A 207008-nucleotide genomic window follows, 5' to 3' on the forward strand; every position below is an offset into this window, starting at 1 on the left:
TTTTGCCGCTCTGCCCCTGTTGGTGTGGCCCATGTCAATCTGGGCCAATTCAGTATGTCAGGTTCAGTGCGGTCCGGACATGAAGGCAATCGGTTCCTTGCGCAGCGATGACACCACAATCTTGCGTTCCGCACGCTCCTGCTGCGGTGAACGATTGTAGATTTCGCGATAACACTTGGAAAAATGCGATGCGGAGACAAAACCGCAGGCCACGGCAACCTCGACCACCGGCATGGCCGACTGCACCAGCAGATGGCGCGCCCGGTCAAGGCGAATTTCAAGGTAATAACGGGCCGGTGAGCGGCCCATTTCCTGCCGGAACAGTCGCTCCACCTGACGGCGGGACAGATCAGCGCCATCGGCAATATCAAGCAGCGATAGCGGTTCGGACAGATTGCTTTCCATCAGTTCGATGATCGACAGCACCTTGCTGTTTTGTACGCCTAGTCGGGCTCGCAGCGGCAGGCGCTGACGGTCACGCGGGTTGCGCACCCGGTCAGTCAATTGCTGTTCGCAGACGCGGTTGACGAGGTTGTCGCCAAAATCCTGTCCGATCAGGTTCAGCATCATGTCCAGCGAGGCCGTGCCACCGGCGCAGGTGTAGATGTTGCTGTCGACCTCGTAGAGGTCGGCATAGACCTCAACCTGCGGAAAGTTTTCCGAAAAGCCGGGCAGGTTTTCCCAGTGGATCGCGCAGCGCTTGCCATTCAGCAGGCCGGCCTGCGCCAGGATATGGGCGGCGGTACAGAGGCTGCCGACCGAGATGCCGCGGTTATAGGCTTCGCGCAGCCAGGCATTCACGGACTTGTTGTGATACTGCTCTATATCGATGCCCGAACAGACGATGACCATGTTGGAGCGCTTGTCACCGCTCAGATTGCGACGCTCGTCGGCGAGCGAGGTATCGACATCAAGAGAGATACCGGCGGAGGACTGGACCTTCAGCCCGTCAGCGGAGGCCAGTCGCCATTCATAGGCATCGTAGCCCAGCATTCTGTTGGCTATTCGCAATGTCTCAACTGCGCCCATGAAGGGCAGCATCGTAAATTGAGGAACGAGAAAAAAGACTATCGAGCGTTTTTTCGGGCCGATTTTGCTCATAGTGTCCATGCTCCGTTGCGAAAGCACAATTCCTTGCTTGGAAACCTTGAACTGGATATCCAGTTTGCGACATTATAATAGCAAACCACGCCAATGAGCGACAATTTTTAATTTTTATGCGGCCAAATTATACAGGCAAAATGCAACGCATCCAAAATAGGCAACGGCGAGATTAAAATCGCGCCTTGAGAGTTCATTTTGCAGGCATTTCCTGTGTTTTACACTCAGGATATTTGATGAATGGCAGATTGCCGCTGTCTGCATCTTCCACGCGAGAAACTTGATGCCTCTCAATTTGGCACAAGGGGCTGGATTGCGTAAATGCGACATGGGCAATTGGGTTGCGCGCGAGGAGATGATTGGGCGTGTTGAGTGAGCAGACGTCGATTGTTGCGTCTTCGGAGCTCTCGGCGTCATCCTAGGGCTTGTCCCTAGGATCCAAACGATCAACCCAGACCGCCATATGATTAGATCCTAGGGACAAGCCCTAGGATGACGAAGGTCGGGTGAGACTGTATGCGCCCTGGCATCTGCAATCATCGGCCGAAAGCCGCTGAACCGTTTCCGGCCGATGATGATGCCGTCGTTAAGACAGGCAATCCTTGATCGAGGTGGCGATGCCGCGCATCAGGTCGAAATAAAGCGAAGGGCCTTCTTTGAACGTTGCTGCTTCCGGATCCAGCGTTCCGGACTTGGCGTCAGTGCCTTCGGTCACGACCCTGACCAGCTTTGGTTCGAACTGCGGTTCTGCAAACACGCAGGTCGCATTCAAGCTCTTGATTTTGTCGTGGATCTGGCGCACGCGGTCGGCACCGGGCATGGTTTCCGGGCTGACGGTGATGGAGCCGGCAACACGCACCTTATAGCGGTGTTCGAAATACTGGTAGGCATCGTGGAACACCACAAATGGCTTGTCCTTGACCGGTTCAAGCGTCGTAGCAAGCTCGGTGTCGAGCTTGTCGAGGTTCTCCATCAGTTTCTTGGCGTTTTCCTGATATTTGGCGGCATTGGACGGGTCTGCCTGAATAAGCGTCGTTTCAATGGCAGCGGCCATGGCCTTGGCATTCATCGGGTCCAGCCACAGATGCATGTCATATTCGCCGTGGTCGTGGCCAGCATGATCATGACCGGCGTGATCATGACCTTCCTCGGCCTCTTGGGCGTGTTCGCCGTCCTTGTGTTCACCCTCTTCATGCGCATGGTCGTGGCCTTCATCACCATGGGCATGCTCACCGTGGCCTTCATCACCGTGGTCGTGGGCTTCAAAAGCGCCGCCTTCACGGAATTTCAACTTTTCCAGACCCTTGGCATCTTCCAGCTCAATGACTGTTGCCTTGGTGGCCAAAGCCTCAAGCGGCTTTTCCAGGAAGGCTTCCAGACCGTGACCAACCCAGAACACCACATCGGCGTCTTGCAGCGTCTTGGCGTTGGATGGCTTCAGACTATATGTGTGCGGGGAGGCTGCGCCTTCAACGATGAGTTTGGGTTCGCCAACACCGTCCATGACCGCCGCGACCAGCGAATGAATGGGCTTTATCGACACAACGACATTGGGGGCAGCCATGGCGCTGGAATAGCTGAAAACGCTGGCAGACAGGCAAAGCAGGGCAGTGATTGAACGCATGTTGGACCTCTTGCAGACAGATGTAATGTTATTACATATATTGATGTGATGCTATAACGTATGCAATAAGCATCTGCAACAACGACTTTGGAAAAAAAACGAATGCTCCATACCCCCGGCAAAAACGACAACAGGCTGGTGCGCCTTCATGGTGCCGGCATTTATCGCGGCAATCGCTGGCTTGTCCGCAATGTCGGCTTTTCAGTTGGACGGGGGGAGATTGTCACGCTGATCGGCCCCAATGGGTCTGGCAAATCCACCACGGCAAAAATGGCGATCGGTGTGTTGAAACCATCGGAAGGCCGGGTGGAGCGCAATGGCGATCTGAAGATCGGTTACGTGCCGCAAAAGCTGTCCGTTGACTGGACAATGCCATTGACCGTGCGGCGGCTGATTACCCTGACTGGCAATCTACCTGCCAAGGAGATTGACCGGGCGCTGGATGCGACCGGCATTTTGCATCTGTCGCGGGCCGAGGTGCAGCATCTCTCGGGCGGGGAGTTCCAGCGTGCGCTGCTGGCGCGTGCCATTGCCCGCAAGCCGGACCTGCTGGTGCTGGACGAGCCTGTGCAGGGGGTGGATTTCGCTGGCGAGATCGCGCTGTATGACTTGATTAAAAACATAAAGAAAACAACCAACTGCGGCATTCTGCTGATTTCGCATGATCTGCATGTGGTGATGGCCGAAACCGATACGGTGATTTGTCTCAACGGCCATGTGTGCTGCACCGGCACGCCACAGGCGGTTAGCCAGAGCCCGGAATATATGCGGTTGTTCGGCACGGCTGCGGCCAAGACGCTTGCGGTTTACAGCCACCATCACGACCATACCCATCTGCCTGATGGGCGTGTGCAGCACAGTGACGGTTCGATAACCGAACATTGCCATCCCGATGACGGACATCATCATGGTGAGCATGACCACGCCGATCATGACCATGCCCATGATCATGGCGACGGTTGCGGCTGTGGAAACCACGATCACGACCATAGTCGTGGCGAAGGTCATGCCCATAACCACGACCATCAGCATCAGCAGACTGACGGGAGCCACAAACATGTTTGACGACTTTTTTATCCGGGCAATCGTGGCTGGTCTCGGCATCGCCTTGATGACCGGCCCTTTGGGCTGCTTTGTCGTCTGGCGGCGCATGGCCTATTTCGGCGATACGATGGCGCATTCGGCACTGCTGGGCGTGGCACTTTCACTGATGTTTGAACTCAATCTGATTGTCAGCGTGTTCTTCGTCGCTACTCTGGTGTCGCTGCTGTTGCTGTTCTTGCAGCGCCGTCAGGCGCTGTCCGCCGACGCGCTGCTTGGCATTCTCTCGCATTCGGCGCTGGCCTTCGGTCTGGTGCTGGTCGCCTTCATGACATGGGTGCGTATCGACCTCATTGCCTTCCTGTTCGGTGACATTCTGGCGGTCACGACAAGCGATATCCAGATGATCTGGGGCGGCGGCATTCTGGTGATCTGCGCGATCATCTATCTGTGGAAACCGCTGCTTGCTTCTACCGTCAATGCAGAACTGGCTGAAGCGGAAGGTTTGAAGCCGGAGCGCACCAAGCTGTTTTTCATGCTGCTGATGGCGCTGGTGATTGCCATTGCCATGAAGATTGTCGGTATCATGCTGATTACGTCACTATTGATCATTCCGGCGGCGGCGGCACGGCGCTTTTCCTCCACACCGGAAATGATGGCGATTTTTTCCGCCCTGATCGGCATGGTGGCGGTGATTGGCGGCCTGTTTGGATCACTTCACTTTGATACGCCGTCCGGACCGTCAATCGTGGTTGCAGCGGTGGTTCTTTTTGTTCTAAGTCTGCTGCCGGCGCCCGGCAGAAACCGCGATGCCCGTCCATTGAATGAAGGAGGTTCATCATGATTACTCCAGCGCTGACCAAAAACCAGACGCTTGTGTTTGAAACGCTGTCCGGTTCGCAAGGGCCACTCAGTGCCTACAACATTCTGGACAAGCTGCGTGACCATGGTTTCCGTGCGCCGTTGCAGGTATACCGCGCGCTTGAAAAGCTTGTGGAATTCGGGCTGGTACACCGGCTGGAAAGCCTCAATGCCTTCGTTGCCTGTGCACACACCCAGACCGATTGCTGTTCATCGCACCATGGCACCGTTGCGTTTGCCATTTGCAATTCCTGTGGTCAGGTCAGCGAATTCCATGACCATGAGATCGACCATCGCCTGCAGACCTGGGTCAACGGCCAGAAGTTCAAGGCGGAAAAGACCACGATCGAAATTCGTGGGCTTTGCGAGGCCTGTGCGGCCTGAGGCAAGCAGGAGCGATGCATTGACCATACGGATAGCGCGCCCGTCTGACGCTGCCATTCTTGCGGCCATTTCGATCGAAGTTTGGCTGGGTACCTACATCAGGCGCGGTGTGAATGCGTTTTTTGCCGACTATGCGCTGAGTGAATTTACTGCCGCGCGGTTTTTTGCGCTGCTGGAAAATCCGAAAGAACATATATGGGTGTCGGAAAACGAGGACGGCCTGGACGGATTTATCCGGGTCAGCGAAGGGCAGGTGGCACCGATCGCCGACTGCTCAACAACCGAGATATCAACCCTCTATGTGCAGCCGCGTCACCACGGCAAGGGTATCGGATTTCAGCTGCTGAAACTGGGGCTGGCGTTTGCGCGCCAGTCCGGCAGCACTTCTGTATGGCTGACGACAAACTCTGAAAATGCCCCGGCAATCGGCTTTTACCTGAGACAGGGGTTTGAAAAGGTCGGAACCACGGATTTCCGTATTCAGGATCAGGCCTATAGGAACGACGTGTTCAAGCGCGTCCTTTGATGGCTGTGGTGGCCTGACAACGTTCAAATCTCGTGCAGGTCTTTTGCGAACCGCTTCCAGTTGCCGATATATTTCTGTGCCGACAGTTTCAGCCCGGCAACGGCATCATCGTCCAGTGTGCGTATGACGCGGGCAGGTGAACCGACAATCAGCGAATTGTCAGGAAATTCCTTGCCTTCGGTGATCAGCGCATTGGCGCCGACAAGGCAGTTCTTGCCGATCTTTGCACCGTTGAGAATAGTCGCCCCCATGCCGACCAGCGAGTTGTCGCCAATGGTACAGCCATGCACGATGGCGTGGTGGCCGATGGTACAGCCTTCACCGATGGTGGCAGGAAAACCGGGGTCGCTATGGACCATCACGCCTTCCTGGATGTTGGTTTCGGCACCGACGGTAATCGGTTCGTTATCACCACGCAGCGTGGCGCCAAACCAAATGCCAACATCGTCGCCCAGCGTTACCAAGCCAATGACATTGGCATCCGGCGCTACCCAGTAACGGTCAGCGTCCGGCAGCGTTGGTGTGTTGTCGCCAAGGCGGTAAATCGGCATGATGTTTCTCCTCCCACATATCTCCCGAAACATGACACGGTTTCGGGAGTAGGCTGTTTTCGTGACGGATCAGGCGACCTTGACGGTCAGTGTGCCGATGCCATCAACACCACATTCCATCACGTCACCGGCAACGACTGCGCCAACCCCGGCCGGTGTTCCGGTCATGATGACATCGCCGGGCGCAAGCACAAACAGCTTGGATAGTTCGGCAATGATTTCAGGCACTTTCCAGATCATCTGGTTGAGATCACCAGACTGGCGGCGTGTGCCGTTGACATCAAGCCAGATCGCGCCCTGATCGAGGTGGCCGGCGTCAGTTGCCGCAACCAGTGCCGAGATCGGTGCAGAGGCTTCAAAGGCCTTGGCTGCTTCCCATGGGCGCGACATCTTCTTGGCAACGTCCTGCACGTCACGGCGCGTCATGTCGATACCGACAGCGTAACCCCACACGCAGTCCAGCGCGTCTTCAACGGCAATGTTTGCGCCGCCCTTTTTCAGCGCAACGACAAATTCTACTTCGTAATGCACGTTTGATGACAGTGACGGATAGGGAAAGTCCTGGCCTGCGGGCAGCAGGTTATCGGCATTTTTCTGGAAAAAGAACGGCGGCTCACGTGACGGATCATGGCCCATTTCAATGGCGTGGTCGGCGTAGTTGCGGCCAACGCAATAAACGCGGCGCACCGGGAACACGCTGGCCGTTCCAGCAACAGGCAAGGTAACCGGCTTGGGTGCGGGGATAACAGTTTCAGCCATGGAAATGTCCTTCCGAAAGGAGTGACCCGAAGGGTGGGCCAAAAGGGACGGGGTATTTAGATGCGAAGCAGAATAATCGGGCAGGGGTCTCCGGCCTTCAAGGGCGGGGCATTGGGCGGGCGCACAATCAGGGCGTGGGAATTGGCCAGCGTCTTCATCATCGATGAATCCTGCTTGTCGAAACTTTTTGCCACCAGCGTACCATCATCACAGATGGTCAGAGTGGCGCGCACGTAGTCCTGCCTGTGGTCATTGGCCTTAAGGTCGGTTTCGGTTACGGCCTGAACCTCGCGACGGCGCAAAGGCGTGCGCGCCAATTTATGAACCAGCGGCTCCAGAAACAGCAGGCTGCATACCAGGCTGGCAACCGGGTTTCCGGGGAGGCCAAGCACCTGCATGGTGTCGATGGCGCCGACCATCAGCGGTTTGCCGGGGCGCATGGCAATGCGCCAGAAATCCAGCTCCATGCCCTTGGCCTTGAGGCTGGCCTGCACCAGATCATGGTCACCGACCGATGCACCGCCCAGTGTCACCAGCACGTCGGCCTTGGCGGTTATGGCGCGCTCGATGGCTTTGCCGATCAATTCCTTGTCGTCGCTGATAATGCCGAGATCCAGCACCTCTGCACCGGCATTGCGGGCAATAGCCGCCACACCAAAGGTGTTGGAGGCAATGATCTGGTCGCTCTTTGGCACGCTGCCAGGCTGCACCAATTCGTCGCCAGTGGCAAGAAGGGCAACCAGCGGCTTGCGATAAACACGCAGTTCCGCATGGTTCATGCCAGCGGCAACCGTCACATCGGCAAAGGACAGCAGCCGGTCTTTTTGAAGAACCACTTCGCCTTCCATGAAGTCCTGCCCCTTGGGGCGGATATGGCGATCCCTGACCACTTCGAACGTGCTGCGGATCTGATTGTGATCCAGCAGGTCGGCATCTTCCTGAATGAGAATGGTGTCGGCGCCTTCAGGCACCGGTGCGCCGGTGAAGATCCGCACCGCCTCACCCTTGCCTACCGTGCCGTCAAAGGCGTGACCAGCCGACGCCGTGCCGATGACGGTCAGGACCGAACCGAGTTGAGGCGCGTCTTCGGCCCGCAGCGCATAACCATCCATGGCGGAGGAATTGAACGGAGGCTGGGTCAGCCGGGCAGTGACATCTTCACCGAGAATACGTCCATCAGCAGAGGCCAGCAGCACCGATTCCGTTTCAAGGACAGGCTTTGCGCGCGACAGCAATCGGTCCAAAGCGTCTTCTACTGGCAGCAATGACACGTCTAGTTCTCCTGACGTTTATAGTCCCCGGATTTTCCGCCGGTCTTTTCAGACACGACAATGCCGCCAATTTCCATGGCCTTATCAACCGCCTTGGCCATGTCGTAAATGGTAAGGCAAGTCACTGACACGGCGGTCAGCGCCTCCATTTCAACGCCGGTCTTGCCGGTCAGTTTTACGGTGGCGCGCACGCGCAGGCCTGGCAGGTCATCGTCTTCGGTAATGTCGACGGAAACCTTGCTCAGCATCAGCGGATGACACAGGGGAATGAGATTGGACGTCTGTTTGGCGGCCATGATGCCGGCAATGCGGGCGGTGCCAATGACATCGCCCTTCTTGGAATCACCCTCGCGGATGATGCGCAGGGTCTCCGGCTGCATGCGCACATAACCCTCGGCGCTGGCAACACGAACGGTTTCGTTCTTGTCACCGACATCAACCATATGCGCCTCGCCGGAAGCGCTGATATGGGAGAGTTTGTCACCTGCGTTCACGAGGGATACCCCTTATTCTGCGGCCTGTATATTTGCCTGTCCGGTCAGCAATGTGTGGGTTGCTGCGGTCACGTCGTCCTTGCGCATCAGGCTTTCGCCGACGAGGAAGGTGCTGATGCCGACCTTTTGCAGGCGCAGGCAATCCTCATGGGTGAAGATGCCGCTTTCACCGACCAGCAGACGGTCGGAAGGCACCATGCCGGCCAGCTTTTCACTTGTTTCAAGTGTCACTTCGAAGGTGCGCAGGTTGCGGTTGTTGATGCCAACCAGCGGAGAGGCCAGTTTCAACGCGCGCTCCATTTCTTCGGCGTCGTGCACTTCCACCAGAACATCCATGCCAAGGCCAAAGGCCTCGTCTTCAAGGCGCTTTGCCTCATCATCGGACAGCGATGCCATGATCAGCAGAATGCAATCGGCACCCCAGGCGCGGGCTTCGTGCACCTGATAGGTTTCGAACATGAAATCCTTGCGCAGGGCCGGCAGGCCGCAGGCTTCGCGTGCTGCTGTCAGAAACTCCGGTGCACCCTGAAAACTTGGTGTGTCGGTAAGCACGGAAAGACAGGCAGCATCACCGGCTTCATAGGCGCGGGCCAGTGCCGGCGGATCAAAATCCGGGCGGATCAGACCCTTGGACGGGCTTGCCTTCTTGATCTCGGCAATCAGGCCGAACTTGCCGTCGGCCTGTTTCTGCTGCAATGCCTTATAGAACCCGCGCGGTGCGCTCTGGTCCTTAGCCATGGCCTGCAGATCGGCCAGAGAGACTTTTGCCTTGGCCGCAGCGATTTCTTCACGCTTGTACAGCTCGATCTTTTTCAGAATGTCGCTCATGGCTTGTCTCTGGCCTTCGTGGGCAAATATTACGCTTCGTTCGATACCGCGACCAGCCGCTCAAGCGCCAGTGTCGCATTACCATCGTCAAGGGAGGCAGAGGCAAGGCGCATACCGTCGGCAATGGTGCCGGCCTTGCCAGAAATGACCAGTGCTGCAGCGGCATTGCACAGCGCGATATCGCGGTAGGCATTGCGTTTGCCCGACAGAACATCGCGCAGGGCTGCGGCGTTGACGAGGCCGTCTCCGCCCTTCAAATCGTCCATTTGTGCAACCGGCACACCAAAATCTTTGGGCGTCAGTTCGAAGGTTCTGATCTTGCCATCTTCAAGGGCGGCAACATGGGTTGTGCCCGTGGTGGTGATTTCGTCCATGCCGTCGCCGTAGACGACCCAGATATGTTCGGAGCCGAGATCGCGCAGCACTTCAGCCAGCGGCACCACCCACTTGTGCGCAAAGACGCCAAGCAGCTGCTTTTTCACGCCAGCCGGATTGGACAGCGGGCCGAGCAGGTTGAAAATCGTACGTGTGCCAAGCTCGACGCGTGATGGGCCAACATGGCGCATCGAACTGTGGTGCATCTGGGCAAACATGAAACCGATATTGGCATTGGCAATGCAGTTTTCGATCTGCTGCGGGCCGTTATCCAGCTTGACGCCGAGATTGGACAACGCATCGGCTGTGCCGGACTTGGAGCTGAGTGCGCGGTTGCCATGTTTGGCAACGGTCACGCCTGCACCGGCAACGATCAGCGCTGCCAGGGTGGAGATGTTATAGGTACCGATGCCATCGCCACCGGTGCCAACAATATCAACGGCCGTTTCAGGCGCTCTGACGGTGAGCATTCTGGAGCGCATCGATGACACGGCGCCGACGATTTCATCAACCGTTTCGCCGCGCACCCGAAGCGCCATCAGGAAACCGCCTATCTGGGAAGGGGTGGCTTCACCGGACATCAGAATATCGAATGCGCTTCGAGACTCTTCCTTTGTCAGGCTTTCGCCGTTTGCCACCTTTGCGATAAGCGGTTTCAACTCAGCCATTTCAAAATGCTCCCTCCGGGATCAAAAACCAACCATTGCCTGATCGGCTGCGGCCTGGTTGATCGTCACACCATAATCGGACTGCAGACGGTTGACCATCTGATCCAGGATATCGTCGCCAGCGGCCTGCGCCATGGCAGTCAGCTGCTGGTCGTCATTGTTGAGTGCGTCGGGCAGGGCGTCTGCATCAACGGCTGTAACCTGCAACAGAATGCGGGATTCTCCATCGGCACCCGGTGTGCTGGCAGTGGCGCCAACCGGGCCGGAGAAGGCTGCAGTCACAGCCTGGGCACCAAGAACGGCGTCTTCGCTGTTGCGCTTCAGGCCAGTCTTGTTTTCGACGACAATACCGAGATCGTCGGCAATGGCTGCCAGTGTCTCACCCTTTTCAAGGCGGGCTTTCAGCTCGTCTGCCCTGGTGGCCAGTGCTGCCTTCTGCTGTTCGGCAGTCCAGTCAGCCTGTGCGTCTTCACGAACTTCAGCCAATGTGCGGTCACGCTCAGGGATGATCTGCTCAACGTCGAACCAGACATACCCTTCACGGCCAAGGTTGATTGGCAGTGATTCTGCGCCAGGCTCGGTCTTGAACACTTCGGTCACCAGCGAAGGTGCCGGCAGGTCCTTGACAGCATCACCCTTGTCGTCAAGACCTGTTGTGTCGACGGCAGCAACGGTAACTGCCTTGAGGTTCAGCTGGTTTGCAGCGTCGGCCAGCGAGGAACCGGAAGCGCGCAGGTCTTCATAACGGTCATGAACGCTGTTGATCTGGTCTACGGCTGCGGCCGTTGCCAGTTCGGTTCTGATCTGCTCGCGGGATTCGTCGAGTGTCTTGACGGTTTCAGGCTTGATGCCGGATACGCGCAGGATAACAGGGCCGAATGCGCCGCTGAGTGCACCGGTGGCGCCGCCGTCCTTCTGGACAGCAAAAGCGTCGGCAGCAATCGACTGGTCAGGCATGGTGTCCTTCGTGAACTCGCCGAGCATCACGTCGTTTGGTGTCTTGCCCTGATCCTTTACGACCTGATCGAAGGTGGTGGTGCCTTCGCGCAGCTGCGTTGCAGCGGCATCTGCCATTTCGCGATTCGGGAACACGACCTGTTCGATGGTGCGGCGGCCGGCGGTGCGGAAGCTGTCCTTATGGCCGTTATAGTACTCATCGATCTGCGCTTCGGTAACAGCGGATGCATCGGCGATATCCGACGGTTCCAGCTTGACGTAGGAGAACTTGCGGTATTCCGGCGCGCGGTAACGGTTCTTCACACCTTCAAACCATGCAGCCAATACATCGTCAGCCGGTGCCTTGACCGGGTCGATATTGGCGTTGGACAGAATGATGTAATCGATCGAGCGACGTTCATTGCGGTACTGCTTGAGCGCATCGACCAGCACTTTTGGTGGGGTAAAGCCATCAGATACGGCGTCGACGATCTGGCTGCGAACAGCGACCTTGCTTCTTTCCTGGATGTAATCGTCTTCGCGCAGACCGGAGTTGCGCAGACGCTCACTGAACAGGTTACGGTCAAACTGGCCGTTTACCGAGCGGAATGCCGGGTCTTCGGCGATCAGCGAGGCCAAACGATCTTCAGACAGACCCAGGTTCATGTCTTCGGAAAGCTGGTCGAGGGCTGCACCGGCTGCAAGCTGGCTAAACACCTGGCGATCAATACCGAAGGCCTTGGCCTGTTCGGTCGTCAACCGCGTGCCAAACTGGCGGCTCAGATCCGAGATCTGGCGCTGGTAGGCAAGGCGGAAATCATTTGGCGAAACCGTCTGATCGCCAACCGTCACCACCGAGTTCGAGGCTGATGTAACCAGCGAGGCCGAAACACCCCACACACCGAAGGAAACCACAAGAAGCAAAAGCAGCAGTTTTGCGGCCATCGTTTTGGAAGCATTTCGCAGGGAATCGAGCATCGTCAGGCAAACCTCGTCTTTTCACTCTGGCATAGCCACGAGTTGATTGTTGCGGGTTCCTTAGAACAATCCTTGAGGAATTTGAAGGCTAAATGCGCGAGAGAATAATGTGAATGAATTCACAATGATCTTATCTTGATGCTGAACGTTGATTTCGCATGTATCAAAGCGGCTTTGGCCATGCTGGCAAGCGCTATTCACCGGGCAATGAAAAGCCGCCCGTCGCGGTTGGGCGAGGGCGGCGAAAACTTTGCCGTGAGGCCAATTATATCAGCCTATGTTTCATCGTCTAAGCGATCAGATTCGCGTCGATCAAACTTAAAATGGCTTGTTGCGCTCCAGAACGGCGCGAACCTCTTCATGTTCACGCTTCAGTTCTGTCAGGGCGGTAATAAACGAGGCCATGAACATCAAACTTATCAATGCTGCAAGTGCTGTAAGGATAACGAACATAGCCGGGTACTCCACAAAGGCTTGGCGATGTTCCTCGCCTACCTCAGTAGTAGTTCATATATTGATAACGGGAGGAAACCTGCGGGAATTCAGGACCCTGTTTTTCGATTTGTTGTTCATAAAGGGTAAATGTGGTGGCCAACATGGTAAACACCAGAACCATCCAGGCTGTGCTGATCGCACCAATCTTGGTCGAAGTTGACTGTTTTCCCTTGATAAACATATGTTTATTCCTTCCTCGAGTGGGTCATTTTGCCCATCATTGTCGCGTTGTTCGCGCCATCATAAAAATCGATTAGCATCCCGCCTCTGAAGCTTCCTTGAATGGTCCGTTCATCTGGCGTTCATCTTTCTCGGAGGCCTGCCTTAAAATCGTTCACCGTAGAGCGCGTATTCAACGGCAAACGAAACGGCAATGGCACCCAAAACCAACACGATAATCACGTTACGTAATCCCTTTACCCCTGATGTCTTTCGACAACGTCTAGCCCGAAGACAGGTCTAGAGGAGCAGCGCTGAAACGGCCCTGAATGATGCATTCATGTGCCGTTCAGCATGGGGTGCTGACAGGTAAGACGTGTAATTGTCATGTGGTCACTGCAACAAGTTCCAGAACTGGTTTTAGTTCCAAAGCTTTTGCATTAAGGATTGGGAATGATTGACGCGGTCGGCGGAAACGACATCAAAACGTTGCCAAAAGTCTTTGCCTCATGGGCTGATGTTGAATCGGCGGTTCATGAGCTCGTGGCCGCCAAGTCCGACATTCAACGAGACACATTTGAAAATACACGTGTGCTGATCCGTTTTGCCTCTGATCGATATCCTGTGCCCGATAAGGTCTGTCTTGGGTATTGGCCTAACATTCGTCTTTGCTGGAGTTCGACCGAATCTACCTGCGAGATCGAGGTGAATGAAAACCAATATGAGTTTTATCGCTTTTCCGACGCGGCGTCCCAGATCACGCATGTTGATGTGACGCGCGACGATGTCCTCGATGAGGTGCGTGCGCTTCTGGATGGCGCATTGTTGCAGGTTGGTGGGTAGAGTGGCGTCTGGATCCATGTTGGCCGGCCTTCAGCAGGTGTCTGAAAACGGCAACGGGCTATCCTCAGATGTCTGTAGGACATAGAAATTTTGTCTGCTTTGTCGGGTAAGTGCGGCGTCACAGGTTGCGGCTTTGTGCGGGATGCCCCAAATATGGCGTCGCAACCGCGTGTATGGTTGCAAGAAACGGCAAAACTCTTGCGATGCGCTGCTGTCCATGACAAAAGGCGGCGACATCGTACTGGCTTGAGAGCGAAATGACGGTTGCTTTTTACCCTGGGTCTTTTGACCCGATGACCAATGGACATCTGGATGTACTCGTCCAGTCGCTGAATATTGCATCCAGCGTCATCGTGGCCGTTGGCATCCATCCCGGCAAAACACCGCTTTTTTCGTTCGATGAACGGGCAGGGCTGATCAAGGATTCGCTTGTTCAGGCGCTGCCTGATGCCGCACACCGTATTTCAGTCGTCTCCTTTGATAATCTGGTGGTGGATGCCGCCCGCAAGCACGGCGCCAGCATTTTGCTGCGCGGTCTGCGCGATGGTACCGACCTTGATTATGAAATGCAGATGGCTGGCATGAACAGGCAGATGGCTCCGGATATACAGACCGTGTTCATTCCGGCCGGAAGCGCATCACGACCCATTACCGCCACATTGGTTCGCCAGATCGCTGCCATGGGAGGCAATGTTTCTGCCTTTGTACCGACCGCAGTGCTTGATGCGCTGAGTGGTAAATTCAAACGCCAGAGTTGACCTGGTTCACATTAATGAATTCCGGAGCTTGATATGAAATTGCTTCACCTTGCCCTTGCTGGCGCACTCTTTCTTGGCGCGGCCATCACCAACGCGGTGGCTGCCGACGACGACTTCCTGACCATTCAGCTGAAGGATGGTCCGGTGGTTATCCAGCTTATGCCGGAAGTTGCACCAAAGCACGTTGCGCAGATCAAGGAACTGGCCAAGGCCGGTGAATATGACAATGTTGCATTTCACCGTGTGATCGACGGTTTCATGGCGCAGACTGGCGACGTGGAATTTGGCGATATGGAAAACGGCTTTAACGCCCGTCGCGCAGGCACAGGCGGTTCCAAGCTGCCGGATATTCCTGCAGAATTTTCAAAGACACCGTTTGAGCGTGGCACGGTTGGCATGGCCCGTTCGCAAAACCCGAACTCCGCCAACTCGCAGTTCTTCATCATGTTCGATCAGGGCTCGTTCCTGAACGGCCAGTACACCGTGGTTGGCAAGGTCGTTTCCGGCATGGAAGCGGTTGACAAGATCAAGCGCGGCGAAGGCGGTAACGGCGAAGTTTCCGACCCGGACAGAATGATTAAAGTCACTGTCGGCAAAAACTGAAACAGGGCTAGAAAGCCCGATTGAAGGAGATAAAAATGGCCGAGATCAAAGATCCGCAGAACACCCTGATCATGGAAACCACCAAGGGTAAGGTTGTTATCCAGCTTCTTCCCGAAGTTGCCCCTGGTCACGTTGCGCGCATCAAGGAACTGACTGCGGAAAAGGCCTATGACGGCGTTGTTTTCCACCGCGTTATCGAAGACTTCATGGCGCAGACCGGCGACGTGCAGTTCGGCAAGCAGGGTTCTGAAAACTTCAACCCGGCCCGCGCTGGCATGGGCGGTTCCGACAAGCCGGACCTGAAGGCCGAGTTTTCGGCAACCTCGCACATTCGCGGCACCTGCTCGATGGCCCGTTCGCAGAACCCGAACTCCGCCAACTCGCAGTTCTTCATCTGCTTCACCGACGCTCCCTGGCTGAACAAGCAGTACACGGTCTGGGGCCAGGTTATTGAAGGCATGGAAGTTGTCGACAAGATCAAGCGCGGCGAACCTGTTCGCGATCCTGATTCCATCGTTTCGATCCGTCTGGCTTCCGAAGCCTGATTTGCGATTTTAACAGCAGAACCCGCTTCGCAGACATGCGGAGCGGGTTTTGGTCGACTGACACAGGCATCAAGCCTCTCTGTCGTCATCCTCGGGCTTGACCCGAGGATCCAACCACTTCTGATGTTGTGGTTCATTAGATCCTCGGGTCAAGCCCGAGGATGACGGCGAGAATGACTGGCCCTGTCATCGTATTCACCCGCCCCACACCAGATTGCGGGGCGGGTTTTGATATTTTTTTGAGAGTCTTGAAATGCGTGTAGACCTGTTCGATTTCGACCTGCCAGACGAAAATATTGCGCTGCGCCCGGCCAATCCGCGCCATAGCGCACGCCTGCTGGTGGTTGATCCGAACACTGGGGCCTTGGCGACAGAATTGTCTGACCACAGCGTCATTGACCTGCCAACGTTTCTGAAGCCGGGTGATGCGCTGGTGTTTAACGACACGCGCGTTATTCCAGCCCAGCTTGAAGGTGTACGCCTGCGCGAAGGTGCGCCGGAAACGCCTGTTTCTGCGACGCTACACATGCGGGTTGGTGCCTCGCGCTGGAAAGCCTTTGCCAAACCCGGCAAACGAATCAAGGCCGGAGACCGCATCCGTTTCGGTACGGGTGCCAGTGGTGGGCATAGTGGTGGGCATGGTGAGGCCTGCCTGATTGGCACGCTGGATGCGACCGTCGAGGAAAAGGGCGAGGAGGGTGAAATCACCCTGCTGTTCGATTTTTCCGGTCCGGCTCTCGATGAGGCGATTGCGTCAGTCGGCCATATTCCATTGCCGCCCTATATTGCGGCCAAGCGTCCTGAAGATGAGCAGGACCAGACCGATTACCAGACCATTTATGCGCGTGAAAAAGGTGCGGTTGCCGCCCCGACCGCCGGTCTGCATTTTACGCCAGAGCTGTTTGAGGCGCTGGACAAGGCCGGTATCGAGCGCCACTTCGTGACGCTGCATGTCGGCGCCGGCACCTTTCTGCCCGTCAAGGCCGACGATACCAATGACCACCGCATGCACCATGAGGTTGGTTATGTCTCTGAGGAAACGGCTGCCAAGCTTAATGCGGTGAAGGCACGGGGCGGGCGCATCATTTGCGTTGGCACGACGTCGCTTCGCCTGATTGAAAGTGCAGCCGACGGCAGTGGCGCCATTCAGCCATGGTCCGGTTCCACCGATATTTTCATCACGCCCGGTTACCGCTTCAAGGCGGTTGATGTGCTGATGACAAACTTCCATTTGCCGCGGTCCACACTGTTCATGCTGGTCTCAGCATTCAGTGGCCTGGAAACGATGAGCCGTGCCTACACGCACGCCATTTCAACCGGCTACCGTTTCTATTCCTACGGCGATTCCAGCCTGCTTTTTCGGAAAAACTGATGCACGACAAATTTACGTTCACCCTCAAGGCCACCAGCGCTGGCGCCCGTCTTGGCGAAGTGGCCATGCCACGCGGCGTTATTCGCACGCCAGCCTTCATGCCCGTCGGTACTGTCGGTACCGTCAAGGCCATGTATCTCGATCAGGTCCGTGATCTCGGCGCCGACATCATTCTTGGCAACACCTATCACCTGATGCTGCGTCCGGGCCCGGAGCGCGTTGCGCGCCTTGGCGGTCTGCATGAGCTGATCCGCTGGAAACACCCGATCCTGACCGACAGTGGCGGTTTTCAGGTGATGTCGCTGTCTGGCCTGCGCAAGCTGGACGAGCAGGGCGTGACCTTCAAGAGCCATATCGATGGCAGCTTGCACCACATGTCGCCGGAACGGTCGATCGAAATTCAGGGTCTTCTGGGTTCCGATATCCAGATGCAGCTGGATGAATGCGTGGCGCTGCCTGCCGAGCGGCGTGAAATCGAGCGCGCCATGGAAATGTCGCTGCGCTGGGCAGAACGTTGCCGCGTGGCGTTTGGCGAACAACCAGGCAAGGCGATGTTCGGTATCGTGCAGGGCGGTGATGTTCCTGAACTGCGTATCCGTTCGGCCGAAGGCCTGAAGCAGCTTGACCTCAAGGGTTATGCGGTTGGCGGTCTGGCCGTGGGTGAGCCGCAGGAAGTGATGCTGCGCATGCTCGACACCACCTTGCCGGTACTGCCAAGCGAAAAGCCACGTTACCTGATGGGCGTTGGTACACCTGACGATATCCTCAAGTCTGTGGCACGCGGTATCGACATGTTCGACTGCGTGATGCCGACCCGTTCGGGCCGTCATGGTCTGGCCTTTACCCGCCGTGGCCGCGTCAATATTCGCAACGCCCGCCATGCCGAAGACATGCGCCCGCTGGACGAACAGTCCAACTGCCCGGCGTCGCGTGATTATTCGCGCGCTTACCTGCATCACCTTGCCCGTTCCAACGAGGCACTGGGCGGCATGCTGTTGTCCTGGCACAACCTTGCCTACTATCAGGAACTGATGCAGGGCATCCGCAAGTCCATCGAAGAGGGGCGTTTTGAGGACTTTTATGCGGAAACGCAGGAGATGTGGGCCAAGGGTGATATTGACCCGATCTGACGTAACGGCAGGCCGTTCAACCGGCCTGCGTTAACCGGTTGCTAACCATAACCAATACAATTTTACCGAAAAAGGCATCAGGACTCGCATTTTCGCCATGTTGTCCACAAGATTAAGCATCTGTTAGACGCTTGGTGGCAGGTCAATACCATCAAGCATCGCGGCCAGTGTGGAAGCTGGCCAGACAGCAGGATGGGGCGTAGTTTTGACTTTTGACGGCAATAAATTCGGATTGAGCGCAAGATTTTTCGCGGTCGCAGCTTTGTGTGTGGCGACGGCATCCTGTTCAACAACATCCGAGCCTAAGAAGAAAACACGGAGCAAGGAATACTTCTCCGAATCCGAATATGGCGTGAAGGCAAGTCCTCGCGTGGCCACGGGCAAAAACATCCCCAAAGGGGGTGGGCGCTTCATGGTCGGTAACGCATATACAGTGAAAGGCCGCCGGTACTTCCCGAAGGAAGATGCCAGCTATGACAAGAGTGGTCTGGCCTCGTGGTATGGCTCTGCCTTCCACGGTCGCCTGACGGCAAATGGCGAAGTTTACGATTCTGATCATCTCTCGGGTGCGCACCCGACATTTCCACTGCCCAGCTATGCCCGCGTTACCAATCTGGAAAACGGCTCCTCGGTCATTGTTCGCGTCAATGACCGAGGGCCATACCACGAAGGCCGCATCATCGACGTATCGAGCAAGACTGCTGAGATGCTCGACATGAAGCGCACCGGCACCGCCAATGTGCGCGTACAATATGTTGGCCGCGCCCGCATGGACGGCCATGACATGCCGTATCTGATGGCATCCTACTCTCCGAAGGGGTCTCGCAGCCCGATTGTGAACCCGGAAGGGCAGATCGCAACCGGTGTGATGGTGGCGTCCGCCTCACGGGATAATATTCCGGTGCCATCCTTCAATCCGTCTTATTCCTCCTCCGCGCAGACGGCCATGGTTGGCAACACGCCAAGCCATACGCTGCAGGCGCCGACACCGTTTGCCAATGCAGCGCCTGCCGCGCAGCCGCAGCAGGGTTATGAGCAGTTTATGGTTCTGCCGGAATTTGGCCCCTTCGTGCAGCAGCGTCCGGATAGCAACTATCTGAGACTGCCATCGGCCAAATATGCCGCTGCCTATTCTGCCGACAATGACACGACCTCCAAGACCGAAGCCGTGTTCCAGCAGGTTTTGACGGGCGATCGTGGCGAGTTGACAGAGCAGTCCATTCTCAGCTTCGTGAAAAAGAAGCAGGCCAGACAGTAAAATCTGTTCACGGGTCATTGATCTGGCGGTACGCTTTAACCGCCAGACAGGGTTCAATGCGTATCATCGCAAAAATGAGACGACGATTCGGGCCTTTCATGCGTAAGACCACACTCCATTCCCTTTGTCTTTTGGCCGTTCTGGTAACAGGTGCGGTTGTTGAGCCTGTGGTGGCGCATGCCCAGACGGCCGCCTTTACGGTCAAGGCAAAACAGGCCTATGTCATTGATGCCGAAACCGGCACGGTGCTTTTGTCGCAAAATGAGGAGGAGGTGTTTCCGCCTGCCTCGCTTTCCAAACTGATGACCGTTGATCTGGTGCTGGATGCGGTGGTGAAGGGCGAACTTAGCCCCACACAGACCTATGCCGTATCGGAATATGCCTGGCGTACCGGTGGCGCGCCATCGCGCACCTCCACGATGTTTGCGGCGTTGAAATCCCAAATCCCCGTCAAGGACCTGCTGACCGGTATCATCGTGCAGAATGCCAATGATGCCTGCATCATTCTGGCAGAAGGCATGAGCGGCTCTGACGCCAATTTTGCAAAACGCATGACCGAGCGCGGGGTTGAGCTGGGGCTGGAACACAGCGCGTTCACCAACTCCACTGGCCTGCCGGACCCTGGCAACAAGACCACGGTCAAGGATATGGTGGTACTGGCGCAGCACCTGCACCAGACCTATCCGGCCTTTTACAGCCTGTTCAGCAAGCCGGATTTCGAGTGGAACAAGATCTACCAGCGCAACAAGAACACGGTTCTAGGCGCTGCACCGGGCATTGATGGGTTGGGGCTTGGTTTCGATCAGGCCAATGGTTTTGCGGTTGTTGCCTCTGCCGAGCGTGACGGCCGCCGCATCTATCTTGGCATGGCCGGCCTGCCCGATGACAAGGTGCGGTTTGATGAAACCCGCCGTGTGGTGGAATGGGGCCTGACGAGTTTTCAGAAACGCACGCTCTACACCAAGGGCGAGACGGTGGGTGCCGTCAGCGTTTATGGTGGTACGCAGTCGTCGATCGATGTTGCGGTGGCAGAGCCGGTCAATATTGTCGTGCCGATCAGCAATCCGGACCGTCTGACTGGCAATATTGTCTACCACTGGCCGCTCAACGCGCCGGTGGAACCCGGTTTTACGGTCGGTACCTTGCAGATTTTTGCCGGTGACAGGTTGCTTCGCGAGGTTCCGTTGGTCACAACCGCGTCTGTGGAAAAGGGTACTCTTTCGCAAAACGCCGGAGATGCGCTTATGGAGCTTCTGTTCTTCTGGTTATAACAACACGGGTGTTGCGACTGGTCGCCCACCGAATATTCAACTATGCTTGAAAATTGATGATTTGCCGATCAAGCAAACGGGAATGCTGAAATTGTCCGATAAACGTGGATTGTTCATAACCTTTGAAGGTGGCGAGGGCGCCGGAAAATCCACGCAGATTCGCATGCTGGCAGAGCAACTGCGTGAGCGCGACCTGGACGTTATCATCACCCGCGAGCCGGGCGGCTCGACCGGTGCAGAAGCCGTGCGCCATGTGTTGTTGTCCGGCGCTGCGGAATCCTTCGGCGTGCGCATGGAGGCAATCCTGTTTGCTGCTGCGCGCAACGACCATGTGGAAGAGGTTATTCGCCCGGCGCTTGAAAAAGGCACGGTCGTTCTTTGCGACCGTTTTCTGGATTCGTCGCGTGTCTACCAGGGCACAACAGGCAATCTTGAACCGGACTTTATCGAGACATTACAGCGTATTGCGGTCAACGGCTTTATGCCCGACGTGACCCTGATTTTCGATATTCCCGCTGCGGCAGGCCTTGCACGTGCACGTAAACGTGCCGACGATGGCGCGGTGCCTGATCGTTTCGAGAAGGAAGAGATCGAGACGCATGAAAAGCGCCGCGAAGCCTATCTGGATATTGCGCTTGCCGATCCGCGTCGTTGCCGGGTGATCAATGCCGACCAGCCGCTGGAACAGGTAGCGGAAGATGTATGGGCGATGGTTGAGCCCTTGCTGAACACACCAGCTGCGCAGAAGCAGGCATCGAAATGAGCGACATTCCCGGCGTTCTCGAAGGTGCCATTCCACCGGCGCAGAACACGAAGCTTTTCGGACATGCCGAGGCTGAACAGTTTCTGGCAACTTCCTACCGCTCTGGCAAAGGCCACCATGCCATTCTGGTCGAGGGACCGGAAGGCATTGGCAAGGCAACGCTTGCCTTCCGGTTTGCCAACCATATTCTGTCCTATCCTGATCCGGCCAGCGCACCTGAGGTGATTGCCGATCCCGTGCCCGACAGTGCCGTCAGCCGTCAGATCATGTCCGGTGCGTCCCATAACCTGCTTCACCTGTCGCGTCCGGTCGATGAAAAGACCGGCCGGGTGAAGTCTGCCATCACCGTCGACGAAGTGCGCCGTGCCGGGCATTTCTTCTCGCAGACCTCGGGCACCGGCAGCTGGCGTATCGTGATCATCGATCCCGCCGACGACCTGAACCGCAACGCTGCCAATGCTATTTTGAAGATACTGGAAGAACCGCCGAAACGGGCGATGTTTCTGGTGCTGTCGCATGCGCCGGGCAAGTTGCTGCCAACCATCCGTTCGCGCTGCCTGCCTTTGAAACTCAACCCGCTTGATGACGGTAACCTGGAACGCTCTTTGGCCAATCTTGGCGTTGGTGTGCCTGATGACAAGAAGACCGAGCTGTTGACGGCGGCGCGTGGCAGCGTTGCGCAAGCGCTGAAGCTGCTCAATTACGGCGGCGCCGACATAATCGAGGCCTTTGGCGCGATCATGAGCAATACTGGCCCTGCGGCCAGAAAATCTATGCACAAGCTGGCCGATGTGCTGTCGCAGAAAGACAGCGACACGGTTTTGAGCTTCTTTATGGATTATGCCAGCGAAGAACTGATTGCTCGCGCCAAGGCAGCAGCGCTGGCCGGTGATCTGCACACGGCCGACTATCACGCCCGGCTGTCATCCTCGATCGGTGAACGCATTACCATTGCGCAGGCCTATAACCTTGACCGCAAGCAGACTGTGCTTTCCATTCTCGAGGAAATGCAGCGCTGACTGTGCGCTGGTTCACGTCATCTCACGTCAGATAAAAAGCCCCGTCGCGTCCAAGTTGGTGTTTCGCTTGTGCGAACAATAGGCTATGAGCGGTTTACCTAGGAAACATAGTGTAAAGCTGATAGCCGTCATGACAGACAAGACACCTTTTTATATCACCACCGCGATTTCTTACCCCAATGGCAAGCCGCACATCGGCCACGCCTATGAGCTGATCGCAACCGATGCCATGGCGCGTTTCCAGCGTCTGGACGGTCGTGATGTGTTCTTTCTGACCGGAACCGACGAGCATGGCCAGAAGATGCAGCAGACCGCCAAGGCAGAGGGCATTACGCCGGAAGCACTGGCGCAGCGCAATTCCGACCAGTTCCGTGACATGGGCAAGCTGCTGAACGCGTCCAATGACGATTTCATCCGCACCACCGAAGAGCGTCACCACGAGACATCGCGCAATATCTGGAACCTGATGGCCGACAATGGCGACATCTACAAGGACAGCTATGCCGGCTGGTATTCGGTGCGTGACGAAGCCTATTACGGCGAAGACGAAACCGAAGTGCGCGCCGATGGCGTACGTTACGGGCCGCAGGGCACGCCGGTGGAGTGGGTGCAAGAAGAAAGCTATTTCTTCAAGCTGTCCGAATACCAGGACAAGCTGCTGAAGCTTTACGAAGAAAACCCAGACTTCATCGGCCCGGCTGAGCGTCGCAATGAAGTGATCTCCTTCGTCAAGTCTGGCCTTCGTGACCTCTCGGTGTCGCGCACCACCTTTGACTGGGGCATCAAGGTGCCGAATGATCCTGCACACGTCATGTATGTGTGGGTGGATGCGCTGACCAACTACATTACCGCCACCGGTTACATCGAAGACAAGGATGGCCCACGCGCCAAGTACTGGCCAGCCGACGTGCATATCATCGGCAAGGACATCATTCGTTTCCACGCCGTTTACTGGCCTGCATTCCTGATGAGCGCCGGTCTGCCGCTGCCAAAGCGCGTCTTTGCCCACGGCTTCCTGCTCAACAAGGGCGAGAAGATGTCGAAGTCGCTCGGCAACGTGGTTGATCCGGTCAATCTGGTGAACCATTTCGGCCTTGATCAGGTGCGGTATTTCTTCCTGCGCGAAGTCTCCTTCGGCCAGGACGGCAGCTACAGCGAAGAAGGCATTGGCATCCGTATCAATGCCGACCTTGCCAATGGCGTTGGCAACCTCGCCAGCCGTTCGCTGTCGATGATTGTCAAGAACTGCGATGGCAAGATCCCGGCACCGGGCGCTTACACCGATGAAGACAAGGCGATGCTGGCTTCTGCCGATGCGCTGCTCGAAATCTGCCGCGACGAAATGGGCAAGCAGATGATCCACAAGGCACTGGCCGCGATCATTGCCGTTGTGTCTGAAACCGACCGTTATTTTGCCGGTCAGGAGCCATGGGCACTGAAGAAGACCGATCCGGAACGTATGGGCACTGTGCTTTACGTAACGGCGGAAGTCGTGCGCCAGATTGCGCTTCTGTTGCAGCCATTCATGCCTGACAGCACAGCAAAGCTGCTGGATCTGGTGGCAGCACCGGCTGACAAACGTGATTTTGCAGCACTGGGTGAGGCGGGACGTCTGGTTCCCGGCACACCGCTTGAGGCACCGACACCCGTTTTCCCGCGTTATGTGGCGCCGGAAGCGTAAGGTATAACAGATGCTGATCGATACCCATTGCCATCTGGATTTTCCGGATTTCGAAGCGGAGCGCGATGACATCATCGCGCGCGCGCATGCGGCCGGCGTCAAGCAGATGGTGACGATTTCAACCCGTGTGCGGCGTTTGCCTGAACTGTTGAAAATCACCGAAAAGTACCCGTCAGTGTTCTGCTCGGTGGGTACCCATCCTAACAATGCAGATGAAGAACTCGACATAACTGCCGAGGAACTCATCAAGATCGCCAATAGCCATGAGAAGATCGTGGCGATTGGCGAGGCGGGTCTGGACTATTTCTACGACACGCAAAAGCCTGAAGACCAGAAGACCGGATTGCTGCGCCACATTGAGGCCGCACGGGTCACCGGCCTGCCGCTGGTCATTCACAGCCGCAGTGCGGATGATGACATGGCAGCCATTTTGAAAGGCGAGAGCGCCAAGGGTGCCTTTCCGTTTATCCTGCATTGTTTCTCGGCCGGGCCCGAACTGGCAAAGACCGGTGCGGAGCTTGGTGGTTATGTGTCGTTCTCCGGTATCCTGACTTTCCCGAAGTCGCAGGACATCAGGGACATTGCCGCAACCGTGCCGCTCGACCGCCTGCTGGTGGAAACCGACGCGCCTTATCTGGCGCCGAAACGCTGGCGCGGCAAACGCAACGAACCGTCCTATGTCATCAACACCGCCGAGGTTCTGGCCGAGGCGCATGACATGAGCTACGCCGAGATGGCGCGCATCACCACCGAAAATGCATTCCGGTGCTTTTCAAAAATGCCGAGGCTGGGATGAGCGTCTATAAAAGACGCTTTACAGTTCTAGGCTGCGCATCGTCCCCCGGTGTGCCGCGCATCAACGGTGACTGGGGCGCCTGCGACCCTGATAATCCGAAAAACCGACGCAGCCGGGCCGCCTTCATGGTGGAGCAGTTTGCGCCTGATGGCGGAAAGACCACTGTCGTTGTCGATACCGGGCCTGATTTTCGCCATCAGATGATCAGCGCCGGTGTCGACCATATCGACGCCGTTATCTACACCCATGCCCATGCCGACCATCTGCACGGCATTGATGACCTGCGGGTGTACTGGGCGCTGCAACGACAGCGTATTCCCATCTATGCCGACCAGGCGACCCTGGACCGCATTCGCGACGGTTTTGCCTATTGCCTGAAGACACCGGTGGGCAGCAATTACCCCGCGATCATCGAGGCCAATATCATTGACCCGAAGGCCGGTACATTCGTGATTACGGGTGAGGGTGGGCCAATCGATTTTACGCCGCATCTGCAACATCATGGCGATATTTTTTCGCTAGGTTTCCGCATGGGTGATGTGGCCTATTGCACTGACGTCAGCCGGTTCCCCACGCAAAGCCTTGCGCATTTGCAGGGGCTCGATGTGCTTGTTATCGATGCGCTTCAATACCAGCCGCACCCCAGCCACCTGTCCTTGTCGCAGGCGCTGGAATGCATCAATACGCTGTTGCCAAAACGTGCAGTGCTGACGCACATGCATACGCCGCTGGATTACGATACCGTGATGCGCGAAACGCCTGATCATGTTGAACCGGCCTACGACCAGATGCGTTTCGAGGTCGAAATCCACGCCCCCTGATACTGCCTGTAAAGGACTACCATGTCGACCAAGCCTTTCCGTGCTCCCAATATGGCAAGCTTTTTCGACAATGTGCGCGCCAGCCGCTTGCGCGCCATGTTCCGGCGTGGCGAACTGGGCTTGGTGGCCTTGGCTGTCATCATCGGCATTGCCGCCGGTCTTCTTGTCTGGCTGATTGGCGCGATGAGCACGGCGTTGCATGTGCTGGTGTTCGGGGTAGAACGGTTAAGCAGCAGCGCTCTTTCGGGCTGGGTTGTTTTTATCGGGCCCATGGCCGGTGGCGCGGTGCTTGGCCTTATCATATTCATTTTGTCGAAAACCCGCAAAAAACCGATGATCGACCCCATTGAGGCCAATGCGCTGCATGGCGGGCGTATTTCCCTGACCGACAGTATTCTGGTGTGCCTGCAAAACATCGTGTCTAACGGTTTTGGTGCCTCTGTCGGTCTTGAGGCCGGTTACACGCAGATTGCCAGTGGTGTGGCCTCAAAGCTTGGCACCAAGCTGAAACTGCGGCGCGGCGACATGCGCATTCTGGTCGGCTGCGGGGCCGCCGGTGCCATTGCCGCCGCCTTCAATGCGCCGCTGACCGGCGCGTTTTACGCCATTGAACTGATTATCGGCACCTATACGATTGTCACGCTGGCACCGTTGATCGTCTCGGCGCTGGTTGCGACCATCGTCATCGGTTTTATTGGTGGCCACGGCCTGACAATTGACCTGTTTGATGCCAGCCGCGTGACGGCACCGGATTATGTGCCGGCCATCATTCTTGGCATTATCTGCGCGGCGATCGGTATCGTGCTCATGCAGGCGGTGTCCTTCATCGAGGAAACGGCGCGCAAAAGCGCTATTCCCACCTGGTTGCGCCCGACACTGGGCGGCGCTGTGGTCGGGGCACTTGCTCTGATTTCACCGCAGGTTCTGTCCAGCGGTCATGGGGCGCTGCATCTCAACATCGATGCCGACCTGCCGATTTACATGCTGGCCGGGCTGTTCCTGCTGAAAGCCGCCGCCAGCGCGATTTCCATCGGCTCCAACTTCCGTGGTGGCCTGTTCTTCGCATCACTGTTCATGGGCGCGCTGCTGGGCAAGATTTTTGCCATTATCGTGCCCTTCATCGGCTACGGCCAGACCGCGCCCATCGTTTACGCCGTTATCGGCATGAGCGCCTTTGCCGCCGCCATTATTGGCGGGCCGCTGACCATGACCTTCCTGGCGCTGGAACTGACAGGAGACTTCCAGATTTCCGTGCTGGTGCTGGCAGCCGTGGTCACCACATCGCTGGTGGTGCGCACCACATTCGGTTATTCCTTCGCCACATGGCGTTTTCACCTGCGCGGTGAAAGCATTCGCAGCGCCCATGATATTGGCTGGATCCGCGACCTGACGGTGGGCCGCATGATGCGCGCCGACATTCGCAAGGCCAATGTCAGCATGGGGCTTTCCGACTTCAAGGAAAAGTTTCCGCTGGGTTCCACGCAGCGCGTGATCATGACCGATGATGACGGCCGTTATGCCGGCATGGTGCTGGTGCCGGAAATCTATGCCGACCCGATGGACCGTGATCCGGAAACCATAAATCTTGGAACCTATCTGCACTACAAGAACGACATTCTGCTGCCGACCATGAATGCACGGCAGGCGGCAGCGGCCTTTGATGCAGCGGAAAGCGAAGCTCTGGTTGTCGTCAATGACAAGATCGAGAACCGGCCGGTTGGCCTGTTGACCGAAAGCCACACACTGCGCCGTTACAGTGAAGAGCTGGAACAGCGCCGCCGTGAAGCATCCGGTGAGCTTTGACCATGATGCCAAACGATCTCGCTATCATCCATCCGCAATCTCATCATGCTCAGGCCATGGGGCAGGGGTGTCACCACGTCTTCCGCCACCACCCTCACTGTCATCGCTCAGAAGTTGATCGCCGCGACCTCCCGACATGGTGCCGCCGCTGATGGGTGATCTTGCTGCCCTCTCGGGCTTGTTTATGGCCGCCTTTGTGGCCGCTACCATTTTGCCCGCCCAATCGGAAGCGGTGCTGGTGGGGCTGATCTATGTCGGCCATTACGCCGTGTGGATATTGGTGGCAGTCGCCAGCGTCGGCAATGTGCTCGGCTCCGTCGTCAACTGGCTGCTGGGGCGCGGGATCGAACGCTTCCGCAACCGGCCATGGTTTCCGGTCAAGCAGACGGCACTGGAGCGCGCGCAGGGCTGGTATCAGCGTTACGGCAAATGGTCACTGCTGCTCAGCTGGGCACCCATTATCGGCGACCCGCTGACCGTGGTCGCCGGCGTGATGCGCGAACCTTTCCCGGTGTTTCTTTTGCTCGTCATCATCGCCAAGGTCGGCCGCTATGTGGTGCTGGCAAGTGCGACGTTGAGTATAATGTGAGTGTTTCTAGAGATCGGTCTCGCCGAAACCTCACGTTGCAATTGTGAGAAATTCATTGCTACAAAGTAGCAGTGCTTACTGGATCAACGAGGCCGAAAATCAAACGCGTATTATTTATCTGCAGTCAAAACAAACTGCGCAGCCCTACTGCCGAACAGGTGTTCGCAAGATGGGACAATCTTGAGGTTTCGTCTGCCGGAACCAATAATGACGCCGTTAATCCGCTTGATGGTGAACAGATCGAGTGGGCGGATATCATCTTCGTCATGGAAAAGGCGCACCGGAACAAGGTTCAGCAAAAGTACAAGAAGTTCCTGCTCGGCAAACGGCTTATCTGTCTGGATATTCCTGATGATTACGAGTTCATGGACCCTGAACTGGTAAAGATACTTGAAGCGCGAGTTCCGCGTTATCTGCCGTGACAACTGGTGGATCCGGCACCAGCGGGCACGACGTGGCAAAACGGAAAATGACCTGTGAATGCGGACATGATGACACTGATTGATTTTGAAACGCAGCACTTTACCGCTTTGCGCGGTTGGCTGAGCAGCGAGAAAGAACTGGTGCAGTGGGGTGGGCCTGATCTGACCTTTCCTGTCAGTGACGAGCAGCTGGAGCAGATGCGCGCCGAGGCGTCTGGCACGCCGCCCAAACGCCTGTGCTGGATGGCGGTTGATGCCAATCAGGCGCTGGCCGGGCATATTCAGTTGGCCATGGATTGGCGGCATGGCGTTGCCCGCATCGGGCGGGTGATCATTGCGCCGGATCATCGCGGCAAGGGACTTGCCGGGCCGTTGTTGCAAGCGGTTTTGGAGCAGGCTTTTTCCTTTTCCGAAATCGAGCGTGTCGAGTTGAACGTCTATACCTGGAATACGCCGGCCATACGCACCTATGCCAAGGTGGGGTTTGTGCCGGAGGGGGTACGGCGCTCGTCTGTTCAGGTGGGCGACGAGCGCTGGGACACTGCAATCATGGGCATGTTGCGAGCCGAATGGCAGGCCATTTAAGCCCGGTGTGCGTTCAGAGTGGCTGGCCTTGTCCGGCCATCTGCGCATTCTATGGTGTGTGTTTCAAACCGCGGCGCGTAGCCATAGGCACGAGAAAATGCCCGTGAAAACGCAGCTGCACTGCCGAAACCAACGTCTGCGGCAACGGATTTGACACTGCGGCCTGAACGCAGTTGCGCGCGTGCCAGCGACAGCCGCCACTGTGTGAGATAAGCGGCGGGTGGTTGGCCGACCACATGTTTGAAGGTTGCGATGAAGGTGCTGCGTTTCATGCCCGCACGTTGCGCCAGTTCACTGATCTGCCAGTTGCGTGCCGGGTCTTCATGCATGGCAATCAGGCTGACATGCAGCTCAGCATGCGCAAGTCCGGCCAGCAAACCGGCATTGACGGTGCCTGCCGCAATGGCCTTGCGGATGGCCAGAACCACCACCACTTCGCACAGCCGGGCAAAGATTGTGCCGCCGCCACAGCGCCGTTCAAGACTTTCGGTGACGATGAGATCTGACAGTCCGCGCAAGTGCGGTTCCTGTGAAAGATCAAACGACAACGTGTCGGGCAGGGTGTTGACCAGTGGATTGATGATGCCGCTGAAATCGATGACAGCGGCGGTCAGCAGCGTGGTGCCCGGCAGGGGCGCCCCGGCGCTGCGCGGCGCGTAAAGCAGATGGGTTGGCGCGCCCGCGCCATCAGCATCCAGAATGAGCAGATTGGCATTGCCAGGCTGTTCGGCGTGATGGGCCTGAAGACCATAGGTGCGCAGGAAGGCTGCCAGCCGGTCATGCTTTTGGTTCTGATTTGAACGTTCGATCATGCAATTAGCCATAGGCTTGATTGATATTGAGGTAAACTGATGACAACGCACTCATGCCATAAAATGGACTGCCGTCATGTCAGACACACCCGCAAACTCCGTCACCAAATTTGATCAGTCACGCGCAGTGGAATATGCGCGCCAAAGCCGGATTGCGCTTGCCGGTTACGATGCCTGCCATGAACTGTCTGCCTGCATGGTGTCGGCCTCTCTTGCCGATGTGCGTCAGGCCCGCATTCTGGTGGTTGGGGCGGGTGGCACAGCTGGCGAAATCATTGCCCTTGCGGGACTGGAACCCGACTGGTCCTTTGTGGCTGTCGATCCATCCATACCGATGCTGGAAGCGGCGCAGGAAAACATTGCAAAATCCGGGCTGGCGGCGCGGGTTACCTGCATAGCGGGTGACCTTTCGTGTGTGGCCGGAGATGCGGTGTTTGATGCCGCCATCATGATTGGGGTTTTGCACCACCTGCCCGGTGATGCCGCCAAGCGTGACATCATGCGCCAGCTGGCGACCCACCTGAAAGACGGTGCACCGCTTGTGGTGGCCGGAAATTACCGGGCCTACCAGTCTCAGCCGCTGTTTATGGCGGCATGGGCGCGACGATGGAAAATGTCCGGCGCGCAGCCGGACGAGATCAGGACAAAGATGGACCGGATATTGCAGGGTGCCGAACCGCCTGTTTCGGAAGAGGCGGTTGATACGCTGTTTACACAAAACGGGTTTGAACAACCCACGCAGTTTTTTGCCAGTCTGTTCTGGGGTGCATGGATTTCGAGGCGTCGACTGCACCCCTGATTGCCAGGGGCGTTACTGGCGGGAAATGCGGATGCGCTTTGCCACCTTCTTTTCCTCAACATCAAGCCATTGTTCGGTGAAGGCGGTTGGTGGGTCATTCAGAAGCGCGTCAATATCGAGGCCATGGCGCAGCATGTCGCGTCGCGCCTTTGCCGGCAGAAGTTTTGCCAGCAATTGCAGCGGCGTGACGGGCAGGTGCAGTTTTTCCACGCAGGTGCCATCGACATATTTTTCGATAAGAAGTGTGCTCACGGGTTTGTCCTTCGATGTGGTTGTTGATTGGGGAGGGAGGTGCCGCGGCGCTAACTGCGCCGGGCTGGTGCGACCCGTGCCCGGGTCAGAAACGCATCTATGCGTTGTTGCTGTGGCAACAACCACCGCCAGATCAGCACCATGGCAAACAAGGTCAGCAGCCAGCCAAGCATGACATCAGACAGGAAATGGGCGCCAAACAGCACGCGATTAAGCGCGACCACCGCAAGGAAAGGTGTGAGGACGAGGGCGGCGATGCTGCGCAATCTCTCAGGGATAAACACCAGAAGTGAAAGAGCGGCTGCAGCGCCCGATGCCTCGCCTGACGGGAAGGAACAGTTGCGGGCGCAGGTGGCGGCAAACTGCCAGACCGGTGTGAAATCTGCACTGCCGCCAAATTCCAGGAGGTGGCGGGGCCGGGCGCGACCAATCAGGGCCTTTAATGTCTCGACGATGATGACCGGCCCCGCGGCAAAGCTGAGCAGCACAAACAGTGGCTTGTGCAGCTGGCAGAACCGGTATCTGCGCGGCAGAGCCATGTTGAGGCCAAGGAGCAGCAGCATGGCAGTGATGATGTAGTAGACGCTGCCACGGCTGACGTTTCGCACCGCTTTCAGGAATGGTTGCTCGGCCAGAACAAACACCGAGCCGCGCGCAAACCAGCGTGATACCGCAAGGTCCACCATGGGAAAGACCACGAAGAAAAAGCTGGTCAACACAATGGCTGTGCCAAGCAGGCTGACGGCCCTTTCCGTACCTGTCTGTGTGGTCGGCTGGTGTTTTTGAAGGGACGCGCTGGACAGATAGTCCGATGCGGTTTTTGACATGCTGGTCATTCCTGAGGCCACGGCACAGACCGGAAAATGCTGTGAGATTTTCCGCCGGCCTGATGCGTAAGTTCGACGATATGGAGCAGCCTTGCGCCGTTAAGTGACGGCAGGTGCCCGTGTGTGGCCGGAATTTGAAATTCAATTGTCAAGAAACGGCCAAGACCGGGTCAAGGGCCTGTTCAGATTGGGTTTTCCGACGATCAAGAGACTGTTTGGAATTGCGTGAGGGCGGTTTATTTCCCATAGTCGCGGCGGCTTCGACGGCCAAATGTAAGACCTAAATGATAGCCAGGGACAAAAGTGGACAATAATCTTGTTCTCATCGTTGAGGATGAGCCGGCAATTGCAATGATCCTTGAAGGATATCTGCAGCGCGACGGCTTTCGCACCGTGCATGCCGCCGATGGTGAAACCGCCCTGCAGCACCATGCCATTCTAAAACCGGACCTTGTGCTTCTGGATGTGCGCATTCCCAAGCTGGATGGTCTGGGCGTACTGGCGCGCCTTCGCCAGACCAGTTCGACACCTGTGATCATGGTCACTGCACTGGCCGATGATCTGGACCGGTTGAGCGGCCTGCATCTGGGCGCCGATGACTATGTGGTAAAGCCGTTCAACCCGCAGGAAGTTGTGGCGCGGGTGAGGGCGGTGTTGCGCCGGACACTGGGGGAGCGAAAGGACACCATAAGGCGGTTTCGGGCGATTGAAGTGGATTTCGGCAGTTATTCGGTTTTCGTCAACAAGGATGGGCAGCGTATCGCCCTGACATTGACGCTGAGTGAATTCCGCATTCTGGCGCATATGATCCGGCACCCGACGCAGGCATTTGGCCGCGCCGATATTCTTGACGCGTGCCTGCCAGAAAGTGACGCGCTGGTGCGCACCGTCGATACGCATATTTCAAACCTTCGCCGCAAGCTGGAGGAGTTTGGGCAAACCGGTTTCTTTTCCGCCGTGCGTGGCATCGGCTACCGGTTTTCTGATCCGCTATGAGGTTGCCAAGATTTAAAAACCTGTCGCTTGCAACGCTGACAGCCATTGTCATCGCAACCATGTTGTTGCTCAGCGTTGGCATGGCCTATGTCGGGGTCAACTGGTATTCGGCTTATCTGGATGACACCATCAACAGCAACCTGCCTCCTGAGGCGGCAACGGCCTATAAGGACTTGACCGAAGGCCGTGTGCCGGATGGTGCCGGCGTCAAAACCCTTGTTGAACATCTTAACGCCCAGGATGCGCAGACCGATTTGCAGATCCAGCTTGCCGCCCTTGTGTGTGGCCTGCTGTCCGCGCTGGTTTGCGCCATTATCGGCATCTATCTGGCGCGGCGCATCGCCCGGCCGCTGGAAGACTTGACTGTGGCGGCAGAGGCGCTGAAATCGGGTGACTTTTCAGCACGAGTTGCGGTTTCCACCAGCAATACGCAGGAAGTTTCAAGCCTCGTCGAGACGTTCAATGCGCTGGCGACCAGCCTTGATACGATGGAAAAGCGTTTGCGTTTCAACAATATGGCCATTGCCCATGAGTTGCGAACGCCGCTGACCATTCTACAGGGCGCGCTGCAAGGTATGATTGACGGCGTGTTTCCGATGGAGCGGAAGATTATCTCCGACCTTCTGCTGCAGGTGGAGGGGCTGGGGCGAATTGTCGAAGATTTGCGCACCCTGTCGCTGGCGATTGGCCATAAGCTGGTGATGCAACGCCAGCCGCTTGATGTGGCGCAGGTGGTGGAGGCGGTTGTTGCAGCGGCCCGGCCGATGCTGGAGGAACGCGCGTTCGAGATTGAAACCGCCCTGAAACCGGCAACGATCTTAGCCGACCCCTCACGGGTGCGCCAGGCGGTGCTGGCCCTCCTCAACAATGCCAGCCGTTATGCCGAAAGCGGTCGCTGGCTGCGCTGTGAGACGGAAAGTCTGCCCGACGGCAGCGTGGTTATCCGTGTTCTCGATCGCGGCCCCGGTTTTCCTGAGGATATGGACGCGGTGGCCGTCAATCCCTTCTGGCGTGGCGATCCATCACGATCACGGGCAACCGGCGGGACCGGGCTTGGATTGTCTGTCGTGCAGGCCATAGCAACCGCTCATGGCGGCCATCTTGAATTCAACAATCGTCCGGAGGGCGGCGCGATGGTGGCCATTCATCTGCGCCCGGAGTGATGAAGGCCAAGGCTGACCACATGGCAGCCCTCGCGCATCTTTAGCCCGGTGCGGCGGTGATTTTCACGGCTGGCTTGGCGTATCAGCGGCTTAATATATGTTACCGTCGTCAACCCCAGGTTTTGTTGTTTGTTAAGCACAAATCCATTCGCCAGACGTCTGGTCTTATTGCCGCGCATATCCGTCCGTAGAGGCTGACAGCATCGACATTGTTTGGGCGGAGACTTGCGCGTGCGACATAATATTCAAAATATCCTGCTGGCGGCACTGATGGCTGGCGTCAGCGTTACCGGTACCGCAACGCAAACTTATGCGCAGTCAGCACCAAAGGCGCAGACGGGTGAGGGGCGGGCCTATGAGATAGTTGGTAGTGAGGTCTGGGATGTGCCTGATCCGGTTTCAGGCCGCGGCTACCAGGTCTTTGTTGCTTTGCCGCCGTCCTATGCAGCCCAGCCAAAGCGGCGCTATCCCGTGCTTTATGTCACGGATGCTGATTACGCTTTCCCTATTATCCGGCAGATCGGCCGTCGGCTTAACGTCGAGGGGCCGCAGATCAAGGAATTTATCCTTGTTGGCCTGTCCTATGCCAAGGGTGAGGATGGAAAAGTCAGTCGTCAGCGCGACTATACCCCGACCCCTAGAGGTCCGAGCACGGCATCAGCAGGCGCAGTGCATGGGGAAGGAAAAGCCTATCAGCGTTATCTGGCCGATCAGGTCAAACCGTTCATTGCCAGCCGTTACCGGACAGATCCTGCCGGTTCGTTTTTCCTTGGACACTCCTACGGGTCTTTGCTCGGCGCGCAGATTTTGTTGACGCAGCCTGACCTGTTTAACGGCTATGTGCTCGGTAGCCCGTCACTGTGGTATGACAAACGCCATGCCTTGAAGCTGGAAGAGATTTACGCGAAAAACAACAAGGACTTGAGCGCCAAGGTCTATCTTTATGTCGGCGCTTACGAAGCCTTGCGCAAAGGCGACAGACGCTACAACCAGTCTGTGGATATGGTGGCGGATAACAAGGCTTTCGAAGCGGCTTTGAAAAGCCGTCACTATCCGAACCTGCAATTGAAATCAGTTGTGCTTGAGGACGAAGATCACCTGACCGTTGCGCCGCGCGGTTTCACCCTAGGCCTGAAATACCTTCTGTCCGTGCGTTGAGCACATTGCAGCGAAACGGCCTAGGCGCTCTTGCCACTCCGGTCGGCATGTCGTCTAAAGACGTTGATTTTCAAGTGAGGTTTTAAATGCGTATAGCGGTGTTGTCAGATGTTCATGGAAATCGTGTCGCACTTGAAGCCGTTGTAGAACATTTGCGCCGAGCTAACCCTGATGTCGTCGTGAACCTCGGTGACCTTGTGTCTGGGCCATTTGACCCTGCCGGTTGTGCGGATCTGCTTATGAGCTTGGGCCACGAGACCATTGCGGGAAACCACGAGCGACAATTGCTTGAAAGCGGAACAGGCGCTTCCGACGCTTTCGCACGGCCGCGCCTGACCGAAGCACATTTCAAATGGATTGCTGGATTGCCTGCGACCCTGACGCTTGCCGATGGAGAGGTGTTTGCATGCCATGGAAGCCCCGCTGGCGGCGATCTTGAATACATGCTTGAAGACGTTCGCTCTGGAAGGGCTACTCTTGCCCCGGAGGATGCTATTCTTGGCAAGCTCACGGGTATAGGAGACGCCCGTGTGGTCTTATGTGGACACACCCATATTCCTCGTGTTGCGTATGTTCGCGATGTTCTCATCGTAAACCCCGGTAGCGTGGGAATGCCCGCATACAGTGACGATATGCCTGTGGCTCATGTGATTGAATCCGGCGCGCCTCACGCACGGTATGCTCTGCTTGAAAAGCTCTCTTCCGGCTGGTCCGTTGATTTGCGCGCTGTTCCCTATGATTTTGGGCTTGCAGCACGCCAGGCAGAACAGGCAGGCCGCTATGAGGTCTCATATTCTTTGCGCACCGGGCGCATGCCTGCGGAATAGTGCGCTGTGAGGCACCGCAGTTCTGATGTGTTGCGGCGGTCAGTCTTTCAATTGGCCAGATGGGCCAGTCTGCTTTATGCTCCAGTTGCTATATCCGCGTCGTTACCTCAAGGCGTCTGGTGGCTTTCGCTGGTGAGGCTGATCTTCTGTTTGCGGGCTTTGACTGCGCGGTTGATGGCGCGTTGGAACGGGCCTTCCAGCAGAATGGCGAAAACCAGCGTGACGAGAGCGGTCACCGGAATGGTCAGCCAGGGCGAGAGTTCAAGGCTTTCACGCATGTCCGCCATGATCGGAAAATGCAGCACGTAAACGGCGTAAGAGACCGGTGCCAGCAAGGCAAAGGGTGCAAACAGCGGCCGGAACCCTTTCCAGCCGTTGAGCGACCAGACAAACATGGCAAGCGCAATGACCAAGGCACCCGCAAAGTGGCGAAGTTCCAGAAACGGAAACAGCACACTTGTGCCAATATCAATCTCGACATCGCTGTTGGAGGCCAAAAGAGCAAGGCAGAGTGCGACCAGAGCAACCGGCAACAGCGCCAGGAAAAACTCCTTTGCCTGCGCGCGGCCCAGATAGATTTCACTCATGACAGCACCCAGCCACCAGATGCAAAAATAAGCCAGAAAACGGCTGAGTTGATTGGGATAAGACAGCATGACCAGGAAAAACACCACCGAGGTGATGCCGACAACGACGGTTCTGTGTGCCGGCGGCGTAAACCGCACCAGCATGTAATAAAACAGGTAAAAGGCCACTTCGTAAGACAGCGACCACAGTGCCTGATTGCCCATGTAGGGTTCAACAATGGTACCGAGGCGAGGGCGGTCCTGCAGCATTAGCGCATTGCCGATGAAGGTGCCGAGGTCGATGTCGATCCATTCACGGGCTGCCAGTGCGGTGCAGATATAGGTCGCAAGCAGTGCCACCAGAAAGATCGGCATGATGCGGACAAGCCGGTCGCGCGCAAAAATGCGGAAAGTCTTTTGTGGCCGTTGCGACCAGGAATAGTTGATTGAAAAACCTGACAGCAAGAAAAACAGGATGACCGCCTCTTGCCCGAAGCGGAAGGGAATGGACAGGATGTAGGAATATTCCTGAATCTGCGGCCGCAGGACATGGAAGGAGACCACATAAAGAGCTGCAAAGCCGCGCAAGCATTCAATCTCGAAGAGGCGATTTGTCTTCGGGTCTTTACTGAATATCACTTGCGGCTCACCGTAGGGTCACGTCATCGCTGCTTGGCGGAAGAGGGGTGTTTTCATGCTGTTTCGTTTTCTGCAACGCCCAGATTAAAGGAAAATTGTTAATTAGCCGGGACATGCGGCTCATAAAAATGGCTGCTCACGCTGCTGCGACACGGCGTTGTATCGTCAACATCCTTGCCAAATGGCATAACTATGTTATTTATACGCCAGATTGTGAGGTTTGCCATGTTGTTACAGCCGATTGTGCCTACTCTGGCCGATGCCAGTTCAGCAGACATCAGCGATGCGGAAGCGGGGGCTTTGGCACGCACCACGGTAAACCTGTTTAATGCTTGGAAGCTTACGGATGCGCAGGCCTGCACGTTGCTGGGCGGGCTTTCCGCCCGCACCTGGGCACGCTGGAAAGAGGGCAGCCCCGGCCGCATAGACCGTGATCTGCGAATGCGGATGGCGCATTTGATGGGCATCCACAAGGGTGTGCGTTATCTGTTCAAGGATGTGGCGCGTGGTTACGAGTGGATCAAGGCGCCCAACGCCGCCTTTGCCGGCAAGTCGGCACTGGACATCATGCTGCAGGGCGAGTTGTCGGATCTGGCCGTTATGCGGGAATGGCTCGATGCCGAGAGAAGCGCATGGTAGGGCACCTGTCCGTTCGCGCCCATGTGCGTTCGCAGACCTACCGCATCATCCGGTCTATCTTTCCACCCATCCACCTGTTTGAAGACATCGCCGACCCGCGTGACTGGGAGGCGCTGGTGGCCGTGGAGGAAAAGACCAATCCACGGGTGCGCTACGAGGTGGGTGATCTGGGCAAGGTGCCGGCCGACCGGCGGGTGTCGGGCCCCGGTTCCAGCCTTGTCATGGCACCCTTCGTGCATTGTTCTACTGATCGGCCGGGTCGCTTCAGCGATGGCAGCTATGGCATTTATTATGCCGGCGGCACGGAAGATGTCGCAGTGGCAGAAACCGTGTATCACCACCAGAATTTTATGCGCGCAACACAGCAGGCGCCCGGCTGGACATCCGATTTTCGGGTGCTGGTGGGCCGTATCGACAGGACATTGGATGATGTGAACGCTGTGCCTGGTGTGCTGCATCCCACGGATTACAGTGCATCGCATGTCGAGGGAAAACGGCTGCGCACCGCAGGCAGCGACGGCCTGTTATGGGACAGCGTACGCATGCCGGGCGGGCGTTGCATCGGCGTGTTCTGGCCTGACGTGATTAGCATTCCCGATCAGGGCCGGCATTATTGTTATCACTGGAACGGCAAACGTGTGGACTATGTGCGCCAATACGACACCGGCGCGGTGCTGAAGGTGGATTGAGCAGGGGCGGATATGGCGGTGTATTTTGGCTGGCTTTTAGACGACCGGAATTTTCTTATAAACCACTATAGGTTATTGCTTTAGTGATCTGAATTTAAATAATTTATCTAGGTTGAATTAAATGAAAACTATCACATTGTGGAGGCCTGTAGGTCCCGTTGAACTGGATTTGATTAGGCAGAGCGGCATGACGGCGTTTCCGCCACGCTTGCCTGATCAGCCGATCTTTTATCCTGTGCTGACAGAGGAATATGCCATTCGTATTGCGCGGGATTGGAATGTCTGTCGAGATGGCGCTGGCTATGTCACGCGCTTTGACGTTCAGGCTGCGTTTCTTTCCGCCTATGCTCCGCAAGAGGCTGGTGGCCAGGCGCTCAGAGAATACTGGATACCGGCGGAAGACCTCGGAAAATTCAATGCTGCGATTGTTGGCCAAATCGTTGTGACCAAAAGCTTTGAACGGAACCGGTAACAGGTGAAGTCTGATTGCTTTGCCATGATATGGAAAACATGGCTCGCGAATTCGGGGTGATTTTCAGGGCAAGGGTTTAGTATGCAATATGACCTTCCAGACGACGTCAACGGCGATGTCCTGCGCAGATTGGTGGCAGAGGGAGACAATCTGTCCGTACCACGGACGATTGATTTCCAGATAATATTTCCCGATGAAAAATCAGCGACATGATTTGCAGAGGTCGTCAGTTCGAAATTTGACAGTGTCAAAATAAAGCTTTTTGAGGACGACACGTCTGGACTTGCCTGTGATGTAACTGCCAGTCGAATGATGCTGCCGGACCATAAAGAAATCACGGAAATCAAAATGTTCCTGGAAGACGCGGCAGCTCCGTTCGGCGGTGAGAATGACGGTTGGGGATGTTTTGCAATTGAGGACTGAACGTTGAACGTTTCGATGTTGCGTTCGATTGCGCCGTTCTTTCGGATGATTATTGGCGAGGGAGGCGCTTCATTCTTGAACCCTCCCAAGCCCACACATAAATCGCATAAGATATATTATGGAACTTATTTGTGTCGGGTATTGACCCAGAAAGCCTGAAAACCTGGTCTTGGGCGCTTTGGATGTTGCCTCTGTTACGCTGTGGCTTTGCTGACTGTCATTTGCTTTGCCGAGTGTCGACGGCCCACTGTGTCATCCTCCGCAACGCGCTACGATGCGCTGCGCTGTGTTGACTTGCCATGCCAACGACGATGCATGGGCGGACCAATACCAGGTTCGTGTAGATGATTTGGAATGCGCGACAAGCGACGCGTCTGATGTCTTCTCAGCCAATCACCAATACAAGCCGTCAGGCATCTCTCTTTACAGTTGGCCGGCGCTAAGACGCAAATGCGAGAGATGCCAGCAAGCAGCGGTGGATCTAATCATGCGTTGAGGTAGAAGAGACGCTTCATTTCACGGCGAGATCTTGCAACTTGATCGAGTACCAGCCCTACTGCAAACGACCCAACCGCTATAATCCCGATAGCCGCACTTAAAACGGCGGTGGGCAACCTAGGAACGAGGCCGGTTGCTAGAAACTCAATTGCAACGGAGATACCTAGCGCCGCGGAAATAATAGCCAAGACGAGCGATGCTGTGCCGAAGAACGCAAATGGACGTTCATCTTTGACCAGTCGACCAATAAGCATAAGGATTTTCGTGCCGTCCCTGAAGGTGTGAAGCTTTGAGTGGGAACCCTCGGGTCTCGCGCGGTAAAAACCAACGACTTCTGCGGCTGGCAAATTCAGTTCAAGGCAATGAATTGCAAGCTCTGTCTCAATTTCGAATTCGTTAGATTCCGATGGGAATGATTTCGCAAATCGACGTGATATAACCTTGTATCCCGAGAGGATATCGGTGAACGTACGCCCGAACACGCGACTGACGATTTCGGTAATGGCCCAGTTGCCCATGCGGTGTGATGGTCGGTATGCCTCGGTCTGGTTGTCGACTCTGCGAATGTTCACAAAATCCAGGCGTTGTTCTTTTGCCAATTTCAACGCGTCGAGCGCGGCTGCTGGATCATAAGTGGCGTCGCCATCGACCATAATGAGATAATCTGCGTCGACTTCGGACAGCATTCTGCGGACGACATGCCCCTTCCCTTGACGGGTTTCATGCCTGACCACAGCGCCTTCTTTCGCTGCGATTGCGACCGTTTCATCGGTAGAGTTGTTGTCGTAGACGTAGATTTCAGCCTCTGGCAGAACTTCTCGAAATCCAGTGATGACCTGCTTGATAGCAACAGCTTCATTGAAGCATGGGATTACAATTGCAATACGCACGACGATACCCTTTACAGTATGCTATTTACTAGCTCGCCGCATTTGACGGGCTGCACGGTGGTGAATGACGAAAGTGGTGCAACCCACCACCTGTACTGTGAAGCTGACACAAATACATTTCGAGTGTCACTCGGCAACCGATTGAACTGTGTTTCAGACAATGCCAACCACGATCGCTTTGCGTCGCAGTCCTCGGGAATTGTCCCGGGCAAGGTGAGCTGCTTGTCCAACTCCCAGCGAGCGAGGTAGCCTACTCCTAAGTAGATTCCGTCATCGGGGCTGATGATCAATTGGGCGCTCTTGAGGCTGTTTACTAAGGCGAGATCCGCCTGCTTGGGAGCTGTAATATCCAAGTCAGTTATCCGGTTGACGGTGCGATCTGCTTTAAGGACAATGAAAACAAATGTCGAAGCAACAAGGACTTTCCCAATCCAGGCAGAGGAGGTCTTCTTGACTAGCCGCAATAAGAGTTCCGGCACGAATGACGCGCCGACAGCCACCGCCGGCAGCAGATAGTAGACCCAAAAATTGTGTTCTCCTGCCCATTGCTTGAATGCAAACACATTCAATGTGGCGCTCAACACAAACGCCAGCCAAATGATATGCCGCACATCACCCCGATTTCCGGCGAGGAAGAACGCCAGCACTGGCGCAGCTGCCATCAACAACCCATATTTGGTAAAGCCGCTGAAAGCGTATGTCTGCACGTTGTACAGAATTTCTGCCCATGAACGGAAGTGCGGTAAAGCAACTGAATCCAAAAGTGGTGCCATTGCGCCAGTAGCAAACCTGATCGGGTAATTAGGATCACTTGTGACGAAAGCCATGTAGCCAAACGTGCCAGCCAATATGGTCACCGGCAACACTCCAATGATAAGTCCCATTCGCCAGCGCTGGGTGAATACACAAGACAAAAAGAACACCGGAGCAAGGAAATAGGCAGGCCAGTCCACCAGCATCCCCATAGCCCATACAACGAGTGCAAGCGCAATTTTCCAACCCGCTGGCCTGGCCAAATATTCCACGAAAAATATGCTTGCTAACGTCATGAAAAATGTCGTAGCCGGCTCAAAATTTGCGACCACGGCGTGATTAAGAAAAAGAGGACTAAGAGCGAACGCGGCCAAACAAAATAAGCCGGACCATACACCCGCACGGTGAGTAACCCAGCCGGAAAGTGCCAATGCGGTGCCGAAGCTGAGCAAGATGCTTGGCACTCTGGCCGCTGCGATTGTTTCGCCAAGTAGCGTGAAAGCAAGCGCAATGAGGTACATTAACCCTGGCGGGTGCGTGAAGTAAAATAGCCTCTGATTAGACTGCGGAAATTCAAGTTCATCCGCGACGATGCCACTCGAAATTGGAGCTCCGTCCGCCCCGACCTTATCGACCATTAGTAATTTTGATGTGGGTGCGTCGTATCTGATTAAATTTCGCGCGTAATAAGCATATAATACAGTGTTGGCGTCGTTGGCCACTTCGGGACCAACAAAATCTTTCGCAGTATGAGACGTCGTTAAGTAAAAGACCGAAGAAAAGCAAAATAAAGCAAGTGCACAGATCATTAATCTGCTTTTACCTGCAAAAAATCGCAAAATTGTCATCTGTTTACCCCAAGAAGTGCTCGACTTGAGCACATCTCACAAATTATCTGCGATCTCAATAGGCTGGCGACTTTATCATCCGCACAGGACTGCGCAGAGACGTTGTGGTGGGCGGCCAGGCCAGCGTTGTCGCCAAACCCCTGCCCTTTGGAACACTAGACTGTAACTGGGGGGGATGGCTTGTTTTTTCATGTTTTTTTTGAGGATTTTCTTTTAGATCATTGAAATAACAAAGAAAAAAAATATCACCACGTGATCGGTTTTAAGTGCTCGCCGAGGTTTTTGTCTTGTCGTGCATTATGGATTAGGTTTCCTAGATAGAGTGATGATTTTATTATTAAAATTAATTTTTATGCTGATTTTTGTGTTGGGTGTCTGTGCTTCAGCAATTACGTTAAGTGTGGGGTAATGTTTTAGTCGGCATTGCTGTCCAAGGACTGGTGGTGACGTAACCGATGGCTTGGGAGTTGACCGACGAGTTTGCAAATCCTCATAACCTTCCCTTGGCCGCAAGTGCCTGTTCGAATGTTTGCAGACATTGGCGCGCTTTCGTTTGCCAGTCGTAGCTCACCAGCACGCGCGCTCGTCCAGCCTCGCCCATAACACGTATGCGAGCGGGATCGTCCATAAGCTGCTGTATGGCATCCGCGAAACCGGCAATAAAACTTGCCCGGTCGATGGGATCAACCAAAATGCCATCAACGCCATCCTGTACTACATCCTCAGCGCCACCCCAGCGCGTTGCGATGACAGGCACACCGGCCGCTAGCGTTTCCAGACAGACATTGCTGCCCGCTTCACGCAGTGAACTGAATGAGCTGTTCCATGATCAGCAGCAGCGCGATGGTGATCATTGCCGCGCCCGATGTTTTGCTGACCAGCCGGGCAACACGCGGGCGGGTGCGCAAAACGGCGCGGGAACTGGCCGACACTGCCGTATAGATGACAGCGCAATTGACGATATGGGCAAGGCCAAGCGCTGCGATCTGGCCGGAGATGGGCCAGGTGGCGGTCTGGCTGGTGAATTGCGGCAGGATGGCCAGAAAGAGCAGCAGTGCCTTGGGGTTCACGCCACTAACGCCAAAACCGCGAATGAGCCAGTTGGACCATGAGGCAATGTCAGCCTCTGTGGCTTGCGGTACTGGCGGGTTGAGAAAAACACCCAGACCAAGATAAAGCAGATAGCCGGAGCCTAGCAGCGTCAGCGCTGTCAGCATCAACGGCACGCTGGCGACAATGGTGCCAACACCGGCTGCCACCACGGCGGTAATGGCGACATAACCCAGCACCATGCCGCTGACGGCAGGTGCAATGGCGCGGTTGCGCATGCCCGCCGAAATCGCATAGGCCCAGTCTGCACCTGGCGTCAGAACCAGCGACAATGACAAGGCCCAGAAAGCACCAAGCAGACCAATTTCCATTTCATCTCTTCTCCGTTGCGGCGAGCGAGATGTATGAGATTTGTTTGAGAAGGTGCTCCCTACTTCTTGCCAAACCCTGCCCTGTTGAGGCAGAATATCCCCCATGGATGCTACAGACCGCAAGATAATCGCAATATTGCAAAAAGAGGGACGCATTTCTGCTACGGAACTGGCAGATCGCGTTGGCCTTAGCCTATCTCCCTGCCACCGGCGGCTACGGGCGCTGGAAGAAGCCGGCGTGATAACCGACTACCGGGCAACGGTGGACCCGTTGAAACTCGGCATCGGCTTTTCAGCCATCGTATACGCAACGCTGCGCGAGGCCAGCAAGGACAGCGTATCGGCCTTTGAGGCGGCGCTGCTGAAAGTGCCTGAGATCGTGCAGGCACAGCGGCTGTTTGGCGAGCCTGACTATATGCTGCATGTGGTTGCCAAGGACCTTGCGGCGTTCCAGCGGCTTTACGATAAAAGCCTGCTCGGCCTGCCGCATGTCATGCGGCTCAACTCCACGCTGGTCATGAAAAACGTCATCCCCAGCCGGCCATTTCCCATTTAGAGCGAAGGCACTTGGTCGCGTGCTTGGCACCGTCGCTAAAGCATTTCTCCGTCGTCATTCTCGGGCTTTCCCTAGAATCTAGTCACGTCGCGTATTTGGCGCCGGCTTAGATACTCACTACCGCAGAGACGATGACGTGGATAGCTTGGTTTTCCAGTCGCTACCGGCTTTCGAACACCGACGTTATGTCCACGAAAAAGGAATAGGCGTCAGAGAGTACGCACTGCCATCAGCCCCAACCGCCCCTCACCCCTGTGCCCGTCACAGGGGTCCAGTTGAGCGCATCTGCGCGAAGGAAGAGTCTTTTCAGCCCCAAGACTGGGTCTGGCCTGGATCCCCGTGACATCCCTCGGGTCAGGCCCGAGGATGAGGATGAGGGAGATTGAGGTGACCGCGCTACTTTCAATCATCGGCGTCGATCTGACCATCTCCTCAGAGTCATCCTTTGACGGCTGTCACTGCTTGCGGTGGTCTCCGTCCACCGCGCAGCTTTCGTTAATGACCACCCTTACCTCTTCACAACACCACAACAACACATCACCGCATGGCATCGGCAATGCGCAGCAGTGCGGCGTAGATAATATCTGGGTCGTCAGGTGCTACGGCGTTGCGCACATCCGTTTCGGCATTGGCGGCAATTTCATGGGCTGCCTGCACGGCCTGTCGGCCGTCGTCTGTCAATTCGGTGGTCAGGATCCTGCCATTGTCCGGATGTGCCACCCGTTTGATGAGGCCCGCCTTTTCCAGCGTCACGATGATGGCCTGCATGGTTTGCGGTGTCACAAAGGCGCGGCGCGCCAGGTCGGCATTGGACAGGCCGCTGCTTTTTTCCAGTCCGGCCAGAACAGAATATTGCGGTGTTGTCAGGCCAATGTCGCGCAGCGCCGTATCAAGCCGACTGCGCAGCGCCTGCTGGGCGCGCTTCAAGGCATAACCAAGTGAACGATAGGTATCGTCGACAGGTGGGTCTATCAGGCTGGACATATCAGGGCCCTTACATTATCAAGATATCAGCACCCTGATACTATCGGGTGATATCGAAAAAGGAAAGATAGAGATGCCGAAACTGATTGGACCTGATTTCATTGGCATCCAGACGAAAGATCTGGATGGCGCCCTCACCTTTTATCGTGATGTGGTTGGCCTGACGCCTTCGCCCAAGGCCCCGCCGGGCGCTGTTGTGTTTGACACCAGGCCTATACCCTTCGCGGTGCGCACGCCCATTGAGCCATTTGATGATGGCCAAAAACTCGGTGTTGGCATTGCCATCTGGTTCGGTTGCGATGATGCCGATGCACTGCATGCGCATCTGCAGGCCAAGGGTGTGGAGATTGCCTTTGCACCGAAGGACGGGCCGTTCGGGCGATACTTCGCTTTTGTCGACCCGTTTGGCTACACGATCACCGCCCACACGGTTTTGCCGATTTGAACTGAACGGTAACGAAGCGCCCATCTGCGTAGATGGGCGCAGCGATTTCCTCGCCTAGTTATGCCTCGATGCGGACTTCTGTCGCAATGGATTGCTGATGGGCGCTGGCAATGTTGCTGCCAATCTGCAATGCCCTGACAAGGCCCGTTTGCGACGAGGCTGTGTCGAGCGGCAGTATCAGGTCCGTGCCGATTACCCGGGCACCGGTATAACCAAAAATACCCTGATCGATCTGGGTTTTCATGGCCTGCGAATATCCGCGATGCTGATAGGTGCGCTCTGTTGCGCCGCCAATCGCAATGGTCTGCACGGACAAGCGGTTGAGCAGACGGATGGTGTCCTTGCCGCTTTCGTCGAAATAGGCCCAGCCTTGCGCAAACACCCGGTCGATCCAGCCTTTCATCACGGCTGGCATGGTCCACCAGAACACCGGGTAGATCAGGATCAGCGCATCGGCCCGATCGATCCTTGCCTGTTCTGCCAGGACATCATCCGGTGGCGTGGCATTTTCGCGAAACACGGCATAGTCGGCGGTGTTGAACGTTGCGTCGAAGCCGCTTGTTGCGAGGTCAAGCAGTTCAAATGTGTGATCAGGTGTGGCCTTGATACCGGCAATTACCTCGCGGGCAACAGCGTGGGTATAGGCATTCGGTTCCGGTTGAGCCGTGACAATGAGGGAGTGCATGAGATAACCTTGTTGCATGAGTTGAATCGAGTGGGAGCTCGCTATATACTCATAGTAGGTTACTATTAGTAGGTTGATTGTCAAGTATGCAGGAAACAGCGTCACCCCGGCGAAGATTGTCACGCGACGAGCGGCACACGCAGCTTATTGAAACGGCACGGCATCTGGTGTTGCAGTCCGGAACCGACAGTCTGACACTTGGCCGTCTGGCGGAAGAAGCTGGCGTGTCGAAGCCTGTGGTCTATGATCACTTTGAAACGCGCAATGCGCTGCTGGCCGCGCTGTACCGGGATTATGATATTCGCCAATCGGAGTTGATGGACAGCGGCCTGTCCTCCTGCCCGGCCACCTTGGCCGACCGCGCCAGTGTCATTGCCAATGCCTATGTAGATTGTGTGTTGACGCAGGGTCAGGAAATTCCAGGCGTTGCCGCAGCACTTGTCGGCTCCCCGGAAATGGAGGCGGTGATCCGCAACTATCAAACACGCTTCATAACCAAGTGCCGGGAGGCATTGGCACCCTTCAGCAAAGACGGTTCCATTCCCATTGCTGCCCTGTGGGGCATGATGGGGGCGGCTGATGCCCTGTCGACCGCAACGGCCTATGGCGAAATTTCCAAACAGCAGGCGCTTGATGAGTTGCGTCACACGATCATGAGCATGATCCGCTAGTAACGTGATCCGGCGTGAGCCTGCGCCTTAAGGATAATAACGACAACTGACTGCTGCGCGACGCGCCGATTTTTTCCGCTGTGGTTGCAACCATTCCTCAAGCAAATGAATTGCCACCTTGCCGTGCCCGTCAAAAGGCGCGGTGAAGTTTAATGTTCATGGAGACTATCCTGTGCGTCCATCGTCCACGTTATTTTCGGCAGCTGTGTTGTCCTCAGCCGCCAGCCTGTTTTTCGTGACTGCTCCCGCCCATGCGCAGAACGATGACTTTCATCTGGCTTATCATGTCGAGCGTACGCCCTCTGAAAAACTCAGCATTGAGACCTGCGGGTCGGTGGTGACGGCTGCGGCACAGAAGGTTGGGTTGAATGTCGGTTCGCAAAACTTCCCCGGCCAGCTGGTTTTGGTCAGTGGCGGTCTCAAGGGCAAAGGTGCCTTTGTCGTGCAGTGCATTTCGGTAGAGGATATTACCGTCAGCGTGGTGCAGGGTATTGATTACAGCCAACAAAAAGGCGCACTCGGCAACTTCGCAGACAATGTGTATGAGGAATTGAAGGCGGCCGCCAACTAGGGTGGTGCCATAGTACCGTCGCGCAACACAGTGCGACGGGGTGGTGGTTGTTCGCACCTGCGCCCTGCTCATGAAGCGGTAAACCGCAGCCGTGAAAATGACTGAGGTGCCAGAACGTGGAAACTATTATTAGCCCCACCCGCCCCTCACCCTGTCCTCGGGCTTGCCCGAGGACGAGGATGGGGGAGTTCGTGGGACGCGCTTGTCGTCCCTAGTGAAGTTTTCAGTGCTTGGGTCCTCACGACTGCGGCAAGGATGACGTTTCGCCTCCCACTCAATGACGCAAAAGTTGAAAACTAAAATACAACCCATCTAATTAAGTGCTTCTTCTGACGTTTGCATCTATTGCGTGTATCAACTTCAGTTTGGGAGCTTGAATGCGCACTATCACTATTCTGGTCGTTGCATCGGTTATTGGCGGTTACGCCACCACGATGATCAAAGACTATTTCACACCAGATGAAGCCTCCGTGCAGGCCGTGTTGGTTGAAAGATACAAGGCCAAACCACAGCAAACCATGCTCGACATGTCCGATGCCGTAAAGCAGTGCTCTGACAGCCCGTTGCACGGCATTCAAGGCGCCACTGAACTTCGCGCGCAGTTGGCAAAAAACATTCTGGAGACGATATCCACGACGCCCGACAGTCGTGACGCCACCGTTGCGCGGCTTGATGCCGAAACGACGCGTATCCTGACGACGTTGGTTCAGCGTCTGAACAAACCGGCGCAAGGCAAGTTGCTTGCTTATCTCAAAGACCTGCATAAGGCTGGAGTGGTCGATTGTGTCGTCTCAACAGTGGCTTGAGCGCATTGCCGACATTCTGTTGAGCAGCCGTCCATCGCTGATCGATTGGGGCAGTGTCGCCGTCGTTTGTTTTATTGCGAGCTTGTTGCCCGGCAGTTTTCTGCTGGACCGCTTACTCTACCCGTACAGGTATGACATGTCCTGGAGGACCGCCTATATTATTGCCGGCGGCCTTTTTGTGTTCATGCTTGTAACGATTATCATGGGCTGGCTTTGAGCAAGTGGTTGCCGGCGAGTTGAGGGATGCGCCTGTCGTTCCTCGTGAAGTTTTCGATGCCCGGTTCGAGGGGCCATCCCCCTCTTCGTCGTCATTCTCGGGCTTGTCCCGAGAACCCATTCACGTCGCGATTTTGGTGGACGGCTTGGATCCTCGCCTCAGGGGCGAGGATGACGTGGAGAGGTTGGATCGAGATGCAGAGAAACATGACCCCTCACCTGAAAAATCTATCACTTAGCAAGCTAAGGTGATGATTTTTCTTCCTCTCCCACAAGGGTAGAGGTAAAGGCGCCAGCGGCACGATACCAACCTCCCTCACCCCTGTGCTCGTCACAGGGGTCCAGTTGAGCGCGTCTGCGCGACGGAATGGTCTTTCAGCCCCAATACTGGGGCTGGCCTGGATCCCCGTGACAAGCACGAGGATGAGGGAGTTTGCGGCGTGCGCCATTCGTTCCCCGCATAGTTTTCGTTGTCCGGTTCGAGGGGCCATACCCCTCTCCGTCGTCATTCTCGGGCTTGTCCCGAGAATCCATTCACGTCGCATATCTGGCGCCGGCTTAGATCCTCGCCTCAGGGGCGAGGATGACGTGGAGAGGTTGTTTTCCCAACCGCGATCGGAGTTCGTGGCCGCGCATTTGCACCTGCTCCATTATCGGATCAGCGGTTCCCCAACGTTTCACATACCACCACCCAAAAACAAAAGAGCGGGTAAACCCCGCTCTCTTTAGTCTTTGCGATCGCTGAAACCTGATCAGCCCTTTTTCGCCGTGGCTGTCGTTCTGCGGCAGCGCCAGTTCCAGTCCCGTGCTTCGCCAATGTCCATGTGCACGGATTCGGTGTGGCAGTAGGTGCCAACGCCGCCACGGTTTGGCAGCGAACGCAGGTAATTGGCCAGTTCCCACTTGGACACGCCCTTGATCTGGATATCAGCGGCTTCACAGGTGTGGTGTTTGGAACCCTGACGCACGCCACCCTTGGGCGGGCGGTAACCTGAGGTGACGATGGCCTTTTCTTTATAGTGGTTTTCCACCGCGTTGATCATCTGCACCAGTTCCGGCTTGAAACAGCCGACATTGACCTTTTCGGTCTGCAGAACCAGTCCATTGGGGGCAACACGCGTCAAGCCAGACAGCGAGGCGAGCTTCATCAGGCCGGCAGGCGCGTCGTCTTCTTCCAGATGTTCGTCGTCAAATTCGTCGCCCATGGTGGCGCGGCCCTGCAAGGCAATGCCCATCTGGGATATATCAGTGGCGGTGTTGGTGGGCAGTTGCGCCACTTCCACACCGGCTGCCTTCTCACCGGACTGTTCGCCGTCTGCGGCTTTGCCAGTGCGCTTTTTGGCAGCGCCGGCAAAAAAGGCCGCAAGCGTCATGCCGGATTTTCCTGTTGGTGTTTCATCACTTTTTGCCGTTGTACTGGCAGCGACCGGCGGGGTTGGCGCGGTCAATGTGGCCTGGGGTGCTGTAGCCTGTGCTGCGGCCTGCGCAGGGGCTGCATTGGCGGCTGCTGCGGCATTCATCGCGGCGGCCTGCGCCTCCAGCGTCTGTGGCTGCACTTCGGCAATCGGTGGTTTGACCGGTGCCGGTGCCGAATAAACGCTTGAAAGTGACGGGTTTACGCCCGGTACCGGCACGTAAGCGGCGTCAGGCACGCTGACGCCTGTCTCGCCTGCCACGGGCATGTCCTGCACAGGCGCCGCATTGTTGGCAAAAATGCTGGTATTGCCAGCGGAAATGGACGTGGACTGGTGAACGGCGCTGGCCAGATCCGGCCGCGCTTCGTTCATCTGCTGGCCTTCTGCCATTTGTGGTGCGCCCGCCTGCTGTGCACCACCGGACGCAACCAGCGCCGGGTCAACATAACCGCCATTGGCGGCAACAGCCTTGCCCGTGGCAGCATTATATTTGGCAGTTGTGTTGGTGTCGCCCTTGTTCAGTGCCGTTGCGGCATTGACGGAGGGTGAAAGTGATGCCGTATCGCCGTCTTCGGTGACCGCAGAAACGCAGCCAGACAACGTTAGAAGCGAGACAGCGACCAGCAATTTATGCCGCCAGACGGTCGTCAAGTTCCTTGCTTCAATCATGGATATTGAGACCCCCGCTCAGTTCGTTTTTTCTGCCGGATAACACTTTAAAGGTGTATCCGGCATAGCTAACTATCTGCCTGAAAAGGCCTTTTCGATTCGGCGGCACTATGCCCCATGACGCGCATGGAACGCAATACAGGCTTTGTTTACCATTTTTGTCCCTGACATCGCAGTAGCATTTGACGTCTAGGATTTCCTGGGAGGCCTGTCTTTGCTGGTGTTACCAGGCGCCGGTGTTCTGCATAGATATCCATGGCTCGGCTGGTGCCAGGCTTGCGCCTTTTTGCAATATCTCAATGGAAATGCCGTCTGGCGAACGCACAAAGGCCATGTGGCCATCACGCGGCGGGCGGTTGATGGTCACGCCAGCGTCATGCAATTTCTGGCAGGTCTCGTAGATATTGTCGACTTCATAGGCCAGATGACCGAAATTGCGGCCGCCTTGGTAATCTTCGGTATCCCAGTTATAGGTCAACTCAAGGCATGGCGCTTTTGCGTCCTTGGCCACAGTCACGTCATCGCGCGCTGCAAGAAACACCAAGGTAAAACGGCCCTTTTCGTTTTCAATTCTGCGTATCTCCTCAAGACCAAAGATATTGCTGTAGAAATTCAGAGATTGATCCAAATCCCGTACACGCACCATGGTGTGCAAATATCGCATTTTGTTTTCCTCCTTTGTTGGGGTACCTTGCAAGACATGCGTCGAAAGTCAGCTTTGGGCAAGCCCGGGCCTGTAGAAACCTATGGGTAATTTCCAAACTGGGCTTGCGTTAAACCGTTACCAAGATGTTAATCTAGTCCGCAGGAATCAGTTAACCGTAGTATGGCGCGTAATCGAGGGGTTGGCAGGATATGACGAACAGGGTTTCATCGAATAACGTACTAGATTTCGAAGACCTTTCGGGCGATCCGGTTGAACTGACCGAGATCACCGGCGTTGTGAAATGGTTTGATGTTGCCAAGGGGTTTGGTTTTATTGTGCCAGACAACGGCATGCAGGACGTGTTGCTTCATGTTTCCTGCCTGCGCCGCGATGGCTACCAGACTATTCTTGAAGGCACCCGCATTGTTGCGCTGATCCAGCGCGGCGGCCGTGGCTTCCAGGCGTTCCGCATTCTGTCCATGGATCAGTCGACCGCCGTTCATCCTTCGCAGCTCCCACCCGTGCGCACCCATGTTCAGGTGACGGCATCGAGTGGTCTGGAGCGCGCCATCGTCAAGTGGTTCAACCGGACAAAAGGCTTTGGCTTTCTGACGCGCGGCGAAGGCACTGAAGACATTTTCGTCCATATGGAAACGCTGCGCCGCTACGGCCTGGCAGAACTTCGCCCCGGTCAGGTGGTGCTGGTTCGCTTTGGTGATGGCGACAAAGGCCTGATGGCGGCGGAAATCCACCCGGACAATCCAAGCCCCATCAATATGGCGCACTGAGATGATGACGAGATTTGGCATGATCATGAGAAGCGTCTTTGTGGCGCTTCTTTTTTTGTTTTCAGGCCTGGTCTCTTTGGCCAGCGCGCAAGGCTCTGAGACATTTGATCAGGAGCCGCTGATCATCATGAACTCCAAGGGCAGCCAGCACCGTTTTACGGTTGAGCTTGCCCTTGATGATGGCCAGCGCCAGCAAGGGCTGATGTATCGCAAGACGATGGCTGCCGATGCCGGCATGTTGTTCGACTTCGGCACGGACCGTGATGTGACCATGTGGATGCGCAACACCGTGCTGCCGCTCGACATGCTGTTCATCAATGCCGATGGCAGTATCCACCATATTCACCACGATGCCGTGCCCTACTCCGAATCCATCATCAGTTCGCGCGGGCCCATCCGTTTTGTGCTGGAATTGAACGCGGGAACGGCGGCAAAACTCGGAATCAACCCAGGCGATCGTGTCACCAGCCGGAGAATTTCTTCAACAAAATGAAGCGGTAAGACGTTTTTCCTGCCATTTTGCTGCGTTTGCGAAATTGCGCACAGGTTTTTTGAAAAATAATCTGTTTTCTGGCGAAAAATGTCATTTTGGGTGTTGCGGAAACAGAATGAACGATGTATCTCCGCATCAACACAGCGACGGAGTGTAGCGCAGTCTGGTAGCGCATCTGGTTTGGGACCAGAGGGTCGGGAGTTCGAATCTCTCCACTCCGACCACTTTCTCTAAAGAGAAAGAATGTTGTTGTGTCGACGCGGATAAGTTTTTACCATCCCGTTCTTGCCTTTTGCATGGAGCAGTTTTCAAATGTCTGCCAAGATTTATCGCCCCGCAAAAACAGCAATGCAGTCCGGGAAAGCTAAAACTCACCTCTGGGTTCTCGAGTTTGATGCTGAAGCACCGCGCAAGATCGACCCTATCATGGGCTACACTTCCACGACTGACATGAACCAGCAGGTCAAGCTGACGTTTGATACTCTTGAGCAGGCCGAAGGTTATGCGCAGAGAAACGGCATCGAATACCGCGTTATTCAGCCACAGGAAGCCACACGCAAGACTGTCTCCTACACCGACAACTTCCGGTTCTCGCGCACTCAGCCTTGGACCCACTGATCTAAGCGCATTTTATTGTGCCATTTTGGCCCCTTAGCTCAACTGGATAGAGCAACTGCCTTCTAAGCAGTAGGTCGCAGGTTCGAGTCCTGCAGGGGTCGCCACTTCTATAGCTCTGATTTCCCTATATAAAATGCCGAATTTTGTACTGTGCTGAACATAGCGCAGTTTGCCGAATTGTCTGCCAGTTTGCCAAATCCGTTGCCGCTGTGTTCCGTCAGAACCTGTGCGCAGCTTAGCGGCTGGGACTTTTGAAGAAGACCAACGGGCGTCTGTGGTGAAAGACGGGATTTCGCGTTTTAGAATGCGGCGAGTATCTTTGCGACCTGGTCATTGGTCATTGATCCGAGATCTCCGTCACTACAGGTGACATAGCGGTGGGAAAAATTGGCTAATTTCGCGCCGCCTTCCCCGCTGTCGCAAATCGCATAGATTGGTCGGTTGATGGTCCACAGCCATTCCGCGAGTTGTTTAGGGTCGTTGGATAAGGTTGCGATCGCTGCGCATCCAAGATTATGCAGCCTGACACAATCAAAGATGCCTTCAACGAGATACAGTGGATCAGACCAGTTCCAGGTCTCCAGACCGAAAACCGCATGGCGACCGGTCGATTTGTATGTGAAGTATCGGCCATCGTTCTGATCATTCTTTCTGACCTTTTCGGCAGCCGGCCGATACTGTTGATAGCCGGACACTGCGCCGCTGAGATCAAAAAGAAGGAATGTTGCCACACCTTCGTTTTCGTCAATCATGACGCTGTATCGGCTCACATCGGTGTGACGCTCCAAAAGATGCTGCGCGATGGTCATTCGCACTGCGCCGCAGCTTGCTCCCACAGGACAGGATCGCCGTCCTTTAGCACCGCAAGCAGGTTTTTCTTTTCAACTTTGTAGACCTGCCAAAAGCCGGGATCGAGGGTCGATATTGTTTTCGTGTTATCGATAAGGTCTGCCAGCTTGATGGTTTTGGCTTCTGACGGCGCAAGTGCTGTGTGCTGCAGGTCCAGAGCTTTTCGTGCAACTCTGTTGCCATGATAAGGCGTCGAGATGTCACTGAGATACGCTACCAATGTTGCGACCTTGCGTCCAAAACGTTCATTGATTTCAGCCAGGGTTATGCCGCAATCCTCGACGGTGTCGTGCAGATAGGCAGCGGCAATCATTTCGGGCGTGTGATCGACGGTGGCGACAATAGCCGCCACCGCAATAGGATGGTTGATGTAGGGTTCGCCGGTGTACTTGCGCAGTTGACCCTCGTGCGCTTTCGTTGCGAACCTTAATGCATGTTTTTCAAGATCTTTCATGCCGCGATATGCACATCACCCACCGGTGCCTTGTCAAGGGATTGGTGGAGCGCAGCAGACGATCAGGCTGTGTGATCAGTTTCTAGAACCCAGCGCCAGACGGCATGCGAGACCGGCAAACACCGTGGCCAGCAGATATTGCGGCAGTTTTTTAAAGCGCATGCGCGCGCCGACTTTTGTGCGGATATGGCTGCTGAGCAGGATGACCGTGCCGTTGACGACTAGGCCTGTTACATTCAGCACCGTGGCAAGAACCAGCATTTGCAGCGGCAGTGAACCGGTTTGCGGGGCCACGAATTGCGGAAACAGCGCCAGCACGAACAGGGCCATTTTGGGGTTGAGCAGATTGGTCAACAACCCCTCGCCCAGAATGCGCTGCATGGAAAAGCGCTTCAGCCCCGTGGTGGGTGAAAAGGGTGTCGCGTCCGAACGGATGGTTTTGACGGCGAGATAAAGAAGATAGGCGCAGCCGGCCCAGCGAATGGCGTCATAGGCCATGGGAACGGCAATAAACAGTTGCGAGAGACCGAATGCGGCGGCAAGTGCGTGGCAGTAAGTGCCAAGGGCAATTCCGGCATAGGTGAGAAAACCGGCGGCGCGGCCCTGGCTGATACTGCGCGAGGCAATCAGCAGCATGTCAGGTCCGGGCGTTGCAGTCAGAACAACGCAGGCGGCGGCAAAAAGCATAAGGGTGGAAAAATCCGGCATATCGTTTCCTTCGAGTTGGCCGGAATTCCGGTCTATCAAAAGCAGCCGGAATGGCAAGCGGCAACGCGGCCGATTTCACAATAAAACCTGTGGGGCTGGTGCCGGTCATGTCGGAGGTTTCCGTCATGCCGGGTCTTCAAGTGCTGAGGTCAGCGACTTGAACCGTTTGATGATATCGCCGGCATGCGGATTTACCCTGAGGATGGCCTGCAGCACATCCGGTGCATCGTGGCGCACCATATCAACCGCCGACATCAGCGCCTGAAAGCTGCGCGTAGTCATGCGTGTTTCTCTGATATCCATTTTTACCAGCAGGTTGGCGACAAGATGGGTCAGTCCCTGCACCTGTGCAATCTCGCGGTCATGGTCCTCCGGCGTGGTCATGATGACCTCAAGGCCGGCCTTGCGGCAGAAGGCGGCGGCGCGTAAACGCGGCCCCCGGATGGGACATATGGCAATTTGCAAACCACGAAGGCCGTCACCGGCGCTTTTGGGGCCAAACAGCGGATGGGTGGCAACAATGTCGACGGTCGGTGGCAGCAGTTGCGCCATGATGGCGGCCGGTTCAACTTTCACGCTGCCAACGTCCAGCACCAGCGTGCCGACTTTTAGAAGCGGCGCCAGTGCCGTTGCCACGCTGCGCATGGCGCAGACGGGGACGGCGACAATGACCACCGGACATTTGGCCACGGTTTCAAAGGGCGCAACGGCAACATCAAGGGTTTTGGCCGTGGCAAGATCAGGCGCGATATCGCTCACAAGCACCTGAAAATGGGCGCGCAAATGCTGGGCAACCAACTGGCCAAAGGCACCAAAACCAATAATGCCGACCGGTCCGTTAAAGGATTTGGGAAGAGAGTTAGACATGACATCCTCATAGGCCACACGGCCAGAGGCATCCGTCAATATCAACCGCTGGCCATGCAGCGGTTAAACAATATGATTTGCCCGCCGCTATTTCAGCAGCGCATAATACAGACCGGAAATGGTTGCAGCGGTAATCATGTCGCCCGGATAGCAACGAGACCGGGCCCTGTCAATTGCCGCCGAGACTGGTTCAGATCCAGGTTTGGTTTAGTCGGAGATATCAGCTACTGGGCGTATCGATTGTCTGCGTCAGCATGTCGGTGCTGTCTTCACCTGCAATGCCAACGATGTCCTGCGAGACGGCAGTTTTGTCGAGCGACAGATGCTCCAGCTTTTCCCAGCTTTCATCCATTGGCCAGGCGGTGGAGACATAGGGCAGACCGACATGGCCGTAATAGAAGGACAGTTGGCCCTCAGCAAAATGTTCGCTCTTCTGCGCCACCCAGTGGCTATAAAGCGCAGAGGCCAGGCCGGAACGGTCGGCACCGGCCTGGCAATGGATGAGAATGGGTTTGGGCGCGGATTTCATCACGGCAACCAGTTCGGCTGCGCGTTCAGGGTCGAGTTCCTGTGATGCACTCATGCGGAAATCAATGTGTTTGATGCCCAGTTTTTTCGATGTTGCGATTTCTTGTCTGTACCAGTCTGCGGTGTTTTCACCGCGCAGGTTGATGACGGTTTCAATGCCATGGTCGCGGACATACCGTTCCAGCTGCGCCGAGGTCGGTTGTGCCGAGCGATAGAGTTGACCCGCAATGACGGTGTGGAAGTTACCCGAAATCTGCAAGACACCCGCATAGGCTGCCAAACTGCCAAGCACCAAAGCAATTGCTGTTGCTGCAACACGGGTCTTTGAACGTTTCATCATTGGGTCTCCGATCAACTATCGTAGAGCCCAAATGCCCACCATTCCTGACAGGTAGCTGAATGTCGGTAGATGACGTCGTTTCTTACATTTTGCCGGCTAAAGTCAGTTGCAACAGTGCGCCTGTACGCGATGGCAGGGCCAATACATTGCCGCCATGCAGTGCAGGTTCGATGGACAGTTGGTGTGCCGTTGCCAGTTGACGGTGTCGGTAGGAGCAGGACTGCACTGACAAGGACAAACAGTCTAAGCGTCAGGAACGAAAAGAAATTTCGTCGCGTTAAGGCGTGGACGCAAAAATGAGCGGTAATAATCGCCACCTGCAATGTTGTTGCAATGCGCAGCAATCAATGTGGTGGTCCGGTTTCTGACTGTGCACCGTTCACCGGCATGCGGGGGTCCTCCAGTCTCCATGCCGGTGGATGGTGCATGTGCGATTCAGTTGTCGTTTCATTGTTGTCTTGATGTCGTTCAGGCGTCGTTCATGGGCGCAACGGCAAATGTCGAAGCGACCGCCACCCTTCTGCCCGTAATGGAGCCTTGTATGAAACCCACCCGAACAGCCCTTTTCGCGGCATTGCTGATCCCTTCGCTGGCCGTGGCCGGTCCGGCATTGTCACAAACGCCAGAGGCGCCCGCCGGTACACCAGCAAGTACGGCGTCGGGTGCTGCCGCTGGTAAGGTGGAGCTGGCCGGTGTTGACGTGACAACCGTTGCCGCCCGTAACCTGGGCAGTGAAGTGCGTGTGTCCGGTTCGTTGACACCCATCCGGCGCACCAGCCTGACAGCGCGGGTTGCCGGCACCATTACCGAATTGCCGGTGCAGATTGGCGATGTGGTGAAAAAGGGTGACCTTCTGGTGCGCATCGACACCGAGGGTCTGGCCTCGGCGCTGACGGCCCGCAATGCCGAGGTGGAAGCGGTTGAGGCGCAGCTGGAGCTTGCTGAAAATGTGCTTGCCCGCAATGTCAGCCTGCGCGATACCGGCGCGACATCAGAGGCGGTGCGGCTGGAGGCCAATGCCAATGTGCTGAACCTGAAGGCGCAGTTGCGTGCCAAACAGGCCGCCGTTGCCGATGCCGAGAGAGCCTTGAGTGACGCGCAGGTGCATGCCGCGTTCGATGGCGTGGTATCGGCGCGGCCAGTGGAACAGGGCCAGACGGTGCCGGTGAATGGTGAGCTTTTGACCATTGTCGATCTGCGCCGCATGGAGGTGGATGCCGGGGTGCCGACCAGCCGTATTCCGCGTGTGCGTATTGGCCAGCCGGTGGAACTGACAGTTGAAGGTTTCTCGGACCGCAAATTTACCGGCGAAGTCACTCGCATTGCGCCCACGGCAGTCGCAGGCTCCCGGGCGGTGCGTGTGTTCATTGCCATAGACAATGACGACATGCTGCTGAAGGGTGGCATGTTCACCACGGGTGTTCTCAGCATTGACCAGCAGGACAATGTCATTGCCGTGCCGATTGCTGCCGTGCGCCACGATGCCACCGGCACTTTTGTGCTGAAGGTCGAGGACGGCTATCTGCGCCGCCAGGATGTGAAACTTGGTACCACATGGAATGATCAGAACCTGGTCGAGATCAATGGGCTGAGCTCGGGCGAAGTGGTGGTGTCTGCGCCGTTGCCGCAGCTGGTGGCTGATACGCCCGTGACCGTGGTGGGGAAATAAGCCGATGTTCCTTACCCGCGTCAGCGTCAAACATCCGGTTTTTGCCACCATGATGATGGTGACGGTGCTCGTCATCGGGCTGTTTTCCTACAGCCGCCTTGGTGTCGACCAGTTTCCGGAAACCGATCTTCCCATCGTTGTGGTAACCGCCGCTTATACCGGCGCGTCGCCGGAAACGGTGGAAAGCGAAATTGCCCGCCCCATTGAATCCGCGCTGAACACCATTGGCGGTATCGATACGATTACCTCGGAATCCTATGAGGGTCGCGCCGTTGTGGTGGTGCAGTTCCAGCTGGATGTGGACTCGCAGGCCGCAGCGCAGGAGGTGCGTGACCGTGTTGCCCGCCTGCAGGCCGGTTTCCCTGACGCGGTTGATACACCGCAGGTTACCCGCTTCAACCCGGAGGATGCGCCAATCCTGTCTTTGGCGGTCTCCTCCTCCACACGCACGCTGTCGGAAATCACCACGCTTGCCGACCGGGTCATTACCAGCCGCCTCAACATCATTGCCGGTGTTGGCCAGATTACGCTTGTTGGCGGCAGTGAGCGGCAGATGCTTGTCGTGGTCGATCCTGACCGGCTGGAAGCCTATGGTGTCGGCGTCGCCTCTGTCATGGATGCCATTCGCCGTGAAAATCAGGACCGTGCCGCCGGTACGCTGATTTCCGGTATCAACCAGCGCATTGTCACCGTTGAGGGACGTATTGAAAATACCGCCGGGTTCAACAGCATCATTGTCGCGCAAAGCGGCGGTTACCCGGTCTATCTGTCTGACGTGGCAACAGTGCTGGATACCGGTGCCGAAGTCACCAGCCGCGCCACCTATCAGGGCGTGCCATCGCTTGGCATGGATATCGTCAAGGTGCAGGGCGCCAATACGGTGGCGGTGGCCGGTGATTTGCGCAGCGAGATCGAGACGCTGAACACCGAGCTGAAGGCCGAGGGTGTGGAACTGACCATTACCCGCGACAATTCCCGCGCCATTGCCGCGCAGGTGTCTGAAGTGCAGAGAACGCTGATCGAAGGCGGCGTGCTGACCGTGGTCATCGTATTCCTGTTTCTCAATTCCTGGCGCTCCACCGTCATCACCGGGCTGACGCTGCCGATCTCTGTTATCGGTACCTTTGCGGTGATTTATGCGCTGGGCTTTACGCTCAACACCATGACGCTGATGGCGCTGTCGCTGTCGATCGGTATTTTGATCGATGACGCGATTGTGGTGCGTGAAAACATCACCCGCCATTTGCAAATGGGCAAGGACCATGTGCGTGCGGCACTTGATGGTACCAATGAGATTGGCCTTGCCGTGCTGGCCACCACTTTGTGTATCGTTGCCGTGTTTTTGCCAGTTGCCTTCATGGGCGGGTTGATTGGCCGGTTCTTCCTGCAATTTGGCGTGACCGTTGCCGTGGCGGTGCTGATTTCGCTGTTCGTGTCCTTCACGCTCGACCCGATGCTTTCCAGCGTCTGGTATGATCCGGATTCGGAAAAGAACGCCAAGCGCGGGCCGCTTGGCCGCTTGATCCATCGGTTCGATGTCTGGTTTGAAAAGCTGGCAGATCGCTACCGCAAGCTGATCCACTGGACGTTTGGCCACCGCAAGACAACCATTGGCATTGTGGTTGGCATGTTTGTCGCCAGCCTGATGCTGGTGCCGAAAATCGGTGCCGAGTTCCTGCCGGTCACTGACCAGGGTGAAGTGTCTGTTTCACTTGAAGCCAATCAGGGTGCGTCGCTGGAATATATGGCCGCCAAGGTTGGGCAGGTTGAAAATGCGCTGCGTGAATTCGATTATGTCGACACGATCTATTCCACCATCAATGCCAGCGGTGCGCGTGGTTTCAACCAGGCCAATGTTGCCGTGCAGCTGGTGCCCAATGACCAGCGCGAAATCAGGACGTCGGAATCGCTGGAGCCGGTTCGCCAGCGTCTGGCCCTAATTGCCGGATTGAAAGTTTCGGTCAGCCAGTCGGAAGGTGGTGCGACCGCCAAACCGTTGCAGCTTTCCGTGCTGGGGGATGGTGACGAGCAGTTGCGCAAGATTTCAAGCCAGATCACCACGGCCCTGTCGGCCATTCCTGGTGCGACGGAAGTGGAATCCTCGATTGAAAATGAGCGCCCTACCCTTGCCGTCAAGGTGCGGCGTGAAGCGGCCAGCGACCTTGGCGTGTCTATATCGATGATTGGTGACACGCTGCGGCCACTGGTGGCGGGTGATGCCGTCTCGGTATGGAATGCGCCTGACGGTGAAACCTATGATGTGATGGTGCGCCTGCCGGCCAAGGGACGACAGGACGCTGCCCAGCTTCGCAACCTGACGATTTCCACCAACCGCACCGATGAGGACGGCAAGCCGATTACCGTGCTGCTCGATCAGGTCGCCGATGTCGTTGAAAGCACCGCGCCTGATGCGATTACCCGCAAGGACCTGTCGCGTGAAATCCGCATTTCCAGCAATGTCGAGGGACGTCCGCTGGGTGATGTACGGCAGGATCTGGATGCAGCGATTGCCAAGATGGATATTCCAGCCGGTTACCGCGTGTCGTTTGGCGGTGACGTGCAGAGCCTGAATGAAAGCATGGGGTATGCCGTGCAGGCCTTGGTACTGGCGGTGATCTTCATCTACATCATTCTGGCGTCGCAGTTTGGCTCGTTCATCCAGCCGATTGCCATCATGATGACCCTGCCCCTGTCGCTGATCGGGGTGCTGATCGGCCTTCTGGCCACCGGATCGACCCTGAACATGTTTTCGATCATCGGTTTCATCATGCTGATGGGTCTTGTGACCAAGAACGCCATTCTGCTGGTCGATTATTCAAACCATGAGCGGCGGGACGGAAAGTCGTTGCAGGAAAGTCTGGCCAATGCCGGTGCCGTGCGTCTGCGCCCCATTGTCATGACAACGCTGGCGATGATTTTCGGCATGTTGCCCATGGCCATCGGCATCGGTGAAGGCGGAGAATCCCGTGCGCCAATGGCCCATGCGGTGATTGGTGGTCTGATTTCGTCGACGCTGCTGACGCTGGTTTTTGTGCCTGTTGTGCTGACCTACCTTGATGCATTCAGCCGTCGTTTGTCGGCGCTGTTTCCCAAGGGGCCGGACCATCAGGCGGCAGAAAAATCCCTGTAAAGGCGGACAAAGCTGCGTCGGTGGGTTGGGCCTCACGCACCGATACTCTGGCAGGCGTGGTTTGATCCCTGACTGGTCTGATCGGTCGTTACACCGGCGCCGCGTAAAAACGTAGCGCCGGTAAAGTCAGATCCATCAGCCCTTTACGATGATCTTGGCGCCCGGCGTGACGCGCTCATAGAGGTCCATCACGTCCTGGTTCATCAAGCGAATGCAGCCGGCCGATACTCCCTTGCCGATGGAGCTTGGATCATTGGTGCCGTGGACACGGTAATAGGTGTCCTTGTTGTCCTTGTGCATGTAAAGCGCGCGTGCACCCATGGGGTTTTTCGGGCCGCCATCCACGCCGTCCTTGTGCGGGCCGTAATGGGCAGGGTTTCTCTTGACCATCTCAGGGGTTGGGATCCAGCGCGGCCATGCGGCCTTTCTGGCAATGATGGCCTCGCCGCCGTCAAAGGAGCGCGCGACCGGGCCAACACCAACGGCGTAACGGATGGCCTTGTTGCCGGGCTGGATCAGATAAAGGAAACGGCTGTTCTGATCGACGATGATCGTGCCGGGCTTTTCTTCCGATGGATAGCTGACGACCTGACGCACATATTGCGGGTTCAGCTTCTGCACATCGATGGCGGGAATTTCAAAACCGCCATCGGTTCTGGCCGCATACATTTGCACCGGGTCACTGCCGACAGATTTCAATGCGTCGTCTTCGGCGCGTTGCTTGGCAAGCTGTGGCGTTGGCGCGGAACTGCCGTCGCCTGTGCTGGCACATGCCGACAGCAGCAGGGGCAGCGCAATCGCCAACGCGTTGCGAGGAGAGAAGAAAACACGAATCATGGGGGGCCTGCCTAATGCGGATTGGAACTTTCCACGCTTGGCTGACGCCCTCACCTTAACACTGCCTTAAGATTGGTAAAACTAACGCAGCTGTGAACAGCTTCATTCGCCCGGTAGTGTCAAAACGACAACGAAGCCAGTCGCCACTGCGCGAAAATCCAGCCTGCCGCCCAGCTTTTTCATGGCCATGTCGACAATGGCCAGGCCAAGGCCGCTGCCATCAGCCGTTGGGGCGTGGCCGCGCTTGAACCGTTGACGCACACTGGCTTGATCTTCCACGGCAATGCCCTGCCCGCGATCGATGACCTCGATCTGCATAGCGGCATCAGTGGTTTGAAGGCGGATGGTGACACTGCTGTCCTGCGGCGCATATTGAATGGCATTTTCAATGACATTGCGCAGCGCCAGACGCAGCAGGTTGATGTTCCGGACCACCACGTCCTGTTGCTGCGGCAGGTCATATTCCAGTGACACGGAACGTTTGCTGCTTAATCCTTCGAGGTCGCAGCGGATGTCCTCCAGCACCCGGTCAAGGCGTGCTACCTCAACCTCGTCGCCACGGTCGGCGGAATCGACCGAGGCAAGGTCGATCAACTGACGGACAAGGCGGCCGGTTCTATCGACGCTGGTCGAGATATGCGCCAGTGCCTTGTTTCTGACGTCCTCCTCATGGCTTTTCAGCGCCACCTGTGCCTGGGTTTTCAGACCCGCCAGCGGTGTCTTCAGCTCATGGGCGGCATAGGCGATGAAGGATTTTTCGCGCTCACGCGCTTCCTCAACCCGCAGGAACAGCGAGTTCAGCGACTTGAGCAGCGGCTTGATTTCGCTTGGCGCATCCTTCTGCTCAATGGCGTGCAACTCGTCGGCGGTGCGCATGCCCAGCAGAGCGGCGATGCGGTTGAGCGGTCCCAACCCCTTGCCGACACTGAACCAGATCAACAGCGCAAGGATTGGCAACATGGCAACGGCTGGCACCAGCTGGCCCTTGACCACATCGGCCACCAGCCGGTCGCGGATTTCAAGACTGTCACCAATCAGCACCCGCACATTGAGGCTGGTATTGACCACGGCAAATACCCGCCAGCGCACGCCATCCACTGTCGTTTCGCTAAAACCGCTGGTGTTGTCGGTCAACGCATCATCCGGCGCACTGGCCGAGCGGCTGACCAACTTGCCCTGCAACGACCAGATCTGGCAGGACAGCTGCCGGCGGTAATCGCCCTGCAGTTCAAAAGATGTGTCTGCGTCACTGGCCTTGGTCTCATCGATGGCGGCGGCAACATCGATATGGTGATCGGTGATCAGTGAACTGACCATGCGGGCGGCTTCCATCAACCGTGCATCCAGCACCCGTTCTACCTGATGCTGAACGCTGAAATAGGTCCACAGCACCGCAAACAGCCACACGGCACCCGTGGTGGCGAGCAGAATGGAAAACAACCGAAGACGTATCGAGCGCATCACCCCATCCCCAGCCGGTAACCGACGCCACGCACCGTCTCGATGACCGACGTGCCCAGCTTGGCGCGCAGCTTGTGCACATGCACCTCGATGGTGTTGCTCTCGACATCTTCCTGCCAGCCATAAAGCCGCTCTTCCAGCGCCTGTTTGGAATGGATGGCCTGCGGGCTTTCCATCAGGGCATGCAGAATGGAAAATTCCCGCCGCGACAGGCCAATCTCCACCTCAGCGCGGCGCACCAGCATTGAGGCCGGATCAAGCGTCAGGCCACGCAGGCTGATCTCGGCGCTGGCGCGGCCGCTAGAGCGACGGGTAATGGCGCGCAGGCGTGCGGCCACCTCATCCAGATCAAAGGGTTTGCCGATATAGTCATCGGCACCGGCATCCAGACCATCAATGCGGTCGCCCACCTCGTCCTTGGCGGTCAATAACAGCACGGGAATGCGGTTTCCGGCCTGGCGAATGCCGCGCAGCACATCCAGCCCCGACCCATCCGGCAACATTCTGTCGAGGACAACGGCATCAAAACGCCCGGTTTCCAGAGCCTCGGTGGCGTCGGCTACCGTGGTCACGCCATCGGCCACAAAACCGCTGAGTTTGAGGCCTTCGCGCAGGCCATCCAGCAGGATCGGGTCATCTTCGACAACAAGTATTCGCAAGTCACGTCTCCGCAAGCGGTCTATTCAACATTTCGTCCGGATTTTTAGTCCGATTTTCACCTTAAGGCTGCCTTAAGCTGCCGGTCGGATCAGTCCTGATAACAAAATGTAGACGAAAGGACATGGTGGATGCGCATATTGGCGTTCACGTTTGCGATGCTGACGCTGGTCGGCATGACGCTGGCTGGCGTTGTCACGCCAGCCGTGGCAACGCAAACACCGCTTGAAATGGATCAGGCCTTCAAGGTGTCCGTGGAGCAGGCAGCGGATAATCGCGCCGTGATCCGCTGGACCATCAATGACGGTTATTATCTGTACCGCGACTACCTCAGCGCCGAAGACAGCGCCGGAAACAAGCTGGAGCTGCAGACCCTGCCCGGCAAGGTCAAGGATGATCCGAATTTCGGCTCGACCGAGGTTTATTACGCCACCGCAACGGCTTCGGTGCTCAACGCACCACAGACATTTCGGCTGACCTATCAGGGCTGCCAGGAAGACGGCCTGTGTTACCCGCCAACGACCAAAATAGTGGATATGGCAACATTGTCACTTGCTGGTGATAACGCTGGTAAGGGCCTGTTTTCACAGGGTGGATTTGCAGCCGCAGCCAAGGCATCGAACGCTTTTTCCAGCGCTGCGAGCACCGGTAATGCCACTGATCGCCCTGATGACAATGGCAGTTTTACGCTGGCGGATGAACATGCCGAAACCGCCATCGACCGTATGCTCAGTGATGGCGGCTTGGCCCTTTTGCTGGCCGGGTTTCTGGGGTTTGGCGTGCTGCTGGCCTTCACGCCCTGCGTTTTTCCGATGTATCCGATCGTTGCGGCCATGTTGGCCCGCGAGGGGGAAGACCTGACGGCACGACGTGGTTTTACCCTGTCATCGGCCTATGTGCTGGCACTGGCCTGCGCCTTCGGGCTGCTTGGCATGGTCGCGGCATGGTCTGGACAAAATCTGCAGGTGGCGTTGCAGAGCACGACCACGGTGGCGGCCATTGCCATTCTGTTTGTGGTGCTGGCGCTGTCGAATTTCGGTCTGTTCCATTTGCAGCTACCGGCCTTTATCTCGGCGCGGTTCAGCAAGGGTAAAACAAGGGCCGGCACCGTGCCAGGCGCCATGGCGCTTGGGTTTTCCTCGGCGCTGTTGATTGGTCCCTGTGTGACGGCACCTTTGGCCGGGGCGCTGCTTTACATTGCCCGCACCGGTGACATTGCCATTGGAGCGGCCGCGCTGTTTGCGCTGGGGCTTGGCAAGGGCATTCCACTTGTGATCATGGCGACAGCCAGCGGCAAGGCTTTGCCAAAGGCCGGCCTATGGATGGAAAAGGTGCGCCAGATCTTCGGTTTCCTGTTTCTGGCAACCGCGCTGTGGCTGGCGACACCGCTTATGCCGCAACCCCTCGTGTTGCTGGGCTGGGCCGTGCTGGCGCTGTCCTTCGGGGTGTTTGCCTTTACCGCCGCAAGCGGCACCACCGGTTCCGGTTTCAGCGTGATCTCGCGTAGTGCCGGTCTGGCATCGATCATCTGGGCAGCCCTGCTATTTGTCGGTCTCGGCCTTGGTGCGAATGATCCGCTGGCGCCGCTTAAGCCGCTGCTATCAGGTAATGGTCCGCAGGCCGTGGCCAGAATAGAGAAGTCGGACTTTGCCAAGGTCGGTTCGCTGGGGGATCTTCAAAACCGTATCGCGTCTTCGCCGGGCAATGAGCCGACACTCGTTTATGTCACCGCCGACTGGTGCGTGACCTGCCGCACCATTGAACGTTCGCTGCTGACCAGTCCAGACGTTGTCGACGCGCTTGGCAAGGTCAACCTTGTCAGTCTCGACCTGACGCAGCTAAACGACGACAAACAGGCCATGCTGTCGGCGCTTGGGGTTATCGGTCCACCGACCATGGTCTTTCTCGACGCCAAACGCCGCGAACCGGCGGCAACCCGGCTGGTCGGCGAATTTTCCACCAGTGATCTGGCGGCCTCTGCCCGCAAGGCACGGGAGGACAGTCTTTGAACAGACGTCATCAGCACGTAAATCAGCGCTTAACGCGGAAGGAGAATTCCGATGTTGTCACGTCGTGATGTCTTGGCAGTCGGGCTTGCGACTGTCGCAGGTCTGACTTTGTTTAGCGCAGACGATAGCGCCGCTGCGCAAATGAGCACGAAGGAGATATTCTTTGACAAGGATGCACCGGTGCTTGGCAACCCCAAGGGTTCGGTGACGGTGGTCGAATATTTCGACTATCAGTGCCCCTATTGCAAAAGCTCACATGCCGCCTTGAAAAAGGTGGTGGCCGCCGATGGCGATGTGCGGCTGGTGCTGAAAGACTGGCCGATCCTCGGCGATGCCTCGGTTTTTGCCGCGCAGGCGGTGCTGGGGGCAGCACAGATTGGCCACTATGAACCGGCCATGGAAGCGCTGATGAAAACCAGAGGACGCCTGTCGCAAAGTCAGGTTGAAAAGGCACTGGCCGGTGTGGGCCTGACGATGGAAATGCTGTCTGCCGCCGTCAATGAAAACAACAGCAAGATCTCCGCATTGCTGGATCGTAATTACAGCCAGGCCCTGTCGTTCAATTTTGTCGGCACGCCATCCTTTGTCATTGGCAAGGATGTCTATCCCGGTGTTCTCAGTGAAAAGGCACTGAAAGACGCCATCAAACTGGCGCGTGCCTGAGCCATGACTGGCCGCACGCCCCATACTCCAAATCTTGAAAGTAACGTCCATGTCCCGTTTCTCCCTTACCCGCCATCTCATTGCTGTCACCTGCGCGCTTGGCCTCTTGTCAGCCCTGCCCGCCCGTGCCGAAGACAAGGCGGATCTACCGCCAATCCTGCGCACCATTGAGGGTCAGGGCATCACCATCCTCGGTGAAATGAAGGTGCCGGGCGGCCTGCGGGCCTTTGCCGCCAAGGCCGGTTCACAGCCGCTTGCCATTTATCTGACGCCAGACAATGAACATGTGGTGGTTGGCACGCTGGTTGATGGTTCCGGTCAGGACATGGCCGAAACGCAGCTGAAGGAAATGGTCGAAAAGCCGATCATGGAAGATGGCTGGAAACAGCTGGAACAATCCGCCTGGGTGGCGGATGGCAAGGCCGATGCACCGCGCATTGTTTATACCTTCACCGACCCCAACTGCCCCTACTGCAACAAGTTCTGGCAGGCCGCACGGCCATGGATCGATAGCGGTAAGGTGCAACTGCGCCACATCATGGTTGGTGTGATCCGGCAGGATTCGCCGGCCAAGGCAGCCGCCATTCTCGAGGCCAAGTCGCCATCTGAGGCGCTGACGGAAAATGAGCTGAAGCACAAAAGTGGCGGCATCAAAGCCCTGTCGAAGATCAGTGACAAGAGTACCGCGAGCCTCAACAGCAATGCCGAGTTGATGACCAGCCTTGGTTTTAACGGTACGCCGGCCATTGTGTTCAAGAAGGATGATGGCAGCATCGGCACCGTTTCCGGCCTGCCCGAAGATGGCGCGTTAAAGATGGTTCTGGGGCCCAAATGAATTTATAGGACGAAAGTGACGTGATGACTGAAGTCCGTTGGATAAGGCCATCAAGTGGCTTTATTCATCGCACAACTTTAGGTCATAGATAGCTTTGAAAACATCATATTTGAGCAGGTCAGGACAGATGAACATGAATATAGCAGCGGGTCATATTTCGCGTCGGTTGGTGTTGGGTGCCTGCCTTGCCCTTGGTCTGGCAGCCCCAGTGTTGGCACAAGGCAGCGATGATGCCGTTTTGAAAAGTCTGCTGCCCGACAGCTATATCGGCGCGGACAGTGCACCGGTGTCGCTGATTGTCTATTCCTCGCCAACCTGCAGCCACTGCGTTGATTTCCACGCCAATGAACTGCCGAAGCTGCAGGAAAAGTTTGTCAGCACGGGCAAGCTGAAAATCGCCTACCGCCCCTTCATGCGCAACTCGCTGGATGCGGTCATTTTCATGCTGGCGCATTCGCGCGGTGCAGACAAGTTCGATGAGACCGTCTCGACCTATATGAACAAGTTTGACGAGCTGGCCGCCGCACAGGACACGGAACAGGCGGTAAGGTCGATTGCCGAGGGAATGGGCATCGACAAGGCCGGTTTTGACAAGGCCGTGGCCGACCAGCCCTATTTCGACCAGCTGAATGCAGCCACCAAACAGGCGCAGGAAGAGTTCAAGGTGGCGGGCACGCCGACCTTTTTCCTTGACGGTAAACAGCTGGAGATTGCCAGCAGCTTTGAGGAAGTGGGAACTGCCGTGGAAGCGGCCCTGCCGAAGCCCTGATCTCGCGCTCTCAGCGTGATCAAAGAGCCCATCATCGCGGGATTGATTGCCAAAACGACAAATATCCAGCCGCCCTTATGGCGGCCGGTTTATATCCAGTCATGTTGCAAGTGACCAACAGGGTCGGCCCACCGGCAACTATGCGTGGTTTCGCCGTGATGGTGGCGTCAGGTTTGCTTCGCCCGCGGCAAGCATGAACCGCTCACGCGCTTCTTCAGCTGATTTTCTGCCATCCAGTGCGGCGCGGCAAAAACGCCGGGCCTCGACATAGGCCGGTCCGCGTGCATCCGGCCATTCATTGGTCAGAATGGCAAGAGCGGAATATGGGCCATGGACAGTCTGTGTGCCACTATGCGGTGTTTTCACTTCGATTGGGTTGCCCCAAGATAATGTCGGCATCTGTTCCTCCTCCAGAACAAGCCTAAAACGGGGCGGACCGAAAAAGGTTCCGTCCTTTAGCGAGACTATTCTAGCCTCGAGAAACGATTTCGTTAAGCCCCTTCTAATAGGGCTTTGTTTTTATGGTTTCCGGTCGAATTTTCAGGGTGTTTTTGGGCGCTTATCAGGCCAAGACGGACCAAACTTTCGGCGGTTGCGCTGATCGCCTCTTCCCGCGAACGCGGTGCCCACTAAGCCATTTGTCATGGTGGCTGTCCGCTCATCAATGTCGGTTCATCCACAGTTGTGCAAGTTCAAAGAAGGTCTTGGATGGTCGACCACCTGTGGCATCTGGCGAGGTTTCATTGTCTGTGGAACTGAACGACTTTCTAATGTCCAGCGCACCGGAAGACGCTTGCTGACAGATGAAAATTGCAGATTGCCGATCTCCGGCGGAGATCCGCTCAATCACTTGCGTGATATGATAGCGATAGGGTTGGTTTGGTGCCTCGGCTGCTATCGCATCGTTGAGACTATAACCACTCCACAGGCCGGTCTGGCCTTGGCAACGTGCCGCAAGTTCGAGCATTTTGATGGCGACCGTGTCATGCCCGTCTGTGTCTGCCATCGTTAAGTGCATCAATGCCGGTGTGTCGCACGTAAATGCACCACTAAAATGGAAGCTGGCGGGCATTTTTTCATTGCCTGATATTTGGAGGATCGACCAGAGCAGCTGATCCCAGACAACAGGTTTAGCCCGGAACTCGATAATGCCTTTTGAGCCGCGGCGCGGATGCACCGCAAGCACCGAACCACCAAGACGCTTCACGAGGGTGTCGCGCTTTACCGACCATCCCGAACCTTTTGCCACTGCACGCACAGCGGAATTCAAATCATCTTTCATAGAGGTTGGTCTATCTCACTTCTTTGCCGGTGTGCGGGCGGTCAGCTTGTTGCCGTCGGGGTCGCGCAGGTAAGCGACGAAAGCGCCGTTGGGTCGTTCTGTGGGTGGCGTTTCAATGGAGGTGCCGCCATTGGCGACACCCGCATCATGCCATGCCTGGACATTGTCTGCTGTGGCTGCCGCAATGCCGATGGTGCCGCCATTGGCGGCTGTTGCCGGTTTGCCGTCAATCGGTGTGGTGATCATCAACCGGCTACCGTCATGCAGATATATCAGGCGACCTCTGGCATCCATCTCGCCCGGTTTGCCGCCCAGTGCCGTGAATGTCGCGTCGTAGAAACGTCTGGCCTGTTCCAGGTCATTGCTGCCAATCATGATGTGGGTAAACATGTCTCATCTCCGTTGAGCAGCCCGGCGGGCGTGGTGTGGGGCAACCGCAGTTGACCATGAATTCATTGCGAAAAACTGCATGGTGACACTGGTTTTGGGGTGTTCGCGCGGGGGCAGAATAGGCGGTTTTGCGCTGGCTGCAATATGCTGATGGTGCGATATTGTGGCCATTGTCACAGGCGGGATTTCGCTGGAGATATCAGGTGTTGGTGTCGGGCTGATGCGGCTGCCCCTGCGTTATCAGCCAGCGCTCAAACGCCTTGGCGTCGCGAAAATTGCTGCTATCGGGTGCGACCAGCACATGGAAGTCATCCATTGTCAGGGGCATGTCGGCAAACAGTTGCACCAGCCTGCCAGCCGCGACATCTGCCGCTACAAGCGCGCTTGGGCCCATGGCGATGCCTGCGCCGTCGACTGCCGCCTGAATGGAATGATAGAGCGGTTCAAAGCGCAGCTGCGCCTTGCCACTGAGGCCGGGTTGCCTTGCCCGGTCCAGCCAGCGTTGCCAGAGGTCTGGAACGGATTCTGCATGTAGAAGTGTGTGGTTTTTCAGGTCTTGAACCTGATGCAGAGGCATGGACGACAGTAGCTGCGGGCTTGCCACCGGCAGGCATGTTTCACTGAGAAAAGCCGTGCTGGATGCACCCAGTGCGCCGCGCCTGATGGCGACATCATGGTGATCGATGACCTTGTCCAGCGGCAGGATGGACGCAGCAAGGCGTATCTCGATCTCTGGATGGAGCGCTGTAAAATCCGGCAATCGCGGAATGAGCCAGCGCATGGTGAAGGTCTGTGGTGCATTGATGCGCAGCACCCGGAGGTCCTGTCGGCCGGTCAGCTGTTGGCTGGCGGCCGCCAGCCCATCCAGCAGTTTCGTCGCTTCACCAAGAAATAGCCGGCCTTGCGCCGTCAGCACCACGCCGCGCCCTTCTTTCATCAGAAGGCGCACGCCCAACCAGTCCTCGAGGATCTTGATCTGGCGGCTGATGGCGCCATGGGTCACGCCGAGTTCGTCCGCTGCATCGGTCAGGCTTTGGTGCCGACCGGCGCATTCAAAGGCTTTGACCGCATTTAATGGAGGGAGTGACCGACGCATATGTGAGATTTCCTGACAGGTTGGTCACGCTAACTCAATTGTCGGCTAAAAGGAAGATATGCAAAGTGGGGACCTCACAACGGATTTTCCAAATGCAAATATCTGCCACACACGATCGGCAGCCGGTGATCCGGTTGCTGCAAGCTGCTGATTCCATGACAGAACTGACCACGCTGCTACACAGTGCCTATGGGCGGCTTGCCCGCATGGGGTTGCGTTATATGGCGACCCACCAGAGCGAGGACGTAACGCGTGAGCGCGTCAACCAGGGCACCTGCCTTGTGGCGGAAATGGACGGCAAGATTTGCGGCACCATCCTGTTTCGCAATGCGGCGCAGACCACAGGCTGTGGCTGGTATGACCGGCCGGAGGTCGCGTCACTGGCGCAATTTGCCGTCGATCCCGCCCTTCAGGCGCATGGTATCGGATTGCGTCTTATGTTGGCCACCGAACAATTGGCGCGTGACAGCGGCGCGCAGGAGATCGCGCTCGACACCGCCGAACCTGCCACGCATCTGGTCGGCTGGTATGGCCGCCTGGGCTATCGGTTCGTGGAACATGCGCAGTGGTCGCATACCAATTATCGCAGCGTTATCATGAGCAAGATTTTGTCTGACCGGAGCTTGCTCACACCTGATCTGGCATCCGCTCAGTCATAGGCTTTGAGAAAATCGATCAGTGCGCGCAAGGGCGGTCGCATCTGCCGCCGCTGAACCCCTATTTCATCTTCAACCTGCCAAGCGAAATGCTGTTTGGCGGCATGACCGTGACAGGCTGGAACAACGGCTGATACCCATACATGCAAAGCTTGAGCGTTGGCGAACAGCGCTCAAGCCGTTGTGGTTTGCTATGGTTTTGCCGCGACAAAACCGTGGCGCTTTGCCACCGTTGCTAGCCCCAACGCAACAAGCAGCAGCGCAAAGATGGCCCAGGGAAATGAGGCCGGGCCGATATGATCAAGCAGCAGGCCGCCCACCAGACCACCACCAGCAATGCCGCAATTCCAAGCCGTCACGAACATGGCCTGCGCCATATCTGTCGCCTCACCCGCTGCCTTGGCCTGAGCGGTCTGGAACAGGGTTGGCGCAGCGCCGACGACACCGCCCCAGATAACCACGGCGACCAGAATGACTGATGGTGACGTTGTTGCAAAGGCCAGCACGAGGGCAATGGTTGCAAATACCAGCAGGCTGCCAAGCACCATCACGCGCAGGTGTCGGTCGATGAATGTGCCTGCCAACCACAGCCCGATTATACCAGCGACACCAAACAGCAAAAGCACGAGATCAACACGCGATGTTAGGCCCGAAGGCTGCAGGAAGGGTGCGATATAGGTGTAGAGAATGTTGTGAGCAACGACGAATATCAACATCGTCGACAGGATGGCAACAAGGCCTGGAAGCATCAAGACATGGCGAATGGACACATGTTTGCCATGCTGCTGGCCTGGGAAATCTGGCAGCACGACATAGGCTGACAGCACAAGTGCCAAGGCCAGTACACTCATGCCGCCAAAGGCCAGCCGCCAACCGAATATCGTGCCCAAGAATGTGCCAACGGGTAAGCCAAGGGAAAAGGCCAGCGGGCCGCCAATACCGGTAATGGCAATGGCCCGGCCGATGAGATGCGGCGGCGCAATACGCGCTGCGTAACCGACCAGCAGCGCCCACACCATGCCCCCGAACATGCCCGCGAAAAACCGCGCAACCAGTGTCAGCCAATAGAGATCAGACACCGCCGTAACGGCGTTGACGATGATAAAACCGACCAATGCGCTGAGTAACAGCCCGCGTCGCGGCAAAGCCTGGGTCAGTGTCATCAAAGGAATGGCCGTCAGCAAAGAGCCAGCGGCGTAGGCGGTGACAAGTTGCCCGGACAGGCTGTCGGTTACGCCAAGCCCGGCGCTGATCTGCGGCAACAGGCCTGCGGGCATGACCTCCGTCATCAAGGTGACAAAACCTGCGCAGGCAAGCACCAGCAACTTGCCAAGCGGTAGACTGTGCGGCGGTGCGGCCGGCGATGCAGAGTTGGTTTGTGTCGTCATGCGTTAGAGCCTTTCGAAATTTGGTGTCGGTCCATAACCATGCCGCAGATGGCCAAATCGGCACGAGCGATGGTTGCCGGTCAGCTGTAAAGGCTCGTCAGGCAAGGAAAAATTCTCTACAATTCACAACACTTTGGAATTTTTGTCGTGCATGGGAGATGAGTTTTGGACAGTTTCGGGGCGCTCCATGCCTTTGTTCACGCGGCCGATACCGGTGGTTTTACCGAGGCGGGTCGCAAGCTCGGTGTCACGGCATCGGCGGTAAGCAAGGCCGTACAACGTCTGGAAGAGCGGCTTGGCGTGCAGCTGTTTCATCGATCGACCCGCAGCATCACCCTGACCGAGGAAGGGGCGATGTTTCTCAAACGCTGTCGTCATATCCTCAGAGAGTTTGAGGCGGCCGAAACCGAACTGTCGCAAACGCGGCAGGCACCGCAGGGTAAACTACGCCTCAGCCTGCCGTCCTTGGGCAGCCTGTTTGTGCAGAGGATTGCCGGGTTCAAACGGCTCTACCCGCAGATCGAACTGGAACTCGATTTCACCGATCGTATCGTTGATGTGATCGATGAGGGTTTTGACGCGGTGATCCGCACCGGAGACCATGCCGACAGCCGCCTGATGAAACGCACGCTTGGTTATTACCGCCGGGTGATCATCGGTTCACCGGACTATTTTCGCGATGCCGGTATTCCAGAGCGTCCGCAAGACCTTGCCACCCATCCCTGCCTGATCTACCGCTTCGCCACCACTGGCAAGCTGGACAAATGGCCGCTGTCCGATGGCGGGAAACCGGTTCATGTCGAGCTTTTGAACAGCGCCGTCATGAACACGCTCGACCCGCAAATCTGTTTTGCCGAAAATGGTCTTGGCCTTGCCTGTGTTCCGGATCTTGCCGTGCGCAACCAGTTGCAAAGCGGCCGTCTGGTCAGTGTCCTCGATGACTATCTGCCCACGAAAACACAGATCAGCGTCATGTGGCCGACGAGCAAACATCTGTCGCCCAAACTACGCGCCTTCGTGGATTTTGCCGCCGAACATCTGCCGGGATGATGGGCGGCGACACTCCCCTCGCCGCGCCCGATCAGGTATGCCGTCTAGTGCTGACCGATGACATCAAGCACGATCTTGCCACGGGTGCGCCCGGCCTCGGAGAGATCAAAGGCCTGGTTGATCTCTGCAAGCGGCAGCACCGTTGCGACGGTGGGTTTCAGTTTCCCTGCCTCAACCAGCTCCCTGATCGACATTAGCTGTTGTGCATTGGCTTTGCAGAAAATGCGGGCAGCGCCAACACCATATCTGTCTGCCTCATCGGCGGGGAACGCCACGGCAGTGACCAGAAAACCGCCCTTCTTCAGCGGCAGGAATGCCTTGTCGAAGGTGTCGCCGCCGACCGTGTCGAACACCACATCGATATCCTTGGTCATGGTGTCAAAGGGTTGGCTTTTGTAATCAATGAACTGATCTGCGCCGAGGCTGCGGATATAGTCCTCATTGCGGGCTGATCCCATGGCGGTGACATGCGCACCCTTGGCCTTGGCAAGTTGCACGGCAAGCGAACCGACACCGCCAGAACTGTTTGTGATCAACAGCTTCTGGCCGCTCTGAAGTTTGGCGAGATCAAACATCGCCTGCCATGCGGTGAGCGCGCCAAGTGGTATGGCGGCACTTTCCATGAAGTCGAGATTGGCCGGTTTGTGGGCAATGTCGTCGGCCTTGGCAATGGCATAATCTGCAAACCCGCCGGTCGGGATAATGCCATAGACCGCATCGCCCGGTTTGAAGTTGCTGACGGCATCGCCGAGTTGTTCGATGGTGCCGGCAATTTCTCCGCCAAGATGAATGGGCAGCGACAGGCCCATGCGCTGGCCAAGGCCGCCACGGATTTTCCAGTCGACGGGATTGACCCCTGCGGCGTGGACCTTGACCAGAACCTCACTTGGCCCCGGCACCGGGCGATCAACGTCGGTATAGTCTACCACGTCATTATTGCCGTATTGTCTGATGACGACCGCTTTCATCTCTCGTACCTCATTTCGGGTGCTTGTGCCGCTGGGCTTTGCACGCGCTCGACCTTTGATACTGGCCATGATAGACCAACGGCTTGGCGATGTGACGCCAATCCGCATCGCGCAGAGGCCAAACCGGATGCACAAACCGCCCTTTACCCTGCACCGTGGTTTCAAACAGCGTGGCATGGGCATGCCGACCCACACCCATGAAGAAGCGCAGCTGACCTTTGCCGCATCCGGCATGGTGCAGGTGTTGACGGAGGCCGGTCGCTGGCTGGTGCCGCCGCAGCTTGCCGTGTGGATACCGGCCGGCGTTTCACATCGGGTCGAGGTGCTGACCGATGCTGAACTGTGGATGGTCAACTGGGAACCAGCGGTGGCCGAGGCATGGGCGCCGCCAACCCAGCTGGACCGGCCGTTTACGCTGAGGGTGACGCCGCTGATGCAGGCGCTGCTTGACGCTGCCTTTTCCGACACGACCGGGCCGGACAAGGTTGAACTGGTCGCAAGGCTGATGCTGCATGAACTGACGGAGACGGCGCACGCCCCGACCTTTCTGCCCCTGCCCGTCAGCCAGATTGGCAAACGGGTGGCGGATCTCGCCCTCGAGGACCGCCGTAATCAGTTGAACATTGATGAGCTGGCGGCACGGGCGGCAACCTCGGTGCGCACGGTCAGCCGGCTTTTTCCGGAGGAAACCAGCATGACGCTGAAATCCTGGCGGCAGCGTGCCCGCATCGTGCAGGCCATGGACCAGCTGGGCCGAGGTTATGCCATTGCCCGCGTTGCCAGTGAGTTCGGCTTTTCCAGCACAGCGTCATTCTCCTGCGCCTTCCGGCAGGTCACGGCCATGACACCGACGATGTTTCTTGATTATCCCGGCTGAACTCGACCACCTGGCGTAACGCAACCTCACGCGACGGCAGCCATATCTCACCCATTGCCGATATCGCGGCTTTTGCTAGGATCGACTTATGGCCAACCTCGATCCGAAAGATTTGTCCCACGCCAGAGACCGTCTGCTTGATGTAGCCACGGATCATTTTTGCGCCAATGCGGATGTACTTGGCCTGTTTGTGTCCGGGTCGCTGGCGGCGGGCAGTTTTGACGCCTATTCCGACATAGACCTGCGGGTTGTCGTGCGGCCTGAACGCCACGGCTGGTTCGTGCAAAACAGGCGTAATATTCCTATGGAATGGCCGGGTTTCCTGTTCAATGAATGGATGCCCGGCACCCGCCACTGTGTTTCGCATTTCGCACCATTCAACAAGGTCGATATCTTTTATCTTGATGCAGCGAAACTGGTGCCATCGCCATGGTATCGGCTTCCGACGATCATTCTCCACGATCCGGAAATGATCGTGGCTGGGCTAGTTGAGGCATCGCGGGAATTGCCGTTTACCGTCACTGCCGACGAGGTAGATATCTCCATCAGCAAAGGCATTGCGGCCGCGCATGAGACTTTCCGGCGGGCAAAACGTGGCGAGCTGGTTTACGCCCAGACCCTGCTGGATGAACTGCGCCACCATATGATGCTGGCCGATGACTGGCTTTATGAGCGCACGGCAGAAACGACTGTGCTCGCCAAGTTTGACCAGCGTGGCAGTGCAGATGTGTTGCAGGTGCTTGGCAACTCCTATTGCGCGCTTGAGGCCGACAAGATTTTGACTGCACTTAGTGGATTGGTGGCGAACTATCGATTGCAGGTCCAAGGCCTGCATGCACGTTTCAAGCCTCGCCGCCCGATCGACAATGATCTGGCGGCGCTCTATGTCATCAGTCAGTGACCTCCGGCTTTCGTGCGGTCATTGACAACTGGATACCCGTTTATTCTGCGAAACAGGGCAGCACGTCCTCTTCGAAATAGGGCTGCTGGTTGACCCAGAACATGTAGTTCACTTTGAGAAAATCTGCTGCGAAGGCGTGTAGCATCGGCACCAGATTTTTGCGCTTCTTGACGACCTTTTCAGTGCCGGTTTCGCCAATGTAATTGCCATCCTGCACCGCAATGCCAAGCGGTACCGTGAAGCTGTTCTCATGCATCATGGCAAGCGCGTGGTTCAGCTGGTTCTTGCGGGTTACCATTAGGTCGGGTGCACCAAGGCCAACGCCGATCTGGTTGCCAAAGTCGTAGATGCCGCGCAGATAACCCTTGTCGTCCCACGGCAACCACTCATCCGGCATGAAGTTGGCATAGATCATGGTTGTCGATTTCGGGAATGCGGTCTTCAACGCCTGCATGTTGGCTCTAATGCCCTCAATGTAACGCGCGGCCGAGAAGGAATGATCGGACTTGGCGGTGACGCCAATTGCGGTTTCCTGCAGGTTTATCCCTTCAATGCGGCCATCGAATTCCTTGCCGAGTGCCAGCAACAGGCTCTCGAGGCGCGCATGAACACTGTCGTTCCAGCGTTTGGCCACCCAGCCCTCAAGCTTGCCGTCATCGGTATATTGGCCGGTAACGCCACCGTCGAATTTTTCTGTCAGCAGGTAGTTCGGCACCGGCTTGTATTCGGGGGAGAATGACGCATCCTGCAGCTGGATGAACAGCTTCTTGCCATGTTGGGCAAGGTAATCGACATCGGCCTTGATGTCGGAAAAGTCATATTGCCCTTCGCTCGGTTCAAGGTTGCGCCAGGAATACATGATCTGTGCGCCGGAAAAACGTGCGTTGGTCAGCAGCGGATGGCCCTGAATTGCTTCACGATCGCGGCTGAAATAGACGAAATTGTTGATGCCATCCGGTTTCACCGGGCATGTCGCCTTTGAATATGGCTCAGAGGCTCTCAGATAACGATTGGCGATGTTGTCAGCGGCGCTGGCAGGCGTGGCGATAAGGGCAGATAGTGGCGAGGCAAGCGCAATGGCAAGGCCAAACAGGAGCTTTACGTTCATTGGTTTTCCTATCGAATGAGCAGGTTTTTTGGTGCCTGCCTGGCCTGTCTAGCGCGCATGGCGCGCTGGTTCGCCCGTGGTGTCGTGCAGCTTTGGTGCAGATTGTGTGCAGAGATCAGTCGCCTGGAAAGAATATCTCAAAGCGTGCGCCCTCTTCGTGGCGCACAGGACGAAGCGTTGCGCCGTAAAGATCCAGAATGGCAATGACGATGGCAAGCCCTAGGCCTGTGCCGCCTTCTTCGCGCCGCGTTGTGAAAAACGGCTGGCCAAGCCGGGTCAGATCAACGTCGGCAAATCCGCGACCATTGTCGGTAATGATCAGTTGTCGGCCATTCCAATGCAACAACAGCCTGTCGGCACTGTGGTGGCGGGCATTTTGCGCCATGTGGGACAGAATGGTGCGGCCATGTAGCAGCGAAAGCGGCAGTGTCGCCTGCCCGTCATTGACGGAGATTTCCAGGCCATCTTCCGCCGGTGACATCTGGGATAAGCGGGTTGGCACATGGCTGGATTGACCTAAAACGTGCTGCCGTGCCCGTGTTATCTCCCGCAACTGGTCCAGCAGTCTGGTCATGCGATCGCCCTGCTCGCGGATTGTGGCGGCCAGCGCACGCTGCGTTTCTGGTGGCAGGTCGCCGTCTTCAAGCAGTTCGGCAGCCCCGACGATGGAGGTGACCGGCGATTTAAGCTCATGCGTGACATGATTGGTGTAGATGGTGATTTCTTTGGAGCGTTGTGACAGGCTGGTGGCCATGGTCAGCAATGCGTCACCCAGTTGCGCTATTTCGGCAATGCCGTAATGGCCAAGCGGCGCAAGGTCGGTATCATCGCCATTTGCAACCCGCCGTGCCTGATTGCGCAGGGCAAGCAGCGGCCGCAGCACAGCCCACACCAGAAACGACCCGATGATCATCGCGCCGAGCACCGTCACCGCGGCCAGCGTGATGAAGGCGGTTGCCTCCTGCGAGGAATAGTTTTCAAGCGGCCGCGGCGTGCGCGAAATATACACCGCGCCAATCACCCGGTTGGCGCTGATGACGGGGTATGTGATCAACACACGAAAACCCGTGCCGCGGCTGACGGATAAAAACGGCCAGCGGGCATCGGCATCGCTGCGCCAGCGAAGTGCTGCACCCACCTCGCCCCGCAGTGCCTTTTCGACCTCTGGCACACTGGCAAAGCTCATCGGTGTGGCCGCTTGCAGATCAAGCCCCTGAAAATCCACAAACACCACGCTCGAAAGCGTGGTGCGACCGGCGCGTTCCGCCAAAGTCTTCAGTCCGTCTGCTATCTGCTGGTAGCGTGGACCGAGCGTCTTGTCGGTAGGCATCGCATCCGGCCGGGTCGGTTCAATGGTGTTGACGCGCAGATCCAGCAGCGAATTGAAGGTGCGTGCTTCGGCATTCCAGAAGACGCGCATTGGCGGCGGCAGGTAGTACCCAGGTGTGGCGGTGTCGCCTTCGGTCTTTGTCGCCTCAAAAGCCTGCGCATAGGCACCGGCATAGATGGCGGCCTGCTTGAGCAAGGCGGATTCTGTCTCGCGCATGAACCAGTTGGTGCCAAGTTGCAGGGCAAAAATTGCCACTGATGGCACGGCCAGCAGGCTGGCGCAGACCAATGTCACGACCAGTGCCATGCGCGGACGCCACTTGTGCGGCACACGGCTGACCAGCGGCCTTGTCATGTGTTTTGCCCATTCGGGCCAATTGTGCAGGGACCAAGCCGCAGGCCGACACCGCGTACCGTCTCGATGATGTCTGCGTAACCCAGTGCGGCGGCTTTTGCCCTGATGTTTCTGACATGACTGTCAAGTGTGCGGCCCGACAGGCTGGAGTTGTTGCCATAGGCCTCTTTGATCAGCATGTTGCGATCCAGAACGAAACCCGGTCGAGCCAGCAGAATGCTGAGGACTGAAAATTCGGTCGCTGTCAGGTCAAGTGCCTGGTGGCGCAATGTGCAGGCATGGCGGTTGAGATCAACCACCAGATCGCCATGACTTATGACTCGGGGGCTGACGACGTAGTCCTGCACGGGCCTGACCCGTGCCAATATGGCCTTGATGCGCAGCACCAGTTCGCGCGGCGAAAATGGTTTGGTCACGTAATCATCTGCACCCAGTTCGAAACCCAGCACGCGGTCTATTTCGTCATCCTGCGCGGTCAAAAACAGCACCGGCACGTTGGAATTTGCGCGGATGGCGCGGCAACAGGCAAAACCATCCATGTCGGGCATGCCGATATCAAGCACAACCAGATCACAATGATTTTCAGCGATTGCCTGCAGCGCGCTGCGTCCGTCGCGGGCGTCCGCCACAGTCATGCCCGCCTTTTCCAGCGCCACCCGTACCACCGAGCGGATGGCGGGATCGTCATCGACAATCAAAATGTCCGGCTTCATCATGCCTCCCGGAACGCGTATTTATAGAGGCATCGCTGCCAGTGCGCCTGATATAACAGGCCGCCTTGCCGCTGGCGAGTTTGAAGCTTTTTCGGTTTTTCGTTGTCCGTTCGGGGGAACGGTTTTGTGGCTATGGTGAGATGCAACCATGGCGGAAATTCACTCTTGCATTCACATAAAATTCGATGCAATCACAGGCTTATGATAACTATAGAACTACCACCGAGCATTGCGTTTCTTTGCCAAAAAATGGAAACCAACTGCTTGGCTGAATGTTGCGGCATCGCAGCGTTTGATTTTTCCCCCTTCAATGTCATCCCTCACCTTACCTATCGAGGTGCGAACTTTTCTTCAGGGGCTGACGGTATCCAATCCGACTTAGATGCCTTCAGGACATATATCGAAACCTCTATCCCACCCGAAGAAAAGATGGTTGTAGACCAGCTCAACGCGATTTTATCGGTCCGTCAAATGATTCTTCTCATTGATCAGATTGGTTGGACTCTTTCAAAAGCGCGTAAAATCTATGCCCTTGAACATGAGCGCCTGAGGAATAGGAACTGGAAGTTCATGCAAAAAATGAACTCGATGAACTGACGGCAGCGGCTCCCCCGAGCGAATTTGAGGTGTTTTAGCAGTCAAAACCAAAGGGCGGCGCATGAAATGCCCCGCCCCTCGTCTCAAAATGTTTTTGCTAAAATAGCCTGAGGCGTTTCCAGCGAGACCGGTTTCCAGCGTCGCTGGAGCTGCTTTAGTGATGCGAGGCGATCTCGTTCAGGCCCTTGTGACGCGCCATGGCGTTTTGCAGATCCTGGAGGTTTCTGTTGCCCTCACGGTAGAGATTGAGGCAGATTTCGGCGGCTATGCTAACATCGGGATCATCCTTTGCCAGTGCATAATGACTGCGCCATGCCTGCAATGCAGTCTCGATGATTTTAAAATCCTTGGGTCCAAATGTGGTTTCCAGGAAGGACGACATTTTACTGCGATCTCCACGACGCGCGGGCCAAAAGCCGCTGTGTCGCACTACCAATGATATGTTGTTGCTTAATCCGTGGTGGCATTCAAGTTACCGACGGCGGTGGGTAAGCGAAAAGCGGTGGCCAAGCTGGGCCGCAATCATCGGTACGGCTGTCGCACCGGCGGCACCCAACCGAAAACGGTCTACGATACGACCGAGTACGAATGTTGCGGCGACCGTTGCGGCAATGCGCATCCATGGGCGATCCTGGCCGATGGCAAGAAAGGATTCCGGTTGTTTGCGGGATTTCAGCGTGGCAAGCTGCTTGCTGAGGTCTGCTACCTGCTTTTGCAGCTGGGCAATTTCGCTCTTCAACTGCGTAGGGGTGAGTGATTTGGCTCGAGTTGTTGTCGTGGTTTTCATCCCTAATTCCTTTACCTTGAGTACGTAAGCGAAACAGCGAAAGCGGCAAGAAGTTCCACACGCTGCGGTATATGTTGGCTTTACGCCACTGGTCCGCTTGATGTTGCCGTCTGCCTGGCCAGGTGTTCGATTTGGCCACGGCGTCAGCGAGCGACAGCCCCCGCCTCACGTGTGAGACAGGGGCTGCCTTCTTCAGGGGGAGCTTGGTTACTTTCTGTAGGCGAGACCGCCCCAGATGCGACCTTCGTCGCGGTGACGGCCACCATGAACGGCACCAATGTAGGCGGCAACCGCTGCGACAAGGGCAGATGCACCCAGCAGGAAGGCTGTGAGAATGCTGGTGATGCGGGCCTTCTCGGCAGCATCAGCTGCTGCAACCTTGGCATCTTCGACGGCTTTTTCTGCCTGTGCCCGGACTTCAGTCAACTGTTTCTGGGCTTCGTCGATCTTGGCCTGCGCTTCGGTACGCACCGTCTTTACACGCTCTACGGTTTCGGCAACGCGAACTTCTGCATCGGTTGGGCTAAGACCCGTGCGGGCAACGATCTGGTTTGTCAGCCAGATGCGGTCACCATCACTGATTTCACCTGTCGACAGCAAAGTGCCGAGGATACCGCTGACCTGACGCTGGGTGTAGGCCATGTTCTGGGTATCATCCATCTGTGAAATCTGCGGGTCTGTGCGCAACAGAACATCAGTGAAGTAGTCAACCGGGTTGGCCTTGAAGCCGCCTGGCAACATGTCGTTGACCGTAGGGGCTGCAGCCTGACCAACGCCCTGGGCAACACCGCCAACGGCACTGCCTGCACCGGAAATGACGCCACCGGCAAGCTGTCCAGCACCCTGTGCAGCGCCGCCGACTGCTGAGCCGGTTGCTTCAATTGCGGTGGCTGCAACATTGCCTGCTGCCTTGACGCCGCCAGACACCAGACCAACCGCCAGAAGCGTTGAAATGATGGTGCCGATGCCCCAGACTACCAGACCATTGATGCCATCACGGAAGGTCAGTTCATCGCGCGATGTCTCTACAGAAGGGTGACGCATGCGCCCGGTTACGTAACCGCCCAGCATGTAAGAGCCAACCATGGAGACGATGACGAACAATGACGTCAGGACCACCCATACTGTGCTGATATCGCCGCCATCATCAGCTGTGATGGAGCTAAGTCCTAAAGCGCCAGCAAACGTCGTCAGAACGGCAATGGAGCCGGATGCGATGACGGCACCAGCAAAAATGGCCGGCCAATCGACATGGCTACGGTTTGGCGTTTCCACCGGGGGAGTTCCCACTGCGGGAGTTTCAACAATGGTGTGATCGGTCATCAGCGTAGTCCCAGGAACGACAGAATGAACAAGACGATAACAACAAGGCCGACGAGATAGATAATAGAGTTCATTGGGTATCTCCTTACGGGAACGTACCAACCCTCACTTTGGAGGTTGATTGCGAACTGTAGAATTGCGAGCAATTCGCTCCCTGCCTAAACTCGCGTCCGGCGAAAAAGTTTCAGCATTGTTCAAAAATGCGTGACTGTGCGTGATGACAAGCTGTCATCGTACGGTATCAGACAAAACGTCCTGACATCCTAGAAGTCGATGACAACGGATGGTGCGCTGCGTTTTGCCTCACCGTGGAAGACGGCTTCGATATTGTTGCCGTCGGGATCAAGCACGAAAGCGGCGTAATAACCGGGGTGATAATTCTCGCGCTCGCCGGGCGCGCCATTGTCCTGCCCGCCATGTTCCAGTGCTGTTTTGTAAAAGGCATCCACCGTGGCGCGGTCCTTGGCCTGAAAGGCCAGATGGTGACGCCCGGTCAACACGCCCAGTGCCGCCGGACTTTTGGCGGAGGACACGACCAGTTCGTCGGCCCAGAAAAAATCGTCTGCCGTTTCGACAACCGGAATGTCGAGTACAGCAAGAACGGCGGTGTAAAAATGCTTGCTGACCTTCAGGTCGCGCACGACAAGCTGGATATGGTCGATGAGCCGACCGCGATGCAGTTGGTTGGTTTCCATGCTCATTCCCACCTTTTGTTATCCTCGCCATAGAGAATGCGGCATCCGGACATATCCGGCAAGGTGAAAGAGTTGGGCCTGAAACAGAAACGGGCCGGAATGACCGGCCCGCTTCATCCTGATTTTATCCGGCGAAATAACCGAAGGTAATCACCGGGTCTGCTGCGGTTTCCACCCAGATGCTCTTCGTCTGGGTATAGGCCAGAAGCGCGTCGCGACCGCTGGAGCGGCCATAACCGCTTTTGCCGAAGCCACCGAATGGCGACATGACGCTGATGGTCTTGTAACCATTGATCCAGAAGGTACCGGCGCGCACCTGCGATGCCACACGGTGGGCGCGGGCCACATTCTGGGTCCACACGGCACCGGCCAATCCGTAAGGATTGTCATTGGCCAGCGCGATTGCTTCTTCTTCGCTGTCGAATGGTGTGACGCCAACCACCGGGCCAAACACCTCTTCCTTTGACAGTGTTGCCTGTGGCGCGACATTGTCGAGAATGGTTGGGGCGAAATAATAACCGCCCGTTGCTTCCAGTTCTGATGGTTTGCGGCCACCGGTGGCAAGCGTTGCGCCTTCCTTGATGCCGGTTTCAACCATTTCCGTGATCTTGTTCCACTGGCGCAGGTTGTTGATCGGGCCGATCTGGGTGGTGTCCAGGAAGGGGTCGCCAACCGGAATGCGCTGGGTGGCCTCGGTATATTTCTCGACGAATTTCTGGTGTATGGAGCGGTGTACCAGAAGGCGCGAACCGGCAACGCAGCTTTGGCCGGCACCGCCGAAAATGGCCGACTGCGCACCGAGAATGGCGCGGTCGATATCGGCATCGTCAAACACGATATTGGCGGATTTGCCACCGAGTTCCAGAATGCATGGCACGACATTCTTGGCGGCTTCTGCCGCGATGATCGAACCGGCAAAGGCCGAACCGACAAACACCACAAGTCCGGTCTGCGGGTGGGCAATGGCGGCCTGACCGGCCGTGGTGCCCTGCCCGGCAATAACATTGACCAGACCGCGCGGTGCGCCGCCCTTTTCACACAACACACCCAGCAGAATGGTGCTGAGTGGTGTCAGTTCCGATGGCTTGATGACCACGGCATTGCCAGCGCAGATGGCCGGCGCAATTTGCCAGCCGCCGGTGTTGAGCGGCGCATTCCACGGGGTGATCTGCACCACAGTGCCAATGGGCTCGTTGCGGGTGTAGTTGAGGTGGGTTGTCGGCACGGGAATGACATCGCCATGCAGCTTGTCGCACCAGCCGGCATAATATTCGAACATTTCAGCGACCTTGGTCACCTCGCCTCTGATATCGCGGATCGGGCGACCGGCAGAGCGGCTTTCCACCTCGGCAATCACGGCGGCATTGGCGCGGATCTGGCGGGCGATTTCAAACATCACCCGGCCACGGCCGGATGCCGTCAGCTTCATCCACTCCTTCTGAGCGGTGGCTGCAGCATCCATCGCGGCATTGATGACCGCCTTGTCGGCATCCTTGTACTGCGCAAAAACCTTGCCGGTGGATGGGTCTGTCAGCGCCAGTTCGGTGCCAGAACCGGTGATGAATTCGCCGCCGACGAAGCTGGCAATGTCTTCCGCGCCGGTGATGGTCTTGTAGATTTCGCGGATGCGGGCGCCTGGCTCATTTGTCATGTTCAGATTATCCATTGATATCGCTCCTTAATTGCCTGCTGCCTTGAAGGCGCCCATACGAGTGAAATCATCGCCGTCCGTAAACTCGGTGGTACCGGCCCACAGGTTGGCAACGGTTTGCGCGACAGGCAGATCGGCGCCGGTGCTGGCGGCCAGTTCACTGGCAAGGCGTACGTCCTTGCGCATCAGGCCCATGGAAAAACCGCTGTCGAAGCGGCCGGACATCACCCAGGTTGGGAAATGCACTTCCGAGATCATCGAACGGCCAGACGCGGCGTTTACGACGCGCAAGGCAGCTTCTGGATCGATACCGGCGGCCAGCGCCAGTTTCAGGCCCTCACGGGTGGTGACCATGTGGGCCGCGGCCAGCATGTTGTTGACCAGCTTTGCCACGTTCCCAGCGCCGCTTGCGCCAACATGCAGTGCCTTGGAGGCCATGGTTTCAATGGCAGGGCTGGCCAGTGCCACATCTTCGGCCGTGCCCCCAATCATCATTGTCAGTTTGCCGGACGCTGCACCGGCCGGGCCGCCGCTGACCGGAGCATCGAGAAAACCATGACCAAGGGCGCTCAGGCGCTTGGCAAGCTCGCGGCTGACATCCGGCTCGGACGTGGAGGTGTCGATAATGACCACCTTGCTGCCCTGGCGCGCTTCCAGCGCATCGACATGGTCATTGACCACACCGGCCACATCCTTGGCAGTGGGAAGGGAAAACACCAGAAAATCACATTTTTCAAACAGTTCGCGAATAGCGGTGACTGGCACGATGCCTGATTTTTCTGCCAATGCTCGGCGCTCTGCCGACAGGTCAAAACCCAGCGTGGCAAACCGCGCCACCAGGGTTTGTGCCATGCCCAGCCCCATGCTGCCAAGGCCAACAACCCCGACCGTTTGCCTGTTTTCTTCTGACATTATTCCACCTCGTTTATCCGTTTTTCGCCGCTTGTGCAGTCGATCCGTCGAGTGTGAGGCTGTCATCAAACAGGGCGTTACGGTAGTTGGGCAACCGGGAACAAAGTGTTGCCGGTGAAGCAACACGGGCCAGATAGATGGGATAGATGCATCAGGCCAATATGGCGTTGTTATTGCTGGAAAGCGGCCATTTCGGCGGCCAGAAAACTACTGAGACGTTCTACCGAATTTGGCAGGCGGCGACGTGCCTTGACCATGAGGTGGGCACTGGCCTGCACCAGAAGCGGGTCATTCAGTTCCACAATGCCAAGTGCGCCGCGGTTCAGTTCTGTCGAGACGGCAAAGCGCGGCAGGAAGGTCACGCCAAGGCCCGCCATGACAAAGCGGCGCAGCACGTCAATCGACGGCGTGTCGATGAGTGGTGCGACCGCAATGCCGTGGTCAACAGCAACACGCGACACCAGCTGGGTGACGCCATGGCCCTTGATCAGCAGCGAATAGGGAGACTGTGTCATGCACTGGGCCAGCGACACCGACTGTTCTTTCAGCAGCGGATGGTCGAGCGGCGCAACAAGGCACAGCGGCTGGCGGGAAATGGCCAGCGAACGGATGCGGGTGTCGATGACGGGGTTATAAGCAATGCCGATATCGACATCGCCATTGGCGACCTCGTCCTGCACCTGATCGGTGCTGCCAAGTTTCAGGTAATAGCTGATGCCGGGATAGACTTTCACGAATTTCGACAGTGCGTGTTCGATAAGGTCGCCCAGAAACCCCTCGCCGCAGCAAATGCGCACCCGCGCCTGCTGGATGCCGCGCAACTGGTCCAGCTGTTCGGCCAGCACGCCACTGTCTTCCAGCACACGCTGGGCATGTTCATAGACCAGCCCGCCAGCATCCGTTAGCCCCACACCACGGCTGGTGCGGTCAAACAGCGGCAGGCCGACATTCTTTTCGGTATCGGCTATCTGTCGGCTGACGATAGAGGCTGCCACGCCGAGATGATCGGCGGCACTTCTGATCGATCCGCAGCGGACGACAGCGATGAACATGCGCAAGGCTTTTGCGTCGAGCGTTTCCATAAGTGTATTTTCGTCAAAACGTTAGGCCAGTCAACGTGGGTTCTGGCAATTGCGCCCCGCACGCATAGGCACGAGGCGCTGCTGGCTCAGGCCTTTGCCAGTTGCCCTTCAATCAGTGCACCCCACATGGCCACACCGGTGGGCAAAAGCGCATCGTTGAAATCGAAATAGGCAGAATGCAGGCCGGGGTTACGTCCCTCGCGCTTGGCACCCAGCCAGAAATAACAACCGGGCTTTTCGCGCAGCATGAAGGCGAAATCTTCCGCCGCCATGCTCGGTGGAACCTCCACCACATCCAGCCCCAGCGCAGACTTGGCCGTGGCACGCACGATCCGGGCGCTTTCCGGGTCATTGATGGTGGCGGGGTAACGATATTCGTAATTGAGTGTTGCTTCGCACTCAAAACCTGCGGCAACCGCGGTAGCCAATGTTCTGATACGGTTTTCAAGCTTGTCGCCAACCGTTTCCTCAAACCAGCGGGTGGTGCCGCGAATGACCACCTCTTCGGGAATAACGTTCCAGGCATCACCACCGTGGATCTGAGTGGCCGAGACAACGGCCGATTCCAGCGGCGAGACATTGCGTGCGGCAATGGACTGCAGCGATGAGACAATCTGCGAGGCCGCAACAATCGGGTCTGCACCTTCATGGGGCATGGCGCCGTGGGCACCGCGACCGACCACCTTGATTTCAAAGGTGCCGAAGGCCGCCATCATGCGGTCATCACGCGCCACGCATTTGCCGAGGTCCAGTGCCGGCCAGTTGTGCAGGCCGAAAATGCGGTCCATCGGGAAATCTTTAAACAGCCCCTGCTCCACCATGGCGCGGCCGCCGCCTTCGTTTTCTTCCGCAGGCTGGAACACGAAATGCACCGTGCCGTCAAAATCCGACTTGCTGGCAATGCGTGCTGCGGCAAGCGCCATGGCGACGTGGCCATCGTGGCCGCAGGCATGCATCTTGCCCGCTACCTTGGAGGCGTAAGCAACGCCGCTCTGTTCGAGAATGGGCAAGGCATCGATATCGGCGCGGATGCCGATGGCCTTTGCCGAGCTGCCCTTGGACAGCGTGCCGACAACGCCGGTCTTGCCGTAACCTGTGGTAACCTTGAAACCCCAGTCGGACAGGTGTGAGGCGATGAAGGCCGCGGTATTGTGTTCCTCAAAGCCGAGTTCGGGGTTTTGGTGGAGGTGGTGGCGCCACTTGATGGCTTCCTCGATGTGTTCGCCCTGCATGATCGGCTCCAGTACACGTGTTTCATTCAAAAAGGCCGCCCGTTGCGGGGCGGCCAGATGTGATTCAAAGGGTGAGCTTACATGCCGGTGAGGCGCAGCGAAATATCCGCAATGATAACAGAGCCGATATAGGTGCCGAACATCACGCAAATGGCGACGATGACGATTTTCCAGCCAGACCGGCGGGCAATGTCAAACTCGCCCTTGGTCAGGGCCAGACCACCATAGGCCAGCGCCGGGGTGGCCAGTGCCAGGAAGTTCAGCGCCTCAACCTGCGCCAGCACCCAGGCGGAGCCGGGAATGGCTGGCACCGTTACCAGAATGGCCAGAAGCGAGGTCCAGGCAACGCCTGGCAGGCTGAGCGGGATGAAACGCGCCATCACGATGCCAGCGACCGACAGCAGGTACAGAACGACCATGCCAGGCAGCGCCGTCAGCGGGCTTGTGCCGGTTCCGACCCAGTTGGAGATGAGGCCGATGACACAGGCAACCAGAAGCAGGACGGCGTAACGTGCCACATTGACCTTGCGTTCATCTTCACCGTGCTGGGGAATGACGTCTTCCATGGATGTTGTGTGCGCGGTGCTCATGCTGCGATCTCCTTGGTCTTGTAGTTCGCCGGGTCATTTGGGCGTGCCTTGCGGTACAGCCAGTCGGTCAGCGGCAGGGCCACGAACAGGCCAACATAAAGGCCGGTGGCGTAGGTCAGGATGTTGCTGGCGGCAGCAAGGGCCAGAATGACATCCTTGTTGTCAGGCATGATGGTGACGAGACCGCCGGTGCAGGCGGCAAGCATGCTGCCGGAACCAACGCCGCAGGACATGGCAAGCGCACGGAAATCAAACCAGCCAAGCGAGTGGATCAACGGCGGCATGATGGCAAAAACGAAGGTGCCGATCAGCGTGCCGGTGGCGTAAACGCCCATGGCACCAGCGCCTTCCGGGCTGTTGAGGCCGTAACGGTCAGCAATCAGCGCAATGTTCGGCTCGCGGTCGATCGAATAGGTCGCACCGATGGATTCGCGGCCCATGCGCAGCAGAAACACCGCAACCGGGAAAGCAACGGCGATGGTGCCGAGGTTGCCGAGTTCCTGAATGACCAGTGCCGGGCCAGCCTCGATGATGGCATCGACCTGTGGGCCAACAGTGGTGCCGAACTTGGCGATGAAGGGCATGATCGCAATGGTGATCATGGTGCCCGACAGCTTGACCGCGCTTGGCGGAATAAGGGCTGCGGTCTTTTTGAGAATATGGGGGTTAAGGATGATGCCCATCGCAAAGGCATACAGAATTGGCAGGAACACCACCGTGCCAATACCGATCGGCAGGCGTTGTATGCCGATTAGTTCCGCGATGATGACAATGCCGATGACCACGCAATGTAGCCACCAGCCATTCCCGGCTGCTTTACTCATGTCTTGTTCCTCTCGTCGATCACGCCGATCTTCTAGTTTTTTGGAGGCGGATAGTCGAGGATTATGGGCGGGGGTTATTTGATTGGTAGTCGGCGTCAGAGCAACGATGCGTTGTTAAGACAGCAACGCCAAAGCCCGTATCCCGACGTGAGATTCCTGCTGCAAAAGGCTTTTTGCGTCATCCGCCGTGCGGTTGCGCATTCCAGCGGTGCCCCTGAAAATTCCGGTATCATCAGGCGATTTTTCCACAGGTTCAGGTTTGCCTTGACTCTCCCGTAAATGAGAACATAAATAGAACAAACTAGGTGCTGGGGCATCGATCATACGGTCAACATATCAGGTGAAATTTGGCTCTTAAGCAGGAGAACGGGACCGTGCGCCCTGAAAAAAATATCGACGTTGCCGACTATATCCTGTCCTGCCACGACGGTGATCCCAAGGCGGCCATCGAAGCGATGATCGAGGAGATCGAACATCTGCAGCACCAGTTGAACATTGCCGTGGCGGCCATGGGGCATGGCTATACACGCGGCTGGAAACCGGAGGCGTCACGCGGACCGGAACAGGCTTAAAACCCCTGCCCGGCCGTTTATAAACCCCGTTGGAGGACGGGATTGGTTGCGATTGCAGCCACGGATGATCGACATTTTTCGCCAATAGCGCGATTTGCATAGCGTTTTACTTAATCGTTTAACGTGTAGGCCTGTTCGCAGTGCTACATATTAGGCGAAGGAATCGCATAGGGGCGGTGCACATGGCACGTGCCTGACAATTGGGGGCTGGATCGGGTGTTTCTGCGTTTAATGCTGTGGGCGGTTGTCGCCTGTCTTTGCTGGTCGAGTAGCGCCCGGGCCGAGATTACCTATAAGGTTCTCAAGTATCCCGAATTGAATTATCTGTTGGTCAGTGGCGCATTTGCGCCGTCTGATAATCCCGACCAGCTTGCGCTTGAGGTCGCCGCCAGCGGTGTAAATGCCGTCATTTTTAATAGTGGGGGTGGCGCTGTTGACAAGGCGATCGAGTTTGGAAGAACAATTCGGTCCCTTGGCCTTGCCACAGTTCATCTCGACACAATTGACTGCGTGGCTGCTTGCGTGTTCGCTTTCATGGGGGGGGTCGAACGTCACGCGGACGATGGCTCTCTTGCAATACACGGCGGCGAGTTGTTGGCTGCGACGAGCAGTCGGAACAAAAGGATTAATTTGCGGCTTGAGCAGGTCGAAACCTACGTCGCTGAAATGGGCATTGATCCAGCGCTCGTGGCGGTCATGGCCTCTACTACAGGTGCACCACGTGGTCTGACTAAAAGCGAGATGGAAAAATATCGGGTTATCACTCCGATTACTGAGAACAAATACGTGGTTCAAACAGCGCCCGAAACCACGTCCAAAAATGCGGAAGCGCCAGGTTCCACCGTTGCACCAAATATAAGGGCTCGTTCAGGAACGCCTGAAAGATGGGCATACGATACTCTTTTGATCTACGTCGATGTATTGCGCGAAGGAAGCGATGAAGCGCTGTCTTTCCTGATAGATACATATGCAGACAAGATCAAAACCAGCGATGGCATGCTGTCAAAATCGGATTTGGTGAAAAAGAAATACCTATCTTTCAAGCAATGGCCAATACGGTTTTACAGTTCAAACGTTCGTAACAAGGCAGTTGTCTGCACTGTGACGTGTCTCGCCAGAGCAGAGTTCCTGTGGCATTTGCAAAATGCTGAGACAGATCAGGTTCTCTCAGGATTCACCACGATTATTTTAACTTTGGACCCGAAAACAGGTAAAATCGTCGAAGAGTCTTTCAGACATCGTTATGAGCGCGAGGAAAAATACAATCCAAGTACTCTTATAGAGACTTGGGACATTGATAGCCAGGTCTGTGCAATTACCTACGCCGATCAGAAGGAAATACTGCGATTTTGCGAGGAAAAGCAGCAGATCGAAAGATTTTTCGCCAAAACTGGCTGGTGTTACGGCACCCCGGGAAAGGCGCGCAACAAGCTGTGGCATGAGTGTGGTGCAGACGGCGGCAACGGTGAAATCAAGATTCCAGATTCAAATGATTATCCGGCTGCCCCATACAAGGGAAAGAGCGTGCTTCCTGATTTCAAGGGGCGAGATCGCAACATTCTATCGGCGGAAGCGGTTGTTCGCGAGGCGATGCGTAAAGGCCCAAATTTCGGTGGGCACTACACGATCGTGGATCTTGAATGCCCTGACGTGTGGTGCTCTGCTTTCGCCGTTGACCACAAGACGGGTAAACCGACTTTCCTACCCGGTGCAAAAAATCAAAAACGTTTGCGTGTGGCGTCTGCTCCCACCACACGACTTGTGAGCATGCAGTCGCTGTACACTGATGGTGATAGATGCATAATTGATTTTTTTGAACTCGGTGAGGATCAAAAAAACAAGCCCGGTTGGACCCCTATTGTCAGCTTCGATGTCGGGGGTTCAGTGGCCTGTAAACGTCCAATTATAGAAAATCTGACGCAATGACATGGACCCGCGACCTCTCGCTTTGGGTCGCGGTTCTCGTAAATTTCAGTCGTGGTGACGACGTCATTCGCACAATGTCGAATGAGAGAAATTACTGGGTAATTGGGGGCTTGGTCTGGTGTTTGTGCGTTTCATGCTTTGGGCATTTTTTGCCTGTTTTTGCTGGTCGAGTAACGCCCGGGCCGAGATTACCTATGAACTGGTGACGACAGACGGCTTTTCACCTTACCTGCTGATCAGTGGTGAATTTGACGAAGAATATGATGTCGAGCAATTGAAGCTTGATTTCGCCGGATACGGCGTAAAAATTGTCTCCTTCAACAGCGATGGCGGCGATCTCGTGGAGGCGATGAAATTTGGCAGAGCCATCCGCGATCTTGGCCTCAACACCATTCAGGGCGTCGACAATAGCTGCGCTTCTGCCTGTGTTTACGCCTTCATGGGCGGCATTGAGCGAGATGCCGCCGAGGGTTCGCTTGGTGTGCACCGGGGGATTTATTCGACGGATGAAGACGATGCAGATGTCGATACTGCAATTGAATATATGCAGGAAACAACGGGTGAACTGATCGGCTACCTCGATGATATGGGTGCCAATCCCGCATTGTTGCGGATTTCGTTATCCGTCTCACATGATGACGTCCGCTATCTAACGACCAGCGAAATGGAAAAATATCGGATAACAACTCCACTCCTGTCCGTGCGCGAGGTGATCGACCGGCCGCCGGTGGCATCCACGCCGCTTTTGAAGGCGCAAGAGGAAAAAGCCCGTCGTTTTATGATGAGTTACATCGAAAATCTGGGACGCAACGACAGACCAGGCATGGCGTTCTGGAACAGGGCCTATGCCGGTGTTGTGGACAAGGGCGATATCGAGGCTGACGGAAAGACACTCAAGGCGGATGTGCTGAAAAAGAGACGGCAACTGTCTGCCGAGTGGCCAGTGCGGGCCTACACGCTGAATGAAGGCATATATCACATCATCTGCGAGGACATCTGCGTTCTGGAGTTTTCTGCGGATTGGTTCCAGAAAAATGCTGCCGGTACCAGCTTCCTTTCCGGGGTGACGATGTACAGCGTGTCCTGGAACCCAAGAACAGAAAAAATCACCGGCGAAATGGACGCGCCCCTGTTTGCCGAGCCGGACAGGAGCAGACCGGTTTCGATGCTGAGCCGTTGGGAAAGAATGGCTCTGGATTGCCGTAAGGGCGACAGACAAATGCGGGAGACGAAGTACGACTGTGACCATCACGTCGCGCTGGAGAAGACGCTGAAGTCCAATGGCTGGTGTTACAGGGCAAAGGGTCAGACCATTTCCCAGTCGCAGTGGTACGCATGCGAGATGCCATCCGTTGAAAAGAAATCTGTCACCTTCAAAGCGTGGCACAAGGAAAAGCCGGCGCCAAAGCAACAGGATGTGGTATCCGTGCCCAAACCCAGGCCGCTTGCCCCGCCACAGGATTTTCTCGAGGTGACCGGCACCAAGGTTGCAGTACACGACATCAAATTTGACGTTCCTGACAGGGCCGACTTTCCCGCAGTGCGCTATACCGGGCAAACCCTAAAGCCGGATTTTCGCAATCGTCTCGCCGACGATGCGGTCGCCCAAGCGGCAGTCCGTACGGCGATGTTAAGGCGCCCGAATTTTGCCGGTCAATATTCGCTCGTTGACATCAAGTGTTCGAAAAACTGCTCACCATTTATCGTTGCCGATCACAAATCAGGTGTTTTGATCGACCTTCCGGGCGGCAACAAACAGGGTGATGTGAGGGTTGATTACCGCCGCGACAGCCGACTTTTCGCCGTGCAGTCCGTCGATCTCCAATCCAAGAACTGCGTTTTGCGATATTTTACAATTGATGAAGACGCTAATGGCAAGTCCAAATGGACTTCGGTCAAGGACATCACAATCGGCAAACCGGAGCTGTGCAAACGCTCGATCGAGAAAAACCTGTCGGAATGAAAACCCTTCGGCGCGGCTTGGCATTGATGCCGTGGTGATTGCCGGTCAGGGCAAGGTTTTCAGGTAGTCCTCAAAACGTTTGCCCTTTTCTGGACGGAAGCGGTCTCCAGTGCGTGTCGCGGTGTCGATACGGTCGACGCGCTCGATGATGAGGTGTTTGTCGATCTGGCTTTTGCCGATAGCCATGGCCGGGCGGATGCCATTTGTGCCGGCTGGTTGGGACAGGCAGACTGTGACGCCTTTCTGGCGCTGATCGAACCCATCATGGAGTTTGGCACGGTACTCTGAGGAATAACCGGCGCTGGGAGTGATCCGCCCTCGCCTGCATATCGCAAAGACAAAACCGCCTTGATGTCTCAGGGCGGCTTTGGTTTTCAGGAGATCGCTATCACTTGTTGATGGCAGTGACGGCAAGATTGGTCATCTTGCTGTTGGCAGCTTTTTCCTGATCGAGGATTTCGCTCAGCAGCACATGTGCTTCTTCATTGCCCAGCACCTTTGCCCATTCACGCAGGGAACCGTAACGAGCAATCTCGTAATGTTCGACCGCCTGACAGGCCGCGAGCAGACCGGCATCCAGCGCCACGCCTTTGGCTTCTTCCATGATGCCTTCGGCTTCCTTGATCAGGCCATCGGTCGCATCGCATTTGACGCCTTCGGGTTTGACGTTGATGGTCTTGAACACCTTGTCGAGGGTCTTGATCTGGCCCTTGGTTTCTTCCAAGTGGTGGTCAACCGCCTTTTTGAACTCGGCGCTTTTGACCGCCTTCGACACTTTGGGCAGTGCTTTCGCAATCGCGTTTTCCGCGTAGTAGACGTCTTTCAGGGTATGCTCGAACAGTTCTGCCAGTGTTTGCATGACTTCCTCCGTTGGGTGATGGGGTATCGGTCTGAATGTGCCGATTTGGAGGCTGGAAAACGTGTCGGCGCCCTATTCGTTCCAGAACCGGATGACGTGATTTGGTTGTGTACGCTGGGTTACACCGCGCCGTGACGTAAGGTTACGTAACGCAAGGAGGCAGTGTGAGATACCTAGAAAGCGGTGTTTTGACTTAAACAACCGTTCACCACCCTGTTTGACGGAATATTTGGGTCCGCTGTGTAAGGTGACGTCAAAACAGGGAAAATAAAAAAATGAAACAACTTGCTGTCACATCGAAAATCATCAAGTCGGTCTATTTCAGCCCTGAAGACGGGCAGCTCCGTATCTGCTTCAAGAACGGAGAAGAGCGCAATTTCCGTGATGTACCGGAAGCTGAAGCCACTGCCATGTGCGCAGCACCGTCTCCCGGCCAGCATTACATCAGCAAAATCAGAACACACTATCCGCGGATCGCGGCCTGATCATCTCGGGCAATCGCTGAAACGCAAAAGGCACGCTCAGGTGTGAACCAGTAAACGTGCCTTTTGAAATCATTTGGCGGAACCCGCCTCTCCTCACCGCCTGGTGTTAGCGGATGCGGATGTTGATGGGCGCGCGGCCATAACGCGCCGAAATATGCAGGTGTATATTGGCTTCTGGCTGGTTGTTGCGCCATGCGCGTGCACCGTGGCACAGAAGCAGATTGACCAGATCCTTGGTCTTGGCTTTTGATCTATTCAGGCCAACGTCAGCAATACGCATTGCCACCTCATGCAGAGGGTGCAAAACCGAGTTACCTCTTTGTACGGGTGCGGTTGTCATTGCTTCAGAGTAGTTTTCGTTGCTTGCCATTTTTGAACCTCGTTACGCAGAACAAGTCGAGGAAGGCACTGGCATGTCGAGAACAACGTCATGCCAGCAGTTGATAATCATTGAAGGGAAGCCCAGCAGCTGATGCCCTTCTTTTTCAATGCATTGCAGGCATTGACTGCTTTGTTCTGGTCAGTGAACCCGCCGAAGCGTGCACGGTAGACCTGAGCACCATCCTTGCTGAAAGCGACGGTGAAGGGGGTTGCGGCGTTAAGAACGTTGCCACCCTTGTCCTGTGCGTTCTGCAACAGGGCCATGGCGGAATTCTTGTCCGGAGAAGCACCGATCTGGATAACCCAACCGGAAGCCTGGCGGGTGGAAGACGTGGTAACTTCATCAATATCAACAGCAGCAGCCTGACGGCTCTGGGCAATAGCAGCCGGCGGAACCATTGGTGCCGGTACTGGTGCCTGAGGGCGGGTTGCAGCTTCCATGGCCTGTACGGCGGCACGGGACGATGTTGGTGCAAAGGCACTGGCAACTTCGTTTTCGTAACGGGCCTGTGGCAGCGGGCCGGCATTTGGCAGATCCATACGCGACGCGGCGGATGCAGCCGAAGCGGATGCTACAGCGGTGTTACCAACATCAGCAGATGGTGTGTTGGCAATGAGGTTGCTGTTGGCGCCACGCGATGCCTTTGGCAGGTAGGTCGCGACCAGCTTGCGCATCTGTGCATCACGGCTTGCACCCGATGTACCGCCGATAACAACACCAACGATCGAACGACCATCAATCTGTACCGAGGTTACGAGGTTGAAGCCAGCTGCACGGATGTAACCGGTCTTGATGCCATCAACGCCGGCAACGTTGCCAAGCAGGCGGTTGTGGTTACCGATTGTCTGCTTGCCGAACTGGAACGAACGCGTTGAAAAGTAATGGTAATATTGTGGGTAATGCTGACGAAGCGCAATGCCAAGGCGGGCCTGGTCACGGGCTGTCGTCATCTGTGCTGTGTTTGGCAGACCGTGGGCGTTGCGGTATGTTGTGCGGGTCATGCCAAGGGCGCGTGCCTTGTTGGTCATCATGCGGGCAAAACGATCTTCCGAACCGCCAATGAACTCACCGAGAGCCGTTGCCATGTCGTTTGCAGAACGTGTTACCAGTGCCTTGATGGCCTGTTCGACGGTGACGGTGCCACCGGCACGAACGCCAAGTTTGGATGGGGGTTCCTTGGATGCATTGGCCGAAACCGGCACTTTGCTATCGAGAGAGATGCGACCTGCACTCAACGCTTCAAACGTCAGGTACAACGTCATCATCTTTGTCAGCGATGCGGGATAACGCAAGCCATCCGGATCATCGCTATATAAAACCTTGCCGGTTTTGGCATCAATGACGATGCCAGCATATTTGGGATTTGCAGACGCCTGTTGCACAGAGCACGAGGTCGCAAAGACCGAGGCCAGCACAAACATGAAAACCTTAAGGAAAGACATCGAGGAGCCTTTTTCGGACAATACTCTAACCGTTTTTGGCACAGCTAAACTCACTATTTGCATCTTGATGTTCCGCCCGGACACATCCCCCGCCCGACCGTTCAATTTTTGTGACTTTAGTGCCACTGCGTTACCAACTGGTTTATGAAACGTATCTTTGACCGGTAAAATGAAGCTAAAATTCGCCGAAACCGTTAATTCGATTCAGGTTTTTCGCTTTGAATGCGCTGCTGCAGATAGTTAACGATGCCGTCGTCCAGTGCCTGCCATTGGTTAAGAAGACTGACCGGAAAACGGTAGAGTACGGTGAGGTCCTGGCCTAACCGCACGTCGCGCTGGCAGTCACCACTGGTGGACGGACGCTGCGGCGTTGGCATCAGGCAACGCACGACATAATCCGGCAAACCGTCACGTTTTGCGGTCAAAAGCACCTCGTCGCCATAACCGGCGTCCGGTTTGAAGCGGTAAAGTTTCAGCCCGAACTTAATGTCCTGCGGCTCACCCTGCACCAGATGCGAATAGATGGCCTCAAACCGGCCGGACATATCGCGTGACATGGTGCTTTGCGACAGTTGCAGGAAAATAACCCTGTTGCTGTCGGCTTTCGCATCAAACAGGTCCTGGTTTTCTTGCGCGTAACCGGCCAATTGCGGCCAGGTCAGGTACATATCGACCCGTTCGGTCTTGCCAGATTTACGCTGGGTGTCGAATCGAATCGTATTGGCGGCCAGTCTCAAGCTGTCCTGACCGATGGAAATCTCAAAATTGTCTGTTGATGTGGTGTGGCCCACCGCCTTGGCACTTTGCCCGTACCAGCCAACCGCCAGATTGGCGACAGTGGCGGCACCGGCCAGCACGGCAAGAAAGATGACGGACTTCACGAGAAACAGTCCTGAAACCAGCTTCTGTTTTTCCGGCATCCAATCTCCCCTCGCCCTTCGCTGCCTGTCTTACCGTGATGTCTGTGGCCATTTTGAGGGGCGCCAGACTTAAAATCTGCTGCACCTCGGTTTTCCCCAAAACAGGCAGCGATGTCTTGCGGCCATGTCTCGCGGCGAAGTCTCGCGGCTACGCCTGATACAAAAACACCCCGTCTATCCTGGGGGATAAACGGGGTGTTTGTTTAGCAAAACATGGGTTCAGACCTTATTCGTCCGATGCTTCCGTCTGGGTGTCGCTACCGTCGACAACGGCATCGGCATCAAGTTCCGATTCGACGTCATCTTCACCTTCCGGCTCGCTGATGCGCTCCACGGACACAACCTTTTCATCCTTGGCAGTTGAGAAGATCGTGACACCCTTGGTGGCACGGCTGGCGATACGGATGCCGTTGACCGGCACGCGGATCAGCTGGCCACCATCGGAGACGAGCATGATCTGGTCGCCGTCTTCAACCGGGAAGGCTGCAACCAGCTCACCGATTTCCGTGGTCTTGGAGGTGTCCGTTGCACGGATACCCTTGCCGCCACGGCCGGATGTGCGGAAGTCGTAGGAGGAAGAACGCTTGCCGAAGCCCTTTACAGATACCGTCAGCACGAACTGTTCGTGGTTCTTCAGGTATTCGTAACGCTCATCGCTGAGCTGACCTTCTTCGGTAACTTCTTCACCCACCAGCGCAATATCGTCTTCATCGACACCGGCTGCACGGCGCTCAGTCGCGGATCGCTTGAGGTAAGCGGCACGTTCCCAAGGCTCGGCATCCACATGGCCAACAATGGTCATGGAGATGATGCGGTCTTCTGCACCCAGCGAAATGCCACGCACACCAACCGAGTTACGGCCGGCAAACACGCGGACGTCATCGACCGGGAAGCGAATGCACTGGCCAAGCGCTGTGGTCAACAGAACGTCATCGCCCGGCTGGTTGACGACCGGATCGGAGCCACGGCAGGTTTCAACGGACAGGATTTCATCACCGTCCTCTTCCAGCTTCATGGCGATCTTGCCGTTGCGGTTCACCTGCACGAAGTCGGAAAGCTTGTTACGGCGTACCGTTCCGCGTGTGGTGGAGAACATCACATCCAGCGTTTCCCAGGTGGTTTCATCCTCTGGAAGCGGCATGATGGTGGTGATGCGTTCGCCCGGCTGCAGCGGCAACATATTAATGAGTGCCTTGCCCTTGGACTGTGGCGTGCCAACTGGCAGGCGCCAGACCTTTTCCTTGTAGACGATGCCACGCGAGGAGAAGAACAGAACCGGGGTATGGGTGTTGGCCACGAACAGACGGTTGACGAAGTCTGCATCGCGCGTTGCCATGCCGGAACGACCCTTGCCGCCGCGACGCTGCGCACGGTAGGTGGTGAGCGGCACACGCTTGATGTAACCAAGGTGCGATACGGTCACGACCATTTCTTCACGGGCGATGAGGTCTTCATCGTCCATGTCAGGACCACCTTCGACAATCTCACTGCGACGTGGGGTGCCGAATTCGTCACGGATGGCGATCATCTCGTCCTTGACGATCTGCTGGATGCGAACCCGCGATGACAGGATTTCCAGATAATCGCGAATTTCGTCGCCGATCTTGTTCAGCTCGTCGCCGATTTCGTCACGACCCAGAGCCGTCAAACGGGCCAGACGCAATTCGAGAATGGCGCGAGCCTGTTCTTCCGACAGGTTATAGGTCTTGTCGTCATTGATGCGGTGGCGCGGATCGTCGATCAGACGGATCAGGCTTTCCACATCTGCGGCCGGCCAGCGGCGGGTCATCAGCTCTTCACGGGCAGATGCCGGATCTGGCGCACTGCGGATAACGCGGATGACCTCGTCGATATTGGCAACGGCAATGGCCATACCCACCAGGACGTGAGCGCGGTCACGGGCTTTGCGCAGCAGGTACTTGGTGCGGCGGCTGACGACGTCTTCGCGGAAGGCCACGAAAGCGCGCAGCATATCAAGAAGTGTCAGCTGCTCCGGCTTGCCGCCATTCAGCGCCACCATGTTGCAGCCAAACGAGGTCTGCAGCGGCGTGTAGCGGTAAAGCTGGTTGAGGATAACCTCGGCATTGGCGTCGCGCTTCAGCTCGACAACCACGCGGTAGCCCTGACGGTCGGACTCGTCACGAAGGTCGGAAATGCCTTCAATGCGCTTGTCCTTGACCAGTTCGGCCATCTTTTCAATCATCGTTGCCTTGTTCACCTGGTAGGGAACTTCGGTGATGATGATCTGCTCGCGGTCGCCGCGCATCGGCTCGATGGTGGCACGGCCACGCATGATAACCGAGCCACGGCCGGTTTCATAAGCGGAGCGAATGCCGGCACGGCCAAGAATGAGCGCACCGGTCGGGAAGTCCGGACCGGGGATGATCTGCATCAGGTCCAACAGGTCAATGGCCGGATTGTCCATCAGGGCAATACAGCCGTCGATCACTTCAGACAGGTTGTGCGGCGGAATGTTGGTGGCCATACCCACCGCAATACCACCGGCACCGTTGACCAGAAGGTTCGGGAACTTGGCGGGAACGACAACAGGCTCTTTCAGCGTGCCGTCATAGTTCTCGCGAAAATCAACCGTTTCCTTGTCGAGGTCATCCAGCAGCGCATGCGCCGACTTCTCCAGGCGGCACTCGGTGTAACGTTCAGCCGCCGGCGGGTCACCGTCGATCGAGCCGAAGTTACCCTGACCGTCGATCAGTGGCAGGCGCAAGGACCAGTCCTGCGCCATACGGGCCAGCGCATCGTAAATGGCCGAGTTGCCGTGTGGATGGAATTTACCCATCACGTCACCGGTTACACGGGCGCATTTTACGTATTTCTTGTTCCAGTCGATGCCGAGTTCCGACATGCCGAAAAGGATGCGGCGATGCACGGGTTTGAGGCCGTCACGCACATCAGGAAGAGCACGGCTAACGATAACGCTCATCGCGTAATCGAGATACGACCGCTGCATTTCTTCCATAATCGAAATCGGTTCGATTCCGGGAGGAAGTTTTCCTCCGCCAGTAGGGCTATGCTCAGTCAAATCAGATCACATTCTATTTTAAGAATCGGATGGATTTTTATAGCGGAAAGAGCCGCATAGCGCCAATTTCACGGAGAGTTTTGAACAACCTTTTGCGGCATTTGCAAGGTGAAAACGCTTTTGTGGCCTTTGGTTGAGAAAATGCGCGACAAGAAGGCGAGAGTCAGGCAGTTTTCGGGGCGAAATTAATAGCATGACGTAACGAAAGGGACACAAAATGGTTAGCGGAGAAACATTGCTCAATGCCTTGACCACCCTGCTCGTTACGCTGGACCCGCCAGGTCTGGCCCCGGTTTTCCTTGGCTTGACGGCTGGCATGACGCGCGCCCAGCGCTCTCAGGTGGCGCTGCGCGGCACGCTGATTGCCTTTGCCATTCTGGCGGTGTTTGCGCTGTTTGGTGCCGCTGTGTTGCAACTGCTTGGCATCTCGCTTGGTGCCTTCCGCATTGCCGGTGGTCTGCTGCTGTTCTGGATCGCGTTTGAGATGATTTTTGAAAAACGCCAGGAGCGCAAGGAAAAGACCTCGACCATCGCCATCACCAAGGACCACATTCATAATCTGGCGGTGTTTCCGCTGGCCATCCCGCTGATTGCCGGGCCCGGCGCCATTTCCGCCACCGTGCTGATTGCCGGTTCCATGCAGACCTATCTCGACAAGGCCATTCTCTTGGCCGTGCTCGCCTTTACACTTCTGGTGGTCTATCTGGCGCTGGCCATTGCCGACCGCATGGACCGCTTCCTTGGCAATACCGGCCGCGCCATTCTGACCCGCCTGCTCGGCGTTATTCTGGCGGCCCTTTCCGTGCAGTTCGTGGTGGATGGTATCAAATCGGCCTTCAATCTGGCGTGAACGGCCGTTTGGCGCCAGAAGCGCACATCCTCTAATCCGCGATTAATCGCTCCCGAAGCTGATTGATTGCGCGTTGAAAGACGGTTGGATCATCCATCGCCCTGGAAAGAACAATTGCGCCCTGGATAGAAAGAACGGCTTCCTCCGCAAGGATGCGTGATTGACCAGCCTCCATGCCCCGCCGAACAAGCGCTGACTGCAATGCGTCTATCCAAGCTGCGAAATAACCTCGGATAGCTTTGGCGAAGAGGTCACGCGTGTTGGAGACCGCCAATGCACCGACGAGGCACACGCGCTCACCGGACTTGAAATATCTGTCCGTGGAATCGAGCATGTCACCGATAGCCGCATTTGCATCGCTCCCGTTGCGCAGAGGGGAATACACGGCATCCTCGAACCATCTTTCGATTTCGGCGAGTACAGCCTGAACCATCTCTTCCTTTCCGAGTGGAAAAAAGTGATAGAGGCTGCCCTTGCCGAGACCGGTAGCCTTGCTGATCAAAGCAAGGCTTGCTCCTTCATAGCCATGTTCGCGGAACACTTCGGCCAATGGGGCTATGGTGTCGGACCTTTCCGCGACCATTCGTGCCATTGTTAAAGGCCCAGATCGCTGAGGCTAGCGTGGTCGTCCGGTCGACGGCCAAGAGGCCAATGGAACAAACGATCGCTTTCCGCAATTGGCATTTCGTTGATGCTTGCGTGCCTGTGCGCCATCAGACCGTCCTCTGCAAATTCCCAGTTTTCGTTACCATAAGCGCGGAACCAACGCCCACTGTCGTCACGATATTCATAAGCGTAGCGAACTGCAATGCGGTTGCCGGTGTACGCCCAGAGCTCCTTGATGAGGCGGTACTCGTGCTCCTTGTTCCACTTGCGTGTCAGGAATGCCTGAGCTTCTTGCCGATTTGTCGCGAATTCAACGCGGTTGCGCCAGCGTGTGTCGAGCGTATACGCCAGCGCGACCTTGGCGGCATCGCGGGTGTTCCAACCGTCTTCGGCCAGGCGAACTTTTTCGATAGCGCTTTCAAGAGTGAATGGAGGAAGTGGAGGGCGAGACATGACAAAATCCTTTCCAAGACAATAGAGTGTACCGATGAGTAATTTCTTTACTGATCGGTACAATGCTCTGCAATGGTTCGTCTGTCAAGTGGATCTTCATTTGCTTTAACGGATGTTCATTCAGTGCCGAGAGCTGGTTTGTCGCCGAACTGAACGTCAGGATTTTCATCTATGCCAAGACATACGCATGAGGTGTGATGACCGCTTTCGGCCGATAGCGGACTTCGCTCGTTAGGGTGTCATTTGGTGATCAGGCCACCTGCCCGCCCCTTCGCTGTGCGTTTAGCGAAGTTGCGTCTGCGCGGCCAGAATATGGTCGCGCAATATGGCGCAGGCGGTATCGCTATCGCCAGCACGATAGGCGGCGACCAGCCGCTCATGGTCATCCAGCCAGCGGGCGGTTTCCGTTGCCAGCTGCTGATAACCTGTGGCGTGGAGAATGCAGCTGGTGCGCAGCTCCTCTATGATGGCCAGCTGACGGTGGCGTCCGGCTGGGGCATATAATGTCTGGTGAAACAGCCAGTCCCCGGCCTGCCAGCCGGGACGCCCGGCCTCAAGCGACGATTTTTTCAGCGCATAGTCGATCTCAACAAGGTCTGCCGCTGTCGCCTGTTTGATGGCGCGGGCCAAAAGATCACATTCCAGCATCACCCGCAGGTCGAAGATTTCATCCAGGCTGTGGCGCGACAGGCTGACGACGCGTGCGCTTTTGCCGGGCAGGACTTCAACGATCTTTTCGCCTGCCAGCATTTGCAGCGCATCGCGCACCGGAATGCGGCTGACGCCATAAAGTGCAGCCAGTTCGACCTGCGACAGCACAGCGCCGGCCTCAAATTTTCCGCTGAGGATATCGGCGCGGATGCGGTCTGTCAGGTTCATTGCAGGTTCCTTTGCCAGCGGCGTGAGCGTGGCGTGTTATCGTGCGTACACATGTATACAAATGCGCTAAAAATGGATCAAGCAATGATAGCTGGATATTGCGCTGCTCATCATCACGGGCGTTGCGCAGGGCCACGCTTTCGTGGAATGAGTTGACCATGTCGAGAACCAGCCGCCTGTTTGAAATGTTGAGTGTGCTGCGCGCCAAACGCACGCCGGTGACCGCGCAGGAACTGGCAGACGAGCTTGGTGTTTCGCAGCGCAGTGTTTACCGCGACATTGAAACCTTGCGGCTGCTGGGTGCGCCCTTGGATGGGCAGGCTGGTGTTGGTTTTCTGTTGAAAGAAGGCTTTTTTCTTCCGCATTTTGCGTTTTCAGCCGACGAGCTGGACGCCATACGGCTTGGGCTGGAATGGGTGCAGCAACGCGCCGACCCTGCCCTTGTGCAAAGTGGCGAAAGCGCCATGGCGAAGATATTGTCGGCGCGCAATGACAAGGCGGCATCAAGCGCCACAGCAGTGCCGTTGATGATACCGGCGACCGCTTCCGAACGCACGGACCCGGCCCATGTTGCGGCAATGCGTGACGCCATCCGCAGGCAGATGAAGATGTCCATTGATTACAAGGATGCTGAGGGCAGCGTCACGCAGCGGACAATCTGGCCAATTGCGCTGGTTTATTTCGACGATGTGCGCATTCTTGCGGCATGGTGCGAGCATCGCGCCGGCTTTCGCCACTTCCGTGTGGACCGTGTTAGCGCAGCGTCTGTGTTGAGCGAACGGTACCCGGAGCGCCGTCCTGTGCTGATCAAACGCTGGCGTGAGCAGGATCGCGATTGGCGCTCAATGCTGACAGTTTCTGACAAACAGCCACGGTAAACTTGATGTTGAACCCACGCACGGTGTCACATCAAAGGAATAACCATGGTTACGATCAATCAAACCGCCCTCGCCGACTTCCTGTCTGCCAAGGATGATAGCCCCATCGTCATGTTGAACCTGCTGCGCTTTGACCCCGATGGCGGACGGCAGCGGCACCACGAATACCTTGAAATGGCAGCACCGATCCTGGCGCGCTTTGGTGCCAAAATATTGTTTCGGGGCGATGGCCTGCCGGTGCTGACCGATGGCGACGTAAAAATGTGGGATGCGGTGTTGCTGGTGCAATATCCAAGCCGTGCCGCCTTCATGGCGATGGTGGAAGACCCGGAATACCAAGTGGCCTTTCAGGTTGGTAAATCCGCCCTAGTTGACATCGTGCTGCAGCCGCTGAAGCAGACCGAGATTTTCGGCTGAAAGCAGTTCGAAGGTTGCCGCGCAGATCGTGACCAGCGATCTGCGCCTGACCCACCATTGATATCGCACGTTTTTTACCTTGATGGCTCAAAGCGCTTCGGGATAGGGTTGCGTCCAATAGGACAGCTTATTTTCGTGGGGAACTGCCTGATGCAGCGCCACGTCTTTCAAATCCGTTCGAAATCGATTGTGAGTAGATATGACGTTTGAAGAAAGCCTGGATTTTCTAGAGACCTATGAGCCAGACGATTACCGATCCCTAAAAACCGCCCAGGAAAACTGGAAATCACTGATCAGCGAAGATCGTGGCAACGTTGAACGACTGTACGATATCTACTTTGCGACGATCAAAGCCTTCCTCGGTGAAAATGACGCCTTGGCTCTTAGCGGTGTGAAAGCTTATAATTTCATTCTTGCATTTTCCGGCACGACAACTGTGGCCAGCCATGGTGGCAAGGAAGAAGCATGGCGCATTCTGAGTGAGCGGCACGCCCAACATCTCGACCTTTTGGCCCGCGCAATCGAACGACCCAATAGTGTTGTCAGTGACAAATTCAGCCGGACACGAACGGGAACCTGGGCCGATATCGTGACATCGATGCTCGACCTTTATTATTGGCACAAGCCTTATAGCAACCACGACGAAACATTGAGGACCGAAGCAGCCACGCTCGTTCCTAGGATATACCGGGCCTACCCGGACCATAAGAGTTTTCTCCTGCCCGATCACCTGATGCTGCATCCAGATGCAGTCCGCGAAGCTGGTGAGCTGATCCGGTTCTACATCTTGGAAAAAGGCCAGCAGGAAGCGCCTCTGCTTGCGGGCCTTGCTTACGATATGTTCAGGTTCCACAGCGACAAACGCAAACCGGCGCACGCGCAATCGGCCGCGATCCTGCAGCATGCTCTCAGCGACGCATCGTCCTGGAGTGCGCAACAGCTCGACCAGTTCCTGGAGGAGGTTGTTCTCACGCCTCTGGATATCCAGACATATCAGAGCCAAGAGGCTGAAGCTCTGCTGCAATCGACCATCGCCAATTACGAACGTCTGCTGCGGGAAAACAAATATGAAAGCCATCTCGGCACGTCAGCACAAACCTACCGCGAACGCGACGAAAAAACCCTTCAGGCGCATCGTGCAACGCTTAATTTGATCCAGAGTGATTTCGACGCCTGGAATAGAAAACGTCGCGACAAGGCCGTGCAGCGGCTTGCCGTTTCTGCAACAACCCGCAAGGCGTTCAAGGTTATCGAAACGAAGCTCCCTACCCCTTATACTAAGCGCATTGGCGCGCTTCTCAAAGAGGCTGCGGACTATTCAAACCGTCCGAAACTTTACCCCCCGCACAAGCCATCCGAAAATCGGTTCAAGGACTTTGGCTTGAAGCTGCTGGTCATCGAAGAGCTTATGTACCGGCAGAAAGTGCTCACGCCGCAATTCGATATCCACCTGTTTGCGAAGGAATATGAGAAGCGGGAAATTTCCGTCGAGATTGACGGTTACGAGATCATCCCGGAGGTCGAGACCTACTTCAAGAACCTGCCGATATCGGACGAACTGCTGGCCAAGGTCGAAACTTTGCATCAATCCAGCGGATTGAACGGCGGGTCCGAGTTTATCTATCACCTCTACCCCTTCTGGGACCCCGGTAGTGGCGATAAAGCTATTCCCGTCAGTAACAAGGCGATTACTGATCTGGAGCTTTTGCCAAACCTGAAATCGATCAGTGGACTGGAAAACAGCAAGCCTGGTCCGAAGCTGCTAAAGGCGCTTGCTGCGCGGGATATCAAGGTTTCGGCTGAGGGGTAGCCTGTCAGGTTGCGTTTCAGTTTGGTAAATTATCACTAGCGGACATTGTGCAGCCGCCGCTTAAGTAGGACGCGATTCCCGGTTGATAGTAGTTTGACGTGCCGTGCTGATCATGACGATTTATAGCGCGGAATTGTGCGGCTTGCTGCTCCTCAAAACGCCATGTTTTGCTGGCTGGAGCCAACGGTAGATAGCTCTCACACGCTCATGTCAGCGTCGCATCCATGACAGTCCCGCAACAAAGCCGGCGTCCGTCGCGTAACGGGTAGCAGAATGCGCCTTTTAGGTGTTGTACATCCTATTTCTTGATCAGTTCGAGAAGTCCTGATGGTGGTCCATCATCTTGTGCACTTGTAGGGGATGGCCTGAATAGGGCATTCAGGATTAACGCACGATCTTGCTCGGACACACCTACCGATTTCCTCTTTGCTAGGCCTAAAAAAGTGATGGCCATGACACGGCGATGCTCAGCGTCAGCTGCTACCGCGAGGTTCTGAGTATACACTCTACTAACATGCTTGAGTAACCAGCCATATGCCAACACAGGTATCGTAAATATCACTAAAGACGCTACCGAAAAGCTGCCCTTTGTGAGATCTATTACATGATCGATATACCCAGAAAAATTGGTCCAGTTCAGCCACACTACGATGGTCGGGATTAAAAGCATTATAGCAAAAAGAATTAGAGCTCCCACAGCATAACTTGACGCAGTCGAGGCAACACCTTTCCAATGGCGAGAGGGGCCTTGCAACAGCAGATAGTTTTCGTAGAGGTCATGAAGTTTCTGAAGCTCGATAGTCTTCTCTTCTATGTAGGCGTCAAGTTTTTGACGTCCCGCTTCCACAGCCGCCCTATTCTCTAATAGGGCCTTATCAGTATCCTTCTCAGCCTTCTTTGCTCTGCTGAGAGCTTCTGAAGACGACACCACATCAGCCGTTGTAACTGAAAAGGGATTGTACTCAACGGCAAACCGCAGTGTATATAGGTCACCGGCTACATCGTTGTGCAACGACGACAAAATGGAATCGGTAAAAATAATTGCAAGACGTTGCGCCGCAATAGGGTTTTTGGAAATCAGATTCGATAGAGCTGTTCCCAAGCCTCCTTGCGCCAAAATGACGTTAAGTTGCTTAGCATCCTCAACGAAATCGTCAGCTGACTCAAAGTGTCCAGCTCTAATATCAGAAAGTATACCGCTTAGACGTTGGCTATATACTTGCGTAATGTTGGTTCGCCCATAAGACCTGTTGGCTACGACCAAATCCCTGTCAAGGGCTGACAAACCTGTCCAGAAATTCAGCTCTTTTCCAAACCAAGACAACAGGTTATCGAGCGGCATTTTTGTTTTGGCGATACCTTGAGGACGGCATTCCAATTCATACCAATCGGACACCTGAATACTCTCCTCTATTCGCTCTCCATGCTGCTCATGGTAGTGAGTCCGACAACTTTTGCAACTACACTGACTTTAAAGGCACGTGCTGCAATGCTCTGCACGTGAGTCTTAGATTAAAGTAGAGGCTACTTATCTCAGATCGGTGAGATTCTTGGTTACCCGGTGCCATGAGACAGCAGTGGGCTAAGCTTCTTGGGGAATCGAGATAGGCAGGCAATCGATGCAGGGAGGTAATCAAACTGCCTCGATTGATGCTAGCTTCCTGCCCCTATTTTAACTCGTCAAGAACATCATCGCTTTCACACTTGGCATATTCCTTGGCACTGTTAGCAAAAGTGATAGCCCTGTTAGCTGCCGCAACTGCCTCATTCGCGTAGTCTTGCAGCTCTTCTAGGTACTCTTCAACATCGTCCTGATAGCTTGTAATCTCCCAGTCTTCGCATGTGTGAGTTCGCGAGTACTTATAGCCAGATAAGCAGTAAGGGACTGAGGGCTTTTTGTAGCTACCCGGTGAACTTGGCAACGTCACGCTCGCATATGGCTCAGAGCAGTATGCCAGCGCTGAGTTAGGAGCCGCGATGATGACAACAAAAAGAAACGCTAAGCGTAGCATACCAGGACCCCCGTCCGTTTGATTAGCCTGGAGCTTACCTTAGGTTGATTGCTGGGAGAAGGTAAAGCGGTTCCATCCGAGACAGCTCGCAATGACTACCTCACCTTTGTCTTCTTTTCTCTAAAATCATTGAGGTCTATGTGTATTGTAGCGGGATCAATCATCACTTGACGACGTTTCTCAAGTTCAGTTTTCCTTTTAAGCCTGCGATTTAGTTCGATGGCTGGTGTCATTGCGTATTCGGTAGGGTCCATGCCCGGAGGCAAGCGCAACCCTCGCATTAACAGAGCAATCAAAGCGGTAAGTGAGTTATCGTCGGTTTCACCGCCAGTCCTTATTTGAAAATCTAGCAGGTATTCTTCGGTTGGGATGTTGGTAGGAGGCAGGACACCCGCAAGCTTGGCTACTTGAGCAAGGTTGATGTTTCTTAATAGTCCGTGTCCGTCTTGGTTGTTTTTGGCGTAGTTCTTTTCCCAGTTGCCCCATGCTTGGTTAACCCTGGCGTCGGTAAGTGCAAGTCTCACATACCCGTGTTCCATCCTATTGGCCACCACGAGGGCGTGTAGGTGGTCAACATTATATTTCTTCAAGTCGATATGTGATTTTGGTATTCCGTAATGACACTCGAGAAATGCTTTGAATGTCGCTCTACATGTTCTTCTGCTTGCTGCAGCGTTAATCCAGCACTCTGCGAGTGCATCACTGCCCTTATTCAGAATAAAGGAATACTTTATACTATGACGAGGAAGAATGTAGTGCTTTCCTTGATGGTAATGCTCGAGCAATTTGAGGTCATCCTGACCTCTGATTCCGATGCTGTCAGCCACTCCTGGTATCGAAAGGTCTTTTGCTTGCGCCTCTAAATAAGAAGTGATGTCAATAACTGCCAGCATTCTAAAGGCTCCTCCTGCTCAGAGGACATAGTTCCCACCTTATGCATTAACATTGCCTTTAAAAAACCGTTTGTTGAAATGTCTCATGGGGACAAGTCCATGTGCCGCCAAACAGACTTTCTCTGGCCCTTCCTTGCCGCCAGCATTGGCATGGCCTTTTTCAGTGTGTATACACGTATACGAATCTTATGAAAAAGGATCGACCTGTGGCACATGAATATACCTCCGCTGTTATCTGGACCGGCAATCGTGGCGCTGGCACCAGCAGTTACCGCGCCTATGACCGCACCTGGGATGTCGCCGTGCCCGGCAAGGCGGTCATTCATTGTTCCAATGATCCGTTGCTGGGTGGTGACCCGACCAAGATGAACCCGGAAGACCTGCTGCTTTCGGCTTTATCGGCCTGCCACATGTTGTGGTACCTGCATTACGCCTCGGAGGCCAAGGTGGTGGTGACGGCCTATGAGGACAGCCCTGTCGGGACAGGCGAAGTGGAAAAAAGCGGTGCTGGGCGTTTTACCGCAGCCATTTTGCGGCCACGGATTACCGTGCTTGAGGGCACCGATATCGAAGTCGCGACTGCCCTGCACCACCGCATTCACGAGGTGTGTTTCATCGCCCGATCGGTGAATTTTCCAGTGAGTTATGAGCCAGTATTTGAGTTTTTGGCCAAGCCTGAAAGCTGAGATTGTCAGGCTGTGCAGACAATAAAAAAGCCCGGAAGCGTTTGCTTGCCGGGCTTTTTTTATAGGGATCAATTGGTCGATCAGAACGGGATATCGTCGTCCATGTCGTTGGAGAAGCCGCCCGCAGGCTGGCCGCCGCGTGCACCACCACCGCCGCCGCTGCGTGCTGGCTGCTGGTCGTAACCACCGCCATAACCGCCACCGGAGGAGCCGCCGCCGTAATCATTGCCGCCGCCGCCAAAGTCGCCGCCACGGCTGCCGCCGCCACCGCCTTCACCGCGTCCATCCAGCATGGTCAGCGTGGAGCCGAAGCCCTGCAGCACCACTTCGGTGGAGTAACGGTCATTGCCCGTCTGGTCCTGCCATTTGCGGGTCTGCAGCGCGCCTTCGATATAGAGCTTGGCGCCCTTCTTGACGTATTGTTCAATAACCTTGCAAAGACCTTCGTTGAACACGACAACCGTGTGCCATTCGGTCTTTTCTTTGCGTTCGCCGCTGTTGCGGTCACGCCAGGTTTCGGAGGTGGCAATACGGAGATTGGCAATTGGGCGTCCGTCCTGGGTGCGGCGAATTTCCGGGTCCGCCCCAACATTACCGATCAAAATTACCTTGTTTACACTGCCTGCCATCTCGTTATCCTTGCTCCGTGCATTTTGCCCGGAAAACTTTCTTTTCTAAAACTGGTGAGATCATAGACCATAGAGGTGGCCAATGGGCACCTTTACCGCCACACAATCCACAAGGAATGTTTGCATACAATTCACCGGGATTGCTTTCACGTCAAGTTTGTTCTTTCTTTGTTCCAATAAATCTCTATTATCCAGCGGAACAGAATCGAAAAGCAGCTATTCCATACGATTAAACTCGACACCGGGCTTGGCCGCACTACATAAGTGCCCGACCCTGCCCGCCAACATATATTCCGAGCCTTGTCATGAGCGAATTGAAAACGATTTCCATCCGTGGTGCACGAGAACATAACCTGAAGGGGATTGATCTCGACCTGCCGCGCAACAAGCTGATCGTGATGACGGGACTGTCCGGCTCCGGAAAATCATCGCTGGCATTCGACACCATCTATGCGGAAGGGCAGCGCCGCTACGTGGAAAGCCTGTCGGCCTATGCGCGCCAGTTTCTGGAAATGATGCAGAAACCGGATGTGGACCTGATCGAGGGTTTGTCGCCGGCCATATCCATCGAGCAGAAAACCACCTCGCGCAACCCGCGCTCGACGGTGGGCACCGTGACCGAAATCTACGACTATATGCGCCTGTTGTTTGCGCGTGTGGGCGTGCCCTATTCGCCGGCCACCGGCCTGCCGATTGAAAGCCAGACGGTGAGCCAGATGGTGGACCGTATTCTGGCGTTTGAGGAAGGCACCCGTCTTTATATTCTGGCGCCAATCGTGCGCGGCCGCAAAGGCGAATATAAAAAGGAAATGGCCGAGCTGCAGAAAAAGGGTTTTCAGCGCGTCAAGGTCGATGGCCAGTTCTATGAAATCGCCGATGTGCCGGCGCTGGACAAGAAATACAAACACGACATTGATGTGGTGGTGGACCGTGCGGTGGTGCGCGCCGACATGGCAAGCCGTCTGGCAGACAGCCTTGAGACATGTCTGCGTCTGGCCGATGGGTTGGCAATTGCCGAATTTGCCGACAAGCCGCTGCCAGCCGAGGAAACATCGGCCGGTGGTTCTGCCAACAAATCCCTGAACGAGACCCATGAGCGGGTGCTGTTTTCGGAAAAATTTGCCTGCCCGGTGTCCGGTTTTACCATTCCGGAAATCGAGCCACGGCTGTTTTCCTTCAACAACCCGTTTGGTGCCTGCCCAACCTGTGATGGCCTTGGTTCGCAGCAGAAGGTGGATGAAAACCTGATCGTGCCGGAACCAAACCGCACGCTCAAAGACGGCGCGATTGCCCCTTGGGCAAAATCGACCTCACCCTATTATAACCAGACGCTGGAAGCGCTGGGCAAAGCCTTCGGTTTCAAGCTGTCCAGCCGCTGGTCGGACCTGTCGTCGGCGGCCAAAGGCGCCATTTTGCAGGGCACCGAAGACAAGATCGAATTCCAGTATGAAGACGGCGCACGCTCCTACAAGACCGTGAAGAATTTCGAAGGCATCGTACCGAACCTCGAGCGCCGCTGGAAGGAAACCGACAGCGCCTGGGCGCGTGAGGATATCGAGCGTTACATGTCGGCAGCGCCCTGCCCGGCCTGCGCCGGTTATCGCCTGAAGCCGGAAGCGCTGGCAGTGAAGATCAACAAGCTGCATATTGGCGAAGTCACGCAGATGTCGATCCGAACGGCGCGCGATTGGTTTGAGGTTCTGCCTGAGACGCTGAGCGCCAAGCAGAATGAAATTGCCGTGCGCATTCTCAAGGAAATCCGCGAACGTCTGCGCTTCCTCAATGATGTGGGGCTAGATTACCTCAGCCTGTCGCGCAATTCCGGCACGCTGTCGGGCGGTGAAAGCCAGCGTATTCGCCTGGCCTCGCAGATCGGTTCGGGCCTGACCGGTGTTCTTTACGTGCTGGACGAGCCATCGATTGGCCTGCACCAGCGTGACAATGCCCGCCTGCTGGACACGTTGCAGCACCTGCGCGACATCGGCAATACGGTGATTGTGGTGGAGCATGACGAAGATGCCATCATGACCGCCGATTATGTGGTCGATATTGGTCCTGCCGCCGGTATTCACGGTGGTGAGGTCATTGCCCAGGGCAGCCCTGAAGCCGTGATGAACAACCCCAATTCGCTGACCGGCAAATATCTGTCGGGCGAAATGGGCGTGCCTGTGCCGGCGGAACGACGCAAGCCGAAAAAGGGCAAGGAAATCAAGGTGGTTGGCGCACGCGGCAACAACCTGAAAAACGTCACGGCCTCCGTGCCGCTTGGCGTGTTTACGGCGGTCACCGGTGTGTCCGGCGGTGGCAAGTCCACCTTCCTGATCGAGACTTTGTACAAGTCTGCGGCACGCCGCGTGATGGGTGCGCGCGAAATTCCGGCCGAACATGACCGCATTGACGGTTTGGAGTTCATCGACAAGGTGATCGACATCGACCAGTCGCCGATTGGCCGCACACCACGCTCCAACCCGGCCACCTATACCGGTGCGTTCACGCCGATCCGTGACTGGTTTGCCGGTCTGCCGGAGGCCAAGGCGCGCGGTTACCAGCCGGGCCGTTTTTCGTTCAACGTCAAGGGTGGTCGCTGCGAGGCCTGCCAGGGCGACGGCGTCATCAAGATTGAAATGCACTTCCTGCCCGACGTTTATGTGACCTGCGACGTCTGCCACGGCAAACGTTATAACCGCGAAACGCTCGACGTGACCTTCAAGGGCAAGTCGATTGCCGACGTGCTGGACATGACGGTTGAGGAAGGTGTCGAGTTCTTCTCGGCGGTTCCGGCGGTGCGGGACAAGCTGCAGTCGCTGTTTGATGTGGGCCTTGGTTACATCAAGGTCGGCCAGCAGGCCAACACGCTGTCTGGCGGTGAAGCGCAGCGCGTGAAACTGGCCAAGGAGCTGTCGAAACGCTCCACCGGCCGCACGCTTTATATTCTCGACGAACCGACCACCGGCCTGCACTTCCACGACGTCGCCAAGCTTCTGGAAATGCTGCATGAGCTGGTCAATCAGGGCAACTCCGTTGTTGTTATCGAGCACAATCTCGAGGTCATCAAAACCGCTGACTGGGTGATCGACATCGGCCCTGAGGGCGGTACCGGCGGCGGTGAAGTGGTTGCAACCGGCACGCCGGAAACCATTGTCAAGGAAGAGCGCTCCTATACCGGCCACTTCCTGAAGGAGCTTCTGGAACGCAGACCGGGCAAAACCCGGGTGGCGGCAGAATAAGGGGAATTGTCATGACGGCTTCATCTGGCACGATCAGAACCGGCATTGGTGGCTGGACTTTTGATCCGTGGGAAGGCACTTTTTATCCGGAAAAACTGGCCAAGAAACGGCAGCTGGAACATGCCAGCCGCCAGTTGAGCGCCATTGAGGTCAATGGCACCTATTATGGCAGCCAGAAGCCGGCAACCTTCGCCAAATGGGCCTCGGAAGTGCCTGACGGTTTTGTGTTTTCGCTGAAAGCCAGCCGTTATGTCACCAACCGCAAGGTGCTGGCGGAAGCCGGTGACTCCATGGAAAAGTTCCTTACGCAGGGTCTGACGGAGCTTGGTGACCATCTTGGTCCCATCCTGTGGCAGTTTGCGCCAACCAAGAAGTTCGAGCCGGATGATTTTGCGGCGTTTCTGGCACTGCTGCCGGAAAAGCAGGACGGACTTACTTTGCAGCACGTGGTGGAAGTGCGCAACGAAACCTTCATGGTGCCCGAGTTCATAGACCTTCTGGCCAAACACAAGGTGGCTGTCGTTTGCGCCGATCATCACGATTATCCGCTGCTGCCAGATGTCACGGGTGATTTTGTCTATTGCCGACTACAAAAGGGCGAGGACGATATCAAGACCTGTTACCCGGAAAAGGACATCAAGGACTGGGCTGGCCGGTTGAAAACCTATGCGGCGGGCGGTGTGCCCGATGATCTGCCGCTGGTGGCACCAGACCGCAAGCCGGAACAGAAAAAGCGCGACGTCTTTGCCTTCTTCATCACCGGCGGCAAGGTCAATGCTCCTAATGGTGCGCAATATCTGGCCAAGCTGGTGTGATGCATACACGGCGGCTTCGAGCCTACCATTCTTACGACGTCATCCTCGCCAGTGGCGACGTGTCGCGTTGATGTGGGATACTGGATTTGCGGGCCTGCATCCGCTCCCTTGAGGCGAGGATTTATCCACGCCAGCCACTTCAGTTTCATTTGACGAGATGTGATTGGATTCTCGGGACAGGCCCGAGAATGACGGCGAGTCTGGGTGAGGCAGAACAGGACCCCTCACCTGAAAAATCTATCACTTAGCAAGCTAAGATGATGATTTTTCTTCCTCTCCCACAAGGGTAGAGGTAAGGCGCAAAATGCACCGCCCCAATCCCTGACGCGGTTGTTTGTCGTTCGGTGGGTACCCACGACTTCCCTCTTCCCTGTGCTTGTCACAGGGATCCAGGCAAGCCCAAGTCATTGGGCTCTTATGTCGCCCCGACGCGCTCCGCTGGATGCCTGTGATTGATCCTCGGGTCAGGCCCGAGGACGAGGATGAGGGTGGCTGAGGGAGTGTTTGCGGCAAGAACCGCTGACCTTGCAACCTGTCTCAACGTCATCCTCGCCCCTGTGGCGAGGATCTAACCACGCCAGCCATGTCAGTTTCGTTTGACGAGATGTGGTTAGATACTTGGGACAAGCCCAAGTATGACGGCGGGTACGGGTGCGTCACAACAACACCCCTCACCTGAAAAATCTACGACTTAGCAAGCTAAGACCGTGATTTTTCTTCCTCTCCCACAAGGGTAGAGGAAAGGGCGCAAGATGCACCGCCCCAATCCCTGACGCGGTTGTTTGTCGTTCGGTGGGTACCCACGACTTCCCTCTTCCCTGTGCTTGTCACAGGGATCCAGGCAAGCCCAAGTCATTGGGCTGAAAAGACTCTTATGTCGCGCCGACGCGCTCCGCTGGATGCCTGTGACAAGCACGAGGCATGAGGGTGCCTGAGGGAATGTTTGCAGAAAGAAACGCTGACCTTCCGCTCCCACAGGGGTAGAGGAAAGGCGCCACTACTCACAACCTCAACCCGCAGCTTTCAGCGATGTGGCCTCGAAATCGATTGCAGCGAAGGCGGCTTCGATAACCTCTGGCCCTGCCCCCGGCTTGGTGGCGTCTGAGGACAGGATCTGGCGGAAGCGGCGTGCGCCGGCAAAACCCTGGAACAGGCCAACCATGTGGCGGGTGACGTGGTTTAAACGGCCGCCAGTGGCGATATAGTCGGCCGCAAAAGTCATCATGGTCTGGCAAATTTGCTGCCAGTCCGGTGCTACAGCCGGTTTTCCATAGATGACATGATCGACATCGCCAAGAATATTGGTGTTGTGATAGGCCGCGCGACCCAACATCACGCCATCGACATGCTCAAGATGTTTGCTGGCCTGAGCGAGATCGGAAATGCCGCCATTGATGCCGATAAAGGTGTTCTGATTTGCCGCCTTCATGGCATAGACCAGGTCATAATCCAGCGGCGGAATTTCGCGGTTTTCCTTCGGCGACAGGCCCTGCAGCCAGGCTTTGCGGGCGTGAATCCAGATGGCATCAGCACCAGCCTCGATCATGCGGGCTATAAAATCCGGCAACACATCCTCAGGTGTCTGGTCATCCACGCCAATACGGCATTTTACGGTAACAGGCAGGTCCGTCACCGCTTTCATGGCCGCCACGCAGCGCTGCACGGTTTCCGGTTCACGCATCAGGCAGGCGCCAAATGTGCCGGACTGGACGCGGTCTGATGGACAGCCAACGTTGAGGTTGATCTCGTTGTAGTTGTATTCCAGCGCAATTTTGGTGGCTGCGGCCAATTTTTCCGGCGCAGAACCGCCCAGTTGCAAGGCAACCGGATTTTCCGCATCATGATGGCTCAGCAGCTTTTCCTGCCGGCCATGGATGATGGCATCGGCAACAATCATCTCCGTATACAGCAGCGCATGATGCGACATCTGACGGTGCAGGTATCTGCAAAATTTGTCAGTCCAATCGATCATCGGCGCTACAGCAAAGACGGGACTGCCGGAATATAGGCTTTTCCCTTGATTTACAGGCTTTTCAGGTAATTCTGTCACGTCTCGTTTGCTCTTATTTTTGCTCTTTTGCGCTCGTTTCCTTGATGCTAATGCTACGGCGTAGCACTCAGGGAGCTTTGTAGCACTGCCATGGGCACCATTTCAGAACGTAAGCGCAAGAATGGTTCGAAATCTTATACAGCGCAGATCAGGATAAAGCGAGATGGCGAGGTCATTTACACTGAAGCTCAGACCTTTGATCGTCGGCCTGCGGCTGGTGCCTGGCTGAAAAAACGTGAAACCGAGCTAGCCGAGCCTGGCGCGCTCGACGCGCTAAAAAAAGAGAAACACATTCTCGCCGAAGTGATCAATCGATATATCAAAGAGAATGAGAAAGCACTTGGCAGAACCAAGTCACAGGTTCTTGACAAGATCAAAACATTCTCGATCGCGAACATGAAATGCGAGGATATCAAAAGCGAAGACATCGTTAGCTTTGCGCGAGAACTTCTCGTCGGACGCAAACCGCAAACCGTTCTGAACTACATATCTCATCTTTCCACTATATTCACGCTCGCTAGACCCGCGTGGGGTGTGCCGCTGAATAAGACGGCGATGGATGATGCGCAGATCGTACTCAGCCGCCTGGGCGTGACATCAAAAAGTCATTCCAGAAACAGACGGCCTACCCGTGCCGAGCTGGAGAAGTTACTCGAGCACTATACGGATCGGCAAACGCGGTACCCGCCGATGCTGACTATGGTACCGCTCATCCTTTTCGGCCTCTTCTCTACACGCCGGCAGGAAGAGATAACAAGACTACGCTGGGATGACCTTGAGGTCGAGAATAGCAGGGTGCTGGTTCGTGACATGAAAAACCCTGGGGAAAAGATGGGAAACCACACCTGGTGCGACCTACCCCATCCTGCCCTTGCGATAGCACTATCTATGCCCAAAAAAGGCGAATTTATATTCCCGTTCAATGGAAGATCCGTTTCGGCCAGTTTTACAAGGGCCACCGCCCTGCTCGGCATTGATGACCTGCACTTTCATGATCTTCGACATGAAGGCATCACCCGCTTGTTCGAAATGGGCCTGACAATTCCGCACGTCGCCGCGGTGTCCGGGCACAGGTCATGGACAAGCCTCAAAAGATACTCGCACATCAGGCAGTCGGGAGATATTTACGCCGGATGGAAATGGATCAAGGGATACACTGCTCCAAACGCTGAGGCGAAGATTGAGGAAGAACACCAGCAAACATAGTCCTTGACTGCGTTGATATTTGAGAACATTTGTAGAACAAAGTTGGAGCTTTGCACGTGACAAATGATCTTAGATATCGACCTAAATATACGTGGATGCGAACGTGGCCAGGCGAGTGTGGCCTAAACGGGAAGCTGCTCGATGACTTCGTTTGTATCGTTGAGGGGGAGATTGTCGGAAGGATATCAGCACAAGAGACCGGCCCGATGCGAAGCACCTATAAATGGGATGCGGGCCACTCAAAGCGTATCAAGGTAAAGCTGCTGCCGCAGGGAGGATATGCGGATGATGCACGCTCGGCTGCTCGTTTGGTGGAAGAGCATTACGACCTTGAGAGAGACGCCGCTGGATGGCCGCCAGTAACTGACTTTAGGAAAGCAGCATGAACGACGAAAAGACTAAGGCGGGTGATGGCGTTCATTGGGAACACTATTGCTGCATCCCAGAATGCAAAAAATGGGGCGGCTTGGGTTACGCACGTACAGCTGCAGAACCGGTGAAATGGTGGTGCGGCGAGCACTATCCCTACTGGGATATGCACAAGCCAAGCTAACATATTTATACGGTTAGGAAGTTATCATGACCGAACCATACCAGCCCAAGATGCAGTGGCGTCCATACGACCTGGGCCGACATAGACAGCACGGATGGAGCTGCACCGAAGATGGCCAGCCCGCAGGATGCGTACTCAAACAGAATTGGGTAAACCTCGATACAAAGTGGCACTGGGCGGGAAATGTACCCCACTACCTGAAAGGCCGCCCACCCCTCCCGAACACAGGTTATGAGAAAACTGCGCGCCTCGCCGTTCAAAAGTGCGAGGAGTATTGGGAACTTTGCAAGCAGGTGATGTGGGAATGATACCCCATCATTTAATGATGGGGCGGTGTGCTGATCTCAAAGATTTCAGATGACGTGATCAACGGGTTGAGTTATTGGAAAAATACACTCTTACCTTGAGGCTCACATGTCGCCGCAGTTGTATGATTTGATGGTTGAAATCCACAGAAGATCAGCCGCATCTTTCGATGGAGTTTGCACATTTAACAACATCTCAATCACAGATGAAGAACAGGAGTTGTTTAATGAAGCCCAAGCGATGGGCTTCATTAACTTTGAAATCAAAGATGATTTCGGTGATTACTACATCCTGTCGCTGACACCAAAAGGCCGAACCGAGTTCAATCTGCCGGAAGTAAAACGAAAGTCATTCTGGCATTGGTTGATTGGTCTAGTATCACCGGGGATAACTCAGCCATCACAATAACCGTTGACGGTGACATGATTGGGTTAGGCTGCTGTGATTTCAAGCTCCTCAATTCGGGTTACGACAGTAGCAACCGCACCTTGAGGAACGGCCACCTGAACATACGGGGAAAGGTTGATGTTTACCCCAGAGCCAACAAGCGTTAAATCAGGGGTCTCAAGCCAAAGATTGAGGCCGCTTGTAGCATCTACGTTCTGCATCGACGCCGCGCTAGAATTTTCTGTCGGAGTTTCGCCAGAGGCCATATGCCAGCGACCGATAGACCTCTGCATAGCCGTAGTGCTGACAAACTCCGACACGAAAAAAGCTATTGATACAGGTACTGGAGTCGGCTCTATAACGATCTTTACCCTTCCACGATACTTTCCGCCTGCCGGTACTGATACGCGGCCACCTTCTGGTATTGATAGTGAAAATCCATTCCATGCGCTGGCTTGACTTGCCGCCCTCGTAAGAGAAACAACCTGAACATCACCGTCTTTTGATCCTACAATCGTAGGGCCGCTAGTTCCGCCTCTAGCCAAGTTGTAACCATTTGCGACCTCACCTGTTGCATTAGACAATGTCCCGCCAGAGCCTGACATTGCTGGAGCAAGGTTTGTACCCATAGTGCCAAACGCTTTAGTCGTAAGCCTATCGATAATGGCGGCGCGTATTGCAGCGCCAGCGGCTTTTGCGCCGATGGCAGAATAGTGGATGCCGTCAGTCTGCGTATATCCTGATCTTGGATTTCTATCCCCCGTAGTTTCGTTAACTACATCAATCAAGTTGACGTAAATAATTTTGCTGTTTCCAGCTACGGCGGACTGCATACCGGCATTGATATCAAGAACAGCTTGGCGACTTGCCCCGCCCGAAACCCAATCGCCACCTGATGCCGTACTGCGCATCCACAAAGAGGGAACAATCAACAAGTCAACGTAAGGAAGAATGCGGGCTAGCTGTGTGTTGAAGTGGCCCAAGTACTCGGCAACAGTGATGGTGCCAATCTCGTTACGACCGCCCGTAAAATACACAATTCTCTTGCCGACTGGTGCGGCCATAAGAACAGGAAGCAATGCGTCGATCTGCTCAATAACCGACCTGCGGGTTCCACTTCCTTGCAATACCCAACCGGAGCCAGATTGAGCGTATATAGTTGGCGGCAAGAAGTTCGGATATGCAGCAGAAGCGCCAGATATATTCATGTCGAATAGTCTGGCAGCATCCAATTCATTCGCCCAATTAACAGCAGAAAGAGGCATGAAGCCGTAACGGCTCTGAGCATTTTGCCCGCCTGCGCCATGCTGCTCTAGCGAGGCACCTAGGACATACATAGTCGGGTAATCGAGAACTGCAGGAGCCTCAACCGCAATCGACATATTCAGCGTGCGGCCTGTGCTGCTAGTCAGAACGGCCGCAATGCTCCCAGCGCTAGAAGCTGACAGACCAACCACCAACTGCGTACCACCGCCAGCGATCGCCAGACGGCCATCATTGGGCGTGACGCCGGTGATGGTCTCACCAGCCTGCAAACCGGTAATAAGCGCAATCAATGAGCCTGAATTGGCACCGGCCGTAAATGTCGCAGTTGCCGGGCCGAGCGGAGTAACCCCACCGCCCTGTGATGGGGCGCCGTAGCCCTTGCCGAGTCCGATGCTGAAACCGAAACGAGGAGCGAGTACACTCATGCGCGCGTCTCCTTCCAGCCACGGACAGCGACGGATGTTGCCGCATCCGATTTCACATAGACCGTGTCAGCAGCATCAAGATCCAGAACAAGCTCACGCGTACGCTCGGCCGATAGGAGAACATAATCCTGAGTGTCAGCCGCCGGCGCGCTCTGGCCAACGTGGATCAGGACGGGGTGTGTCGTCACAACCTGAACGCCAAACCGCTTGGAACCTGAGCCAACAACGAGAGACTGCCAGCCAGTCGTGCCGGCAGCATGAAATGTACTTGCCATATTGAAAAACCCTCAGCCTTTTCCGAAAGGTCGGATGAATGTGTTGTTTTATTTTGCCGTTGAACGACGCCTGTTTCAGCGCGCGCTACGTTCGATCTCGCGTCGGATCCGGAGCTCTTCACGTATCCGATCCATCTCGGTTGCCAGGTGGCCAATATGTCTGGCTGCATCCTCAATGATATCATTCTGCCGCTTCATCACGGCAGTGTGTTCTTCCACGGCCGCAGTTGCTTTGTTTAATGCCGTTGGGTCGACGATGACCGCAGCGATCGGCGCCTTGTTTTCCGGTCCGGTTTTTTCTCCGGAGGCCAGACCGAAGTGTCGAACAACAAAGATAAAGGCAAGTGTAACCCCAAGGGCAATGAGTGCGGTGGGCGGCAGATCAGCCAGTTTTTCCATATCTCGTTTCCCCCTGGTCGTGCGCAGCGCGATGAATGTTGACCAGCTCGCCAACCACAAATAGCGGATAGATGGCGAGCCAGGTGCTCACGACACCAGAGGATGCATAGCAACACGAAACGCCGACCCAGATGAGGCAGCCTATGCCAGCGGACACCTGCCGAATAACAGGCGTCACGTCCTTTCGAGCTCCATTGATGATGAGGCCAATTGTCCGGAGGATGCCAAGCAAGAGCATCGACCATCCAAGCAATATCTCGTTTCCGAATATTGCACGGAACCCGGCCCATGCCGGTTGATCAAACAGATTGTCAGAGGACAACAAGACGCCTCCCCAAACAGCTGTGTGAAACCCCATAAACCATTCGGTCATGCGAGGCCCAAAGCGATGACGAACGCGGATCCATATTCCGACGCCTGAGTGCGGTGTCGCTTCCATCGCAATCATTTCGCCCCCTGCGCCTGCAGAGCTCGAATGATGTTCGCCTTCTCGACATTCATTTCCCGGCACTCTGCGAATAGCCGGCGATCCTGCCCCCACAGCCGCCACTGCGCATCATCAGATGCTCTGGGCGGAATGATCACGAGATCCTTGCACTCTGCCAGTGCACTTTCGGACACATGCGCATTGCGCGGGCGCGTATCAGTTGCCGAGGCGTCCGATCGCGTTGAGAGCGTTCCGCACGCTGTCAGGCATAAACTCGCGACAAGCGGCAATATCATCTTCAGCGGCAGCATTCTTTTCCCTCTCCAGCTCGATCGCCTGTTCAAGCGCCGAGTAGCGAACTGCATTGATTATGGATGCATCAAGACGCGCCTTTTCAGCCGCATCGATTTTCGCTTGCGCAACCAGGCGCTCTTCATCGCGCTTGATATCCAGACGCCGCTGCTTTTCCTGCCAGACCAACCGTTCCGACAATGCGCCCTCATCGCGCGCTTTCGCAGCCTGGAGGGGCACACGCCCGACCAGCAGCTCTCGCACCACGGGAACGCGATCGATGAATGGAAAGTCGCGCAGGACCGGTACACCTTCATAGAAGGCAACCATCAGCAGGATTGCTGGCGCACCAACAATCACGGCATTCAGCAATAGCGAAACAAACCTCATAGGCCGCTCACACAAAGTTCAGCTTCCCCGAGACGCTGCGCGTCGCCCATTTCACGACGTTTAACAAGACCGTTGACAACCCGGCCGCCAGCCTTGTTCCATGCCGTCTGCGCCTCGCATGCCTCGCGATATTCCCCCTTCGGGATGTGGATGAACATCGCAGTTGATCCAAGTTGCCCGCGGCGGGGACTGTTGGACCCCACACCGAAATTATAGGCACCTGAAATCATCGAGGCCTGTACGCTGTCTGGAGCCTTGAGGAAGTTTAGCCCCCTATCAACAAGAGGCAGATAGTAATCTTCGATCACGCGCTTCAGGAGCATCGCCTCACACTCAGCAAGTGTCTTGCGCATTCCCAAAAAGACACCCTTTGTCTCGCCATAACAAATCGTAGGCACACCAACGATGTCGAGGTAAGCGACCAGGTGAATGCCCTCCCAAGGCTTGATCAGCTTGTCGATTGCAAGTCGCACGGCCGGCGGCACGTATCCACGTGCGATTGCCGCTCTCACCTCGGATGGCGTGTCCGGGTGACTGCTCCCAAACAGAGTCGCCCAACCAGTCGCAACGGCAAACGTCACCGCCGCAAGCACAGCAGACTTACCCCGCTTCGTCGGGACAATCTTGTTGATCGGCATTGGAAAGACCTTTCTGCGCGAGGATGCGCGCGACAAATGCACCGCCCACCGACAAGAATGTCAGGGCAGCAAAAATACCTGTTGGAATGGGATAGATGCCGCCGAGCAGCGGCAGTGCGACTTCGAGGCCGGACAACACACCGGCAAGCACAAGAAGGCGGACGGACCAGGCGCGTTTCAGCACCTGCCGCCAGTTGGCAATGAACATATCGAGAGCCCCCAATATTAGGCTTGAGCGGCCTCAAGCCACATGGCGTCGACCTGCGCCTCGCTCAATTGGAGAGCGGCAGCTATCAACAAAAGCGTGGGATGCGTGCGAGTGAAATAGCTGGCGTCTTCCCATTCGATCTGCGCTTCAGCTTTCGCAAGGCCTTCAGGCATTGCTGCAATGGCCGACACAACATCATCCAACGCAATACCGTTTCTGACGAGCGTCAGGCGCAGCTGCCGCTTTGTGATTGGTGGCGGCGGCTCTGGAGGGTTCATGAATGCCAGAACTTCCGGATCGTCATCTGGCAAAACCTCTGTGACACCCTCTTGCGGATTGGCATACAGCGCCGAGATAGCGCCGTCAGTTCGTTCTACAAAGTATCCCATTATCCAATCCTCGGAATTGTGTAGTCATCCCAACCTAGTGTCGTGATGAGATGGTTTCCGGATTGCGAGCCTAATGAAAGCACGAAACTTGCGTTGATTTGACGGGAAATGTTCGTGGAACCTTCTGCCCAAAAATCATTGGCTGGAATAGACGCTCCAGTGACGTTTAGCCATGCAGTGATCGCACTGTTATCGTCACCATCTGCAAGTTTACAGTCAACGACAGTATCCGTTGCAGATCTAATATTGATGCGAACTCTATGCTTTGATCGTACCGGAACCCCATTTGGAACGGTAATCGTCATCGGCGACATAGCGCGTTGTCCGCCAGTGTAATCATCAACCGGCGACTTCAAAATCGTCCAGTCCCCACGTTTGCGGGTCTGCCGGATATTACCGCTGCCATCAACTAACACGGCGTCAAATCGCTGCACACGGCTCCAGCCATTAGGCAAAGTGGGAGCCGTCGCAGAAAGCGAAAACAGAGCATCAAAGACTCCCGTCGTATTGTTGACGATCGCATGCAAATGATAGGTAGCACCCGGTGTTTTTGCACCAGTATCCAACCCGCCATTGCCGGTACCCACAGCCCAGACCGCATCCAGCCGCTTTGTCATCACCGCTTCATTGACGACGCTCAATGCGCCTCGGCGGGCTATTCCTGGGTCGATGTCGATACGGTTGTTTGCATCACTCGAATTGTTCGTGGTCCGAAGACCCTGCACAAAATCAGGGACCAAGACCAACAGTCCGAGGTTTGCTTGCGCCTGCTGACGCTCCGGAATGGTCAAGGTCTGCGCCGCATCGAAGCGCAGACGCTTTGCAAGCGCCCCGTTCACTTTCGTCAGGAACTCTGGATCATCACCAAATGCATCAGCGATCTCGGAAAGGGTATTGAGGTTTGCAGGCGCATCACCCGTTACCAGCGCATTGACTTGCGCCAGTGTCAGATAGCCACCAACACCGTCAAGCATGACAGCAACCAGGTGCTCGCCACTTGCTTCAGCAAATGGCACCAGCTGGTCGATCCGACGTACTACAAGATCTGCCACGGCGGTTATGCTCCCAAGTTGAAATCGAGGTATGCGCCGGAACTGGCAAAGGTCGCAGATGACTGCCAGTCGGTTCGGACGCGAGCCTGCGCCGTGTAACGGGTGATTACGATCGTATCGACGAAAGCGGCCATGTGATCCATGGAAGCTGCTGGCGTCGCATCTGCAGTAATAGATCCTGCGACGGATTTGATCGTCGGTGTTCTCGCCCATTCGACAATCTGCGTTGCACTGTAAGCAAGTGTTCCCGCCGAAAGTCCAGACGCCGCACCAGACTTGCGTTCACTCAAAGCAAGTCTGTCGAAGTTGACGAGATTGGTGATCGTCGCAACGTTACCGCCGCTGGTCATCACCCGCGAAACGAGCATGTCGTCATAGCTACTGTCGAAGAACGGGGAGGCATCCGCCAGCGCACTCGGATTATAGGTGGCGTTTGCCAGATCCTTCAGCGAAAAACCATCCGTCGGGTTCCAACGCAGATGATAGATCCTGTTGGCCTGCGTCGGGAAATCCATCGTCGCCGTGACAACATTGAAAATGCCACGATGCAGAAAGTTGTAACCAGCTGGCAAACGGACCTGACCGTCGCCTGCAGACACAACAGGAATGGTCCCGGTCGATGTTTTCACATGCGGAAAGATCGGCAGGTTGGCTCGGGCCTGCGTCATCAAGACGTAGTTTTCGTCACCAGCCCCACCTGTCGCAGCGTCAATCAGCTTTCCGATCGCCTCAAGCAGCTGGTCAACTTTCTTGCCATCTGGAACAATACCTGCCGCCTCAATAACGGACATAATCTCGCGCTGCGGATGTTCGATTGCTGCTGCGGGAACCTTTGAACCAGGGGCAGAACCGGCTGTGTTCCTGTCCACGTAAGGCGCATTTGGGTCGGCACTGCCATACGGCGCATTATATTTCATGTTTCCTCACAAGGTCACAGCGATGGCATTGCCATATTCGTCAACAAGAATGACCCCGTCTTCTGGAGAAAGGGCCGCGAGATTTATCCACGGCTCCAGCACGACCTGTGTCCAGGCAGGTGCCATTTGCCGTAAAAGGCAGAGAATTCTTTCAGCCTCACCGATCGAGAAAAGTGGGTCATAGCCGCACTCACCAACGCCACATTCGAAGTAGCTGAAGGCAGCGCCGTTGATGCGCACGATCCAGTAGATTTCTTCGATGTACGAGCCGGTCGTATGCTCGCCGCCGCACTCGGAGAAACCGCATTCAAAGATAGCCGGCTCCTCGATTTCGATTTCGAAACCGTAATCTGCAGCCAGCTGCACGAAATCTTCAGGATGCGTTACCCCTTCGGCCCTCACCTTTCGCTCAAGCGCCGTCATGCGTTGCGCGGTGGTTTGTTCCGCATCCGCAAAACAAGGCTCTGGCAGGCCGTAGTCAGTCTCCCAATCGGGCAGAAGCTCACTCACACCTTGCAGGCTGGCCTCACGCATCAGCCGCCATGCGCGTGCGTAAAGCCATTCGAAATCGGAAATCAGCACCCGCGTGAAGCGCGCCAGATTACTGGTCAGCGACATCGCCTGTCCGTCCGGCGTTCCCCACGCGGGACCACTCGGCCAAAAGGACAGCGTCGCTGAAATCAGGTCGTCATTGCTGGGCGCGCTTAAGGCGTCCTGCGGATCTGCCATGGTCAGCTTGGCATAGCGCTCTCGCCCCGATCGGGTGACCGTGTTGAAAGCCGGATCACGCGCCATAGGTCACCACTCCCGGCACAGGGAATTGCCCGTTGGTCAGAACAATGTCGTCAAGCGGCCATGCCAGCACATGCCGATCCTCTCCGGTCGCCTGCGAGATGGCTTCACCGATCCATGAGCGAGATAACGTGAAGGTGTCGCCCTCAATTCCCGGCCTGCACCGTTCCAGATACATGGCAGCAAGGCTTGCGTTGATTGCCTCGCGAACCTCGATCGTATCGTTTGCAAGGCGATGGATCTCGACGTCAACAGGCAAAGGTGTCGGCGCGGCCGCCACACTGTCGTCGATCCGGATAAGCCGCTCCGCATCGATCGCCGCCTGCACAACGACAACATCGCCTGCCGTGGGAATACTGTTCGGCCTACCTTCAAACAGGAAGAACAGGGCCAGATACCCCGGAGCAAGCGGACGGCGAAATGCCCAGACCTTGAACACACCAGGAACCGCGAGAGCCACGGTTTCATAATCCGTCAGCCTGCCACCGGATCGAGGGTTGCGCTTGCGGTGCAATGCGCGGGCACGAAGATTATCATCATCCTCAACGTCAGCACCGCCACCAATGCCAGCTGCACCAACGGTTGCCTCTTCACCAAGCGTTGGCCACAGAACCGGGTCTGCAAGCGTCAGAATTCCATCCGCATCACGATTGGTGTTGGCACCGGTTGTTTCAGCCTCAACCTGCAGCACAAGCACACCCAACGGTGAAGCTGTTGCAGGTGCCGTGCTGATGTAGGTTATGCCGCCAGACACGAAGCGGATGCCCGCCGCGTAGGTGACGTTTGCAGCCGCCGATACGGATATCGTTCCGGATGCCCCGGAAGCGCCCTTCCGGAATATGCCGATATCACTTGCATGCAGCGCCAGAAAACGGCCTGTCGCGGTGGAAAGGAAAAGCTGCTTTGTCAGCCAGGCCATGCGCAGTTCAAATTCGTGACTGATACCGGCCAGAACTTTGGCAACAACGGTCACGAAGTTGGTTTTGAGCGCAGCATCCGTGCCCTTCATATACTGGCGGAATGCGCCGCGAGTGCGCGCGGAAATGTCAGCCAGCGAGCGGATTGTCCACGCCATCTATCTGCCTCCAGAGCAGTTCGTATTTCTGATTGAAGATGATTTCGCCATTACGGCCGTAAATGGTGACGACGAGATCGAGGCGATTGTTCACGCGGTCAGCGGTGGCGCTGACATCAATGCTGGCAACGGCACTTTGTGAAAGCAGCGGCTGTAATGCTTCGCGCGCATAATCTTCCGCCTCGATCTCGATACCGTCGTGAAGCGCCCTGCGCCTCAACCGCCACAGACGCGAACCGATTGGCTGTTCGCCATCCATCACATCGAAGCTGTCGCCAAACCATCCGCGGTTTTCTTCACCATCATCAAGTTCGCTTTCCTCGACACGGGCATCGGACATCAGGTGAATAAAAATTTGCGTCGCAAGCCCCTGCTCTGCCCGGAAATCGCCGGGTGCTTCAGGGTGCGTCAGTGCGTTGACTGCAAGGTCGCCAACGATGCCGTCCCAGATAAGATCAGGCGCGCGATAAGGCTCTTCGGCCCCATCGACCGGAATGATTTTCAACATGAGGAGATCCGCGCTGCGCGTTTAGTGACCGTGGTTGGCGGTGTTGCCACCTTCGTCGATGATAGAACCGGTAGCGTGTATGTTGCCGGTCACGTTCAAATCGCCCTGCAGCGTGATGTTTCCGACAAACTCAAACAAAGGCGCGACCAACCGGATCTTCGCGCCAACTAAGCTGATGATGTTGCCGTTGGCATCGTAAATGGCGGTGCCACCCGATGGAATATCCTGTGGCCGGTGCGATGGATGTTCACCGCCTATCACATAGGCCTGATCCGGATCATCGTTTGGGGAGATCAAAAGCGCCTTTGCGCCTTTGACAGGCATCGACAACAATCCATGCGTCTCGATACGATGAACGTTGGTGTAGCCATCCTTGAACAGGCCGCGACCGGAAACGAATTGCTGGCCACCACGCTCCACATTGACGCCGTCCAGCTCAATTCGCTTGCCTGACATCACTCATCCTCATATTCGGCGCTGATCTTGCTAGGCGCGCTATAAGCCTTCGACGATTTGCCGCGTGGATTTTCACCACCAAGCGCGCGGGGATCTGCGAGTGTCAGCGTTGCAGTGGTTCCTGTGCTGTCACCAGCGGCTTCCTGCGAGAGCGATACTGACTTGATCACCATCATGCCCTTGATGCCGATCAACTCATCCTCGACATAGACCAGCCAGTTACGAGACCAGATCTTGCCACCCGCATCACGCCAACCGGTAACTCTGATGGTTGCTGTCGCGCTATTGCCAACACCACGCTTCACTGCCCAGTCCGCCCTACTCTTCAAACGGTCGAGTGTGGTTTCACCTTCGTGCGGGATAATTAGCGTGCGAGACCGGGTTACTCCCTTGTCGCTGGCAGTGGTTTCGCCACGCAGCTGCTGCTTGGCAGTTCCGTCAGTTGCTTGCCCGCGGACCTTGACCTTGCTGTATCGTCCCCGCTCAGTGAGCTGAGCGGATGCATTCTCAATATTAACACCTAAAATGAGCCCACCCTTGTGTGTTCCCTCAGGTTTGGTCGCTAGCTTCAGCTTGCCTTCGGGCGTGTCGTAGATCAGAACGCCACGACCCCGCGCCCTTCGCTCCAACGTCGAGAACAGCGTTTCGCCGGTTCTTAGCTTGTGGCGAGGCTCGACCGGCAGAGACCCATCGCTTTCAATGCCGATACCGGCACTGTCAAATTCCTTGGCAATCGCAGCGAGATCCTTGTTCAGCACTTCGCCGGACGGATGCTCAACCGAACATTCCGTCGCGTCGACCGTGCGTGAGCACACGGACACAGACAGTGAGCGTGTCGTGGCGTCATGACCAGGGTTCATGTCGCGAACCTGGCCGGTCAACAAGAGATCAGCACCTGCTTTAATAGTAACCGGACTTCCCACTTCGACAGGCAAGCCGGGTCCGGTCACAACAAGATCAACGGTCGCAGTGCGTACAGCCTCTTCTGCCGAGCTGTCGATCGTGATCGACTTGTACGGCGGCAGGCCGTCTATGGTCAGCGTCTCAAACATGGAAACCTTCAGGATGCCAGGGCATCAAATGTTGTTGGCATCACCAGTGGCGTGGCAGCACCCGCTATATCGACCACGCCTTGAGCACGCTTCGCATCACCGTAAAGCTGATAGGCCAAGACTGTGGATGGCAGGGAAATGCCAGTCTTTATCTTGACGATCGGCGCTGCGCTGGCAGCAATGTCAGAGATCAGCCGCACCGACACGGCAATTACTGACGATAACCAGGCATACAGATCCGCACCGTCGCCACCGAGGCTGGAAACCGCCGCCAATCCTGCATCACCGGCATCAGCAACGCGGCTTCGCACTCGTCGCGCTTCAGGCCGTGACGGCCATGCTATGCGTCCGCCGGCAACCGCCAGACCTAACGCCTGCAGGATGCTGCAGGCAGACAACGTTTTACCGGACACAACAGGCATCAGCGAGATCTGGTCGAAATGCCCGGGCTCGCTTGCGTTTTCTGCAATCACCCGCATCAGATCCAGCACCTCTTGCGCAAAGGCTTCCGCTGTCAGATTGGCCGCGATCACAACGCGCGTTGTGATATCAGCCAGATCCTCTTCATCAACAACGATCGAGGCTGACAGATCAGAGATCCAGTTGAGTATGATTTGCCTGTCAGCAGCCATGCGGTTCACCGAAAGAAGGAAGCCATTTGTGACGCGGCAGAAACAAAGGCATTGCTGACAGCAACGCTGATATCTGCTGGTGAAAGAACAGCCCCGGCATCAATCTGCCAGGGGATAAAGTTTGCATCAAAGGCGATATAACCGGCCCGGTCCTTTGTGCGACTGCGGCGGAAAGTGGCGCAGGTCGCCATCATCCCACCATCCATCGGCAGCACCAAACGGCCCGCCCCCTCGGCAAGGCACGCAGTCTGCAATGCAAGTGCCTGGACATCAGCACGGTCACTGACAAGATATGCGGTCACATCAAACTGTGGCGTGAGCAGTCCAAGCTCTTCCAGCTCGGTTACCCTGCCACCGGCCTTTTCATGCAGCGCCAATCTCTTGCCGCCACTGAAATCATCCCAGTCCACCCAAAAAGGTACGCCGCGATAACTGGCGCGGCGCAGTGTCTTTTTCCAGTCTCTCATGACAAAGAACCCTTAGAAACTGCCACCCGGCGTATTGGCCGAAGGTGGCATCGAGCGGCCGCGATCAGCATTGACTGGCCGCCCCTGCGAGGCATTACCCAAAGCCACATTGGCACTATTAAACCGGCTCGCAGCGTCTGCCAGTTTTTGAGCCGCAGCCATGATTTGCGCCCCGACATCAACACCTGCCACTTTCAGGAATGCGGCACTTTCTTCCACGGCCTTGCCCGCATCCCGGCCACCGTCAGCAACTGCCTGACCGGCTTCCGTGCCTCGGTCCTTCAGGCTGTCGATTTCGATCTTGAGTGCGTTTTTCCATTCGTCTTTTGTCGGCATTGCGAATGCCTGCTTGAGCTCATCTTTTGTCGGGGTCGAAACCGGGAATGCCGCAATCCCGGCCATCGGAGGACCCTGCGGATTGCTCCTTGACTGTAATTCTGGCGGCAACCCAGCCGGAAGCGTCATTGACGAACCCGCACCAAAAGGTCTCTGTCCTGGCACGGGTATCTGACCGGTACCACCACCCGGAAACTCGGCGTTTGGCGGTTTCCATCCTGCAGGTGTGTTTGGTCCCTGCTGGAATTTCTTGAGAAACTCCGGATCATTCAGACCGCCCTCATATGCCATCTGGTCGCTGCCTTCACCGCGCGACCACGAACCGAACGGCATGTTCTTGAACATCCAGTTCTCGATTTCCCAGTAGGACATGCCGCGTTTTTCAAGGCCCTTTCGAACAGCCTGACCGTAGTCGACATCCTCGGTAATCGCATCCATGGTAGCGGTGGCAGGCTTGGCAACTGCGCCACCAATACTGGTCCACATCTTGCTCCAGCTATTCGACATGCGGTCGATACTGGCCTGCGTATCACTCAGGACGCGATTTAGATCACGGAAAACTACGCCATCGACCTCAGCGCCATTCACGGTCTTGAGGAACTTCTGCAAGCTCTCTTCCGAGGTGATCAATGACTGCATACCAAGACGGAATTCCTGATCGGAAAACAGCAGCGGCAACTTCGACAGATCACCATCCATGGCCTCTTTCGAGATGCGTACGAATGCGGTTACCGCATCTTCACCGGCCTTTTGCGCAGCCTTAAGTTCCTTACGAAGGTTGATGCCAAAGTCCTTGAACTTGTTGGCAGTTTCCTCGGAATACATTTTGCCAAATATGTTCTGCGCCTGAGTGGCAGCGGTCGACGCGTCGCCGGTATCTTCGCGGATCGTCTGCAGGATCGCGACAAGCCTCTTCAGACCATCTTCCCCCTCATAACCAAGGCTGGCGAAACTGTTGGCCAGACCTGGAATATACTGCGCCATATCCTTCAGTTCGAACTGGCCAGCCTTGCCGCCCATCACCATGATGTCAAAGGCACGCTGCAGCTGGTTGGCCTGAATTTTTAGGGCAGATGCAGCTTTCAGGCCGGTATTGGCAATGTCAGTGGTCGCAGCGCCGGATGCCTGCGCAGTGGCAAGCACAGATGGCAAAAACGCCATAGCCTCTTCCAGAGACTGTCCTGAAGCCACCAGCGTATCGAGCGCCTCGATGGCCGGTGCCACACTGTCATAACCGAGATCCTTGGTAACGCGCTGCGCCTCTTCGAATGCACGTTTGGTCTGCTCGGCAGAAGCATCGGCCGTCACTCCGATACGGGTCATCTGCCGTTCCAATGCTGCGAAATCTGTAAGCGCCGCCTTGGCCCCATAGGTGATGGCGGCAGGCGCCAGAAAACGCGATGTGCTTGCTAGCAACGTCGCGGATGAGCGCGCCATAACAGATTGCTGACGGTTGAGTGCGGCGGCACGTCGATTGACCTGATCCATCTTGCCAGCAACATTTTTGAGAACATTGCCGGTTCGATCGACAGCGGAGATCCGCAGTCTGGCTTCGACTTCACGTGTCATTTATTTTTCCCGTCAACAAACCGCCGCGCCCACCAGGCAATCTGGCTAAGCGTCATTTCCTCTACTCTTGAGGCGTCCCATCCGAACCGGAAGACAAAGGCATCGGCGGCCTCAAGGCAGCCGGCTCTTCCCGAAAAAAATCGCAAACCGCGTTCTGCAGCCGCAAAGAGTCCACGGCGTTCAGCACATGCAAATATTCATATCCGGGAGAAACGCAGATCCGCTGCAGATATTGGTCTACCCGTTCAGGGTAGACCAATAGCACCGCGCCACCTTGTGTGGGCTGAAACTCACGAGGCTCACCAATACTGGAGAGAAAAATCTCTTTGTATGTAGGCTCGCGCAGTTGCACCTCTGCAAAGGTCCGGCTGTCCGGTCCAGAGGTGTACGACTTTGAGAGAGCAACTGTTACTGTCATGCTGAGGTTTTCCGGTAAGTCTCATAATTCAGCACCGCACCTGTGACCTCGCCGGTGATGCGATTTATCGTGGGGTCACCAGCAATGAAGGCCTTGGTAAAATAGTGCGTATTGCCGCCGAACTCCTCTATCAGCGTCGCGTTAAAGCGATCTCCGGACAGAAGAGCATCCAGATCCTGACCAGCATCGGCAAAACTAATTTCACATGTACCGGCCTTTACTGTCGCAGATCGATCGACACTGCCGTCTTGATTGGCAATCGCCTCGATGGAAACGCGAGAGGGCGATATGTTCACGTTAGCGCGCAGCGCAATAAGGACACCGCTGGAAAAACGGAGCGTCATCCGTCCGCCAAAATCATTGCTCATGGATCAATCCTTTCGTGAGCGGCCGCTTAGCGGAACTGACTGTAGACGCGCGCGACACCTGCAAAGATATCGAGGGCATTGACGAAATCGAGCGGCAGGTGCGCATCGACGCGGTTTGGGTTCTCGGTATTTCGCAGAACCACTATCGCCTGAAGCGCCGCGTCGCTGTTTTCCAGCACGCCACTCATCGAAGCGTACGAATGGTACAGCGTCGCCTTGATATCCTTGACCGTCGAGATGGCATCAAGGTTATCAGGGTTGCTATCAGCCAGCGCCTTGTTGGAATGCTCGTAAGCCAGATCCGCGCGGAATTTCTTCAGCGCATATGTCAACTGGAACACCCGCTGAATGTCGCGGAACGTCGTGTCCGGCGCGCCGTTCGTCGTCTGCTGGTGTGTGACAATCTTGTCGATGCAAACATCACCACTGCGGCTGACGCTCCAGGTCGAAACGCCATTGCCAACGAATGCGTTGCGTGTCGCGTAATCTGGCCAGTACAGCCGGTCGCGAGGCGCAGAAATGCCCTCTACGACAAGACCGGTCTGATTGCGCGACACGTCACCATTCGCGCCACCCCCAAGCCATGGTGCGATACGACCAACCAAGGCGGCAAGCCACTCGTAATCCGGCTGCGCAAATCCACCATTGGAAAAACGCGGGATCATCGTCAGGTGCCAGCTGTTGCGTGCCAGCGCGAAAGTCGTCAGGTTCGCAGCTGTGTCCGTCTTCGGATAGAAGGCATGACCGTAGATCTGCTGCGCATATGACCAGCGACCTGAGACTTCACCGAGGAAGTCATCAAGAATGGCCAAGTTAGCGGTATCACCGAACGGGCAGAGAATGATTTCAAACGGGTCATCGCTGAGAGCGGCCAGAATATTGGTCAGCGATGGCGCACCAGCACCAGGCGTCGCCGTCGCGAACGTGAATAGCTGATCAAAGGCGTTGATGCGATCGAGGATCGGTACATAGACATCCAGACCCGTCGCATAGGTGCCTTTATGTCGCGCTGTGAGTGTCACCACGTTGGTGGCAACGGTCGCGGTAAATGGCAGGCTCTTGCCGGTCAAACGGTTGTAGTAGCCGTTGATCGCGGCACCAAGCGCGGTGGCAAGCTGCGCGGCCGTCATCGCCGCTGGAAGTTCCACTTCGACATTTTCACCGGCAATCTGCAGGACGCCCTGCCCGCCGCCAGCCGGAGGCGCACCGATGGTGATTGTGCGGATCTCGGCAGTGCCATTATCAGCGACACGACCAAGCCAGATTTCCTGTGTCGGTGCATTTTTGCGCGCAGCAATGAACATGCTTTCCAGCATCGAGCCCGCACCCGCAAGGATCCGCGCTTCGTTACGCGTGTTACAAATGGCAATACCGTTTTCAGCAAGGTCACCAGCAGGAAGGCCGAAACCGAGGATCAGCATGCGGGTTTCCGCTTCGAACTGGCCACCAGACTGCACGTCGAAGGTAAAGATCGGAGCCGTCAGATTGGCAGGAATATTGGATGCCATTATTTGGATCCTCCAGTTTTACCGGTCGACACCGGCGTTTCGACTTTTTTGACGAGGTCGCCATCCTTGACGAGGCGCGCCTCCCATCCGGAGGCAAAATTCACAGGTCGCCCGTCTTCCGGCCAGTCCGGCTGGCCATAGGGCATCGGCACGCGCTTGCCCGGCGCGGGTACATAAATATCAGGCATGGGAAAGCTCCAGATCAGGAGGGGAAATTGACCGTCGCGCCCGGCACTGTACTGCCGGTACGCATGTCGACACCTTTAAGCGGCGTCATTGTCTGCGCTGGAAACTGCAAGGCCAACGCCTCCAGTTTTTCACGCGCATAAGATTGTTCAGGCAAAGCGGCAAGCACTGAAGCACAAGGCTCCGGCAACCCGCCGGCTTGGGAGAAGACATCGTCTTTGATCGAGAAACGGTACTTCATCATGATGCGGTGGTAACGCAGGCCGAGCTCCGGTACCGCAAATGTCGGCTCGTCCAGATCTTCGATTTTTCGAACGATCTTGCGGACCAACGGAGAAACCTCGATCAAGCGGCGTACCTGGCTGCACAAAGCGGCCAGGATCATCCGACCTTCCGGGTCGGTCTCAGCGGCATCAGCAAAACCACCGTCGTCATCTTGAACTTTTACCATCAACTCGGCGACGATCTCGATCTCGGTATAGGCGATCGTGTCCCAGTTGCTCGATGCATCGCCGCGCAGATTGACGCCACTGGACGTCGTAAAAAGCGAGAGGCACGGCAACGCCGTGTCATCGGCCCGATCAAGATCCTCAACAGGCGCTGGCCGGCTGTCGTAAACCCGACCGGCCGCCAGTGTTGGATAAGCAGCACCACTTGTGGCCACACCTGTCGGAAGCAGAACTTCGATCAGTGTCAATCTCAGAGCTTCAGCAGATAACATTATACCCTCGTCAGGTACCAAGCGGGCCTGCTGGAACCGTCTTTTTCAATGGCCGCGATTTTGTAAGTGATGGTGCCGGACTGAATGTGGTCGCCACGTTTCGGCAAATAGAGCCAGGAGCCCACATGCGCAGAAAGCACCGCATCATACGACACGGTCTTCGAGTTGCTGCCGGGATCGTTCGACAAATGCCGGACGATACGATCGCTCGGCGGTTCCAGATCAATGGTCCCCAAAAACGGAAAAGGATCGCGAGCTGGATCAGGCCCGCCCTTGTGGTTGACCGTCAGTCCAGTCGTCATGGGAATAAGCTGGCAGGCCGTAACGTCAAAGATTTCGGCGCACGCCGTCTCTGTGAAGGCACGGGCTGCCTGCCAATCAATCATCGCTGTCACCGGACAGGAGTTTGACGAGATCAGCTTTGGTGGCGTTACTCGGCGGCTCAATACCGCGCTTTACCGCCTCTGCGACCAATTCGTCTTTATTCATATCCTTGATGTTGACGGTAGCATCATCAACATCGTCTGCTCGATAGGTCTGCCCGGGCTTGAGGAACTGGCCTCCATAGAAACCAGCCTCTGTTACAAGAACATCTTTCACAGGATAGTCCTTTCTAAAGTGCGCCGAGGCCGCGCTTACGCGGCCTTTGCACGAAGAAGCATTTCAGGGCGAGTTGCGATAAAGAGCGGGTAGCTGTAGATTTCCACCCGATCCCACTCATCGCGTCCAGACACATCCGAAAGGATAAGACCAACCTTTTCCTGTCCACGCTTGTTCAAGTATGGCTTGAATTCGCTAGCCGGCGCCCAGCCAACCTGAAACGCGTTACGCGCACCGATTGGGAAGAAGCGAGCGTTGTTAGTGCCGATGGCGATCGTGCTGTCGTCATCGGTCCCGCGGTAGTTGATAAAGGTGATCCCTTCAAATGTGACGGCTGAGTAGCCCTCAATACCTTCGAGATCCACAGCGCCTTCAGTGCCCAGCTTGGTTTCTTTGTACTGCTTGTGATTAACGAGCAGGTCATAGAAAGTGTCGCCAACCAGAGCGCCAACCTTGGTGTTCGGCGTCCAGATGCCTTTGCCAGCCCTTTGCATTTCGCGCTTTACGTCACGGCATTTTTTGCGAACGTCGGTGGCGTCTTGATCAAGCTCGAAGTCGATTTCGGTCGGTTCGGCAATGCCCCAGAATGCGTACCAGTCAACGAGGACGGTTGTTCCGTCGGCATCCAATACTTTGCCTTGGATCGCGCCAAAACGCATGTGCTCCCAGGTCAGCTCGAGATCATCGGTGATTTGTGCCGTTCGTGTCGCCACCTCATCGGAAACTTCGATGGTCTGATCATCCATGGGCAGCGCAGCAATTCCAGCCAATTCGATGGCGTAGATTGTAGAGCCCTTCGCCAATCGAACAGCTTCCATCGTGCGGACTTTAGCGCCCTTTGGAATAAGCTCTTCGGGTGGCGCGCCGGTTGGCGACGTAGGAATGAGTGTCAGAGTTCCGTTTCGATCGACAATAGCGATCGTACGAGACCGGGAATAGATCGGCGCAAAAAGGCCGAGCGATCCAAGAAGCTGAGGTTTGTAATCGACCCGGTCGATTACCTCTTCCTGCACTTCAATAACGCCCCACGCGTTCTGGTTAAAAATATCTGCCACAAGAGCCATTGAATTACCCCTCCTTATCGGGCTGCAATGCCGAGCGCGGCAAGCTGGGCTAGCGCGGCGGTCTTTTGATTGTCAGTCACGCCCACAGCCCAGACCAGCACTGCGGCCTGGACTTCTGCATCGCGGGCGGTAATCGTGCGGCGAACGTCTGCAGACGTTGCATCGCAACCTTCAAAGAGAATGGCAGCAGCGGTTTGCGAGCCGTCCGAAGCGCCCGGGGCTAGCGGAACCAGCTTCTTGCTGGCAGTGATGCGACCGAGAACCGCTCCTGGTGCGACCCTGCCGCTACCAGACGCGATAACCCCGACTTCGCGTGAACGGAAGCCATTGGCTTCCGAGACGAGATAATGCGCCGTGCGGCGCAGATTTTCCGTAAGAACAACCATGGATGCGGTCTCCAGTTATCGGCGTTTGTTGAGGCGGTCGACGGAAGCACGCAACGGCGTCCGGTTCTCGGCCTCAGTCTTTTCGGCAGAACCCGGTTGGGCCAAACCAGCGGCCGCGGAGATCCGCTGCTGCTCGTAGCCAGAGGCCTGCGGCTTCCCAACTTGTGGGGCGGCAGCTTTAGATGCGACGGAAAGTGTGTCCTTGATGGCGTCCTCTGAGAGATCGGTTTCGATCAGCTTTTCTGCCAGAGCTTCACGGCCCTTGGCCTCCTCGAGGGCCATCACATTTTTCCGGCGGGTCTGGTAAGCGGCGACAGCAGCTTTCGCAGCGTCTTTCTTCGCAGCCTCGATCTCGGCGGAGGCTTCTTCCGCCTTGGTTTTTTCCGTCATATTAGTTTCCTTTTCGGGTTGACGGGCAGGTGCCGTGGCGGAAGCCATGGCTCTCGGTTTGGCCTCTTCGTGAGACCAGTTTTTCTTGGTTGCCATTGCAACGAGACGCTCTGGTGCCTGTGAGTAGACGCGGTAGTCGTGAGCGGCCACGACCTTGCTCTTTGTCTCAGCAACCGAAGTTGCGAAACCGCGTTCGACCGCCTCTTCGGCTGTTAGCCAAAGCTCGGTTTTCATCTCGTCGCGGATATCGTCAGGATCGTCACCTGAAACATCGGCGTAGATGCCGGCCATGCTTTCGGCTTGTTTCGTGAGGTACTTGGTGTAGCTCTCCAGATCCTGCGCCGTCCCCCACACACCACCGGAGGGGTCGTGGATCATCATCATCGCGCCCTTACGCATGATGCGATCCTGCCCGGCCATCGCAATCAGGGACGCGCTGGAAAAAGCCACGGCATCAATGATGACGGTCACCTTGCCCTTGTGAGCTTTAAGGGCGTTGTAGATGGAAACGCCGTCATCGGTATAACCACCACCGGAATTAATGCGCACGGTGATATCAGCATCCCGGCCAACTTCGGCCAGGGCCTCGATGACTTCTCGAGCGGTAAATCCAGCATCCCAATAATTGTCACCAACGAACCCATAGAGAATGAGCTCGCCGTTCACGAGAACAGCCATGATATTTCCTTTGGAAGTGATAGGAGGGTTTGCCTCAGTCTCTTGTCTGTAAGATCAGACAACAGAGCGGGGCAATGTGATAGAATGCCGACGCAATGCAGCATTCTATCGTTTTTATCTTGAGCCGAAATCAATCATGCTTCAGCATCGCCTGAAGAATTCGACAGTTGGCAAACGGTGCGCCGTGTAAGAAATACGCCCGTAACTTCGAGCGTTTTGGACATGGTGACCGAGCGCGGTCGAAGTTTGGATGACTGGCAAGACACAGGGCGTCATGTCGTGGTTGGTGGCCGTAACCCCGACGTGGACCATCTTGGTCTTGAGTGACTGCTGGATATTTTCATATACAGCATTATCAGCAGCTACCGCGGCAAAAACAGGCGCAGAAGCAAACGCGCAGGCGACAAGGGCCAGCGCAGCGAAGAGACTACTTCGGAGCAAACGCATAGATTTTCCTTCAGGTTTCAATTGTTAGAACTTCAGGTTCCAGCGCCGTGAGGGACGGCAACCGGTTGTTTTCGCCTGACAGGCAGCCTGTAGGCGCACCAGCTCCTTGTCGATATCGGCAATGCTGGAGGATGCGACTTTCACCCGCTGCTGCATCACTGGAGAGCGGATTTCACTTTCTTCAATCTGCTCTCCGGCAAGGCGCTTGGCCTTCACGGCCGCAAGAGCGGCATACATGGCGCAAGGGTCGTCGAGATCGACGGTCATGCCAGCAATTTTGACGAAGGTCGTCATGATGCTACACCTTCTTTCGGTGCAACTTCGCTGGTCGATGGCTTGCCACCATATCCGCGTTCAAAGGGCGAAGGTAAACCAGCTTCGACGTAGCGATTGTGCCAGAGCAACCGGCTTTCAAAGACCTCTTCAGGATCATCCCCGTTCTCGGCACACTCACGTTCCAGCATCCCGGTGCCATTGGCAATGCGCTCGCTTGCCGCGTTCGCACGCTTCAAGTCATCAGCTGTTGGTTTGGATGGACCTTGGCAGACTGCCCAAAGCACAGCATCACGGTTTGCATTGAATGCCTCATACCCGCCCTTGAACGGGATCCGACCTTCGCCGATTTCCTCATCCAGCCAACTGGCGTAAGGTACCAACACATGTGGAGCTGCTATGCGATCGGTGCGCCGCTGCGCAATAGGCCATAACGCCGAGTTCTCCATGTTGGTGCTGGCATAAGTCGCTTTCGTATAATCCAGCGTGTAACCGCCATACGAAATACCCAGCGCCCGCGCCGTCTCACGATGGAGCGATGCCATGAAATCCGGGAAATCCGCTCCAGGAGCGGTGATTGTCTTGAACTCCAGATCTTCTCCGGGTGCCAGATGTGAAACACCTGCCCCCGCCCCCATCCTGATCTCAGACTCTGCAGCGCGATCCAGTTGAGCCTTAAAGTAGAGTGCGAAATCAGCAGCAATATCTTCGACGCCTTCCGCTCCAGTTTCCTTCATGCTTTCCAGCGCCTCGAACGCCTCAGCGCTCGGCCTGTCGCTCTTCAGAACAGCCGAATAGATCGTCTGGAGAAAACGGATCTGCGCTGTGGCATCATCTGTGTTTTCCGCCATCAGATATTTCCGAAAGGTCGGCGCCAACGGTGACAGGCCACGCACATCATCCGCAGAAAACGGATCGAAAGCATGCATTACAAGCTGACGGCCGTCGCGATCACGAGCGGCATAATCGTGTTTCTGCGAAATGCCACTTCGCTTTTCAGCGAAGCGGTATGAAACGGGGCGACCGTGTGCATCATGGATGACCCCCTGATACATTCCTTCGAACTCGTTCGTATCCTGAACAAGTTTGTCAGGTGTAAGCAGAAGAAACTTGGTTCCGGTTCTTGTGCCGGGAAGCCTTTGCCATTCCGGCAGATATTCGACAACACCCACACTCTCGCCAAAGGCAAGCCAGTTTCGCAGCCCTACATCCGTGATTTGCGGAATGGTCAACTTTGCTCTGAAATCGCACTCCAGCGGGTTCCATGCGTAGATTTTCCAGCGGGCTTTAACGAACCTAGTCCATGCTACAGCTTCAGTTGCGGAATATCCGAACAGCGAAAGATCTGGGCGCGGGTTCAACTGAAGCTCCACACCCACCGTATCTGCGAGGATCTGATCAGCCGCGCCGCGTAGACGCCCAGAGTTTTGCAATAAATCCATGGCGAGGGCCGCAGCGCGACCCCACACCCTGCGAACCTCGTCGCGATGCTCCCGTAGCGATGCGGGCCGAGCTTTGATGACGCCAGACTGGCTATCACGAAGATATGCGGCTTGTGAGCGAATGCGCGGTCCGAGGATTGCAGGCGTGGCATTACTGCCACCCTTCAATTTTTCCCAAACCTTGCGCATCATCGTCGTTTCGCCCACCTGTTTTCAACCGGCTTCGACACTGGCGAAGACGATTGTGTTTTCGTTTTATCAACCGGTTGCTGTGTCTCTGTCTCTGCTGGAGCCGCGGTTGCTGCTACCTTGCGGCTCTCTTCTGATAGGAGATCGATCGGCTCACTCGGTTCGAGCTTTGAGCGTAACGCTGCCCATTGGCTCTTTGTCATCCTCGACAAACCAAGATGCTCCGCCATTGCCATTGCGTAGATGCGGCAATCGAGAAAGTGGTTGTGCTCACGGCGTGGCATCCACTCTTCGTGCAGTTTCCCCTTCACCAGTTTCTGGCTGAAATATTCAGCTGTTAACTGTTGGAAGTATTCCTCGCCCAGCTCCATATGGAAGTGGCAGTACCCCGGCGGATCAGATGCCTCACCAGAACGCAGACCGATCTTATGCAAATTGCCATAAAGCTCGGCTTTAAGAGCCCAGGTTCCAACAGGCCAGGACAGAGCACCACCAAACCGCTTACGCTTTCCACGCTTGTTGACTGCCTTTTGCACTGGCGCACTGATGGCAGGCACACCACGACCGGGCATGCCTTTGATCGCGTATGTGTTGGGGTGACGTCTGCACCACTCACGCACTTGGTTCGGTCTGTAGCCGCTATCGACTGCAAGAGCCTCGATCTTGCGGAGAACGCCGTGACCATCCGGGAATTCCTGAGAGCAGAATTCCTCGAGCAACAGCCAGGCGCCCGCTTGCGGGTTATCTGTTGCACCCTCGAAGAATTCGGCAAAGACATTCCAGCTCTGCCGGTCCTCTCCGAAAACGACCCCCTCGCAATAGATACCGTAGGACTGGACGTCAGCGCCTGCTACGAACAGCAATCCGCCGGCGGTAATAGTGCCAGCAAGATAATCCTCCCGGCGTTCCATCAAACGCTGATGATCAGGCGAGTTGCCCTTCATTTGGTAAGGAAGAGCTAGAACAAGGTTGCTGTAATCTTTAGCCCCAGCCTCACCCTTTGCCTCGTAAGTGATTTTATCCTCAGCAATTGCCTCGTAGGACATCATCAATGACATGAAGGCATCGACGTGAAAGCCTGGGTGCCGGTCAGGTTCAATGAAAGTGGGGATGTAGCGTCCCGCTCTAACGCCTTGAACTCTCTCCATTTCCGAGATGTGATGTCCGCAGTCGCACACCATGACCGTTTTATGAGGCTGCTTTCGGTCTATCAGCAGCTTCCGGTCGTCTTGAACCATTTCCTTCCGGCACTCTGGGCATCGGATATACCAGAACCGCTGATCTGACCGTCTAAAGCTCCGGTCGATACGGCAGTGGCCCGGACCTTCTCCAAGCGCTTCACCGCTGTCGAGTTCAGGGGTTGAGAGCTCGAATATTTTGTAAGTCTTCTGTCGCCGAAAGGCCGTGAAACGACCGAAGAACAAGTTTTCCGGGTCAGCTCCATTCGGCAACATCTGCCACTTCGAAACCTCGTCCTTCACCCCAAAGCGGGTCGTTTTGGATGAGAGATCCATGACTGTGTTTGCATTGGCGAGAAAGATTGACCCGCCTGGAAACTTTTTCTCGTAGGTAGTTGAGCCTACGCCAGAGCGACTTGTTGTCGGCTGGATGATGACCTTTTCAGTACGTTCCTGCCATTTGTCTATCAGCGGCTGCAGCTTCGCCGAGTTGATATCCTGCAGAGCATCAATACCTGGCACGCCATAGAGCGCGTTATCAGGACTGTTCTCAGCAATGTACATCATCCAAGCCAGTGCAAGAATGGTCACGCCAGTCTGTTGAGCCTTTCGAACTGTAACCAGGTTGCATGGATGCTCCTGACTAAGGCAGTGCGCAATCTCCGGCAGATATGGCGCATCTTCTGCCGCCCACAGCTCACCCTTGCGGGGTCCGTCAACCAGAACAACGTTCTTTGGCAACCAAACCGGAAATTCAACAGGCGGCTGTGGACGTATTGCTGCGCCCAGCACTGAAGCCCCAACCCGCAAAGCTCCCGGATGCATCGTCACGCGTCTTCATCCTCAATCAAAGGATCCTGTTCGGGCGCAGCCGCAGCTATTGCCGAAAGTTTGTCCGCGATTTCTACGCCGACATCGAAGGCAATCTGGCGCATCAGCACACGGACGCCGTGAACACCCTCTTTCGAGACCGCCATTGCGATATCGTCTGAGCGATTTGGTAAGCGCTTCAAGATCGATTGGATTTCGACGCCAATCACCGTGAGCGCTTGTTCGTTTTTATCCTTGCGGATGAGCTGCCCACAGTCTTCCTGGTGGCGAATGCGCTCGCGACCAACCTTCAGCCATTCTGACTGGCGCCGGGCCTCTTCGAAACTGTCCTCAACACGTATCGGAGTTGATGAACCTCGACCTGTGGGGCGTCCATCCTCGGAACGGAGCGGCGCCACAGCCTTGGCAGGGTTCGTAAAACTCTGCCGGAAGTGGTCGTAATGCGCCAGTGAGATCCGAATGATCTGGCCTTGCTGGCCCCGCTCTACCGGCGTGTCCGGCCTCTCGTCAATGAGCTTGCGGATCGCCTTTGAGACAGCCTGCTTTGTAACGTTATCTCTTTCCGCAATCTGCGTGGCCGATGCCATGACCAGATTTTCTTGATCCGTCATACGACAACCTCACAGCATCCTTTCGACAACCGCGACAACCAGAACCGACAACCCCGACAACCGCGACAACCCAATATTTTTAGCCATGTGACTGACAGGAATTCGGGGTCGCCTCGCCCCGCAGGAGGTCGGAAAGATGTACGGTCCCTTGACCCGGGGGGTGGGGGTGCTCCCCGCCCGACCCGGCACCCCGGTCATCGAGGTAGCAGCCTATCGATCTCATGAAGCACTCGCGGCGCGAGGTGATCCTCGATCAGTTCGGCAAGCACCGTCAGGTAGACATCCGGGTTGTTGGTCACATCGTGTGCCGGGTTGGGTCCGTATAGCTCCCTGATTGGAAGCCTTGCCGACCCTACCCGTTTCATCACACCGCTATGGCCTGATCCCATCTTGGCGATAAAGGCCGATTTGTAAGATCCCCTTAGCCGTACCCGCACACCCGATTTTGTTTGCGTCGCGCCCAACTTGTAAAGGCTGATCCACCCTGACTTTTCGATGACTTCAATCGTGTTGCTGCCAGCGTTGAAACGGGCGGTGGTAATCTCCCTCACCTGCTTCGGTGAAAGCTTCACGCGCTCGGCAGACCGCTTGACCACTCGTGTCCGGGCCATATCGCGCATTCTGCTCATGGCACGAGCCATAGCCTTTGTCCTGATATTACCAGGAAGGCGACTGATTGCCCGCCCAAGAGCCTGAAGCTCCGATGTGTCGAAGGTCAATTCAGCAGTCATTCGCCGCGCGGTTACATGACCGCCTCCATTGCTGGCAACAAAAAACCCGCGCCGGTGATCCGATGCGGGTTTTCCAATCTTTTTTACTGTGACCAAGATATGTCAACCAACTGCCGCATTTCAAGGCGGTGAAAACAACATTTATATTACGCCATTTCAACGGCTTGCGCGTTTTTCATTTGGTTGCTGAAAGCCACCCACGGCTGGCGATTGGGCGAAAAACAAATCAGTTCGTGGGCCGAAAGGCGCCCCTCAAGTGTCTCATGAAGCACAAACAGACCATCCTGCCACAGTTGCCAGTCCAATCTGGCCTGAATGGCAGACAGGATCGGCGTTTTCATTTCCATTTTGTGATAAGCGTTGCGGTGTGGACGCTGACGCTTTGCGTCGTAACCATCCGCCTCGTAACGATATGCGCGGCCAAATGCGTCTTTTGCGGATCTGGTGACAAACCAGGCATCCTTGCCGCGCTTCTGCACCGGTCCAACCAAAGGCTCTTCCGCTTTCCAATCCGGGCCGCGACCCAAAACGGCATGCGTGATCATCAGACTGCAGATATGTTTGCCCGCGAGACGTTCTCCCTTGAGACGCAATGTCGAAAGTTCACGCTGAACCTCGGCCGCAACCAACCCGTGATCATCTGACCATTCTGGAAACGGGTTCCAGCCTTCCGCGATATCGAAAGCACCACGCTTGGCGAGCGCGCGAACTGCATCGCCCACCATGATGGCGTCAGTGCTCGGTTCACCTTCGTCATCGTAAGTCGGAATGACGCCGTACACATTCGGTGTGCGATCAATCAGCGTGCCCAGTTCACTGTAGGCAGAGACCTTCAAGAAGCTCGATGAAAGCGCGCCAGAACCGACGTCACCGCCACCAATTTTGCACAATTCCTGTGTGAACGCCCAGGTCAACAATTTTTCAATGGTAATTTTCTTCATCTCATAGCCTTTCGGGGCGTTTTGGACACTTAGGACAGAAAGAGGAATTGAAATGGACAGATAAATGGACAGGTAGAGTTCGAAAAGAACAACAAAATCAACACTTGGACAGATTGGACAGATAATTCCAAGGTTTACATGATGCGACCAAACAGATTTTCGTCATGCATCCTTCGATGTCAGGAAATACGCGTAAGCGCATGCGCATCATGGAAAACCGGGATTTTGCTGTCCTAGCTGTCCAACGTTCATAACGATTTGAAGTTGTTTGCGTTTTCGCTTTGTGGCGCGCGGCGCTTGCTGTCCGCGATGGACTGCTATCTGTCCTAGCTGTCCGCCCCGGACCCCTCGAATGGACCGGAAAGACAGATGCAGAGCAACCTGTCCTGTGTGTACGACGAAGGGTCCGGGTGTCAAGCATCAAAACTCCTGCGGGAATGGTTCGTTGTCGTCGAAGCGGCCTGCGGGCGGCGTGCCGACATCTGGCTTGCCATCAAACTCCTCGCGGATCCTGATACCTGAATAGAAGGTGCCGTTGGAACGCAATCGTTGGAATTGCTTCATCGTGCCCTCAGGGCTCTTCCATGTCTTGCGCGTCTGGTCGGGCAGTCGGCGTGAGAATGTTGCCTGCCTGATATCGGCAAGGCCTTCACGCTTGGCGTAGCGGACATAGCCGTTGTAGAGGTCTTCCGGGCTCTCTCGATCATTATCATCGCCCGTGACATGGCAGGCGTTGCGCAGGAACGCACCGATCGGATCACTTTCCTCTCGGTATTCAGCTGTAGCCGCCCTCACCCCGTCTGGCACCCGCAAGCCATGTTGCAGGTATTCGAGCGCACCGGCTACCATCCAGCGGAATATGCCCTCACGTTCAGTCGACAGCAGCTTTTCCTTTAGCGTCTTGTCGACTTCCTCTTCAGGGATCTGGATTTCCCACGGCACCAGGTGAACACGGCGCCAGATACCATCCGAGTCATCCTTAATGATCGGCTTGTGATTACCCGACAGGATGATCTTGAACTGCGGTATGAGTTCGAAAAAGTCCTGATGTAGACGCCGGACGGCGATTGGTTCGCCACCTGTCAGGGTCTTGATCAGCGCATCCTTCAGGTGAACGCCCATTTCCGGCTCACTGGCGGCGACAAGGCGCGCTCCTGGCAGGCGCGCCAGATCTGGCGTTGCTTCCGCGCCACCACGCTTGCTGTCGCCAGCAAAACTATCGATCGACATTGAAATGGCATAATCGCCAAGAATTTCGACCATGATGTCAACAAAAGTGGATTTGCCGTTTCGGCCGGCGCCATAAAAGAACAACAGGCATTGCTCACCAGTCAGGCCCAGCAGGCAGTAACCGAGATATCTCTGCAGGAATGAGCGATAGTCTGGCGATGGCATCACCCGTTGCAGAAACTGCTCGAACATCGGCGCCGTGGCTTCGTTGCGGAATTGCGCATCCGAGAGCTTTGAGATCAGGTCTGACGGCCTGTGTTGATCCACTCGGATCTGCCACTTTCCGGTACCGCCCACCTCCGAGCAGAAAAAGCGCAGCGTGCCTGTCTGGCAATTCAGCGCAAGTAAATCGCGGTTGAGGTCCGATACATCCAACGAGCAATAGGGCGCAGCTTCCTGCAACATGTTATTGATCTTTGAGGTGCCGGCCGCCTGTTTCGCATGGGCGTGGCGTGATGAGATCCGGCCAGAGCGATCTTTCTCAACCCGGTCCATCTTTTCAATTTCAGCCTGCAGTCGCTCATATCCAGCGAGCTTGTCCGCATCCCACGACTTGTCAGATTTGCCGAGTTTTTTGATCTCGTCCCGGGCAATCTTGCCGGCGGCGATCTTTGCTTGTTCTTCCTCGGAGCAATCAAGGCGCACGGCCTCATCATCGATGTGCTCTGCCGTGCGGTGGGCAAACCTGCGAACCACAGCGCCTGACGCATCCTCCAGCCATCTCTTGCCGTCATAGCCATGCCAGCCGATGTGGGTTACATGGCGGATACGCTCGCCGAAGCGGATCAGCAATCTGTTTGCGTTGCCGATATCTGTCTCAGGCTGTTCGGAGCATTCCTCTAAAATCTCTTCCGCCGAAAGCTGAAGGACATCTTCATCGTCTGATGGCTCAACAACCGGCAAAGGGTCCGGGTTCGCGTCATACTGACGCCGCTGCTGGGTAGCGAGTGCCATCATGCGGGCGACCTGGTCTGGTATGCCCGATTTCATTTTCTGCTTTTCCATCAACGTTCAATCCACCAAGACTTAAGAAGATGGTCGAACAACATCGCTGACAGTAATCCGATGGCAAAAATAACAAATAAGCCCGTCCAGAAACCTAGTAAGTTGTCGTCAATTCGGACCATGATGCAGGCCGGAATGAAGCTGCTTAAATACAGTGCGCGTCGTTTCCATTTATTCATTGGTTGGCTTCCCCCTGCGAAAGTTTGGCAAACAGGCTGGCGAAATCCTCGCCTTCCGGTGGCCAGAATGGTGTGATAGTGCGGCCAGCGGCATCAAGGCGCGCACAGGCGCGGCTAATGGCAGCTGCCGTGAAAATGAACTCGCTATCGCCGTCGACCAGAATGAGCAGGTCGTCGACGTGGTCTGGCACCTGAAGAGCATCACCTGGCGCCTGATCTGCCTTTGGCAGTGGACCTGGTATCTTCTGAAACTGGTTGTTGCCGAGTTTGATGGTCGGATGACGAAACGCCGATGATGGATCGGCCGGGCCAGCCAGGTTGCCGAGATCGCCGCTCGCGCAATAGAACGTGTGGCTATCCCAGCCTTCAGCGGCGGCATAGGCGCAAACGGTCTCAATCCCCTCACCGATCACCCATCGTGCCGCCGACATGGTGCCGAACACCGGAATGACGGACCCCTTCTTTGTGCCGCGCATCTTTTTGGTTGGCAGGCGATTGCCATTGCCATCTGCGCCGATATCCGGACGGTAATTGAAGCCAGGACCGGCCGAGATGTCGATCCATGTCTCATGGCAACCCGTCACAGTTCCATCCATCAACATGAATGGCGCAATCATCGCCGGTCCCTGCCAGGGGCTGGTTTTGCGTCCGAGCTCGTCCGTGCCGTGCCAATAGGAATGGTCGGGCGCGAAACGAATGTAATCGTGAATGGCCGGATGCGGCTCAAAACCGGTGCGCAGCGCCAAGTAGCGGCGCAGCGCCTCACCTGCTGTCAAACCAGCGCTCCGCAAATCAATCGCGTGCTGGTAGATGCCGCGCGCTTTGCCAACCTCGATCTCACGGAAACGGTTTTCCTCGGCCTGCTTCTGCTGGAATTTGCGTTCGTTCTCGGCCTTGATGGCGGCTATACGTTCAAGCCGCGATTGCCGCTGCTCGTCCGTTTCACGCTCGCCACCCTCGGGAATATCTTCACCAAGAGCCGCAGCGCAGGCCTCCAGAAATCCAGCCCGGTCACGCACATCGAGATTGTGGACATGTGCCATCAGGGCGATACCGTCCCGGCCACCGCCACAATTGCGGCAGTTGTAGACGTTCTTGGTGCCGTTGATAGAGAACCGATCTTTACCACCGCAGCGCGGGCAAGCGCCGGTATACTCATTGCGGCCAAGCTTTATGCCGAGCCTGTCGGCGGCTTCGGACACGGTGACATTACGTGCCTTTTCAACGAACTCTTCGATTGCCGGATTACTCATCACGGTCCTCACACTAAGAGTAGCTGAATTGAGCCATCAGCAAATATTGAAGGCATAGGAGTGTCAGCAACCGGCTCATCACCATCCCAACCTTGAGGCCACGTCTGATCCGCTATCAATTGACCAATACGCAGTTCTTCTTCGTCATTGAGAATATCTATCCGAGGTCTGCAAAGACGGTCAGCGTCGGTGTTTATTTGCGATTGTATTGCTAGAATGCGCTCTAGACCCATTCGACGAGCATCGAAGGTCAAAGGCCCCATTCTCTGTGGGTTGGCTGCAACGGCCCCACTACGCAACCGTTCGACACCCGGTTTTCGGAGCCGGTTCTGTGGAAGTCTGAGCTCTCTATAAAGGGGTTTTAGTCTCAACAATGGCGCCAGATACGCCCATTCTGGCATGGCGACTATGGTCATTAGCGCCATGTCTTTGGAAGCCAAAGGGCAACCAGCGCAACCGGTCCTGGCGTTCTTTTCCTCGGCCTCATCACCGCCATATGCGTCTGCAATCGAACGGGTGTCCCATCCGCCGTATTCAGACAGCGGCGCATAGAATTTTAGCCAATCCCACACGTTGCAAACACGCCAATGAAGTAGGGGAGCCAGTGTCGCAATCCGCCCACGAATACCTTTTGCTTGAGGCAACACCTGCTGGTACCAACCCTGGCCACACTCAGCGCCGTCTTTTCCACACGACATAACGATACGCTGGTCACGGATCGCACTTTCGCCCTGACGGACACCGGTGATCATCAGAATGTTGCCGTCCAGTTCATTGATGCGGCGCTCTAACGCTTCTGTCATCGGATCAATTTTGATCTGGCGAGTACACCAGCGAAGGGTATTATTGTTTGGAGGCGGAACGCCGCGCCCCAGAATGTAAACAAGGAACCTTTTGTCGAGCGGCGCGCGCACCACTTCGCAATTTATACCCCGTTGAGCCATCTGTTTCATGATACGTTCCGCAGCGATCGCAAGCGGCGGAAGCTCCATTCGGGTATCAGCATAAAAAACAGAAAGTGACTTAGGAGGCGAAAGCTTCCCTACGTCGATGAGGTGCAGAATAACCGTCAACGTCGCGCTGCTGTCCTTGCCTCCGGACCAAGCTATGCCCCAGTGATCGTGTGATGAGCCATAAGCCTGCATTGACTGAAGTGTCATCTCCATAGCGTCATCGTATACAAGACGTTTTGCACCTTCGAACAAAGTTGGCTGGATCATGCCACAGCCCTCCGAACGACAAGGTGATCGCAGTTGGCGGCAATGATGGCTTGCGCCACCGGCGGGCTGACACTGTTGCCAACGCAGGACACCTGCACTGATTTTGGAAACGCCATGAACGATTGCGTGTCAGCCTCTGAAACCCACACGCCATCAATGATGTAATCACCCGGGAAACCCTGCGCATTGTAGAGCTCGCGGGGCGTCAGCATGCGCATGCCGATATCGACGATGACAAACGTGTTCCCATCGACTTCGAGCGTCACAAATTCGCGTTCATCCCAAAAGCCTTGGTCGCGCATGAAGTCGGCAACCTGGCGCGCCCTGCCCGCCTGCTCGTCCTTGAACGGTGGAACAGCAAGCGAGGCCTCTACATGGCCGTGACGGTCTTTCGTGGTGACCGTCCGCATCGGTTGATCCTCTTCGCCACCATCACCCGTGCCGTAGTAAGCCTGTAGGAATGGGGTCACCAGCTGAGACTTGCCCGCACCATCTGCCATGACAGTTGCTGAAGGCTGGTCGACGGGGTGGCCTGTTGAGGTGCCGAACTGGCGCGCCACGAACGCTGACACAACAGATTGATGCGAGCCAGTCTGAGTGATTGTCGACAGTGGTTGTTCCACCGATCGGCCGGGATTGAGGCCGCCAGCGCGTCGGCTGTCATTGTTATGCTGCGCGACGAACGCGACGGCAGCCGCGTGTTTTACGCCACCGGCGACGATTGTGCCGAGAGGCTTTTCAATATCCAGGCACCGCGCAGCCTGTCCTTCGCGTTCACCGTAACCGGTCTGCACAAGCGTCGGAATAATCACGCTGTTCTGGTCTTTCAGTCTGGCCGTTATCGTGTGGTGTGGAGCATCAACCGGACGGTTTGAACCGCCATGCTGGGCAGCACTCAAAACAGGCGCGATGATGCCGATTGGCGCAGCACCGCCAGGGCGCTTAATATAGCTGTTTGCAGTGACGGTGGGCACTGGTGTCCGCATATCGCTGCCCGTGGCACCACTATTGAAGCGTATGACCGAAGGCGCGATCAGTGCGTGACGGTTCTCACAGGGAATAACGCGGACCGGCTGATCAAGCGGTGCGGCACGGTCGAGGCCACCTTCACCGGGTCCATAGAAGGCAGAGAGGTGTGGCGAGACAACTGCCTTTTCACCTCGATTGGCGCCGGTCACAGTTTTGAACGGCTCCGCGAGATCCTCAACCCGGCCACCATGCGTCAGGTTCACAAGAAACGCCCGTTCGACATCGAGAACATAACGTTTCATCCCACGCGCAACCCGCGCCATGGTGTTGTCAGCAAGTGGCCTGATAGCCTTGAGGCCATGTTTGCTAAGCACTTCCGCTGACGTGTCGAAGATAGACGGGCACGGTACCGACCAGTCAATGCACTCGGCCGCGGTGCGCCAAGGCAACTTGCGACCGGCTATTACATCGGCGTCATCTGGTCGACCATGTGTCGGCTCTGGCCAGACGATTGGCTTTCCGTCAAAACGAATGATCACGAACAGGCGTTTGCGGATCGTCGGCGCACCGTAGTCGCAGGCGCGCAATTCGCGTTTCTCCAGTTTACCGCCGAGTTTACGGAGTTTTTTGCACCACTGCTGGAATGTCTCACCCTTGCGATCAGGATCTGGCATCATGCCTTTGTCGGTTTCGATCAGTGGCCCCCAGGTCGAGAACTCTTCGACATTTTCCATGGCGATGACATCGATCCTGCCGCCGCTGCTCTGAATACGCTCGACCCAGAATGGGATGATGTGCGCCAGATCGCGAATGTTTCGCTCTACAGGCTTGCCGCCCTTGGCCTTGGAGAAATGTTTGCAATCGGGCGAGAACCAGGCAAGGCCAATATGCTGGCCGGCGACGTAATCCAGCGGGTCAACGCAATAGATGTTTTCGGACAAATGCACGGTTTCCGGGTGGTTTGCCGCATGCAGCGCCAACGCCTGAGGATTGTGGTTGATCGCGAGATCTGGAGAGCGGCCGAGCGCCAGCTCAATTCCGGTCGAGGCACCGCCACCACCGGCGAAGCTGTCGATAATCAGCGGCAAGCCATGGTTCCAGCGATTGTGTGTCGCAGGTATGTGCATCGGCGCCAAATGATTGAGAAGTGTTTCAGCGTACATCAAGCAGCTCCGGTTTTGAGAGTTCGTCGAGTTCTGTCTGGCTGGCCACGCGTACGCGGCCATCAAGCATCAGCGCATCCAGCGCCAGGCTCAGTTCACGTCCTGCAGCCGTGGCAAACCACTGCTCGCGGTCAGCGGCGATAAAAGGAGTTCCGGGCGTCCAGCCCCGTAACTGCAGGGCTTTGGTGACCGATCGGATTTCACCAACCCTGCTGATGTGAACCCCGAACGCATCAAGGGTTTTGCGGCACTGGAACAGTGTCGGCGCAATCACCAGCAGGATTTTGTTGCGCGTGCGGGTGCGAGCGAGCATCAACCATCCTCACCGTCGCAAGCGCCATTAATGGAGGCCCGAACAACAAGGGCACGGCCCAGTTCTGTCAGTCCCCATGCAAAGGTGTAGCCTCGTTTCGCTTTTGCTCTGGCAATCAGGCCGCGGCCATAGAGATTGCCGACGATCCGCCCGCCGGTACCCTTCACCAGATCTGCCCTGCTCTCCAGCTCGCCCATGTCATAAAAATGCAAGGTGCCTTCCCTTGGAAGCATGCGCAGGAAACGCAAAGCGTTAGCGCCGATCCCCTCAGAGGCTTCCTTGACCTTTGCATCTTCTGGTGACGCCGGTAGCATTGCGTCGGAAACCGGGGTTAGAAGGCTCTGCATGTCAAAGGCATGGCGTTTTGCCATCACATCGCGAACGGTGGTTTCCAGCAGACCGCACAAACGGGCCAGCTTGCGAACCGAATAACCAGCCTCATGTGCCAGAAGGCAAAGTTCCGTCTGCTGATGCGGCATCATGGCCGCGAAACTCTGCGGAGTGAGCGCAAACTCTGCCCGCGCACTTTTGCCTGGCAAGTTCGATGGCACCATGAATGTTTTGAAAACTGCAATCTCGGTCACGCCGCCGCTCCTTGTCGTGTATTTTCGGCGGCCAGAGCGTCGGCGATCAATTTCGCATCCGACGCGTCGCGAGCCCGCATCCAGTCATTCAGTTTTTCGAGGTGCTTTTCCCGATCGGTATCGATCCCCCCGCGCAGTTTGCGTTCCTGCCAGACGGTTTCGACAAATGACGGCTTGCGCATGTCGACCGGGAAAAAGAGCCCGAGGGCAGCCACGCCAGATGGAAGGCGTTCAACCTCAAAAGGATCGGTAGTCACCTTCATCCAGGCAGGAAGGCTTGCAACGCGGCAACCCAGCAGCGTCATTGCCGCTTCGTGTGCATTGTCGGTGACCACATAAAGGCGAATGGCGCTGCTCACTCTGCAGCCTCCATCAGATCGAAAAGACTTGGCATGGACATCTGCCGCGCCATGGCTTCGACATACTTGCAACCATCCAGAAAATAGCCGGGGTTGAGTTCGACTGCGACGCCCTTGCGCGCAAATTTTATCGCGCGATACGGTACCGTCATCAGTCCGCCAAACGGGTCAAAGACGGTGTCACCCGGTTCACTATATTGGGCGATGGCTCGATCAACGATATCGAACTGCAACGGGCAAAGGTGCATTTCCTTGCCGGCAGCCGCCTGAAGTGTGTTCATGGAAAGCATGCGCGTGATATCGGTCCAGATATCATCGCTGACGGAGTGCGGTGGCAGCAGCATGAATGTAGAGGGCAGCATGCCCCGCTCTTCAAGATGCTCCGCAATCTTCACATGGTGTTCGAAGTTGTAGATATTCTCGAGCGAGTGGCGTTTCCAGAGTTTGAAAATCTGGTGATGTTCGAGGCCAGCCATCTCTTCTGTTGCCAGCAAACGATCGCCCGAACTGCGCGTGTAACCATGGGCATCCAACTGCCAACGGGCGCGGCTATATCCATCTTCGTTTTCCCAGTGCCCCTGCTTCCATTCGCGCTTGGATTTGCGGACGGGATCATCCGCATAACCATTCGAGTTGTCAGAGGGAGATTTGCGGAAAATCAAGAGATATTCCGGCAGACCATTGCCCATGCGGCTACCGTCTTTGCACTGTTCCGACCAACCGAGCCGGTATGTCTGATTGTTTTCGCGAACAACATCCGTGCCGATGGTCTTGCGGGAAAGGAACGCAAAGCCGTGTCTCTTGAACCGGGCAACGCAGTCATCCGAGAATGGGTAGACAGACTGGAAGCCGAGTCCGGTCATGCCACCTGGCACGATCCGGTCTTTCACGTGGATTGCAGCAACACGACCAGGTGCCAGCACCCGGAGCAATTGAGGAATGAGGAAATCCATCTGCTGCCAGAAATGGTCGTTGTCTTCGGTGTGACCAAAGTCAGCGTAGTTCGGCGAATATTCATACTGCGTCGAAAACGGTATCGACGTGACGATCAAATCGACGCTGTTATCCGCCATGCGCTGGCACTCAAGGACACAATCACTATTGACGAGGCGGTAGCCATCACCCTCAACCTCGATCCTTTCAACGCCCATTGCGCGCGTCAGGCTTTCAGCCATCGCAGCAGTCGAAAGGCCATACTTCCTGATGATTTCGGTCATGATGGACATCTGCTCCTGATGGCGACGCCATTTCGCTTCGAGATTGTCTCTCACCGGGCGTTCCGCCTCGGTGTAAATGAGATCAACCCGCACCTTGTGCTGCTGCAGAAAGCGCTGAATGCGGTGAATGGCCTGGATGAAATCGTTGAACTTGTGGCCAATTCCGAGGAAGATTGCCCACCAGCAATGACGTTGAAAATTACAGCCAGAACCCAGCATGACGGGTTTCGCCGCGATCTCGCGGATCTTTCCGTGAGAGAAGCCGACGATAGATTTCTCTCTGTCGTCGAGGTCCTGTGAACCATAAACGCTGACGACATCTGGAATTGCCGCCTCAATTGCGAGACGCTCCGCCTCAAGATCATGCCAGATGATCCGATGTGCATCAGGATCTTCCGATCGCAATTCCAACATCTTGGAAACGCGGATCGGCAGACTTTCACGCTTTTCACGCGCCGTATCCGAGAGCGAAGCGGCCGCATTGCGCAGTAGCCGCCCCTGCCCGTTCTTCTCTGCGCCAGCGGACGAATGGTCGGCGGGCAGTTCGTGCCACCTGACTTCTATTTCAGGCAGATCGTAGCCATCATCCGAGCATCCAAGATCGGAGGGCTTTTGCACGAACAAGCCCCAGCTAGCCACCCACAGCCAGAATTCCTCTTCCTTGTGGGGATGGATGGTCAGGGTGTCTGCTTTTTCCGAGTTGCGCTTGAAGAAGCGCGTTTTCGCCTGCCCAATGTCCATCACTTCGAGGAAAGCCGAATAGGCCAGCATCTCGATATACTGATTGGGAGATGGTGTGGCGGTGGCGAGAAACTTGAACCTGATGCCGTCAAACAAACGCATGAACTCGCGGAATGTCTTGGTGCCACCAAATCCACGAAGGCAGGCCGCTTCATCGAGCGATGCGGCATCGAAGGCGCGAGGATCTATTTTTCCGTCACGAACAGTTTCGTAGTTGGTCATGTAAAGGCCGGTGTCACCAGCCTCGGAGACTGAACGTATGAAAGCGAGAGACGGAAACCGGTCTGGACGCAACGCCTGCCAAACCTTGAGATCTGCGCGCTGTTCGTCAGAAATGCGCGGATGTTCGCCTGACGCCAACAACTCGCAATCCTGGCGAAACTCCTGACGCACACCAAGCGGCAACACCAGCAGCCCGCGGCCACCAAACCGTGAAATCACGATACGGAGGATTTCGATCTGGATGACGCTCTTGCCGAGCCCGAAGGCAGCAAAGATCGCTCGGCGACCACCGCGACACGCCCAAATGACGATAAGTTTCTGGTGCGGCTGCAGGATAGGATTTATTTCATCGAGTAAAACTTCAAACCCGCCCTCAGGAGCAATGGCAACTTTGGCCGACAAGAACTGTTTGTAATCGTGGAGCATCAGTTCTGCCCCCCAGCATTCAGTGTCACGTCAACAATTGCTTGCATGCACGACGCTGGGTCTGCCCCATCCTTAAAGCGCTTGATCTGGCGACGAACCTCAACCAACTGCTGCTTGCGGCTCTCGCCACGCTTCTGACGGACGCGATCACGGTCTGCTCTCGTTTGAAACTTGACAGCCTTCTTTCTCGGAGGCCCAAAACTCTCAAAGAAATAAACACCCTCGCGGCTGCTGCGACCCGCATCAACCTTCAGGCCACCACAACGGCCGATCAGAGAGAGCATAGGATAATTGCCCGGCAAAGTGCCTAGCCCGTAACGAAGATATCCGTCTGCCTTCGCCTGCTGACGGATACCCTCTATCAATCTGGTTGCGATACCACGTCGACGGAAGTCGGGCGCGACATACAAGAAGTCGATCCAGATCAGACCAGGTTCAGGAGAATAGAAAATCGCGATCCCGGCATTGATATAGCCGTCATCCGTTGCATAACGGATCATAGCCCAGTGCTCAGTGCCATCAAGAGCTTTGCGGTCTACAGGAATGGCACCTTCCAGCTTGGCGGCGCCCATCGCAAGATCAGCGTAACTTTTCACCCAAGGGCTATCGTAGATGATACCAAAATGCATGGTCATTCTCCCTTCACGAGCTTGAGGCCGACATGCTCGCCGCCACGCGAGGCAACGATCGCCAGCGACTGACGGAAACGGGAATTGATCTGATCTATGTCAGACGATAGGCCCATCAATTGACGGGCTTCAGCCACCGAAATGAACCCATCAGCAGCTGCGTCGGCGCTGCGGGACAGAAGTTCACCGAGTTTTTTCACCAAGTCGGCTTTGGCTCGCTGAACACAAATGTCAGCTTCGCGATCAGCATCGGGATCTGACAAACGACGGCCGCTGAGTTCCGCCATGGCGTTGGTCACGACCGGGACACCACAATCCGCCTCTAGCGCATACACCACCGATACAGACATCAGCTCAGTATCGGCCGTGTTGTTGAAACGCCCGATCTGACTTTTCGACATCGACGAAATTTGAGCGGCGCGTTCTATACCACCGACCAGTTTGATCAGGTCGCGCTGGGCAGATTTCACGCGATGAAACCAAGCATCTGAAGACATGACAAAGCCTTTCCCGCGCTGGGAAAAATCCCCGCGTTTTCCCGTGGTGGGAATGAAATCAAAATGTGAAGTTCAGTCCGTCACCACATCACGGAGGATCAGATGACGAAAACGCAGACTGAAGCGAAACGAGGCGCAGAGACCGGCAAGAACCAGCCCCTGCGCACAACCGGACAACAGGTATGTGGCCCCGCATCCGGAAGGTATAAAAGACGGAAGAAGCCATCATTCGGCTGCCTCCAGAACCGGCTTCGGACGATCAACACCCTCAGGCCAGTCCAGCTTTTCAGGCCAATGATCGGCAAACCATTTCATGGCCTTTTCAAATCCCATAGTCCCAACGTCGCCACCGTCCCGAATTTGTTGTATTCTCCTCCCGCCGCTAAAAATAAGCGTGGAAACGCGCGCCTCCGATATCGTGGCGTGCAAGCAATACAGTTCAACGGTTTTGAGCAGTTGTTCGCGCAGGGTCATGGCGGCAATATGCGTATTAAATTACGCCTAGTCAACGTATTTTATTACCCTAACACGATTTCAGGATGCGTATTATGATACGCGCCATGAACAACACATTGATTGAACGCATAAATCAGCGATTGAAAGAGCTGGGTAAAAGTGCCCAGCGCGTTTCTATTGACGCGACTGGCGCCAAGGATACGGTGCGCAAGATACTTGATGGCACCACAAAGAACCCGCGCGTCGATACGGTTGAAAAGATCGCGACTGCTCTTGATACCACGGCTGAATGGTTGATGGGCAAGGAAGACAAATCGGAAGCGACTGTCGTGGCGCAGTCCGAACTGGCGCCAGCTGCAGCCAGCAATCCTCAGCAATGGATCATGCCGAACGATATCCCGGTGCGCGGAACCGCGGCGGGCTCACTGCTTCGTGGCGCTTTCCAGTTATCCAGCGATGCAATAGACTACGTAAGGAGGCCACCTGCACTTATGGGCGCGAAGGACATTTATGCTCTTTACGTTGAAGGCGTTTCGATGGAACCGCAATACTTTCAGGGCGATTTGATTTATGTACACCCGCACAAGCCACCACGCTTTGGTGACGTTGTGGTCATTCAGTGCGGCATTTCCCACGAAGACACAGAAGCATCGATCGGCATCCTGACCAAGCGCACGGAACAAGCCATCATTATAACCAAACGAAACCCGGTGAATTCAACGGTCGAGATAAAGCGCGCTAACGTTATAGCGGTCCATAAGGTTTTGACGACCAATGAGCTGTTTGGGGTTTAGCGGAATGCGGCGGGCGCTTTGCTTCGTGACGGCAGGTATTATTACCGGCATGGCTGGCGTGCCATCGTTCGCATATGAATTTCCAAAAGTTGAAGATTTTACAACAATTTGCATGGTCACATCGAATGATGAACTATGCGACGCGACAAAACTTCATTTCAAGTCGGACTGGCAAAACGCGATCGCCGGATCTTACGAGGCGCAGCGCAATATTGCCTTCTGCCTCTCGACGGGATGCGACGGCGCGGTGACCGTCAATCCCGTGGATGCCTGCGCCTGGCGCATGGTTATCCAGGCGTCGCCAGCTAAAAGGCAGGATACCGAGCTGCAGTCATATCGACAGGATTGCAAGCTCTCAAACATCGATCGACGCAAGGCGCTCGCCTTGGCCGAAGAAATGTACCAGGCAATCTACAACAAGCAGATGCCCGTCGAAAAGCTGCTGAGAAACTAGCACCACGGCATCCGGCGACCGCTCCAGGTCCGAGCCAAGCCCTCTTTAACCAGCTGATCACCCAGAGACGCACCCTGACGGATAACGACGAAGAGATCCCTGCCGTACTTATCCTTCTTTCGGTTGCCAAACGGGCGCAGTTCGAAACCGCCTGCCCTAAGCAACTCTGACAGTCGGCGCTGCGCCTTTACGCCCAGCGCTTTTTCGCTTGCGCACTTGGCGCCACCAATTTCCGGCGCATCGATATCGGCTACCCGCACCTTTGTCCTACCCATCCAGAATGTGTCGCCATCGACGACGCAGTTGCTTCGCTTGCCAGATCCACAGATCGGGAAATTTGCAGCAAAGGCATTTGCGGCAAACAGGAGCGACAGAGCGAAGCAGGCAAGCAAAATTTTGTTCATGCTTTTCAATAGCGTAATTCCACAAAATCGAAACGCGTATTATTTTACGCCTTGCAGATTGACAGCGTATTAAATTACGCCTTATGTTTACGCCATCCCACGCTGGACCGCTACCGGCCGGGAAATGACCGGATGGCAGGCCCCGCCCCCGCCCCTGCCATCCGGTCCAACCTCAACAGGATGGAGAAAATCAATGGCTCGCAAGGCAACAACTGAACCTGCAGCAAACCGCATTGCAACCGAAATGGCGGAATTGTCACGCGAGCGTGGCACCGGCCTCACAGACAAAGAACTCCTCGCCGAAGGTTATTCTTTCGAGGAAATCAAGGAGCACTCGCCCAAAGCCGCAGAGATCCTTCGCGCCATGGAAACCCGCGTTGCCGCCTGAGGCGCGTCGGATTTTGGTTTCCGCACCTGCGGGTGCGGTTTCCCGAACCGACGGAGACCTTACCATGTTCCACCCCTTACCAGACCTCAGTAAACGCGACCTGCGCACCATCCGCGAGATGCAGACAATCGTCGGCTTGAGCTTCGCCGCGATCGTGGCAGTCACAGCCGTATTTTTCGGAGGGTTCTGATCGATGACATCCATCAGCCTTGCCCGCCTGTGCGAAAAACCGATTACCTTTTTCCGTCCGGACGGCAGCCTGATGGATCTTGCCGCTCCGGACCCGCATGAAATCGACTTTCACGAGGTGGCTTACGGTCTTGCAAAACTCGCCCGCTTCACCGGAACCTATCAGGGAATTGCCTACTCGGTTGCCCAGCACAGCGTCATGGGAGCCGAGGCGCTTCTGCGCGAAGGTGCAGATCAACTGACATGCGGCCTTTTCCTGTTGCATGACGGGCATGAATACAAGCTCGGCGATGATGCCCGTCCGAAGCAAGACCTGATCTTCTCAATGCTGGAAGCCGCCTCGCCTATAGCAGCCGAGGCGTATCGTGCTGCTGTGCAGCGTGCCAAGGCCGGTTGGGATCTGGCGATCTACGAAGCTGCTGGCCTACCGACGCCGGATCGCTGGACAAAAAAACAAAAGCAGATCGTCCACCAGATGGACATGCGCATGATGGCTGCCGAGGCCGAAGCGTTGATGGGCGTTGCGACGCGCAAGGCCTATCCCGTCACCAAGTTTCAGCCACCGATGTTTATGCGGGGTTCACTGCGAAACGTTTGGCCAGCAGCGCTCGCCGAAGAACGGTTTACCGAAACCTTCGACCGGTTCATTGGCAAGGAACGCCGTCTTACAGCCGCCAGCCATCATCAGATCCATAAGCAGTGTGGAGCTGCCTGAAGATGCTTGAGCGCGTCACCACCCTTGCGGATCGCCTGGCACTGCAACGGCGCCAGCGGCAAATCCTGCTCGAACTGGCAGGCGCGCGCAGCTTCATTTCCGTACCTCGGCTGGCTGACAGGATCTGGCAGGACGACCCGGACGGCGGACCGGATGACGCCGAAGGTTGCTTGCACGCGCATGTTTCGAGACTGCGCAAGAGCCTCGCCGGTCAGGGCTTCACCATCATTACCAGCCGGAACCTCGGCTATCGCCTGCAAGAGGAAAACGAACATGTCGCCGACTGACATCAATACCGAACCATGCTGCAATTTTTGCAGCGCGGGCAAGAAGCACCGGAAGATCTTCGTTGCCGCTCCGGATGGCCGGGCATTCATCTGCGACCGCTGCGTCGGCACTGCCGCACAGACCGTGATCGAACACGCCTACAAGGATGAGCTTGAGGGAGCCAACGTCGATGGCTGACCTCTTCACCCTTGCACCGCCAGCGACATCCAGCCTTTCGCTCAAGCTCTCCGCACTCGGCGTTATTCTGCCTTTGCAGCGCTGCGAAAGTGACTGCGCGACGATCTGCGATGCAGACGGCCGTGACGTGTTCACCGTCGACGCAAATGGCAACAGACCAGATGAAGAAGCCGAGCAGATCGCCGTCACCCTGATGGCTGCCATCAATTCGGCATCTGCAATGGGAGTTCTGTGATGGCTCAGACAACTTCCATCGAATGGACAGACGCCACCTGGAACCCGATCACCGGCTGTTCTGTCGTCTCTCCAGGCTGCACCAATTGTTATGCCATGAAGCTGGCAGGCACCCGCCTGAAGCATCATGAAACCCGTAAGGGCCTGACAAAAGAGACCAAGGCCGGACCGGTCTGGAATGGCGAAGTTCGCCTGAACAAAAAGGCGCTCTATCAGCCGACCGATTGGAAAAAGCCTCGGATGATTTTCGTCTGCGCGCATGGCGACCTGTTCGCCGAGAACGTGCCGGACGAATGGATCCTCGATGTTCTCACGGTCATTGCCAGCAATCCGCAGCACACCTTCCAGGTGCTGACCAAGCGCGCAGATCGCATGCGCGATTTCATGAGCAACGATGATCTGCTCGAAGACATCTACGCGAATTGGTCGAGCTTCTCTGGTGCGCCCCGTGAAGCGTGGAGCTGGCCACTGCACAATCTGTGGCTCGGCGTATCGGTCGAGGATCAAGCTCGTGCGAATGAACGGTTGTTTCCGTTGCTTGATACACCGGCGGCTATTCGATGGGTGAGCTGCGAACCACTTTTAGGATCGCTTGATCTAACCGACATCTGCCAAGGTAGCTATTTCTATGATGCCCTGCGCGGAACCCGCTGGCACGATGACCCCGACAGGACAAACCCATCGCAACAGTTCCGCAAAGGTTTGGACTGGGTCGTCGCCGGCGGAGAAAGCGGACCATCTGCTCGCCCAATGCATCCAGACTGGGCGCGGTGGTTGCGCGACCAGTGCGCAGCGGCAGATGTTGCCTTCTTTTTCAAGCAGTGGGGCAACTGGATCAGCATTCTTGATCGAAACAAAGACGATCCGGACTATCGCGCCGACTACACGAACCGCTTCAACGAACGACAGCCAGATATTCGTTGGCTGAATTATGAAGCCGGATCTGGATTTCACGGCAACCGCTTCCACGTCATGCAGCGCGTTTCCAAAGCAAGCGCCGGCCGCCTGCTCGACGGCGTTGCGCATGACGCATTTCCCAAAATCGAAAGGATTGTTTGATGGCCGGTTCCGTCAACAAAGTCATATTGATCGGCCATCTCGGCGCCGACCCGGAAATCCGCCGCACACAGGATGGAAAGCCGATCGCCAACTTCCGTTTGGCTACCAGTGAAACCTGGCGTGACAAGAATACTGGAGACCGCAAGGAAAAGACCGAGTGGCACAGCATCGTTGTGTTCAACGAAGGTCTTGCCAAGGTCTGCGAACAGTACCTGAAAAAAGGCGCCAAAGTCTACGTCGAAGGCAGCCTGCAGACCCGCAAATGGCAGGATCAGCAAGGCCAGGACCGCTACATCACAGAAGTTGTTCTGACTGGCTTCAGCGGCACCTTGACCATGCTCGATAGCCAGCGTGGCGAACGCGCACCAGCAGCCGGCAGCCCGGACGATTACGGCTCTTCCAGCAATCGCAGTTCTGGTCGCTCCACCTCCGGCACCACCGGCGGTGGCTTCAGCCAGGACATGGACGACGACATCCCTTTTTAATCGGAGAAAACGATGCAGATCATACGAGACTCTCAAGCCCTGCTCGGAATGCTGGAAGGCGGCGATCTTAACGCCGAGTTTTCCGGCAAACTGAACGAGGTTTTGGAAAAGCTCCTGGAGCTTTCCAACGACCGGCCGAACGTGACCTACAAGGGTGGCGTCAGCCTCAAGCTCAACCTCGCTGTGAAAAACGGCATGGTCGAGATCAACGCGGAAATTCCGCCACCTACGCTGCCAAAGCTGCCACGCAAATCAACCGTCTATTGGGTCGTCGAAGGCGGACGCCTGTCCACCGAACATCCCCAGCAGCACGACATGTTCCCCGGCCCGCGCGAAATCGATCGCTCGCGCCACCCAACCAGCAATTAAAGGAGCCATTAAATGGCAACGCATCATCCTGAAGACGTTTTGACGCCCTTCAAATCCATCACAGGTATGGCAATCGATGAGATCAAAGCGCTGGCCGACAAAGCCGGTTCTGAGTTGGTCATTATCACATTGCCGGAAAAAATTTCGGGCGTACCGCATGAAGTGCCGGCTTTTGTCGATCGTGAAAGTGGCACCATCAACAGCGTCAAAAGCATCATTGATCAGTACCGTACCGCGCCTGAACGAAAGTCCGGTACCGCCAAGACGTTCACTCTTGAAAGCTTCATAGACCTGGTCAACCGCCACAAAACGGAGGATACGGTCATTTTTGCCAACACCAATTGGCAAAAGCCGTCTCTCACTGCGGTCATCGATTACCACAAGTTCGACAGCACCGAAGCCGACAACCTGAAACACCGCGTAAGTTACGACTTCCCGCTCTCTGAAGAATGGGAAGCATGGATCAATCTCAACAATAAGCCGCTTAGCCAGTCTGATTTCGCGGAATTTATCGAAGATCATATCTCGGATCTTTCCGGCCCAGATGACGCGGAAGAGCTTGAGTATCAGCAGAAGTTTTCCTTCAAGGTTGCTTTCCCCAACCAGCTCGTCGAGCTTTCCCGCGGCCTCCAGGTCAACGCTGACACCCGCGTCAAGAATGTCGTCAGTCTTCAGAACGGCACGGCACAGATCGTCTTTGAAGAAGAGCATCAGACGCTCGACAAGCAGGGCAATCGCATCGATGTACCTGGCATGTTCATCCTTTCGGTACCGCCCTTCTTCGGCGGCGAGACAGCCCGCATCCCAGTTCGTCTGAGGTACAAGAAGACGCCGAGCGGCGTGGTCTGGCTCTACCAGCTCTATCGTCCGGAATTTTACGTCACCGAGCAGGTCCGCCGCGATCTGACGCGCGCAGCCGCCGAGACGGAGCTTCCGCACTTCGAAGGCACTCCGGAAACCACGGCGTAAAAGGAACGGCAGCCATGACTGAACGACTTTGGTTTCCCAAATATCTTATCGATGAGGTGTTGCCTGCCGGTCGTGAAACACCAGAGGCGTGGCTGCCCTACCTCCTTGGCAGCGAAGATGAAAATAGAAAATTCCTCTTCACGCCAGGCGACGTCGTTACCTTCAAGTTCCTTGATCCGCGAGGGTTTGTCGACGTCGATATTAATCCTGACGGCACATTGGCCCAATCTTCGCGATGCCCCGAGACGTCAGATTTATTCGATGTAGCGCCCACTCAGACCGCAACACCTTTTAAGCATCATCAACCAGCAAATTCGTTTTGGGACTGGGAAAGTGAAGTTTGGGCCGCGACCCTTGAGGAGTTTGCAGAACTTTATGCTGACCCTCTGATTGATGAACCTGTGACCGTCTCGGTCGAAGCCGCGTTCTGGAGCCAGACATTTCGCTACCGCATCAACGACGACGGCAAATCCCTCACCCTTCAAACACCCCCGGCAGACGCCGGCGCGCAGGAGACATCCTCATGCTGACCACAAAAAAATCAGACCTATCATCTGCGCTCGGCCTTGTCGGCACCATCGTGGAAAAGCGCAATACCATCCCTATTCTGTCAAACGTCGCGATCGAACGCGTTGATGGCGGCCTTCGGGCTCGCATGACAGACCTTGACCTTGAGGCTGAAATCACCTTCAGCGCCGCTCTGGGGCAGGATTTCCGATCGTTCACGGCACCCGGCCACCTGCTGCGCGAAATCGTCAGCAAGCTGCCAGACGGCGCTGATATCACCATCGAGGCGAAAGACGACAAACAGTCACCGGACTCGGTCACTGTAAAATCAGGCCGCTCGCGCTTCGCGCTGCAAAGCCTACCGACATCAGACCTCAGCAGCATGAACCTCGGCGCGCTACCATTCACTTTCACTGTCTCGACCAAGCTATTGCTGGCCGCAATCGGCGCGGTTGGCTTTGCCATCTCGACGGAAGAAACACGTTATTATCTCAATGGCATTTTCATGCATCCCGGCGCAGATGGCATGCTGTTCGTCGCCACGGATGGCCACCGCCTCGCCAAGCGTTTTATCGCAGTCGAGAACGCACCGGCAGATGCACCGGGTGTCATCATTCCACGCAAGACGGTTTTGGCACTTTCAAAGATCCTGCCTAAGGATGGCGAGGTCACGATCGAGTGGAACGACACTAAGATCTGCTTCATCCTGCCGGGCACAAGGCTCATCTCGAAACTGATTGATGGGCAGTTCCCGGATTACGTTCGTGTCATCCCAAAGAACAACGGCAAACAGATCACTGTCAGGGGCAAAGACCTCTCGGCCGCGGTGGAACGTGTTCAGCTTATCTCGACCGAGCGCGGCCGCGCCATGCGTTTTGCCTTCACGGCAGACGCGTTGACGCTGACGATCAACAACCCTGACGCTGGCAGCGCCGAAGAACAGATCGCCTGCGAAGGCGACCAGGTCGTCGAGATAGGGTTCAATTCGCGCTATGTGCTGGATGCCATCAGCCATCTTGCCGAGGATGATATCCAGATCTCGCTGGATGATCCTGTTGCTCCGGCCGTGCTGCGCGTTGATGGTGATCACGCCGAAAACCTTATCGTTCTGATGCCTGTACGCGTGTGAGGTGACCGACATGGATATTGAGCACATCAAACAAGCCATTGCAGCCGTTGCCCCTGGTTCATGGTCGATCTATTGCGAGGAAACACCGGACAAGGCAGCAGCCAAAGACGAGTTGGCTTTTCAGGTGGACCGCACCGAGCCTTTTGTCGGCAAAATTCATCACATTGCTGCAGATGGGCGATGCGTCGCGACCACCGGCTGCGGCCCGAACAGCAAGGCGCATGCGATCTATCTCCATGCGGTTAATCCGGAGGCAATTACCGAGCTGGTCGAAAAGTTCGAGACGCTGCAGGAAGAAAATGCCGAACTGATTATCGGCATCAGGCGTCTGTCTGAAGACGAGGAGCTGCTGACGGAAACGTCGGACGGCGACATGATCTCCGTAGTCAAACTGGCAGCCAGATTGGCCGAGGCGGAAGAAGTGGCGCGCTCTTACGAAGCCGAGGCCAACCAGCTCCGCGAGGTTTCAAAGGCAAATCGGGAACGCGCTAACACCGTTGAAACCGAACTGGAAAAGCTGTGCCGGTGGTTGCCAATCTCAGAGGCAGACACATCCGTAGATCGTGTCCACGATTACGCAGACTTACCAAGCCCGATTACAAACTCCGAAGAATACTGGGTGCGAGATGATGATGGCCGCATCTACCAGGCAACATGGGTAGGCAGCGGCAAGCGTGCCTACTGGTGGGATCTGGAGGGCGAAAGCCCTGTGAACCCCATCGAGTTCATGCCTCACCCACTTGCACGGTTCACAACGAAAATCACTGGAGGCGACCATGCAGAATAATCTTATTGCAGCCGCGCGCGCTGTCGTCGACCAGTGGGACAGTCCAAACTGGAAAACTAAGGAGCCGACCGCGAAGTTTATCGAGAACCTGCGGCGAGCGTTGCAGGAAGACACACACACCAACGAGAAGCCAGCTGGTGAGCCACTGGAGCTTCCCTATAAGAATTGGCGCGGTGAAATTTCGACGCGCAAAATCCAGCCAATTCGAATTGAGTTTGGCTCGACCGAGTGGCACCCCGAACCGCAATGGCTGCTGGTCGCCACTGATGTCGAAAAGAATGCAGAGCGATCCTTCGCTTTAAAGGATTTCAATCCGCAACAACCCTCACGAACCGTGGTCACGAAGGGTTTGGATTGGTCGGGATTTAAAGGCGTCAAAATCAATGAGCAATGGACGCCTGACGACCAGGAACTTATTTATACTGCGCTCGGAGTATACAACGGCGACGGTGATATGGATGAAGATGCTCGTGAGCAAATCATCGAACGCTTGCTTGCGGCATGGCAGCGACTGTCCGTCACCACACAGGTGCAGGACGTGGCGAAAGCACGTGTTGATAATCGACACAGGTTTGAACCGAACAAAAAATATCCGTGGTTCTGCGCTATTTGTGGCTATGCGCCTCATGAGCCATTAGCGCACCTCCCCGCAGCACCCGCAAAGCAGGAGGGCTAAATGCACCCCCTTCCTAACGTCGCAATTTCAATTCGCCAGCCGTGGGCATGGGCGATTGTTTACGGCGGCAAGCCGGTCGAAAACCGTGACTGGAGCAAACGCAATCCAGGCCTCAGTTTCCGTGGCGCCTGCTGCATCCATGCCAGCCAGGGGATGACACGCGCCGAGTACGAAGAAGCGTCTGAATTCATGGCATCGATCGGCATCACCTGCCCGGATCCATCAGAGCTGCAGATCGGCGGAATTGTCGGCGTCACCACCATCACCAACATCGTGTCCGAAATGGATAGCCCTTGGTTCTTCGGGCCAAAAGGTTTGGTCCTGACGAATACCCAGCCCGTTGATTTCATCCCGGCCGCCGGCGCACTCGGTTTATTCAAATGGAAAAGATTGCCAGAGGGACAGGAGACCAAGCGGCCAAAATGGATGGGCAGCCCAACTGAACCGACCAAGGCCGCGAGAACAACAAGCCAGTTGACGCTGGGATTTGGAGACGAGCCATGAACATCACCGAACCGAACGCCGGCGGCTTCTCCACGGTATTCCTCCTGTTCACACAGTATGGCGGCAAAGCCGTCATACCCGTAGAGGATGTATGCCGCGATTACTTCAGCCACCTGACGCCGGACAAGTTTGTGCGCAAGGCTGGCAGCGGAGAGATCTCCATTCCAATCGTCAGATCAGAGGCATCACAGAAGTGCCAGAAGGGCGTCGCGCTACAGGACTTGGCCGATTATATAGACCAGAGACGCGCCGCCGCATTGAAGGAATTTCGCCAGCTGCACCGCTGATTTGCAGTATTCAACCCACTGGGCGAAAGATGTAACTTCAAATTATGGATACCAATTGGGGTGATTGCGATGAACTACGAAGAGTTTTTCTGCAAAGATGGAAGCTCGTCGATTGGAAAGCAACTCCTCGCGGACATTGTGTCTCAACTCAAACAAAAGCATCTCGTCGCCCAGGTAGAAGATGGTTACGCGCCGCGCGCCTCAATCAGCATCGAGCTTCCGAATGTCACTGACGTGACAACCGGAGAGGAAGTCAGCATCATCAATATGGTGCCAGCTGAATTCAAAGCTTTCTTCTTTGAACGTTTGGCAGAAGCGCTGGAAGCCTACCTTGGTGAGGATGGAAACAGGCTGCTCAAGTCATACTGGGGACAGCCAATCACCGACCCAGTTCTATCACGCCTGCAGGGTGACCTCGCTCGCTTAGAAGCAGACAGACGAGCATCTGGTGACGGTGAACTTTGGCAGGTTGTGGCTGCACATTTCGGACTTTCCGAAGGCTCGTTTTTAGAGCCATCTCACTCAGATCAAAAGTAGAACATCCACTGATGTTGTAGCACTTTGAACCCTTCAAAGTGCTACGAATTTGCTACATTAAATTTTCAGGCATTGATTTCATTGCGTTATTTGAAACTATCAGCCCCATCGATCATAGGTGCAACGGCGAAGGTTTTTTCGCGGTTAAGATACTGTTTTTTCATTATTTTCCAAAGTCGTGCCAAAGCGCTGGACAGGCCGCGCTACGATGTTTGGCCACTGTCTAACACAGCTCAAGCCTTGAATCCAATGAAAGCATAATTGGCATGTTTCCCTCGGTAATCACCATGTGGTTACCGGCGTGGTCGCAACAATTTCGGTTGAGTGGTGGAATTATTCCACTCTACCTAAAATTGGATATTGATTTTCACAAATAACCTTTGCTAGAAACCTGTCGTATATTGCACGATGTTTTTAGGTATTGCTTTTTTAGCAGCGTCCACCCCGGCCTTTTGGCTGGGGTTTTTGCTTTTAAGGGCGTTTGATAACAAAGACTATCCGGATAACGACCAGTCAGAAGCTGCGTAGCGATTGTGACAGCGCCGTGCTGATCAGCGTGTTGGCGTAAAAGCCTGATGACAGGATGATGGCGAAGGCGGCAAGTGCCGGGCCCCAGTCGCGCAAAACCGTTGCGGTCCATGATCTGGACTTAGAACGGGCTGCATCGATAAGCGACTTCATGGTTGCCATACCCTGGGAAATTTGGGATCTGGCGGAACAACCCGCAGGCTGTAAAAAGGTTCCGATAATTCTGAGCGGTTGCAAATGATGTGTTTGCTGACCGGAATTTTTACCCCGCCCCCGTGATATGACGGGCGGGGGTATCGTGATGTTGGCCGTTGTTAGCGGCCGCGTGCTGGGCCTTACGAGACCAGCACTGGCTCGTGCTGAACGCGGAAGATGACATTGCCTGCACCGGCGATATCGCTTGCAACGTTAATTGCGCGGTAAAGGTCCTGCCGGGTTTCAACCGTTCCGCTCAATACAACGCAACCGCCTTCAACCGTGACAACGATATTTGTACCGGAGAAGTTTGGCAGATAGTGCAGTTCTTCCTCGATTGCGGCGCAACGGGCCGTGAGATTTCCGCCAGCGCCAAAGCTGAAGGCATTGGTATCGTGAAGAGTGCTCAAAAACATCGCGTGGCTCCAATTCAAAGATGAACGTCAGATGAATGAACTGTTATCTTACATTCATGTTCCGTTCAGAATCTTAAAAATTTACGGTTTTTACGCAAAAGTGAACGGTATGTTACAAAGCCGCAGAGCGGTAATAACGCGGAACTTGATTTCGCGTTGCAGCGGGGCAGTGTTTTTTAGGGGCTGACAAGCTGTTTTTATTGGCTTTTTCGGCGTCCTGGCGTCGACCTCTGCCGGGGGGTGTCAGTGTCACGTCGGATCTCTGTCATCACGTAGTATTTCGCATTTGCGATATTCCGGAGGCAGTTTCAGGCCGTTTTTGCTGCCACATTTGGCATGTTGCCCGTTCATATTCAGATTTCGCGTTAACGAATCTGTTCATGTTGGGGTGATTCGAAAACTGTGACGACACCCAAACTTCCCGCCTGTTGCGGCAACGCGCGACCGCCATGTCTTGCGGTGGAGAGAGCCTTTTGGCCGCGTAGACGCGGGTCGACGGGATGCCTGTGGTGTGGGCAATGTTTGGAGCGAGACAGGAAGCGTAGGTGGATGTCGGGTGGACACGGTTGCGCGCAGGAACCCCTCACCTGAAAAATCTATCACTGAGCAAGCTGAGACGATGGTCTCTCTTCCTCTGCCACAGGGGTAGAAGTAAAGGCGCCGAGTCACGCCCCAATTTCCTTCATTCCCGCACTTGTTGCCGGAATGCAGCCAGCTTCAGTCTTGGGCGCCAGATGCAATAGCTGCGCAAGTCAAGGATTGCCGCGTTTCAGTCTTGCCGAACAATCGTGCCGATGGTGTTGACGAGAATGCGCGCCGCCGTCAGCGCTGAGAGACCATCCACATCGGCTGGCGGGTAAAGCTCGACAAGGTCAAAGCCTGCAATGCGCGCCTTTTTGCCGACGCCTGAAATCAGGTCGATGATTTGCGTATAGGTCAATCCGCCCGGTGTGCGGGCGGCGACACCGGGCATGATGGCGGGATCGATGCTGTCGCAATCTAGTGAAATGACGACGTTTACCCCATCAGGAATATGGTTGAGCGCCGCTTCAACGCCTTGGCTCTGCATTTCCCGCGCGGTGACAAAACGGCTGCCATAGGCAAGTGCGTCGTTGACATCGCTTGGGCGCGCACTGCCCACACTGCGCAGGCCAACCTGCACCATGCCGGCCACCTCAGGCATTTCGCTGGCGCGGCGCATCGGGCTGGAATAACCGTAACGTTCGCCCCTCACCTCGTCACGCCAGTCAATATGCGCGTCGATCTGCAGCACCCAGATTGGGCCGCGACCGGCAAAGGCCGACAGGAACGGAATGGTGACCGAACAATCACCGCCCAGCAGGATCGGCACGGCCTTCTGGCCCAGCACCTGGCGGGTCTGCGCTTCGATGCTCGCGCGGTTGCCGGCATTGTCGTGATGCGTGGTCTTGATGTTGCCAATGTCGATGCAGGACACCGGCTTGTTATCAAACAACGGCCCGCCGAGATCAAAATCGAAGTGATCGATCAGCGGCGCGTCTTCCTGGGACGCAGCTCGAATGGCATCGGCGGCCAGCGCATGGCCGGTATCTTCACTGCCGGGATAGGCGCTGCCAAACCCTGCCCCAAACAGCACGATGCGCGGCGTCTGCCCATCGCCGTTGATGTCCTTGAGATCATTGCCAAGGCCCAGAAACCGGTTCGAGACGCTCATATCGCTGCTCCAGACTGCACTTGCATAGGGCGTGCAGGTTACGCTGAAAGCTGTTGGTGAAGGAAGGTATTGTTTTCCAAGGGCGCGGCATTGCTGTTGGGCGATTAGAGCGCGTCATCATCCTCTTAATGCCTTGAATTACTTGAATCCGACAAGCTCAAAGAGAGGCGCCATGTCTCCCTTTTGTGTGTCTGCATTGCGCAGAGAGATTGGACATGCAACACACTACGAGTGCTTCATCGGGAGTTTAGAAGCAGTACGGCGGGAGCAACGGTTTGGTAGACGATGCAAACAATAAACACAGGCTAATTTCGCGGGCCAACTTTACTTTCATTTCAGACTGTCTGCAGGGGTTGGCAGCAGCGGTTGCAATAATAATCGCAATATGGGCTGCATTTTTCACATCAATCCCGGAGCGTTTGGAGAAGCAACTTAGGACTGAAGTGATTGCAACTCAGGAAGAGCTTACGGATGTCCGACGAGCGAAGAGAGCCTTGGAGGATGAACAGGTCACGCTCAAGTCTGAAAACGATGCTTATCGCTCCCGTACCGACGAATTGACGGTTACTGCCGTTCGCCTATCATCCGAGATCAAGAGAGCCCAAGAGATCGGTGTTCTATTGTCGCAAAAGAACGCTGAGCTATCGCAGCGTGAAAGCGTGCTTTATGCTTCGGTTAATACGTTAAATACCTAGAAAGACGAGTTGGACAAAGAAGTTGCACAACTGAGAGCCCAGCGAGCGAAATATGCAGATGCCGCACTAGCGAACGTTTGGGCTAAATTATCTGCTATGGCGATTTATGAACTGGAGATGTATCAGCACGTTGCTACCGTTTCCGCGAACTATCAGCAGCATCTTGACTGGCTTTCAAAGAGAAAGCGCGGCGTTCAATATATCCGCCCCCCAGACATTTGGTTAAATTTTCCTGACGAACCCAATCTCGAACCCAATAATCGTCAGATGGTCTTCGGTGAACTGGCCGTGAACTTCCTCAATAGTGAAGACTACAAGCAGTTCAACAATTACGTGACGAACTGGCTAATGGAACATATCGTAACCGGGCGCGGTGCGGTACCTATGACAGGTTCAAGTTTCGTTGAGCACGTCAAGCAGTATCCATTTTATGATACGCTATTACCCGAGGAAAAAGGCAAGCTATTCTCTGAATTGGACGATTTCATTTCCGGCCACGAAGAATTACGCGTCGAGCAATTTAATGTGACTTTCACGGTGGAGCCACCTTCGGCTGAGATCATAAACTTGGGACGCGATCGTTTGCCAAAAACATCACAATTCAAGGACAAATTTATTGACTTCCTCCGAGCACGAGGTGTCAAAATTGATGTCATGGGACTTGAGCAATGAATGACCGTCGCAGCGAGTTAATTTTCACAGTCGCTGCAATACAATATCGCAGGCGCTCCTGAGACGGATTTCAGGCGGTGTTTCTCAATAAATAACGGCAGGGGCCTATGTTTTCTGCTTTCTACGGTTTTATAGCGATCTCCTGATCGTAGACAGTACCTTGATGGTTCGGGGGGCAGGAAAGATCATGGATGAGACCGACTACAGTACACTCAAGGGCGTAGCGGGTGTGGGTCGTCTCAGGAGTTTACTGGAATAAGCATTATTTAGCGCCCTCGAACGAATGAGAGCGGAGACACAATGGCAAGACCACGAATGCCTAATGAAAATGAAACGTTGGCTCTCGTTGAGAGCCGCCGTAGATGTTGCATTTGTTTCGCGCTTGATCGCGATACAGAAATAAAGTCTGGTCAGATCGCGCACTTAGATCGGAATAACTCTAATCATTCGCCCGCCAACCTCGCTTTTTTGTGCCTACACCATCATGACGAATACGACACCACGACATCGCAAAGAAAAGGATTCAAAATTCAAGAGGTGAAGGAATACAAGAAAGAGTTGCTCGATTGGTTGGGATCGGCATTGTCCCAAAAAGTCCATTTCGGAGTACTCTCTCTTCCCGATGCTGACCCACATGCGGGTCAGTGGGTGCGGTTAGGCAGCAATGAAAGCCCGGCTGAGATTCGAATAATTCCATTGCCAGACACAGTCGACGGGCAACCGAGATACTTCGTAACAGGCATGGCGTACCAAGGCATGTCGCGGGAATATGGCCCGAACATGGGAACCTTGGATTTCTTTTCAGAAATTATCGACGGCGCGTCGCTATTTTACACCCGTCCGTCTCTACTTATCCAAGGACCAGCAACGACCGAGCTAACATTCACAGATGACGGTCACTTAAAGGTTTATGAAGAAGACACTGGTGGACAATATGGCATGGGTGTCACATTCGATGGTTTATATCAACGAGTGACTTAACAGACCGCTGAGCTATATTAATAGCGATATCCGTCCGAACAGACACTACTCCTCACCCGCCTAATCACCCGATCGAAATATGACCTTCCAACCGGAGCGAAGCCACACGGTTGGGTCATCGCCCTGCGTCGTGACGTTGACATTGAAAGAGGCGGCGCAGCCACAAGCTGATTTCGACTTCACTGCACGTGGCGCACAGCGTTTCTAATACATGGTCTTCTGGTAATCTTCTTCCAAACCGGCATCGATCTTGCGCATCTCCTCCTCGCCCGGTGCGCCGGTGGTTTCATCCAGTATCATCTTGATCAGTGATGGCATTTGGCGGCGGTCCTGCCGGTGTTCTGGTTCCCAGATGCGCGAACGCCTGAGCGCCTTTGCGCAATGCAGAAACACTTCGTTGACCCGCACCACGATTGCGAGTGTGGGAACGCGGTTGTTGACCGACATGGTTTCGAGAAGTTCCGGGTCCGTGACCAGTCTGGCAAATCCGTTGACACGCAGCGTGTCATCAAAGCCGGGTATCATAAACAGCAGCCCCACGGCCGGGTTGGCTATGATGTTTGACAGGCTGTCCAACCGATTGTTTCCCGGACGATCGGGTACTGCCAATGTTTTGTTGTCGAGGATTTTCACGAAACCAGCCGGGTCGCCACGGGGGCTTACATCGGCCCGGCCATCCAAATTCTGTGTGCCGAGACAAACAAAGGGTGACCGGCGGATGAAGTCCTGCGCGTGCACACCAAGCGTTGGCTGAAGTTTTTGAACCGCAAGCGCATGTGTTGGCGGATAGAGTGCCCGTAATTGCTCTTCACTTGTGATGGCAGAACCGTGTTGCATCCTTCCCTCCTCCCAGAGACTGGATGCAGAATGAGGTACGTACCTCAAGATTGTCAAGAGTTTCCTGCGGTGGGAACCATGGATGGAGCGGCGCCCTGCTCTGCGCCGCTCATGTCACCATCAGGAGACTGGGCGCTGTCTTCTAAACAAAAGGCGGTTGCGTTCTGGAAGATGGCGCGCAAAGACAAAACCGGCCTTCTGCAGCACCCTTTGTGAGCCGCCATTGTCCGGATGGGCCATTGCCCAGACTTCGGCAAGTTCAAGCCGCTTATCGGCAACGGCGAGCGCCGCGCCGACTAGTTCGGACGCGTAACCCTTGCCCCACACATCAGGGCGAAAGTAATATCCCACTTCGAAATTCCAGCCAGGGTCGAACGGATCTTCGTACAGGCCGCCCCAGCCGATGATGCGCCCATCTTCGCGGCGCACCACCACCCAGGGCGCGCAGCCATCCCGGCGTCTTCGCCACTCGTGAACCATCACGCGCCGCTGGCACTCCCGCAGCGTTTTATCGCTGTGGGTATGTTGCATGGCCACCGGGTCTCCCAGAAATTCAAACAGTTCTGCAATGTCTGCCCTGCGGGATGGGCGTAAGATCAAACGTTCAGTTTCCACCATGGCTCCGACATATCTCTGGGCGATAACAAGACAAACATCGTCAGTGCGCCGCATCCGTCAACTGATTTTCTCATCCATTGAAAAGCTTAGAGCAATCTATACCCTATCGATGCGCGGACAAATGCCGAGGTTGGAGACGTGGCCATGGCCGGGTGGATCGGTTCTGTGAAACAATGGGCACGCGCCATAAAGCGTGATGTCATTGCGCTGTGGATTGCAGCGCGCGACCCGAAAACGCCGATAGCCGCGAAACTGGTTGCCGGTGCGGTTGCCGCTTACGCGCTGTCGCCCATCGATCTCATCCCGGACTTTATTCAGGTGCTCGGTTATCTTGATGATCTGTTGATCGTGCCACTTGGCATTTTATTGGCCATTCGCATGGTTCCGCCAGACTTGATGACGGATTTCAGGCAACGCGGCACGTTACAGCAAAACAGGCCCAGCAGCCGTGCGGGGCTTGTCGCCGTCGTGCTGATCTGGCTTGCAGTGTCGGCCTTGGCCGGTTGGGCGGCCTATCGGCATTTTTATGCGGCATAGGGCAATGGCCAACCGGCACTTCTCGATTTTGGATGGCACGGACACCCTCGTCATCTTCAGGGTTTTTCACGGTAGCGGGCTCGCGGGCGGATGATTTCGCCGCTCTCCTGTTGTTCCATGGCGTGGGCAATCCAGCCAACCAGCCGGCCGGTGGCAAAAATCGTGAAGGCGGCCGTGTCGGGCACGTTCTGCGCCTCGCTTAAGGCCGCCAGTGCTGCATCGATATTGGGTGGCAGGCCCAACTGATCCGACAGTGATGTAATGGCGCTGACCACCGCGCCCTTGTCCGCCAGGCGATTGAGAATGATCCGCGCACGCGGATCACCATCCGGATAAAGCGGATGCCCAAAGCCGTAACTGTAGGGTGGCTGGTTGGCATGTTGCGCCAGAAAGTCGTGGGTTTTGCCACGCAACGCGGCCTGTAATGCATGCCGTGCCAGCGATGCAACGCCGCCATGGCGCGGGCCACTGAGTGTTGCAAGGCCGGAAAGCAGAGCGGCGGGCAGGCTTGCCCCCGTCGAGGCTGCAACCCGCACCGCGAAAGTGGATGGGTTCAGCTCATGATCGCTCAACAACACCAGCGCGCAGCGCAGATTGTCCAACCCTTCTGCATCGACACCCCATGCCTGCCCCAACCGGTGATGGATCGGCCCTGTGGCCTGAACACCCAAAAGCGCATTGGTGACGATGGAGACCAACCTGCCGCCATGACGCGCAATGCTATTGGCCGTCCTGTCGTCAAGATCAGCCACTTGCGGCACCTCGTAAGCAAGTGCTTGTAACGCCCTGCCAAGTGGCCCCAGCGCAGCATCAGGCCCAGCGGACGGATCAGGTGCATAACCGCTGACGAAGTCGGTTGGTTCAGCACCCCAAAGATGGGCGGCGACACCTTCCACTGTCAGGTGTTCGGCACAGTCGGCAATTGATTTGCCACGCAGCCACAACATGCCATCGCGCACTTCCGTCAGCGAGGTCGTGAGAACCGGCTCTCCCCAGCGGATTGCATGTTCGGCAATCTCGGCCCTCGCCCGTGGCCTGCGGCGCAGCCGGGCCAGATCTTCGACATCCGACTGTTTGTAGAGACTGTGGCGGGCATCCTGCGCATCGGCCTCGGCGCGCAAAAGACCGCGGCTGACATAGGCATAGAGGGTTTGCGGTTTGACCCCCAGCATGTCGCAAGCCGTTGCGGCGTCGATCCAGTCTGATTTTTTCATATTGATTATGTTGATCAAGATTTACGGCGTGTCAATTGCGCGGCACCATCTGCTGACCATGTGAAGGAGATGCAAAATGGCTGATGATTTCAACCGGCAGATCAACGAAGCGCTGGGCCTGGATTTGGCCGACGATGTGAAGGTCGTGCAGCGTGGCAGCGGCGAGCTTTCCGCCTGCTTTCGGGTGTCTGACATGGCCGAGGCGGCGGTAACGGCCGCAACGCGTGAACTGGCCGCTTTGCTGGGCGCGCGGGACATTTCAATCGACCGCCGCTTCTGCCTGTTGTGGTTTGGCATGACGCTTCGCCCTTCGGGCTGGAGCCTGCCATCGGCCTGGGACCCGTTGGCGGGAGATTACCAGGCCGCAGATGGCTGGATACGCCTGCATACCAATGCCCAGCATCATCGCGAGGCGGCATTGCGGGTGTTGAACTGTGATCCTGACAAGGCACGGCTGACAGAGGTGATTGCCGACTGGAAAAAGAACGATCTGGAAGACGCGGTTGTCAATGAAGGTGGTGCAGCCGCCGCCATGCACAGTCTTGCCGAATGGGCACACCACCCGCAGGGGCAACAGGTGCACAGCGAACCGCTGATTGCCTGGCATCAGTCTGGTTACGGCCCGAAACTTTCGGGTCTGCGCGGCCGCCGTGTGCTGGATCTCACCCGCATCTTGGCGGGACCTGTGGCAACACGTTTTCTGGCGGGTTTTGGTGCGGATGTTTTGAGGCTTGATCCGCCCAACTGGCATGAGCCGGCGCTGGAACCCGAGGTGACGCTTGGCAAACGCCGCGCCGGTCTGGACCTGCATGTGGTCAGCGACCGCCAGATCTTTGAAAGGCTGATTGCGCAGGCCGATGTGCTCGTTCACGGCTATCGCCCCGGCGCGCTGGACAGGCTTGGTTACGACGCCGAGACACGGCAACGCCTGTCTCCCGGCCTGATTGAGGTCAGTCTGAATGCCTATGGCTGGGGTGGCGCGTGGAGAGAGCGGCGCGGCTTTGACAGTCTGGTGCAGATGAGCTGCGGCATCGCTGATGAGGGCATGCGACGCGCTAAGGACACAAAACCGGTGCCCCTGCCCGTGCAGGCTCTGGACCACGCCACGGGCTATCTGATGGCGGCAGCCGTTCTACGCGCATTGCGCCACTGCCAGTTAACGGGCGAGAGACTATCCGCCAGGCTTTCCCTTGCCCGGACAGCTGCCCTGTTGGTGGATGGCGGGGTGCATGACTTTCACGGCAGCCCCATCAACGACACGGCAGATGATCTATGTCACGACATGGAGACAACGTCCTGGGGGCTAGCAAAACGGCTGAAATTCCCGGCCTGTGTTGATGGCAAACTGCCTGAATGGCCCCGGCCTGCCGGGTTGCTGCGTATTGATGATGCGCGGTGGTGATGCGGCGTTTCTGTTGGAGGGTGAGGCTACGGGCGCGGAATAGGCGTAGGCAACACACTTATTAGCGCAGCAAGTAAGGCTGGTTGGCTGTTACCACGTAATGTTCGTCCTATAAATTCCTCAAGAGACTTTTTTTGATGCCCCAATAGCTTTGCCGCCTCGGCCAGCAGCCCTTTGTTGTCATAGTGGCGGAGAATGGTTGCGTAGTCGCCGGAAGCTACAGCGTCGCGCAACTCCGCCTGTATGCTCGTGAAGATTTCCTTAGGGGCTACTGCTAGGGTCGCATCACGGAAATCACTCTCCAGCGCTCCAATATCAGTTGCTGTGAGACCTATCTTCTTCACCGCCGCGTCGATCCGACGTCTCGTATAATCGAGACATATTCGATCAATCTCCATTGATGCCAAGCTTATTACACGTTCTTTAAGTTCTGTAAGCTTTTGGTTCGCCTCAACGTCATTGAATGAAAGCGCCTTAGCCAATTCCGTGAATATTGTTGGGAGCAGCAAAAGATTTTCGACTTCCGACACAGGTAAGGTATAGACAGATTTTCGAGCTAAGTACTGGCTTTCTTCTTCGGATCGACCATCAGCGTCGATCATTCCCGCACATCCTACCCTGTGTAGTTCTTTTCTATTTGCGAAACTGGAAACCGTGTGAATTACCTGTTCGCAGTTGCCAACGGGTATGACAGTAAAACTCTCGAAGACACGACGATAAAGTGCGATATCTAAGCTACCTCCGTCGCCTTCAACAAAGAGCACAGGCAGTCGACTGCCAACGATAAGTGCTATGACGTCGTCTGGAATGTTTGTATCTTCGGGGACATGCTCAATATCCCATAGTTCCGGCTTCTTTTGATATGCGCGAACCACATATTTCGGGGCTGCATGCCGCGACATGGCAAATTCTACATCGTGTGTTATGTATAGAAAACAACAGTCCGGTCTGGCTGTTTCAATTTTGTCAAATAGTTTCGACAGAACAGATTTGTTAATATGCAATTCCGGTTCGTCTATGATTAGAAGACTATCCGATTCCGCGAGCAACGCTTGGCCGAGCAAGTAGAAAATTACTCTTTCGCCATCGCTCATCTCGGACGCATTATATGCAGCACCTAATTGTCCTGTTGGAGCCGTTTTAACGTTCGATGCTTCGACGATAAGAGTGCGATGTGGTAAAAGCTGCTGCCATATCTCCCGCAAAATATCGAGTTTGGTTGTGGCAACCTCAGTAGTTGAATTAACTTTAGCGTCTTGTCTAAATTTGACCGAGACATTGTTTTCTTCGGCGTAAAGCGCAGCAATTAAGTGATCGAAGTCTGAAAGCATGGAGATCGCAGGGTTTGAACGCCAGCGGTGCCCGATTTTGTTGCGTGCTTGGTTATTTCCATAACGTAACTGATTAAGCGCGATGTCCAAATTTGGCGGTTGAACAGCTGTATTCATAGCAAGTGATCGATGCGCCGATATTCGATGGGCCGTTGCTTGGTTTTGGTACTCGCTGTCGATCATCACACCCAAGCGCGTTTTGCCTGAGCCATTGGAGCCTATGACAACAATCGATTTCCCAGATTCTATTATAAGCTGCAAATTGCCGTTAGCCGATGGTATAGTTATCGCCCTGATAGCCATTTAATTCTCCAATCCGATGGGAGATTTGACGATCCACATCTAAAGATCAAGTTCATCAGATTTGCATCCACAGATAGAGATATGGCTCCAGTAGCCACTGGCGAGTTTTAGATTTAACCTCCGCAGTCAACAACAATATCGCGATCGAAATCTACTGGCTCGGGGAGTGCCATCAGCAATGAATTTCGAATATTCTGAGCCGCAAACTGCTGCAGAGGGTTTCTTTGGAGGTTTTTTCCATATCAGTGCCTTCGGACGAATTGAGGAAGGTGATGATGAGAAATTCAAAAAATTTCTCGAGCGAGTCACGCCACCACCCAGAACTTTGGTTTACATTAATTCTGGAGGTGGACATGTTGAAGCAGCGATTGCTATCGGGCGATTGATCCGCCAGGCTTGGTTCTCGACATCCATCGGCACATACATTTTAGATCCGCAACAACCTGAAGATCTAATAATTCCGCGCAGGCGTATTGCTGGAAACTGCATCAGCGCTGCAACGCTGATGTTTCTCGGTGGTAGGCTCCGATACTTGCCAGATGGCTCAAAATTTGGAGTACATCAATTCTCGTTTAAGAACCCGATACCGGAGAGTATTGAGCGGTCACAACGGCTTTCTGCGACCATCGCTGCATACATCGTAGAAATGGGTATCCCCCCAGCCTTCTTGGAGCTTTCTGCAAGCACACGCGGAGACCAAGTACAATTCGTCGACGAAGAACAATTGAAAAAATTGAAAGTTATCACCGGAGGCATGACTGAACCTACTTGGGCAGTAGAGCTTCATGCAGAAGCGATGTGGGTCCGAGGTGAGAGAGATTCACTGTGGGGACACGGCAAAGTTATTTTGGTTTACTCAAAAACAGATGGCTTCGCTTTTGTAGCATTGGTCGAGACTATGGGAAGACACGATGAGCTAATGAACTTCCCCTTAGTCGAGATTATCGCTAACGAAGAGGAGATTAGAATTGATATAACGAGCAGATGTTTTCGTGCACCATCGGGTATTTATACGATGTTCTCCGCTAACATTTCGAATAACGAGGCTCATATATTGGCAAATTCCAAGAGTTTCGGAATCCAAATACGCGGTTCGGCACAAGCAGAGATATTCTTGGGGATTTCGGCAATATCAACAGAGGGCGCTGAAGGTAAACTACAAGGATTGTACAAGATTGGGGGATCTGGCAATCTGTTTTAATTGATTGTCGTTACAATGTTGCAGGCTACGAAAGGATGGCGCGAGATTTTCTGGTAGCAGATGCTTACTTACATAGCCAAAAACGCCTGAACCGCTTCCGAACGTTTTTCGCCACAACTGCAATATTACGGGATGGTTCGATAACGTCGCGGCAAATTTCGTCTACTTTCCGCATGACTTCGTCAACCCGAGGATTGATCGGATCTGGCTCTTCATATCGGTCCCAAAAAATAGCTTCCGCAGCGTGCATTTTCGTCAAGTGAGCATCGAATGCTTCTTGCGATTCGAATTGTTTGCCCTGCTTCTTCCAATGGATCTCAAGAAGATATGAGGCGCGAACGATTTCGTTCTGGATGCTGAGGACACTATCGAAAGGTTCAAGCGCGTCTTTCCCGTAGTAAGCCTCAAACTGGTGCCTTAATGACTGCAGCTTGGCGAATTTCTCAGAACGTGCATTCATCCTCTCCATCGCGACGTACGCCTGCTGGTTTAGCTTCGCATCGCTTTCTGTTTCACCGTTTCTAGGCTTTCGCGTTGCCCCTTCATGGTCATGCGAAAATGGCGATCGAATTTCTCGAAATGCCTGCTCCACCTGGCGAAAGGCGATAATACCCTCCACAGCAAGATCAACGCGTTTCTGTCCGATAGCGGCTCTTCTCCATGAGCCGATACCATAGACGAAGGATGCTGCTGCAATGACGACTGAAGCTGTCTGAAGAATTTGCGCTAGCATGACGTACCTTCAAGATACCATTATTGACGTTAAACGTATGAGAGCCTTGTGGCCGATTCCTACAACGAAACCCAAAGCAGCATCGGCTTCTGGTCGTCGCGGGCGGTGGTGGCAAGGGACTGGATTTGTAACAGCAGGCGTGCGGCGTCATCTTCCGTCATGCCGCGGGCCATTGCCTCTTCCTGCTGAGACCAGGTTCTGGCGATGGGGCCGAGGTCATCTGCTTTGAGGTTGGCAAGGTGGTCGCGCAGGTCGTTGGGCAGCACGTAAAGCCATGGACCGTTTGCCTCGTCCTTGAGGGAATGCGGATCAAGCTCTTCAATGGCGATGGCAAGCGCCGATTGGCCGAGCGCTTCGGCAAGGTCTGACAGCACCAGCGCGTCGAGCCCGCTGGTTTGCATGCCCGGCCAGTTTTTGGCGCCGGGCCAGTTGGCAATAATTGCCGGTGCATCTTGTGTTGGGGCAATCAGGATATCTGTCAGAACAGCCATTGAACCTCGCAAGCGTATACCTGCGCGTATTCATAAAGCTTGACCAGCCGGATGCCTAGCGGATACCAGCAGCTTTAAATGCAAGAAAACGGATGATCGGGTGACTGATCTGCCGCGACAATGGAGAGCTGACATGATGAAGATCATGGTATTGCTGCACAGTGCTGTTGGCACGGGTTGGCAGGCACCCCCAAAAGGTTCGAGCCTCAAGACGCTTTATGAGGCGCAAGAGCAGGGTTATGTGGAAATTCGTGGGGAGTTTCAGAAACGACAATTCCGTCTGACCGAGATGGGTGCGGAAACTGTGGAGCGTGACCGGCGACGCCTGAAGGCGCGCGAGAGCTGAGACCACGGCCTTTGCCGCGCTTGATAATTTGCGACGGGTTTTTGTCGCCGACACCATGTCAGGCAGCAAGTCACAGCCTGGAAATATTGAGGTGAGTGGTCGGCATTGGCATGTACTACTCAATCAACTGGCACCATGACCAAAACAAGAAGAAGAAAAACGACGCCCGCGCCGCCCAGCTGGCGGCGGCGGAACACCCGCTTGACGCGCCGGCCGGTGTTCGTTGATATGCCCGCCACCGTTTAAGGCGTTGTGAGCCAGCAAAAGAAAACCCCTGTGACGGCCAACAAGATTTGCGGCGGTCGACAGGGGTTTTAGAAAACTGCCAGCAAATCTACTGACAATAAAGATTGATCAAGCCGATTGGCGCAGTGCAGCGTTGTTTTCTGCGCGCGCATGCGTCGCGTTCAACTGCTTGGCTACGATATCGTGGTTCAACCACTGAACCGGACCGGTTGGTGCGGTGGACGAGCGGAAAATCAACTGTCCGGTTGCTTCCACCACCAGCGTGCTGAGATGGTCGCTGATCAGCGCCTTGCCATCGCGGTGCATCTGCGAAATGTCATGCGAGGTGCTGATGGTCAGATCCGCCTGCGCCTGGCTGTTTGGCATTGGCCAAGCCGAGAAATTGTAGAACGGCGTCATCACGTCGCTGGCCTGCATGGTGTGGATCTTGTCCATCACGTCATCCAGCGTGACATTGTCCACCAACAGCGCCTGGCAGGTGTTCCACTGTTCGTCTGCCCATTCTGCGCCGCCTTCTTTTTTCAAAGCAGACAGCAGCGGGATCAACGGCAATTCGATGCCGGTGAACACGTCAGACGAATTGGTGCGGATTTCCGGGCAGTTGTAGACAGTGGCCTTGATGCCGTTGTCCCATGCCTTTTCGGCAATGCCTTCCAGCCGCATCTTGGCATAGCCCTGCGTATAGTTGGTGTAGGTCTGCCAGCGGTACTGACCATCAATCAGGATTTCAGCGCCGTGGTAACCATAGGCCGTGTAACGAACCTGGTTGCCTGCGGCTTCAACGCGCTGGCGAATGGCAGCGCTGAACTCGATCAGGTGGCCAAATGTATCGGCCGACACGGCATCGAAGTTCTGCAGGATCAGCTTGCCGAGATCGCTTTCAAGCAGCGCCTGCGACGACATGTGGCGGGCACCGGTACCCTTGTAGATACGGTTAGCAAGAACCAGGAACACCTTGGCCTTGGGAATGCCACCGGCCATGGTGTGGGCAAAGAACACGTTCTGCCCCTGCCCGATCATGCCATCCAGCTCGGCCATGACCTTTTCCAGCGCATCGGTGAAGCGCTTGGTACCAACCTCATGACACTGCTTTACATAATCCCAGTCCAGCTTGTCCTGTTCCCAGCTGCCAATGGTCATGCCGGACAGAAGGTCTGTCGGGGTCTTGCCACCTGCGGGCGCATCGAGATCAAAACCTGCCATCAGCGGGATGTTGATAATCTTGCCGCCCAGTCTTTCCTCGGCAGCGGCCAGTTCTTCAGCATCCAGCGGGCGCAGCGAATTGTCTTCGTTGCGGCGTCCAACGGTGATGCCAACAATTTTCATGCCGGCCTTGCGGGCTTCATCAATCAATCCCGTGGCGTAACCACGTCCAAAAAGTTCTCCGAAAAGAACGAAGACGTCGCCGCTTTTAAAGAGCTTGTTGTGAGGAAGCTGGCTTGGAGAGGACGAATTTTTCATTTTTTCTAACATTCTTGATTCGAGTCTTGGCGTCAGATTGCATTTCTTGGTGACGTGATGCCCAAATTCGCGCGAATTGGAAACTCATATTGGGTTACAAAACATTTCAATGCGTGAGTGAGATGCCTCTGCGACGCAATTTTCCCCAGAAAACCGGCATTCCTGCCACATTATATGCCCACAACAATTAACGTTGCGTGCTGGTTTGGTCAGGCGGAATGCAACTCCCAACCCCTTGCCTCGATCCTCGTTCACCCAAAATATGTGATGAGGGCGGCTCATTTTCCGCCAATGCCGGCCAACTGCCCTGCCTCAACTGCCCACTTCCGCAAGGGCGCGGCGCAGCGGTGTATCCGAAATCTGGATCACGCCCTGGAACGGGATATCCATGTCCAGCACAAGATGAAATGCGGTGGCGATGAGGCCGGCGCCAACGATAAATGACGTGACCACCACGGCATTGGCAGGTGCCCGGTACCCGAAACTGGCAAAGATAAGGGTAAGCCACGCCGCGACCAGCGCAATCAACGGTCTTGGAATGGCGCCCTCGGCATTTTCAACGATGCCCCAACGCTGTTCAACCACCCGACGATATTGCTGGCGGATGTCCAGCAGCAGGGTTTGATGGAATTGATCCTTGGGTTCGATGGAAAGCAGCGCGTCTCCAACCGCGTCTAGCGCACGGCCTGCATTATCAGGCATGGCCATGTCGGCCCTGGCAGGGTTGTTGATCGCGTGTTCCAGATAGTCGCGGATCCTGTCGCGCGTCTCTTTGCCCGCCAGCCCGTAGGTTCTTAGTGATCTATCGAGAAGAATGACGTTGGTGGAAAAGGCATGCAGGTTATCGTCAATGCTCTCATAGGTGTTTTTGGCCGAATTGATCATCAGGCCGAACACGAGCGATGACATAACCACGAAGATGTTGGCGATGAGCCGCACGACTGCGCTGGTTTCATCATCGCGATGCCGCAGTTGCATTTTTGGAGACAGCAACATCGCGCCAATGGACGCTATAGACAGGCACCCGAAAATGATCACCGCAATCCAGACATGGTTCATCAACGCCCCCTCAGACAATGTCGCAACCGGTGCCACGCAATTATGAGCAGATTTTTGCCAACCGCCAATAGGTGTGATTGCATTAGAGTCTATCCGTCAATTAATGTGTGAAATCATTGTTTTCAGAGAATGTTTTCAGGGATTGATCATCACCTTGCCAGCTGTGTCTTCTTATCTTTTTGCCCCCGCGGCCATGCTTCTTGGCATCTATCTGCTGGTGCGGTGCATCATCATGCTCGGCCGGATTATCTTTCCCCGCTTCCGGGTTCGGTTTGCGGCACGTGCCGAGCCATTCAAACTGACCATACCGAAGCAAGGGCGTTACGTGATCAATGTCTTGATACCGCCTTTGACCTTTTTTGCCGGCACGTCGCATTTCTCGGCCCGGTTCACCGTTTCAACGTCGCCTGAGGGAGAGTTGCTGCCTTACCGGTCCTATCGACGGGGATTTTTTCAGGTCAAACGCACTGACATGAGCGGTAAACAGGCCATGCCGCTTGGTTCCTTTGAATGCGCAGCACCCGGTGACATCAGCGTTTCCTGCGATAACCCTGAGACGATCCGCAGCAAATACCAGTTGGAAGTCTCGCGCCACATTCCGCCGCTCAGGCTCGTATCTCTTGTCGTGGCGACGATTATCTCATCGACCATGGCAATTGGCGGTTTTGTGATGACCATACTGTGGATGGGCGGCAAGATTTGAGCGGTATAGGTGGGTGTTAAATGCCCTGCCCCGACCGCCATGAAATTTGCCAGATACTTTTGCGCGCACCGGATGTAGGCTGGCGACGTCTGATATCAGGGAGGCGATGATGCCCCGGTTTCTTGCACTCTACACCATGAAGCACGAAGACTTTGCGGCGTTCCGAAACCTGCCGCAGGCCGAGCAGGATGCGATTAACGCTGAAGGCGTCAAACAATGGGGGCCGTGGGAGGAGAAAATCTCCGCCGCCATTGTCGATCACGGTGGCATGGTGGGAAAAACCACCCGCATTGACCGTGGTGGTATTGCCCCGGCCAGCAACACGATCTGCGGTTATCTGGTTGTGGAGGCTGACACCGCCGAGTCTGCGGCGCAGCTGTTCCATGACAATCCGCATCTCACCGTCTTTCCCGGTGATGCCGTCGAGATCATGCCACTGGTCACGTGATGACGTGATGACGTGATGACGTGTGGTTATCGTGCTGATGGCGTGATGGTCATCTCAATCCATTGATTTAAAATCATTATCGAGCTTTTCCACCACCTCAACCCGTGCCGGGTTGCGCAGGATTTTTGCATATTTGTATTTAAAGGCGCCGCCGGAGAGATCAACGATCTGGTCTGCCGTCCAGCGCGGTTCCAGCATGGTGCCGGTGTCTTCGCCGGTGTGCTTCCAGAACGGTGTCTGGATGCCTGATGGAGCGACCACCAGCACCTTGCCAATGCCGGGATCGCGCACCAGCGATGCGCCAAGCATGGTCAAACCGGCCTTGGTTGCGGCGTAAGCCGGTTCCTGTGGCCGGGGTGTGTAGCCGGAACTTGAGGTGATCAACATCAATTTCAGCGGCGTTGGTGCCAGAGGTTTCAGCCGTGCGGCCAGCATCATCGGCGCAACAAGGCCGACATTGGTCATGGTCAGCAGCGCGTCTTCATCCAGCGTGTCGATGGCGCCGCGCTGCAGAAAACCGGCAGCGTAAACAAGCGTGTTGATACCAGTGAAGGACGTAACCAGACGGTCGATACCCTCAGTCAGATCAGCTGATGATGCGGTGATCGGCAGCGGGAAAAAGCGCGCATCTGGCAGGTCAGGTTCGGTGCGGCCGGTGACGCAGACATTATGCCCTTCGCTGACATAATGCCGGGCCAGTTCCAGCCCGACGCCTGAACTGCCGCCGACAATAAGGATATTCTTTTTCATCACGTCCCCCCCGTCATTGCTGTCTTAGCAATCACACAACCGGGGGCACTATAACCGGACAAGACAAGGCTGCAACGGCCTTAAAACCGGTGCGGCGGTTGCGATGTCTCAGACGGATTTGTCGAAGGCATCCGCCTCATCTTGCGTGGCGAAGGTGAAGGTGATCAGTTCGCTGTCATCGGCCTGACGGATGCCAATGGCGGTTACAATCAATCGCGCAATCTCATCCTGCGCTTGCGTGCCGGAGCGGGTCATCGTCACCACTTTTTCGATGGCGGGCGCAAAGACCTCGCTGATGACACCAAGGCGCATATTGTGCTTCATGATGATGTCGCGGTCTTCGATGATCGCGGCCTGTTCTTCCTTGGGCAGGCCGGCATTGTCCATGGCTGAAATGGTGGCATTGGTCGCAAGTTTGATCGGACCTTCGGCAAGCCAGCGCTCAACCATCTGATGGAACTGGCGCATGCGCGCAGCGGGAATTGTTTTTTCAACCGTGAAAGACATCAACATTCCTTTGTCCGTTTTCATGCATGCCGACAGGCGCTCTCTACAGGGGGCCTGATATTGCTTGCATCAAGAACCTGCGCGAGTAGTGCGTCTGGGCAGGAAAAACAAGCTGCAATGCATGTTTGCCTGCTGTCTTCAACGCGTGCCTTCTGCGCGCCTTATGGTGTGATCGATAATGATCTGTGCCGCCTCGCGCGACGGGATGGAGGATGTATCGAGATCAATGCGGTTGGGATGATCGATATCCAGCAGGCGATATTCCATGCGTTTTTTGTTGGCGGCTGCGACATCGGTCATTTTAAACCGTTCGGCGCGGTCTGGTGAGGGAACACGGGTTGCGTGAACCTCATCAGAGGCCGCCAGTATCACCGGCACGAAAACACTGCCGCGTTTTTGCGACAACGCCAGCGCCCGGTCGAAATATGCCCTGTCGCGCGGGTTTCCCTCAATGAGACAATTGGTCAGAACAAAGCTGGCATCGGGCGCAGTAAATTCCTCGATCGCCAGAAAAGCCTGTTCGCGGATGACGCCGATCAGGTTCCAGATACGCTCCGGTATGGTCTTGGCGCCCTCTACGCCAACCAGCGAAAAGACAACATTGTTGGCGAGATGATTGTCAAACAGCTTTGCGCCGGTTGCAGCGGTGATTTCCTTGCCGATGGTATATTTGCCAACCCCGTAGTGGCCTATCAGATAGATAATTGCGTTGTTCACGGGCGCTCCCATTGATGAAACGACATTTGAATTCCGTTATTGCCAATACGTTCCGCGTCACCTCGAAAATAAGCGGAGAAGAATTGCTTGTCACGCGGTCGTGCGACACACATCTGGCGTTTTGTCGCCGTTTCCATGGTGGAATGTCGCGCAAATCAGACTAATAACAGTGCGATCCCCTCCGGGGTTTTGCAGCTGGAAATGAAGGTAGATGACGTGAAAATTTGGGGCCGTATCAATTCAACCAATGTCCGCAAGGTGCTTTGGGCCGCCGAGGAAGTTGGCGTAACCTATGAACAAATCAATGCCGGTGGCGCCTATGGCGTGGTCAACGATGCCGCGTATCTGGCCATGAACCCCAATGGTCGTGTGCCGAGCCTGGAAGACGGTGATCTGGTGCTGTGGGAATCCAACGCCATTGTACGTTATCTTGCCCGGCAATATGGCCGTGAGCCGTTTGCAGCCGGCGATGCCGCCAGCTGGGCTGCCGCTGACAAGTGGATGGATTGGACATCGTTCAGCCTTGCCGCGCCGTTTCGCGACCTGTTCTGGAACCTGGTGCGCTACACGCCGGAACAGCGCAACGAGGAGGAGCTGACACGCGCCCAGGAGCAATGCGCGCAGCTGCTGGCGGTGGCGGACAAGGCACTTGGCGAGACACCTTATCTCTCCGGTGAACACCTTGGCATTGGGGACATTCCCTTGGGCTGCATGGCCTATGCCTGGTTTTCGCTGCCCATCGAGCGGTCGGACCTTAAAAATCTGGCGGCATGGTATGAGCGCCTTTGCCAACGGCCGGCCTACCAGAAGGCCGTGATGACGCCGCTGACCTGACAGTCATCGGAATAAGGTGCGGAGAGTTTGATCCCCGCACCCTGGCAATTTCAGCCGATCTTGATGACCAGTTTGCCGAAGTGGCCCGCGTCACGCAGCGCGTCATAGGCGGCTTCAGCCTCGCTGAACGGGAAGACCTGATCAACCTGCGGCTTGATGCCGGTTTTGACCAGCGCGGCCAGCATTGCGACCGAGCCGACATAAATGCCCTGCAAGGTGATGCGTTTTGACAGGATGACGGCCGTATCAATGTGGCCTTCAAAGCCGGTCAGCACACCCATGAGCGAAATGCGACCGTCAAAACGGGTGGCGGCAAGGGTTTTATTCAGTGTCGCCGGGCCACCCACGTCCACCGTCAGATCTGCGCCGATACCGTCGGTCAGTTTCAAAACCTCGTTCTGCCACTCTGGCGTGGTGGTGTAATTGATGACCGCGTCGGCACCCAGCGCACGGGCACCCGCCAGCTTTTCATCGGAACTGGAGGTGATGATGACACGGGCACCGGCCTGTTTGGCCAGTTGCAGCGCAAAGATCGAAACGCCACCGGTGCCAAGCAACAGCACCGTTTCACCCGGCTGGATTGGCCGGCGTTCAAACAGCGCGGCAAATGCGGTGACGCCAGCGCAGGGCAGTGTCGATGCTTCCTCAAACGTCATGGTGTCGGGAATGCGCACAATGCTGTCGGCCGGCACCACGATCTGTTCTGTCAGCACGCCATTCATGCTTTGGCCGCCAAGGCTGGTTGCCTGTTTGGCCGGGGTGATCGGGCCATCCACCCAACCGGTCATGAAACCAATCACCACACGGTCGCCGACCTTCCAGCCCTCAACGCCCTCACCCACGGCGGAAATAACGCCGGCGCCATCCGACAGCGGCACATTGTCCTTGGCGTTTTTGGCAACGATCAGGTCACGGTAGTTGAGCGATGCGGCGCGCAAATCAACGGCGACCTCGCCTCTGACAGGCGGACGCTGTGCGGCCGAGGTCAGCTTGAGGCGTGGGGTTTCGTTTCCGGTCAATATGTAGTGTTGCATGTGAGGTATCTCCTTTTCAGGACCTCAACATAGGCATATAGATCCTATGCATGAAGTACGTACAAATTGAGCATGTAGTATCATGAATGATAGTACCCCCCTGAAAAGAACACGTCGCCGGGCCGATCGCACCGGCTGCGCTGTCGAGGCCACGCTGTCCGTTATCGGCGGCATCTGGAAACCGGTGATCCTGTTTCACCTGCTGGAGGGCAAGCTGCGTTTCAACGCGCTATGCCGGCTTGTGTCCGCGGCCACACCGCGCATGTTGACGCTGCAGTTGCGCGAGCTGGAAGCCGACGGCGTGATCAAACGCACGGTCTTTCCCGAAGTGCCGCCAAAGGTGGAATATGAGCTGACGCCGCTTGGCGTGTCGCTTGCGCCCATTCTCATCACCATGCGGGACTGGGGCAAAAAGCTTCAGGAGAGTGAAGGTGACGAGCGGGCCAACACGCCTGCGTGTGTCTGAACCAGGGCGCAAGAGCGGCATCCGTCACGCTGATGGCCGCTCTTGTCTTGTTCTAACGAGGGGCGATCAGCCCTGCCCGTCCCGGTTTGCCTGATCGAGCTGCAAGGTCAGCGCCAGAATGGTTTCGCAGGTGGGTGTTGGCACACCGGCCAGCTTGCCCAGCGTCGCGACCATGCCGGTCAGCGGCATGATTTCCAGCTGTTTTCCGGCCAGACAATCCTGCAACATCGATGTGCGCACCGGGTCGTAACCGCCGGGTCGGTCAACCAGTTCATCAAGGCTTTTTGCAAACGTCGCGCCAAATGCTTCGCCAACGTTTTTGGTTTCGCTCATGACATTGCGTACCTGCGCTGCGGTGTGTGGGTTGGCCATGATGGCGTCCATGCGCGAGCGGGTCAAAGCGCTGATCGGGTTAAAGGCGGCGTTGTTGGTCAGCTTCAGCCAGATCTCGTCGCGAATTCTTGCCGTCGGCAAAATGTTGAGACCGGCCGATGTCAGCAAGGCCGAGATATCATTCAGATCAGCAGACATGTCACCGGACGGTTCACCGAGGAAAAACCGTCCATTGCCGGACAGCCGCGTGGTGCCGGGCTCAATGACTTCCGCCCCTTGATAGGCCACGCAACCGATGACCCGCTGCGGGCCAACAAGGCTCCACAACTGCCCGTCCGGGTCCAATTCCGGCAGTTGCCGTTCTGCAAAGCGGCTGTGCTCATCGCCATGGAAATACCACCATGGAATGCCGTTCAGAATGTTGATGACGCGGGTCTTTTCATGCAGCAGCGCTGCAATGCCCTTGGCGGCATCCGCCAGTTGATGGCCCTTGAGGCCGGTGATGACAAGGTCCTGTGGCGGCAGTTCAAAGGGATCGTCCGTGGCATCAACCCGTGCCGTGACTGTCTCGACGCCAGCCTTTTCAATCGTCAGGCCTTGGGCTTTTATCGCGGCAAGCTGCGCGCCACGGGCAATGACCGTAACCTTGACCTGATCACCGATTGTGTTGGCAATGGTTGCGGCAAACGCGCCACCCAGCGCGCCTGCACCGTAAACGCAGATGTTTCGAATTGTCATCACGGGCCTCATCTTGGGGGTTCATGCACGGCATAGGTAGCAGCAATCTTACCCCATGTCCGTGTTGTTTTTCATGTCAGACAGAGCAGCGAAAAGCACTGATTGCGGCTTTCCTAAAACCCTGTATTCATGACGCCAACAGCAATGGGGCGAATGACTGCCGCCTCAGTCTGCTGGTATCCAGGACATACAGGGCAAGACCGGGCTTTAGATGAGCAACCACCAACGCAACTATATTCTGTTTCTGATTGCCGGTTCCGGTCTGGTGGCGGTGGCGCGCGCCATGACGCTGTCGTTTCTGGCCATCAAGCTGCAACAATCCTTTGGGCTTGGCCCGGCCGTCATCGGTGCCATTCTGGGGGCCGGTCCGCTGGTTGGCGCATTGACGGCACCGTTTGCCGGGGCAATGTCCGACAAGGTCGGGCGCAAGACCATCATGACCATTACCCTCATTTCAATGGCGCTGGCGCTGGTGGGCATGGGCACGGCAGAAACGGTGCTGGCCTTTTGTGTGGCGCAGATTGGCGGCGCTGTTGCGGTTGCGGTTTATGAGCCGATTTCCCGCGCCATGATGAGCGATGCCTGCCCCGAGCCACAACGGCTGAAATATTTCTCCTGGCGGTACACGGCCGCCAATGTCGGCTGGGCGGTTGGCCCGCTGATCGGCATTGCTGCCGGTGCAGCCTCGACATTTCTGTTCGTGATTGCCGGGGCAATGTATGCGCTATTTGCGCTGGCGCTGCACCTCTACAAGACACCTGTCATGACGACGTCAAGGACCGATCAGCAGACCGCATCGATCTCGCTGTTTGAGACGGTAAAAACCGCGGCGCGCGATCCACGACTGGCATTTTTTATTGGTGGCGGCACGTTGCTGATTGCAGTTTACGGGCAGTTTTCGGCAACGCTAGCGCCCTATCTTGCCGCGAATTTTGAAGGCGGGGTCGAGATCTTTGCCTATATGCTGTCGATCAACGGCGTTGTGGTGCTTGTTGGTAATCCCTTTGCCCGCCGGTTCATTGAACGCATCGGCGCGCTTCGTGCACTCGTCATCGGCTGCATGTTCTTTTGCGCCGGTGAAATCGGTTATCTGCTATCGGGTGAATTCTGGGCCTTTGCCATTTCAATCGTCATCTTCACGATTGGCGAAATTCTGGTGGTGCCATCGGAATACATGCTGGTGGACGGCATTTCCAACGACCGCAACAGAGGCAGTTACTTCGGCGCGCATTCCTTTTCCACTGTCGGCAATTTTGTCGGGCCAACACTGGGCGGTGCGCTTCTAGGCATGCTGGGTGGCCCGGCCATGTTCCTGCTGTTTGCAGGTATGGCCGTTGCAAGCGCCGTGCTGTTTACAATAGGCACAAAAATGCCGCCGCCGGCTGTTCGCTCCAAGGCGCTGGCGCCGACATCACCCGCCTTGCTGCAGGACCCAAAGCTCAGAACGTCACTTTCCAGCCGGAGCGAACCCACACGGTTGGGTCATCGCCCTGCGTGGTGACGTTGACATTGAGTGAGGCTGTGCCGCCGGCCACATCCATTTCTGCGCCCAAACCACCGCGCAGCCAGAACTGGTTGGTATCCTGCCCCTCAAAACTGAATCCAGAAAGGCCGGTGATGGTGCCGCTGGTAGCGGCGGTTTCATCTTCAAACCGATAGGCCGCTTCGGCACGGGCCAGCAGGCGAATGTCATTGTTCAATGCATGCACGCCATCCACACCGGCACGGACAACCGTGCTGTGGTCGCTGGTTGAATTGAAACTGGCCGGGAAACCACCGCCGATTTCTGTGTAAGCATCGAGCTTTGCATGGGCATAGGTCAGGCTGGCATATGGTGTCAGGTTCCAGTCACTAACGGTTGCGGCATTCAGCCAATCAAACCGCAGCTTTGCACCCCAGGTATCAAGGTCGGCTTCGCCCATCGAATAATCCATGGCGCCGCCATTGAGATAACCGCGCGTGACCGACAATTTGCCCGGTGCGTAATAAGCGCCGACCGTGGCGTAGAGATTGCCAACGACCGGAAGCGTCACTTCCGGTGCGATATAAAAGCCCTTGTTGATGAAGTTGCCACCGGCATCAATATCCTGATCAGTGTAGAGACCGCCAAAGGCAAACCGGGCTGTTGCGCCACCCTCAAGGCCAAGGCCGTAACCGAAGTCGGCAAGTCCAAATGCGCCATCGCTGGCGGAGCCATTGTCATAACCAATGTCGGACGTCACCCAGATCGACTGCTGGCCGACATCGAGCAGATTGCGCATCGGCTCGCCATGCGCACCGTTGAGAACCGTGCCTGCATAGTTAATGCCGACATTGGCGGAGGGTTTGTTGGCCAGCGAGGCGTAAAACTCGTTGACGTCGATGATGCCGGACCCGAGAGAGCTCACGCGGGCGATGAATGATGTACTTGAATGGGTTATGCCAACAACGACATTTCCGTCCGCGCTGACGCCATAGGCAATATCGGTGTTGTCGGATGCAACGGTCGCTCCGTGGGCACGCAGCCAATCGACGACAGAAATCATGCCGGTGGCTTCGGTCCAACGAAAGGCACGGTTCGGACCGAGACCACTGACAGTAGATGAGCCCACCACAACAGAACCATCCGCACTAACGTCCCTTGCGTTTGATGAAATGCCGCCAAGAGTGCCAATATCCCGCATGACACCATCAGATGCCGCCCATCGGAAGGCGTGTTGCTCACTATCGCCACCAATAAGGCTGTTTCCCACAACCACGGTTCCGTCACTGTTAACGCCAAGAGCGTTGGAGTTCGTACCGCCCAGTGTTCCCAAATCGTGCATCGTGTTGTCGATCAATGTCCATCGGAATGCGAGTGTTGCAGCGTCCCCAGCGGTATCAGACCGACCGACAACTGTTGAGCCATCACCGCTGACGCCCTCGCCAAATGATCGCGTACCACCGAGAGTGCCCAGGTCCTGCATCTGATTGTTGTTTGAGGTCCAGCGAAAGGCATGATTTGCAGTGTTGCCAGTAATTGTCGAGGAACCGGTCACCACGCTCCCGTCATCACTGACGCCGGTGGCGGATGATGTCGTTCCACCGAGCGTGCCAAGGTCTTGCATTATGTTGTCGACCTCTGTCCACCGAAATGCGTGATACACAGTGTTGCCGGGAAGCGTAGAGTATCCCACCACGACCGAACCGTCGGCACTTACTCCATAGGCGTAGGAATTGGTGCCGCCTAAATCACCGAGGTCCTGCGTGCCTGATGTCGAAGACCACCGATACGCTCGAGTGGGACCGGATATGGTGGTGTGATATCCAGTGATAAACTGCCCGTCGGCACTGACGTCCCAGGCGTAGGAATAATCACGGCCAAGACCGCCCAAATCCAAATATTCGCTTTCGTCTGCAGCGTATGCGATATCAATTGAGCAAAGAGCAGTGCCTGTGAAGATAAATGCCGTAACGAGATGCTTCACCATTTCAAAGTTCCCAATGCCAAGGATGGTTACGCCAGTTCAACCTGCAACAATGCTCGAAATTTCTTGTTTTCGCATGTAGATATGCGCTCTTCTTCATGCAACAAATCAGTAAAAACGGATACTTTTACTTCCATCATTATGAATTTGTCGCAACACATAGATATCTGACGAATATTCATTATACAAAATACGTTTTCTAAAAAATCCTGTAAGTATCATTCATGCAACATTGCGTTGTGTTGTGATCTAAATTTGAGATGACGGAATACATCTTATCACCGTAATTTTATGTTCGGCGACTTAACCTTGTTGTTTAACCACTTCACAAAACTGTAGTTGTTTATCATCCATAACAAATGGTAGTGACGCACTGTATATTGTGAGGGGTTTTTAGGTGTGATGTTTCAGCAGGTGTAACCCCGGCCTTGTCGATTGGCCGGGGTTTTATTTGCTGTATGGCATGCCCCGCCCTGCCCGGTTTTCACGCGTCGGTTGGTTTTGATGAGGTGCTTTGGGCTTTTTCTTTTCTGGGCACGGGCTTGTCACTGGACCCGACAAACTCCCCACGTCATCCTCGCCCCTGTGGCGAGGATCTAACCACGCCAGCGTCTGCGCGACGGAAGAAGTCCTTTCAGTCCAAGGACTTGGACTGGCCTGGATTCCTGTGACGAGCACAGGAAAGAGGGTCGCGTGGGGTGGCTGTCATCGTATGTAGTAAATGGCGGCGCGCATGGAAGAAGCAGCTTTAAGAGATTGTTTTGCACCAATCCAACCATTCTCCCGACGTCATCCTCGCCCCTGTGGCGAGGATCTAACCACGCCAGCCAGACATGTTGCGGTTGACGAGATGTGGTTAGATACTTGGGACAAGCCCAAGTATGACGACAGAGAGACGGCCGGGTTCGCAGCACAGAACCCCTCACCTGAAAAATCTATGACTTAGCAAGCTAAGATCATGATTTTTCTTCCTCTCCCACAAGGGTAGAGGTAGGGGTGCCATTCGAATTCTGCGACAACCATTTCCTCGACGTCATCCTCGGCCCTGTGGCGAGGATCTAACCACGCCAACCGCATTCGTTTCGTTTGACGAGATGTGGTTAGATACTTGGGACAAGCCCAAGTATGACGGTGGATTGAAACGGTCGTGATGAAAAGACGCGGCTGCAACATTCTCCCCTCTTATCTGTGCTTGTCACAGAGACCCAGCGCATCGCGTCTGCGCGACGGAAGAAGGTCTTTCCGCCCAAGGACTTGGACTGGCCTGGATTCCTGTGACGAGCACAGGAAAGAGGGTCGCGTGGAGCAATATTGCAGCCCCGACCCGCCGTCATTTTCACCAAAAAAACCCAAAACCTCTCACCCAAATTGGGGAGGTTGGTGTTGCCGTCCCGGTTTATGCTACAGCAGCGGCGTTGGGTTAGCGGGCATCCACCCTTTACAGACGCCGGGGGATTTTGGGGAACGATGGACAACACGCAGAGTACCGGCTTGCGGGCATGGAATGCCCTCACGTTTTTGAGCGCGATGCTGATGGCAGCGTCACTACTGTTTGTGCCACAGCCGGCCGGTGCGATGGTTGACGGCATCAATGTGTCGCAAGATCCGCTTGGCAACGCATCCGGTTTTGTCGTGTCGATCCAGGCCTATAAAAACAAGGGAGACCCGCAGTTCAGCCAATGTCTTGGGGCCGCCATTGCCCCTGATATCATCATCACAGCCGGGCACTGCGTATCGAAGGCGCGGCATGTGTTGGTCAAATTTCTCAAAAGCGCGGCCCCGGTTAAGGTTGATACGATTGACGCGAAAAAATGGGTGGTTCATCCGCTGTATAATGGCGGCTATCCCGAACCGATGTATTCCAGTTTCACGAGAAGCGAGGCCAACCGGTATCACGACCTGGCGCTGATCCAGCTTGAAAAACCATCGGATTATGCCAAGCCGGTCACGATCGCTCCGCCGGAGTGGGACGCAACTTTGGAACGTGCGGATGCGCCGAAATATTACGTTTTCGGCCATGCCCGGGATGCGATTTACAAACCAATCAACGAAATGTGGTTTGCCGAGATGGCCAGACCTAAAAAGGCGGATGGATTGGACCATTTCATGATGAGCACCCTGGTCCCGAAAACGGCCCTGATATGCATGGGAGACTCGGGAAGCCCAGTGACCGTAGTAGGTCCAAGTCAGGAGGTTTCCGGCCTGCGTGTCCATTATTTGCTGGGAATTCAGTCATCCGCAGATGGCTACGGAAAGCTTCCAGACGACATGAAAGAGGCGCTGAAATTTTGGAAAAAGGAAAGCAATATTCCGCTATGTTCCAATGCGCTTTCCTTTTTTCATGTGTCTTATCACCGCGAGTGGATCATGGACACACTGGATGAAATGGGCGCATCGAAAGCCAGATCCTATACAACCTGGGAACCGGATTATACCGCATGGATGCGAGCAAAAGACCTGAATGCACGTCCGGTAGCGACGCGCGCCGAGGGTGAAAAGGTCTTTCCAAGCTGCATGCTTGGCCCAAGGGTGGTTTACACGGATATCGATGGAAAATGCCTTGATTTTACGGCGTTGCAGGACGGCGACGAATTCAAATTCAAGGGCAAGTCAGTGATCTATGACGCCAAACATTCCGGCACTTTTGCGGAATGGGTTCAGGAGCAAACCGCGCAATGACGATGTCTTCTCAAGCAACCTTTAAGACCTGCTTTTGCCTTTTCATGTCACTTTTGCTGGCTGCACCAGTTGAAGCCAGCGAGGTGTGTGATGATATCAACTCCGCCCGTGCCACATTGGTGAAATTGAATAAGGACCCACAGCCGGTGACGGACAATGTAACCGTTTCAGCGAGTGCGGTGTTTGGCTTCCCAAAATGCTTTGTGCGCTGGACGGAAAACGACCTGAATATGCTGGAATATGTGTGTGAATATGGAATTGAACTTCCCTCCGGAGGAGATGAGGAGCGCGTTATAAATGCGCAAGATATGTATCTCAGCGACCTCGTGGCAGAGATTAAAACGTGCGCAGAATCCAAAGAAACTGAAACCAACCTTGCTGGTTTCCAAGCAAGTGATCGCGCAAAATTCATGACATTGTATTTTGACGACGACAGCGTGCTGACTGTGGATGTGGGTGGTTGGATAGGCCAAGGCAAATACAATGCCGACGTGGCCATGATGTATGTTGAGAAACGATGGGACTAAGCCGAAGGGAGAAGTCCTGATTGCGTATAAATTTTCCACATTATGTGCGCCGCGACAGTGTGGATTTAACACTGCCAGCAAGATATGTTTCGTTTCACGAGAGGTGGTTAGATACTTGGGACAGGCCCAAGTATGACGGCGCGCGAGTGACGAGCATGCGGACAAAAAGAACCTCTCACCTGAAAAATCTATGACTTGGCAAGCCAAGACCATGATTTTTCTTCCTCTCCCACAAGGGTAGAGGTAGAGGTGCCAAGTGGCACGGCATCCACTTCTCTGTCCTCGGGCTTGCCCGAGGGATGTCACAGAGATCCAGGCCCATACCCAGTCTTGGGGATGAGAAGACTCTTTCGCCGTGCAGACGCGCGTCGGCTGGATTCCTGTGACAGGCACAGGAATGAGGATCGGTTGGGATGGCTGTTGGAGCCAAACAATAAGCGTTGTCGGATAGAATGACCCCTCACATGAAAAATCTATGACTTGGCATGCCAAGACCATGATTTTTCTTCCTCTCCCACAGGGGTAGAGGTAGGGGTGCCGAGCGTAGACCACGGCCTCCCTCATCTCTGTCCTCGGGCTTGCCCGAGGGATGTCACAGAGATCCAGGCCAGCCCAAGTCTTTGGGCTGAGAAAGACTCTTTCGCCGCGCAGACGCGCGGCACTGGATTCCTGTGACAGGCACAGGAATGAGGGTCGGTTGCGGCAACCAACCACTCCACGTTATCCCCGCCCAGTAGTGTCGTGGCTCTATCAGATGGCGGGTTGCCAGACCGGTTCTTTCACCGGCTTGAACTTGCGCCATGCGACAGACAGCGCAAAAACGCCGGCCATGAACCACAGCACCCCGAAGAAGCGTGGATCGCCATGGAGGCCCATTTCACCGGTAATGGGAATGCCAAAAAAGATGCCAAGGAAGAAACTGCGGATGGCATAACGGAAGGCCGTGCGGATTTTGACCCGGTGCACGCGCTTGCGGAAGGTTGGCAACAGGCGCTTCTTTTCCGGCTCGTAAGACACGCCAGCCCAGATATCTTCCAATATCTTGGCAATCATCTGGCAGCGTTCCGGCATGCCGACATTGATGGCCTTTGGTTCGATACGGCCGCGAATGCTGATTTTGATGATGTGCTCGTCCCAGCTGTAGCTGGTGATGTCTTCAAAGGCGTGCATTTCCTTGCCGTCAAACACCCGCTGGGTGCGGAAGTTGAACGCAAACTTCGAACAGATAAAAATTCCGTCGCGGTCCCAGCCCTGATCGCCGGCGATAACGACCTTGCGGACGATGTTCATGATGCCGCCAGCGGCCGATGCGCCACCGACCACACCTGTGGCAATGCCCGCACTCATAACCGCGCCAGCACCCACTGCATTGCTTGCTTCTCTCGACATTTCAAAACCCCCATTTGCCTTGATGGGGAGATAACAAACCAGCCTTTAAACGTTGCAAAAACAAATCGTTACAATTTGAAGCGAGCGTATTTTTTGTGGCGAATACACGCCCTGATACGCCGCACAGCAGGCCCAAGGCGTTGATTTTTCTTATTCTACACTGTAGAACTCTACACCGTAGAAGAAGATCGGGACAACGGACAGAGGTGCCAGATGTTGACGCGGGCGCAGATCATAGAGACGGCGGCAGTGCTTATGGAAAGCGTTGGCGAACGCCAGTTCAGCCTGCGCAAACTGGCAGATGCGCTGGGCTGCGACCCAATGACAATTCTCTACCACTGCAAGTCCAAGGACGGGTTGTTGCGCGCGCTTTCCGACCAGCTGGTGGCGCGGCTTGAACCACCAGAACCGGATTTGCCCTGGCAAGACCGGCTGCGCCACATTGCCTTTGAATATCGCCGGGTTGCGCTGGCCCACCCGCAGACATTCCAGTCCATGTCGCGCTTTCTTTCATCCGGTTCTGCCGAATACCGGCACATTGAAACGGTGCAGAGCGCGTTGCAGGAGGCCGGACTGGCGCCTGAAATGGCGCTGCCCATCGGGCTTGGCTGGTATGCGTCGATCATCGGGCTGATCACGGCAGAAATATCCGGCTTCATGGGCCGGGTGGCCGGTGAGGACGCGCAGGCCTTTTTGCAGCTGGATGAACAAGACTACCCTGCCACACGGCGCATTGCGCCCTTTTTATCAGAAATACCGCCAGATTCTGTCTTCAGCACCACGGTTGATGTGCTGGTTGCCGGCATATCCCGCCTGTCCCACCATGGTGACGTGCCGCTTGGGGCTGACAGTGCCGATCTGGCCCTTACGGAATAGATATCATGAACGAACAATCCCTGCTTAAACTCTCCATTGGCCTTACGGTGATGATGGCCGCCTTCGGCATTATCATCGGTTTCACCTCCGGGTCGGCCGCCATCATGTTTGACGGCGTTTACGCGCTGACCGATGCCTTCATGACGGTCATTTCGCTGCTGGTTGCGCGGTTGATCACGGCGTCCGCCGCCCCATCGCCCGCAAGCGGCCAAAAGAGCAAGTTCATGGACCGGTTTTCGGTCGGGTTCTGGCATCTGGAACCGATGGTTCTGGGCCTGAATGGCAGCCTGTTGATGGGTGCCGCCGGTGTGGCGCTGGTGGGTGCGATTTCAAGCATTCTTGACGGTGGCCGGGTGGTCGATTTCGGGCCAGCGATGATATTTGCCTCCGTGGCAACCGTGGTGGCGCTGAGTGCCGGTTTCTTCCTGCGGCGGGCCAATGGCGAGGTTAAATCCGGCTTTGTGGATCTGGACGCCAAGGCGTGGTTCATGACGGCGGGTTTGACCGCAGCGCTTTTGGTGGCCTTTTTGGTCGGTTACGCCATTGAAGGCACGCAGTTTGCGTGGCTTTCCCCTTACGTTGACCCGGCTGTGCTAGCGCTGGCCTGCGTGTTCATTTTGCCCACACCCATTGCCAATGTGCGCCAGGCGGTGGCCGATATTCTGCTGGTCGCCCCTACGGAACTGCGTGACGGCGTGGATGTGATTGCCAGGGAAATCGTGGCGAAATACGGCTTTACCGCGCACCGCGCCTATGTTGCCAAGGTGGGCCGCGCCAAGCAGATCGAGCTGTTTTTTATTGCGCCGAAGACCCTGCCGGCCAAAAGTTTGAGCGAGTGGGATGCGATACGCGACGAAATCGGCGCCCGCATTGGCGATGAGGGCCCCGATCGCTGGCTGACAATCGTGTTCACCGCCGATCAGGAATGGGCGGATTGATGGGGGGTGTGATGCTCCAACCGTGACGCCATCGATGTAGTTCGGTGGATAACCCCGACCTCCCTCACTCCTGTACTCGTTACAGGAGTCCAGTCATTCCCAGTCTTGGGGATGAAATACCCTTTCTGCCGCGCAGACGCGCGTCGACTGGATACCTGTGACAAGCACAGGTATGAGGAGAGTTTGTTGGGGCTGTTCGCGTCAAACAACTGACGATGAGCAAGTACACCAACCCCTCACCTGAAAAATCTATGACTTAGCAAGCTAAGACCATGATTTTTCTTCCTCTCCCACAAGGGTAGAGGTAGGCGCGCCGAGCGTCGACCACGGCTTCCCTCATCTCTGTGCTCGTCACAGAGATCCAGGCCCAGCCCCAGTCTTGGGGATGAGAAGACTCTTCACGCCGCGCAGACGCGCGACGACTGGATTCCTGTGACAGGCACAGGAAAGAGGGTGGGTGTTGGGGCTGTTGGTGTAAAACAACTGACGATGAGCAAGCACATAACCCCTCACCTGAAAAATCTATGACTTAGCGTTGCTAAGGCCATGATTTTTTTTCCTCTCCCACAAGGGTAGAGGTAGGGGCACCGAGCGTAGACCACGGCTTCCCTCATCTCTGTGCTCGTCACAGAGATCCAGGCCCGGCCCCAGTCTTGGGGATGAGAAGACTCTTTCGCCGCGCAGACGCGCGTCGACTGGATACCTGTGACAAGCACGAGGTATGAGGAAGTTCGGGGCAACCGTTGCAGCCATTCAGTGAGCGTCTCGTGCAATACCGAAAGCTGTCAGGCCTAGTTTGCCTAACCCAACGCCTTTGAAAACCCGACGTCGAACGACAAGGTATCACCATTGCTGGCAACCTGCCCGATGGCGACGTCCATACGGGTATTGGTAACGCGCACCAGGCAAAAACCGCCCATGAATGCGGCCTTGGCCTTGAACACATCATAAGCGCCAACCTTGTATGCCATCGGCGTATCATGCTCATGACCGTGGAAGATGCCGATGACATTGTAACCGGCCAGCGTATCCATCAGCGCCTGACGCCGTTCTTCACCCCACCAGTGCGGCGGGCCAGAACCTTCAGGCGTGAAGGTGCTTTTTACCGGGTCCCAATGCTCAAGCGAAAACGGATCCCAACCATAATGCTGGAACAGCACCACCGGCCGGCCATCTGCGGCATAGGTGGCGAGGTCATGTTTCAACCATGCCAGGCTGCTGGCGGTGCCCTTGTCGGTATCTCCACCGTAACGCTGGGCCTGCACCAGATGCAGGCCACCCCAGTTCCAGGAATAATTGTTGGAGGCGGAATCGTAATTATCGGCGGGAACCTCAGGTGTCGCAAAGATGCTCGGCTTGTGGTTCATGCGCACATAGTCGCGCAACTCATCGCGGTACCAGTCGATTTGCGGCGGGCGGTCGTCCTGATCGAGGTCGTGATTGCCCAGCCCAACATAGACCGGGTAACGAATGCGATCCGGCCCGTCGCCCTGACGGTAACGTTTGGAAAATTGCAGCAGTTGCGTGCCCTCGCCAAGATCCGGCATCTGACCGCCGCCATCATCGGTGGCATCGCCGCAGACAATGACGCCGCGCGGTGCGGCGATCGGCTGGCCCGCAGAGATTAAACCGCTTGGTTTGCCCAAAATGTCCTGCGGCCAGTTGTGTTGGTCTATGCCGTTAAGGCCACGGATATGGCGCAGAAGATTTTCATCGGTCTTGCCTTGCGCCGCGCAACCGGGGCTGAGGCTATCGCCAATCTGGCAGGCATGGATGTCATTGACCACAAGGAAGGTCACGTCGGTGTCCGGTACGGCGGCGCGGGAGATGGCAGGCAGTGATAATACCATGCCGGAGGCCATGCTGGAGGCCAAACCCTGTCTGAGCAGTGATCGTCTTGTCAGCATTGTTGCCCCCCGTTTTTGATCCGCGCGTGATGGATGCGGCACAGACTAAAAGGCAAATCTTAACGGGGTTTCAATGGTGTAGGTGGTGCGTTGGACATGCGGCACACCCTGTCTTTGGGGTGGGTAGCCTCGACCTCCCTTGTAACTTCCCATTTCCGCCATTTAGCGCTGTAATGCCAAATGCGGTGACGGATGAAAGACCGCAACTCCCTAGGGCTTTGAAGCCCGTGAATGAGCTTGGGTCTTCATCCGTCGTTCCATCGAACCCGAACAGTCGCCAGGGCCGCTTGCTGATGCGAAGCCCGATTAGGCAAGGTGGGATAAGATGGATATCATTGCTGGAATAGACGTCTCGAAAGCCCGGCTCGACGTTGCAATTGCACCGTCCGGTATAACCCTTAGCGTCGATAACAATGATCAAGGCATCGACGAACTTGTACAGC

General features: G+C 55.8%; 229 protein-coding genes, 2 tRNA genes and 1 pseudogene. 103 read left to right on the plus strand and 129 right to left on the minus strand.

Features of this window, described 5'->3' with window-relative positions; all coding sequences use genetic code 11:
* Positions 1-63 precede the first annotated feature (63 nt).
* Entirely contained in the window at positions 64-1101 is a 1038-nt protein-coding gene (locus IB237_RS22555) for a GlxA family transcriptional regulator (protein WP_192490981.1), read from the minus strand.
* Positions 1102-1687: 586 nt separating this feature from the next.
* Positions 1688-2725 carry a zinc ABC transporter substrate-binding protein ZnuA gene (gene znuA / locus IB237_RS22560; protein WP_192490982.1) on the minus strand — a complete coding sequence of 346 codons (1038 nt, stop codon included), beginning with the start codon at positions 2723-2725 and terminating at the stop codon, positions 1688-1690.
* A gap of 102 nt (positions 2726-2827) precedes the next feature.
* On the opposite strand from znuA, the gene IB237_RS22565 reads away from it, so the two are divergent.
* Genes IB237_RS22565 through IB237_RS22580 form a run of 4 tightly spaced genes read left to right on the plus strand, consistent with a single transcriptional unit; the run spans position 2828 to position 5537 of the window.
* Positions 2828-3790, plus strand: coding sequence for a metal ABC transporter ATP-binding protein (locus IB237_RS22565; RefSeq protein WP_192490983.1), 963 nt, complete (start codon positions 2828-2830; stop codon positions 3788-3790).
* A complete protein-coding gene (gene znuB / locus IB237_RS22570) occupies positions 3783-4610 on the plus strand; it encodes a zinc ABC transporter permease subunit ZnuB (protein WP_192490984.1) in 828 nt (275 codons plus the stop codon). Before IB237_RS22565 ends, znuB begins: the two co-directional genes overlap by 8 nt.
* Positions 4607-5011 carry a zinc uptake transcriptional repressor Zur gene (gene zur, locus IB237_RS22575; RefSeq protein ID WP_192490985.1) on the plus strand — a complete coding sequence of 135 codons (405 nt, stop codon included), beginning with the start codon at positions 4607-4609 and terminating at the stop codon, positions 5009-5011. Before znuB ends, zur begins: the two co-directional genes overlap by 4 nt.
* A gap of 19 nt (positions 5012-5030) precedes the next feature.
* On the plus strand, positions 5031-5537 hold the full coding sequence (locus tag IB237_RS22580) for a GNAT family N-acetyltransferase (RefSeq protein ID WP_246788216.1): 507 nt from the start codon (positions 5031-5033) through the stop codon (positions 5535-5537).
* A 23-nt stretch (positions 5538-5560) separates the two neighbouring features.
* On the opposite strand, the gene IB237_RS22585 is transcribed toward IB237_RS22580, so the two are convergent.
* The 9 genes from IB237_RS22585 to IB237_RS22620 form a co-directional block, all read right to left on the minus strand.
* Positions 5561-6088, minus strand: a complete 528-nt coding sequence (locus IB237_RS22585) for a gamma carbonic anhydrase family protein (RefSeq protein WP_192490986.1) — start codon at positions 6086-6088, stop codon at positions 5561-5563.
* Positions 6089-6157: 69 nt separating this feature from the next.
* The gene (locus IB237_RS22590) at positions 6158-6847 is read right to left on the minus strand and encodes a fumarylacetoacetate hydrolase family protein (RefSeq protein WP_192490987.1); all 690 of its coding nucleotides are present in this window, start codon (positions 6845-6847) and stop codon (positions 6158-6160) included.
* 56 nt (positions 6848-6903) lie between these two features.
* On the minus strand, positions 6904-8118 hold the full coding sequence (gene glp / locus IB237_RS22595) for a gephyrin-like molybdotransferase Glp (protein ID WP_192490988.1): 1215 nt from the start codon (positions 8116-8118) through the stop codon (positions 6904-6906).
* A 2-nt stretch (positions 8119-8120) separates the two neighbouring features.
* Complete coding sequence (moaC, locus tag IB237_RS22600) at positions 8121-8612, minus strand: cyclic pyranopterin monophosphate synthase MoaC (RefSeq protein ID WP_192490989.1); 492 nt, start codon at positions 8610-8612, stop codon at positions 8121-8123.
* Between the two features lie 12 nt (positions 8613-8624).
* Positions 8625-9440 (minus strand): indole-3-glycerol phosphate synthase TrpC, encoded by an 816-nt coding sequence (gene trpC, locus IB237_RS22605; RefSeq protein WP_192490990.1) that lies wholly within the window; start codon positions 9438-9440, stop codon positions 8625-8627.
* 29 nt (positions 9441-9469) lie between these two features.
* Positions 9470-10483 (minus strand): anthranilate phosphoribosyltransferase, encoded by a 1014-nt coding sequence (gene trpD, locus IB237_RS22610; RefSeq protein WP_192490991.1) that lies wholly within the window; start codon positions 10481-10483, stop codon positions 9470-9472.
* A 21-nt stretch (positions 10484-10504) separates the two neighbouring features.
* Positions 10505-12397, minus strand: a complete 1893-nt coding sequence (locus IB237_RS22615) for a SurA N-terminal domain-containing protein (RefSeq protein ID WP_192490992.1) — start codon at positions 12395-12397, stop codon at positions 10505-10507.
* 318 nt (positions 12398-12715) lie between these two features.
* Entirely contained in the window at positions 12716-12850 is a 135-nt protein-coding gene (locus tag IB237_RS26455) for a hypothetical protein (RefSeq protein ID WP_256435727.1), read from the minus strand.
* Positions 12851-12893: 43 nt separating this feature from the next.
* The gene (locus IB237_RS22620; protein WP_192490993.1) at positions 12894-13073 is read right to left on the minus strand and encodes a hypothetical protein; all 180 of its coding nucleotides are present in this window, start codon (positions 13071-13073) and stop codon (positions 12894-12896) included.
* 431 nt (positions 13074-13504) lie between these two features.
* On the opposite strand from IB237_RS22620, the gene IB237_RS22625 reads away from it, so the two are divergent.
* From IB237_RS22625 to tgt, 6 genes are all read left to right on the plus strand, one after another.
* Positions 13505-13894 carry a hypothetical protein gene (locus IB237_RS22625; RefSeq protein WP_192490994.1) on the plus strand — a complete coding sequence of 130 codons (390 nt, stop codon included), beginning with the start codon at positions 13505-13507 and terminating at the stop codon, positions 13892-13894.
* Between the two features lie 257 nt (positions 13895-14151).
* Positions 14152-14652, plus strand: a complete 501-nt coding sequence (gene coaD, locus IB237_RS22630) for a pantetheine-phosphate adenylyltransferase (protein WP_192490995.1) — start codon at positions 14152-14154, stop codon at positions 14650-14652.
* Between the two features lie 33 nt (positions 14653-14685).
* On the plus strand, positions 14686-15255 hold the full coding sequence (locus IB237_RS22635; RefSeq protein WP_192490996.1) for a peptidylprolyl isomerase: 570 nt from the start codon (positions 14686-14688) through the stop codon (positions 15253-15255).
* 35 nt (positions 15256-15290) lie between these two features.
* The gene (locus IB237_RS22640; protein WP_192490997.1) at positions 15291-15800 is read left to right on the plus strand and encodes a peptidylprolyl isomerase; all 510 of its coding nucleotides are present in this window, start codon (positions 15291-15293) and stop codon (positions 15798-15800) included.
* Between the two features lie 253 nt (positions 15801-16053).
* Positions 16054-17172: a tRNA preQ1(34) S-adenosylmethionine ribosyltransferase-isomerase QueA gene (gene queA, locus IB237_RS22645; protein ID WP_192490998.1), complete on the plus strand. Its 1119-nt coding sequence runs from the start codon at positions 16054-16056 to the stop codon at positions 17170-17172.
* On the plus strand, positions 17172-18302 hold the full coding sequence (gene tgt, locus IB237_RS22650; protein ID WP_192490999.1) for a tRNA guanosine(34) transglycosylase Tgt: 1131 nt from the start codon (positions 17172-17174) through the stop codon (positions 18300-18302). The genes queA and tgt overlap by 1 nt, the downstream gene beginning before the upstream one ends.
* Positions 18303-18425: 123 nt before the next feature.
* Here the strand turns inward: tgt and IB237_RS26600 are convergent, their stop codons facing one another.
* Positions 18426-18716 (minus strand): hypothetical protein, encoded by a 291-nt coding sequence (locus tag IB237_RS26600; protein WP_371815386.1) that lies wholly within the window; start codon positions 18714-18716, stop codon positions 18426-18428.
* On the opposite strand from IB237_RS26600, the gene IB237_RS22655 reads away from it, so the two are divergent.
* From IB237_RS22655 to IB237_RS22705, 11 genes are all read left to right on the plus strand, one after another.
* Positions 18715-19560 carry a septal ring lytic transglycosylase RlpA family protein gene (locus IB237_RS22655; protein ID WP_371815387.1) on the plus strand — a complete coding sequence of 282 codons (846 nt, stop codon included), beginning with the start codon at positions 18715-18717 and terminating at the stop codon, positions 19558-19560. The two genes, IB237_RS26600 and IB237_RS22655, sit on opposite strands and share 2 nt — an antisense overlap.
* A 98-nt stretch (positions 19561-19658) precedes the next feature.
* On the plus strand, positions 19659-20831 hold the full coding sequence (locus IB237_RS22660; protein ID WP_192491001.1) for a D-alanyl-D-alanine carboxypeptidase family protein: 1173 nt from the start codon (positions 19659-19661) through the stop codon (positions 20829-20831).
* A gap of 91 nt (positions 20832-20922) precedes the next feature.
* A complete protein-coding gene (gene tmk, locus IB237_RS22665) occupies positions 20923-21594 on the plus strand; it encodes a dTMP kinase (protein WP_371815388.1) in 672 nt (223 codons plus the stop codon).
* On the plus strand, positions 21591-22613 hold the full coding sequence (locus IB237_RS22670) for a DNA polymerase III subunit delta' (RefSeq protein WP_192491003.1): 1023 nt from the start codon (positions 21591-21593) through the stop codon (positions 22611-22613). The genes tmk and IB237_RS22670 overlap by 4 nt, the downstream gene beginning before the upstream one ends.
* A 130-nt stretch (positions 22614-22743) precedes the next feature.
* On the plus strand, positions 22744-24294 hold the full coding sequence (metG, locus tag IB237_RS22675) for a methionine--tRNA ligase (RefSeq protein ID WP_192491004.1): 1551 nt from the start codon (positions 22744-22746) through the stop codon (positions 24292-24294).
* Positions 24295-24304: 10 nt separating this feature from the next.
* Complete coding sequence (locus IB237_RS22680; RefSeq protein ID WP_192491005.1) at positions 24305-25090, plus strand: TatD family hydrolase; 786 nt, start codon at positions 24305-24307, stop codon at positions 25088-25090.
* A complete protein-coding gene (locus IB237_RS22685) occupies positions 25087-25911 on the plus strand; it encodes an MBL fold metallo-hydrolase (RefSeq protein ID WP_192491006.1) in 825 nt (274 codons plus the stop codon). Before IB237_RS22680 ends, IB237_RS22685 begins: the two co-directional genes overlap by 4 nt.
* A 21-nt stretch (positions 25912-25932) precedes the next feature.
* Positions 25933-27714, plus strand: a complete 1782-nt coding sequence (locus IB237_RS22690; protein ID WP_371815389.1) for a chloride channel protein — start codon at positions 25933-25935, stop codon at positions 27712-27714.
* 151 nt (positions 27715-27865) lie between these two features.
* Positions 27866-28303: a YqaA family protein gene (locus IB237_RS22695; RefSeq protein ID WP_192491007.1), complete on the plus strand. Its 438-nt coding sequence runs from the start codon at positions 27866-27868 to the stop codon at positions 28301-28303.
* A 98-nt stretch (positions 28304-28401) separates the two neighbouring features.
* Positions 28402-28725 carry a low molecular weight protein tyrosine phosphatase family protein gene (locus IB237_RS22700; RefSeq protein WP_192491196.1) on the plus strand — a complete coding sequence of 108 codons (324 nt, stop codon included), beginning with the start codon at positions 28402-28404 and terminating at the stop codon, positions 28723-28725.
* Positions 28726-28791: 66 nt separating this feature from the next.
* Positions 28792-29310: a GNAT family N-acetyltransferase gene (locus IB237_RS22705; protein WP_246788218.1), complete on the plus strand. Its 519-nt coding sequence runs from the start codon at positions 28792-28794 to the stop codon at positions 29308-29310.
* On the opposite strand, the gene IB237_RS22710 is transcribed toward IB237_RS22705, so the two are convergent.
* Complete coding sequence (locus IB237_RS22710) at positions 29307-30122, minus strand: AraC family transcriptional regulator (protein WP_192491008.1); 816 nt, start codon at positions 30120-30122, stop codon at positions 29307-29309. The genes IB237_RS22705 and IB237_RS22710 overlap by 4 nt on opposite strands.
* Positions 30123-30198: 76 nt before the next feature.
* Between IB237_RS22710 and IB237_RS22715 the strand changes: the two genes are divergently transcribed.
* Positions 30199-30921 carry a class I SAM-dependent methyltransferase gene (locus tag IB237_RS22715; RefSeq protein ID WP_192491009.1) on the plus strand — a complete coding sequence of 241 codons (723 nt, stop codon included), beginning with the start codon at positions 30199-30201 and terminating at the stop codon, positions 30919-30921.
* A gap of 12 nt (positions 30922-30933) precedes the next feature.
* Here the strand turns inward: IB237_RS22715 and IB237_RS22720 are convergent, their stop codons facing one another.
* Together IB237_RS22720 and IB237_RS22725 are read right to left on the minus strand one after the other, a co-directional pair.
* The gene (locus IB237_RS22720; protein WP_192491010.1) at positions 30934-31173 is read right to left on the minus strand and encodes a hypothetical protein; all 240 of its coding nucleotides are present in this window, start codon (positions 31171-31173) and stop codon (positions 30934-30936) included.
* Between the two features lie 50 nt (positions 31174-31223).
* Complete coding sequence (locus tag IB237_RS22725) at positions 31224-32000, minus strand: phosphatase PAP2 family protein (RefSeq protein WP_192491011.1); 777 nt, start codon at positions 31998-32000, stop codon at positions 31224-31226.
* A gap of 303 nt (positions 32001-32303) precedes the next feature.
* Here IB237_RS22725 and IB237_RS22730 point away from each other — a divergent pair, with 303 nt between their 5' ends.
* The 4 genes from IB237_RS22730 to IB237_RS22745 all read left to right on the plus strand — a co-directional run bounded on the left by IB237_RS22730 (position 32304) and on the right by IB237_RS22745 (position 36144).
* Entirely contained in the window at positions 32304-32996 is a 693-nt protein-coding gene (locus IB237_RS22730) for a response regulator (protein WP_192491012.1), read from the plus strand.
* Positions 32993-34159 (plus strand): ATP-binding protein, encoded by a 1167-nt coding sequence (locus IB237_RS22735; protein WP_192491013.1) that lies wholly within the window; start codon positions 32993-32995, stop codon positions 34157-34159. Before IB237_RS22730 ends, IB237_RS22735 begins: the two co-directional genes overlap by 4 nt.
* A 231-nt stretch (positions 34160-34390) precedes the next feature.
* Positions 34391-35317 carry an alpha/beta hydrolase gene (locus IB237_RS22740; RefSeq protein ID WP_371815391.1) on the plus strand — a complete coding sequence of 309 codons (927 nt, stop codon included), beginning with the start codon at positions 34391-34393 and terminating at the stop codon, positions 35315-35317.
* A gap of 86 nt (positions 35318-35403) precedes the next feature.
* Positions 35404-36144: a metallophosphoesterase gene (locus IB237_RS22745; RefSeq protein WP_192491014.1), complete on the plus strand. Its 741-nt coding sequence runs from the start codon at positions 35404-35406 to the stop codon at positions 36142-36144.
* Between the two features lie 107 nt (positions 36145-36251).
* Here the strand turns inward: IB237_RS22745 and IB237_RS22750 are convergent, their stop codons facing one another.
* Positions 36252-37349 (minus strand): acyltransferase, encoded by a 1098-nt coding sequence (locus IB237_RS22750; protein ID WP_192491015.1) that lies wholly within the window; start codon positions 37347-37349, stop codon positions 36252-36254.
* Between the two features lie 225 nt (positions 37350-37574).
* On the opposite strand from IB237_RS22750, the gene IB237_RS22755 reads away from it, so the two are divergent.
* From IB237_RS22755 to IB237_RS26605, 4 genes and pseudogenes are all read left to right on the plus strand, one after another.
* The gene (locus tag IB237_RS22755; protein WP_192491016.1) at positions 37575-37988 is read left to right on the plus strand and encodes an antitoxin Xre-like helix-turn-helix domain-containing protein; all 414 of its coding nucleotides are present in this window, start codon (positions 37575-37577) and stop codon (positions 37986-37988) included.
* Positions 37982-38677, plus strand: coding sequence for an RES family NAD+ phosphorylase (locus IB237_RS22760; RefSeq protein WP_192491017.1), 696 nt, complete (start codon positions 37982-37984; stop codon positions 38675-38677). Before IB237_RS22755 ends, IB237_RS22760 begins: the two co-directional genes overlap by 7 nt.
* Before the next feature lie 121 nt (positions 38678-38798).
* Positions 38799-39149 carry an ADP-ribosylation/crystallin J1 gene (locus tag IB237_RS22765; RefSeq protein WP_192491018.1) on the plus strand — a complete coding sequence of 117 codons (351 nt, stop codon included), beginning with the start codon at positions 38799-38801 and terminating at the stop codon, positions 39147-39149.
* A gap of 81 nt (positions 39150-39230) precedes the next feature.
* A pseudogene (locus IB237_RS26605) lies at positions 39231-39572 on the plus strand (ribonuclease E inhibitor RraB).
* 485 nt (positions 39573-40057) lie between these two features.
* On the opposite strand, the gene IB237_RS22780 reads toward IB237_RS26605, so the two are convergent.
* The 4 genes from IB237_RS22780 to IB237_RS22795 form a co-directional block, all read right to left on the minus strand.
* Complete coding sequence (locus tag IB237_RS22780; protein WP_192491020.1) at positions 40058-40960, minus strand: glycosyltransferase family 2 protein; 903 nt, start codon at positions 40958-40960, stop codon at positions 40058-40060.
* Positions 40961-40971: 11 nt separating this feature from the next.
* Complete coding sequence (locus tag IB237_RS22785) at positions 40972-42561, minus strand: glycosyltransferase family 39 protein (RefSeq protein ID WP_192491021.1); 1590 nt, start codon at positions 42559-42561, stop codon at positions 40972-40974.
* 490 nt (positions 42562-43051) lie between these two features.
* A complete protein-coding gene (locus IB237_RS22790; protein WP_256435729.1) occupies positions 43052-43366 on the minus strand; it encodes a glycosyltransferase in 315 nt (104 codons plus the stop codon).
* Entirely contained in the window at positions 43359-43982 is a 624-nt protein-coding gene (locus IB237_RS22795; RefSeq protein WP_192491023.1) for a LysE family translocator, read from the minus strand. Before IB237_RS22795 ends, IB237_RS22790 begins: the two co-directional genes overlap by 8 nt.
* Before the next feature lie 103 nt (positions 43983-44085).
* Between IB237_RS22795 and IB237_RS22800 the strand changes: the two genes are divergently transcribed.
* Positions 44086-44538 (plus strand): Lrp/AsnC family transcriptional regulator, encoded by a 453-nt coding sequence (locus IB237_RS22800; protein WP_192491024.1) that lies wholly within the window; start codon positions 44086-44088, stop codon positions 44536-44538.
* Between the two features lie 537 nt (positions 44539-45075).
* Here the strand turns inward: IB237_RS22800 and IB237_RS22805 are convergent.
* A complete protein-coding gene (locus IB237_RS22805) occupies positions 45076-45522 on the minus strand; it encodes a MarR family winged helix-turn-helix transcriptional regulator (protein WP_192491025.1) in 447 nt (148 codons plus the stop codon).
* 73 nt (positions 45523-45595) lie between these two features.
* Between IB237_RS22805 and IB237_RS22810 the strand changes: the two genes are divergently transcribed.
* The gene (locus IB237_RS22810) at positions 45596-45967 is read left to right on the plus strand and encodes a VOC family protein (protein ID WP_192491026.1); all 372 of its coding nucleotides are present in this window, start codon (positions 45596-45598) and stop codon (positions 45965-45967) included.
* Between the two features lie 58 nt (positions 45968-46025).
* Here IB237_RS22810 and IB237_RS22815 read toward each other — a convergent pair whose 3' ends face one another.
* A complete protein-coding gene (locus IB237_RS22815; protein WP_192491027.1) occupies positions 46026-46652 on the minus strand; it encodes an NAD(P)H-dependent oxidoreductase in 627 nt (208 codons plus the stop codon).
* Positions 46653-46738: 86 nt separating this feature from the next.
* Here IB237_RS22815 and IB237_RS22820 point away from each other — a divergent pair, with 86 nt between their 5' ends.
* From IB237_RS22820 to IB237_RS22835, 4 genes are all read left to right on the plus strand, one after another.
* On the plus strand, positions 46739-47323 hold the full coding sequence (locus IB237_RS22820; protein ID WP_192491028.1) for a TetR/AcrR family transcriptional regulator: 585 nt from the start codon (positions 46739-46741) through the stop codon (positions 47321-47323).
* A gap of 172 nt (positions 47324-47495) precedes the next feature.
* A complete protein-coding gene (locus IB237_RS22825) occupies positions 47496-47894 on the plus strand; it encodes a DUF6180 family protein (RefSeq protein WP_192491029.1) in 399 nt (132 codons plus the stop codon).
* A 377-nt stretch (positions 47895-48271) separates the two neighbouring features.
* Positions 48272-48700, plus strand: a complete 429-nt coding sequence (locus IB237_RS22830) for a hypothetical protein (RefSeq protein WP_192491030.1) — start codon at positions 48272-48274, stop codon at positions 48698-48700.
* Entirely contained in the window at positions 48678-48917 is a 240-nt protein-coding gene (locus tag IB237_RS22835; protein WP_192491031.1) for a hypothetical protein, read from the plus strand. Before IB237_RS22830 ends, IB237_RS22835 begins: the two co-directional genes overlap by 23 nt.
* A 751-nt stretch (positions 48918-49668) precedes the next feature.
* Here the strand turns inward: IB237_RS22835 and IB237_RS22840 are convergent.
* Both IB237_RS22840 and gloA read right to left on the minus strand, forming a co-directional pair.
* The gene (locus tag IB237_RS22840; RefSeq protein WP_192491032.1) at positions 49669-51000 is read right to left on the minus strand and encodes a YcbK family protein; all 1332 of its coding nucleotides are present in this window, start codon (positions 50998-51000) and stop codon (positions 49669-49671) included.
* Between the two features lie 223 nt (positions 51001-51223).
* Positions 51224-51664 (minus strand): lactoylglutathione lyase, encoded by a 441-nt coding sequence (gloA, locus tag IB237_RS22845; RefSeq protein ID WP_192491033.1) that lies wholly within the window; start codon positions 51662-51664, stop codon positions 51224-51226.
* Between the two features lie 191 nt (positions 51665-51855).
* On the opposite strand from gloA, the gene IB237_RS22850 reads away from it, so the two are divergent.
* The 5 genes from IB237_RS22850 (at position 51856) to IB237_RS22870 (ending at position 53649) form a co-directional block, all read left to right on the plus strand.
* Complete coding sequence (locus IB237_RS22850) at positions 51856-52434, plus strand: cold-shock protein (protein WP_192491034.1); 579 nt, start codon at positions 51856-51858, stop codon at positions 52432-52434.
* A 19-nt stretch (positions 52435-52453) separates the two neighbouring features.
* Positions 52454-52927 (plus strand): DUF192 domain-containing protein, encoded by a 474-nt coding sequence (locus tag IB237_RS22855; RefSeq protein ID WP_246788220.1) that lies wholly within the window; start codon positions 52454-52456, stop codon positions 52925-52927.
* A gap of 147 nt (positions 52928-53074) precedes the next feature.
* Positions 53075-53151, plus strand: a tRNA-Pro gene (locus IB237_RS22860).
* An 88-nt stretch (positions 53152-53239) separates the two neighbouring features.
* Positions 53240-53545: an ETC complex I subunit gene (locus IB237_RS22865; protein ID WP_192491035.1), complete on the plus strand. Its 306-nt coding sequence runs from the start codon at positions 53240-53242 to the stop codon at positions 53543-53545.
* 27 nt (positions 53546-53572) lie between these two features.
* Positions 53573-53649 (plus strand) — tRNA-Arg (locus IB237_RS22870).
* 195 nt (positions 53650-53844) lie between these two features.
* Here the strand turns inward: IB237_RS22870 and IB237_RS22875 are convergent.
* The 5 genes from IB237_RS22875 to IB237_RS22895 form a co-directional block, all read right to left on the minus strand.
* A complete protein-coding gene (locus IB237_RS22875) occupies positions 53845-54354 on the minus strand; it encodes a toprim domain-containing protein (RefSeq protein ID WP_192491036.1) in 510 nt (169 codons plus the stop codon).
* Positions 54351-54848: an HD domain-containing protein gene (locus tag IB237_RS22880; RefSeq protein ID WP_192491037.1), complete on the minus strand. Its 498-nt coding sequence runs from the start codon at positions 54846-54848 to the stop codon at positions 54351-54353. The genes IB237_RS22875 and IB237_RS22880 overlap by 4 nt, the downstream gene beginning before the upstream one ends.
* A 75-nt stretch (positions 54849-54923) precedes the next feature.
* On the minus strand, positions 54924-55556 hold the full coding sequence (locus IB237_RS22885; RefSeq protein ID WP_192491038.1) for a LysE family translocator: 633 nt from the start codon (positions 55554-55556) through the stop codon (positions 54924-54926).
* A 123-nt stretch (positions 55557-55679) separates the two neighbouring features.
* Positions 55680-56423, minus strand: a complete 744-nt coding sequence (locus IB237_RS22890) for a prephenate dehydrogenase/arogenate dehydrogenase family protein (protein ID WP_192491039.1) — start codon at positions 56421-56423, stop codon at positions 55680-55682.
* Between the two features lie 220 nt (positions 56424-56643).
* Entirely contained in the window at positions 56644-57288 is a 645-nt protein-coding gene (locus tag IB237_RS22895) for a dual specificity protein phosphatase family protein (protein ID WP_192491201.1), read from the minus strand.
* Positions 57289-57832: 544 nt separating this feature from the next.
* Between IB237_RS22895 and IB237_RS22900 the strand changes: the two genes are divergently transcribed.
* A complete protein-coding gene (locus IB237_RS22900; RefSeq protein WP_192491040.1) occupies positions 57833-58960 on the plus strand; it encodes an efflux RND transporter periplasmic adaptor subunit in 1128 nt (375 codons plus the stop codon).
* A 4-nt stretch (positions 58961-58964) separates the two neighbouring features.
* Positions 58965-62090 (plus strand): efflux RND transporter permease subunit, encoded by a 3126-nt coding sequence (locus IB237_RS22905; protein ID WP_192491041.1) that lies wholly within the window; start codon positions 58965-58967, stop codon positions 62088-62090.
* Positions 62091-62225: 135 nt separating this feature from the next.
* Here the strand turns inward: IB237_RS22905 and IB237_RS22910 are convergent, their stop codons facing one another.
* The 3 genes from IB237_RS22910 to IB237_RS22920 all read right to left on the minus strand — a co-directional run bounded on the left by IB237_RS22910 (position 62226) and on the right by IB237_RS22920 (position 65047).
* Positions 62226-62927 (minus strand): L,D-transpeptidase, encoded by a 702-nt coding sequence (locus tag IB237_RS22910; RefSeq protein WP_246788222.1) that lies wholly within the window; start codon positions 62925-62927, stop codon positions 62226-62228.
* A 102-nt stretch (positions 62928-63029) separates the two neighbouring features.
* Positions 63030-64388 (minus strand): ATP-binding protein, encoded by a 1359-nt coding sequence (locus IB237_RS22915; RefSeq protein ID WP_192491042.1) that lies wholly within the window; start codon positions 64386-64388, stop codon positions 63030-63032.
* Entirely contained in the window at positions 64388-65047 is a 660-nt protein-coding gene (locus tag IB237_RS22920; protein WP_192491043.1) for a response regulator transcription factor, read from the minus strand. Before IB237_RS22920 ends, IB237_RS22915 begins: the two co-directional genes overlap by 1 nt.
* A 129-nt stretch (positions 65048-65176) precedes the next feature.
* On the opposite strand from IB237_RS22920, the gene dsbD reads away from it, so the two are divergent.
* The 4 genes from dsbD to IB237_RS22940 all read left to right on the plus strand — a co-directional run bounded on the left by dsbD (position 65177) and on the right by IB237_RS22940 (position 69321).
* Complete coding sequence (gene dsbD, locus IB237_RS22925; protein WP_246788224.1) at positions 65177-67054, plus strand: protein-disulfide reductase DsbD; 1878 nt, start codon at positions 65177-65179, stop codon at positions 67052-67054.
* Positions 67055-67105: 51 nt separating this feature from the next.
* On the plus strand, positions 67106-67717 hold the full coding sequence (locus tag IB237_RS22930) for a DsbA family protein (RefSeq protein ID WP_192491044.1): 612 nt from the start codon (positions 67106-67108) through the stop codon (positions 67715-67717).
* 49 nt (positions 67718-67766) lie between these two features.
* Complete coding sequence (gene dsbG / locus IB237_RS22935) at positions 67767-68552, plus strand: thiol:disulfide interchange protein DsbG (protein WP_192491045.1); 786 nt, start codon at positions 67767-67769, stop codon at positions 68550-68552.
* Between the two features lie 133 nt (positions 68553-68685).
* A complete protein-coding gene (locus IB237_RS22940; protein WP_192491046.1) occupies positions 68686-69321 on the plus strand; it encodes a thioredoxin domain-containing protein in 636 nt (211 codons plus the stop codon).
* 138 nt (positions 69322-69459) lie between these two features.
* On the opposite strand, the gene IB237_RS22945 is transcribed toward IB237_RS22940, so the two are convergent.
* The 4 genes from IB237_RS22945 to IB237_RS22960 form a co-directional block, all read right to left on the minus strand.
* Positions 69460-69720, minus strand: a complete 261-nt coding sequence (locus tag IB237_RS22945; protein ID WP_192491047.1) for a DUF982 domain-containing protein — start codon at positions 69718-69720, stop codon at positions 69460-69462.
* Between the two features lie 262 nt (positions 69721-69982).
* Positions 69983-70591 carry a hypothetical protein gene (locus IB237_RS22950; RefSeq protein ID WP_192491048.1) on the minus strand — a complete coding sequence of 203 codons (609 nt, stop codon included), beginning with the start codon at positions 70589-70591 and terminating at the stop codon, positions 69983-69985.
* Positions 70592-70618: 27 nt separating this feature from the next.
* Positions 70619-70993, minus strand: a complete 375-nt coding sequence (locus IB237_RS22955) for a VOC family protein (RefSeq protein ID WP_192491049.1) — start codon at positions 70991-70993, stop codon at positions 70619-70621.
* Positions 70994-71192: 199 nt separating this feature from the next.
* On the minus strand, positions 71193-72089 hold the full coding sequence (locus IB237_RS22960) for a LysR substrate-binding domain-containing protein (protein ID WP_192491050.1): 897 nt from the start codon (positions 72087-72089) through the stop codon (positions 71193-71195).
* Positions 72090-72181: 92 nt separating this feature from the next.
* On the opposite strand from IB237_RS22960, the gene IB237_RS22965 reads away from it, so the two are divergent.
* Positions 72182-72748 carry a GNAT family N-acetyltransferase gene (locus tag IB237_RS22965; RefSeq protein ID WP_192491051.1) on the plus strand — a complete coding sequence of 189 codons (567 nt, stop codon included), beginning with the start codon at positions 72182-72184 and terminating at the stop codon, positions 72746-72748.
* Between the two features lie 188 nt (positions 72749-72936).
* On the opposite strand, the gene IB237_RS22970 is transcribed toward IB237_RS22965, so the two are convergent.
* Positions 72937-74133, minus strand: a complete 1197-nt coding sequence (locus IB237_RS22970; protein ID WP_192491052.1) for an MFS transporter — start codon at positions 74131-74133, stop codon at positions 72937-72939.
* 165 nt (positions 74134-74298) lie between these two features.
* Between IB237_RS22970 and IB237_RS22975 the strand changes: the two genes are divergently transcribed.
* Entirely contained in the window at positions 74299-75183 is an 885-nt protein-coding gene (locus tag IB237_RS22975; RefSeq protein WP_192491053.1) for a LysR family transcriptional regulator, read from the plus strand.
* Between the two features lie 44 nt (positions 75184-75227).
* Here the strand turns inward: IB237_RS22975 and IB237_RS22980 are convergent, their stop codons facing one another.
* Positions 75228-76151 carry an NADP-dependent oxidoreductase gene (locus tag IB237_RS22980; protein WP_192491054.1) on the minus strand — a complete coding sequence of 308 codons (924 nt, stop codon included), beginning with the start codon at positions 76149-76151 and terminating at the stop codon, positions 75228-75230.
* Positions 76152-76218: 67 nt separating this feature from the next.
* Here IB237_RS22980 and IB237_RS22985 point away from each other — a divergent pair, with 67 nt between their 5' ends.
* Complete coding sequence (locus IB237_RS22985) at positions 76219-77028, plus strand: helix-turn-helix domain-containing protein (protein WP_246788226.1); 810 nt, start codon at positions 76219-76221, stop codon at positions 77026-77028.
* A gap of 88 nt (positions 77029-77116) precedes the next feature.
* Positions 77117-77929, plus strand: a complete 813-nt coding sequence (locus tag IB237_RS22990; protein ID WP_192491055.1) for a nucleotidyltransferase domain-containing protein — start codon at positions 77117-77119, stop codon at positions 77927-77929.
* A gap of 40 nt (positions 77930-77969) precedes the next feature.
* Here the strand turns inward: IB237_RS22990 and IB237_RS22995 are convergent, their stop codons facing one another.
* The 3 genes from IB237_RS22995 to IB237_RS23005 form a co-directional block, all read right to left on the minus strand.
* Entirely contained in the window at positions 77970-79037 is a 1068-nt protein-coding gene (locus tag IB237_RS22995) for a hypothetical protein (RefSeq protein ID WP_210324071.1), read from the minus strand.
* Positions 79038-79152: 115 nt separating this feature from the next.
* Positions 79153-80721, minus strand: coding sequence for a histidine kinase dimerization/phospho-acceptor domain-containing protein (locus IB237_RS23000; RefSeq protein WP_192491056.1), 1569 nt, complete (start codon positions 80719-80721; stop codon positions 79153-79155).
* The gene (locus IB237_RS23005; RefSeq protein ID WP_192491057.1) at positions 80718-81434 is read right to left on the minus strand and encodes a response regulator transcription factor; all 717 of its coding nucleotides are present in this window, start codon (positions 81432-81434) and stop codon (positions 80718-80720) included. Before IB237_RS23005 ends, IB237_RS23000 begins: the two co-directional genes overlap by 4 nt.
* A gap of 201 nt (positions 81435-81635) precedes the next feature.
* Here IB237_RS23005 and IB237_RS23010 point away from each other — a divergent pair, with 201 nt between their 5' ends.
* Positions 81636-82031 carry a DUF6331 family protein gene (locus tag IB237_RS23010; RefSeq protein WP_192491058.1) on the plus strand — a complete coding sequence of 132 codons (396 nt, stop codon included), beginning with the start codon at positions 81636-81638 and terminating at the stop codon, positions 82029-82031.
* A 154-nt stretch (positions 82032-82185) separates the two neighbouring features.
* Here IB237_RS23010 and IB237_RS23015 read toward each other — a convergent pair whose 3' ends face one another.
* The 10 genes from IB237_RS23015 to IB237_RS23060 form a co-directional block, all read right to left on the minus strand.
* A complete protein-coding gene (locus tag IB237_RS23015; protein WP_192491059.1) occupies positions 82186-82413 on the minus strand; it encodes a hypothetical protein in 228 nt (75 codons plus the stop codon).
* Positions 82414-82503: 90 nt separating this feature from the next.
* Positions 82504-82818 carry a hypothetical protein gene (locus IB237_RS23020; protein ID WP_192491060.1) on the minus strand — a complete coding sequence of 105 codons (315 nt, stop codon included), beginning with the start codon at positions 82816-82818 and terminating at the stop codon, positions 82504-82506.
* 207 nt (positions 82819-83025) lie between these two features.
* Positions 83026-84141, minus strand: a complete 1116-nt coding sequence (locus tag IB237_RS23025) for a hypothetical protein (protein ID WP_192491061.1) — start codon at positions 84139-84141, stop codon at positions 83026-83028.
* 263 nt (positions 84142-84404) lie between these two features.
* Positions 84405-84836: a VOC family protein gene (locus IB237_RS23030; RefSeq protein ID WP_192491062.1), complete on the minus strand. Its 432-nt coding sequence runs from the start codon at positions 84834-84836 to the stop codon at positions 84405-84407.
* A 124-nt stretch (positions 84837-84960) separates the two neighbouring features.
* Positions 84961-86502: an aldehyde dehydrogenase family protein gene (locus IB237_RS23035; RefSeq protein WP_192491063.1), complete on the minus strand. Its 1542-nt coding sequence runs from the start codon at positions 86500-86502 to the stop codon at positions 84961-84963.
* Between the two features lie 12 nt (positions 86503-86514).
* Positions 86515-87465, minus strand: a complete 951-nt coding sequence (locus IB237_RS23040; RefSeq protein WP_192491064.1) for an NAD(P)-dependent oxidoreductase — start codon at positions 87463-87465, stop codon at positions 86515-86517.
* 104 nt (positions 87466-87569) lie between these two features.
* Complete coding sequence (locus IB237_RS23045; RefSeq protein WP_192491065.1) at positions 87570-88481, minus strand: LysR family transcriptional regulator; 912 nt, start codon at positions 88479-88481, stop codon at positions 87570-87572.
* Between the two features lie 86 nt (positions 88482-88567).
* On the minus strand, positions 88568-89713 hold the full coding sequence (locus IB237_RS23050) for a M20 aminoacylase family protein (protein WP_192491206.1): 1146 nt from the start codon (positions 89711-89713) through the stop codon (positions 88568-88570).
* Positions 89714-89790: 77 nt separating this feature from the next.
* On the minus strand, positions 89791-90303 hold the full coding sequence (locus IB237_RS23055; protein WP_192491066.1) for a hypothetical protein: 513 nt from the start codon (positions 90301-90303) through the stop codon (positions 89791-89793).
* Positions 90300-91127 (minus strand): DUF3100 domain-containing protein, encoded by an 828-nt coding sequence (locus IB237_RS23060; protein ID WP_192491067.1) that lies wholly within the window; start codon positions 91125-91127, stop codon positions 90300-90302. Before IB237_RS23060 ends, IB237_RS23055 begins: the two co-directional genes overlap by 4 nt.
* Positions 91128-91501: 374 nt before the next feature.
* Between IB237_RS23060 and IB237_RS23065 the strand changes: the two genes are divergently transcribed.
* The 3 genes from IB237_RS23065 (at position 91502) to IB237_RS23075 (ending at position 95588) form a co-directional block, all read left to right on the plus strand.
* Positions 91502-91699, plus strand: coding sequence for a hypothetical protein (locus tag IB237_RS23065; protein ID WP_250985413.1), 198 nt, complete (start codon positions 91502-91504; stop codon positions 91697-91699).
* A gap of 189 nt (positions 91700-91888) precedes the next feature.
* Entirely contained in the window at positions 91889-93625 is a 1737-nt protein-coding gene (locus IB237_RS23070; protein WP_192491069.1) for a hypothetical protein, read from the plus strand.
* 133 nt (positions 93626-93758) lie between these two features.
* A complete protein-coding gene (locus IB237_RS23075; protein WP_192491070.1) occupies positions 93759-95588 on the plus strand; it encodes a hypothetical protein in 1830 nt (609 codons plus the stop codon).
* Positions 95589-95633: 45 nt separating this feature from the next.
* Here IB237_RS23075 and IB237_RS23080 read toward each other — a convergent pair whose 3' ends face one another.
* The gene (locus tag IB237_RS23080) at positions 95634-95774 is read right to left on the minus strand and encodes a hypothetical protein (protein ID WP_210324072.1); all 141 of its coding nucleotides are present in this window, start codon (positions 95772-95774) and stop codon (positions 95634-95636) included.
* Positions 95775-95976: 202 nt separating this feature from the next.
* Positions 95977-96447, minus strand: coding sequence for a ferritin-like domain-containing protein (locus tag IB237_RS23085; RefSeq protein ID WP_192491071.1), 471 nt, complete (start codon positions 96445-96447; stop codon positions 95977-95979).
* Between the two features lie 275 nt (positions 96448-96722).
* Between IB237_RS23085 and IB237_RS23090 the strand changes: the two genes are divergently transcribed.
* On the plus strand, positions 96723-96932 hold the full coding sequence (locus tag IB237_RS23090) for a KTSC domain-containing protein (protein ID WP_192491072.1): 210 nt from the start codon (positions 96723-96725) through the stop codon (positions 96930-96932).
* Between the two features lie 106 nt (positions 96933-97038).
* Here the strand turns inward: IB237_RS23090 and IB237_RS23095 are convergent, their stop codons facing one another.
* The 4 genes from IB237_RS23095 to gyrA all read right to left on the minus strand — a co-directional run bounded on the left by IB237_RS23095 (position 97039) and on the right by gyrA (position 102716).
* Positions 97039-97302: a hypothetical protein gene (locus IB237_RS23095; protein ID WP_192491073.1), complete on the minus strand. Its 264-nt coding sequence runs from the start codon at positions 97300-97302 to the stop codon at positions 97039-97041.
* A 77-nt stretch (positions 97303-97379) separates the two neighbouring features.
* The gene (locus IB237_RS23100) at positions 97380-98756 is read right to left on the minus strand and encodes a D-alanyl-D-alanine carboxypeptidase (RefSeq protein ID WP_371815392.1); all 1377 of its coding nucleotides are present in this window, start codon (positions 98754-98756) and stop codon (positions 97380-97382) included.
* A 194-nt stretch (positions 98757-98950) separates the two neighbouring features.
* Entirely contained in the window at positions 98951-99676 is a 726-nt protein-coding gene (locus tag IB237_RS23105; protein ID WP_192491075.1) for a hypothetical protein, read from the minus strand.
* Positions 99677-99902: 226 nt separating this feature from the next.
* Positions 99903-102716: a DNA gyrase subunit A gene (gyrA, locus tag IB237_RS23110; protein ID WP_192491076.1), complete on the minus strand. Its 2814-nt coding sequence runs from the start codon at positions 102714-102716 to the stop codon at positions 99903-99905.
* 217 nt (positions 102717-102933) lie between these two features.
* Here gyrA and IB237_RS23115 point away from each other — a divergent pair, with 217 nt between their 5' ends.
* On the plus strand, positions 102934-103566 hold the full coding sequence (locus IB237_RS23115; protein WP_192491077.1) for a MarC family protein: 633 nt from the start codon (positions 102934-102936) through the stop codon (positions 103564-103566).
* A gap of 31 nt (positions 103567-103597) precedes the next feature.
* Here IB237_RS23115 and IB237_RS23120 read toward each other — a convergent pair whose 3' ends face one another.
* From IB237_RS23120 to IB237_RS23130, 3 genes are all read right to left on the minus strand, one after another.
* Entirely contained in the window at positions 103598-104158 is a 561-nt protein-coding gene (locus IB237_RS23120) for a TetR/AcrR family transcriptional regulator (protein WP_192491078.1), read from the minus strand.
* A 2-nt stretch (positions 104159-104160) separates the two neighbouring features.
* On the minus strand, positions 104161-104625 hold the full coding sequence (locus IB237_RS23125; protein ID WP_192491079.1) for a DUF1348 family protein: 465 nt from the start codon (positions 104623-104625) through the stop codon (positions 104161-104163).
* Positions 104626-104907: 282 nt separating this feature from the next.
* Positions 104908-105504, minus strand: a complete 597-nt coding sequence (locus IB237_RS23130) for a GntR family transcriptional regulator (RefSeq protein WP_192491080.1) — start codon at positions 105502-105504, stop codon at positions 104908-104910.
* Between the two features lie 158 nt (positions 105505-105662).
* On the opposite strand from IB237_RS23130, the gene IB237_RS23135 reads away from it, so the two are divergent.
* From IB237_RS23135 to IB237_RS23145, 3 genes are all read left to right on the plus strand, one after another.
* The gene (locus IB237_RS23135) at positions 105663-106382 is read left to right on the plus strand and encodes a YafY family protein (RefSeq protein ID WP_192491081.1); all 720 of its coding nucleotides are present in this window, start codon (positions 105663-105665) and stop codon (positions 106380-106382) included.
* A 45-nt stretch (positions 106383-106427) separates the two neighbouring features.
* Complete coding sequence (locus IB237_RS23140; RefSeq protein ID WP_192491082.1) at positions 106428-106799, plus strand: DUF1330 domain-containing protein; 372 nt, start codon at positions 106428-106430, stop codon at positions 106797-106799.
* Between the two features lie 199 nt (positions 106800-106998).
* Positions 106999-108609 (plus strand): hypothetical protein, encoded by a 1611-nt coding sequence (locus IB237_RS23145; protein ID WP_192491083.1) that lies wholly within the window; start codon positions 106999-107001, stop codon positions 108607-108609.
* A gap of 298 nt (positions 108610-108907) precedes the next feature.
* Here the strand turns inward: IB237_RS23145 and IB237_RS23150 are convergent, their stop codons facing one another.
* Both IB237_RS23150 and IB237_RS23155 read right to left on the minus strand, forming a co-directional pair.
* Complete coding sequence (locus IB237_RS23150; RefSeq protein WP_192491084.1) at positions 108908-110005, minus strand: DUF6161 domain-containing protein; 1098 nt, start codon at positions 110003-110005, stop codon at positions 108908-108910.
* A 711-nt stretch (positions 110006-110716) separates the two neighbouring features.
* Positions 110717-111514 (minus strand): hypothetical protein, encoded by a 798-nt coding sequence (locus IB237_RS23155; RefSeq protein WP_192491085.1) that lies wholly within the window; start codon positions 111512-111514, stop codon positions 110717-110719.
* A gap of 206 nt (positions 111515-111720) precedes the next feature.
* On the opposite strand from IB237_RS23155, the gene IB237_RS23160 reads away from it, so the two are divergent.
* Positions 111721-112200, plus strand: a complete 480-nt coding sequence (locus IB237_RS23160; protein ID WP_192491086.1) for an OsmC family protein — start codon at positions 111721-111723, stop codon at positions 112198-112200.
* 80 nt (positions 112201-112280) lie between these two features.
* On the opposite strand, the gene IB237_RS23165 is transcribed toward IB237_RS23160, so the two are convergent.
* Positions 112281-112829 carry a single-stranded DNA-binding protein gene (locus tag IB237_RS23165; RefSeq protein ID WP_192491087.1) on the minus strand — a complete coding sequence of 183 codons (549 nt, stop codon included), beginning with the start codon at positions 112827-112829 and terminating at the stop codon, positions 112281-112283.
* 305 nt (positions 112830-113134) lie between these two features.
* Between IB237_RS23165 and uvrA the strand changes: the two genes are divergently transcribed.
* On the plus strand, positions 113135-116056 hold the full coding sequence (gene uvrA / locus IB237_RS23170) for an excinuclease ABC subunit UvrA (protein WP_192491088.1): 2922 nt from the start codon (positions 113135-113137) through the stop codon (positions 116054-116056).
* 11 nt (positions 116057-116067) lie between these two features.
* Positions 116068-116871 (plus strand): DUF72 domain-containing protein, encoded by an 804-nt coding sequence (locus tag IB237_RS23175; protein ID WP_192491089.1) that lies wholly within the window; start codon positions 116068-116070, stop codon positions 116869-116871.
* 1009 nt (positions 116872-117880) lie between these two features.
* On the opposite strand, the gene dusA is transcribed toward IB237_RS23175, so the two are convergent.
* Positions 117881-118921, minus strand: a complete 1041-nt coding sequence (gene dusA / locus IB237_RS23180; RefSeq protein WP_371815393.1) for a tRNA dihydrouridine(20/20a) synthase DusA — start codon at positions 118919-118921, stop codon at positions 117881-117883.
* Between the two features lie 90 nt (positions 118922-119011).
* On the opposite strand from dusA, the gene IB237_RS23185 reads away from it, so the two are divergent.
* From IB237_RS23185 to IB237_RS23200, 4 genes are all read left to right on the plus strand, one after another.
* Positions 119012-120127, plus strand: a complete 1116-nt coding sequence (locus IB237_RS23185) for a tyrosine-type recombinase/integrase (RefSeq protein ID WP_192491091.1) — start codon at positions 119012-119014, stop codon at positions 120125-120127.
* 206 nt (positions 120128-120333) lie between these two features.
* Positions 120334-120513: a hypothetical protein gene (locus IB237_RS23190; RefSeq protein ID WP_192491092.1), complete on the plus strand. Its 180-nt coding sequence runs from the start codon at positions 120334-120336 to the stop codon at positions 120511-120513.
* Positions 120510-120680, plus strand: coding sequence for a hypothetical protein (locus IB237_RS23195; RefSeq protein WP_192491093.1), 171 nt, complete (start codon positions 120510-120512; stop codon positions 120678-120680). The genes IB237_RS23190 and IB237_RS23195 overlap by 4 nt, the downstream gene beginning before the upstream one ends.
* 414 nt (positions 120681-121094) lie before the next feature.
* Entirely contained in the window at positions 121095-121394 is a 300-nt protein-coding gene (locus IB237_RS23200; RefSeq protein WP_192491094.1) for a hypothetical protein, read from the plus strand.
* A gap of 23 nt (positions 121395-121417) precedes the next feature.
* On the opposite strand, the gene IB237_RS23205 is transcribed toward IB237_RS23200, so the two are convergent.
* From IB237_RS23205 to IB237_RS23425, 45 genes are all read right to left on the minus strand, one after another.
* Positions 121418-123064, minus strand: a complete 1647-nt coding sequence (locus IB237_RS23205) for a hypothetical protein (protein WP_192491095.1) — start codon at positions 123062-123064, stop codon at positions 121418-121420.
* Entirely contained in the window at positions 123061-123339 is a 279-nt protein-coding gene (locus IB237_RS23210; RefSeq protein ID WP_192491096.1) for a hypothetical protein, read from the minus strand. The genes IB237_RS23205 and IB237_RS23210 overlap by 4 nt, the downstream gene beginning before the upstream one ends.
* Positions 123340-123414: 75 nt before the next feature.
* Complete coding sequence (locus tag IB237_RS23215) at positions 123415-123738, minus strand: hypothetical protein (RefSeq protein WP_192491097.1); 324 nt, start codon at positions 123736-123738, stop codon at positions 123415-123417.
* A complete protein-coding gene (locus IB237_RS23220; RefSeq protein ID WP_192491098.1) occupies positions 123722-124186 on the minus strand; it encodes a hypothetical protein in 465 nt (154 codons plus the stop codon). The genes IB237_RS23215 and IB237_RS23220 overlap by 17 nt, the downstream gene beginning before the upstream one ends.
* A 195-nt stretch (positions 124187-124381) precedes the next feature.
* Positions 124382-124846, minus strand: coding sequence for a hypothetical protein (locus IB237_RS23225; protein ID WP_192491099.1), 465 nt, complete (start codon positions 124844-124846; stop codon positions 124382-124384).
* Positions 124843-125484 (minus strand): lysozyme, encoded by a 642-nt coding sequence (locus tag IB237_RS23230; protein WP_192491100.1) that lies wholly within the window; start codon positions 125482-125484, stop codon positions 124843-124845. The genes IB237_RS23225 and IB237_RS23230 overlap by 4 nt, the downstream gene beginning before the upstream one ends.
* Positions 125447-125692, minus strand: coding sequence for a hypothetical protein (locus IB237_RS23235; RefSeq protein ID WP_192491101.1), 246 nt, complete (start codon positions 125690-125692; stop codon positions 125447-125449). The genes IB237_RS23230 and IB237_RS23235 overlap by 38 nt, the downstream gene beginning before the upstream one ends.
* A 17-nt stretch (positions 125693-125709) precedes the next feature.
* Positions 125710-126081, minus strand: a complete 372-nt coding sequence (locus IB237_RS23240) for a hypothetical protein (protein WP_192491102.1) — start codon at positions 126079-126081, stop codon at positions 125710-125712.
* Positions 126081-127133 (minus strand): hypothetical protein, encoded by a 1053-nt coding sequence (locus tag IB237_RS23245; RefSeq protein WP_192491103.1) that lies wholly within the window; start codon positions 127131-127133, stop codon positions 126081-126083. Before IB237_RS23245 ends, IB237_RS23240 begins: the two co-directional genes overlap by 1 nt.
* 5 nt (positions 127134-127138) lie before the next feature.
* Entirely contained in the window at positions 127139-128050 is a 912-nt protein-coding gene (locus IB237_RS23250; RefSeq protein ID WP_192491104.1) for a hypothetical protein, read from the minus strand.
* Between the two features lie 6 nt (positions 128051-128056).
* The gene (locus IB237_RS23255; protein WP_192491105.1) at positions 128057-128845 is read right to left on the minus strand and encodes a putative phage tail protein; all 789 of its coding nucleotides are present in this window, start codon (positions 128843-128845) and stop codon (positions 128057-128059) included.
* Positions 128835-129917 (minus strand): baseplate J/gp47 family protein, encoded by a 1083-nt coding sequence (locus tag IB237_RS23260; protein WP_192491106.1) that lies wholly within the window; start codon positions 129915-129917, stop codon positions 128835-128837. The genes IB237_RS23255 and IB237_RS23260 overlap by 11 nt, the downstream gene beginning before the upstream one ends.
* Positions 129889-130425: a phage GP46 family protein gene (locus tag IB237_RS23265; RefSeq protein ID WP_246788230.1), complete on the minus strand. Its 537-nt coding sequence runs from the start codon at positions 130423-130425 to the stop codon at positions 129889-129891. Before IB237_RS23265 ends, IB237_RS23260 begins: the two co-directional genes overlap by 29 nt.
* A gap of 21 nt (positions 130426-130446) precedes the next feature.
* Complete coding sequence (locus tag IB237_RS23270) at positions 130447-130881, minus strand: phage baseplate assembly protein (RefSeq protein ID WP_192491107.1); 435 nt, start codon at positions 130879-130881, stop codon at positions 130447-130449.
* Positions 130881-131933, minus strand: a complete 1053-nt coding sequence (locus tag IB237_RS23275; protein WP_192491108.1) for a hypothetical protein — start codon at positions 131931-131933, stop codon at positions 130881-130883. Before IB237_RS23275 ends, IB237_RS23270 begins: the two co-directional genes overlap by 1 nt.
* Positions 131934-131941: 8 nt before the next feature.
* The gene (locus IB237_RS23280; protein WP_192491109.1) at positions 131942-132565 is read right to left on the minus strand and encodes a hypothetical protein; all 624 of its coding nucleotides are present in this window, start codon (positions 132563-132565) and stop codon (positions 131942-131944) included.
* 5 nt (positions 132566-132570) lie between these two features.
* On the minus strand, positions 132571-133032 hold the full coding sequence (locus IB237_RS23285; protein WP_192491110.1) for a DNA circularization N-terminal domain-containing protein: 462 nt from the start codon (positions 133030-133032) through the stop codon (positions 132571-132573).
* Positions 133033-133044: 12 nt separating this feature from the next.
* Positions 133045-134937 carry a phage tail tape measure protein gene (locus IB237_RS23290; RefSeq protein ID WP_192491111.1) on the minus strand — a complete coding sequence of 631 codons (1893 nt, stop codon included), beginning with the start codon at positions 134935-134937 and terminating at the stop codon, positions 133045-133047.
* Between the two features lie 61 nt (positions 134938-134998).
* Positions 134999-135355, minus strand: coding sequence for a hypothetical protein (locus tag IB237_RS23295; protein WP_192491112.1), 357 nt, complete (start codon positions 135353-135355; stop codon positions 134999-135001).
* The gene (locus IB237_RS23300) at positions 135352-135723 is read right to left on the minus strand and encodes a phage tail tube protein (protein ID WP_192491113.1); all 372 of its coding nucleotides are present in this window, start codon (positions 135721-135723) and stop codon (positions 135352-135354) included. Before IB237_RS23300 ends, IB237_RS23295 begins: the two co-directional genes overlap by 4 nt.
* Before the next feature lie 26 nt (positions 135724-135749).
* Positions 135750-137231, minus strand: coding sequence for a hypothetical protein (locus IB237_RS23305; RefSeq protein WP_192491114.1), 1482 nt, complete (start codon positions 137229-137231; stop codon positions 135750-135752).
* On the minus strand, positions 137231-137419 hold the full coding sequence (locus tag IB237_RS23310) for a hypothetical protein (protein ID WP_192491115.1): 189 nt from the start codon (positions 137417-137419) through the stop codon (positions 137231-137233). Before IB237_RS23310 ends, IB237_RS23305 begins: the two co-directional genes overlap by 1 nt.
* A gap of 14 nt (positions 137420-137433) precedes the next feature.
* Positions 137434-138138 carry a hypothetical protein gene (locus IB237_RS23315; RefSeq protein WP_192491116.1) on the minus strand — a complete coding sequence of 235 codons (705 nt, stop codon included), beginning with the start codon at positions 138136-138138 and terminating at the stop codon, positions 137434-137436.
* Positions 138138-138524 carry a hypothetical protein gene (locus IB237_RS23320; protein ID WP_192491117.1) on the minus strand — a complete coding sequence of 129 codons (387 nt, stop codon included), beginning with the start codon at positions 138522-138524 and terminating at the stop codon, positions 138138-138140. Before IB237_RS23320 ends, IB237_RS23315 begins: the two co-directional genes overlap by 1 nt.
* A complete protein-coding gene (locus IB237_RS23325; RefSeq protein ID WP_192491118.1) occupies positions 138517-138738 on the minus strand; it encodes a hypothetical protein in 222 nt (73 codons plus the stop codon). The genes IB237_RS23320 and IB237_RS23325 overlap by 8 nt, the downstream gene beginning before the upstream one ends.
* A 35-nt stretch (positions 138739-138773) precedes the next feature.
* Positions 138774-139802 (minus strand): major capsid protein, encoded by a 1029-nt coding sequence (locus tag IB237_RS23330; RefSeq protein WP_192491119.1) that lies wholly within the window; start codon positions 139800-139802, stop codon positions 138774-138776.
* Between the two features lie 14 nt (positions 139803-139816).
* Positions 139817-140188, minus strand: a complete 372-nt coding sequence (locus IB237_RS23335) for a head decoration protein (protein WP_192491120.1) — start codon at positions 140186-140188, stop codon at positions 139817-139819.
* Between the two features lie 15 nt (positions 140189-140203).
* On the minus strand, positions 140204-141256 hold the full coding sequence (locus IB237_RS23340) for a head maturation protease, ClpP-related (RefSeq protein WP_192491121.1): 1053 nt from the start codon (positions 141254-141256) through the stop codon (positions 140204-140206).
* Between the two features lie 471 nt (positions 141257-141727).
* A complete protein-coding gene (locus IB237_RS23345) occupies positions 141728-141997 on the minus strand; it encodes a hypothetical protein (protein WP_192491122.1) in 270 nt (89 codons plus the stop codon).
* Positions 141994-143610, minus strand: a complete 1617-nt coding sequence (locus IB237_RS23350; RefSeq protein WP_192491123.1) for a phage portal protein — start codon at positions 143608-143610, stop codon at positions 141994-141996. Before IB237_RS23350 ends, IB237_RS23345 begins: the two co-directional genes overlap by 4 nt.
* Positions 143607-145610, minus strand: a complete 2004-nt coding sequence (locus IB237_RS23355; protein ID WP_210324079.1) for a terminase gpA endonuclease subunit — start codon at positions 145608-145610, stop codon at positions 143607-143609. Before IB237_RS23355 ends, IB237_RS23350 begins: the two co-directional genes overlap by 4 nt.
* Positions 145611-145612: 2 nt before the next feature.
* Complete coding sequence (locus IB237_RS23360) at positions 145613-146227, minus strand: hypothetical protein (protein ID WP_192491125.1); 615 nt, start codon at positions 146225-146227, stop codon at positions 145613-145615.
* Between the two features lie 194 nt (positions 146228-146421).
* Complete coding sequence (locus tag IB237_RS23365) at positions 146422-146868, minus strand: hypothetical protein (protein ID WP_192491126.1); 447 nt, start codon at positions 146866-146868, stop codon at positions 146422-146424.
* A 236-nt stretch (positions 146869-147104) separates the two neighbouring features.
* Positions 147105-147899, minus strand: coding sequence for a hypothetical protein (locus IB237_RS23370; protein WP_192491127.1), 795 nt, complete (start codon positions 147897-147899; stop codon positions 147105-147107).
* 420 nt (positions 147900-148319) lie between these two features.
* The gene (locus IB237_RS23375; RefSeq protein ID WP_192491128.1) at positions 148320-150134 is read right to left on the minus strand and encodes a phage/plasmid primase, P4 family; all 1815 of its coding nucleotides are present in this window, start codon (positions 150132-150134) and stop codon (positions 148320-148322) included.
* Positions 150135-150309: 175 nt separating this feature from the next.
* Positions 150310-151566 carry a hypothetical protein gene (locus tag IB237_RS23380; protein ID WP_192491129.1) on the minus strand — a complete coding sequence of 419 codons (1257 nt, stop codon included), beginning with the start codon at positions 151564-151566 and terminating at the stop codon, positions 150310-150312.
* A gap of 8 nt (positions 151567-151574) precedes the next feature.
* Positions 151575-152786: a phosphoadenosine phosphosulfate reductase family protein gene (locus IB237_RS23385; protein ID WP_192491130.1), complete on the minus strand. Its 1212-nt coding sequence runs from the start codon at positions 152784-152786 to the stop codon at positions 151575-151577.
* Positions 152783-154882, minus strand: a complete 2100-nt coding sequence (locus IB237_RS23390) for a DNA cytosine methyltransferase (protein ID WP_192491208.1) — start codon at positions 154880-154882, stop codon at positions 152783-152785. Before IB237_RS23390 ends, IB237_RS23385 begins: the two co-directional genes overlap by 4 nt.
* A 25-nt stretch (positions 154883-154907) precedes the next feature.
* Positions 154908-155231, minus strand: coding sequence for a hypothetical protein (locus tag IB237_RS23395; protein WP_192491131.1), 324 nt, complete (start codon positions 155229-155231; stop codon positions 154908-154910).
* Positions 155231-155815 carry a hypothetical protein gene (locus IB237_RS23400; protein WP_192491132.1) on the minus strand — a complete coding sequence of 195 codons (585 nt, stop codon included), beginning with the start codon at positions 155813-155815 and terminating at the stop codon, positions 155231-155233. The genes IB237_RS23395 and IB237_RS23400 overlap by 1 nt, the downstream gene beginning before the upstream one ends.
* Positions 155812-156174, minus strand: a complete 363-nt coding sequence (locus IB237_RS23405) for a hypothetical protein (protein ID WP_192491133.1) — start codon at positions 156172-156174, stop codon at positions 155812-155814. Before IB237_RS23405 ends, IB237_RS23400 begins: the two co-directional genes overlap by 4 nt.
* Positions 156171-158780, minus strand: a complete 2610-nt coding sequence (locus IB237_RS23410; RefSeq protein ID WP_192491134.1) for a DNA methyltransferase — start codon at positions 158778-158780, stop codon at positions 156171-156173. Before IB237_RS23410 ends, IB237_RS23405 begins: the two co-directional genes overlap by 4 nt.
* Entirely contained in the window at positions 158780-159409 is a 630-nt protein-coding gene (locus IB237_RS23415; protein WP_192491135.1) for an N-acetyltransferase, read from the minus strand. The genes IB237_RS23410 and IB237_RS23415 overlap by 1 nt, the downstream gene beginning before the upstream one ends.
* 2 nt (positions 159410-159411) lie before the next feature.
* Positions 159412-159906, minus strand: coding sequence for a hypothetical protein (locus IB237_RS23420; RefSeq protein WP_192491136.1), 495 nt, complete (start codon positions 159904-159906; stop codon positions 159412-159414).
* Between the two features lie 225 nt (positions 159907-160131).
* Complete coding sequence (locus IB237_RS23425; RefSeq protein ID WP_192491137.1) at positions 160132-160380, minus strand: hypothetical protein; 249 nt, start codon at positions 160378-160380, stop codon at positions 160132-160134.
* Between the two features lie 86 nt (positions 160381-160466).
* On the opposite strand from IB237_RS23425, the gene IB237_RS23430 reads away from it, so the two are divergent.
* Together IB237_RS23430 and IB237_RS23435 are read left to right on the plus strand one after the other, a co-directional pair.
* Complete coding sequence (locus IB237_RS23430; RefSeq protein WP_192491138.1) at positions 160467-161156, plus strand: XRE family transcriptional regulator; 690 nt, start codon at positions 160467-160469, stop codon at positions 161154-161156.
* A 25-nt stretch (positions 161157-161181) separates the two neighbouring features.
* Positions 161182-161610, plus strand: coding sequence for a hypothetical protein (locus tag IB237_RS23435; RefSeq protein ID WP_192491139.1), 429 nt, complete (start codon positions 161182-161184; stop codon positions 161608-161610).
* Here IB237_RS23435 and IB237_RS23440 read toward each other — a convergent pair.
* Positions 161607-162014 (minus strand): thermonuclease family protein, encoded by a 408-nt coding sequence (locus tag IB237_RS23440; RefSeq protein WP_192491140.1) that lies wholly within the window; start codon positions 162012-162014, stop codon positions 161607-161609. The two genes, IB237_RS23435 and IB237_RS23440, sit on opposite strands and share 4 nt — an antisense overlap.
* Before the next feature lie 193 nt (positions 162015-162207).
* On the opposite strand from IB237_RS23440, the gene IB237_RS23445 reads away from it, so the two are divergent.
* The 17 genes from IB237_RS23445 to IB237_RS23520 all read left to right on the plus strand — a co-directional run bounded on the left by IB237_RS23445 (position 162208) and on the right by IB237_RS23520 (position 171314).
* Complete coding sequence (locus IB237_RS23445; protein WP_192491141.1) at positions 162208-162402, plus strand: hypothetical protein; 195 nt, start codon at positions 162208-162210, stop codon at positions 162400-162402.
* Between the two features lie 64 nt (positions 162403-162466).
* A complete protein-coding gene (locus IB237_RS26460; protein ID WP_256435728.1) occupies positions 162467-162592 on the plus strand; it encodes a hypothetical protein in 126 nt (41 codons plus the stop codon).
* Between the two features lie 3 nt (positions 162593-162595).
* Positions 162596-163306: a hypothetical protein gene (locus IB237_RS23450; RefSeq protein WP_192491142.1), complete on the plus strand. Its 711-nt coding sequence runs from the start codon at positions 162596-162598 to the stop codon at positions 163304-163306.
* Between the two features lie 2 nt (positions 163307-163308).
* On the plus strand, positions 163309-163593 hold the full coding sequence (locus IB237_RS23455; protein WP_192491143.1) for a helix-turn-helix domain-containing protein: 285 nt from the start codon (positions 163309-163311) through the stop codon (positions 163591-163593).
* Positions 163580-163771: a ClpX C4-type zinc finger protein gene (locus IB237_RS23460; RefSeq protein WP_192491144.1), complete on the plus strand. Its 192-nt coding sequence runs from the start codon at positions 163580-163582 to the stop codon at positions 163769-163771. Before IB237_RS23455 ends, IB237_RS23460 begins: the two co-directional genes overlap by 14 nt.
* Positions 163764-164006 (plus strand): hypothetical protein, encoded by a 243-nt coding sequence (locus IB237_RS23465; RefSeq protein WP_192491145.1) that lies wholly within the window; start codon positions 163764-163766, stop codon positions 164004-164006. Before IB237_RS23460 ends, IB237_RS23465 begins: the two co-directional genes overlap by 8 nt.
* Positions 164006-165064: a phage Gp37/Gp68 family protein gene (locus tag IB237_RS23470; protein WP_192491146.1), complete on the plus strand. Its 1059-nt coding sequence runs from the start codon at positions 164006-164008 to the stop codon at positions 165062-165064. Before IB237_RS23465 ends, IB237_RS23470 begins: the two co-directional genes overlap by 1 nt.
* On the plus strand, positions 165064-165549 hold the full coding sequence (locus tag IB237_RS23475) for a single-stranded DNA-binding protein (RefSeq protein WP_192491147.1): 486 nt from the start codon (positions 165064-165066) through the stop codon (positions 165547-165549). Before IB237_RS23470 ends, IB237_RS23475 begins: the two co-directional genes overlap by 1 nt.
* A 12-nt stretch (positions 165550-165561) precedes the next feature.
* Positions 165562-165918, plus strand: coding sequence for a hypothetical protein (locus IB237_RS23480; protein WP_192491148.1), 357 nt, complete (start codon positions 165562-165564; stop codon positions 165916-165918).
* Between the two features lie 12 nt (positions 165919-165930).
* The gene (locus tag IB237_RS23485) at positions 165931-166887 is read left to right on the plus strand and encodes a DUF2303 family protein (protein ID WP_246788233.1); all 957 of its coding nucleotides are present in this window, start codon (positions 165931-165933) and stop codon (positions 166885-166887) included.
* 14 nt (positions 166888-166901) lie between these two features.
* Positions 166902-167417 carry a hypothetical protein gene (locus IB237_RS23490; protein ID WP_192491149.1) on the plus strand — a complete coding sequence of 172 codons (516 nt, stop codon included), beginning with the start codon at positions 166902-166904 and terminating at the stop codon, positions 167415-167417.
* Positions 167411-168523 carry a DNA polymerase III subunit beta gene (dnaN, locus tag IB237_RS23495; RefSeq protein ID WP_192491150.1) on the plus strand — a complete coding sequence of 371 codons (1113 nt, stop codon included), beginning with the start codon at positions 167411-167413 and terminating at the stop codon, positions 168521-168523. Before IB237_RS23490 ends, dnaN begins: the two co-directional genes overlap by 7 nt.
* A 10-nt stretch (positions 168524-168533) precedes the next feature.
* The gene (locus IB237_RS23500) at positions 168534-169310 is read left to right on the plus strand and encodes a hypothetical protein (RefSeq protein WP_192491151.1); all 777 of its coding nucleotides are present in this window, start codon (positions 168534-168536) and stop codon (positions 169308-169310) included.
* The gene (locus IB237_RS23505) at positions 169300-169986 is read left to right on the plus strand and encodes a hypothetical protein (RefSeq protein WP_192491152.1); all 687 of its coding nucleotides are present in this window, start codon (positions 169300-169302) and stop codon (positions 169984-169986) included. Before IB237_RS23500 ends, IB237_RS23505 begins: the two co-directional genes overlap by 11 nt.
* On the plus strand, positions 169987-170490 hold the full coding sequence (locus IB237_RS23510) for a hypothetical protein (RefSeq protein WP_192491153.1): 504 nt from the start codon (positions 169987-169989) through the stop codon (positions 170488-170490).
* On the plus strand, positions 170487-170777 hold the full coding sequence (locus IB237_RS23515) for a pyocin activator PrtN family protein (RefSeq protein WP_192491154.1): 291 nt from the start codon (positions 170487-170489) through the stop codon (positions 170775-170777). Before IB237_RS23510 ends, IB237_RS23515 begins: the two co-directional genes overlap by 4 nt.
* A gap of 69 nt (positions 170778-170846) precedes the next feature.
* Positions 170847-171314 (plus strand): hypothetical protein, encoded by a 468-nt coding sequence (locus IB237_RS23520; protein ID WP_192491155.1) that lies wholly within the window; start codon positions 170847-170849, stop codon positions 171312-171314.
* 513 nt (positions 171315-171827) lie between these two features.
* Here IB237_RS23520 and IB237_RS23525 read toward each other — a convergent pair.
* From IB237_RS23525 to IB237_RS23535, 3 genes are all read right to left on the minus strand, one after another.
* Complete coding sequence (locus tag IB237_RS23525) at positions 171828-171995, minus strand: hypothetical protein (protein WP_192491156.1); 168 nt, start codon at positions 171993-171995, stop codon at positions 171828-171830.
* Between the two features lie 182 nt (positions 171996-172177).
* Entirely contained in the window at positions 172178-172453 is a 276-nt protein-coding gene (locus IB237_RS23530) for a BON domain-containing protein (RefSeq protein ID WP_192491157.1), read from the minus strand.
* A gap of 769 nt (positions 172454-173222) precedes the next feature.
* Entirely contained in the window at positions 173223-174146 is a 924-nt protein-coding gene (locus IB237_RS23535; RefSeq protein WP_192491158.1) for an agmatinase, read from the minus strand.
* Positions 174147-174421: 275 nt separating this feature from the next.
* On the opposite strand from IB237_RS23535, the gene IB237_RS23540 reads away from it, so the two are divergent.
* From IB237_RS23540 to IB237_RS23550, 3 genes are all read left to right on the plus strand, one after another.
* On the plus strand, positions 174422-174841 hold the full coding sequence (locus tag IB237_RS23540; RefSeq protein WP_192491159.1) for a hypothetical protein: 420 nt from the start codon (positions 174422-174424) through the stop codon (positions 174839-174841).
* A gap of 9 nt (positions 174842-174850) precedes the next feature.
* Positions 174851-175513: a hypothetical protein gene (locus IB237_RS23545; protein WP_192491160.1), complete on the plus strand. Its 663-nt coding sequence runs from the start codon at positions 174851-174853 to the stop codon at positions 175511-175513.
* A gap of 300 nt (positions 175514-175813) precedes the next feature.
* Positions 175814-176494 carry a hypothetical protein gene (locus tag IB237_RS23550; protein WP_192491161.1) on the plus strand — a complete coding sequence of 227 codons (681 nt, stop codon included), beginning with the start codon at positions 175814-175816 and terminating at the stop codon, positions 176492-176494.
* Between the two features lie 204 nt (positions 176495-176698).
* Here the strand turns inward: IB237_RS23550 and IB237_RS23555 are convergent, their stop codons facing one another.
* A complete protein-coding gene (locus tag IB237_RS23555) occupies positions 176699-177331 on the minus strand; it encodes a pyridoxamine 5'-phosphate oxidase family protein (RefSeq protein WP_192491162.1) in 633 nt (210 codons plus the stop codon).
* A gap of 120 nt (positions 177332-177451) precedes the next feature.
* On the minus strand, positions 177452-178003 hold the full coding sequence (locus IB237_RS23560) for a GNAT family N-acetyltransferase (protein ID WP_371815394.1): 552 nt from the start codon (positions 178001-178003) through the stop codon (positions 177452-177454).
* A gap of 90 nt (positions 178004-178093) precedes the next feature.
* Between IB237_RS23560 and IB237_RS23565 the strand changes: the two genes are divergently transcribed.
* Positions 178094-178486 carry a YkvA family protein gene (locus IB237_RS23565; RefSeq protein WP_192491163.1) on the plus strand — a complete coding sequence of 131 codons (393 nt, stop codon included), beginning with the start codon at positions 178094-178096 and terminating at the stop codon, positions 178484-178486.
* A 56-nt stretch (positions 178487-178542) separates the two neighbouring features.
* On the opposite strand, the gene IB237_RS23570 is transcribed toward IB237_RS23565, so the two are convergent.
* On the minus strand, positions 178543-179700 hold the full coding sequence (locus tag IB237_RS23570; RefSeq protein ID WP_192491164.1) for a citrate synthase family protein: 1158 nt from the start codon (positions 179698-179700) through the stop codon (positions 178543-178545).
* A gap of 76 nt (positions 179701-179776) precedes the next feature.
* Between IB237_RS23570 and IB237_RS23575 the strand changes: the two genes are divergently transcribed.
* The gene (locus IB237_RS23575) at positions 179777-181102 is read left to right on the plus strand and encodes a CoA transferase (RefSeq protein ID WP_192491165.1); all 1326 of its coding nucleotides are present in this window, start codon (positions 179777-179779) and stop codon (positions 181100-181102) included.
* Between the two features lie 26 nt (positions 181103-181128).
* Here IB237_RS23575 and IB237_RS23580 read toward each other — a convergent pair whose 3' ends face one another.
* Entirely contained in the window at positions 181129-182736 is a 1608-nt protein-coding gene (locus IB237_RS23580) for a DUF4435 domain-containing protein (protein WP_192491166.1), read from the minus strand.
* A 178-nt stretch (positions 182737-182914) separates the two neighbouring features.
* Here IB237_RS23580 and IB237_RS23585 point away from each other — a divergent pair, with 178 nt between their 5' ends.
* Complete coding sequence (locus tag IB237_RS23585) at positions 182915-183937, plus strand: hypothetical protein (RefSeq protein WP_192491167.1); 1023 nt, start codon at positions 182915-182917, stop codon at positions 183935-183937.
* Between the two features lie 64 nt (positions 183938-184001).
* Here the strand turns inward: IB237_RS23585 and IB237_RS23590 are convergent, their stop codons facing one another.
* Both IB237_RS23590 and IB237_RS23595 read right to left on the minus strand, forming a co-directional pair.
* The gene (locus tag IB237_RS23590) at positions 184002-184670 is read right to left on the minus strand and encodes a hypothetical protein (protein ID WP_192491168.1); all 669 of its coding nucleotides are present in this window, start codon (positions 184668-184670) and stop codon (positions 184002-184004) included.
* 59 nt (positions 184671-184729) lie between these two features.
* Positions 184730-185161 (minus strand): hypothetical protein, encoded by a 432-nt coding sequence (locus IB237_RS23595; RefSeq protein ID WP_192491169.1) that lies wholly within the window; start codon positions 185159-185161, stop codon positions 184730-184732.
* Positions 185162-185306: 145 nt separating this feature from the next.
* Here IB237_RS23595 and IB237_RS23600 point away from each other — a divergent pair, with 145 nt between their 5' ends.
* On the plus strand, positions 185307-185507 hold the full coding sequence (locus tag IB237_RS23600) for a hypothetical protein (RefSeq protein ID WP_192491211.1): 201 nt from the start codon (positions 185307-185309) through the stop codon (positions 185505-185507).
* Between the two features lie 95 nt (positions 185508-185602).
* The gene (locus IB237_RS26465; protein WP_256435730.1) at positions 185603-185734 is read left to right on the plus strand and encodes a hypothetical protein; all 132 of its coding nucleotides are present in this window, start codon (positions 185603-185605) and stop codon (positions 185732-185734) included.
* A gap of 127 nt (positions 185735-185861) precedes the next feature.
* Here IB237_RS26465 and IB237_RS23605 read toward each other — a convergent pair whose 3' ends face one another.
* Positions 185862-187214 (minus strand): hypothetical protein, encoded by a 1353-nt coding sequence (locus IB237_RS23605; RefSeq protein WP_192491170.1) that lies wholly within the window; start codon positions 187212-187214, stop codon positions 185862-185864.
* A 312-nt stretch (positions 187215-187526) separates the two neighbouring features.
* A complete protein-coding gene (locus IB237_RS23610; protein ID WP_192491171.1) occupies positions 187527-188273 on the minus strand; it encodes a hypothetical protein in 747 nt (248 codons plus the stop codon).
* Positions 188274-188427: 154 nt separating this feature from the next.
* On the opposite strand from IB237_RS23610, the gene IB237_RS23615 reads away from it, so the two are divergent.
* Together IB237_RS23615 and IB237_RS23620 are read left to right on the plus strand one after the other, a co-directional pair.
* Positions 188428-188976, plus strand: a complete 549-nt coding sequence (locus IB237_RS23615) for a hypothetical protein (protein ID WP_192491172.1) — start codon at positions 188428-188430, stop codon at positions 188974-188976.
* 109 nt (positions 188977-189085) lie between these two features.
* Positions 189086-189424, plus strand: a complete 339-nt coding sequence (locus IB237_RS23620; RefSeq protein ID WP_192491173.1) for a hypothetical protein — start codon at positions 189086-189088, stop codon at positions 189422-189424.
* Between the two features lie 54 nt (positions 189425-189478).
* On the opposite strand, the gene IB237_RS23625 is transcribed toward IB237_RS23620, so the two are convergent.
* From IB237_RS23625 to IB237_RS23635, 3 genes are all read right to left on the minus strand, one after another.
* The gene (locus IB237_RS23625; protein WP_192491174.1) at positions 189479-190174 is read right to left on the minus strand and encodes an SDR family oxidoreductase; all 696 of its coding nucleotides are present in this window, start codon (positions 190172-190174) and stop codon (positions 189479-189481) included.
* Between the two features lie 108 nt (positions 190175-190282).
* Positions 190283-190681 carry a hypothetical protein gene (locus IB237_RS23630; protein ID WP_192491175.1) on the minus strand — a complete coding sequence of 133 codons (399 nt, stop codon included), beginning with the start codon at positions 190679-190681 and terminating at the stop codon, positions 190283-190285.
* Between the two features lie 138 nt (positions 190682-190819).
* On the minus strand, positions 190820-191398 hold the full coding sequence (locus tag IB237_RS23635; protein WP_192491176.1) for a hypothetical protein: 579 nt from the start codon (positions 191396-191398) through the stop codon (positions 190820-190822).
* Positions 191399-191599: 201 nt separating this feature from the next.
* On the opposite strand from IB237_RS23635, the gene IB237_RS23640 reads away from it, so the two are divergent.
* Positions 191600-192232, plus strand: coding sequence for a glutathione S-transferase family protein (locus tag IB237_RS23640; RefSeq protein WP_192491212.1), 633 nt, complete (start codon positions 191600-191602; stop codon positions 192230-192232).
* Between the two features lie 50 nt (positions 192233-192282).
* Here IB237_RS23640 and IB237_RS23645 read toward each other — a convergent pair whose 3' ends face one another.
* Positions 192283-193266 (minus strand): NAD(P)-dependent alcohol dehydrogenase, encoded by a 984-nt coding sequence (locus IB237_RS23645; protein ID WP_192491177.1) that lies wholly within the window; start codon positions 193264-193266, stop codon positions 192283-192285.
* Positions 193267-193348: 82 nt separating this feature from the next.
* Between IB237_RS23645 and IB237_RS23650 the strand changes: the two genes are divergently transcribed.
* Entirely contained in the window at positions 193349-193732 is a 384-nt protein-coding gene (locus tag IB237_RS23650; protein WP_192491178.1) for a helix-turn-helix domain-containing protein, read from the plus strand.
* A gap of 66 nt (positions 193733-193798) precedes the next feature.
* Here IB237_RS23650 and IB237_RS23655 read toward each other — a convergent pair whose 3' ends face one another.
* Positions 193799-194803: a ketopantoate reductase family protein gene (locus IB237_RS23655; protein WP_192491179.1), complete on the minus strand. Its 1005-nt coding sequence runs from the start codon at positions 194801-194803 to the stop codon at positions 193799-193801.
* A 211-nt stretch (positions 194804-195014) separates the two neighbouring features.
* Between IB237_RS23655 and IB237_RS23660 the strand changes: the two genes are divergently transcribed.
* Positions 195015-196304 (plus strand): MFS transporter, encoded by a 1290-nt coding sequence (locus tag IB237_RS23660; RefSeq protein WP_192491180.1) that lies wholly within the window; start codon positions 195015-195017, stop codon positions 196302-196304.
* On the opposite strand, the gene IB237_RS23665 is transcribed toward IB237_RS23660, so the two are convergent.
* On the minus strand, positions 196243-198252 hold the full coding sequence (locus IB237_RS23665; protein ID WP_192491181.1) for an autotransporter domain-containing protein: 2010 nt from the start codon (positions 198250-198252) through the stop codon (positions 196243-196245). The two genes, IB237_RS23660 and IB237_RS23665, sit on opposite strands and share 62 nt — an antisense overlap.
* Before the next feature lie 1464 nt (positions 198253-199716).
* Between IB237_RS23665 and IB237_RS23670 the strand changes: the two genes are divergently transcribed.
* Complete coding sequence (locus IB237_RS23670) at positions 199717-200928, plus strand: trypsin-like serine protease (protein WP_192491182.1); 1212 nt, start codon at positions 199717-199719, stop codon at positions 200926-200928.
* Positions 200925-201455, plus strand: a complete 531-nt coding sequence (locus IB237_RS23675; RefSeq protein ID WP_192491183.1) for a hypothetical protein — start codon at positions 200925-200927, stop codon at positions 201453-201455. Before IB237_RS23670 ends, IB237_RS23675 begins: the two co-directional genes overlap by 4 nt.
* A 750-nt stretch (positions 201456-202205) precedes the next feature.
* On the opposite strand, the gene IB237_RS23680 is transcribed toward IB237_RS23675, so the two are convergent.
* Positions 202206-202844, minus strand: a complete 639-nt coding sequence (locus IB237_RS23680) for a hypothetical protein (RefSeq protein WP_192491184.1) — start codon at positions 202842-202844, stop codon at positions 202206-202208.
* Between the two features lie 213 nt (positions 202845-203057).
* Between IB237_RS23680 and IB237_RS23685 the strand changes: the two genes are divergently transcribed.
* A complete protein-coding gene (locus tag IB237_RS23685) occupies positions 203058-203720 on the plus strand; it encodes a TetR/AcrR family transcriptional regulator (RefSeq protein ID WP_192491185.1) in 663 nt (220 codons plus the stop codon).
* Positions 203721-203725: 5 nt separating this feature from the next.
* The gene (locus tag IB237_RS23690; protein ID WP_192491186.1) at positions 203726-204658 is read left to right on the plus strand and encodes a cation diffusion facilitator family transporter; all 933 of its coding nucleotides are present in this window, start codon (positions 203726-203728) and stop codon (positions 204656-204658) included.
* An 800-nt stretch (positions 204659-205458) separates the two neighbouring features.
* On the opposite strand, the gene IB237_RS23695 is transcribed toward IB237_RS23690, so the two are convergent.
* Complete coding sequence (locus IB237_RS23695) at positions 205459-206565, minus strand: metallophosphoesterase (protein ID WP_192491187.1); 1107 nt, start codon at positions 206563-206565, stop codon at positions 205459-205461.
* Positions 206566-207008: the final 443 nt, after the last annotated feature.

This window comes from Agrobacterium sp. AGB01, assembly GCF_014851585.1.
Taxonomy (GTDB): Bacteria; Pseudomonadota; Alphaproteobacteria; order Rhizobiales; family Rhizobiaceae; genus Agrobacterium.

Excerpts from the sequence above, each read along its gene's own strand:
- IB237_RS22745 (WP_192491014.1), top strand. The coding sequence starts at position 35,404 with ATGCGTATAGCGGTGTTGTCAGATGTTCATGGAAATCGTGTCGCACTT.
- metG (WP_192491004.1), top strand. The coding sequence starts at position 22,744 with ATGACAGACAAGACACCTTTTTATATCACCACCGCGATTTCTTACCCC.
- IB237_RS22910 (WP_246788222.1), bottom strand. The coding sequence starts at position 62,927 with ATGATTCGTGTTTTCTTCTCTCCTCGCAACGCGTTGGCGATTGCGCTG.
- IB237_RS22945 (WP_192491047.1), bottom strand. The coding sequence starts at position 69,720 with ATGCCGACATTATCTTGGGGCAACCCAATCGAAGTGAAAACACCGCAT.
- IB237_RS22590 (WP_192490987.1), bottom strand. The coding sequence starts at position 6,847 with ATGGCTGAAACTGTTATCCCCGCACCCAAGCCGGTTACCTTGCCTGTT.
- IB237_RS23335 (WP_192491120.1), bottom strand. The coding sequence starts at position 140,188 with ATGGTTGTTCTTACGGAAAATCTGCGCCGCACGGCGCATTATCTCGTC.
- IB237_RS23590 (WP_192491168.1), bottom strand. The coding sequence starts at position 184,670 with ATGCTAGCGCAAATTCTTCAGACAGCTTCAGTCGTCATTGCAGCAGCA.
- IB237_RS23025 (WP_192491061.1), bottom strand. The coding sequence starts at position 84,141 with ATGACCGATCACACCATTGTTGAAACTCCCGCAGTGGGAACTCCCCCG.
- IB237_RS23455 (WP_192491143.1), top strand. The coding sequence starts at position 163,309 with ATGCTTGAGCGCGTCACCACCCTTGCGGATCGCCTGGCACTGCAACGG.
- IB237_RS23395 (WP_192491131.1), bottom strand. The coding sequence starts at position 155,231 with ATGCTCGCTCGCACCCGCACGCGCAACAAAATCCTGCTGGTGATTGCG.
- IB237_RS23020 (WP_192491060.1), bottom strand. The coding sequence starts at position 82,818 with ATGAAAACCACGACAACAACTCGAGCCAAATCACTCACCCCTACGCAG.
- IB237_RS22805 (WP_192491025.1), bottom strand. The coding sequence starts at position 45,522 with ATGTCCAGCCTGATAGACCCACCTGTCGACGATACCTATCGTTCACTT.
- IB237_RS23270 (WP_192491107.1), bottom strand. The coding sequence starts at position 130,881 with ATGTCAGGCAAGCGAATTGAGCTGGACGGCGTCAATGTGGAGCGTGGT.
- IB237_RS22995 (WP_210324071.1), bottom strand. The coding sequence starts at position 79,037 with ATGAACGTAAAGCTCCTGTTTGGCCTTGCCATTGCGCTTGCCTCGCCA.
- IB237_RS22965 (WP_192491051.1), top strand. The coding sequence starts at position 72,182 with ATGCAAATATCTGCCACACACGATCGGCAGCCGGTGATCCGGTTGCTG.
- IB237_RS23655 (WP_192491179.1), bottom strand. The coding sequence starts at position 194,803 with ATGACAATTCGAAACATCTGCGTTTACGGTGCAGGCGCGCTGGGTGGC.
- IB237_RS22980 (WP_192491054.1), bottom strand. The coding sequence starts at position 76,151 with ATGAAAGCGGTCGTCATCAGACAATACGGCAATAATGACGTGGTAGAC.
- IB237_RS23320 (WP_192491117.1), bottom strand. The coding sequence starts at position 138,524 with ATGATTGATTGGCAGGCAGCCCGTGCCTTCACAGAGACGGCGTGCGCC.
- IB237_RS22625 (WP_192490994.1), top strand. The coding sequence starts at position 13,505 with ATGATTGACGCGGTCGGCGGAAACGACATCAAAACGTTGCCAAAAGTC.
- IB237_RS22760 (WP_192491017.1), top strand. The coding sequence starts at position 37,982 with ATGGTAGGGCACCTGTCCGTTCGCGCCCATGTGCGTTCGCAGACCTAC.
- IB237_RS23040 (WP_192491064.1), bottom strand. The coding sequence starts at position 87,465 with ATGACAGCCTCACACTCGACGGATCGACTGCACAAGCGGCGAAAAACG.
- IB237_RS22955 (WP_192491049.1), bottom strand. The coding sequence starts at position 70,993 with ATGTTTACCCACATCATGATTGGCAGCAATGACCTGGAACAGGCCAGA.
- uvrA (WP_192491088.1), top strand. The coding sequence starts at position 113,135 with ATGAGCGAATTGAAAACGATTTCCATCCGTGGTGCACGAGAACATAAC.
- IB237_RS23075 (WP_192491070.1), top strand. The coding sequence starts at position 93,759 with ATGCTTTGGGCATTTTTTGCCTGTTTTTGCTGGTCGAGTAACGCCCGG.
- IB237_RS23505 (WP_192491152.1), top strand. The coding sequence starts at position 169,300 with ATGCAGAATAATCTTATTGCAGCCGCGCGCGCTGTCGTCGACCAGTGG.
- IB237_RS22830 (WP_192491030.1), top strand. The coding sequence starts at position 48,272 with ATGCGCACTATCACTATTCTGGTCGTTGCATCGGTTATTGGCGGTTAC.
- IB237_RS23600 (WP_192491211.1), top strand. The coding sequence starts at position 185,307 with ATGGTATTGCTGCACAGTGCTGTTGGCACGGGTTGGCAGGCACCCCCA.
- IB237_RS23315 (WP_192491116.1), bottom strand. The coding sequence starts at position 138,138 with ATGTTATCTGCTGAAGCTCTGAGATTGACACTGATCGAAGTTCTGCTT.
- IB237_RS23565 (WP_192491163.1), top strand. The coding sequence starts at position 178,094 with ATGGCCGGGTGGATCGGTTCTGTGAAACAATGGGCACGCGCCATAAAG.
- IB237_RS23675 (WP_192491183.1), top strand. The coding sequence starts at position 200,925 with ATGACGATGTCTTCTCAAGCAACCTTTAAGACCTGCTTTTGCCTTTTC.
- IB237_RS23630 (WP_192491175.1), bottom strand. The coding sequence starts at position 190,681 with ATGTCTTTCACGGTTGAAAAAACAATTCCCGCTGCGCGCATGCGCCAG.
- IB237_RS22885 (WP_192491038.1), bottom strand. The coding sequence starts at position 55,556 with ATGCCGGATTTTTCCACCCTTATGCTTTTTGCCGCCGCCTGCGTTGTT.
- zur (WP_192490985.1), top strand. The coding sequence starts at position 4,607 with ATGATTACTCCAGCGCTGACCAAAAACCAGACGCTTGTGTTTGAAACG.
- queA (WP_192490998.1), top strand. The coding sequence starts at position 16,054 with ATGCGTGTAGACCTGTTCGATTTCGACCTGCCAGACGAAAATATTGCG.
- IB237_RS23365 (WP_192491126.1), bottom strand. The coding sequence starts at position 146,868 with ATGGCTCGTGCCATGAGCAGAATGCGCGATATGGCCCGGACACGAGTG.
- IB237_RS23090 (WP_192491072.1), top strand. The coding sequence starts at position 96,723 with ATGAAACAACTTGCTGTCACATCGAAAATCATCAAGTCGGTCTATTTC.
- IB237_RS23685 (WP_192491185.1), top strand. The coding sequence starts at position 203,058 with ATGTTGACGCGGGCGCAGATCATAGAGACGGCGGCAGTGCTTATGGAA.
- IB237_RS22695 (WP_192491007.1), top strand. The coding sequence starts at position 27,866 with ATGGGTGATCTTGCTGCCCTCTCGGGCTTGTTTATGGCCGCCTTTGTG.
- IB237_RS23255 (WP_192491105.1), bottom strand. The coding sequence starts at position 128,845 with ATGGCGCGTGATCCGGCTTTCAACACGGTCACCCGATCGGGGCGAGAG.
- IB237_RS22915 (WP_192491042.1), bottom strand. The coding sequence starts at position 64,388 with ATGCGCTCGATACGTCTTCGGTTGTTTTCCATTCTGCTCGCCACCACG.
- IB237_RS23215 (WP_192491097.1), bottom strand. The coding sequence starts at position 123,738 with ATGGAAAAACTGGCTGATCTGCCGCCCACCGCACTCATTGCCCTTGGG.
- IB237_RS23665 (WP_192491181.1), bottom strand. The coding sequence starts at position 198,252 with ATGGTGAAGCATCTCGTTACGGCATTTATCTTCACAGGCACTGCTCTT.
- IB237_RS23350 (WP_192491123.1), bottom strand. The coding sequence starts at position 143,610 with ATGATGCGCAAGGTTTGGGAAAAATTGAAGGGTGGCAGTAATGCCACG.
- coaD (WP_192490995.1), top strand. The coding sequence starts at position 14,152 with ATGACGGTTGCTTTTTACCCTGGGTCTTTTGACCCGATGACCAATGGA.
- IB237_RS22880 (WP_192491037.1), bottom strand. The coding sequence starts at position 54,848 with ATGAAAGATCTTGAAAAACATGCATTAAGGTTCGCAACGAAAGCGCAC.
- IB237_RS23300 (WP_192491113.1), bottom strand. The coding sequence starts at position 135,723 with ATGAGCAATGATTTTGGCGGACGGATGACGCTCCGTTTTTCCAGCGGT.
- IB237_RS23480 (WP_192491148.1), top strand. The coding sequence starts at position 165,562 with ATGCAGATCATACGAGACTCTCAAGCCCTGCTCGGAATGCTGGAAGGC.
- IB237_RS23570 (WP_192491164.1), bottom strand. The coding sequence starts at position 179,700 with ATGAAAAAATCAGACTGGATCGACGCCGCAACGGCTTGCGACATGCTG.
- IB237_RS23520 (WP_192491155.1), top strand. The coding sequence starts at position 170,847 with ATGAACTACGAAGAGTTTTTCTGCAAAGATGGAAGCTCGTCGATTGGA.
- trpD (WP_192490991.1), bottom strand. The coding sequence starts at position 10,483 with ATGGCTGAGTTGAAACCGCTTATCGCAAAGGTGGCAAACGGCGAAAGC.
- IB237_RS22755 (WP_192491016.1), top strand. The coding sequence starts at position 37,575 with ATGTTGTTACAGCCGATTGTGCCTACTCTGGCCGATGCCAGTTCAGCA.
- IB237_RS23330 (WP_192491119.1), bottom strand. The coding sequence starts at position 139,802 with ATGGCTCTTGTGGCAGATATTTTTAACCAGAACGCGTGGGGCGTTATT.
- gloA (WP_192491033.1), bottom strand. The coding sequence starts at position 51,664 with ATGCGATATTTGCACACCATGGTGCGTGTACGGGATTTGGATCAATCT.
- IB237_RS23530 (WP_192491157.1), bottom strand. The coding sequence starts at position 172,453 with ATGTTTTTGAGCACTCTTCACGATACCAATGCCTTCAGCTTTGGCGCT.
- IB237_RS23595 (WP_192491169.1), bottom strand. The coding sequence starts at position 185,161 with ATGGCTGTTCTGACAGATATCCTGATTGCCCCAACACAAGATGCACCG.
- IB237_RS26455 (WP_256435727.1), bottom strand. The coding sequence starts at position 12,850 with ATGTTCGTTATCCTTACAGCACTTGCAGCATTGATAAGTTTGATGTTC.
- IB237_RS22690 (WP_371815389.1), top strand. The coding sequence starts at position 25,933 with ATGTCGACCAAGCCTTTCCGTGCTCCCAATATGGCAAGCTTTTTCGAC.
- IB237_RS22820 (WP_192491028.1), top strand. The coding sequence starts at position 46,739 with ATGCAGGAAACAGCGTCACCCCGGCGAAGATTGTCACGCGACGAGCGG.
- IB237_RS23695 (WP_192491187.1), bottom strand. The coding sequence starts at position 206,565 with ATGCTGACAAGACGATCACTGCTCAGACAGGGTTTGGCCTCCAGCATG.
- trpC (WP_192490990.1), bottom strand. The coding sequence starts at position 9,440 with ATGAGCGACATTCTGAAAAAGATCGAGCTGTACAAGCGTGAAGAAATC.
- IB237_RS23185 (WP_192491091.1), top strand. The coding sequence starts at position 119,012 with ATGGGCACCATTTCAGAACGTAAGCGCAAGAATGGTTCGAAATCTTAT.
- IB237_RS23155 (WP_192491085.1), bottom strand. The coding sequence starts at position 111,514 with ATGCTGGCAGTTATTGACATCACTTCTTATTTAGAGGCGCAAGCAAAA.
- IB237_RS23555 (WP_192491162.1), bottom strand. The coding sequence starts at position 177,331 with ATGCAACACGGTTCTGCCATCACAAGTGAAGAGCAATTACGGGCACTC.
- IB237_RS22715 (WP_192491009.1), top strand. The coding sequence starts at position 30,199 with ATGTCAGACACACCCGCAAACTCCGTCACCAAATTTGATCAGTCACGC.
- IB237_RS22850 (WP_192491034.1), top strand. The coding sequence starts at position 51,856 with ATGACGAACAGGGTTTCATCGAATAACGTACTAGATTTCGAAGACCTT.
- IB237_RS23030 (WP_192491062.1), bottom strand. The coding sequence starts at position 84,836 with ATGGAAACCAACCAACTGCATCGCGGTCGGCTCATCGACCATATCCAG.
- IB237_RS22705 (WP_246788218.1), top strand. The coding sequence starts at position 28,792 with ATGATGACACTGATTGATTTTGAAACGCAGCACTTTACCGCTTTGCGC.
- IB237_RS22670 (WP_192491003.1), top strand. The coding sequence starts at position 21,591 with ATGAGCGACATTCCCGGCGTTCTCGAAGGTGCCATTCCACCGGCGCAG.
- IB237_RS23230 (WP_192491100.1), bottom strand. The coding sequence starts at position 125,484 with ATGCCGATCAACAAGATTGTCCCGACGAAGCGGGGTAAGTCTGCTGTG.
- IB237_RS22990 (WP_192491055.1), top strand. The coding sequence starts at position 77,117 with ATGGCCAACCTCGATCCGAAAGATTTGTCCCACGCCAGAGACCGTCTG.
- IB237_RS22795 (WP_192491023.1), bottom strand. The coding sequence starts at position 43,982 with ATGGAAATTGGTCTGCTTGGTGCTTTCTGGGCCTTGTCATTGTCGCTG.
- IB237_RS23415 (WP_192491135.1), bottom strand. The coding sequence starts at position 159,409 with ATGCATTTTGGTATCATCTACGATAGCCCTTGGGTGAAAAGTTACGCT.
- IB237_RS23370 (WP_192491127.1), bottom strand. The coding sequence starts at position 147,899 with ATGAAGAAAATTACCATTGAAAAATTGTTGACCTGGGCGTTCACACAG.
- IB237_RS23410 (WP_192491134.1), bottom strand. The coding sequence starts at position 158,780 with ATGCTCCACGATTACAAACAGTTCTTGTCGGCCAAAGTTGCCATTGCT.
- IB237_RS23560 (WP_371815394.1), bottom strand. The coding sequence starts at position 178,003 with ATGCGGCGCACTGACGATGTTTGTCTTGTTATCGCCCAGAGATATGTC.
- IB237_RS23060 (WP_192491067.1), bottom strand. The coding sequence starts at position 91,127 with ATGAGTAAAGCAGCCGGGAATGGCTGGTGGCTACATTGCGTGGTCATC.
- IB237_RS23380 (WP_192491129.1), bottom strand. The coding sequence starts at position 151,566 with ATGAGTAATCCGGCAATCGAAGAGTTCGTTGAAAAGGCACGTAATGTC.
- IB237_RS23670 (WP_192491182.1), top strand. The coding sequence starts at position 199,717 with ATGGACAACACGCAGAGTACCGGCTTGCGGGCATGGAATGCCCTCACG.
- IB237_RS23535 (WP_192491158.1), bottom strand. The coding sequence starts at position 174,146 with ATGAGCGTCTCGAACCGGTTTCTGGGCCTTGGCAATGATCTCAAGGAC.
- IB237_RS22940 (WP_192491046.1), top strand. The coding sequence starts at position 68,686 with ATGAATATAGCAGCGGGTCATATTTCGCGTCGGTTGGTGTTGGGTGCC.
- IB237_RS23390 (WP_192491208.1), bottom strand. The coding sequence starts at position 154,882 with ATGCACATACCTGCGACACACAATCGCTGGAACCATGGCTTGCCGCTG.
- IB237_RS22855 (WP_246788220.1), top strand. The coding sequence starts at position 52,454 with ATGATCATGAGAAGCGTCTTTGTGGCGCTTCTTTTTTTGTTTTCAGGC.
- IB237_RS22815 (WP_192491027.1), bottom strand. The coding sequence starts at position 46,652 with ATGCACTCCCTCATTGTCACGGCTCAACCGGAACCGAATGCCTATACC.
- IB237_RS23275 (WP_192491108.1), bottom strand. The coding sequence starts at position 131,933 with ATGTTTGAGACGCTGACCATAGACGGCCTGCCGCCGTACAAGTCGATC.
- IB237_RS23120 (WP_192491078.1), bottom strand. The coding sequence starts at position 104,158 with ATGGCACGAATGGTCGCGGAAAGGTCCGACACCATAGCCCCATTGGCC.
- IB237_RS23490 (WP_192491149.1), top strand. The coding sequence starts at position 166,902 with ATGACTGAACGACTTTGGTTTCCCAAATATCTTATCGATGAGGTGTTG.
- IB237_RS23000 (WP_192491056.1), bottom strand. The coding sequence starts at position 80,721 with ATGACAAGGCCGCTGGTCAGCCGTGTGCCGCACAAGTGGCGTCCGCGC.
- IB237_RS23165 (WP_192491087.1), bottom strand. The coding sequence starts at position 112,829 with ATGGCAGGCAGTGTAAACAAGGTAATTTTGATCGGTAATGTTGGGGCG.
- IB237_RS23345 (WP_192491122.1), bottom strand. The coding sequence starts at position 141,997 with ATGACGACCTTCGTCAAAATTGCTGGCATGACCGTCGATCTCGACGAC.
- IB237_RS23650 (WP_192491178.1), top strand. The coding sequence starts at position 193,349 with ATGAATGATAGTACCCCCCTGAAAAGAACACGTCGCCGGGCCGATCGC.
- IB237_RS23015 (WP_192491059.1), bottom strand. The coding sequence starts at position 82,413 with ATGTCGTCCTTCCTGGAAACCACATTTGGACCCAAGGATTTTAAAATC.
- IB237_RS22680 (WP_192491005.1), top strand. The coding sequence starts at position 24,305 with ATGCTGATCGATACCCATTGCCATCTGGATTTTCCGGATTTCGAAGCG.
- IB237_RS22970 (WP_192491052.1), bottom strand. The coding sequence starts at position 74,133 with ATGACGACACAAACCAACTCTGCATCGCCGGCCGCACCGCCGCACAGT.
- IB237_RS22985 (WP_246788226.1), top strand. The coding sequence starts at position 76,219 with ATGATAGACCAACGGCTTGGCGATGTGACGCCAATCCGCATCGCGCAG.
- IB237_RS23045 (WP_192491065.1), bottom strand. The coding sequence starts at position 88,481 with ATGGAAACGCTCGACGCAAAAGCCTTGCGCATGTTCATCGCTGTCGTC.
- IB237_RS23220 (WP_192491098.1), bottom strand. The coding sequence starts at position 124,186 with ATGATTGCGATGGAAGCGACACCGCACTCAGGCGTCGGAATATGGATC.
- IB237_RS23285 (WP_192491110.1), bottom strand. The coding sequence starts at position 133,032 with ATGAGAGACTGGAAAAAGACACTGCGCCGCGCCAGTTATCGCGGCGTA.
- IB237_RS23290 (WP_192491111.1), bottom strand. The coding sequence starts at position 134,937 with ATGACACGTGAAGTCGAAGCCAGACTGCGGATCTCCGCTGTCGATCGA.
- IB237_RS22890 (WP_192491039.1), bottom strand. The coding sequence starts at position 56,423 with ATGTCTAACTCTCTTCCCAAATCCTTTAACGGACCGGTCGGCATTATT.
- IB237_RS23580 (WP_192491166.1), bottom strand. The coding sequence starts at position 182,736 with ATGGCTATCAGGGCGATAACTATACCATCGGCTAACGGCAATTTGCAG.
- IB237_RS23095 (WP_192491073.1), bottom strand. The coding sequence starts at position 97,302 with ATGGCAAGCAACGAAAACTACTCTGAAGCAATGACAACCGCACCCGTA.
- IB237_RS22565 (WP_192490983.1), top strand. The coding sequence starts at position 2,828 with ATGCTCCATACCCCCGGCAAAAACGACAACAGGCTGGTGCGCCTTCAT.
- IB237_RS23475 (WP_192491147.1), top strand. The coding sequence starts at position 165,064 with ATGGCCGGTTCCGTCAACAAAGTCATATTGATCGGCCATCTCGGCGCC.
- IB237_RS23430 (WP_192491138.1), top strand. The coding sequence starts at position 160,467 with ATGAACAACACATTGATTGAACGCATAAATCAGCGATTGAAAGAGCTG.
- IB237_RS23135 (WP_192491081.1), top strand. The coding sequence starts at position 105,663 with ATGTCGAGAACCAGCCGCCTGTTTGAAATGTTGAGTGTGCTGCGCGCC.
- IB237_RS22895 (WP_192491201.1), bottom strand. The coding sequence starts at position 57,288 with ATGAAACGTTCAAAGACCCGTGTTGCAGCAACAGCAATTGCTTTGGTG.
- znuB (WP_192490984.1), top strand. The coding sequence starts at position 3,783 with ATGTTTGACGACTTTTTTATCCGGGCAATCGTGGCTGGTCTCGGCATC.
- IB237_RS23660 (WP_192491180.1), top strand. The coding sequence starts at position 195,015 with ATGAGCAACCACCAACGCAACTATATTCTGTTTCTGATTGCCGGTTCC.
- IB237_RS23690 (WP_192491186.1), top strand. The coding sequence starts at position 203,726 with ATGAACGAACAATCCCTGCTTAAACTCTCCATTGGCCTTACGGTGATG.
- IB237_RS23100 (WP_371815392.1), bottom strand. The coding sequence starts at position 98,756 with ATGTCTTTCCTTAAGGTTTTCATGTTTGTGCTGGCCTCGGTCTTTGCG.
- IB237_RS22800 (WP_192491024.1), top strand. The coding sequence starts at position 44,086 with ATGGATGCTACAGACCGCAAGATAATCGCAATATTGCAAAAAGAGGGA.
- IB237_RS23470 (WP_192491146.1), top strand. The coding sequence starts at position 164,006 with ATGGCTCAGACAACTTCCATCGAATGGACAGACGCCACCTGGAACCCG.
- IB237_RS22810 (WP_192491026.1), top strand. The coding sequence starts at position 45,596 with ATGCCGAAACTGATTGGACCTGATTTCATTGGCATCCAGACGAAAGAT.
- IB237_RS22555 (WP_192490981.1), bottom strand. The coding sequence starts at position 1,101 with ATGAGCAAAATCGGCCCGAAAAAACGCTCGATAGTCTTTTTTCTCGTT.
- IB237_RS23460 (WP_192491144.1), top strand. The coding sequence starts at position 163,580 with ATGTCGCCGACTGACATCAATACCGAACCATGCTGCAATTTTTGCAGC.
- IB237_RS23425 (WP_192491137.1), bottom strand. The coding sequence starts at position 160,380 with ATGACCCTGCGCGAACAACTGCTCAAAACCGTTGAACTGTATTGCTTG.
- IB237_RS23585 (WP_192491167.1), top strand. The coding sequence starts at position 182,915 with ATGAATTTCGAATATTCTGAGCCGCAAACTGCTGCAGAGGGTTTCTTT.
- IB237_RS23500 (WP_192491151.1), top strand. The coding sequence starts at position 168,534 with ATGGATATTGAGCACATCAAACAAGCCATTGCAGCCGTTGCCCCTGGT.
- IB237_RS23105 (WP_192491075.1), bottom strand. The coding sequence starts at position 99,676 with ATGCCGGAAAAACAGAAGCTGGTTTCAGGACTGTTTCTCGTGAAGTCC.
- IB237_RS23355 (WP_210324079.1), bottom strand. The coding sequence starts at position 145,610 with ATGCATCCGGGAGCTTTGCGGGTTGGGGCTTCAGTGCTGGGCGCAGCA.
- IB237_RS23510 (WP_192491153.1), top strand. The coding sequence starts at position 169,987 with ATGCACCCCCTTCCTAACGTCGCAATTTCAATTCGCCAGCCGTGGGCA.
- IB237_RS23210 (WP_192491096.1), bottom strand. The coding sequence starts at position 123,339 with ATGGCAAGTACATTTCATGCTGCCGGCACGACTGGCTGGCAGTCTCTC.
- IB237_RS26460 (WP_256435728.1), top strand. The coding sequence starts at position 162,467 with ATGTTCCACCCCTTACCAGACCTCAGTAAACGCGACCTGCGCACCATC.
- IB237_RS23140 (WP_192491082.1), top strand. The coding sequence starts at position 106,428 with ATGGTTACGATCAATCAAACCGCCCTCGCCGACTTCCTGTCTGCCAAG.
- IB237_RS23645 (WP_192491177.1), bottom strand. The coding sequence starts at position 193,266 with ATGCAACACTACATATTGACCGGAAACGAAACCCCACGCCTCAAGCTG.
- IB237_RS23485 (WP_246788233.1), top strand. The coding sequence starts at position 165,931 with ATGGCAACGCATCATCCTGAAGACGTTTTGACGCCCTTCAAATCCATC.
- IB237_RS23305 (WP_192491114.1), bottom strand. The coding sequence starts at position 137,231 with ATGGCATCCAATATTCCTGCCAATCTGACGGCTCCGATCTTTACCTTC.
- IB237_RS22785 (WP_192491021.1), bottom strand. The coding sequence starts at position 42,561 with ATGACAATTTTGCGATTTTTTGCAGGTAAAAGCAGATTAATGATCTGT.
- IB237_RS23175 (WP_192491089.1), top strand. The coding sequence starts at position 116,068 with ATGACGGCTTCATCTGGCACGATCAGAACCGGCATTGGTGGCTGGACT.
- IB237_RS22960 (WP_192491050.1), bottom strand. The coding sequence starts at position 72,089 with ATGCGTCGGTCACTCCCTCCATTAAATGCGGTCAAAGCCTTTGAATGC.
- IB237_RS23310 (WP_192491115.1), bottom strand. The coding sequence starts at position 137,419 with ATGCCTGATATTTATGTACCCGCGCCGGGCAAGCGCGTGCCGATGCCC.
- IB237_RS23055 (WP_192491066.1), bottom strand. The coding sequence starts at position 90,303 with ATGAGCACCGCGCACACAACATCCATGGAAGACGTCATTCCCCAGCAC.
- IB237_RS23465 (WP_192491145.1), top strand. The coding sequence starts at position 163,764 with ATGGCTGACCTCTTCACCCTTGCACCGCCAGCGACATCCAGCCTTTCG.
- IB237_RS22735 (WP_192491013.1), top strand. The coding sequence starts at position 32,993 with ATGAGGTTGCCAAGATTTAAAAACCTGTCGCTTGCAACGCTGACAGCC.
- IB237_RS23240 (WP_192491102.1), bottom strand. The coding sequence starts at position 126,081 with ATGGGATACTTTGTAGAACGAACTGACGGCGCTATCTCGGCGCTGTAT.
- IB237_RS22840 (WP_192491032.1), bottom strand. The coding sequence starts at position 51,000 with ATGATTGAAGCAAGGAACTTGACGACCGTCTGGCGGCATAAATTGCTG.
- IB237_RS22615 (WP_192490992.1), bottom strand. The coding sequence starts at position 12,397 with ATGCTCGATTCCCTGCGAAATGCTTCCAAAACGATGGCCGCAAAACTG.
- IB237_RS23515 (WP_192491154.1), top strand. The coding sequence starts at position 170,487 with ATGAACATCACCGAACCGAACGCCGGCGGCTTCTCCACGGTATTCCTC.
- IB237_RS23010 (WP_192491058.1), top strand. The coding sequence starts at position 81,636 with ATGATAACTATAGAACTACCACCGAGCATTGCGTTTCTTTGCCAAAAA.
- IB237_RS23050 (WP_192491206.1), bottom strand. The coding sequence starts at position 89,713 with ATGCAGGGCGAACACATCGAGGAAGCCATCAAGTGGCGCCACCACCTC.
- IB237_RS23450 (WP_192491142.1), top strand. The coding sequence starts at position 162,596 with ATGACATCCATCAGCCTTGCCCGCCTGTGCGAAAAACCGATTACCTTT.
- IB237_RS23195 (WP_192491093.1), top strand. The coding sequence starts at position 120,510 with ATGAACGACGAAAAGACTAAGGCGGGTGATGGCGTTCATTGGGAACAC.
- IB237_RS23605 (WP_192491170.1), bottom strand. The coding sequence starts at position 187,214 with ATGAAAAATTCGTCCTCTCCAAGCCAGCTTCCTCACAACAAGCTCTTT.
- IB237_RS23145 (WP_192491083.1), top strand. The coding sequence starts at position 106,999 with ATGACGTTTGAAGAAAGCCTGGATTTTCTAGAGACCTATGAGCCAGAC.
- IB237_RS23360 (WP_192491125.1), bottom strand. The coding sequence starts at position 146,227 with ATGACGGATCAAGAAAATCTGGTCATGGCATCGGCCACGCAGATTGCG.
- IB237_RS23375 (WP_192491128.1), bottom strand. The coding sequence starts at position 150,134 with ATGGAAAAGCAGAAAATGAAATCGGGCATACCAGACCAGGTCGCCCGC.
- IB237_RS23130 (WP_192491080.1), bottom strand. The coding sequence starts at position 105,504 with ATGAACCTGACAGACCGCATCCGCGCCGATATCCTCAGCGGAAAATTT.
- IB237_RS23440 (WP_192491140.1), bottom strand. The coding sequence starts at position 162,014 with ATGAACAAAATTTTGCTTGCCTGCTTCGCTCTGTCGCTCCTGTTTGCC.
- IB237_RS23640 (WP_192491212.1), top strand. The coding sequence starts at position 191,600 with ATGAAGGTAGATGACGTGAAAATTTGGGGCCGTATCAATTCAACCAAT.
- IB237_RS23620 (WP_192491173.1), top strand. The coding sequence starts at position 189,086 with ATGCCCCGGTTTCTTGCACTCTACACCATGAAGCACGAAGACTTTGCG.
- IB237_RS22640 (WP_192490997.1), top strand. The coding sequence starts at position 15,291 with ATGGCCGAGATCAAAGATCCGCAGAACACCCTGATCATGGAAACCACC.
- IB237_RS23200 (WP_192491094.1), top strand. The coding sequence starts at position 121,095 with ATGTCGCCGCAGTTGTATGATTTGATGGTTGAAATCCACAGAAGATCA.
- IB237_RS23265 (WP_246788230.1), bottom strand. The coding sequence starts at position 130,425 with ATGTTGAAAATCATTCCGGTCGATGGGGCCGAAGAGCCTTATCGCGCG.
- IB237_RS23190 (WP_192491092.1), top strand. The coding sequence starts at position 120,334 with ATGCGAAGCACCTATAAATGGGATGCGGGCCACTCAAAGCGTATCAAG.
- IB237_RS23550 (WP_192491161.1), top strand. The coding sequence starts at position 175,814 with ATGGCAAGACCACGAATGCCTAATGAAAATGAAACGTTGGCTCTCGTT.
- IB237_RS23610 (WP_192491171.1), bottom strand. The coding sequence starts at position 188,273 with ATGAACCATGTCTGGATTGCGGTGATCATTTTCGGGTGCCTGTCTATA.
- IB237_RS23205 (WP_192491095.1), bottom strand. The coding sequence starts at position 123,064 with ATGAGTGTACTCGCTCCTCGTTTCGGTTTCAGCATCGGACTCGGCAAG.
- IB237_RS23085 (WP_192491071.1), bottom strand. The coding sequence starts at position 96,447 with ATGCAAACACTGGCAGAACTGTTCGAGCATACCCTGAAAGACGTCTAC.
- IB237_RS22725 (WP_192491011.1), bottom strand. The coding sequence starts at position 32,000 with ATGTCAAAAACCGCATCGGACTATCTGTCCAGCGCGTCCCTTCAAAAA.
- IB237_RS23080 (WP_210324072.1), bottom strand. The coding sequence starts at position 95,774 with ATGGCTATCGGCAAAAGCCAGATCGACAAACACCTCATCATCGAGCGC.
- IB237_RS23005 (WP_192491057.1), bottom strand. The coding sequence starts at position 81,434 with ATGAAGCCGGACATTTTGATTGTCGATGACGATCCCGCCATCCGCTCG.
- IB237_RS23225 (WP_192491099.1), bottom strand. The coding sequence starts at position 124,846 with ATGAGGTTTGTTTCGCTATTGCTGAATGCCGTGATTGTTGGTGCGCCA.
- tgt (WP_192490999.1), top strand. The coding sequence starts at position 17,172 with ATGCACGACAAATTTACGTTCACCCTCAAGGCCACCAGCGCTGGCGCC.
- IB237_RS26600 (WP_371815386.1), bottom strand. The coding sequence starts at position 18,716 with ATGAAGCGCCCACCCCCTTTGGGGATGTTTTTGCCCGTGGCCACGCGA.
- IB237_RS23260 (WP_192491106.1), bottom strand. The coding sequence starts at position 129,917 with ATGGCGTGGACAATCCGCTCGCTGGCTGACATTTCCGCGCGCACTCGC.
- IB237_RS23340 (WP_192491121.1), bottom strand. The coding sequence starts at position 141,256 with ATGGCTGTTCTCGTGAACGGCGAGCTCATTCTCTATGGGTTCGTTGGT.
- IB237_RS22620 (WP_192490993.1), bottom strand. The coding sequence starts at position 13,073 with ATGTTTATCAAGGGAAAACAGTCAACTTCGACCAAGATTGGTGCGATC.
- IB237_RS23035 (WP_192491063.1), bottom strand. The coding sequence starts at position 86,502 with ATGGATAATCTGAACATGACAAATGAGCCAGGCGCCCGCATCCGCGAA.
- IB237_RS22710 (WP_192491008.1), bottom strand. The coding sequence starts at position 30,122 with ATGATCGAACGTTCAAATCAGAACCAAAAGCATGACCGGCTGGCAGCC.
- IB237_RS22865 (WP_192491035.1), top strand. The coding sequence starts at position 53,240 with ATGTCTGCCAAGATTTATCGCCCCGCAAAAACAGCAATGCAGTCCGGG.
- IB237_RS23280 (WP_192491109.1), bottom strand. The coding sequence starts at position 132,565 with ATGGCTGCTGACAGGCAAATCATACTCAACTGGATCTCTGATCTGTCA.
- IB237_RS22635 (WP_192490996.1), top strand. The coding sequence starts at position 14,686 with ATGAAATTGCTTCACCTTGCCCTTGCTGGCGCACTCTTTCTTGGCGCG.
- IB237_RS23235 (WP_192491101.1), bottom strand. The coding sequence starts at position 125,692 with ATGTTCATTGCCAACTGGCGGCAGGTGCTGAAACGCGCCTGGTCCGTC.
- IB237_RS23295 (WP_192491112.1), bottom strand. The coding sequence starts at position 135,355 with ATGACAGTAACAGTTGCTCTCTCAAAGTCGTACACCTCTGGACCGGAC.
- IB237_RS22900 (WP_192491040.1), top strand. The coding sequence starts at position 57,833 with ATGAAACCCACCCGAACAGCCCTTTTCGCGGCATTGCTGATCCCTTCG.
- IB237_RS23125 (WP_192491079.1), bottom strand. The coding sequence starts at position 104,625 with ATGTCTCGCCCTCCACTTCCTCCATTCACTCTTGAAAGCGCTATCGAA.
- IB237_RS22585 (WP_192490986.1), bottom strand. The coding sequence starts at position 6,088 with ATGCCGATTTACCGCCTTGGCGACAACACACCAACGCTGCCGGACGCT.
- IB237_RS22685 (WP_192491006.1), top strand. The coding sequence starts at position 25,087 with ATGAGCGTCTATAAAAGACGCTTTACAGTTCTAGGCTGCGCATCGTCC.
- IB237_RS22930 (WP_192491044.1), top strand. The coding sequence starts at position 67,106 with ATGTTGTCACGTCGTGATGTCTTGGCAGTCGGGCTTGCGACTGTCGCA.
- IB237_RS22655 (WP_371815387.1), top strand. The coding sequence starts at position 18,715 with ATGGTCGGTAACGCATATACAGTGAAAGGCCGCCGGTACTTCCCGAAG.
- IB237_RS23385 (WP_192491130.1), bottom strand. The coding sequence starts at position 152,786 with ATGATCCAGCCAACTTTGTTCGAAGGTGCAAAACGTCTTGTATACGAT.
- IB237_RS23250 (WP_192491104.1), bottom strand. The coding sequence starts at position 128,050 with ATGAAATATAATGCGCCGTATGGCAGTGCCGACCCAAATGCGCCTTAC.
- IB237_RS22905 (WP_192491041.1), top strand. The coding sequence starts at position 58,965 with ATGTTCCTTACCCGCGTCAGCGTCAAACATCCGGTTTTTGCCACCATG.
- IB237_RS23680 (WP_192491184.1), bottom strand. The coding sequence starts at position 202,844 with ATGTCGAGAGAAGCAAGCAATGCAGTGGGTGCTGGCGCGGTTATGAGT.
- IB237_RS23525 (WP_192491156.1), bottom strand. The coding sequence starts at position 171,995 with ATGAAGTCGCTTATCGATGCAGCCCGTTCTAAGTCCAGATCATGGACC.
- IB237_RS22875 (WP_192491036.1), bottom strand. The coding sequence starts at position 54,354 with ATGACCATCGCGCAGCATCTTTTGGAGCGTCACACCGATGTGAGCCGA.
- dsbD (WP_246788224.1), top strand. The coding sequence starts at position 65,177 with ATGCGCATATTGGCGTTCACGTTTGCGATGCTGACGCTGGTCGGCATG.
- IB237_RS23115 (WP_192491077.1), top strand. The coding sequence starts at position 102,934 with ATGGTTAGCGGAGAAACATTGCTCAATGCCTTGACCACCCTGCTCGTT.
- dsbG (WP_192491045.1), top strand. The coding sequence starts at position 67,767 with ATGTCCCGTTTCTCCCTTACCCGCCATCTCATTGCTGTCACCTGCGCG.
- IB237_RS23445 (WP_192491141.1), top strand. The coding sequence starts at position 162,208 with ATGGCTCGCAAGGCAACAACTGAACCTGCAGCAAACCGCATTGCAACC.
- dnaN (WP_192491150.1), top strand. The coding sequence starts at position 167,411 with ATGCTGACCACAAAAAAATCAGACCTATCATCTGCGCTCGGCCTTGTC.
- IB237_RS23625 (WP_192491174.1), bottom strand. The coding sequence starts at position 190,174 with ATGAAAAAGAATATCCTTATTGTCGGCGGCAGTTCAGGCGTCGGGCTG.
- IB237_RS22765 (WP_192491018.1), top strand. The coding sequence starts at position 38,799 with ATGAAAACTATCACATTGTGGAGGCCTGTAGGTCCCGTTGAACTGGAT.
- IB237_RS22660 (WP_192491001.1), top strand. The coding sequence starts at position 19,659 with ATGCGTAAGACCACACTCCATTCCCTTTGTCTTTTGGCCGTTCTGGTA.
- znuA (WP_192490982.1), bottom strand. The coding sequence starts at position 2,725 with ATGCGTTCAATCACTGCCCTGCTTTGCCTGTCTGCCAGCGTTTTCAGC.
- IB237_RS23575 (WP_192491165.1), top strand. The coding sequence starts at position 179,777 with ATGGCTGATGATTTCAACCGGCAGATCAACGAAGCGCTGGGCCTGGAT.
- IB237_RS23420 (WP_192491136.1), bottom strand. The coding sequence starts at position 159,906 with ATGTCTTCAGATGCTTGGTTTCATCGCGTGAAATCTGCCCAGCGCGAC.